The sequence below is a fragment of the Paenibacillus sp. FSL F4-0125 genome (assembly GCF_038008565.1).
Taxonomy (GTDB): domain Bacteria; phylum Bacillota; class Bacilli; order Paenibacillales; family Paenibacillaceae; genus Paenibacillus_AQ.
The window spans coordinates 57,672-288,357 of sequence record NZ_JBBOZJ010000001.1; the positions used below are offsets into that span (position 1 = coordinate 57,672).

The 230,686-nt window shown below is 44.3% G+C and carries 199 protein-coding genes, 13 tRNA genes, 6 rRNA genes, 2 other RNA genes, 1 pseudogene and 2 riboswitches (2 of these 223 only partly in view); of the genes and pseudogenes, 170 read left to right on the plus strand and 51 right to left on the minus strand.

Translation table 11 applies throughout. The annotated features are described in order from the left end of the window. The 55 genes from mfd to NST74_RS00530 form a co-directional block, all read left to right on the plus strand. Window positions 1–54 carry the end of a transcription-repair coupling factor gene (mfd, locus tag NST74_RS00260; RefSeq protein WP_339288717.1) on the plus strand. It extends 3,471 nt beyond the left edge of the window, so 54 of the gene's 3,525 nt are visible here — the last part of the coding sequence; its start codon lies beyond the left edge, outside the window; its stop codon occupies window positions 52–54. Then, on the plus strand, window positions 41–1,069 hold the full coding sequence (locus tag NST74_RS00265; protein ID WP_341109956.1) for a peptidylprolyl isomerase: 1,029 nt from the start codon (window positions 41–43) through the stop codon (window positions 1,067–1,069). The genes mfd and NST74_RS00265 overlap by 14 nt, the downstream gene beginning before the upstream one ends. 255 nt (window positions 1,070–1,324) lie before the next feature. After that, complete coding sequence (gene spoVT, locus NST74_RS00270) at window positions 1,325–1,867, plus strand: stage V sporulation protein T (protein WP_042123132.1); 543 nt, start codon at window positions 1,325–1,327, stop codon at window positions 1,865–1,867. A 148-nt stretch (window positions 1,868–2,015) separates the two neighbouring features. Further along, window positions 2,016–3,698: a putative polysaccharide biosynthesis protein gene (locus NST74_RS00275; protein ID WP_341109957.1), complete on the plus strand. Its 1,683-nt coding sequence runs from the start codon at window positions 2,016–2,018 to the stop codon at window positions 3,696–3,698. Window positions 3,699–3,764: 66 nt separating this feature from the next. Further along, window positions 3,765–5,264, plus strand: coding sequence for a nucleoside triphosphate pyrophosphohydrolase (mazG, locus tag NST74_RS00280; protein WP_341109958.1), 1,500 nt, complete (start codon window positions 3,765–3,767; stop codon window positions 5,262–5,264). A gap of 287 nt (window positions 5,265–5,551) precedes the next feature. Next, a complete protein-coding gene (locus NST74_RS00285; RefSeq protein ID WP_036678778.1) occupies window positions 5,552–5,824 on the plus strand; it encodes an HU family DNA-binding protein in 273 nt (90 codons plus the stop codon). After that, window positions 5,824–6,102 (plus strand): RNA-binding S4 domain-containing protein, encoded by a 279-nt coding sequence (locus NST74_RS00290; protein WP_042183857.1) that lies wholly within the window; start codon window positions 5,824–5,826, stop codon window positions 6,100–6,102. The genes NST74_RS00285 and NST74_RS00290 overlap by 1 nt, the downstream gene beginning before the upstream one ends. A gap of 155 nt (window positions 6,103–6,257) precedes the next feature. Beyond that, window positions 6,258–6,542: a sporulation protein YabP gene (gene yabP / locus NST74_RS00295; RefSeq protein ID WP_042123140.1), complete on the plus strand. Its 285-nt coding sequence runs from the start codon at window positions 6,258–6,260 to the stop codon at window positions 6,540–6,542. Further along, the gene (yabQ, locus tag NST74_RS00300) at window positions 6,539–7,102 is read left to right on the plus strand and encodes a spore cortex biosynthesis protein YabQ (protein WP_341109959.1); all 564 of its coding nucleotides are present in this window, start codon (window positions 6,539–6,541) and stop codon (window positions 7,100–7,102) included. Before yabP ends, yabQ begins: the two co-directional genes overlap by 4 nt. Window positions 7,103–7,125: 23 nt before the next feature. Next, complete coding sequence (locus NST74_RS00305) at window positions 7,126–7,461, plus strand: FtsB family cell division protein (RefSeq protein ID WP_042123145.1); 336 nt, start codon at window positions 7,126–7,128, stop codon at window positions 7,459–7,461. Between the two features lie 124 nt (window positions 7,462–7,585). Beyond that, window positions 7,586–8,086, plus strand: coding sequence for a S1 domain-containing RNA-binding protein (locus NST74_RS00310; RefSeq protein ID WP_036678766.1), 501 nt, complete (start codon window positions 7,586–7,588; stop codon window positions 8,084–8,086). A 344-nt stretch (window positions 8,087–8,430) separates the two neighbouring features. After that, window positions 8,431–10,938 (plus strand): stage II sporulation protein E, encoded by a 2,508-nt coding sequence (gene spoIIE / locus NST74_RS00315; RefSeq protein ID WP_341109962.1) that lies wholly within the window; start codon window positions 8,431–8,433, stop codon window positions 10,936–10,938. A 433-nt stretch (window positions 10,939–11,371) separates the two neighbouring features. Next, window positions 11,372–12,115 (plus strand): vWA domain-containing protein, encoded by a 744-nt coding sequence (locus NST74_RS00320; RefSeq protein WP_341109963.1) that lies wholly within the window; start codon window positions 11,372–11,374, stop codon window positions 12,113–12,115. After that, on the plus strand, window positions 12,105–13,043 hold the full coding sequence (locus NST74_RS00325) for a serine/threonine protein kinase (protein ID WP_042131739.1): 939 nt from the start codon (window positions 12,105–12,107) through the stop codon (window positions 13,041–13,043). Before NST74_RS00320 ends, NST74_RS00325 begins: the two co-directional genes overlap by 11 nt. A 35-nt stretch (window positions 13,044–13,078) precedes the next feature. Beyond that, window positions 13,079–14,521 carry a tRNA lysidine(34) synthetase TilS gene (tilS, locus tag NST74_RS00330; protein ID WP_341109964.1) on the plus strand — a complete coding sequence of 481 codons (1,443 nt, stop codon included), beginning with the start codon at window positions 13,079–13,081 and terminating at the stop codon, window positions 14,519–14,521. Between the two features lie 46 nt (window positions 14,522–14,567). Then, the gene (gene hpt, locus NST74_RS00335) at window positions 14,568–15,107 is read left to right on the plus strand and encodes a hypoxanthine phosphoribosyltransferase (RefSeq protein WP_042123153.1); all 540 of its coding nucleotides are present in this window, start codon (window positions 14,568–14,570) and stop codon (window positions 15,105–15,107) included. A 109-nt stretch (window positions 15,108–15,216) separates the two neighbouring features. After that, complete coding sequence (gene ftsH, locus NST74_RS00340) at window positions 15,217–17,271, plus strand: ATP-dependent zinc metalloprotease FtsH (RefSeq protein ID WP_042123154.1); 2,055 nt, start codon at window positions 15,217–15,219, stop codon at window positions 17,269–17,271. Between the two features lie 258 nt (window positions 17,272–17,529). Beyond that, window positions 17,530–18,468, plus strand: a complete 939-nt coding sequence (gene nadA / locus NST74_RS00345; RefSeq protein WP_042123156.1) for a quinolinate synthase NadA — start codon at window positions 17,530–17,532, stop codon at window positions 18,466–18,468. Between the two features lie 39 nt (window positions 18,469–18,507). Continuing rightward, window positions 18,508–20,124 carry an L-aspartate oxidase gene (gene nadB, locus NST74_RS00350; protein WP_042123158.1) on the plus strand — a complete coding sequence of 539 codons (1,617 nt, stop codon included), beginning with the start codon at window positions 18,508–18,510 and terminating at the stop codon, window positions 20,122–20,124. Next, complete coding sequence (nadC, locus tag NST74_RS00355) at window positions 20,114–20,989, plus strand: carboxylating nicotinate-nucleotide diphosphorylase (protein WP_341109965.1); 876 nt, start codon at window positions 20,114–20,116, stop codon at window positions 20,987–20,989. Before nadB ends, nadC begins: the two co-directional genes overlap by 11 nt. Beyond that, a complete protein-coding gene (locus NST74_RS00360) occupies window positions 20,986–21,753 on the plus strand; it encodes a type III pantothenate kinase (RefSeq protein WP_042123162.1) in 768 nt (255 codons plus the stop codon). Before nadC ends, NST74_RS00360 begins: the two co-directional genes overlap by 4 nt. Before the next feature lie 47 nt (window positions 21,754–21,800). Then, window positions 21,801–22,685, plus strand: a complete 885-nt coding sequence (hslO, locus tag NST74_RS00365) for an Hsp33 family molecular chaperone HslO (protein WP_341109966.1) — start codon at window positions 21,801–21,803, stop codon at window positions 22,683–22,685. 8 nt (window positions 22,686–22,693) lie between these two features. Further along, window positions 22,694–23,638 carry a peptidylprolyl isomerase gene (locus NST74_RS00370; RefSeq protein ID WP_081390043.1) on the plus strand — a complete coding sequence of 315 codons (945 nt, stop codon included), beginning with the start codon at window positions 22,694–22,696 and terminating at the stop codon, window positions 23,636–23,638. A 174-nt stretch (window positions 23,639–23,812) separates the two neighbouring features. Then, a complete protein-coding gene (gene cysK, locus NST74_RS00375) occupies window positions 23,813–24,751 on the plus strand; it encodes a cysteine synthase A (protein WP_042123166.1) in 939 nt (312 codons plus the stop codon). A 418-nt stretch (window positions 24,752–25,169) separates the two neighbouring features. After that, window positions 25,170–26,714, plus strand: coding sequence for an anthranilate synthase component I family protein (locus NST74_RS00380; protein ID WP_445668165.1), 1,545 nt, complete (start codon window positions 25,170–25,172; stop codon window positions 26,712–26,714). Beyond that, a complete protein-coding gene (pabA, locus tag NST74_RS00385) occupies window positions 26,711–27,292 on the plus strand; it encodes an aminodeoxychorismate/anthranilate synthase component II (RefSeq protein ID WP_042123170.1) in 582 nt (193 codons plus the stop codon). Before NST74_RS00380 ends, pabA begins: the two co-directional genes overlap by 4 nt. Then, window positions 27,289–28,170, plus strand: a complete 882-nt coding sequence (locus NST74_RS00390; RefSeq protein ID WP_341109968.1) for an aminotransferase class IV — start codon at window positions 27,289–27,291, stop codon at window positions 28,168–28,170. The genes pabA and NST74_RS00390 overlap by 4 nt, the downstream gene beginning before the upstream one ends. Next, window positions 28,167–29,024, plus strand: a complete 858-nt coding sequence (gene folP / locus NST74_RS00395; RefSeq protein ID WP_076121181.1) for a dihydropteroate synthase — start codon at window positions 28,167–28,169, stop codon at window positions 29,022–29,024. The genes NST74_RS00390 and folP overlap by 4 nt, the downstream gene beginning before the upstream one ends. A 30-nt stretch (window positions 29,025–29,054) precedes the next feature. Then, window positions 29,055–29,417 (plus strand): dihydroneopterin aldolase, encoded by a 363-nt coding sequence (folB, locus tag NST74_RS00400; RefSeq protein ID WP_042183904.1) that lies wholly within the window; start codon window positions 29,055–29,057, stop codon window positions 29,415–29,417. Between the two features lie 11 nt (window positions 29,418–29,428). Next, window positions 29,429–29,980, plus strand: coding sequence for a 2-amino-4-hydroxy-6-hydroxymethyldihydropteridine diphosphokinase (folK, locus tag NST74_RS00405; RefSeq protein ID WP_341109969.1), 552 nt, complete (start codon window positions 29,429–29,431; stop codon window positions 29,978–29,980). Then, window positions 29,947–30,141: a helix-turn-helix domain-containing protein gene (locus NST74_RS00410; RefSeq protein WP_375104443.1), complete on the plus strand. Its 195-nt coding sequence runs from the start codon at window positions 29,947–29,949 to the stop codon at window positions 30,139–30,141. The genes folK and NST74_RS00410 overlap by 34 nt, the downstream gene beginning before the upstream one ends. 39 nt (window positions 30,142–30,180) lie before the next feature. Then, entirely contained in the window at window positions 30,181–31,197 is a 1,017-nt protein-coding gene (gene dusB, locus NST74_RS00415; RefSeq protein WP_042123180.1) for a tRNA dihydrouridine synthase DusB, read from the plus strand. A gap of 201 nt (window positions 31,198–31,398) precedes the next feature. Then, on the plus strand, window positions 31,399–31,878 hold the full coding sequence (gene greA, locus NST74_RS00420) for a transcription elongation factor GreA (RefSeq protein ID WP_042123182.1): 480 nt from the start codon (window positions 31,399–31,401) through the stop codon (window positions 31,876–31,878). Window positions 31,879–32,034: 156 nt separating this feature from the next. Next, complete coding sequence (gene lysS, locus NST74_RS00425; protein ID WP_341109972.1) at window positions 32,035–33,555, plus strand: lysine--tRNA ligase; 1,521 nt, start codon at window positions 32,035–32,037, stop codon at window positions 33,553–33,555. A 406-nt stretch (window positions 33,556–33,961) separates the two neighbouring features. Then, window positions 33,962–35,519 (plus strand): 16S ribosomal RNA (locus NST74_RS00430). A 232-nt stretch (window positions 35,520–35,751) separates the two neighbouring features. Further along, window positions 35,752–38,680, plus strand: a 23S ribosomal RNA gene (locus tag NST74_RS00435). 129 nt (window positions 38,681–38,809) lie between these two features. Further along, window positions 38,810–38,926, plus strand: a 5S ribosomal RNA gene (gene rrf, locus NST74_RS00440). The 16S, 23S and 5S rRNA genes sit together here, the layout of an rRNA operon. Window positions 38,927–39,356: 430 nt before the next feature. Next, window positions 39,357–40,814: an IMP dehydrogenase gene (gene guaB / locus NST74_RS00445; protein WP_042123184.1), complete on the plus strand. Its 1,458-nt coding sequence runs from the start codon at window positions 39,357–39,359 to the stop codon at window positions 40,812–40,814. A gap of 161 nt (window positions 40,815–40,975) precedes the next feature. Continuing rightward, window positions 40,976–42,322, plus strand: a complete 1,347-nt coding sequence (locus NST74_RS00450) for a D-alanyl-D-alanine carboxypeptidase family protein (RefSeq protein ID WP_042131743.1) — start codon at window positions 40,976–40,978, stop codon at window positions 42,320–42,322. 111 nt (window positions 42,323–42,433) lie between these two features. After that, window positions 42,434–43,315 carry a pyridoxal 5'-phosphate synthase lyase subunit PdxS gene (gene pdxS / locus NST74_RS00455; protein WP_042123186.1) on the plus strand — a complete coding sequence of 294 codons (882 nt, stop codon included), beginning with the start codon at window positions 42,434–42,436 and terminating at the stop codon, window positions 43,313–43,315. Between the two features lie 19 nt (window positions 43,316–43,334). Continuing rightward, window positions 43,335–43,931 carry a pyridoxal 5'-phosphate synthase glutaminase subunit PdxT gene (gene pdxT, locus NST74_RS00460; protein ID WP_341109973.1) on the plus strand — a complete coding sequence of 199 codons (597 nt, stop codon included), beginning with the start codon at window positions 43,335–43,337 and terminating at the stop codon, window positions 43,929–43,931. 73 nt (window positions 43,932–44,004) lie between these two features. Further along, on the plus strand, window positions 44,005–45,291 hold the full coding sequence (gene serS, locus NST74_RS00465) for a serine--tRNA ligase (RefSeq protein ID WP_076121361.1): 1,287 nt from the start codon (window positions 44,005–44,007) through the stop codon (window positions 45,289–45,291). Between the two features lie 68 nt (window positions 45,292–45,359). After that, window positions 45,360–45,448 (plus strand) — tRNA-Ser (locus NST74_RS00470). 133 nt (window positions 45,449–45,581) lie between these two features. Then, a complete protein-coding gene (locus NST74_RS00475; protein WP_341109974.1) occupies window positions 45,582–46,634 on the plus strand; it encodes a tyrosine-type recombinase/integrase in 1,053 nt (350 codons plus the stop codon). 229 nt (window positions 46,635–46,863) lie between these two features. Then, entirely contained in the window at window positions 46,864–47,004 is a 141-nt protein-coding gene (locus NST74_RS00480; protein ID WP_341109975.1) for a hypothetical protein, read from the plus strand. Window positions 47,005–47,022: 18 nt separating this feature from the next. After that, window positions 47,023–47,166: a hypothetical protein gene (locus NST74_RS00485; RefSeq protein ID WP_340948473.1), complete on the plus strand. Its 144-nt coding sequence runs from the start codon at window positions 47,023–47,025 to the stop codon at window positions 47,164–47,166. 46 nt (window positions 47,167–47,212) lie between these two features. After that, complete coding sequence (locus tag NST74_RS00490) at window positions 47,213–47,476, plus strand: hypothetical protein (RefSeq protein ID WP_341109976.1); 264 nt, start codon at window positions 47,213–47,215, stop codon at window positions 47,474–47,476. Window positions 47,477–47,798: 322 nt separating this feature from the next. Then, complete coding sequence (locus NST74_RS00495; RefSeq protein ID WP_341109977.1) at window positions 47,799–47,990, plus strand: helix-turn-helix transcriptional regulator; 192 nt, start codon at window positions 47,799–47,801, stop codon at window positions 47,988–47,990. Further along, entirely contained in the window at window positions 47,987–48,874 is an 888-nt protein-coding gene (locus NST74_RS00500) for a hypothetical protein (RefSeq protein ID WP_341109979.1), read from the plus strand. Before NST74_RS00495 ends, NST74_RS00500 begins: the two co-directional genes overlap by 4 nt. Window positions 48,875–49,988: 1,114 nt before the next feature. Next, window positions 49,989–50,291: a hypothetical protein gene (locus NST74_RS00505; RefSeq protein ID WP_341109980.1), complete on the plus strand. Its 303-nt coding sequence runs from the start codon at window positions 49,989–49,991 to the stop codon at window positions 50,289–50,291. A 772-nt stretch (window positions 50,292–51,063) separates the two neighbouring features. Beyond that, window positions 51,064–52,266: a hypothetical protein gene (locus NST74_RS00510; RefSeq protein ID WP_341109981.1), complete on the plus strand. Its 1,203-nt coding sequence runs from the start codon at window positions 51,064–51,066 to the stop codon at window positions 52,264–52,266. Next, window positions 52,259–54,019, plus strand: coding sequence for an ATP-binding protein (locus NST74_RS00515; protein ID WP_341109982.1), 1,761 nt, complete (start codon window positions 52,259–52,261; stop codon window positions 54,017–54,019). Before NST74_RS00510 ends, NST74_RS00515 begins: the two co-directional genes overlap by 8 nt. Window positions 54,020–54,453: 434 nt before the next feature. After that, on the plus strand, window positions 54,454–54,795 hold the full coding sequence (locus tag NST74_RS00520; protein ID WP_341109983.1) for a hypothetical protein: 342 nt from the start codon (window positions 54,454–54,456) through the stop codon (window positions 54,793–54,795). 12 nt (window positions 54,796–54,807) lie between these two features. Beyond that, window positions 54,808–54,960 (plus strand): small acid-soluble spore protein P, encoded by a 153-nt coding sequence (locus tag NST74_RS00525; protein WP_042123194.1) that lies wholly within the window; start codon window positions 54,808–54,810, stop codon window positions 54,958–54,960. Between the two features lie 103 nt (window positions 54,961–55,063). Then, window positions 55,064–56,155, plus strand: coding sequence for a hypothetical protein (locus tag NST74_RS00530; protein WP_341109984.1), 1,092 nt, complete (start codon window positions 55,064–55,066; stop codon window positions 56,153–56,155). 94 nt (window positions 56,156–56,249) lie between these two features. Here NST74_RS00530 and NST74_RS00535 read toward each other — a convergent pair whose 3' ends face one another. Beyond that, window positions 56,250–56,819 (minus strand): GNAT family N-acetyltransferase, encoded by a 570-nt coding sequence (locus NST74_RS00535; RefSeq protein ID WP_339288729.1) that lies wholly within the window; start codon window positions 56,817–56,819, stop codon window positions 56,250–56,252. A gap of 42 nt (window positions 56,820–56,861) precedes the next feature. Then, on the minus strand, window positions 56,862–57,374 hold the full coding sequence (tadA, locus tag NST74_RS00540) for a tRNA adenosine(34) deaminase TadA (protein WP_076121353.1): 513 nt from the start codon (window positions 57,372–57,374) through the stop codon (window positions 56,862–56,864). Window positions 57,375–57,776: 402 nt separating this feature from the next. On the opposite strand from tadA, the gene NST74_RS00545 reads away from it, so the two are divergent. Continuing rightward, complete coding sequence (locus tag NST74_RS00545) at window positions 57,777–60,104, plus strand: ATP-binding protein (RefSeq protein ID WP_341109985.1); 2,328 nt, start codon at window positions 57,777–57,779, stop codon at window positions 60,102–60,104. Then, window positions 60,094–60,795, plus strand: a complete 702-nt coding sequence (gene rluF / locus NST74_RS00550) for a 23S rRNA pseudouridine(2604) synthase RluF (RefSeq protein WP_076121365.1) — start codon at window positions 60,094–60,096, stop codon at window positions 60,793–60,795. Before NST74_RS00545 ends, rluF begins: the two co-directional genes overlap by 11 nt. Window positions 60,796–60,903: 108 nt before the next feature. Here the strand turns inward: rluF and motB are convergent, their stop codons facing one another. Together motB and motA are read right to left on the minus strand one after the other, a co-directional pair. Then, window positions 60,904–61,719 carry a flagellar motor protein MotB gene (gene motB / locus NST74_RS00555; protein ID WP_341109986.1) on the minus strand — a complete coding sequence of 272 codons (816 nt, stop codon included), beginning with the start codon at window positions 61,717–61,719 and terminating at the stop codon, window positions 60,904–60,906. Then, a complete protein-coding gene (gene motA / locus NST74_RS00560) occupies window positions 61,703–62,506 on the minus strand; it encodes a flagellar motor stator protein MotA (RefSeq protein ID WP_076286892.1) in 804 nt (267 codons plus the stop codon). Before motA ends, motB begins: the two co-directional genes overlap by 17 nt. 206 nt (window positions 62,507–62,712) lie before the next feature. Here motA and NST74_RS00565 point away from each other — a divergent pair, with 206 nt between their 5' ends. Together NST74_RS00565 and NST74_RS00570 are read left to right on the plus strand one after the other, a co-directional pair. Continuing rightward, complete coding sequence (locus NST74_RS00565; protein WP_042131745.1) at window positions 62,713–63,006, plus strand: hypothetical protein; 294 nt, start codon at window positions 62,713–62,715, stop codon at window positions 63,004–63,006. 228 nt (window positions 63,007–63,234) lie between these two features. Continuing rightward, a complete protein-coding gene (locus tag NST74_RS00570) occupies window positions 63,235–63,522 on the plus strand; it encodes a 4a-hydroxytetrahydrobiopterin dehydratase (protein ID WP_042123209.1) in 288 nt (95 codons plus the stop codon). An 82-nt stretch (window positions 63,523–63,604) separates the two neighbouring features. Here NST74_RS00570 and NST74_RS00575 read toward each other — a convergent pair whose 3' ends face one another. The 6 genes from NST74_RS00575 to NST74_RS00600 form a co-directional block, all read right to left on the minus strand. Continuing rightward, on the minus strand, window positions 63,605–63,961 hold the full coding sequence (locus tag NST74_RS00575) for a c-type cytochrome (protein ID WP_042123211.1): 357 nt from the start codon (window positions 63,959–63,961) through the stop codon (window positions 63,605–63,607). A gap of 127 nt (window positions 63,962–64,088) precedes the next feature. After that, window positions 64,089–64,574, minus strand: a complete 486-nt coding sequence (locus NST74_RS00580) for a GNAT family N-acetyltransferase (protein ID WP_341109987.1) — start codon at window positions 64,572–64,574, stop codon at window positions 64,089–64,091. A gap of 229 nt (window positions 64,575–64,803) precedes the next feature. After that, on the minus strand, window positions 64,804–65,295 hold the full coding sequence (locus NST74_RS00585) for a C40 family peptidase (protein ID WP_042123215.1): 492 nt from the start codon (window positions 65,293–65,295) through the stop codon (window positions 64,804–64,806). A 5-nt stretch (window positions 65,296–65,300) separates the two neighbouring features. After that, window positions 65,301–65,442, minus strand: a riboswitch (cyclic di-AMP (ydaO/yuaA leader). Between the two features lie 360 nt (window positions 65,443–65,802). After that, window positions 65,803–66,231, minus strand: a complete 429-nt coding sequence (locus NST74_RS00590; RefSeq protein ID WP_042131746.1) for a C40 family peptidase — start codon at window positions 66,229–66,231, stop codon at window positions 65,803–65,805. 53 nt (window positions 66,232–66,284) lie between these two features. Next, window positions 66,285–66,423, minus strand: a riboswitch (cyclic di-AMP (ydaO/yuaA leader). Window positions 66,424–66,637: 214 nt separating this feature from the next. Further along, a complete protein-coding gene (locus NST74_RS00595) occupies window positions 66,638–67,468 on the minus strand; it encodes a hypothetical protein (RefSeq protein WP_341109988.1) in 831 nt (276 codons plus the stop codon). 11 nt (window positions 67,469–67,479) lie between these two features. Then, the gene (locus NST74_RS00600; RefSeq protein WP_341109989.1) at window positions 67,480–69,486 is read right to left on the minus strand and encodes a M1 family metallopeptidase; all 2,007 of its coding nucleotides are present in this window, start codon (window positions 69,484–69,486) and stop codon (window positions 67,480–67,482) included. 103 nt (window positions 69,487–69,589) lie between these two features. Here NST74_RS00600 and NST74_RS00605 point away from each other — a divergent pair, with 103 nt between their 5' ends. After that, entirely contained in the window at window positions 69,590–70,096 is a 507-nt protein-coding gene (locus tag NST74_RS00605) for a YwhD family protein (RefSeq protein WP_042123218.1), read from the plus strand. A gap of 97 nt (window positions 70,097–70,193) precedes the next feature. Here the strand turns inward: NST74_RS00605 and NST74_RS00610 are convergent, their stop codons facing one another. Then, the gene (locus NST74_RS00610; RefSeq protein WP_042123219.1) at window positions 70,194–70,667 is read right to left on the minus strand and encodes an AbrB/MazE/SpoVT family DNA-binding domain-containing protein; all 474 of its coding nucleotides are present in this window, start codon (window positions 70,665–70,667) and stop codon (window positions 70,194–70,196) included. A 203-nt stretch (window positions 70,668–70,870) separates the two neighbouring features. Beyond that, entirely contained in the window at window positions 70,871–72,931 is a 2,061-nt protein-coding gene (locus tag NST74_RS00615) for a transglycosylase domain-containing protein (protein ID WP_341109990.1), read from the minus strand. Window positions 72,932–73,155: 224 nt separating this feature from the next. Here NST74_RS00615 and NST74_RS00620 point away from each other — a divergent pair, with 224 nt between their 5' ends. From NST74_RS00620 to argS, 3 genes are all read left to right on the plus strand, one after another. Then, entirely contained in the window at window positions 73,156–74,340 is a 1,185-nt protein-coding gene (locus tag NST74_RS00620; RefSeq protein ID WP_341109991.1) for a hypothetical protein, read from the plus strand. Between the two features lie 334 nt (window positions 74,341–74,674). Continuing rightward, complete coding sequence (locus tag NST74_RS00625; protein ID WP_341109992.1) at window positions 74,675–75,118, plus strand: DUF1934 domain-containing protein; 444 nt, start codon at window positions 74,675–74,677, stop codon at window positions 75,116–75,118. Then, complete coding sequence (argS, locus tag NST74_RS00630; protein ID WP_042123222.1) at window positions 75,115–76,800, plus strand: arginine--tRNA ligase; 1,686 nt, start codon at window positions 75,115–75,117, stop codon at window positions 76,798–76,800. The genes NST74_RS00625 and argS overlap by 4 nt, the downstream gene beginning before the upstream one ends. A gap of 126 nt (window positions 76,801–76,926) precedes the next feature. Here the strand turns inward: argS and NST74_RS00635 are convergent, their stop codons facing one another. Beyond that, window positions 76,927–78,096, minus strand: a complete 1,170-nt coding sequence (locus NST74_RS00635) for a S8 family peptidase (RefSeq protein WP_341109993.1) — start codon at window positions 78,094–78,096, stop codon at window positions 76,927–76,929. A 459-nt stretch (window positions 78,097–78,555) separates the two neighbouring features. Here NST74_RS00635 and rpoE point away from each other — a divergent pair, with 459 nt between their 5' ends. The 35 genes from rpoE (at window position 78,556) to NST74_RS00810 (ending at window position 106,219) form a co-directional block, all read left to right on the plus strand. Further along, window positions 78,556–79,104 carry a DNA-directed RNA polymerase subunit delta gene (gene rpoE, locus NST74_RS00640; protein WP_042123225.1) on the plus strand — a complete coding sequence of 183 codons (549 nt, stop codon included), beginning with the start codon at window positions 78,556–78,558 and terminating at the stop codon, window positions 79,102–79,104. Between the two features lie 325 nt (window positions 79,105–79,429). Then, window positions 79,430–81,037: a CTP synthase gene (locus NST74_RS00645; protein ID WP_042123227.1), complete on the plus strand. Its 1,608-nt coding sequence runs from the start codon at window positions 79,430–79,432 to the stop codon at window positions 81,035–81,037. Between the two features lie 371 nt (window positions 81,038–81,408). Next, entirely contained in the window at window positions 81,409–81,795 is a 387-nt protein-coding gene (locus NST74_RS00650; RefSeq protein WP_042123230.1) for a response regulator, read from the plus strand. 208 nt (window positions 81,796–82,003) lie between these two features. After that, a complete protein-coding gene (gene fba / locus NST74_RS00655; RefSeq protein WP_036679934.1) occupies window positions 82,004–82,858 on the plus strand; it encodes a class II fructose-1,6-bisphosphate aldolase in 855 nt (284 codons plus the stop codon). A gap of 187 nt (window positions 82,859–83,045) precedes the next feature. Then, window positions 83,046–84,299 carry a UDP-N-acetylglucosamine 1-carboxyvinyltransferase gene (locus tag NST74_RS00660; RefSeq protein ID WP_042123233.1) on the plus strand — a complete coding sequence of 418 codons (1,254 nt, stop codon included), beginning with the start codon at window positions 83,046–83,048 and terminating at the stop codon, window positions 84,297–84,299. Window positions 84,300–84,462: 163 nt separating this feature from the next. Beyond that, window positions 84,463–85,815: a transcription termination factor Rho gene (gene rho / locus NST74_RS00665; protein ID WP_042123234.1), complete on the plus strand. Its 1,353-nt coding sequence runs from the start codon at window positions 84,463–84,465 to the stop codon at window positions 85,813–85,815. Between the two features lie 25 nt (window positions 85,816–85,840). Further along, complete coding sequence (locus tag NST74_RS00670; protein WP_341109994.1) at window positions 85,841–87,118, plus strand: radical SAM protein; 1,278 nt, start codon at window positions 85,841–85,843, stop codon at window positions 87,116–87,118. Between the two features lie 131 nt (window positions 87,119–87,249). Then, window positions 87,250–87,447 carry a 50S ribosomal protein L31 gene (gene rpmE / locus NST74_RS00675; protein ID WP_042123239.1) on the plus strand — a complete coding sequence of 66 codons (198 nt, stop codon included), beginning with the start codon at window positions 87,250–87,252 and terminating at the stop codon, window positions 87,445–87,447. Window positions 87,448–87,564: 117 nt separating this feature from the next. Next, an RNA gene (ffs, locus tag NST74_RS00680) (signal recognition particle sRNA large type) lies at window positions 87,565–87,833 on the plus strand. Window positions 87,834–87,970: 137 nt separating this feature from the next. After that, window positions 87,971–89,746, plus strand: coding sequence for a DNA polymerase III subunit gamma/tau (gene dnaX / locus NST74_RS00685; protein ID WP_341109995.1), 1,776 nt, complete (start codon window positions 87,971–87,973; stop codon window positions 89,744–89,746). A 47-nt stretch (window positions 89,747–89,793) separates the two neighbouring features. Continuing rightward, entirely contained in the window at window positions 89,794–90,105 is a 312-nt protein-coding gene (locus NST74_RS00690; protein WP_036679924.1) for a YbaB/EbfC family nucleoid-associated protein, read from the plus strand. A 38-nt stretch (window positions 90,106–90,143) separates the two neighbouring features. Then, window positions 90,144–90,743, plus strand: a complete 600-nt coding sequence (gene recR, locus NST74_RS00695) for a recombination mediator RecR (protein WP_042123249.1) — start codon at window positions 90,144–90,146, stop codon at window positions 90,741–90,743. Window positions 90,744–90,881: 138 nt separating this feature from the next. Continuing rightward, a complete protein-coding gene (locus NST74_RS00700) occupies window positions 90,882–91,133 on the plus strand; it encodes a DUF2508 family protein (RefSeq protein WP_042123251.1) in 252 nt (83 codons plus the stop codon). A 41-nt stretch (window positions 91,134–91,174) separates the two neighbouring features. After that, window positions 91,175–91,432, plus strand: coding sequence for a pro-sigmaK processing inhibitor BofA family protein (locus NST74_RS00705; RefSeq protein WP_375105323.1), 258 nt, complete (start codon window positions 91,175–91,177; stop codon window positions 91,430–91,432). A 301-nt stretch (window positions 91,433–91,733) separates the two neighbouring features. Further along, a 16S ribosomal RNA gene (locus NST74_RS00710) occupies window positions 91,734–93,291 on the plus strand. 124 nt (window positions 93,292–93,415) lie between these two features. Further along, window positions 93,416–93,532: ribosomal RNA gene (rrf, locus tag NST74_RS00715) — 5S ribosomal RNA — on the plus strand. Window positions 93,533–93,573: 41 nt separating this feature from the next. Further along, window positions 93,574–93,650: transfer RNA gene (locus NST74_RS00720), tRNA-Ile, on the plus strand. 20 nt (window positions 93,651–93,670) lie between these two features. Then, window positions 93,671–93,746 (plus strand) — tRNA-Ala (locus tag NST74_RS00725). 140 nt (window positions 93,747–93,886) lie between these two features. Beyond that, window positions 93,887–96,815: ribosomal RNA gene (locus NST74_RS00730) — 23S ribosomal RNA — on the plus strand. An 82-nt stretch (window positions 96,816–96,897) separates the two neighbouring features. Then, window positions 96,898–96,989, plus strand: a tRNA-Ser gene (locus NST74_RS00735). 30 nt (window positions 96,990–97,019) lie between these two features. Continuing rightward, a tRNA-Met gene (locus NST74_RS00740) sits at window positions 97,020–97,096 on the plus strand. A gap of 8 nt (window positions 97,097–97,104) precedes the next feature. After that, window positions 97,105–97,180, plus strand: a tRNA-Val gene (locus NST74_RS00745). A 33-nt stretch (window positions 97,181–97,213) separates the two neighbouring features. After that, window positions 97,214–97,289 (plus strand) — tRNA-Thr (locus NST74_RS00750). Between the two features lie 13 nt (window positions 97,290–97,302). Beyond that, window positions 97,303–97,380 (plus strand) — tRNA-Asp (locus NST74_RS00755). Window positions 97,381–97,445: 65 nt separating this feature from the next. Next, window positions 97,446–97,518, plus strand: a tRNA-Phe gene (locus NST74_RS00760). A 9-nt stretch (window positions 97,519–97,527) separates the two neighbouring features. Then, window positions 97,528–97,613: transfer RNA gene (locus NST74_RS00765), tRNA-Tyr, on the plus strand. Between the two features lie 5 nt (window positions 97,614–97,618). Further along, a tRNA-Lys gene (locus NST74_RS00770) sits at window positions 97,619–97,691 on the plus strand. Window positions 97,692–97,831: 140 nt separating this feature from the next. After that, window positions 97,832–98,935 (plus strand): PucR family transcriptional regulator, encoded by a 1,104-nt coding sequence (locus NST74_RS00775; RefSeq protein ID WP_341109999.1) that lies wholly within the window; start codon window positions 97,832–97,834, stop codon window positions 98,933–98,935. Between the two features lie 114 nt (window positions 98,936–99,049). After that, window positions 99,050–100,171, plus strand: a complete 1,122-nt coding sequence (locus tag NST74_RS00780; protein WP_042123255.1) for an ABC transporter ATP-binding protein — start codon at window positions 99,050–99,052, stop codon at window positions 100,169–100,171. A gap of 210 nt (window positions 100,172–100,381) precedes the next feature. Continuing rightward, on the plus strand, window positions 100,382–101,320 hold the full coding sequence (gene hprK, locus NST74_RS00785; RefSeq protein ID WP_042123257.1) for an HPr(Ser) kinase/phosphatase: 939 nt from the start codon (window positions 100,382–100,384) through the stop codon (window positions 101,318–101,320). A 12-nt stretch (window positions 101,321–101,332) separates the two neighbouring features. After that, on the plus strand, window positions 101,333–102,364 hold the full coding sequence (lgt, locus tag NST74_RS00790) for a prolipoprotein diacylglyceryl transferase (protein WP_042123260.1): 1,032 nt from the start codon (window positions 101,333–101,335) through the stop codon (window positions 102,362–102,364). Window positions 102,365–102,369: 5 nt separating this feature from the next. Then, complete coding sequence (ppaX, locus tag NST74_RS00795) at window positions 102,370–103,026, plus strand: pyrophosphatase PpaX (RefSeq protein WP_341110001.1); 657 nt, start codon at window positions 102,370–102,372, stop codon at window positions 103,024–103,026. Next, entirely contained in the window at window positions 103,023–103,532 is a 510-nt protein-coding gene (locus NST74_RS00800; protein WP_341110002.1) for an acyltransferase, read from the plus strand. Before ppaX ends, NST74_RS00800 begins: the two co-directional genes overlap by 4 nt. 292 nt (window positions 103,533–103,824) lie before the next feature. After that, the gene (locus NST74_RS00805) at window positions 103,825–105,021 is read left to right on the plus strand and encodes an acyltransferase (RefSeq protein WP_341110003.1); all 1,197 of its coding nucleotides are present in this window, start codon (window positions 103,825–103,827) and stop codon (window positions 105,019–105,021) included. A gap of 43 nt (window positions 105,022–105,064) precedes the next feature. Continuing rightward, complete coding sequence (locus tag NST74_RS00810) at window positions 105,065–106,219, plus strand: acyltransferase (RefSeq protein WP_341110004.1); 1,155 nt, start codon at window positions 105,065–105,067, stop codon at window positions 106,217–106,219. A gap of 78 nt (window positions 106,220–106,297) precedes the next feature. Here NST74_RS00810 and gntK read toward each other — a convergent pair whose 3' ends face one another. Then, window positions 106,298–107,818, minus strand: a complete 1,521-nt coding sequence (gntK, locus tag NST74_RS00815) for a gluconokinase (RefSeq protein WP_341115794.1) — start codon at window positions 107,816–107,818, stop codon at window positions 106,298–106,300. Window positions 107,819–108,166: 348 nt separating this feature from the next. Here gntK and NST74_RS00820 point away from each other — a divergent pair, with 348 nt between their 5' ends. The 26 genes from NST74_RS00820 (at window position 108,167) to NST74_RS00945 (ending at window position 135,566) form a co-directional block, all read left to right on the plus strand. Continuing rightward, entirely contained in the window at window positions 108,167–109,384 is a 1,218-nt protein-coding gene (locus NST74_RS00820; RefSeq protein ID WP_042131750.1) for an ATP phosphoribosyltransferase regulatory subunit, read from the plus strand. Between the two features lie 69 nt (window positions 109,385–109,453). After that, window positions 109,454–110,092, plus strand: a complete 639-nt coding sequence (hisG, locus tag NST74_RS00825; RefSeq protein ID WP_042123270.1) for an ATP phosphoribosyltransferase — start codon at window positions 109,454–109,456, stop codon at window positions 110,090–110,092. Window positions 110,093–110,131: 39 nt separating this feature from the next. Further along, the gene (hisD, locus tag NST74_RS00830; protein ID WP_341110005.1) at window positions 110,132–111,442 is read left to right on the plus strand and encodes a histidinol dehydrogenase; all 1,311 of its coding nucleotides are present in this window, start codon (window positions 110,132–110,134) and stop codon (window positions 111,440–111,442) included. Then, a complete protein-coding gene (gene hisB / locus NST74_RS00835) occupies window positions 111,429–112,037 on the plus strand; it encodes an imidazoleglycerol-phosphate dehydratase HisB (RefSeq protein WP_042123275.1) in 609 nt (202 codons plus the stop codon). The genes hisD and hisB overlap by 14 nt, the downstream gene beginning before the upstream one ends. A 1-nt stretch (window position 112,038) precedes the next feature. Beyond that, complete coding sequence (hisH, locus tag NST74_RS00840; RefSeq protein WP_341110006.1) at window positions 112,039–112,662, plus strand: imidazole glycerol phosphate synthase subunit HisH; 624 nt, start codon at window positions 112,039–112,041, stop codon at window positions 112,660–112,662. Between the two features lie 42 nt (window positions 112,663–112,704). Continuing rightward, window positions 112,705–113,442 (plus strand): 1-(5-phosphoribosyl)-5-[(5-phosphoribosylamino)methylideneamino]imidazole-4-carboxamide isomerase, encoded by a 738-nt coding sequence (gene hisA / locus NST74_RS00845; protein WP_339288765.1) that lies wholly within the window; start codon window positions 112,705–112,707, stop codon window positions 113,440–113,442. Between the two features lie 616 nt (window positions 113,443–114,058). Beyond that, window positions 114,059–114,817, plus strand: a complete 759-nt coding sequence (gene hisF / locus NST74_RS00850; protein ID WP_341110008.1) for an imidazole glycerol phosphate synthase subunit HisF — start codon at window positions 114,059–114,061, stop codon at window positions 114,815–114,817. Further along, complete coding sequence (gene hisIE, locus NST74_RS00855) at window positions 114,814–115,524, plus strand: bifunctional phosphoribosyl-AMP cyclohydrolase/phosphoribosyl-ATP diphosphatase HisIE (protein WP_341110009.1); 711 nt, start codon at window positions 114,814–114,816, stop codon at window positions 115,522–115,524. The genes hisF and hisIE overlap by 4 nt, the downstream gene beginning before the upstream one ends. Window positions 115,525–115,539: 15 nt before the next feature. After that, on the plus strand, window positions 115,540–116,367 hold the full coding sequence (gene hisJ / locus NST74_RS00860) for a histidinol-phosphatase HisJ (RefSeq protein ID WP_341110010.1): 828 nt from the start codon (window positions 115,540–115,542) through the stop codon (window positions 116,365–116,367). A 23-nt stretch (window positions 116,368–116,390) separates the two neighbouring features. Further along, window positions 116,391–117,341, plus strand: coding sequence for a ribose-phosphate diphosphokinase (locus tag NST74_RS00865; protein ID WP_042123288.1), 951 nt, complete (start codon window positions 116,391–116,393; stop codon window positions 117,339–117,341). Window positions 117,342–117,574: 233 nt separating this feature from the next. Continuing rightward, window positions 117,575–119,314: a tetratricopeptide repeat protein gene (locus NST74_RS00870; protein WP_341110011.1), complete on the plus strand. Its 1,740-nt coding sequence runs from the start codon at window positions 117,575–117,577 to the stop codon at window positions 119,312–119,314. A 194-nt stretch (window positions 119,315–119,508) separates the two neighbouring features. Further along, a complete protein-coding gene (trxB, locus tag NST74_RS00875; protein WP_341110012.1) occupies window positions 119,509–120,462 on the plus strand; it encodes a thioredoxin-disulfide reductase in 954 nt (317 codons plus the stop codon). Window positions 120,463–120,759: 297 nt separating this feature from the next. After that, window positions 120,760–122,187 carry a glucuronate isomerase gene (gene uxaC, locus NST74_RS00880; RefSeq protein WP_042123295.1) on the plus strand — a complete coding sequence of 476 codons (1,428 nt, stop codon included), beginning with the start codon at window positions 120,760–120,762 and terminating at the stop codon, window positions 122,185–122,187. Window positions 122,188–122,244: 57 nt separating this feature from the next. Beyond that, window positions 122,245–123,249 (plus strand): LacI family DNA-binding transcriptional regulator, encoded by a 1,005-nt coding sequence (locus NST74_RS00885; RefSeq protein WP_042123297.1) that lies wholly within the window; start codon window positions 122,245–122,247, stop codon window positions 123,247–123,249. A 160-nt stretch (window positions 123,250–123,409) separates the two neighbouring features. After that, window positions 123,410–124,879, plus strand: a complete 1,470-nt coding sequence (locus tag NST74_RS00890) for a tagaturonate reductase (RefSeq protein WP_341110013.1) — start codon at window positions 123,410–123,412, stop codon at window positions 124,877–124,879. A 34-nt stretch (window positions 124,880–124,913) separates the two neighbouring features. Beyond that, window positions 124,914–126,404, plus strand: a complete 1,491-nt coding sequence (locus NST74_RS00895; RefSeq protein WP_341115795.1) for a UxaA family hydrolase — start codon at window positions 124,914–124,916, stop codon at window positions 126,402–126,404. Between the two features lie 205 nt (window positions 126,405–126,609). Beyond that, window positions 126,610–126,837, plus strand: coding sequence for a DUF1858 domain-containing protein (locus NST74_RS00900; RefSeq protein ID WP_341110014.1), 228 nt, complete (start codon window positions 126,610–126,612; stop codon window positions 126,835–126,837). Between the two features lie 40 nt (window positions 126,838–126,877). Continuing rightward, complete coding sequence (locus NST74_RS00905; RefSeq protein ID WP_341110015.1) at window positions 126,878–128,137, plus strand: DUF438 domain-containing protein; 1,260 nt, start codon at window positions 126,878–126,880, stop codon at window positions 128,135–128,137. Between the two features lie 208 nt (window positions 128,138–128,345). Beyond that, window positions 128,346–129,296, plus strand: a complete 951-nt coding sequence (locus tag NST74_RS00910) for an ROK family glucokinase (protein ID WP_042123305.1) — start codon at window positions 128,346–128,348, stop codon at window positions 129,294–129,296. A 45-nt stretch (window positions 129,297–129,341) separates the two neighbouring features. Beyond that, complete coding sequence (rapZ, locus tag NST74_RS00915) at window positions 129,342–130,241, plus strand: RNase adapter RapZ (RefSeq protein WP_042123306.1); 900 nt, start codon at window positions 129,342–129,344, stop codon at window positions 130,239–130,241. A gap of 57 nt (window positions 130,242–130,298) precedes the next feature. Then, the gene (locus NST74_RS00920; protein ID WP_170880206.1) at window positions 130,299–131,246 is read left to right on the plus strand and encodes a gluconeogenesis factor YvcK family protein; all 948 of its coding nucleotides are present in this window, start codon (window positions 130,299–130,301) and stop codon (window positions 131,244–131,246) included. Window positions 131,247–131,390: 144 nt separating this feature from the next. After that, window positions 131,391–132,320: a DNA-binding protein WhiA gene (gene whiA / locus NST74_RS00925; protein WP_042123310.1), complete on the plus strand. Its 930-nt coding sequence runs from the start codon at window positions 131,391–131,393 to the stop codon at window positions 132,318–132,320. 97 nt (window positions 132,321–132,417) lie between these two features. Further along, window positions 132,418–132,687, plus strand: coding sequence for an HPr family phosphocarrier protein (locus NST74_RS00930; RefSeq protein WP_036687106.1), 270 nt, complete (start codon window positions 132,418–132,420; stop codon window positions 132,685–132,687). 149 nt (window positions 132,688–132,836) lie between these two features. Next, window positions 132,837–133,592: an SIMPL domain-containing protein gene (locus NST74_RS00935; protein ID WP_341110016.1), complete on the plus strand. Its 756-nt coding sequence runs from the start codon at window positions 132,837–132,839 to the stop codon at window positions 133,590–133,592. A gap of 122 nt (window positions 133,593–133,714) precedes the next feature. Beyond that, window positions 133,715–134,818: a PdaC/SigV domain-containing protein gene (locus tag NST74_RS00940; protein ID WP_341110017.1), complete on the plus strand. Its 1,104-nt coding sequence runs from the start codon at window positions 133,715–133,717 to the stop codon at window positions 134,816–134,818. Between the two features lie 109 nt (window positions 134,819–134,927). Next, window positions 134,928–135,566, plus strand: a complete 639-nt coding sequence (locus NST74_RS00945; protein ID WP_341110018.1) for a GDSL-type esterase/lipase family protein — start codon at window positions 134,928–134,930, stop codon at window positions 135,564–135,566. Between the two features lie 95 nt (window positions 135,567–135,661). On the opposite strand, the gene clpP is transcribed toward NST74_RS00945, so the two are convergent. Together clpP and NST74_RS00955 are read right to left on the minus strand one after the other, a co-directional pair. After that, entirely contained in the window at window positions 135,662–136,258 is a 597-nt protein-coding gene (clpP, locus tag NST74_RS00950; protein ID WP_042184034.1) for an ATP-dependent Clp endopeptidase proteolytic subunit ClpP, read from the minus strand. Window positions 136,259–136,451: 193 nt separating this feature from the next. Beyond that, window positions 136,452–136,526 (minus strand) — tRNA-Arg (locus NST74_RS00955). Between the two features lie 334 nt (window positions 136,527–136,860). Here NST74_RS00955 and NST74_RS00960 point away from each other — a divergent pair. The 10 genes from NST74_RS00960 (at window position 136,861) to ssrA (ending at window position 149,430) form a co-directional block, all read left to right on the plus strand. Then, window positions 136,861–137,913, plus strand: coding sequence for a sugar-binding transcriptional regulator (locus NST74_RS00960; protein WP_076116268.1), 1,053 nt, complete (start codon window positions 136,861–136,863; stop codon window positions 137,911–137,913). Between the two features lie 102 nt (window positions 137,914–138,015). Then, the gene (gap, locus tag NST74_RS00965) at window positions 138,016–139,026 is read left to right on the plus strand and encodes a type I glyceraldehyde-3-phosphate dehydrogenase (protein ID WP_036687120.1); all 1,011 of its coding nucleotides are present in this window, start codon (window positions 138,016–138,018) and stop codon (window positions 139,024–139,026) included. 116 nt (window positions 139,027–139,142) lie between these two features. Then, window positions 139,143–140,324, plus strand: coding sequence for a phosphoglycerate kinase (locus NST74_RS00970; protein ID WP_042123322.1), 1,182 nt, complete (start codon window positions 139,143–139,145; stop codon window positions 140,322–140,324). Window positions 140,325–140,351: 27 nt separating this feature from the next. Further along, a complete protein-coding gene (gene tpiA, locus NST74_RS00975; protein WP_042123325.1) occupies window positions 140,352–141,104 on the plus strand; it encodes a triose-phosphate isomerase in 753 nt (250 codons plus the stop codon). Window position 141,105: 1 nt separating this feature from the next. Then, entirely contained in the window at window positions 141,106–142,650 is a 1,545-nt protein-coding gene (gene gpmI / locus NST74_RS00980) for a 2,3-bisphosphoglycerate-independent phosphoglycerate mutase (protein WP_042123328.1), read from the plus strand. Window positions 142,651–142,718: 68 nt separating this feature from the next. After that, on the plus strand, window positions 142,719–144,005 hold the full coding sequence (gene eno / locus NST74_RS00985) for a phosphopyruvate hydratase (protein WP_042123330.1): 1,287 nt from the start codon (window positions 142,719–142,721) through the stop codon (window positions 144,003–144,005). Window positions 144,006–144,233: 228 nt separating this feature from the next. Next, window positions 144,234–144,467 carry a preprotein translocase subunit SecG gene (gene secG, locus NST74_RS00990; RefSeq protein ID WP_042123332.1) on the plus strand — a complete coding sequence of 78 codons (234 nt, stop codon included), beginning with the start codon at window positions 144,234–144,236 and terminating at the stop codon, window positions 144,465–144,467. A gap of 344 nt (window positions 144,468–144,811) precedes the next feature. Beyond that, window positions 144,812–147,694 (plus strand): ribonuclease R, encoded by a 2,883-nt coding sequence (rnr, locus tag NST74_RS00995; protein WP_341115796.1) that lies wholly within the window; start codon window positions 144,812–144,814, stop codon window positions 147,692–147,694. Window positions 147,695–148,387: 693 nt separating this feature from the next. Then, a complete protein-coding gene (gene smpB / locus NST74_RS01000; RefSeq protein WP_042123338.1) occupies window positions 148,388–148,867 on the plus strand; it encodes an SsrA-binding protein SmpB in 480 nt (159 codons plus the stop codon). A 198-nt stretch (window positions 148,868–149,065) separates the two neighbouring features. Continuing rightward, window positions 149,066–149,430: a transfer-messenger RNA gene (ssrA, locus tag NST74_RS01005) on the plus strand. A gap of 53 nt (window positions 149,431–149,483) precedes the next feature. Here the strand turns inward: ssrA and NST74_RS01010 are convergent. From NST74_RS01010 to NST74_RS01020, 3 genes are all read right to left on the minus strand, one after another. After that, window positions 149,484–151,328, minus strand: coding sequence for an alpha/beta fold hydrolase (locus tag NST74_RS01010; RefSeq protein ID WP_341115797.1), 1,845 nt, complete (start codon window positions 151,326–151,328; stop codon window positions 149,484–149,486). Between the two features lie 60 nt (window positions 151,329–151,388). Beyond that, on the minus strand, window positions 151,389–151,955 hold the full coding sequence (locus NST74_RS01015; RefSeq protein ID WP_341110019.1) for a TetR/AcrR family transcriptional regulator: 567 nt from the start codon (window positions 151,953–151,955) through the stop codon (window positions 151,389–151,391). Between the two features lie 302 nt (window positions 151,956–152,257). Then, window positions 152,258–152,473 carry a hypothetical protein gene (locus tag NST74_RS01020; RefSeq protein ID WP_341110020.1) on the minus strand — a complete coding sequence of 72 codons (216 nt, stop codon included), beginning with the start codon at window positions 152,471–152,473 and terminating at the stop codon, window positions 152,258–152,260. Window positions 152,474–153,190: 717 nt separating this feature from the next. On the opposite strand from NST74_RS01020, the gene NST74_RS01025 reads away from it, so the two are divergent. The 7 genes from NST74_RS01025 to NST74_RS01055 all read left to right on the plus strand — a co-directional run bounded on the left by NST74_RS01025 (window position 153,191) and on the right by NST74_RS01055 (window position 164,446). Beyond that, the gene (locus NST74_RS01025) at window positions 153,191–153,976 is read left to right on the plus strand and encodes a nucleotidyltransferase domain-containing protein (RefSeq protein ID WP_341110021.1); all 786 of its coding nucleotides are present in this window, start codon (window positions 153,191–153,193) and stop codon (window positions 153,974–153,976) included. A gap of 427 nt (window positions 153,977–154,403) precedes the next feature. Further along, complete coding sequence (locus tag NST74_RS01030) at window positions 154,404–154,769, plus strand: hypothetical protein (RefSeq protein ID WP_341110022.1); 366 nt, start codon at window positions 154,404–154,406, stop codon at window positions 154,767–154,769. Between the two features lie 481 nt (window positions 154,770–155,250). Beyond that, the gene (locus NST74_RS01035; RefSeq protein ID WP_341110023.1) at window positions 155,251–156,558 is read left to right on the plus strand and encodes an aminoacetone oxidase family FAD-binding enzyme; all 1,308 of its coding nucleotides are present in this window, start codon (window positions 155,251–155,253) and stop codon (window positions 156,556–156,558) included. Between the two features lie 31 nt (window positions 156,559–156,589). Continuing rightward, on the plus strand, window positions 156,590–157,906 hold the full coding sequence (locus NST74_RS01040; protein ID WP_341110024.1) for a BaiN/RdsA family NAD(P)/FAD-dependent oxidoreductase: 1,317 nt from the start codon (window positions 156,590–156,592) through the stop codon (window positions 157,904–157,906). Window positions 157,907–158,270: 364 nt separating this feature from the next. Beyond that, entirely contained in the window at window positions 158,271–160,403 is a 2,133-nt protein-coding gene (locus NST74_RS01045) for a pectate lyase family protein (RefSeq protein WP_341110025.1), read from the plus strand. Between the two features lie 339 nt (window positions 160,404–160,742). Continuing rightward, on the plus strand, window positions 160,743–161,996 hold the full coding sequence (locus tag NST74_RS01050) for a mechanosensitive ion channel family protein (protein WP_042123344.1): 1,254 nt from the start codon (window positions 160,743–160,745) through the stop codon (window positions 161,994–161,996). 215 nt (window positions 161,997–162,211) lie between these two features. Then, window positions 162,212–164,446 carry a carbohydrate-binding domain-containing protein gene (locus NST74_RS01055; protein ID WP_341110026.1) on the plus strand — a complete coding sequence of 745 codons (2,235 nt, stop codon included), beginning with the start codon at window positions 162,212–162,214 and terminating at the stop codon, window positions 164,444–164,446. Between the two features lie 77 nt (window positions 164,447–164,523). Here the strand turns inward: NST74_RS01055 and NST74_RS01060 are convergent, their stop codons facing one another. After that, window positions 164,524–164,700, minus strand: a complete 177-nt coding sequence (locus tag NST74_RS01060; RefSeq protein WP_283909785.1) for a hypothetical protein — start codon at window positions 164,698–164,700, stop codon at window positions 164,524–164,526. Window positions 164,701–164,812: 112 nt separating this feature from the next. Then, window positions 164,813–165,232 carry a jacalin-like lectin gene (locus tag NST74_RS01065; protein ID WP_341110027.1) on the minus strand — a complete coding sequence of 140 codons (420 nt, stop codon included), beginning with the start codon at window positions 165,230–165,232 and terminating at the stop codon, window positions 164,813–164,815. Between the two features lie 120 nt (window positions 165,233–165,352). On the opposite strand from NST74_RS01065, the gene NST74_RS01070 reads away from it, so the two are divergent. The 5 genes and pseudogenes from NST74_RS01070 (at window position 165,353) to NST74_RS01090 (ending at window position 169,712) form a co-directional block, all read left to right on the plus strand. Further along, window positions 165,353–165,721: an S-layer homology domain-containing protein gene (locus NST74_RS01070; protein WP_341115798.1), complete on the plus strand. Its 369-nt coding sequence runs from the start codon at window positions 165,353–165,355 to the stop codon at window positions 165,719–165,721. Next, window positions 165,712–166,221: pseudogene (locus NST74_RS01075) on the plus strand (alpha/beta hydrolase); the annotation flags it as partial. The gene NST74_RS01070 and the pseudogene NST74_RS01075, both read left to right, overlap by 10 nt. Before the next feature lie 233 nt (window positions 166,222–166,454). Beyond that, a complete protein-coding gene (locus tag NST74_RS01080) occupies window positions 166,455–167,138 on the plus strand; it encodes a Crp/Fnr family transcriptional regulator (RefSeq protein WP_042123352.1) in 684 nt (227 codons plus the stop codon). A 114-nt stretch (window positions 167,139–167,252) separates the two neighbouring features. Next, window positions 167,253–167,879, plus strand: coding sequence for a hypothetical protein (locus tag NST74_RS01085; RefSeq protein ID WP_341110028.1), 627 nt, complete (start codon window positions 167,253–167,255; stop codon window positions 167,877–167,879). A 12-nt stretch (window positions 167,880–167,891) separates the two neighbouring features. Continuing rightward, on the plus strand, window positions 167,892–169,712 hold the full coding sequence (locus NST74_RS01090; RefSeq protein ID WP_341110029.1) for a PrsW family glutamic-type intramembrane protease: 1,821 nt from the start codon (window positions 167,892–167,894) through the stop codon (window positions 169,710–169,712). Window positions 169,713–169,778: 66 nt separating this feature from the next. Here NST74_RS01090 and NST74_RS01095 read toward each other — a convergent pair whose 3' ends face one another. Further along, window positions 169,779–170,117, minus strand: coding sequence for a hypothetical protein (locus NST74_RS01095; RefSeq protein WP_042123357.1), 339 nt, complete (start codon window positions 170,115–170,117; stop codon window positions 169,779–169,781). A gap of 366 nt (window positions 170,118–170,483) precedes the next feature. Between NST74_RS01095 and NST74_RS01100 the strand changes: the two genes are divergently transcribed. The 4 genes from NST74_RS01100 (at window position 170,484) to NST74_RS01115 (ending at window position 174,185) form a co-directional block, all read left to right on the plus strand. Next, window positions 170,484–171,371, plus strand: a complete 888-nt coding sequence (locus NST74_RS01100) for a DMT family transporter (protein ID WP_341110030.1) — start codon at window positions 170,484–170,486, stop codon at window positions 171,369–171,371. A 253-nt stretch (window positions 171,372–171,624) separates the two neighbouring features. After that, on the plus strand, window positions 171,625–171,825 hold the full coding sequence (locus NST74_RS01105) for a cold-shock protein (RefSeq protein ID WP_042123360.1): 201 nt from the start codon (window positions 171,625–171,627) through the stop codon (window positions 171,823–171,825). A gap of 174 nt (window positions 171,826–171,999) precedes the next feature. Beyond that, a complete protein-coding gene (locus tag NST74_RS01110) occupies window positions 172,000–172,647 on the plus strand; it encodes a 2OG-Fe(II) oxygenase (RefSeq protein ID WP_042123362.1) in 648 nt (215 codons plus the stop codon). Between the two features lie 221 nt (window positions 172,648–172,868). Then, entirely contained in the window at window positions 172,869–174,185 is a 1,317-nt protein-coding gene (locus NST74_RS01115) for a BaiN/RdsA family NAD(P)/FAD-dependent oxidoreductase (protein ID WP_341110032.1), read from the plus strand. 52 nt (window positions 174,186–174,237) lie between these two features. Here the strand turns inward: NST74_RS01115 and NST74_RS01120 are convergent, their stop codons facing one another. The 4 genes from NST74_RS01120 to guaD all read right to left on the minus strand — a co-directional run bounded on the left by NST74_RS01120 (window position 174,238) and on the right by guaD (window position 178,269). Further along, a complete protein-coding gene (locus NST74_RS01120; RefSeq protein ID WP_042123366.1) occupies window positions 174,238–174,846 on the minus strand; it encodes a zf-HC2 domain-containing protein in 609 nt (202 codons plus the stop codon). Further along, complete coding sequence (locus NST74_RS01125) at window positions 174,843–175,325, minus strand: RNA polymerase sigma factor (protein WP_341110034.1); 483 nt, start codon at window positions 175,323–175,325, stop codon at window positions 174,843–174,845. Before NST74_RS01125 ends, NST74_RS01120 begins: the two co-directional genes overlap by 4 nt. Window positions 175,326–175,513: 188 nt before the next feature. Then, on the minus strand, window positions 175,514–176,866 hold the full coding sequence (locus tag NST74_RS01130) for a uracil-xanthine permease family protein (RefSeq protein ID WP_042123370.1): 1,353 nt from the start codon (window positions 176,864–176,866) through the stop codon (window positions 175,514–175,516). A 38-nt stretch (window positions 176,867–176,904) separates the two neighbouring features. Further along, the gene (guaD, locus tag NST74_RS01135) at window positions 176,905–178,269 is read right to left on the minus strand and encodes a guanine deaminase (RefSeq protein ID WP_341110036.1); all 1,365 of its coding nucleotides are present in this window, start codon (window positions 178,267–178,269) and stop codon (window positions 176,905–176,907) included. Window positions 178,270–178,515: 246 nt separating this feature from the next. Between guaD and NST74_RS01140 the strand changes: the two genes are divergently transcribed. From NST74_RS01140 to NST74_RS01170, 7 genes are all read left to right on the plus strand, one after another. Continuing rightward, a complete protein-coding gene (locus NST74_RS01140) occupies window positions 178,516–178,704 on the plus strand; it encodes a hypothetical protein (protein ID WP_042123373.1) in 189 nt (62 codons plus the stop codon). A 130-nt stretch (window positions 178,705–178,834) separates the two neighbouring features. Further along, complete coding sequence (locus NST74_RS01145) at window positions 178,835–179,557, plus strand: GntR family transcriptional regulator (protein WP_042123374.1); 723 nt, start codon at window positions 178,835–178,837, stop codon at window positions 179,555–179,557. 292 nt (window positions 179,558–179,849) lie between these two features. Beyond that, window positions 179,850–182,231 carry a phosphoketolase family protein gene (locus NST74_RS01150; RefSeq protein ID WP_341110037.1) on the plus strand — a complete coding sequence of 794 codons (2,382 nt, stop codon included), beginning with the start codon at window positions 179,850–179,852 and terminating at the stop codon, window positions 182,229–182,231. A 160-nt stretch (window positions 182,232–182,391) separates the two neighbouring features. Then, the gene (locus NST74_RS01155; RefSeq protein ID WP_341110038.1) at window positions 182,392–184,587 is read left to right on the plus strand and encodes an ABC transporter ATP-binding protein; all 2,196 of its coding nucleotides are present in this window, start codon (window positions 182,392–182,394) and stop codon (window positions 184,585–184,587) included. Continuing rightward, entirely contained in the window at window positions 184,580–185,119 is a 540-nt protein-coding gene (locus tag NST74_RS01160; protein ID WP_341110040.1) for a DUF1854 domain-containing protein, read from the plus strand. The genes NST74_RS01155 and NST74_RS01160 overlap by 8 nt, the downstream gene beginning before the upstream one ends. 184 nt (window positions 185,120–185,303) lie before the next feature. Further along, on the plus strand, window positions 185,304–186,626 hold the full coding sequence (locus tag NST74_RS01165; RefSeq protein ID WP_341110041.1) for an MFS transporter: 1,323 nt from the start codon (window positions 185,304–185,306) through the stop codon (window positions 186,624–186,626). Beyond that, complete coding sequence (locus tag NST74_RS01170) at window positions 186,598–187,512, plus strand: polysaccharide deacetylase family protein (protein WP_341110042.1); 915 nt, start codon at window positions 186,598–186,600, stop codon at window positions 187,510–187,512. The genes NST74_RS01165 and NST74_RS01170 overlap by 29 nt, the downstream gene beginning before the upstream one ends. Window positions 187,513–187,549: 37 nt before the next feature. Here NST74_RS01170 and NST74_RS01175 read toward each other — a convergent pair whose 3' ends face one another. Beyond that, entirely contained in the window at window positions 187,550–187,972 is a 423-nt protein-coding gene (locus NST74_RS01175) for a hypothetical protein (protein ID WP_341110044.1), read from the minus strand. A 285-nt stretch (window positions 187,973–188,257) separates the two neighbouring features. Between NST74_RS01175 and NST74_RS01180 the strand changes: the two genes are divergently transcribed. From NST74_RS01180 to NST74_RS01195, 4 genes are all read left to right on the plus strand, one after another. Further along, complete coding sequence (locus tag NST74_RS01180) at window positions 188,258–188,635, plus strand: hypothetical protein (RefSeq protein ID WP_341110045.1); 378 nt, start codon at window positions 188,258–188,260, stop codon at window positions 188,633–188,635. 262 nt (window positions 188,636–188,897) lie between these two features. Further along, complete coding sequence (locus NST74_RS01185; RefSeq protein ID WP_341110046.1) at window positions 188,898–193,199, plus strand: bifunctional 2',3'-cyclic-nucleotide 2'-phosphodiesterase/3'-nucleotidase; 4,302 nt, start codon at window positions 188,898–188,900, stop codon at window positions 193,197–193,199. 140 nt (window positions 193,200–193,339) lie between these two features. Next, window positions 193,340–193,423, plus strand: a tRNA-Leu gene (locus NST74_RS01190). Window positions 193,424–193,543: 120 nt separating this feature from the next. Next, window positions 193,544–194,938, plus strand: a complete 1,395-nt coding sequence (locus tag NST74_RS01195; RefSeq protein ID WP_341110047.1) for an MATE family efflux transporter — start codon at window positions 193,544–193,546, stop codon at window positions 194,936–194,938. 57 nt (window positions 194,939–194,995) lie between these two features. On the opposite strand, the gene NST74_RS01200 is transcribed toward NST74_RS01195, so the two are convergent. From NST74_RS01200 to NST74_RS01215, 4 genes are all read right to left on the minus strand, one after another. Further along, window positions 194,996–196,336: an FAD-dependent oxidoreductase gene (locus NST74_RS01200; protein WP_339288805.1), complete on the minus strand. Its 1,341-nt coding sequence runs from the start codon at window positions 196,334–196,336 to the stop codon at window positions 194,996–194,998. 175 nt (window positions 196,337–196,511) lie between these two features. Continuing rightward, entirely contained in the window at window positions 196,512–196,727 is a 216-nt protein-coding gene (locus NST74_RS01205; RefSeq protein WP_445668117.1) for an SDR family oxidoreductase, read from the minus strand. Window positions 196,728–196,772: 45 nt separating this feature from the next. Further along, complete coding sequence (locus NST74_RS01210) at window positions 196,773–198,140, minus strand: sensor histidine kinase (RefSeq protein ID WP_341110048.1); 1,368 nt, start codon at window positions 198,138–198,140, stop codon at window positions 196,773–196,775. Beyond that, entirely contained in the window at window positions 198,118–198,858 is a 741-nt protein-coding gene (locus NST74_RS01215) for a response regulator transcription factor (protein WP_341110050.1), read from the minus strand. Before NST74_RS01215 ends, NST74_RS01210 begins: the two co-directional genes overlap by 23 nt. A 159-nt stretch (window positions 198,859–199,017) precedes the next feature. Here NST74_RS01215 and NST74_RS01220 point away from each other — a divergent pair, with 159 nt between their 5' ends. Continuing rightward, window positions 199,018–199,677: a hypothetical protein gene (locus tag NST74_RS01220; protein ID WP_341110051.1), complete on the plus strand. Its 660-nt coding sequence runs from the start codon at window positions 199,018–199,020 to the stop codon at window positions 199,675–199,677. Window positions 199,678–199,802: 125 nt separating this feature from the next. Here the strand turns inward: NST74_RS01220 and NST74_RS01225 are convergent, their stop codons facing one another. Continuing rightward, window positions 199,803–200,741, minus strand: a complete 939-nt coding sequence (locus NST74_RS01225) for a DMT family transporter (RefSeq protein WP_042123399.1) — start codon at window positions 200,739–200,741, stop codon at window positions 199,803–199,805. Between the two features lie 138 nt (window positions 200,742–200,879). Here NST74_RS01225 and NST74_RS01230 point away from each other — a divergent pair, with 138 nt between their 5' ends. Beyond that, window positions 200,880–202,223 (plus strand): aminotransferase-like domain-containing protein, encoded by a 1,344-nt coding sequence (locus NST74_RS01230; protein ID WP_341115799.1) that lies wholly within the window; start codon window positions 200,880–200,882, stop codon window positions 202,221–202,223. Between the two features lie 123 nt (window positions 202,224–202,346). Here NST74_RS01230 and NST74_RS01235 read toward each other — a convergent pair whose 3' ends face one another. The 7 genes from NST74_RS01235 to NST74_RS01265 all read right to left on the minus strand — a co-directional run bounded on the left by NST74_RS01235 (window position 202,347) and on the right by NST74_RS01265 (window position 210,134). After that, window positions 202,347–203,444: a polysaccharide deacetylase family protein gene (locus NST74_RS01235; protein ID WP_341110054.1), complete on the minus strand. Its 1,098-nt coding sequence runs from the start codon at window positions 203,442–203,444 to the stop codon at window positions 202,347–202,349. Window positions 203,445–203,465: 21 nt separating this feature from the next. After that, on the minus strand, window positions 203,466–204,812 hold the full coding sequence (locus NST74_RS01240; protein WP_341110055.1) for a 6-phospho-beta-glucosidase: 1,347 nt from the start codon (window positions 204,810–204,812) through the stop codon (window positions 203,466–203,468). Beyond that, a complete protein-coding gene (locus tag NST74_RS01245; RefSeq protein WP_341110056.1) occupies window positions 204,760–205,773 on the minus strand; it encodes an N-acetylglucosamine kinase in 1,014 nt (337 codons plus the stop codon). Before NST74_RS01245 ends, NST74_RS01240 begins: the two co-directional genes overlap by 53 nt. A gap of 30 nt (window positions 205,774–205,803) precedes the next feature. Then, window positions 205,804–206,793, minus strand: a complete 990-nt coding sequence (locus tag NST74_RS01250) for a LacI family DNA-binding transcriptional regulator (RefSeq protein ID WP_341110057.1) — start codon at window positions 206,791–206,793, stop codon at window positions 205,804–205,806. 133 nt (window positions 206,794–206,926) lie between these two features. After that, window positions 206,927–208,312 (minus strand): ABC transporter substrate-binding protein, encoded by a 1,386-nt coding sequence (locus NST74_RS01255; RefSeq protein WP_341110058.1) that lies wholly within the window; start codon window positions 208,310–208,312, stop codon window positions 206,927–206,929. Between the two features lie 53 nt (window positions 208,313–208,365). Next, window positions 208,366–209,244 (minus strand): carbohydrate ABC transporter permease, encoded by an 879-nt coding sequence (locus NST74_RS01260; RefSeq protein ID WP_042184115.1) that lies wholly within the window; start codon window positions 209,242–209,244, stop codon window positions 208,366–208,368. Further along, the gene (locus NST74_RS01265) at window positions 209,241–210,134 is read right to left on the minus strand and encodes a carbohydrate ABC transporter permease (protein WP_341110059.1); all 894 of its coding nucleotides are present in this window, start codon (window positions 210,132–210,134) and stop codon (window positions 209,241–209,243) included. Before NST74_RS01265 ends, NST74_RS01260 begins: the two co-directional genes overlap by 4 nt. A gap of 399 nt (window positions 210,135–210,533) precedes the next feature. On the opposite strand from NST74_RS01265, the gene NST74_RS01270 reads away from it, so the two are divergent. After that, on the plus strand, window positions 210,534–211,292 hold the full coding sequence (locus NST74_RS01270; protein ID WP_341110060.1) for an ATP-grasp domain-containing protein: 759 nt from the start codon (window positions 210,534–210,536) through the stop codon (window positions 211,290–211,292). On the opposite strand, the gene NST74_RS01275 is transcribed toward NST74_RS01270, so the two are convergent. The 3 genes from NST74_RS01275 to NST74_RS01285 all read right to left on the minus strand — a co-directional run bounded on the left by NST74_RS01275 (window position 211,287) and on the right by NST74_RS01285 (window position 214,241). Next, window positions 211,287–212,636, minus strand: coding sequence for a bifunctional folylpolyglutamate synthase/dihydrofolate synthase (locus NST74_RS01275; RefSeq protein WP_341110062.1), 1,350 nt, complete (start codon window positions 212,634–212,636; stop codon window positions 211,287–211,289). The two genes, NST74_RS01270 and NST74_RS01275, sit on opposite strands and share 6 nt — an antisense overlap. Window positions 212,637–212,650: 14 nt before the next feature. After that, window positions 212,651–213,697, minus strand: a complete 1,047-nt coding sequence (locus NST74_RS01280; RefSeq protein WP_341110063.1) for a hypothetical protein — start codon at window positions 213,695–213,697, stop codon at window positions 212,651–212,653. Window positions 213,698–213,764: 67 nt separating this feature from the next. Continuing rightward, window positions 213,765–214,241, minus strand: coding sequence for a hypothetical protein (locus NST74_RS01285; protein WP_341110064.1), 477 nt, complete (start codon window positions 214,239–214,241; stop codon window positions 213,765–213,767). A 429-nt stretch (window positions 214,242–214,670) separates the two neighbouring features. Between NST74_RS01285 and NST74_RS01290 the strand changes: the two genes are divergently transcribed. From NST74_RS01290 to NST74_RS29905, 5 genes are all read left to right on the plus strand, one after another. Beyond that, complete coding sequence (locus NST74_RS01290; RefSeq protein WP_341110065.1) at window positions 214,671–216,053, plus strand: ABC transporter substrate-binding protein; 1,383 nt, start codon at window positions 214,671–214,673, stop codon at window positions 216,051–216,053. 161 nt (window positions 216,054–216,214) lie between these two features. Continuing rightward, a complete protein-coding gene (locus NST74_RS01295) occupies window positions 216,215–217,057 on the plus strand; it encodes a carbohydrate ABC transporter permease (RefSeq protein ID WP_042123416.1) in 843 nt (280 codons plus the stop codon). Further along, window positions 217,057–217,890, plus strand: a complete 834-nt coding sequence (locus tag NST74_RS01300; RefSeq protein ID WP_042123418.1) for a carbohydrate ABC transporter permease — start codon at window positions 217,057–217,059, stop codon at window positions 217,888–217,890. Before NST74_RS01295 ends, NST74_RS01300 begins: the two co-directional genes overlap by 1 nt. A gap of 100 nt (window positions 217,891–217,990) precedes the next feature. Continuing rightward, on the plus strand, window positions 217,991–219,022 hold the full coding sequence (locus NST74_RS01305; RefSeq protein WP_341110067.1) for a LacI family DNA-binding transcriptional regulator: 1,032 nt from the start codon (window positions 217,991–217,993) through the stop codon (window positions 219,020–219,022). An 87-nt stretch (window positions 219,023–219,109) separates the two neighbouring features. Continuing rightward, window positions 219,110–219,385, plus strand: coding sequence for an ArsR/SmtB family transcription factor (locus tag NST74_RS29905; RefSeq protein ID WP_445668166.1), 276 nt, complete (start codon window positions 219,110–219,112; stop codon window positions 219,383–219,385). Between the two features lie 29 nt (window positions 219,386–219,414). On the opposite strand, the gene NST74_RS01310 is transcribed toward NST74_RS29905, so the two are convergent. The 7 genes from NST74_RS01310 to udk form a co-directional block, all read right to left on the minus strand. Continuing rightward, window positions 219,415–220,527 carry a GerAB/ArcD/ProY family transporter gene (locus tag NST74_RS01310; RefSeq protein ID WP_341110069.1) on the minus strand — a complete coding sequence of 371 codons (1,113 nt, stop codon included), beginning with the start codon at window positions 220,525–220,527 and terminating at the stop codon, window positions 219,415–219,417. A 21-nt stretch (window positions 220,528–220,548) separates the two neighbouring features. Continuing rightward, on the minus strand, window positions 220,549–221,748 hold the full coding sequence (locus tag NST74_RS01315) for a Ger(x)C family spore germination protein (RefSeq protein WP_341110072.1): 1,200 nt from the start codon (window positions 221,746–221,748) through the stop codon (window positions 220,549–220,551). Between the two features lie 45 nt (window positions 221,749–221,793). Further along, window positions 221,794–222,024 carry a hypothetical protein gene (locus tag NST74_RS01320; protein ID WP_341110073.1) on the minus strand — a complete coding sequence of 77 codons (231 nt, stop codon included), beginning with the start codon at window positions 222,022–222,024 and terminating at the stop codon, window positions 221,794–221,796. Between the two features lie 24 nt (window positions 222,025–222,048). Further along, entirely contained in the window at window positions 222,049–223,161 is a 1,113-nt protein-coding gene (locus NST74_RS01325; RefSeq protein WP_341110074.1) for a GerAB/ArcD/ProY family transporter, read from the minus strand. Between the two features lie 14 nt (window positions 223,162–223,175). After that, window positions 223,176–224,384, minus strand: a complete 1,209-nt coding sequence (locus NST74_RS01330) for a Ger(x)C family spore germination protein (protein WP_341110075.1) — start codon at window positions 224,382–224,384, stop codon at window positions 223,176–223,178. Between the two features lie 3 nt (window positions 224,385–224,387). Then, window positions 224,388–225,980, minus strand: coding sequence for a spore germination protein (locus NST74_RS01335; RefSeq protein ID WP_341110076.1), 1,593 nt, complete (start codon window positions 225,978–225,980; stop codon window positions 224,388–224,390). 150 nt (window positions 225,981–226,130) lie between these two features. Continuing rightward, window positions 226,131–226,766: a uridine kinase gene (gene udk, locus NST74_RS01340; RefSeq protein ID WP_076116417.1), complete on the minus strand. Its 636-nt coding sequence runs from the start codon at window positions 226,764–226,766 to the stop codon at window positions 226,131–226,133. A 157-nt stretch (window positions 226,767–226,923) separates the two neighbouring features. On the opposite strand from udk, the gene NST74_RS01345 reads away from it, so the two are divergent. After that, the gene (locus NST74_RS01345) at window positions 226,924–228,048 is read left to right on the plus strand and encodes a threonine aldolase family protein (protein ID WP_341110077.1); all 1,125 of its coding nucleotides are present in this window, start codon (window positions 226,924–226,926) and stop codon (window positions 228,046–228,048) included. On the opposite strand, the gene NST74_RS01350 is transcribed toward NST74_RS01345, so the two are convergent. Together NST74_RS01350 and NST74_RS01355 are read right to left on the minus strand one after the other, a co-directional pair. Then, window positions 228,010–229,326 (minus strand): glycosyltransferase family 2 protein, encoded by a 1,317-nt coding sequence (locus NST74_RS01350; protein WP_341110079.1) that lies wholly within the window; start codon window positions 229,324–229,326, stop codon window positions 228,010–228,012. The two genes, NST74_RS01345 and NST74_RS01350, sit on opposite strands and share 39 nt — an antisense overlap. 19 nt (window positions 229,327–229,345) lie before the next feature. Next, window positions 229,346–230,686, minus strand: the 3' portion of a protein-coding gene (locus tag NST74_RS01355) for a lipopolysaccharide biosynthesis protein (RefSeq protein ID WP_341110080.1). The gene runs 207 nt beyond the window's last position; the window shows 1,341 of its 1,548 coding nt (coding positions 208–1,548); its start codon lies beyond the right edge, outside the window — the gene reads right to left on this strand; its stop codon occupies window positions 229,346–229,348.

The window sequence follows — 230,686 nt, forward strand, 5'->3', positions numbered from 1 at the left end:
GAAGCTAAACAGTCTTTTAAATCGAAGGGAGAACTACACAATGTCGTTAAATAAAAAAAAATCATGGAAAGTGCTGCTCGTTTCATTGGTAGCAGCGGTTTCCTTTTCTATGCTCGCAGCATGCGGTAGTAGTGCTGATGATAGCAAGGCAGTAGCGACTTATAAAGGTGGAACGATTACAGAGAAGGAATTTGCGATGGATCAAAAAATCATGAAATTCCTCTCCCCACAGCAAGCGCAATATTTAGAGATTGATGCTTTTAAGGAGTCTATTTTGAAACAGGAAGTGGGCTTCGAATACTTGGCTTCCCAAGCAACGGATGAAGCGAAGAAGCAGGCGAAGAAAGAGGCAGATAGCCAAATCGCAGATTTGAAGAAAGCTCTGGGCGACAATTATAAGAAAACGCTAAAAGACGCAGACGTTACTGAGGGCGACATCCATAGTTATATGGAGCGTGTGCTGACAGTTTATCAGGATATGCTGCTTAAAGTGACCGACGATCAGGTTGTTAAAGAATTTGAAGCTACAAAAGGTGACTTTACGGTAGCGACTTTGCGTCATGTGCTGATCGGTCTGACCGATGCTGACAACAAAGAGCGCACCAGCGAAGAAGCTCTGAAAATCGCGAAGGAAGTTAAGGCAAAGCTGGACGGCGGTGCTGATTTTGCAGCAATCGCTAAGGAATACTCTGACGATACAACCTCTAAGGAAACGGGCGGAGAATACAAAGATAAAGCTGTAGGCACCTATGTAGATGAATTTAAGAAGGCTGCCCAAACGTTGCCTTTGAATACCATTAGTGATCCTGTAGAGACTTCTTACGGTTACCACATTATTAAGGTGGAGTCCCGCACAGACAAAACCTTTGACCAGTTAACGGATGAACAAAAAGAAGGCATTAAGAGCTCCATTGTGTCCAAGAACCTAGAAGCGTTCATGGAGAAAGATTTGGAAGGCATTATTGAGAGCATCAATCTGCCGAAGAGCTCTGCTGCCGCAGATGAATCCGGAACAGAAGCCACTACAGCACCAAGCGCATCCCCAAGCGCTACAAAAGCTGCTGAATAAACATCGGTAAAAATGGACAAGCTTACCTTAGAAAAAGCCATCCTCACTTAATGTGAAGATGGCTTTTTATTTCGAAGAAACATCTGTAGAACGGCTTTATCTTGATACAGATATTAATACATGTCAGCTTATGTATAAGGATCTGGGAAGAGATGAATACTATGGTCAGATATTACGATAAATCACTGGGATTATCCTTTCCCATAATGGACAGTAGTAAGACCATACTTCTTAAGAAAGCGGGGCACATGTGAAATGAAAGCTACTGGAATTGTTCGGCGTATTGATGATCTCGGACGAGTGGTTATTCCCAAAGAAATTAGACGTACTCTACGGATTAGAGAAGGCGACCCATTGGAAATTTTCGTCGATCGGGACGGTGAAGTCATACTCAAGAAATATTCCCCGATTGGTGAGTTGGGTGACTTTGCAAAAGAGTACGCGGAGTCGTTATTCGAAGGTACTGGTCATATTACGATGATTGCTGATCGTGATACCTTTATTGCACTAGCTGGAGGCTCCAAGAAAGACTATTTGGAGAAACAAGTAGGAATCCTCTTGGAGAAGGTCATGGATAGTCGTAAGACGGTGCTGGAAACCAACGAAGGCAGTTATGAAATCGCTAAAGATCATCCGGATTTGGTGTCCTCATATGTAGCCTCACCGATCATTTCCGGTGGAGATCCTATTGGTTGTGTAGTGATGGTAAGCAAGGATGATTCGGCAAAAATGTCGTCAATGGAAGTGAAAATGGCCGAAACCGCCGCTGCATTCCTCGGCAAACAAATGGAGCAGTAATCGTAATATAGACCCCGCTTTCCTTTTGGTAAGATATACAAAGGGTAAACGGGGTTTTGTCGTTCATACAAAACCGTTTCTACTTGTGGGCATACATACGTTATAATATAGAAATTCATCCCATCAAAGTCGTAGAAGCAGGTATTTTATGAAATCTAACACACAAACATCACGATTGCTCCAAGGGGCATTTATTTTAAGTGCCGCCGCGGTTATTTCAAAGCTTATAGGTACACTCCAAAAGATCCCGCTGCAAAATCTTGGCGGAGATGCGGTATTTGGTATATACAACACAGTTTATCCCTTGTACACGATGTTGTTAACGGTAGCGATGCTGGGTCTGCCAGCAGCCATATCCAAATTTGTCGCTGAGGCTTCTGCCGGAAGGCGGGATGACGAGGGTCGGCGGATTTTGCTGTTATCTGCCGTAATAACGGGTCTTAGCGGATTGGTTATCGGAGCAATAACCTACGCAGGTGCGCCGATTATAGCTGAGTGGGTCGGCAACTCGCATGTGATGCCCGCTTTACGAACAAGTGCTTGGGGACTGGCAGTTGTACCAATCATGTCAGCATTGCGCGGTTACTTTCAGGGACTTCATAATATGGTTCCAACGGCTGTGTCACAAATTGTAGAGCAGTCCGTACGTGTTACAGTGATGATTGTACTGCTGTTATATCTGACCTCACAGGGGGCAGGCGCTGAGAGCATCGCTGCTGGCGCATTGCTTGGCTCCGCTGGGGGAGGGGTAGCAGGGCTTGTGATTATGCTGTTGTTTTTGCGACGTCATCGGCAGCGGTTAAGACAGGGCGCCTCTTTAGATGCTGCGGTCTCAGTCGAGAGTCAGGATTTAAAGCTGCCCAATATGGAAAGTAAAGGGCGTTCCAATCAACGGATGAAGGGCGTTAAAGCAAGTACATTGCTGGCTTATGGAATTCCTGTGATGCTTGGCGCACTGGCAATGCCTCTTATCGGCCTTGTAGATGTATTCACTGTACCTCGCTTGCTATCCTCTGTAGGGAGCGAAGTGGAGGCGATGACACAATTTGGTGTGTACAATCGCGGGTTGCCGTTAGTGCAGATTGTAACGATGATCGCCACTTCTTTGTCCGTTGTGTTCATTCCAGCCTTGGCAGAGGCGAAGTACAAAGGGGATACGAAGCTGATCGAGAGCCGTTGCAGCTTATCGCTGCGTTGGTTCTGGCTGTTAGGTCTAGCGGCCTCAGCAGGCCTAGCAGTGCTTGCTGAGCCGATTAATATGGCTCTTTACGGCGATACCGCCGGTAGCAGCACTATGACTTGGCTGGCCTTAACCGCTGTTGGCGGTACGGTCAGCATCATCTCGGCTGCGCTCCTGCAGGGCCTCGGCTACGTGCGCGCCCCGGCCCTGCACCTTTTGGCCGCCGCGCTGCTCAAGGCGGCCCTGAACCTGCTGCTGGTCCCGCAGCAGGGCATTACCGGCGCGGCCATCGCTGGCGTGGCCGCGCATTCGTTCGCAGCAGCGCTCAACGTGCTGCTGCTCTACCGCCAGGGCCATCTGCGGCTTCGCCTAGCAGATGCCCTGGCACGGCCCGCGCTGCTCACAGCGGGCCTGGCTCTTGCCGCCGCAGCCGCCAGCTGGGGCGTGGGCGCCGCGGCTACGGCCGCTGGCATTGGTGGCGGACGCACCGCCAGCTTGGCGCAGAGCCTGCTCGGAGTGCTCGCAGGCTGCGTTGTCTTTGCCGTAGGGGCAATAGCCCTGCGGCTCCTTAGCGAGAGCGAGCTGCGCCAGCTTCCGGGCTTCGGCCCGTCCCTGGCGGACAAGCTGAAGAAGCTGCGCTTATTCCCTTAATCAACGTTTACATCACAATATAAAAATGCGGTCTGCTGAGACAGCCGCTGATGAGGAGGAACAGATATGAGTGCAACATTAACGGTCGTTGGTCTTGGTTCAGGTAACCCTGATCGACTGACGTTAGGGATTATAAAGAAATTGAAGGCAGCATCTGTTGTTTACGTGCGGACAAAAGAGCATCCAGTCATGGCTGCACTCTCCGAGCTTGAAATTGCTTCACAGTCTTTCGATGGATTGTATGAATCCTTATCTTCGTTTCCTGAGGTTTATGCAGCGATTACTTCAAAGCTGATTGAAGAGGCTCGGTCCGCACCTGAGGGTACAGATATTGTCTATGCGGTTCCGGGTCATCCTATGGTGGCGGAATCAGCGGTTTCACAGCTGCGTGAGCGGTGTCCTGAGGAAGGCATTGAACTGCAAATATTAGGCGGAGAGAGCTTCCTCGACGAGGCGTTTGTTCGACTGGGGTTTGATCCCATCGAAGGATTTCAACTATTAGATGCTTCTGGTATTCGCAGCGCTCAGCTTCAGCCTGAACTGCATACCCTGATTGGCCAGGTATACGATAGCTTTACAGCCTCGGAGACAAAATTATGTCTGATGGAGCTGTATCCGCCTGAATATGAAGTGGTTGTGGGTCATGCACTCGGTGTGGAGAACGAAGAAAGTATTGTAAGAGTGCCTCTATACGAGCTGGATCGTCTTAACGGTTATGGAAATTTGTCGTTGGTCTATGTACCTGCGAATCGTGACGAGAATCTAAGAAATCGTACCTTTGCCCGTTTGCATGAGATTGTCGATATTCTTCGAAGCCCGGAGGGTTGTCCATGGGATCGGGAGCAGACACATGAATCCCTGCGCAAAAATTTAATCGAAGAAACCTATGAAGTCCTTGAAACGATTGATGAGGATGACCCCGATCATATGAAAGAGGAGCTGGGCGACCTTTTGCTGCAAATTATGCTTCACTCTCAAATGGAGGAGGAGCTGGGCACGTTTAACGTGTATGACGTCATTGAAGGGCTGAATGATAAGCTTATCTTCCGTCACCCTCACGTCTTTGGAGATACCAATGCGAATGATGCCGAAGAAGCGTTGAAGAACTGGGAGGGCATGAAGGCAGAAGAAAAGCGGCGTAAAGGTGTGAAGCCAGAGGAATTATCCGTTCTTAGTGGTGTTCCGCGTGATCTGCCTGCCCTTATGAAGGCATACAAGCTTCAGAAAAAAGCATCCAAGGTGGGCTTTGACTGGGACAATGCTACGGATTGCATAGCCAAAATTCGTGAGGAGATCGATGAGCTGCAGGAGGCGATTGACACAGATGCGGCGACAGATGATCAAACTCTGGAACTTGGGGATTTGTTGTTTGCAGTTACGAATGTCGCTCGTTTTATCGGTGCAGATCCGGAAGAGGCATTAACCCGAACTAACCGCAAATTTGTGCGCCGGTTCCAATATATTGAGCAAAGCTTGCAGCGCAAGGGAAAGAGTGTAAAGAATAGTAGTTTGGAAGAGATGGAAGAATTGTGGCAAGAAGCTAAGGCGGAGGAGCGAAAAGTCTAGCCCTTCACAGCCTCCTTACGGTATATGGACTCTAAAATGGGGCAATGCTGTGGATGTAGCTTTTATTTTCTGATTTAGAATGTGGCCAGTAGTTTAATAGTGCTATAGAATAGATTCTGCGACGATTTGTGAGAAATAACTGCTTCTTTTTTAAAAAAACGACGAATCGTGGCAGGATTTTAAGGTGACATCAAGAATAACATAAAGACGAAATGCGATTCGCCCCATCCTATGGTGGTGATTCTCGTTTCATTTATTTTTTCGTATCCTAGGAGGAACTTTAAATTATGAACAAGACAGATTTGGTAAACAACATTTCCGAGAAAAACGGATTGGCAAAAAAAGATGTAGAAGCAGTATTGAACGGGTTCTTGGGTGAGATTACAGAAGCTTTGGCAAAAGGTGATAAAGTCCAACTGATCGGTTTCGGAACTTTTGAAACTCGCAAACGTGCAGGACGCACTGGTCGCAACCCGCAAACGGGCACAACGATTGAAATTCCAGAATCGACTGTACCGGCTTTCAAAGCTGGTAACAAGCTTAAAGAAGCCGTTAACTAATGCGTCTTGACAAATTCCTGAAAGTGTCCCGTTTAATTAAGCGCCGTACAGTGGCCAAGGATGTGTCCGAACAAGGCCGGGTACTGATTAACGGGCGGGAATCTAAACCTAGTAGTGCAGTTAAGATCGGTGACGAGATTACTGTACAATTTGGGCAAAAGCTTGTAACGGTCAAAGTAGAAAAGCTGGTCGAAACGACTCGCAAGGACGAGGCCGCTGGGATGTATACTCTAGTTCGGGAAGAGCCTGTTGCCAAGAGCAGCGGACTGGACTGGTAAGAGTAATAGTAAATAAAGAAGAAGGCATAACTTTACATTCTGTAGAGTTGTGGCTTCTTTTTTTCTTTTTGTTTCTCTTATTTTTTAGAGGGACGGGATGTTCTATAACTTCTACTTCTGCCATAGATTAGAGGTAAGAAGGAGGGGTACATGCTATGATCGAGCCAGGAAAGGTAAACAAACAGCATGATCTGCACATGCGCAGTCGTAAGCAGTTAGAGTTGACGGGCGTGCAAAATGTGGAGAGCTTCGACAGTGAGGAATTTTTGCTTCGTACAGAACTCGGCCATCTCACCATTCGCGGGAATCATTTACATATTAAAAATTTAAGTCTGGAGAACGGAATGTTGTCATTAGAGGGCAATGTACATTCCCTGATTTATCTCGATCCCGGATCGCAGGGCAAAAACAAAGGTCTACTCGGTAAGCTATTTAAATGAATCCTGCAGTTCAGTGGGTGACGCTGTTCTACATGATCATGGCTGGGTTGGCAATGGGACTGGCCTATGACAGCTACCGGGTGCTGTCGCTGAAGTTCAATTTTCCCAAATGGCTGAATGCTATGCTAGATCTACTATATTGGCTATGGGCCGCTTTGCTAGTATTTCGTATGCTATATGCCGGAAATCAAGGCCAACTGCGATTTTATGTCTTTTTAGGTTTGTTTCTAGGAGTATGGATCTATTTTTTAATCTTCAGTGTTACGGTACGGCGTTTTGTGTTAATGTTAATTCAATCGGTTCAGTATATGTTCAGGTTGCTATGGAGACTTGTGGAGATCCTGATAGGTACACCTCTTCGCTGGCTTTGGCGTTTTATTTTAGGACTGCTAAAGCTAATAGGTCGTATTCTATGGTTTATTCTTAAGCTTCTGCTGCGTCTGACCAAACCAATTTGGGTATTACCTGTAAGGTGGATCTCTCCACGGTTATCGCGGCTGGCACATAGCGCCTGGATTGTGAAGATCACTGGATGGATTACCAAATGGCGGAAACGCTGACCTTGAATTAGGGGGTACGTTGCATGAACAGATTTACTGCGGAAGAGAAAAGTAATCATAGTAAAAATTCGGCCGCAGGCGCGAAGAGAAGAAGATTTATGTGGATTGTCTTTGTGGCACTATTTTTTGGCTGGGCGGGTTATACTTACTTCGATCAGAGTGCAGTCATTGCGGACAAGGGCAAGGAACTTGCGAAGAAACAGGAGACTAGTAAGGATGTCATGGCATCTTTAACTCAATTAAAATATGAATTATCCAGACTTAATGATGACGAGTATATTGGCCAATTAGCACGTAAATGGTACAATATCTATCCTCAAGGGGAAACTCCTATTCGAACAGAGCAATCAGAGCAATAATAGAGGTTAAAAGAGGCTTTTACTCTGTTGCCTTGATTTGCTCTTTACTGTATAATCAAATCACCGCAGACAGGATGATCTTAATATTCGTCTGTATATTTTTAAGGGAGGATCATTTTATTCTATGGCAATTGAAGTGGGCACCAAGTTAGAAGGCAAAGTGACAGGCATCACGCATTTCGGAGCATTTGTGGATCTGTCAGGAGGTGTCACAGGTCTCGTTCACATCTCGGAAATCGCCGATAATTATGTCAAGGATGTTAACGATCATCTGAAGATTAGTGATGTAGTAACAGTCAAGGTGATCAACGTCGATAAGGACGGCAAGATCGGACTTTCCATTAAGCAGGCTGTTGACAAGCCGGCATCGGAAGTACGTCCGCCTAGAGCTCCAAGACCAGAACGTCCTAGCGGCGGAGACCGTTTCGGCGGTGGAGGCGGCAGTGGTGGAGGCGGCGGTGGATTCAATCGTGAACGGGGTGGGCGTCCATTTAAGCCTGCAGCCGGTAAACCTTCATTCGAGGATAAAATGTCGCGATTCCTGAAAGACAGCGAAGAACGTATATCTTCGATCAAGAAGAACACAGAAGGAAAGCGCGGAGGCCGTGGAGCCAAACGCGTATAATCCAATAACCTGTACATCATAAATAACCGCAGGGGCATTTCGCCCTTGCGGTTTTTTTGTCATGTCATATAAAATTGCCGACAGCATCCATGCCATTCTCACATAACTCTAGGGCAATCGCTGACGAATGACCGCCGCGTCAGCGCGTGAAACTGCGTTGGAAATAATCTTGAAACTAATCAACCTACCGCCCCGCATGGGATAGAACAGCTTTTTTAAAGATCGCGGTCGAAGGCTTTTTTGTCGGAAATTTCTTGTGTGTGTCCCTCCATTTCTGACAAACTTTCTCAAATCCCCGGCTATATAATGAGTACCATAAATTCTTAAACGGGTGGTGTAGGGGAATGAGTAAAAGCAACGTGGTAAATTTGCCAGAGTGGACAAGAGTGGGAAGTGAAGATAAGAAGCAAAGACAAGCCTTACGCACGCGTATTGCAGCTTGGGGTCAGAAGCAGCGGTACATTCAGCTTATTGCAGCGAAGAAATGGATGCTTTTGCTTAGTTTCATGGGATTTCTGCTGGGTAGAGCCATGATTTTGGACGAACTATCTCCTTTTGCCGCCGCATACTTTGCCGTCATTGTGTTTATGCGTCGCGACTCTATTCTACCTGTAGCTGCAGCCATAATAGCTGGAAGTCTCTTTACTCCATTCCCTGGAGCTTTGATTATTACGGCTGAACTGATTATTTTCTTTCTCGTTTATAAAGGGCTGGAAAGTTATGAGCGAATAGACTTGTCCTATGCACCACTGATGGTGTTCGTGTCTTCGTTTATGGTTGGCTTGTTCCAGATCGTTATTGGCCCTTCTCTTTCTTGGTATCCGCTTATGATGACAACACTAGATGCTCTACTAGGCTTTGTGCTTACATTGGTGTTCATTCAAGCGCTGCCTCTACTAACCTATAAGCAAAAGAGTAGAGCGCTCAGGAATGAGGAGATTCTATGCCTTATTATTTTGCTCGCCTCAGTAATGACAGGCCTAGTGGGTTGGACCCTTAACGGTTTGTCTTTGGAGCATATATTGTCACGTTATTTAATTCTTCTCTTCGCCATGGCAGGAGGGGCTCCTCTTGGTGCTGCTGTCGGGGTGGTGACCGGGTTGATTCTCAGTCTGGCGGATATCAGTGCAATCTATCAGATGAGCCTGCTTGCTTTTTCCGGAATGCTGGCGGGAATGATGCAGGGCGGCCGAAAAGGTGCAGTATCTATCGGGATGTTGCTAGGATCCACGATCCTTTCCGTCTATTTTACGGGTCCGGGTGATATGATGGCCTCAACATGGGAGACCTGCGTAGCGGTGGTGCTATTTCTTATAACGCCTAAGGCGATGATATCTGCTATTGCTAAATATGTTCCGGGCACATCAGATCATAGCCGATCTCAACATGAGTATGCACGAAGGGTAAGGGATCTAACGGCAGAACGGGTGACGCAATTCTCACAGGTATTCCAGCAGCTGTCGAGCAGCTTTGGGCAGATTCCACGCGCAGGAGAAGTAGGGAAATCAGACCGTGAGATGGAGGATTTCATGAATACGGTAACAGAGGGGGCCTGTGCAGGATGCATTCGGCGTTCCCACTGCTGGGATGCGAAATTCTATCAGACATATAGATACATGACAGATATGATGACCACTGTCGAGGAATGCCCTGATATTACGGCAGCTCAGTTACCGCCGGAATGGAGCCGGATTTGCGGTAAAACTGGCGAAGTGCTTGAAGTCATGAAAGGGCAATATGATCTTTACCAACATGATATGCGATGGAAAAGACAAATATACGATAGTCGTCAATTTGTTGCCGAGCAGTTATCCGGCGTGTCGCAGGTTATGGAGGACTTAGCGCGAGAGATTAAACGTGAAGGACAGGCCATGTATCGCCAGGAAGCTCAAATCCGTGAGACCTTGGAGAAATTGGGCTTGTCTATCCATGGCATTGAGATCTTAAGTCTGGACCCTGGGCGTGTAGAAATTGAGGTGGTTCATGCCTATACTCGTGGATTTGATGAATGCCGTAAAATGATCGCCCCGCTCTTATCTGACATTCTGGATGAGAATATTGCTGTCATGAGTGAGACGGCAGTCCATCCTAGGGAAGGCTTGTCGATGGTTACCTTCGGTTCAGCTAAAGCTTTTGAGGTAAACACAGGGGTGGCTGTCGTTTCTAAAAGTGGAGATATGCTGTCGGGTGACAGCTTCAGCACCGTAGAGCTTGGAAATGGTACCTTTGCGGTATCCATTAGCGATGGGATGGGAAATGGTGAGCGGGCGAGAATGGAGAGCAGTGCTGCACTTAGCATGTTAGAAAAGCTACTGCAATCGGGTATGGATGAGAAGCTGGCTGTAAAGTCGGTAAACTCTATTCTCTTATTACGTTCTCCCGACGAGTTCTATGCTACCGTCGATATGGCTTTAATCGATCAGTACTCTGCACAGACCACCTTTATGAAGATTGCTTCCGCACCGAGCTTTATCCGGAGGGGCAGTGAGGTCATTCCAATAACCTCTAGTAATCTGCCTATAGGAATCATTAAAGATATCGACGTGGATTTGATCAGCATGCAGCTTCGGGCGGGTGATATTTTGATTATGATGACGGATGGTATTTATGATGCGCCTGGATATGCCGTTAATAAGGAGATATGGATGAAACGGTTGATCCAAGAGCTTGAGGGGGATGATCCTCAAGATTTGGCGGATAGCCTGTTAGATAAGGTGATTCGTTATCAGGGCAATGAGATCCATGATGATATGACGATTGTCGTCAGTCGTGTTGATCATTTTCATCCGGAATGGTCCAGCCTGCATATGCCTGGTGTCGGCCGAATGGAGCGTCCGCGTACGGTGAGTTAGGAATTTTCTCGGTTTAGGCTTAGGTTTCATGTTTGGTACGCGCAAAGCGCCGTGCATGCTTGGAAGTCGGTGCGAGTCTGTGATGTGTAACGCGCCGGCTTCTACTATTTACGTTTCAAAGGTTCGCTGACTTTGGAGTGTAATTTTTTAGATCTAAACTGTTTACTAGTGAAGGTACGGAACGGAGAGAAAGTTTGGAGCTGTAGAAGCGGAGCGTTCGCCTTTATGATTTGATTTCAACCGCAGAGGGCGGTTTTAATAGAGAAATCAAATCATAACAGCGATCGAAAGCCCAAACATTTCTCACAGTTTCCCTTATTCACTATCCCCGCAGTTCAGATCACAAAATCCCCCCACAAAAGCGACCGTTTGAAATCTCTCATTTCTGGATATGCTAGAAACAGAGGTTTCAAACAAGGGGGAGTGGAGAGTTATGAAGCAGATTTTGCTCATTACTGACGGTTGTTCAAACGTAGGAGAAAGTCCGGTGATGGCAGCGGCGCATGCCTTGCAGGAGGGAATCAACGTAAATGTGGTCGGTGTAGTTGATTATGGTACGATCGGCGAAATCGGAAGCCGGGAAATAGCCGATATTGCCAAGGCCGGGGGAGGCCTTAGCCGAATAGTCGGAACACCACAACTGGCGCAGACGATTCAGATGATGACACGGAAGACTGTGGTTCAGACAATCCAGCAGGCGGTTAATAAAGAAGTAAAAAAGATACTAGGTGAAGGGTCGCTGGAGCAGCTACCGCCTGTTCAACGCTCGCAGGTTGTTACCGTTGTAGATGAACTAACAGAAACATCGCCACTGCGCATTGCTCTCCTTATCGATGCCAGTGCCAGTATGAAGCCTAAACTGGGTGCTGTGGAAGATGCGATTCGGGATTTGGCGCTCAGTCTGGAAGCTAGAGAAGGAAAGAGTGAGATCGCTGTGTTTCATTTTCCTGGAAATAACAGCAGCGAGGATGCCAGACTCGATTTAGATTGGACCAAGGATATGTCAGGTATTCGTACGCTATTCTCCAAATTACACATGAGAGGCGCAACACCGACGGGTCCAGCTATTTTCAAGGTGCTTGAACATTATCGTTATGATACACTGGATGAACATCGTGGACGGCGAATGGATGACCACGACGAAAGAGAAGGGATGATTGGTGGGTATGTCGTCTAATCCGTCCTATCCTACTGGCACCTTAATTACCGGCAAATGGCGGGGAAACCGTTATGTCGTGGAACGGATGCTGGGAAGGGGCGCGAACGGAACCGTATATCTTGTGCAAAGAGAAGGCAGACGGGAATGGTACGCGCTAAAAATCGGATACGATACACTTGAGCTGCAATCGGAGATCAATGTACTGACGTCGCTGCAATCGCGTCGAAAGCGCAATGAACACCGTGCTCGCCGTGAATCTCCATTATCTTCTTATTTCTTGGAATCGGATGATTTTGCGAATGGAAACAATGTACCTTTTTATGTCATGCGGTATGTTGAAGGCAAGCCTTTGCATCATTTTTTATCGAAGAATGGACCGGAATGGTTAGGTTTGGTAGGGCTTGGGTTGCTCGATAAGCTGCGCACATTACATGAATGCGGTTTTGTGTTTGGAGATTTAAAGCCGGAGAATGTAATGGTGTCCAATTACGGTGAAGTGGAGCTGATCGATTTTGGAGGCGCAAGCCCTAAAGGTCGTAGTGTGAAGCAATTTACGGAGTGGCATGACCGTGGCTTTTGGAATGCAGGTAGCCGCACGAGTGATGAGGGGTATGATTTATTTGCTTTCGCTGTGCTGTGCCTCCGTCTTTTAAATGAAGAGGGGCTCAAGAAAGCCGCGCTACAGTTGCCGCAGACAAGAAGTGTAGATGAACTGTTTAAGTTGGCCAGAAATCTACCCGACAAGAAACTATCCTCTTGGATTTGTTTGGCGTTAAAAGGAGGTTTCTCCGGTTCTGCAGATGCTACAGAGGTCTGGCGCAACCATATTTACAATTCGCGTAGAAAGCGACCTGATAGTATGGACACACCTCGCTGGCTCAAAAATGCTTTTGCATTATCCTTGTTCGTGCTTGCCTTTACGATTTATTGGGTATTTCGGTTTTGAACTTATACATATAGTTGAGAAAAGGGGGGCCGCATATGGAGCAAATGAATGGACTGATGGAGTCAGTATTGGAGTCAGCAGCCGAGCATGAGCTGTGGGCACCCCATGACACCATTGTAGTCGCAGTTTCCGGCGGCCCGGATTCTGTGGCTCTTTTGCATGTTTTGCATGAAATATCTTTAAACGTTATGCCGCTTACCTTAATATGTGCTCATGTGAATCACGGATTTAGACTAGAGTCGAAGGAAGAGGCAGAGCTCGTACGTGGTATGGCTGAAGAACTGGGATTGCCCTTTGAGTTTGCGGAATTCGATATTCCCTCCTTGGCTAAAGAGAGTGGACTTGGTCCTGAGGGAACTGCACGTGAGAAGCGGTACGAATTTCTGATTGATACGGCACACCGATATGGGGCGCGTTCTGTTGCTCTGGCTCATCATGCGGATGATCAGGCAGAAACTGTCATTATGCGTTTATTACGCGGAAGTGGCTTATCTGGACTGTCGGGTATCAAGTGGAAAAGAACAGAAAAAAAGGTGGAACTCATTCGCCCATTCCTACGTATTAACAAAACAGCACTTTTAGGGTTATGCCAAAATGAAGGTTTCACTTATGCTGAAGATGCCACCAATCTGCTAACGAAATACAAGCGGAACGCCATTCGTTTGGAAGTTCTTCCTTTTCTGGAAAAGTATAATGGAAGAGTGCGGCAGTCCCTCGTACAGCTTGCGGAAATTGCAGGGGCTGAGGATGAATATATGGAGGCATCAGCGGTAAAATGCTTTGAGGAGCTGGTTTCGGAAGGCGAAGGGAAATATACCTTTAACAGAGCTTCATTTGCGGCCATACCCTCCGCTTTACAACGGCGTTTGATTAAACTAATATTAAATTATCTGTCGGCGGATCTATCTGCCCTTGATTTCTCCAAGATTGAATCTGTACGTCGGGGAACGCTGCAGAGCTATCCCACCACCTGGAGTTTAGATTTAGGTGGAGGCCTGACTTGTGTGCGGCAATATGATATCATCTTGTTCTCGTCCAAGCCCGCGCAGCAACAGGCAAGCTATACATATCGTCTGTTTTTACCGGACTCCGAGCTTAAACTGGAGGAAATAGGTAAGGTGATGTCAATGGCGGTGCTGGAGAGAGAAAACTTTTTTGTACAGGGGGAGGATTATGGGAAGATGTCGGCTTGGTTTGACCGTGATGAACTGGTCTTTCCACTAACGATACGTTCCCGATTGCCTGGAGATACCATAAGAGTCATGGGATTAAACGGAAGCAAAAAGGTAAAAGATATTTATATTGATGATAAAATACCTGCTGCTAAACGTTCTATGATCCCCCTCGTTTGTGATGGTTTGGGCAATATCGTCTGGATTCCGGGCGTAAGACGCTCGATGCATGCCGCAGTAGGGCGGCACACGACCTCGGTACTTCTGTTGTCTCTAGTAGAGCTGGATGACCCTGAAGAAACGTAATGGTCGAAGTAATTCTTTCATAGTATAACTTAGGAGGTTTCGCAAGTTGCAAAATGATATTCAAGAAGTCTTGATCACCGAAGAGGAACTTCAGCAGAAAATTAAGGAGCTCGGTCGAACACTGAGCGAAGAATACGCAGGCCGTACCCCTTTAGTCATTTGTGTACTAAAAGGCGCGTTTATATTTATGGCAGATTTGGTTAAAGCCATTACAGTACCTGTTGAGATGGATTTCATGGCAGTGTCTAGCTATGGAGCATCCACCAAGTCCTCTGGTGTTGTCAAAATTATTAAGGATTTGGATGTATCGGTAGAAGGCCGCGATATCTTGATCGTTGAAGATATTATTGACAGTGGCCTTACGCTCAGTTATTTGATTGAGCTGCTCCGCAACCGCAATGCTGCTTCTATCTCGGTGGTTACCTTATTTGATAAGCCATCAGGTCGTACGGTTAATCTTGAAGCCAGCTATACAGGCTTCGTGTTGCCAGACGAATTTGTAGTAGGCTACGGATTGGATTATGCCGAGCGGTATCGGAACCTCCCATATGTTGGAGTACTGAAGCCTGAGATTTATTCCAATTAAACTATTGATTGCCTTGATCATACGGATCGGGCACCCTTGGCTTCCTATATTTGAGGTGTCCCAAGAGGCTATGGTACAATAACTTGAGTGTTGCGAGAGGAGGTAGGGGATGAATCGGTTCATCCGGAATTCTGGTTTTTATTTGATTTTATTTTTAGTCGTGGTGGGTATTGTCCAGTTTGTGAGCAATGGAAATGAAGCCGCCGATTTCCCTAGATACGACGAGTTACGGCAGGAGATCAAGAACAACAATGTGAAGGATTTGACGGTTCAGTTTGAGGGTAATGCCTTTTTAGTTACAGGCGAATATAGAGAGCTGCCTGCCGATACTAAATCGAAAAGCTTCTCCACATATATTCCTCCAACAGATGCTGCTATTAATGAACTGATTCAGGCCAGTGATGTAAATGGCATTGAATTAACTCAGAAGAAAATGGAAGGTACCAGCATTTGGCTGACATTCCTTTCTTCCATTATCCCGCTGGTCATTATGTTCATCTTGTTCTTCTTCCTGTTTAACCAGGCGCAAGGTGGCGGCGGTAAAGTCATGAATTTCGGCAAGAGCAAGGCTCGGTTATATAATGAAGAGAAGAAGAAAATCAGCTTTGAGGATGTTGCAGGGGCTGACGAAGAGAAGCAAGAGCTTGTTGAAGTTGTTGAGTTCTTGAAAGATCCGCGTAAATTTGCAGCTGTCGGTGCACGTATCCCTAAAGGCGTACTGCTTGTAGGTCCTCCGGGAACAGGTAAAACATTGCTTGCACGTGCAGTAGCAGGTGAAGCCGGCGTTCCTTTCTTCAGTATCTCCGGTTCTGATTTTGTGGAAATGTTCGTGGGTGTCGGTGCTTCTCGGGTACGTGATTTGTTCGAGAACGCCAAGAAAAACGCACCATGTATTATCTTCATTGATGAAATTGATGCTGTGGGTCGTCAACGTGGCGCCGGACTCGGCGGCGGACATGACGAACGCGAACAGACACTTAACCAATTGCTGGTTGAGATGGATGGATTCGGTGGTAACGAAGGCATTATTATTGTTGCGGCAACTAACCGCGCTGATATACTTGATCCTGCATTACTTCGTCCAGGACGTTTTGACCGTCAAATTACGGTTGACCGCCCTGACGTAAAAGGTCGTGAAGCTGTACTTAAGGTTCACGCTCGTAACAAGCCGCTTACGAAAGATGTAAGACTGGATGTTGTCGCTAAACGTACAACTGGTTTCACGGGTGCTGATCTAGAGAATCTGCTAAATGAGGCAGCGCTGCTAGCTGCACGTCGTAACCGCAAGGATATCTCCATGATTGAAGTGGATGAAGCTATTGACCGTGTTATCGTAGGTACTGAGAAACGTAGTCGTGTTATCAGCGACCGTGAGAAACGCATTGTAGCTTACCATGAAGCAGGCCATACTATCGCTGGTTATTTCCTTGAGCATGCTGATATGGTGCATAAAGTTACAATTATCCCACGCGGACGTGCAGGCGGATATGTGATTATGCTTCCGAAGGAAGATCGGATGATCGTTACCAAGCAGGAGCTTTTGGATAAGGTTACTGGATTACTTGGTGGACGTGTTGCCGAAGAGTTGTTTATTGGTGAGATCGGTACGGGCGCATACAGTGACTTCCAACAGGCTACGCGTATCGTGCGTGCCATGATCATGGAATACGGTATGAGCGATAAGCTTGGACCTATGCAGTTCGGCTCTTCTCAAGGCCAAGTATTCTTAGGTCGTGATATTGGGCATGAACAGAATTATAGTGATTCCATTGCTTATGAGATTGATCAAGAAATGCAGAACTTTATTACTTCGAGCTACGAACGTTGTAAAGAGCTGTTGCTCAAGCACTCTAAAGAAATGCATCTGATTGCCAACACGTTACTTGAGAAGGAAACACTTGAGCTTGATCAGATTAAAGAGCTGATTGAACAAGGATTCCTTTCTGAAGATGGTAAGGCTGAAGGTGGCGAAGGCGTTGCACTTGAAGTTGGTGAACCAGTCATTGATAATATCGGTGATGTGCGTGTTCGCATTCAAGGCAAGTCTGAAGATACGGAGTCCACGCCTCCGAACCTATCTAAGGAAATCCCGAACAAACCTGAGTCTGAGGGAAATGACGGATCTGATGATGACAATAAAGGCGGCGGAACTAGCCTTACCTAAGCAGGCTTACTATTCATAAGATGTAAAATTATCCGGAGAGCGTAATTGTTCTCCGGATTTTTTATTTTAATTTTTAGGTAATTTCATGCTTGGAAGCCTGTCTAGTCACATTGACAGGGGCTGGAACGTTGTGTACATTAGTGATTAATATTACTTACTATTATCATCAGCTTATTCATTTTTTCAGATGATGGCTCATGCCATTTGATAACATCGCGCCGGCGTAAAGCCGCGAAGATTTAAGGGGGAGAACAATCGGTGGAAGCTCTGGCACTTGAGCGCAAGCAGGAACAGAATCGTGAACTTCGTATACGTCTTGAACAGCTTAAGAAGGAAAGAAACGCAATCATTTTAGCCCATTATTATCAACGTGATGAAATTCAGGAAGTTGCCGATTTCCGGGGTGACTCTTTTTTACTCGCTCAGAAGGCTGCGGAGACAGATGCAGAGGTTATCGTATTCTGCGGTGTCCATTTCATGGGGGAAAGCGCTAAAATATTAGCACCAAACAAAACCGTCCTTATTCCTGATGAACGTGCAGGCTGCCCAATGGCTGATATGGTTAATGTAGATGGTTTGCGTAAGCTTAAAGCGCAACATCCAAATGCTAAAGTGGTGACTTATATCAACTCGTCTGCAGAGATTAAAGCGGAAACTGATATCTGTTGTACCTCTGCCAATGCCGTGAAAGTAATCGAATCCCTCGATGCTGAAGAAATTATCTGGGTACCCGATAAGAATCTTGGTCAATACGTACAAGATCAGACCGGCAAAAAACTGATTATATGGGAAGGCTATTGCAACACTCACGATATGTTGACTGTTAAAGATGTAGTAGAAATGAGAGCGAAATACCCAGAAGCAGAATTTGTAGTTCATCCAGAATGTCGTCCGGAAGTAGTGGCTATGGGTGATTATGTAGGTAGTACTACATCCATTCTCGAGTATTGCCGGAAATCCGACCGTAAGCAATTTATCGTTGGAACTGAGGATGGTACAGGATATCAGCTTCGTAAAGATAGTCCGGATAAAGAATTCTATTTTGCTACGAAATTTCTTGTTTGTCCTAATATGAAAGTAAACAATCTAAAAAAACTGGTGAAATGCCTGGAGACAATGAAGCCACAAATCTATGTACCGCCTGCTGTCGCCGACAAAGCCAGAACTTCCCTAGAGCGCATGCTACAAGTCCGGTAGTATGCGCTACTCTTTCGTTGAAACAGGTGAAACGCGGTCATGATTCCACAATATTTGGTTGATTTTGATCTTCGGGATATTCCTAAAGTAAAGACAGATTGTATTGTTATCGGTTCAGGGATTGCCGGATTGTTCACGGCTATTAAAGCCAGTGAAGATCGGCGTGTCATTATGATCACAAAGAAATCAGTAATGGAGAGTAATACTCGCTATGCACAGGGGGGGATCGCAGCTGTAATAGCTGAGGACGATTCTCCTGCTTACCACCGGCAGGATACCTTAATGGCTGGAGCAGGTCTTTGCTCATCCACAGCTGTCGATGCACTTGTTAATGAAGGACCAGATCGAGTTCATGAGCTAATTCGTTTAGGCACTCTTTTTGATAAGGAAGATGGGGTACTGGCTTTGACGCAGGAAGGAGCGCATAGCCACCGTCGTATTTTGCATGCTAATGGAGATGCTACAGGTTATGAGATTGTTCGTGCTTTGGCTGAACAGGTAGCAGAACATAAGAATATTGAGGTGTGGGATGATCATTACGTCATTGATCTCATCACTGAAGGCGGAGAATGTGTAGGCGCATTGTTGCAGCGTCCCGGGGGCGGACGGTTATTCCTGCAAGGGGATGCGACTATTTTGTGCTCTGGTGGAGCAGGACAATTATTTAGATACACTACCAACCCTGAAGTAGCTACAGGCGATGGGGTAGCCATTGCTTATCGAGCCGGCGCTCATATAAGAGATATGGAATTTATTCAATTTCATCCTACAGCATTGAGTTATCCTGGAGCTCCTAGATTCCTAATCTCCGAAGCAGTTCGTGGCGAAGGCGCAGTATTGCGCAATATTAATGGAGAGCGGTTCATGGAGCGTTATCATGAGTTGCTTGAGCTAGCCCCACGAGATATTGTAGCTCGGGCAATTGTAAGTGAAATGGAGCTTACAAAGTCAACGTTTGTCTATTTGGATATTACGCATGAATCTCCAGAAATGGTGAAGCATCGGTTCCCTACAATACATGAGACATGTATGGGTTATGGATTGGATATTACAAGTGATTGGATTCCAGTGGCTCCAGCTGCGCATTATATGATGGGGGGCATTAAGACCGATCTGAATGGGGAGAGTACGATTCCCCGCTTGTTTGCTTGCGGAGAGGTTTCTTCCACAGGCGTACATGGGGCTAATCGATTAGCAAGCAATTCATTATCAGAAGCAGTTGTTTTTGGGCATCGTATTATTGAGCGGATTCGCAAATTATCCCCGCTTGGACGTGATGTTGTATCAGTTAGCAGCAACGATGGGCGTGTTGATTCGCCAACTCAAGCTATTGTGGAACGCCGTTTGAAGCTGCAAAAGGTAATGGTTCGATATGCTGGATTACGACGTAATGAAGAGACCTTGTCTAAGGGAATAGAAGAATTGAAACGGCAGCTACCTATCTTTGGATCCGTATTGACTAAACGCGAGGAATACGAGTTCGCTAATATGCTGACCTGCTGTTTGCTCGTGACAGAGTCTGCTCTTGCGCGGGAAGAGAGTCGCGGGGCACATTACCGTGAGGATTATCCGCAGCGAAGTGATGTTCAGTGGCGCAAGCACCTGCTTCAAATTCGCGATCTGGGAATAGTGGAGGAATTAAGCGATGATGTTTAATGGTTACAATGAAGAACTAGTACAATCCATCAAGGCTTGGCTGCGGGAAGATGTTGGTTCCGGGGATGTAACAACACAGATGACGATACCTGTTGGCCATCAATCTAAAGGGATTATTCATGCTAAAGAAAATGGCGTAATTTGTGGTATCCCGATTGCAGAGTTGGTTTTTGAAATTGTTGATCCTACGCTTAGCTTTACAGCCCTTGTAGAAGAAGGTCAAGCAGTGACCAAAGGGACTGTAATTATTGAGGTGGAAGGCAGCACACACGCAATTCTTACAGGTGAACGGCTTGCGCTCAATTTGATGCAGCGTCTTTCGGGTGTTGCCTCACGTACGGCATCTTTCGTACAGGTGCTTGATGGATTATCCACTCGTCTAGTAGATACACGTAAGACTACACCTGGCCATCGTATGCTGGAGAAATATGCAGTTCGTGTTGGTGGAGGCTTTAATCATCGCTTTGGCTTATATGATGCGGTTATGATCAAGGACAATCATATCAAAGGTGCGGGTGGTATTCGGCAGGCTGTAGGTCGTGCTCGAAAGAACATCCCGCATACGATGAGCATTGAAGTAGAGACTGAGAACTTAGAGCAAGTCGAAGAGGCGCTGGCAGCAGGTGCTGATATTATTATGCTGGATAATATGTCTAACGAGATGATGAAGCAAGCGGTGGCTAGGATTAAAGCTAAAGCGCCACATGTCAAGACAGAGGCCTCCGGCAATGTATCGTTAGAAACGGTTCGTGGGATTGCAGAAACAGGCGTGGATGTGATCTCTGTAGGGCGCCTTACGTACTCCTTCTCCAGTCTGGATATTAGTCTAGACCTTAATGCCAAGAAGGAAGGGCCTTCATCATGATGCTTGCTGTTGATATCGGTAATACCAATATTGTTCTCGGCGTATACAGAAAGCGTGAATTGTTGCATCATTTCCGTCTAAGTACTGCGCGCCAATCGACCGTGGATGAATATGGAGTGCTGATACACAATCTTTTTCAGATGTCAGGAATTTCTGTCAAAGAGGTGGAAGGTGTAATTATATCCTCGGTAGTTCCACCCCTGGTTAAGACTATCGTGGATATGTGTATAAAGTATATAGGCAAAGATCCGTTACTCGTGGGACCAGGGATAAAAACGGGGCTTAATCTTCGCTATGAGAATCCACGTGAGATTGGCGCAGACCGGATTGTTAATGCTGTGGCTGCGATTGAACAATATAAATGTCCGCTTGTTGTTGTTGATTTTGGTACGGCTACGACCTTTGATTGTATCGATGCGGGAGCTAATTATCTCGGAGGAGCGATTGTTCCGGGGCTTGGCATTTCTACAGAGGCCTTATATCAGCGAGCATCCAAACTGCCACGAATTGAGTTAGAGAAGCCTAAGAAGGTTATCGGACGTAATACAGTGCATGCTATGCAGGCTGGTATTATTTTTGGGTACGCGGGTCAGGTTGAGGGAATCGTTAAGCGTATCAAAATCGAGATGAATGCTCCGGGGCTAAAGGTTATTTCTACCGGAGGTCTCGCTTCGCTAATTGCAGGTGAGACGGATTGTATCGACGAAGTAAACCCTATGTTAACACTAGAAGGATTACGAATTATTTATGATCGTAACCAATAAAGATAAAGAAGCCTAAAGGGCGAAGAGATAGGAGGGCTAAGCACCCAATGGAAAAAAAGAAGGATCGACTTATCCGTGGAACGGCTATGAATGGTAAAGTGAGAGCGTTTGCTGTCCGCACAACAGAATTGGTCGAGGAATTGCGGCGTAGACATGATACGTATTCGACGGCTACAGCCGCGTTAGGACGTACGGTTACCGCTGCAGCCATGATGGGCGCTATGCTCAAAGGTAGAGAGAAGCTATGCATCATGGTCAAAGGGGATGGACCGATTGGACAAATTGTTGCGGAGTCCAATGCGTTGGGAGAAGTGTGCGGATATGTACACCATCCTCACGTTCACTTACCTAGCAATAGCATGGGCAAATTAGATGTAGCTGGAGCTGTAGGGACGGAAGGGTTCATTGATATTATTAAGGATTTGGGTTTAAAGGAACCTTATCGAGGTAGTATTCCGATCATCTCTGGAGAGCTTGCAGAAGATTTCACTTATTATTTCGCTGTATCTGAGCAAACCCCAGCTGCTGTTGGCTTGGGTGTACTAGTGGATACTGATGAGTCAGTAATTGTAGCCGGAGGATTTATCGTGCAGCTTCTTCCAGGACTGACGGATGCGGAGATTACGGAGATCGAAAAAGCTCTAGGGGCTATGCCTTCCGTGACAACACTCCTTGATCAGGGCTTAGAGCCAGAAGAAATGCTGCGTTTTCTTTTGCCGGATGCCGTGGTTATGGATGAACTGGATATTAACTTTGCTTGTCAATGTTCGCGTGAGCGGGTAGAGCAGACATTGATTAGCCTTGGGCAAGCTGAACTGGAGAGAATAATTGCAGAAGATGAACAGGCTGAAGTTGTATGTCATTTTTGCAACGAGGCTTATGTTTTTAATAAGGACGAATTACAGGTCATTTTAGAACAAGCGAACTCGTAGGTCATGGGATGATGACGAGACAGGAACGCGCACTTCGCAATACGGTTGTTATTCTAGCTGTTGCATCTTTAATGCTCGGGGGTCTGTTATTCTGGAGTTTACGCGCCATGGCCCTTCTAAAAGGAGATACAACAGAGAGTGAAACATCGGAGATAGCGACTGCAGGCGGGCAATCGATAACAGATAAGCAGTGGATGGATGAGCTGAAAAAAAAGCATGGTTACGAAGTGCTAGTTGGAATAATTAATCATATTGTTGTGGAGATGGAAGCAAAGGCTCTGGGGATTACTGTGACGGACGATGAGGTTGAGCAGGAGCTTGCACGAACTATGGTTGGATACGGTTCCGAAGAACAGTATTATGCGCAAATGCAGTCTCAGCTGGGGTTATCCCGCCAGGAAGTGTTCGCAGAGACAGCTTATCGTCTAACCTTACAAGCGATAGCCACCGTGGGTATTACGATTAATGAAGCGGATATCGATACTTATTTAGATCAAAATGCTGAGCGGTTCACTCCGAAAAGAGAACTAGAGCTCTCCATGATCAAGGTTTCATCTTATGAAGAAGGCGAGCAGGTAATGGATCGCTTGGAGCAGGGTGAGAACTTTGCTGATTTGGCTAGGGAAGTGTCCATTGATGAAGCGAGTCGGCAGCAAGGAGGCAGCTTGGGGAAGGTGGAGGAAGACGATCCTTTTTGGCCTGAAGGACTGCTTAAGACTGCGGCTAGTTTGGATGCGGGTGATATAGCGGGACCGATTCAGGCGGAGGACGACTTCGCTATCATTCGACTAGAGAGTATTCACTCTCCAGCAGTTCCGGACCAGAAGGAGATACGGGCGCTGATACGTCAAGAACTGGCTTTGGAGCAAGCACCTCCTCTACAACAAGTAGAGAGTGATTTGCGTACAAAATATGATGTGGCAATAAATATTGACAACAGCCTGCAAGATTGATAATATGATATTAACGTAAAACCTACCGTTTTAGTCGGAAATAACTAACGGTGGTCAAATATCTACACCTCTTTATAGCAGTTATTACTGCGTAAAAGGCACCCACATACAGAAGAGTAAAGTCATAATTTACGTTCTTATATTGCACTTATCATTCTAAGGAGGTTTTTGCTCATGGCTAAAGTCGTTAACAACGTAACAGAATTGATCGGCGGTACTCCGCTCGTTCGTTTGAATCGTCTGGCACAGGAAGGCTCCGCAGATATTTATTTGAAATTGGAATATCAGAACCCGGGATCAAGCGTAAAAGACCGTATCGCAATCAGCATCGTGGAAGAAGCTGAGCGCGAAGGTCTACTGAAGCCAGGAGGTACAATTGTAGAAGCAACTAGTGGTAACACTGGTATCGGCTTGGCACTTGTAGCTGCGGCTAAAGGTTATAAGGCAGTTATCGTAATGCCTGAAACCATGAGCTTGGAGCGTCGCAATCTACTTCGTGCATACGGAGCAGAATTGGTACTAACTCCAGGATCGGAAGGCATGAATGGTGCGGTTAAGAAAGCGGAAGAAATTCTGAAAGAGAACCCAAGCTATTTCCCATCCGAGCAATTCAAGAATAAAGCGAACGTGAAGATCCACCGTGAGACCACTGGACCTGAAATCGTTGAAGCGATTGAGTCCATCGGTGGCCCACTGGATGCTTTTATTGCAGGTATCGGAACAGGTGGAACGATCACGGGTGCAGGTGAAGTGCTGAAGAGCAAATATCCTGACGTGAAGATCTATGCTGTGGAACCTGCTGCTTCTCCAATCTTGGCAGGAGGCAAACCAGGCCCTCACAAAATCCAGGGTATCGGAGCTAACTTCATTCCTGAGATTCTGAACCAGGATATTTATGATGAGATTATCCATGTAGAGAACGATGAAGCATTCGAAACTGCACGCCGTGTAGCTAAAGAAGAAGGCGTTCTGTCCGGTATTTCTTCAGGTGCTGCTGTGTTTGCGGCGCTTAAGGTAGCTAAAGACTTGGGTCCTGGCAAAAAGGTAGTTGTCATTATTCCAAGTAACGGTGAACGTTACCTGAGCACACCACTTTACAATTTCGAAGCGTAATTGCTTGCAATAACGTAAATCTATAAGAGTCTTCATACCACCCTTTTGGTGGTGATGGAGACTCTTTTCGTTGATTAATAAGGCAAAAGGTTCTGTACATATACGGCAGGCTTGACGCGGTAACATCATTATTGTTGAAAAACACTTTGCTTTTTACTGAAAACGCAAAAACCATATTAATTTCCTATCGCTGGGGGCTTTTCAATAATGCCTTAAGTACAGTATACTGACAGGCAACATACTACTGACGATTTAAAATAGGTGAAGGCTGGACAAAACTAATGGAATGCTTACGAAGCGAGTTTTGTCCCGAAGATTAAATTGTAGGATTATGCTAGACAAAACTTTTAGGAGGATGGCTTTGGAAATCATAACGGCATGGCATGAGTGGGAACAATGGGCAGCTGAGGACTGGAGCATGTTCCCTTTAATAATAAAATCCCCCCGGTGCACAAACGAGTTGCCTGCATCGTGGGAGAAGGCCTGGGAATTAGCTTCCCAGTATTCTGTAGTCTTAGAAAGTGGCAAGGGCGGGCGCTTTACGTACTTAGGCTTAAATCCTGTCTCCATATTGAAGGGCAAAGAGGACAAGGCCGAAGTATTTAACTTATCTACTGAATCTCTGGAATCAGCGGACGATGAGGAAATACATGAGGTAACAACGTTGCAAGGACAGCCGCTGGAACTGCTACAGCAATGGATGTCTGGCTTCACCTCGCCAAGTCTAAATGTTCAGGGCATTCCTCCATTTACAGGTGGATGCATTGGATTTCTAGGGTACGATGTGGTCCGCTCATTGGAGCGTTTGCCGTCTCTTGCACAAGATGATCCTGGTTTTCCTGATTATCTTTTTATGAGGATGGATGAGGTATGGATTTATGATCATGAAGAGCATGTGCTTTATTGTGCAGTTCACGTCCCGGTTCCAGCAGAATGCGGGATGGAGGAATTGCAGAACCTTTACCTCGGGGGGATAGAGCAGGCCGGGCGAATGGTTGAGCAATGGCAGTTGATTTCTTCAACCTCGGGCTTGAACAAAGAAACCGTAGATAGCATTGAATCCATTACGGCTTCATCAGGAGAGTGGCCGGGCATGACCTCGGCCTTTTCACCAGAGAAGTTCCAGCAGGCTGTGCTGGACGTTCAGGAATACATCCGCCAAGGCGATGTATTCCAAGTGAACCTCTCGCTGCGCCAGGAGGCGCAGCTGAAGTCCTCGCCGGAGGATGTTTACGAGTGGCTGCGGGGGCTCAATCCGTCCCCGTACATGGGGCTCTTGCGGTCGCCCGGCTTCGCGCTGTCCAGCGCTTCACCGGAGCTGCTCGTCAAGCTGCACGGGGACAAAGTGAGCGCACGGCCAATCGCCGGCACCCGGCGCCGAGGCCTGACTCCCGCGGAGGATGCCGCCATGGAGGCGGAGCTTCGCGGGAGCGAAAAAGAGATCGCCGAGCATATCATGCTTGTCGATCTAGAGCGCAACGACATTGGACGTGTCGCTGCATACGGGTCCGTCAGCGTACCTGAGCTGATGACGGTGGAGCGCTACTCTCATGTGATGCATCTCGTTTCGCAGGTTGAGGGCCAGGTCGCGCCTGATAAGGACGCTTACGCTGTTATCGCAGCTTTGTTCCCGGGGGGAACGATTACAGGTGCGCCTAAAGTAAGAACAATGGAAATCATTGAAGAACTGGAGCCGGTTCGGCGCGGACCGTATACAGGATCCATGGGCTTTATTGACTATAACGGAAATATGGAATTAAATATTATTATTAGAACACTGGCTGTAAAGGATGGAGTCGGATATATTCAGACAGGTGCAGGCATCGTGATCGACTCTGATCCATATCGTGAATACCGTGAATGCCATAATAAAGCCAAAGCGGTAGTGAAGGCAGTCCTCTGTAGTGAATTGCAGCAGGAATCCCAAACTACCGGCGGCGCCGAAGGGGGAGAAACACTGTGATCTTGGTCATCGATAATTATGATTCCTTTACGTATAACCTCGTGCAGTATTTGGGGGAACTAGGGGAAGAGGTTAAAGTACACCGCAACGATGAAATTACCATTGAAGAGATTGAAAAAATGGCTCCCGATCATATTCTAATTTCTCCAGGACCATGTACACCTAATGAAGCGGGGATCAGTTTGGAATTATTGCATCATTTCAAAGGTATTATTCCGATCTTCGGCGTATGCCTTGGACATCAGGCGATTGGCCAAGCATTTGGTGGCAATGTTATTCGTGCAGAGCGTTTGATGCATGGAAAGACATCTCCGATTCATCATAAAGGCACGTCGGTTTTTGAAGGTCTGGAGTCTCCTTTTACAGCAACTAGATATCATTCTTTGATTGTTGAACGTGAGAGTCTGCCGGATTGTCTGGAGATTACAGCGGAGACTGAAGAAGGGGAGATTATGGCACTGCGCCATAAAGAATACCCTATCGAAGGTGTGCAGTTCCACCCGGAATCTATTATTACGGATCATGGTCATACGATGCTGCGTAATTTCTTGAAACGGAGAGCCGGAGAAACGGCATGAAATATATAGGATTTAACAATGATGTCATAGATGCACGACAAGCCGTGGTTTCCGCACTGGATCACGGCTTTTTATACGGCATAGGGTTATTCGAGACTTTTCGGACGTATGGTGGACTGCCTTTTTTGCTGAAGCGTCATTTGAAGCGTATGGCGGAGGGGTGTAAGGAGCTTGGTATTCCCTTTGAGCAGGATGCTGAACATCTGCAGGAGTGGATTCAACGTGTTATGGACAAAAATGAATTAAAGGAAGCTTATATACGCTATACCGTGACCGCTGGCGAGGATATTCTCGGATTACCGGCGGACGATTACCGTGAGCCTAATCATTTGCTGTACATCAAAGCGCTCCCGAAAGCTCCTGATAAACTATATACCGAAGGCAAAGAGCTGCAACTGTTGTCCTTACGACGTAACACTCCTGAGGGAGCAGTGCGGTTCAAGTCGCTGCATTATATGAATAATATTTTGGCCAAGCGTGAGCTTAGGGGGTATGCCTCTGCTTCGAATGGTGCTGAAGGATTGATGTTGACCGCACAAGAGATCATAGCAGAGGGCATTGTCAGCAACATCTTTTTTATAAAAAACAATATTCTCCATACGCCGGATATCTCAACTGGGATTCTGCCGGGAATTACCCGGGAAATGGTAATGGAGCTGGCTCGTAGTGCTGGAATTAGGGTAGAAGAGGGCGCATATCACTGGGAGCAGTTGAAAATAGCCGACGAAGTATTTCTTACTAATTCCGTGCAAGAAATTGTTCCTGTCACAACGCTTTGGGAAAAAGATAAAAGATTTACCGTAGGCGATGGCCTTTGCGGCAAGATTACTTCGGTAATGATTTCAGCCTATAGAGAAAGGACGGGAGTATCGAATTGAGACCAGTCATATTTAAGCGGACGTACCGCTGTGGAAGTACAGATTTACAATTGGGAGATCGAACGCTGATTATGGGCATCCTGAATGTAACCCCGGATTCTTTTTCAGATGGAGGACTTTGGGATCATCCGGACAAAGCAGTAGAACATGCGCTGCGCATGGCTGCCGACGGTGCTGACATCATAGATATTGGTGGGGAGTCTACCCGTCCAGGTCATAAACCGGTGGGGCTTGAAGAGGAACTAGCGCGTGTATTGCCCGTCATCGAGAGTATTCATCGAGCGGCACCGCATATTCCATTATCTATTGATACCTACAAAGCTGAAGTGGCACGCCAAGCTATTGCCGCTGGTGCTCATATCATTAATGACATATGGGGCTGTAAGGCAGATCCGGAAATGGCGGCAGTGGCAGCGGCAGCGGACTGTCCTATTATTTTGATGCATAACCGTCAGGATCGTGAGTATACAAATCTAAGTGCAGATATGTCGGCAGACCTTAAGGAAAGTATTGACCTTGCTTTAGCCGCAGGCGTGAAGCCGGCCAATATTATCTTGGATCCAGGGATCGGCTTTGCTAAGGATTTTAATGAAAATTTGCAGGCAATGATGCTTTTGGACGGATTAACTGAGCTTGGCTATCCACTGTTACTTGCGACTTCACGCAAAAAATTCATCCGGACGGTACTTGATTTACCCTCTGACGATGTTGTCGAAGGTACCGCAGCTACTGTAGCTTTCGGTATTGCTCAGGGCTGCCAGATCGTACGTGTGCATGATGTATCCCTGATTAAAAGAACGGTCAAGATGTGTGATGCGATGTTGTATGCTGCACCTCCAGTGGTGCGTGAATAAAGATATTTTAGAAAAAGGGCGGGTTTAAAGATGGATAAAATGACGCTGCATCGAATGGAATACTACGGATATCATGGTGTATTTGAAGAGGAGCGTAAGCTGGGTCAACGTTTTTACATTGATTTGGAGCTGGAGCTTGATCTGCAGGGAGCGGGTCAGAATGATGATTTGAACCAGACGGTGAACTATGCTGAAGTGCATGAGCTGGTCAAAAATATTGTCGAAATAAAGTCCTTTAAGTTGATTGAAGCTTTGGCAGAATACATTGCATCCTCCGTACTGGACACTTATACTGTTATCAATGCAGTAACGGTAAAAGTAACTAAACCGCATCCGCCATTCGACATTCATTTTCAGGGAGTGACTGTAGAGCTGCGCAGAACTAGAAAGTGAGAACAATGTCCATGAATATACATTCCACCTCTGAAGAATCAGAGGCTTATATTGCTTTAGGGGCTAATTTGGGTGACCGTGAGGGTACGCTGTCAGAGGCTTTGAACAGACTGAATAATCATGATGAAATAACGGTGGTTCGCTGCTCCAAAGTTTACGAGACAGAGCCTGTAGGTTATTTAGATCAGCCACAGTTTCTCAATATGGCAGCAGCTTTGCGCACGACGCTTGCGCCAGAGACCTTGCTGGAAGTAATGCTGGGGATTGAGACGCAGCTGGGTCGTATCCGGGATATCCGGTATGGGCCGAGAACGGTAGATCTAGATCTATTGTGGGTAGAGGGGCAGACACTGGATACCCCGCATTTAACGTTACCGCATCCGCGTATGTTTGAGCGTGCATTTGTAATGCTTCCGCTCAGTGATATCGTTCCACAGGACGAACAGTCTTCCGGACTCCGCAAGTTGATTACAGCAGCGCTTCAAGACATAGACGGGAAGGAAGGAATTCGGTTGTGGACAACAAGCGTATGGGACGGAGGATCAGGGCATTCCGCAAGCTAAAAGGCTACACTCAACAGGAGCTTGCGGATCTCGCTGGGATTTCATTGGCTGTGCTTGGCGCAGTCGAGAGAGGCAACAGACATTTGGAAGATCAAATTTTAGATAAAATTGCGAATGTCCTAGGGGTTACAACCGAAGAATTGGCAAATCCTAACTCATAATTTTTAAGGAATACAAATAGGAATAAGGAAGTGATACGAATGCTGAAGATTGGCGACATTGAGATGAAGAATCAAGTTGTTCTGGCACCTATGGCTGGCGTTTGCAATCCAGCTTTTCGTCTAATCGCTAAAGAGTTTGGTACAGGTTTAGTCTGTGCAGAAATGGTGAGCGACAAGGCTATTATTCACGGAAATACGCGTACTCGCGAAATGTTGTTCGTGGATGAACGTGAGAAACCGCTTAGTTTGCAGATTTTTGGTGGAGACAGAGAGTCACTGGTACAAGCGGCAAAAGTAGTTGATAAAGAGACCAATGCTGATATTATCGATATCAATATGGGATGCCCGGTGCCTAAAGTAACAAAATGTGATGCGGGAGCCCGTTGGCTTCTGAATCCCGACAAAATCTATGAAATGGTATCCGCGGTTGTCGATGTTGTCGATAAACCTGTAACTGTGAAGATGCGGATTGGCTGGGATAGTGAGCATATTTTTGTCGAAGATAATGCGCGTGCAGTAGAACGTGCGGGTGGCAAGGCTGTCAGTGTACACGGACGAACACGGGAGCAACTCTACACGGGTCGTGCGGATTGGAATTATATCAAGATGGCAAAAGAAGCGGTCTCCATTCCGGTTATCGGCAATGGGGATGTCAATACACCTGAAGATGCTCGGGCTATGCTTGATCAGACGGGTTGTGATGGTGTGATGATCGGGCGTGGTGCGCTAGGTAACCCATGGATGCTGTATCGTACGATTCAGTATTTAAGCACCGGGGAACTGATGCCTGAGCCGGGGTTAGATGAGAAAATTAAGGTTGCCATTCTTCATATGGATCGACTGGTTGCTCTTAAGGGAGAAGCCATTGCTGTTCGTGATATGCGTAAGCATATGGCTTGGTATTTAAAAGGCCTAAAGTCTGCTGCACGTGTGAAGGATGTACTCATGTTAGAGACCAAACGTGATGGAATGGTGAAGATTTTGAATGATTTTGTCGTTCAACTTCAGCATGAAGAAGCGAATAAGGGGAATGAAATGTCTTCATCCGCAGTATAAACGTTATTTTCCTAACGCTTTTTGAACACATCCCACTTTATATGTGGTGTCATTGACATTTTGTAGCGGTTCCAATATAATTTCACAGTATAAAATCGCCGTTACAGTAAGAGCAATGCAGCAGGGAGTGTTCTTATCCTCCTAGATTAGCATATAGTATGGTGTTTTCAATAATTGTATACGACAGGAGAATCGGTTGAGATGAGCGATAAAGAAGTCATCCTTACGCCGGACGGGCTAAAGCGTCTGGAAGATGAGCTGGAGACCCTCAAATCTGTGAAACGCCGTGAGGTTGCTGAACGGATTAAGGTAGCGATTGGCTACGGAGATATCAGTGAGAACTCGGAGTATGAAGACGCGAAGAATGAGCAGGCTTTTATCGAAGGACGCGTTATCACCTTGGAGAAGATGCTTCGCAACGCGCGCATCATTAATAGCGACGAGATCGTTACTGATGTGGTAAGTATCGGTGTTACTGTAAGTGTAGAAGATTTGGAATATGGTGACACTATGGAATACACGATCGTAGGTACAGCGGAGTCCGATCCACTGAATAATAAGATCTCCAATGAAAGTCCAGTAGGCAAAGCCATCATCGGCAAGAAAATAGGCACGATTGTTGACGTTAATACACCTGCAGGCGTTATTCAATATAAAATTCTCGATATCAGAATGAAGTAGTGTACAGATCTTATAGTCTGTAAATAGATGTGCTGCCGAATGTATAAGTAGTTTTGTTGTATGCAGGCAGATAAGGGAACATTGTTTGGGAAAGCTTCCTTAGGGAAGCTTTTTTTCAAAATATAAGGGATTTATATCTGCAAGGGGATGAATAGCATGACCGAGGAAATCAATAATGTGGAAAATGCAGAGAACGAACTTAGTGAGCTTTTGCAAATCCGCCGTGCCAAATTGGACGAGCTAAGAGGACTTGGTATCGATCCTTTCGGCAAAAAGTATGAGCGTACAGCTAACGCTGGCGACTTAGTATCGAAGTATGATGGACTTTCTAAAGAAGAATTGGACGAGCTATCCGTTGAAGTCAGCATAGCAGGCCGTATTATGGCAAAACGTGTGATGGGTAAAGCTAGTTTTGCGCATATCCAAGACCTCAGTGGAAGAATCCAACTTTATGTTCGTCAAGACAGCATTCCTGAAACGCAATACGCAGCGTTCAATGTTCTCGATCTAGGAGATATCATCGGCGTTCGCGGAACAGTATTCAAAACTAAAACAGGCGAGACCTCCATCAAAGTGCATAATCTCGAAGTCTTGTCCAAGTCCTTGTTACCACTTCCTGAGAAATATCATGGCCTTAAAGATGTAGAGCTGCGTTACCGTCAGCGTTATGTTGATTTGATTATTAATCCAGAAGTTCAACAGACATTTATTGCTCGTTCAAGAATCATTCAATCGATGCGTCGTTATTTGGATTCACTTGGTTATCTTGAAGTCGAAACACCAACACTTCATGCGATTGCCGGTGGAGCTGCTGCGCGTCCGTTTATCACTTACCACAATACGCTTGAAATGCAGCTGTATATGCGGATTGCGATTGAGCTTCATTTGAAACGTCTTATTGTTGGTGGATTGGAAAAAGTATACGAAATCGGTCGTGTCTACCGTAATGAAGGGATCTCGACTCGTCATAATCCTGAGTTTACTATGATTGAGCTGTATGAAGCTTATGCTGATTACAAGGACATCATGAACCTTACGGAGAATATGATCGCTCATATTGCCCAAGAGGTATTAGGAACTCAACAGGTGGACTATCAAGGTAAAGCGGTTGATCTATCCCCAGGATGGCGCCGTGTAACTATGGTTGATGCCGTTAAAGAAGTAACCGGTGTTGATTTCAGTGTTCATATGACAGATGAGGAAGCACAGGCTTTGGCAAAAGAGCACCGTGTACCTGTAGAGAAGCACATGTCTTTCGGTCATATCCTTAATGCTTTCTTCGAGCAATTTGTAGAGGAAACTCTGATTCAGCCTACCTTTGTAATGGGACATCCGGTTGAAATCTCACCACTTGCTAAGAAAAACGATGAGGATCCACGCTTCACCGATCGTTTTGAATTGTTTATTGTGGGTCGTGAGCATGCAAATGCATTTAGTGAATTGAATGATCCGATCGACCAACGTCAACGCTTTGAAGCGCAAATCCAGGAGAAAGAGCAAGGAAATGACGAAGCTCATGAGATGGACGATGACTTCATCCGTGCTTTGGAATATGGTATGCCTCCTACTGGTGGACTAGGAATCGGTGTTGACCGTTTGATTATGTTGCTTACGAATTCTGCATCTATTCGTGATGTACTGCTGTTCCCGCATATGCGTAACCGTACAAACGAATAGTATTTATACAACAATGAGCACGGGGGAGCTGTCTAATGGCGGTTCTCCTTGGCTACTGTTGATCAGAAGGTAAGGGTTGCAGTATTGTTTTGAGGATATATAGCTTAATGCTAATTTGTTTGAAAAAAGTGTTGCATTCAATCTCCATACATGATATATTCTAAATCCGGCCAAGAAGTACACATGCCGAGCTCGAAAAAGAAGTTAAAAAAAGAGCTTGACATTAAATAGCCGAACATGATATAGTATAAGAGTTGCTGCTGAGACATTAAACGGCGCCAACGAGAACTTGATCTTTGAAAACTGAACAACGAGTGAGTAGGAAATCACGAAAGTGAAATCCAAAATTAGAGAATTAATTTTCTCGTCAGATGTTTCAAAATGAGCATATCGCTCTTTTCAATACTAATTGGAGAGTTTGATCCTGGCTCAGGACGAACGCTGGCGGCGTGCCTAATACATGCAAGTCGAGCGGAGTCATTTTGAAAGCTTGCTTTCAAAATGACTTAGCGGCGGACGGGTGAGTAACACGTAGGCAACCTGCCCCTTAGACTGGGATAACTACCGGAAACGGTAGCTAATACCGGATAATTTCTTTTTTCTCCTGAAGGAAGAATGAAAGACGGAGCAATCTGTCACTGAGGGATGGGCCTGCGGCGCATTAGCTAGTTGGTGGGGTAACGGCCCACCAAGGCGACGATGCGTAGCCGACCTGAGAGGGTGAACGGCCACACTGGGACTGAGACACGGCCCAGACTCCTACGGGAGGCAGCAGTAGGGAATCTTCCGCAATGGACGAAAGTCTGACGGAGCAACGCCGCGTGAGTGATGAAGGTTTTCGGATCGTAAAGCTCTGTTGCCAGGGAAGAACGTCCGGTAGAGTAACTGCTACCGGAGTGACGGTACCTGAGAAGAAAGCCCCGGCTAACTACGTGCCAGCAGCCGCGGTAATACGTAGGGGGCAAGCGTTGTCCGGAATTATTGGGCGTAAAGCGCGCGCAGGCGGTCATTTAAGTCTGGTGTTTAAACCTTGGGCTCAACCTAAGGTCGCACTGGAAACTGGGTGACTTGAGTACAGAAGAGGAAAGTGGAATTCCACGTGTAGCGGTGAAATGCGTAGATATGTGGAGGAACACCAGTGGCGAAGGCGACTTTCTGGGCTGTAACTGACGCTGAGGCGCGAAAGCGTGGGGAGCAAACAGGATTAGATACCCTGGTAGTCCACGCCGTAAACGATGAGTGCTAGGTGTTAGGGGTTTCGATACCCTTGGTGCCGAAGTTAACACAGTAAGCACTCCGCCTGGGGAGTACGGTCGCAAGACTGAAACTCAAAGGAATTGACGGGGACCCGCACAAGCAGTGGAGTATGTGGTTTAATTCGAAGCAACGCGAAGAACCTTACCAGGTCTTGACATCCCTCTGAATCTGCTAGAGATAGCAGCGGCCTTCGGGACAGAGGAGACAGGTGGTGCATGGTTGTCGTCAGCTCGTGTCGTGAGATGTTGGGTTAAGTCCCGCAACGAGCGCAACCCTTAACTTTAGTTGCCAGCAAGTAATGTTGGGCACTCTAGAGTGACTGCCGGTGACAAACCGGAGGAAGGTGGGGATGACGTCAAATCATCATGCCCCTTATGACCTGGGCTACACACGTACTACAATGGCCGGTACAACGGGAAGCGAAGCCGCGAGGTGGAGCCAATCCCATCAAAGCCGGTCTCAGTTCGGATTGCAGGCTGCAACTCGCCTGCATGAAGTCGGAATTGCTAGTAATCGCGGATCAGCATGCCGCGGTGAATACGTTCCCGGGTCTTGTACACACCGCCCGTCACACCACGAGAGTTTACAACACCCGAAGTCGGTGGGGTAACCCGCAAGGGAGCCAGCCGCCGAAGGTGGGGTAGATGATTGGGGTGAAGTCGTAACAAGGTAGCCGTATCGGAAGGTGCGGCTGGATCACCTCCTTTCTATGGAGAATCGTCTTCGGAAGTGGAGACATTCAAATCGGAAGTTAAACTTCCAAATCTCAGGTTTAGGCCTGTTACTCACTCGTTGCTCAGTTTTGAGAGTTTAAGCTCTCAAGTAAGACTTGATCCTTGAAAACTGGATACCGAAACGAATTTGCGTTTTAGAACATCTTTTAGCAACTTGTGCAAACAAGTAAATGTTATTAGTGAGATTTTTCGAAAGAAAAATCAAGGTTAAGCTAATAAGAGCACACGGAGGATGCCTAGGCGCCAGGAGCCGACGAAGGACGTGGCGAACAACGAAACTGCCTCGGGGAGCTGTAAGCAAGCTTTGATCCGGGGGTGTCCGAATGGGGAAACCCAGCTGTGGTAATTCGCAGTTACTCATACCTGAATACATAGGGTATGTAGAGGCAGACCAGGGGAACTGAAACATCTAAGTACCCTGAGGAAGAGAAAACAATAGTGATTCCGTCAGTAGCGGCGAGCGAACGCGGAACAGCCTAAACCTAAGAGCTTGCTCTTAGGGGTTGTGGGACGTCTCACATGGAGTTACAAAGGAATATGGTAGGTGAAGAGGTCTGGAAAGGCCCGCGATAGAGGTAAAAGCCCTGTAACCTAAACTGTGTTCTCTCCGAGACGGATCCCGAGTAGTGCGGGGCACGTGAAACCCCGTATGAATCCAGCAGGACCATCTGCTAAGGCTAAATACTACCTGGCGACCGATAGTGAAACAGTACCGTGAGGGAAAGGTGAAAAGCACCCCGGAAGGGGAGTGAAATAGAACCTGAAACCGTGTGCTTACAAAAAGTCAGAGCCCTATCTATGGGTGATGGCGTGCCTTTTGTAGAATGAACCGGCGAGTTACGTTTAACATGCAAGGTTAAGTCGAGAAGACGGAGCCGCAGCGAAAGCGAGTCTGAATAGGGCGAATGAGTATGTGGACGTAGACCCGAAACCGTGTGATCTACCCCTGTCCAGGGTGAAGGTGCGGTAACACGCACTGGAGGCCCGAACCCACGCACGTTGAAAAGTGCGGGGATGAGGTGGGGGTAGCGGAGAAATTCCAATCGAACTCGGAGATAGCTGGTTCTCCCCGAAATAGCTTTAGGGCTAGCCTCGGTATAAGAGTAGTGGAGGTAGAGCACTGATTGGGTGCGGGGTCCGCAAGGATTACCAAGCTCAGTCAAACTCCGAATGCCATATACTTATTGCCGGGAGTCAGACAGTGAGTGCTAAGATCCATTGTCAAAAGGGAAACAGCCCAGACCATCAGCTAAGGTCCCCAAGTGTGTGTTAAGTGGGAAAGGATGTGGAGTTGCACAGACAACCAGGATGTTGGCTTAGAAGCAGCCACCATTGAAAGAGTGCGTAATAGCTCACTGGTCGAGTGACTCTGCGCCGAAAATGTAACGGGGCTAAACACACCACCGAAGCTATGGCTAGATACGTATGTATCTGGGGTAGGGGAGCGTTGTATGTGGGTTGAAGGTGTACCGTAAGGAGCGCTGGACAGCATACAAGTGAGAATGCCGGTATGAGTAACGAAAAGATCAGTGAGAATCTGATCCGCCGAAAGCCCAAGGTTTCCTGAGGAAGGCTCGTCCGCTCAGGGTAAGTCGGGACCTAAGGCGAGGCCGAAAGGCGTAGTCGAAGGACAACAGTTTGAAATTACTGTACCACCGTAATCCGCTATGAGCGATGGGGTGACGCAGGAGGGTAGTGACTCGGACTGATGGATATGTCCGTCTAAGCAGTGAGGCTGATGTGTAGGCAAATCCGCACATCGTTAAGGCTGGGCTGTGATGGGGAGCGAAAATTATAGTAGCGAAGGTCATGATCTCACACTGCCAAGAAAAGCCTCTAGCCAGGAGAAGGTGCCCGTACCGCAAACCGACACAGGTAGGCGAGAAGAGAATTCTAAGGCGCGCGGAAGAACTCTCGTTAAGGAACTCGGCAAAATGACCCCGTAACTTCGGGAGAAGGGGTGCCCCGGTAGTGTGAATAGCACGAGGGGGCCGCAGTGAAAAGGCCCAAGCGACTGTTTAGCAAAAACACAGGTCTGTGCGAAGCCGCAAGGCGAAGTATACGGGCTGACGCCTGCCCGGTGCTGGAAGGTTAAGGGGAGTGGTTAGGGGTAACCCGAAGCTATGAACCGAAGCCCCAGTAAACGGCGGCCGTAACTATAACGGTCCTAAGGTAGCGAAATTCCTTGTCAGGTAAATTCTGACCCGCACGAATGGCGTAACGACTTGGGCGCTGTCTCAACGAGAGATCCGGTGAAATTTTAATACCTGTGAAGATGCAGGTTACCCGCGACAAGACGGAAAGACCCCATGGAGCTTTACTGCAGCTTGATATTGAATTTGGGTACGATCTGTACAGGATAGGTGGGAGCCGTAGAAATCGGAGCGCAAGCTTCGGTGGAGGCGCCGTTGGGATACCACCCTGATCGTATCTAGGTTCTAACCTAGTGCCCTAATCGGGTACGGGGACCGTGTCAGGCGGGCAGTTTGACTGGGGCGGTCGCCTCCTAAAGAGTAACGGAGGCGTTCCAAGGTTCCCTCAGAATGGTTGGAAATCATTCGAAGAGTGCAAAGGCATAAGGGAGCTTGACTGCGAGACCTACAAGTCGAGCAGGGACGAAAGTCGGACTTAGTGATCCGGTGGTACCGCATGGAAGGGCCATCGCTCAACGGATAAAAGCTACCCTGGGGATAACAGGCTTATCTCCCCCAAGAGTCCACATCGACGGGGAGGTTTGGCACCTCGATGTCGGCTCATCGCATCCTGGGGCTGAAGTAGGTCCCAAGGGTTGGGCTGTTCGCCCATTAAAGCGGTACGCGAGCTGGGTTCAGAACGTCGTGAGACAGTTCGGTCCCTATCTGTCGTGGGCGCAGGAAATTTGAGAGGAGCTGTCCTTAGTACGAGAGGACCGGGATGGACGTACCGCTGGTGCACCAGTTGTTTCGCCAGAAGCATGGCTGGGTAGCTACGTACGGACGGGATAAGCGCTGAAAGCATCTAAGCGTGAAGCCCCCCTCAAGATGAGATTTCCCAATTAGTAAGACCCCTTGAAGACGACGAGGTAGATAGGTTGGAGGTGGAAGTGCAGTAATGCATGGAGCTGACCAATACTAATCGGTCGAGGGCTTATCCTATACTTAGAACGCAAATTCAATTCGGATTCAGTTTTCAGGCGATTAAGCCTGTAATACGCTTAGAAATTAATTCTCACTTCTGGTGATGAACTAAATTTCACGCGGCAGCGTCTGTTTCACAGACGCATGTTTGGTGGCGATAGCGGAGGGGTTCCACGCGTACCCATCCCGAACACGACCGTTAAGCCCTCCAGCGCCGATGGTACTTGGACCGAAGGGTCCTGGGAGAGTAGGACGTTGCCAAGCACGCAAGACCACTGTTGAGTCATCGACAGTGGTCTTTTTGTTGTATTATTGAAGAATTCATTAGGGTTTAATTTGAGATACTACAGTATAGATAGGCGTAAGGATTGGTGGTGGCTGTGGTGAATTTTATAATTCCACAACAAAATGTCCACTGTGCGTGGACAATAGTCCAATAATTCGCTTACTCGAGAGTCGTTTTTTGAATACCTACTCTGATGATGTAATGTTCTTGACAGTCCAAATGCCCTTTGCTAAGATGGCAATAATATATTTTTGGATGAGCATCACAAACCTAAATTGAAGATATGAACTTGTTCTACTTCCAGATGTACAGAGTTGTCTGTCGTGAATGGACTTAAAGGCGAAGGTTCTTCTTTATAAAGTTTGTAGGCGGGTATAATTTAAAAACAACCGAGGAGGAATGACCCAGGTGTGGAAAGATAAGTTTGGTAAAGAAGGTCTAACTTTTGATGATGTGCTGCTGGTTCCGCGTAAATCTGAGGTACTGCCGAAGGAAGTAGATTTGACTACAGTTCTAAGTAAGAATGTGAAGTTGAACATCCCGCTTATGAGTGCAGGTATGGACACAGTCACAGAAGCGGCTATGGCCATTGCTATTGCTCGTGAGGGTGGTATCGGCATTATTCACAAGAATATGCCTGTAGAGCAGCAAGCGGAAGAAGTGGATCGTGTGAAGCGTTCCGAGAGCGGAGTTATTACTAACCCTTTCTCACTTTCAGCAGAACATCTAGTTTCTGATGCTGAGCTATTGATGGGTAAATATCGCATTTCAGGAGTACCGATTGTAGACAGTGACAACAAACTGGTCGGTATTCTAACTAATAGAGATTTACGCTTTATTCATGACTATAGTATTCCGATTAAAGAAGTTATGACGCATGAGAATCTCGTAACTGCTGCTGTAGGTACGACACTTCAAGAAGCAGAAGGCATCTTACAACGTCATAAAATTGAGAAATTGCCGCTGGTGGACGAGAATAACGTTCTTAAGGGCTTGATCACGATTAAAGATATCGAGAAAGCCATTCAGTTCCCTAACGGAGCGAAAGATGCACACGGTCGCTTGCTAGTTGGAGCAGCTGTCGGTATCTCTAAAGATACATTCGAACGTACTGCAGCGTTAGTTAAATCAGGTGTAGATCTGATTGTCGTTGATTCTGCACATGGTCATCATATTAATATTATTGAAGCTGTTCGCCAAATTCGTGAGTTGTATCCTGATCTTACGATTGTTGCTGGTAACGTGGCTACAGGTGAAGCAACCCGTGAACTTATTGAAGCTGGAGCTTCTGTAGTTAAAGTAGGTATTGGACCTGGATCTATCTGTACAACACGCGTTATCGCTGGTATCGGTGTTCCGCAGGTTACAGCCATTTATGATTGTGCAACGGTTGCTCGTGAGTACGGAGTTCCTATCATCGCTGACGGTGGAATCAAGTACTCCGGTGAAATCACTAAGGCTATTGCCGCTGGTGCTCATGCAGTAATGATGGGAAGTATGTTTGCGGGTACAGAAGAAAGCCCAGGAGAATCGGAGCTTTATCAAGGCCGTAAATTTAAAGTATATCGTGGTATGGGCAGTATGAGTGCCATGAAACAAGGTAGTAAGGATCGTTATTTCCAGGATGACGATAAGAAGCTTGTTCCTGAAGGAATTGAAGGCCGTATCGCTTTTAAAGGACCTCTTTCGGATACCGTTCATCAATTGATTGGCGGGCTGCGTTCGGGTATGGGCTACTGCGGTACCAAGTCGCTCGAAGAGCTCCGGAATGACACTTCGTTCATTCGTATCACAAGTGCTGGACTTCGCGAAAGCCATCCACATGATGTGCAAATCACGAAAGAAGCGCCAAACTATTCCGTGTAATGGACTAGAAAGACTATTTTTTGGACAGACAGGACTATTTCGTCCTGTCTGTCTTTTTTTGCGTGTACCCCTGTGTTAGAATAGAACAAGCTATTGATATGAGGTTTAAAGGAGAGTAGTAATCATTGAAGCACAAGCAGAAGTTTAACGGTAAGCAATTTATGATTAAGACAGTCACAGTAGGTCTACTTTTAAATATGTTAGTTTCCACTCCACTTCCGGCATTCGCTGAGGAAGGTACGACTACGACAATACAAGCTGGTACTGCAGCTCAGACCACTCAGAAAGCGGTAAAGATCCCTTCTGTGGAATCACTGGGTCTAAATTTGAAATCAGCGGTTCTAATAGAACCAACAACAGGTGAAGTTCTTCTATCAATGAATGCAGATGAGGCTTTGCCTCCAGCTAGTATGACTAAGATGATGACAGAGTATCTTGTAGCAGAAGCGGTGAAGACAGGACAGCTTTCCTGGGATCAAAAAGTCATAGTAGGTGAAAATGCGTCTAAACAAGTCGGATCACGGATTTTTCTAGCGGAAAATGACGAGCATACGGTTGAAGAGCTGTACATAGCAATGGCTGTCGGATCTGCAAATGATGCTACAGTAGCTTTGGCAGAACTAGTTTCTGGATCAGAATTGGAATTCGTAGAGCTAATGAATCAGACTGCCCAGAAGATGGGGATGAAAACTGCTTATTTTGTTAATTCTACTGGATTAGACAAAGCTGACATGCCTAAGAAGTACCGCTCAACTGATAAGAAAGAAAACGTAATGTCAGCGATGGATGCTGCTATCCTTGCCAAACATATCGTTACGGATCATCCTGATTTTAATAGATTTACTACGGTTCAGTCTTATAAGTTCCGTGAACGCGATACCGCGCCAATGATTAACTTTAACTGGATGTTGGAAGCTAATAAGAATATCCAGAATTTTAAGGCTTATGCTTATGAGGGATTGGATGGCTTGAAGACAGGCCATACTGCTAGAGCTAAATATTGTTTTGCAGGTACAGCTGTACGTGATGGCATGCGTCTGATAAGTGTAGTAATGGGGGCTGATACAGAGCCACACCGTTTTACAGAGACGAAAAAAGTACTTGATTTCGGATTTAATAATTTTGAAATCAAACAAGTTGTAGCGCCTAAAGCAGTGATAGCCGGGAATGAAACCGTGCCAGTTCTTAAAGGGAAAAGTAAAGAGGTGTCTGTAGTTACGGATGAAGCTGTTTCATTTATCGTCCCTAAGGGAACAACCTCCCCTGAAATTAAAACAACCGTTGAAATAAATGATCCGGCAACCTTAGTTGCTCCTATAGAACAATCTGCTAAAGTGGGTAAGGTCACTTATTCCTACCAAGTTGAAGGCATGTCGGATGTTCAGCAGAAGACAGTTAATCTGATTACTGCTGAAGAAGCGGAGAAAGCCGGTTGGTTCAGTTTATTCCTTAGAGCCATTGGAGATTTCTTCGGCGATTTATTTACAGGGATCAAGAACTTGTTCTAATGAATTTAGCGTCGAAAATTGTATTAATTCCGAGTAAGTGGATTGTATATTTTCCTTCATTGGGGTAAAATTACAAGTTAGATTACGATAGATCATTCGGGGGGCTAGGACATGGAAACTGGAACATCGCGAGTTAAAAGAGGCATGGCAGAAATGCAAAAAGGCGGCGTCATTATGGACGTCATGAATGCAGAACAAGCAAAAATTGCTGAGGCTGCGGGTGCAGTAGCAGTTATGGCTTTGGAACGCGTACCTTCTGACATTCGCGCAGCTGGCGGTGTAGCACGAATGGCCGATCCTACAATTGTAGAAGAGGTTATTAAAGTGGTAAGTATTCCTGTTATGGCTAAGGCTCGTATTGGCCATTACGTAGAAGCAAAGGTCCTGGAATCCTTGGGTGTTGACTATTTGGATGAGAGTGAAGTTCTTACTCCTGCTGATGAAGTGTTCCATATTAATAAACGTGAGTTCACTGTTCCATTCGTATGTGGAGCTAAGGATCTTGGAGAAGCCCTGAGACGTATTAATGAAGGTGCATCCATGATTCGTACGAAAGGTGAACCAGGAACAGGCAACATTGTTGAAGCAGTGCGTCATATGCGCTTTATCAACAGCCAAATCCGCAAAGTAACCAATTTGTCCAAGGATGAGCTATATAATGAAGCTAAGAACCTGGGAGTGCCTTATGAGTTGCTGCTTGAAGTACATGAGCTTGGCAAGTTGCCGGTTGTTAACTTTGCGGCTGGCGGTGTAGCAACTCCTGCCGATGCTGCCCTGATGATGCATCTAGGTGCGGATGGTGTGTTCGTAGGCTCGGGTATTTTTAAATCGGACAACCCTGAGAAATTTGCACGCGCGATTGTTGAAGCTACTACACACTATACTGATTACAAACTGATTGCAGAAGTATCCAAGAACCTTGGTGCACCAATGAAGGGGATTGATATTGCAACTCTAACCCCGGCTGAACGTATGTCAGAGCGTGGCCGTTAATAGAGAGAAGGTTGCCCGGATGAAAATAGGAGTGCTGGCGCTTCAAGGCGCTGTTACGGAGCATATTGTTAGTATAGAGAAGACCGGTGCAGAGGGCGTACCTATCAAGCGGGTAGAGCAGCTTGATGAGGTTGATGGCCTAATTATTCCTGGTGGTGAAAGTACAACAATCGGTAAGCTGATGCGGAAATACGGCTTCATCGAAGCCATACGTGATTTCTCCAATCAGGGGAAGCCGATCTTTGGAACTTGTGCGGGAATGATTGTTCTGGCCAAAAGGATTGCCGGCGGCGAACCAAGGCATTTGGAGCTAATGGATATAACGGTAGCCCGGAATGCATTTGGTCGTCAACGGGAAAGCTTTGAATGTGATCTGGAGGTTAAAGGCATCGATGAGCCGGTCCGTGCTGTGTTTATACGTGCACCGCTTATCAACGAGGTAGGTCCGGGAGTCGATGTGCTTACAGTCTATAATGATGAGATTGTAACTGCACGGGAGGGTAACCTGCTGGTGTCTTCTTTTCATCCAGAACTGACCGATGATTTTAGACTGCATCAATATTTTGCCGATATGGTAGAGACTACTAGGCAAGTGCAACAACAGAATCGCATATAAGAACATTCTGACTCTTTCAAAGCTGTAAGCAGCAATTTGAAAGAGTTTAGGCTGTTTTCAGGAGGGAAACTTTGTGTTAGACGTAAAAGTATTGCGCAGTGATTACGCTCGAGTTGAACAAGCCTTAGAGAAACGGGGTAAATCACTGGATTTGATTGCTGATTTTCCACAACTTGATCTACGCAGACGTGAATTACTGCAAGAAACAGAAGGTCTTAAGAACCGTCGTAATACGGTATCGGGTGACGTAGCGAAGAAGAAAAAAAATGGTGAGCCAGCAGATGACTTAATCGCAGAAATGCGTACGGTATCTGATCGAATTAAAGAGCTCGATGACGAAGTACGTGAATTGGAAGCTCAGATTGCTGATCTTACTATGAGCATTCCGAATATTCCTCATGATTCAGTTCCAGTAGGGAAGTCCGAGGACGATAACGTTGAATTGCGTCGCTGGTCAGAGCCCAAAGAGTTCGGATTTACTCCAAAATCACACTGGGAGCTTGCACAGCAGCTCGATATTATTGATTTTGAAGCTGCAGCTAAGGTTACGGGATCCCGGTTTGTTTTCTATAAAGGATTGGGAGCACGTTTAGAGCGGGCGCTAATTAACTTTATGATGGATCTTCACAGTGGTGAGCATAATTATGAAGAAATGCTGCCACCTTACATTGTAAATAAAGACAGCTTATACGGAACAGGACAACTTCCTAAGTTTGAGGAAGATCTGTTTAAGCTACGTGACACTGAATACTATTTGATTCCTACAGCGGAAGTACCTGTAACGAACTACTATCGCGAAGAGATTTTGACAGCAGCAGACCTGCCTAAGTACCATGTAGCATACAGCTCTTGTTTCCGTTCTGAGGCGGGTTCAGCGGGCCGTGATACTCGTGGTTTAATTCGTCAGCATCAGTTCAACAAAGTAGAGCTGGTGAAGCTAACTACACCTGAATCCTCTTATGAGGAGTTAGAAAAAATGACAGCAGATGCTGAACGTGTGCTGCAGCTTCTGGGACTGCCTTATCGCGTACTTGGGCTATGTACAGCTGATATGGGCTTTACTTCGGCTAAGACGTACGATTTGGAAGTATGGCTGCCTGAGAGTGGAATGTACCGTGAAATCTCTTCCTGCTCGAATACGGAGGACTTCCAAGCGCGTCGGGCAAATATTCGTTTCCGTAAAGATCCAAAGTCCAAGCCCGAATTTGTTCATACACTGAATGGATCTGCTTTGGCTGTTGGACGTACTGTTGCAGCAATCCTTGAGAATTATCAGCAAGAAGATGGAAGTGTGCTGATTCCGGAATGTCTACAACCGTATATGCGCAATGTGAAATCGATCCAACCTAAATCTATTTAATAAAAGGGTTGCTTTTTCTCTACACCATATGGTACAATTACTAATGCATGTGAAATTTATATGCATTTGGAGAGGTACCGAAGCGGTCATAACGGGGCGGTCTTGAAAACCGTTAGGGTGCAAGCCCACATGGGTTCGAATCCCATCCTCTCCGCCATTCCTTTAAATAACACGCCGTATAAGGATTTGCGGTGATTACGATTGAAACGCACTAGACTGTTGAACAGCGGTCTGGTGCGTTTTTTTGTGTTCGTGACCGTTAGAGATAAATCTAACGGGAGGTATTCAATATGAGTTCAAACAATGGAAAAACACCGCATAAGCGCGGGCAAAGGAAGAATAATTTAGACATTCCTCAGCGGTTATTAGACCGCCTTACTCCAGCGGTCTTGGAAACACCCCGCTCTACGCTTCAGGAAGCCGAGAAACCTCGCCCTGAGACGTTGACACTGGACAAGCTATTTAACCGCTACTACGCCGCACGACAAGCGGCAGGGGCGGCAGAACGCACCTTAGAAGACTATAGAAAGCATATGAGCTGGTTTCGGCGATTCTTAGCAATGGAGTACAGCGGTCTTGATAACTTTTTACCTAACCGTGATGTCATTCGTGTATGGATTTCTTCTATGTTGACGGTACAGAAGTTGAAGCCCTCAACAATAAATATCAGATTACGTACAGTTAAGGCAATGTTCAATTGGGCTATAAGTGAAGGAATTATTAGAGAATCCCCTTTTGAGAATGTAGAATTATTGAAAGTGCCTGAGGAAGACTTTCAAGTGATTTCAAAAGCACAAGAACGGAAGCTTTTCAATTGTTGTGAATTGACCACCTTTTTGGGATTGCGTGATGCATTATTGATGTCGTTTCTGCTTGATACAGGGGTACGTATAGGCGAGTGTATGAGAATATTTGTAGAGGAAGTTGATTTACAGAATCGCTCTGCTTCCGTACGTGCAGAATCAGCTAAAACTAGAAAAGCACGAACAGTTTACTTTGGAATAAGAACCCAAGAGCTATTGGTTATCTACCTCGCTTGGCATGAGATGAACGGACAAGCTCCAAATTTATTTCTAAACGAATATGGTCAGGCATTAGATAAGAATTGGGCAACCAGATGTATTAGCTACATCGGGAAGAAGGCAAAGATTACGGGGGTTCGTATAAGCCCTCACACATTCCGCCATACTTTTGCTACTCGTTATATAAAGGCAACAGGTGACCCATTTTCATTACGACGATTGCTCGGACATTCATCAATGGAAATGGTCAACCGTTATGTTAATCAGGATGTTGCTGATGTTCGTGAGCAATATGAGAAGTTTATGAACAGAGGAGACTGAGCGGTGCTTACGGACTAAGGTATGGCTGGGAAGATGGTGTAACTGTCACTTGAACTTCTGGGCATTTGCAGAAAGCATGTAAGCGTTGCTGTAGATAAGATGATGAGCACTATATAGGCTAACATTAGCGTTATTTTTTATGATATAATATGGGAGGAAATACCACTTATATACTACTTATAATATAACTTCACTACCCCCTTACTAAAAAATAAGGGGGTGTTCTGCTATGTTTTCAACCAGTATTATTAACCATTTTGATACTAATCTAGGGAATGGAATTAAAGAATTTCTAAAAACTTATTGGTTTGTAATTGGAATGCTATTTGGTGCCATCCTGTATCTGATTGAGCAAAAGTTTAAGAAGTAACTTTAAGGAGGGGCACGATTGAAGCAAGGGAGCAAAATCATTGGAATTGAGGAATACAGAAGGATGAAATCTTTAAGAAATAATCCTAAACCAAAACCTATTAAAAAACTTACGAAAGAACAAATGAAGTCCTCAAATGAGAAGAAACGACGAGAAGATTGAAAAGTTGGTGGAACAACGAATATAGGAATAATTAGGAGTGATATTTATGAGTTCAAGAAAGCCGTTAGAGCAAATTATAGAAGATGAAACAGCTTTGCTGTTCTTGGAGATGGCTGGTGAGTTTAATCAATATACTGAAAATACTCGCACAAAATTAAATCATTTGTTAGAAATGGTTTTTGGGCAATATAGATTTGGGGGAGACGCTAACTACGAGTTAGTTCGTAGATTAGATAGGGTCATTCAAGGATGGGAGACAACGGAAGAGTTCATTGAATTTATTAAAAATTGTCAGGATAAGCAGGACTAATATTTATCTTTCCCGCCGCAAATTCCTCGGATTTCAGTAGGAAAGAGAAGACTGTACTTCTCCTTAAAATCTAATATTTGATTGTATTGGCGACTTTCTAAACGGAGGTCGTCTTTTTTTGTATTCGCGATTTTGGCAGTATCAGCACTCTACATGTTTGGTTCCAGCTTCCCTCTCCAATAACCATTATGAGTTTAAATTTCATTTGACTGTATGGGGATTTTTAAAGCGGTCCACTTAAATATATAGATGTGTCCGAATAAGGCATATTAGGACTGAATCAAGGCCCTATTATGGAAGATTAATCAAAGGAGAATTGTTAATGGAAAGTTTAGTGAGTTCAAATGTAGTTTGTGACAGGTACGACATTTCTAAGCGTACGCTATGCAGATGGAAACTTGAGGGATTACCTTCAGTCAAATTATCATACAACATAGTCAGGTATCAGCTTGCTGAAGTGGCTAAATGGATTGAATCTAACAAAGTTATGGCGGCAGGAGCAGGAAAAGAATGAGTATAGCGCGTGAGCTATTTGAAGAAGCAGACAAAAGATTAAAGAGAAGTAGAGTTAATAGAGTAATAGATGGTAATGGGGAAGAACGAACCGATTGCATAGTAATAACCCCTGAAATGCGGGAAGCGGCTAGAAGGAGGGGGAAGCTGGAGACTTACAGGAACAGGACGGAAAATCCATTTACAATGGTGAATATGGAAGGAGCAAAACAATTAGCGACAATGGAGAGGTTGAGTACAAAGGAGTTGGGGTATTTCTTGGTGCTTCAATCATATATAGGTTATGGTAACATGCTTAAAATGTCTTTAGATGCAAGAGTACCTATGACTGAGAAGGGACTAGCGGAAGTACTAAGGATAAGAGATAAAAGAACATATTCCAACTTGCTCAGAAAGTTCATGGAACTAGGCTTAATACAAAGCCAAAGGGTTTCTTTATTTAAGAAAGAATATGAAGCGCTTTACATCAGTAAAGCCTATTGCCTAAGGGGAACAAGCAAAGAGAACAAGCTAGTCAAGGTTTTCATCGAAGCTATGCATGAACTGTACAGTCAGCAGGATATAAAGCCCGCTGATATTGGTTTCTTATATCGCATACTCCCATATATGCACTTTGATAGTAATCACCTTGTAAGGCATCCTTACGAAAGGGGTTTTTACAGTGCAGAAGCACTATCTCTAAGAGATGTAGTTGAAATCACTGGTATGGACGAAAAGAATGTCAAGGAACATCTTAGAATTAAACTATCTGGCGTGCATGTGTTCGGTTCGTTTAAGGCTGGCAAGAACAGTGTTTACAAAGTCAATCCATCATTATTCTATAGAGGTGTTGCACCAGAACTAGTGAAATCAGACTTTACTTTGACGGAACAGAGCCGAAATTAATGCGCTGTTCCTGTACCATGTAGCGGAAAGTGATAAACACAAATTTTATAGAAGGTTAATGCAATCTCAATCAAGGGGTATTTTTGCAGGAACATTGAACAATCGAGGGGTATTTTTGCAAACTATAAAGTGGTCTCAGGCCTAGAGCCATAAGGGTTTCAGTGATTTCTCAAAAGTAGTATCTCTCTTATCTTAGAATATATATATAATTATTAAAGTTATAACCTTAGGCAAAGGTGTTAGGTTGTTTGTTACCCAAAACAATCCTTTTACCGCGAAGCGAAGCAAGCAATCGTCAATCTTATTCAACATGTCCCTGTTGACGATTCAAATTATAGGCATTAGCAAAGAATATATAGCTGAGATAATGATATAACATATATATGATTGAAGTACCCAGCCATCTTAGTTAAATGGTTAGGGTACTTGCCGCCTGAACTGGAATGAATTATATGCCGCATGTGTAAAATCATATTTACATTGGCAAAGGAATAGACAATATAACGTATTAATATCAAAACTATACTCTACTTGCCAATGGATAAGATATATCTTATGCAAGTGGTCGTCTAAATCTAAGCGCTAACGTAATCACTCCTATTGGTGGCGGCGCTAAGTTTCAGGTAAAAGATGTTATAAGCTTGTCAAAATATTGCCAACCAGAATACTGCCAACCAGAATACTGCCAACCAGAATTTTGCCAACCAGAATGTTGCTTAGCAGAATTTTGCCACTGGAACCGATGATACATAGTCATAGGCAGTTCTTTATCATCCAGCTATGCGACCTTGAAGAAGGAGGAATTATAATCATCTAGCTATGCCTATGCCCATGCTAAGACACTAAGCTAGGATGATTAAATCACTAAGCTGTATAGCTTGTGATTTATAGAAGCACTATTTAATATAAACAGATTTGCACATAAACAGCATAAATCGGGTGCGGGTAGGAAGTTATGACTACGTATCCCAATTCATTTACTTCATATATAGAGAGGAGTATCTCCTCTCCGTACGTTTTTATTAAATAGAAGGAGAAGATTCATATTATAGAGCTGAAACTAATTAAAGAAGAAATACTAGACGGTATTAGAGTACTGACCGTTAAGAATCCTATGGTATTGAACCATCACAGAGTTAACTATGTAGATTTAGAAAGTATATCTAGGGTGACGGGGCTATCAGTAGCAGACATCATAAAAGTCGCTGATAATGATATGGGAGTAAGAAACTCTATTGACTATATAAGGTCTGCTGATAGGGGAAGGGAAAAGATAGTGAGAATGAGATGTTTGCCAATGCTACTCCAGTTGCTCAGTATTAGCAGGATGGGAGAACAAATGGCTGAAGCTAAGAGGGCTGTTTTGAAGGTATTGGAGGGGGCGGAACCAGAGATTGGCGGTGATTATGTTGGATAGTATCAAGCGGGTTACATTTAGCATAACAGCTACTCAAGACAAATTTATCGAATTGTATGCTTTAGCTACAGGGTTAGGTAAGTCAGAGGTTATAAGGGATTTGCTTGATGATGCAGTTTGTAAAAATAGAGATTTCATTAATAAGCACCTCTTGTGAGAAATGAATAACATTAAGGTAAAGTAGGTCAATCACTTATAGCAGAGTGAAGCCCTGCTTTTTTCTTTATGTCATATCGGCTCGACCAGAAGCATGTGGAATTATATTGTGTTCATTCTTATAGAAACTCCCAAGATTTTTTTGGTGCCGCCAATTAAGTCAAATATTTTAGAAGTTATTTCTATGTTTAGACCCCCACCCTACCATCAGGATAGGGGAGATGCATTAACCAATGTTTAGAGCCGTTTTTAGTGTGTGCCCCTGCGTAGCCCAGACTTTCTCGTTCTGATGTCGTTCAGGCGAATATCCCCCTCCCCCTAACTTCCTATAAGGTATATTATCAGAAGACTAGGATTCAGAAGTGATAGTGTTAAAGGCATTTGTACTTCCATTAGGATAATAGTTTTGCTTATAGTGCAAATCATTGTGATATTATATTCGTTCAGACAATTGTAAGCGCCATATATTAGATTGTATGTTGTAAGTTACTTAAACTATGTGTACCAACCATGACTGTGTACTAAGATACTAACTGGTACAAGAAGGAAATTGACGGAAAGGGTCGAATAATAGGGAGTGAGGAATTATCTTTAAAATATGGAATTAGGTGAGTAAATGGATAGACAAGCTGACCACTCTATCAAAGGTTTTTTGTATCAGTTTCTATTAACCATCAAGTTTATACTTGATGCTCCACTTGATACGGAGATTACATGTGAAGGTATCGAGGACATTGATATTAGTGATGATAATACTATTGAAGTTATACAATGCAAATACCATGAGGCAGTTGAAAACTTCACATTAAGTAGTATATATAAACCAGTATTGTTAATGATGAAGCATTTTGTTCAGTACCCAGAATTAACGACCCTTAATTATCGATTGTATGCTTTTTTTCCAAACGAACCATTGGGTATGAAGGCATTAGTCAAAGCACAATGTGAGGAGATATTGGGTAGTAAAGACAAACGCTATCGTACATACATACAGCAAGTCCAGGGTGTTGATTTAGAAGCCTTTCTCGCAAAATTCCAGTTTCAAATCGGTCATAGATATGAGGAATTAGTCGAGCTAATTAATACAGCACTGATTAATGAGGGATTTAAACAAGAAGAAATTGATAACATCATTCTTCCAAATCTCATTCATTATATTAGTGAACTAAGTATAAAGAGCAATGTAGAGGAGAGGAAAATAACTAAGCGTTATATCTTGCAGAAGCTGATGCAACAAAGAAAGTTACTTGTTAGTAAGTGGGTTAAAGAGTACGCTAGCTTTAATACGCTATTAAAGACAAAGAAAGAGTTATTACATGGACCATTAAATAGTCGTATAAGAAGACGAGTTTTCATATTTAATAGATTTTTATCAGAAAAAACTGAACATATAGTCACATTCATTAAGGAAATATTACAGAAGTATTATTCATCGGATTTAGCTAGATACGAACCTATTGTTTGTCTTAATCTCAGCGATGCTGATTTCAATGAAGTACGTAGATTATTGTATCACCAAGGTATAATATCATGGGATGGGTATGTAGCTGACCAATTTATACCAGCAAGATTTATAAATTCACCTCCAGTGATTACAATAGGGAAAAAAACAATTAAGCCTGAACACCATTTGAAAATCATTAATCGAAATAATATAAATGTACTACGTACTTTTAATAACATTGATGATTATTATGTGCTGGATAATGATGTAACTGAAATTGTAATTCCTGAAGCGCAAAAAGAGGTTTTGAATTTTACGTCTTTTAATTATCTTAATTATATCTTCCAACTTCGAAGGGGCTATGAACATGAGTGAGAAAGTCGGCAAAGTTATTTATAGTTCTCCACAATCGGTATGGGTTGAAATTAATGAGGCGTCTGTATTTGAGAAAAACAAAAAGAATCTACAAGTAGGGAAATTTTTGAGTATTGATGATGGTAACCTAAATAAGGTTATATGTTCAATTCAAAATATTAAAGCAAAAGAAGTGAATAGTACAGAAGGATATACAGGTGATTATGGGAAATTCATCGTAGAAACTCAGCCAATAGGAACGATACAAGGGGATGTGTTTAAGAGAGGAAGTAATTCCTTGCCGATACCTTTGGAGGATGTACATGTACTTGACGATGACATAATTAGCACGATTTTCTCACGAAGTGATGATTTCAATTTTGAGTTTGGTACACTTCTTCAAAACGATTCAGTACCGTTATTTATTGACGGTGATAAATTTTTCGGAAAACATATTGCAGTAGTAGGTTCTACTGGTTCAGGAAAGTCGTGTACTGTAGCGAGAATTTTACAAAATGCTGTGGGCATCAATGAGAACGCGAACAAACACAAAGAAGTTCAAAAGAACTCTCATATAATTATATTTGATATGCATTCCGAGTATAAAAAAGCGTTTGATTTAGCTGAACATGAAGGGTTTTCTCTTAACTATTTGGATGTATCTACTCTAAAGTTACCATATTGGCTTATGAACTCTGAGGAATTAGAGAATTTATTTATTGAAAGTAATGAGGGTAATTCTCATAATCAAATCTCTATACTTAGGAAAGCGATTATTCTAAACAAAGAAAAGTATAATCGTGATATATCGAAGGTTGATTATGATACTCCTGTATACTTTAGTATAAAGGAAGTTTACAACTATATTTATAATAGTAATGTAGCTACTAAAGATGCAAACACTGGGGAATTGCAATTTGTAAATCCAGTTCAGGGGTTAGATAGCGAAGAATATCAACTTTTTGAGAATATTCAATTTAGACCTAAAGATAGAGGGAAGATAAACGATGGACCTTTTGCAACAGAATTTGACAGGTTCGTAATCAGGTTAAATACTACACTGAATGACAAGAGAATTAAGTTTATTACTGAGCCTTTGAAAGAAGACGGCACTGAATTTAAGACAGAGGATTTCACAGAAATCTTAAAGCAATTTATAGGGTATATTAACAAATCAAACGTGTCTATAATCGATTTAAGTGGTGTTCCCTTTGAAGTACTCAGTATTACCGTCAGTCTAATTTCACGTATAATTTTTGATTTCTCCTTCCACTACTCTAAAATTAAGAACGAAGCAAATGCATTAAACGATAACCCAATATTGATTGTATTTGAAGAAGCTCATAACTATATTCCTAGAAGTACAGAATCTTCATATAAATCTGTAAAAAGGTCTGTTGAAAGAATAGCTAAGGAAGGTAGGAAATATGGGCTTGGTTCTATGATTGTTAGTCAAAGACCTTCTGAAATATCGGAAACTATTCTTGCTCAATGTAATAACTTTGTAGCTTTAAGACTTACTAATCCTAATGACCAGAACTTTGTAAAAAGACTTTTGCCAGACAGTATCGCTTCGATAAGTGATGTTCTACCTTCGCTTGGAAAGGGACAGTGCCTTTTAGTCGGAGACAGTGTTCCTATACCAGCCCTAGTTCAACTAAATATGCCTAATCCTGCCCCTTCTTCAGATGATATTCCATTTGTTAAGGAGTGGGATACATCGTGGAAGGATATCACCTTTGAAGATGTGATTAGACGGTGGAAAAAGGAATAGGGAGTTTATTGCTTTTCGACTGATAAAGAATATTGTTTTCTTTCTAAAGGTTGACCCATCTATACAAAGAGTATTAAGATGAAGTTATCTAACGGTCACGTAATATAATGAAGTTTTTAACTCAGACCGCTGTAGCGGTTCAACAATAAAGTGCCATGAAGTCAATCAGTATAAGGGATTGCGGGTTTTTACAGCGAGGGGCGGTCTTGAAAACCGTTAGGGTGCAAGCCCACATGGGTTCGAATCCCATCCTCTCCGCCATTCCTTTAAGAACTTTAAGAAATAAGTAGATAGAAACCGTCTCCTCTGGGGGCGGTTTTTTTGTTGTGCTTGAACTAGTACAATTTTAGTTATTGTTTAATGTGCCTAAGTTCATTGAGAATAAAAAGATTGATTTCTCCGCAATGTATTAGAGAAGGAGGATGATTATAATTATGGACAGACAATTGGATGTAGATCAGCATAATCTTGTCTCGGCCTGGCAAGAACGCCTGCCTGCGTTAATGGAGGATGGGGACAGTTTTAATGTACTGGCAGATGAAGGTGACCCGAATAGTCTGCTGATTCATTTTAATGCAGCGGGACGTCAAGGTTACTCCCTTGATTTCCGCTGTAAGTATGTAGATAGCAGGGAGGTTGCTGTTGATCTGCTTGATGTGGAGCAGAGTGGAATTCATATTGATGAGCATAGCGATGCAGTGCAGCTATTAGCACAGCAGTATACACGGCAAATACACGAATGTGCTCAGGCTCTTCAGAACATGACTAATCCTTAGGAGGAATGAACAATGTCAAAGCCAAAGAGTATTCCAGTTCCCGGGGCACAGCCCACCGATGGTCAACCTAGAAAGGAGCATCATTCTTCAGCACCAAAGCCACTTTCCGGATCTAAAAAGGTGAAACAGGCTAATCATGTAGACCATCATAATCCGCAGGGATAACAAATAAAAACAATAAGAATTATAAAGAAGTGTTTCTTGATTTTTACAAATAGTTTATCATTAGAGGGGGGAGATTTTTTTTACATGGGAGAGGAGAAAAATAATGAACAAAAAATGGGGTTTATCGGCCGCGGCGCTGTTGCTAACAGCAGCAGTAATTCTGCCGGGATGTGGAAGTAAACAGGAGGCGCCAAAAGAGGCCTTAAAATCAGCCGCTACAAAAGCGACCACGATGTCTTCATATGAGATGAAGAGTAAGTTCTCGATCAATGATCTAACCATCGAGACCGCTGATGCTGAATCTGCTGCAATGACAACACAGGTACTCAGCATGCTTAAGAACGCTGATATAACCATTGATGGGGTTTATCAGGCTGATCCAATGCAGACAGAGCTAACTATGGTTCTGAATCTCAAGGGCGATATGAGCATGAGCTTCAATGTCCCTATGGTGATGACCACTGAGAAGCTGTATGTTAAGATTCCATCGATTCCGTTCTTCCCGATTCCGGAGACAATCGTTAACAAGTTTGTAGAGGTGGATCTCAAGGCGTTGGCTGAGCAAGAGGGTGCTGAATTTAATCCAAACTCTCTGGATACGCAGAAAATGCAAAAGTTCTCTAATGAAGTCATGGACACTGTATTGGCCGAATATGATGAAGGAAAATATTTCAATGAGCTTAGTCCAAAGGAAGCAAATTTGCCAGAGGGTGTTGAAGCTAAGCAAGTCGTTCAGTTCCAAGTGACGAACGATAATGTTAAAGAAGCAATCACCATCTTTGTGAATAATGCCCTGCCTAAAATTATTGATATTGTGAGCAAGGAAGAATACAAGGATATGCTGCAAATTAATGATGCGGATCTGGCTAAGGCTAAAGAAGAGATCACATCAAGTGAAACTAGAACTGAATTCGATAAGAGCTTGGCAGATCTTGATAAGTATCTTACGATTAATCAGTTCCACTACAATACAGCGATCAATAAAGACGGATTCCCTGTGTACCAAGATTTATTGATGGACATTAAAGTTAATGATCCAGAAGATGGTACGAACGTTGCCTTCTCTGTAAACGGAACAGGTCAATATGACAAGATCAATGAGAAGCCAGAGTTCAAGATTGGAATTCCTCAGGGCGATGATGTAATTACAATGGATCAACTAGAGGAGCAATTCGGTAGCTTGGGGACTTATTAATAAGAAGTTATGAGCGAAAGACCCGCATGTCGCGTATGATATACGCCCATGCGGGTCTTTTTAATAGAAGAATCCTGAGCGAGTCAGTAAAAAGTTATTTAGGTTCAACCAGTAGCACATCTTCGGCCAATATTGCGTAGGTTTGGTGATCCTGCCACTGGCCGTTTATTTTGAGAAACTGGCGGGCGATGCCTTCAGGTTTAAATCCGCTCTTCTCCAGCACCTTCCGGGAAGCCTCATTATGCAATAAGATGGCTGCCTGAACCCTATGAAGACCTAAGGCTCGAAAAGCGTAGCCTAGAATCAATCCGACCGCAGCAGTCATATAGCCTTGTCCTTGCATCCTATGGTCCATCAAATAACCTAAATCCGCATACTGAGCTACACCTCTTGAGACATTAGATAGCGTGATTTGACCTATTAGTTGTCCATCAAGCAGATAGACACCGAACATATAGGCTCTGTCCTCCAGCGCATCCTCCAGACGCTGATTAATGATCCTTTGTTGACTCTCCAGCGTGTAGAATTGCTCATCGCGTTTAGGTTCAAATGGTTCGTGTGTCAACCGATTATTCAAGCGCAGTTCCAGTAACTTCTCTGCATCCTTTAGCTCTAGTGGAGAAATATAGATGTTTTGTGAGGTATGATATAAAGTAAGGGTCATTTCAGGGTTCTCCTTTTTTTAAAATATGGACGCCGATGGTGTTTATGCTTGTTTCGGTGGTTTTTGACGTAAACGGCGAAAGAATGAGGTCAGTAGCTCTGCACATTCCTCTTGTAAAACCCCTTGAATGACTTCGGTACGATGATTAAACCGCGGCTCTTCAAGTAAATTCATGAGGGTTCCAGCACACCCGGCCTTAGGATCGGGAGTGCCATATACAGTGAGGGGTACCCTTGATTGCACAATCGCCCCAGCACACATCGGACAAGGCTCTAAAGTAACATAAAGCTGGCAATCCAGCAGTCGCCACGAATTCATGAATTTGCTGGCCTCACGAATGGCTACCATTTCTGCATGAGCTGTAGAATCCATTGTTGTTTCTCTTAAATTGTATCCGCGTCCGATAATTTCACCATGCCGTACGACGATTGCCCCTATAGGAACTTCTCCTAATGCTTCAGCTTTATGGGCTTCTGCTATCGCCTGCCTCATCCAATGTTCATGAACCGCCTCCATATCATCTAGCGATTCACCCGCTCTAATATTCAAGATCATCTTCCCTTTCTTTATATCCATTGTACAACGAACAAATATTCGTTCTTAACAAAATGTGCATAACTCTGTGGATAACCGCCTACTTATGCACATTTTTGTGCACATCGTTCTATAATAAAATGTTTATATGTGCATAAGATGTGGATGGTTTCTTAAAATATAAGAAATTATATATTTCTCGCTATCCTTTAATCTTATATTTCTTGCTAAAACGCTTACCGTCCTTATAAGGGCACCGAAGGCGTTTATACTTGTATATTGTAGATAAAGACCCATTGAATTTCAATATTCCTTGAATTGAATGCTTCATTGAAATGTCTTTTCAAATGTGAGGGCAAAAGGTATGATGTTTATTGTAGGCCCCGCAAGGATTTACCAGTGGATAAGAGGTGAACAAACAGTTTGTCCATAAAGACAAAACTATCTGCTATTATTTTTGGGGCGGTGTTGCTAATTTTAGCACTGAACCTGACATTTAACCTTTATGCCGCCCAAAATAATCTACGGAATGAAAGCATTAATAATATGCAACTAACTGCTATGCAAATGGCCGTTTCTGTAGAACAAAGTAACTATAGCTCTAACTATGTAGAATATCAAATTGCGCATAATTTAAGAATGGCGGCTATCTTTGCCTCCGAGGAATTGGACCCAGACTATAAGAACGTGACGAATGAAGAACTTAAAGCCCTAACTTCCAAGGTGGGCGTGTCTAATATTTCAATTCTGGTAAAGACTGATAACGATGTCGTAGTAGCAAGGTCTTCGGTACCTGGTGATATTGGGATGTCCACAAAAGATTGGGGGTACTGGTATCTGGCCTTTTTGGAATTGTTCGATAATCAGGAGGTATCCGTGGGTCAGGGTCAGGCCCTGGACCATTTTTGGTCAGGCCCATTTGAATATTCAACCTACAATCCCGATTTCATTGAGAAGTGGGGTTATTATCGTGATGAAGAGAGCAACTACATCATCAATCCCGTTATTCTCAATACGGAGGCCAGCGATTACGTCAAAATCACTAATCCCGACCAAATTGCATCGAGAACTAAAGAAGCTAATCCAGGGATTTTAGAATTGACAGGATTTAACCCGGCAACCTTTGCTTCTGCAAGTATGAAGGCGGACGGAAGCGACACGCTGAATAGGAAGCTGGGGAACCGCCCCATTAAGTACGGCACCTATACTTATGGTAATGTGGAGCGGGATAGAGAGGCAATTCTGTTAGCTCAAGGGAAGCAGAAGCCGGTTACGCTCGAAATGAAAGTACATGGAAAAAGAGTGCTCAAAAGCTACATTCCTATCCAATCACCTGGACTGAAAGCTTATGTGATAGGAGTAGTTTTGGATTACTCCGTGATTTCATCTGTGGTTCATGATCAATTAATTAGTAGTCTGACAACGTCACTGTTATTGCTTACATTATTCTTGTTATGTAGTTACATACTGTCTGGATTTGTTACTCGTCCGATTCAGGCGATACTTGCCAAAGTGAACGATGTAGCTAAAGGAAAATTTGAGCCTCCTCTAAAGGTAACAAGCCGGGACGAGCTAGGACAGTTGGCTCTGCGAATCAATGCTATGACGGCTCACCTCATGCAGCGCACCAATCGACTCAAACAGACACTGGAAGAGAACCGAGCGGTTAAGGAGCATTTGGAGTCCGTCATTAACGGAACTTCTGATGCGATTCATACGATCGATATGGATGGCCGAATTACTAGTACGAACAGAGCCTTCGAAGAACTATATGGATGGAGTGCCAAAGAGGTATTGGGAAATATGCCATACCTTGTACCTGCGACAGCGCTTAAGCAGGAGGAAGAGCGGCTTAATGCGTTAAAGAATGGTGCTGTTCTACCACCCATTGAAACCGTAAGACTTAAACGTGATGGAACAATAGTTGAAGTTAGTGTTAGTACCTCGGTAATTCGTGACGAAGACGGATATCCGCATTCCTTTATTCACGTTTCACGTGATATGACGGAACGTAACCGAATGGAGGAACTGCTTAGACGCTCTGAGAAGCTGACTACAGTAGGCCAATTAGCTGCTGGTGTAGCCCATGAGATTCGTAATCCGCTTACAACGCTAAAAGGATTTTTACAGCTTCAACAAGAGAAGCGGATTCTGGTTCCACTCCATATTGAACTGATGTTATCCGAGCTGGAGCGGATTAATTTGATCGTAAGTGAATTTTTGATTTTGGCCAAGCCTCAAGCTGTTCATTTCCAGGAAAAAGATGTGCGGGACATCCTTGGTGATGTAGTTTCTCTATTAGACAGTCAGGCTCATTTGTTTGGGATTCAGTTTAGTGCCATATTCTCTGAACATCCATCTACCGTACATTGTGAAGTGAACCAGCTAAAGCAGGTGTTTATAAACATCGTCAAAAATGCAATTGAAGCTATGCCAGATGGTGGTGTGATTTCAATGGAGCTAAGAAACACCTTGGACTCTGTCTTCATTCTTATTTCAGATCAAGGTGAAGGAATTCCTAAGGATATGTTGCCTAAGCTGGGTGAACCCTTCTTTACTAATAAAGAGTCGGGAACAGGCCTTGGGCTAATGATTAGCCAACGTATTATTCAGGCTCATAAGGGTCATTTGGATATACAAAGTGAAGTAGGTCAAGGGACAACTGTTATGATCAAGCTGCCTGCAGCTGGTACGGATACCCCTTGGCTTAATATTAAGGATGAACGGAGTGAAGGACAACGTGAGAATTAATAAATTCATCAGTGAGACAGGGTACTGTTCACGCCGTGAAGCAGACAAGCTGGTAGAAGGCGGTAGAGTTACGATCAACGGAGAACCTGCTGTGCTTGGCAGTCAGGCCGTTCCGGGTGATGATGTGCGAATAGATGGTGTTGCGCTTGAAACATCAAGCCAGACGGTTTACATTGCGTTAAACAAGCCAGTGGGTATCACCTCAACTACAGAGCAGCATATTAAGGGGAATATTGTTGATTTTGTAGGTCATCATGAGCGAATATTCCCGATTGGGCGACTCGATAAGGATTCAGAAGGATTGATTCTGCTTACTAACGATGGGGACATTGTTAACAAGATTTTACGGGCTGAAGGTCGGCATGAAAAAGAGTATGTGGTTACTGTAGACAGACCGATTACGCCATCATTTATTACAGGCATGTCCAGCGGCGTAAAGATATTAGGTGAGAAGACGCTACCTTGTGAGGTCACTCGTATTACAGAGCGTGTATTCCGTATTATTTTGACGGAGGGTAAGAATCGTCAAATCCGCCGTATGTGCAGCGCTTTTGGCTACGAGGTTAGAAAGCTGCAACGCATTCGGATTATGAATATTCGTCTAGGGGCATTACAAACTGGAGAATGGCGTGAGTTGTCTGCTGAAGAAAAACAAGAACTTGGAGCTACACTGAACTACAAACTTCTATAGTCTAGAAGTAATAGTGACCTAAGTGCGAATACAATTTATCAAAAAAAGAGCTGTTCCATCGGTCTAAGACCTTGGGACAGCTCTTTATGCTTTGTATTAGGACAAACATTATTCATCGGAAGGAGCGATACCTGAGAACTCTTTGGTTTCTTGATATTTACGAATAATGGACACTTCAACCCGGCGGTTCTTACTTCGTCCAACAGCTGTAGTATTTTCAGAAATAGGGTGGTACTCCCCGTATCCAATCGCACTAAACTTGCGTGGATTCAGGTTCGTATTCGTTAGCAAGATCTTCATGAACTGAAGAGCACGATCCGCGCTCAGGTCCCAGTTGGAAGAATAGTCGCTATTAGAGATAGGGATATTATCGGTGTGTCCTTGCACAACTACATCATAATCCGGGAATTGCTGCAGCATGGTTGAGATGGACTTTGCTAATTGCCGAGAATCATCCTTAACTACAGCCTGTCCGGAAGCGAACAACGCGTTATCACTTATCGTAATCATAAGCTGAGACTGATTGAGCTTAGTACTCAGCAGGTCGGTAAGACCGTTTTTGTTGATGTATTGATCAAACTGCTTCTTAAGCTTCTCTAAATCCTCTTGTTCCTTTTGCCGGAGCTTAGCTATCTCTGTTTGTTCGTTTTTCTTGGTTACTGACTTATCCATTTGATCATTTTTCCCTAGATCCTCTTGGCTCTTAGAAGGCATTGCCGCCCGTTCCTCAAGAACACCCGTACCACCATTAAGAGCAGAACTAAAGGCTTGACTCATTTCTTCAAACTTTTTGGCATCTGTTGCACTCATAGAATACATTACGATGAACAATGCTACCAGAAGGGTCATAAGATCAGAATAAGGCAGTAGCCACGATTCGTCGGCGTGTTCTTCATGCTCTTCGTGTCTAGTCTTTTTGCTCACCCGATCCACTCTCCTTCTCATCATTTAACTTAGCTCGTTCCGAAGGTGTTAGGAAGACAGCAAGCTTCTGATTGATGGCAATAGTGGATACACCAGATTGTATAGACAATAGACCTTCGACCATCATCATTCGAACTTCAATTTCTCGTTTGGAAAGTCGTTTTAGCTTATTGGCAATAGGATGCCATAATACGTAACCTGTAAAGATACCGAGCAGTGTTGCGATGAAGGCTGCCCCGATTGCTGCCGCCAATTTGTTCATATCACTCATATCAGCCAGAGCGGCGATAAGACCGATAACGGCCCCGAGTACGCCGAGTGTAGGAGCATACATACCTGCTTGTGAGAAAATGAGTGCGCCTGCTTTATGTCTATCCTCTGTGGCGTGGATGTCCTCCATGAGAACATCGCGGACAAAGTCCTGATCATTTCCGTCAATAATCATCCGCATGCCATTTCTGAGGAAGTTATCTTCTATTTCATCGACTTTAGACTCAAGAGCCAGCAGACCTTCACGCCGTGTAATAGAAGCCCATTCCATGAACATTGTAATTAATTCGGATTTACTGATTAATTTCTTTTTGACAAAAATCATTTTAAACAGACTTGGAATCTTCTTGACCTCCGAGAACGGAAAGGCCATAAAGATGGAGGCTGCCGTACCTACTAAGATAATAACGTAAGCAGCGGGTGTGGCTAAAGCGTGAAGAGGAGCGTGCTTGAGGATCATACCCCAAATTACTGCAACTAGACCAAAAATTAAACCGAGTATTGTTGAAATTTCCATTATGCACCTCGTCCATGAGATTATAAGATGTGTTCCGACAAAGCCGCGTATATCATCCTTGAAATAGCGGCAAGGCACTCTGTGCGAAACCGAATAACGTATATTCTTATTTATCGACATCATTCCGTTTTTTGTGAAGTCATTTTTTCGGCTATAATGGATAAGGTAAGTAATTATTCATCTGTGGAGAAAACGGAGTGATACATGTGGGTGTAAAGCATGGTAGAGATTACGGTGAAATCCTAACAGATTTGACCGAGGCTGTCGGAAGAATTTCCGATGGGTACTTATTTTTTGAAATGGATCCGGAAGAGTGGCAGGAATTGCCCCAGGAATCCAAGATGGAGGTATGGGAGGCACTGGCTGAGGATCTTTTCTTCGCGCTGGGTAATGAACCTATGATTGAGGTGGGGAGCGGCGTTATCATCTACGATAAGGACACGCACCGCATTAATATTTTAGTCGGAGAAGAGGATTTAGCCTCTGTTGTTTTGATTTAAGAAGAGGGGGCGGCGGGGTGTAATTTGCCCGTAGTTAGTAGCCCGTGTTAAAATTGGTGTAGCCGAGTTATAATCGCTGGGATTCTTGAATACATTTAATCGAAAATATTGCCTTTATCCTGGCACATCCCTTGGACCTCAGAAGCTAAGGGATGTTTTGTTTAACGAATAAGACGAGTAAAGGGACCTGCGGATTTTACTGCAATTTTTAGTAAGGGAGGAAACGAATTGTTATTTACCGAAGAAGAACTGCGTGAGCAGATCAGCAAGCTGGAAGGCTGGAAGCTGGAAGAGAATACCATGGTGCGAAAATATATGTTCAGCCAATATATGAAGGGTATTGCTTTCGTTGATGAAGTAGCCACCATTTCAGAAGCCTTTGATCACCATCCACATATTACGATTGATTATAAGACAGTGACTTTACGACTGAAATCAAATGAGGAAGACGGTATTACAGCTCTAGATATTCGAGAGGCACATGAATTTAATGAAGCCTTTGAGAAAAATCGTTAGGATCACCCAAACTCATAAATAAACGCCCGTGCGCAGATAGTGAACTATCTTCTGGCACGGGCGTTTTTAGTTGCTTAAGTAGTTACTTTTTCTCTGAAAGCCAGAGGGCGACGTTTGCGATCTCCTCAGGGGCTAGCTTTTCTTTAAAGGAAGGCATTTGACCGCGTCCCTTAGTGACGATGCTGTAGATTTCTTCAGCATCGTGCTGACCACCTTCATTTTGAAGACTAGGGCCAACTCCACCTTGAAGCTGATCGCCGTGACAGGTAATACAGCTGGCTTTCACGGTTGCTTCTGCCTTTGCCGCATCCAATTGAACTACCGGCATTGTGGGCTTATTCTGTTCAGCTACCTCTTCTTTACCTGGAAGTGTAAACATAAGTACTACCGCAAAGGCACAGGCGGCAAAAAACAAACCGCTCATGATCCATTTCTGCATCCCAGTTCGTCCCTTCTATGTAAGCTGCTCCCTACATTATAGCTCAAGGTGAAGCGTTATCATAGGGTTTGTGACAAAAAAATGAACGATAATACCATCAATTGATTGAAAAATATGGATTTTAATATCATTTCTCATAGACCATGCAATAAAAAGGTTTGTTTCCTGATGGGGTTAGGCGCTCATACGTATCTGTAATCGTAAATCCACACTTTTGGTAAGTTCGGATCGCCCGCTGGTTCCAGGTCAATACCTCTAGATCAATCTCACGCTCAGGATAACGAAGCAAGGCTTCTTGCACGATTGCATCCATGAATAATTTGCCTAGCCCTTTACCGCATAGATCAGGTTGCATGCCAATCCCCAAACGTACAACACCTTCCATCGGGAACAACTGCGCGAATCCACACAAAGCTTCTTGCCCATTTAATATGGAGACATATTGCTCATTCCGTAGCTGAGGATCACCGAACTCGATGCCTAGAGCCTGCATTTGTTCCCACGGCATCCAGCCGTAAATATTATAAGGGGGGGTGTAATTCCAATTGCATATCTCTTCCGCGTGACTAGTCTCCATAGGAGTTACATGAAAAGTAACCGAGGGATTTATCATAAGGTCAAAGACCTCCTTTCACGAGGGTTATAACGCTTGCCGTCATTACGAGTGCCGAAGGCGTTTATACTTGTAACTAATTATATACAAAAAGAGGGGGCATCGACTCAGAAAATTTATAAGGAATATTGTTTTACAAATTTTGAGAGGGGTAAATATTAAATAAGACAAAAAAACAAGCTCTTCCCCAAGAATTGACCTCTTGGAAAAGAGCCTATGTACGTTCTACTTATTGAACATCATCATTATCTTCTGTCTCAGAAGCAACAGAATGATAAGCATCAGTGCTCATAATCCGTTTAGCACCGATATAGCGTTTTACGTAGTAGCTATCACTCAGGGAGCTAATCGTTACACCGCGTGAGGAAGATGCGTGTGCAAACTTGCCTTCACCGACATAAATGCCGACGTGGGAAACACCCTTACCACTTGTATTGAAGAATACAAGATCTCCTGATCTTAAATCATCTCGGGAGATAGCAGTACCCATTTGATACTGGGAACCTGATTGGTGTGGTAGGTTGATACCGATTTTATCAAAAACATACATTGTAAATCCGGAGCAATCAAATCCATTTGTGGAGATCCCGCCGGATACGTATTTAGTTCCGATGGTCTTGTCGATCACTTTATCCATTTTGGAATCCGCGAAAGCGCTTCCTGCTCCGATGGTGAAGATAATGGAAAAGCTGAGTACAGCTGCTGCTAACTTCTTCTTCAAAAGTTTATACCCCTTCCAGATGCCTACGAGGTTAGCTTAAGGGTTCGGTTGAAGGTCCCCTATGACCCCTCTAAAAATGGAGGTCAATTCACCCAAAGTTGGTTCCCCCGTTTCCCTAATAGTTAGGAAACTCGGCTCAGACTGTTGATTAGGAATAGCTTGTAATCAATACATGACAAAACCTTTGTAAATAACAACTTAATGATTACAAAAATGTTACTAAAATCTTACTGCAGTTATTGTAACAAACAGAGTGCCGCTTGGCAATCGTTTTTAACCTAATCATGCAGAAAAATTCATATATTTAAAGACAAAATGCATATGTAAGCGATAATATTAAACTTATTTTTATATTTATTGAAATTTTTATCAAATAAAAGTGTTTAAAGTCTATTCTAGAGGTGTAAAGATTATAATAAGGCAAAAGAAAACCTGGATTCGATTAAGGTAATAATCAAATCCAGGTCTATATAGTTGTAAATGTGAGGTTATAGTTGTGGGGAAGTATTAATCGTAGGCTACAGCTTGATATGAGGAAGTACTCATTACTCTTTTAGCGCCAACGTAGCGGTTGGCCCAGTAGGACTGGCTAAGTGAAGTGATGGTCACGCCATATGAAGATGATGATTGTGCGAATTTTCCGTTTCCAACATAAATGCCGACATGGGATACGCCGTTGCCCAATGTGTTAAAGAAAACTAGGTCACCTGAACGCAATTTGCTTTTGGCTACAGGAGTTCCAACATTATATTGAGCTTTTGAAGTGCGGGGCAAAGAAAGACCCACCTTCTTGAATACATACGTAGTAAATCCAGAACAGTCAAACCCGGCAGTGCTAGTGCCTCCGGTTTTATAGGCAACTCCAATTGTCTTTGAAATAACACTGTCCATCTTAGAATCTGCAAAGGCACTTCCTCCACCAATAGAGAACGCCATCACAAGTCCCAGCGCCGCAGCGACGCATGCTTTTCTTAAATTCTTCAAAAAAATTGTACCCCTTCCAATGCCTGTGAGGTTAGCTTAAGGATTCGGTAGAAGGTTCCCCTATGATCACTGCAAAGCGAGATCAATTCACCCAAAATATGGTTCCCCCACTTCCCGGTGCAAGGAATTCGGCGTTTTATGCACCAGATAGTGACTTATCGACAAGACTACGATGAATACATGAAGTTATGTAGAAATCGTTTCAAATGATTACAAACTTGTTACTAATGGAACAGGACTTATTGTAACAAAGTCTTTACGATTTTGCAAATCGTCATAATTTGTCTGTAACGCGAAAGAGTCCCGGCTCCTGATTCAGGAACCGGGACTCTTATATTATGTGTTGTAATGCCATAAATTATTGTGGAAATGCTTTACTGCGCCATAGATGATATTGAGCGGAGATTCCCCACATTTTGAAAAGTGTCGAGGGCAGTGATGAGAGTTGACGAATAAGAAGTGCCGGCAGGCCAGGACAGAAGATACCGGATAGTCCGCACGCCAGCAAAAGGATAAGGCCCGCTGCACCAAGTATGATTGAAATGCCTATTGCTGGAATCAGTGACTTTATACAGATGAATAGGGAGGAGAACATCCCCGTACCGCTGGTATAACCAAACTGCATATATAGAAGGAACAGGCGAACCATAAAGATGTATATAAGCCATGCCAATACGTATGGAACTAGATGAAGTAACAAAGAGGAGTTCAGAAAGGAAGATAAGAACAGCCCGTACATTTTTGGAGCGAGCCAGTATAACGGCAATAAAGCCAGCACCCATTCGATTAAACTAAAAATAAACACTGGAAATCCATAAACCTTCATGCCGGGAAAAAAGAACAGGCCCCGCTCTCCTTTTCTCTCCTGATGGAGTTCATGTAGTAATCCTGCTCTTATGAATGGGGAGAGCAGCAGTCGTAAGAGAACAAGCCCTAGGAACATCCATAACCAATTACGTATCTCAGGATCTGTGTTCAAGCTGAACTGCCCTTCGACATAATAGAGTAGTCTACCCATTCCACTGCCTCCAGCGTCTTTATCTGGGTAGCGCAGTAGAATTGGAACGATAGCAGACCGGATGAAGCCGTACATAAAGTAGCCCCAGAGCAGTCGATAGATGAAGAGCAGAATCAGAATATAAAATTGCTCCTTCATGCTTTGCCAGCCGCGGGTTATCGATGTTCTCACAATCATTCACCTCACCAGACAAGAGTTCCGAGCACGGTTTCAACTAATTTAGTTACACTTAACGTCCAGCGGGAGAGTGTTTTGGGCTCTATTTCCGCCAGTCTGAAGTTATTAAGATGTTTGTTTTCTAAAAGAACGGTATGCTCTGGATCAATCTCAGCAGAGAGGAGAAGTTTATCGCTTAACAGCTGAAACGTAGTCTCTGCTCCTTCACCGTTCCAGACCCGCTCTGCCGCAGAACCGTCAGCGAATGTAAATTTAATGGGAACGTCAACGTAATGACTCCCTTTGTTTGTAATTTTCACTATGGATTCGTAGCTCTGAGCCTCGCTGCTGCCATTCTTTTTAATCGTAATCGTATCTACTGAGAAATCAGGAGCACCGCCACCATAAACATAATCCTCGAAATAAGGCTGCCACGATTTTTTGGTTACCTTCTCAACGACTTTTTGAAAATCAGATGTAGTGGGATGCTGGAAACGGAATTTACGTGCGTAAGTAGACATGATACTGTTCATTGCTTTAGCGCCTACTTGGCGTTCAATATCCTTAAGTACTAGCTTTCCGCGAATATATACATTTCGGCTATACGATTCTGCCCCGTCATATTTCCATGTCTCTAAGTTCAGCGGCTCTGATTTGGTCACCAGGCTAGATTGCAGAGGGAGATTAGCTTTGACACCATATTCCTGCTCCATGAGTTTGTCTTCAGCGTAAGAAGTAAAGCTTTCGTCTAACCAAGCCTCTTCGAATTCATTGCTGGCGACCATACCGTAGAAGTATTGATGGCCAATTTCATGAACGACGGTTCTCTCAAGTGAAGTATCAGGTGAAGAGTCCGTGGCTCCAAAGGCTGTAATGAGCGTAGGATACTCCATTCCTCCTGCACCATTGCCCTCCTTAGGTGGAACGATAATAGACAGAGTGGAGTAGGGATAAGGACCATACCATTTACTGAAGTAGGTCAGGGCAGCCTTAGCGGCCTGAAGGTATCGTTCCTTTAAGTCTTTGTGCAATGGATCGAGATAGACCTTGATCCGTACACCAGGTACTTCTGGTGTAGAGAAGGCTTCTTCAGCTACTGTGAAATCAGGGGAAGCCGCCCAAGCGAAGTCATGGACATCATCAGCGTAGAACTGATATATTTTTTGATCTTGTTTCAGTTTGGCATTCTTTACAGGAAATCCGGTCGCAGCTACCGTATAGTTAGAAGGAACTGCAATCGTTACATTAAAGATGCCAAAATCGCTGTAAAATTCAGAGGTGCCGTGATATTGATGTAAATCCCAGCCTTCTTCCTTAACCCCGCGTGTGCCCATAGGCTCGTATACACTAAGCTTTGGGAACCATTGCCCAGCCATCACGAAATTCCCTGATGTACCCATACGGGCAAATATTTTGGGAAGCTGGACCTCGTACTTTAGTTTAAGCGTGACACTTTCTCCTCCATTAACCGGTTGTGGGAGATGCACCTTTAGGAGTGTCTTATCGTTGACGTTACCATCGTCAGGTTGTACAAATTGTACTCGTTGCATTAGCGATGTTCCTTCTGTCGTGCGCAGATCGGTTAGAGTCATACTTCCGAAGCCGTTCTCTGGCATGGTGTCACCTCTGAGCGTTCCTCCGGATTCCTTCATAAAGGTAGTATCTGGTGAGGCAAAAGCATTTGGGTACATATGAAAATATAGATCACTTACAGGTTTTACACCGGGGTGTGTCCAGGTTACCGTCTCAGAAGCGATTAAGGTTTCTGTATCTGGAACAAGCTGAACATCGATGTGGTACTCGACAACCCGATGACTTAATGCTTCCTCTGCCGGAACGGGGGCGCTATCAGGAAGATTTTGCTGTGGTGCAGCAGCAGGAGCTGTGCCACTGGAGGACTTGGCCTCTTTTAAAACAAAGCTAGTAACAGAAGTTGTGGAGTTATCCCCCGAATAGACCCATATTCCTCCTAGTAGCACGAGGGCGGCCAGGGTCGCAAAGATGATAATGTACCTTAATGACAGTGACTTCATACTGTGATTCCTCCCGTGACAAGCATCTACGGGATGTATATGTTTGCAATCGCCGCATTATTAGCTAAAATTAAATTATTCGTAAGAGGAAGGGTGTGCACTCGTGGACAACATACAACCGGAGGGCAAGAAACAGATTGCCTTAAATATTGTGAATGCCAAAAGTAAACATAAAGGCTTTGGAGCAGGCTCTATTGAGCTCAATAACGTATCGCCTGTCATTATTGATGGCGGTGAAGCAGTCATTGATATCGGTGCCATGCATGCCAAGAGTAAGGTTGAAAAGGGTATTAAATTCTCCATGAACCGTGAAGATGTACCTAATGGAAGACAGGTTTGGGTGGTATGGGTAGCAGTGGACCGTACCCAGGATAGTCAATTCTACGGTGGAATTACAGCTTGTGAAATGTGGATTGATACGGAAGCGCGTCGTGGCTGGAAAATCCTCGCCGAGCATGTCAATAAGCTGGATGGGGCTCTAAAACGCAAAATCGATGTGGGAGGGCTTGGCGCAGTTGAAAAGGCTGCGCTAAAATCCCTCTTGATCTCTCATAATGAGGCATGGTGGACCGCATCCTCCGATGAACTCAAGGCTGCTCTGACCGAGTAGGAACAATCACCCGGTCAAAATTAAAGGATACAGTAAAAAGGCTTCGACACCCTGAAATAGGAGAGTCGAAGCCTTTTTTGCTATACATTAATTTAGTTTACGATTTGCTTCCCGTACTAAGTTTGCGTTTGAGTTGACTTACTCTGGCTTGACTGATCCCCAGGATTTCAGCAAGCTCTTTCTGATTGGCATAAGGATGATCATCTATGGCCCGCTCCAAGCGTTGGCACATATCCTCTGTTTTCGTCTTCCGGATCGTGCTGCTGTGCTCTGACACTTCGCTAGCAAAATCTTGGCGCGTCTCCGGCGCTTGAGACATGCGTTCAGGATCGGCAATTTCTTTTAGACAGCTACTGCAAATAAATTGCTCTTTATAGTAGGTGACATGGTCGTGGCTTCTGCAAAACGTACATTCTGTCGAGGTGTACTTCCTGAGTATGATGGTGTTATCGTTTAATATAAAAAATTCGATAGGATCACCAATGTCGATATTACGAGTCATACGGATTTCTGCGGGAACCACAATTCTCCCAAGACTGTCTAAACTCCGGATCATGCCTGTATCCTTCATCCCATGTCCCTCATTTACATCTTTATATTTTGGTTGCTACTAACTATTATAGCAGTAATTGTGAGTTAAGAGAATGGGGTGATTACATAAAATGAAGCGGTTACATCCTTTGCGGGAGAAGTGAAAACTTAATTTGCCCATCCTATCAATTCTGTAATAAATAAGTTATAAAAAAGAAAAACCTCTTCAATAAATGAAGAGGGCTAATTCAACCACCAGCGCTTAATATTGTTCCACAGGGAACGATTTTCTTCAGCAGGATCTACTTTGCTTTGTGCATCATCGACAGCGGGACCTTTGCCGTGCTGATCACAGTATTCGGTGGGCTCAGTTCCACTAATGAAAGTCTCTAGTTCTTTTTCGGGACAGGCTGCTGTCGCTAGCTTGCCGGACTGCGGATTGATGTATACACTAACCACGCCATCTGGAATGGGGAAAATCTTAGGCGGGATATTTTCCAGAGCTTTTTCAGTGAACTCCGCGAAAATTGGAGCTGCCCGTCGACCGTCGGTAGTTGTAATGTCGCGCCCCTTGTCATATCCAACCCAAACAGCAGTGGATAGCTCGGGGGTGAAGCCTACCATCCAGCCATCTGTATCCGTAGTTCCAGTCTTGCCGGCTACCGGACGTTTGATTATAGAAGCTACACGGTTCCCAGTTCCTCCAGTCTCAAATACTCCTTCCATTAAACGGGTTAACACATAGGCGGCAGAAGGTTCTACAACGGCTTCACCCTTTGGCTGTGGAGCTTCATACAGGACCACACCCTTTGAATCCGTTATTTTTAGAATGGCAGTGGTGGGCATTTTCTGACCACTGTTTCCTATAACAGCAAAAGCTGCAGCCATTTCTAGCGGACTGATTGGTGAGGTGCCGAGTGCCAGTGAAGGAACACTTTGAAGCGGGCTGTCAATGCCCATCTTGGCTGCCATCTCGCTCACTTTATCCGCACCGATCTTCATGATTGTATTCACAGCATAAATATTGTCGGATGCTGCAATAGCTTGTCGCATGTTGATTTCCCCCAGATACTTATCCCCGAAGTTCCGAGGCTGGTAGGTTTTGCGATTGTTATCATAATGGAACATCGTTGGCTGGCTTTTGAAAACGGAAAGACCCGTCATCTCTTTGGAAGAAAGTGCGGCTAAATACATGATTGGCTTAAAGGATGAGCCAGGCTGACGTGTAGTGGCTAGAGCATGATTGTATTGGTTGGTACGATAATTCTTTCCGCCGACCATTGCTTTAATGTAGCCAGTTCGAGGATCAATGGAAACAAGAGCCGTCTCCAGATCACTCTTTTGATCCATCTCTTTGTCGACGGCTTGTTCTGCGGCATGCTGCATGTCAGGGTCAAGGGTAGTGTAAACATTTAGTCCCCCTTGTTCCAGCTCATCACTGCTGATGTGAAGAGATTCTATGGCGAGATTGCGGATATAATCTTTGAAATAAGGTGCAGCCACAGTGGTATCCTTCTGGCCTTGTGGTTTTAGGTTCAAGTCTTCCTGCACAGCCTGCCCCGCTTCTTCTTGCGTAATTTCTCCTAAATTAGTCATGACGGTCAAAATAATTTTTTGGCGTTTTTTAGCGTTGTCTAAATGATTGTATGGCGAATAGTAGGTCGGTCCTTTTGGAATCCCAGCTAGCATGGTACTCTCTGCTAAGTCTAAATCTGCTGCAGATTTGCCAAAATACATCTGAGAGGCTGCTTCAATGCCATAGGCACCATGACCATAGTAGATGTTATTTAAATACATGTTCAAGATTTCATCTTTGCTGTATTTCATCTCAAGCTGCATCGTATACAAGGCTTCTTTGGCCTTGCGCGTCCATGTCTTTTCGTGGGATAGATAGAGATTTCTCGCGAGCTGTTGAGTTAGCGTACTAGCCCCTTGTGTTCGATTTCCCTCTTCAAGATTGACGAGTACGGCCCGCGCCATCCCCTTCATATCGAATCCGGAATGCTCGTAAAACTTACGGTCCTCGACGGCTAGTGTGGCTTCAATAAGCAGGGGAGAAATTTGACTTAATTTGACCGGTTCACGGCTACGCCCGTCTGAGGTAAAGGTGGCAAGAATATTGCCTCTGGAGTCGAGTAGCTTGGAGCGCACATCGTCGCCAATGGGAGGAAGATCCTTTTGATATAGGTAACCGAGCAGAGCTCCCGTGGTCAGTAGAAACAATATAATCATGGCTAGCAGCAGCCGGAATAAACGGCGGAAGCGGCTTTTTCGTTTAGGTGGATTTGTTGATTCACGTGTCATGGCACCAGACTCCCTTCTCCTTGTATTATGGGATAGGAACTGGAAGGATATTCATTGTATAACTAGGCGATCTGTGAAAGGGACTATTGCCGGAGGCGATTTAAATAGGAGATGACAAACTGTTTCCATTTTGTGACTATTCAATGGTGGATCATGCGTGCTTCAGGAGGTATAAAAGAGTAGAGATTGAAAGCGAGGGTATATATACAATAGGAGGTGTCACTATGAACTGGACGAAAAAGATTCACAGAACGACAATAACCGCCCTTTCGGCGACGTTAATAATGGTTTCAGGCTGGGGTGCATCAGCTTCTTCTGTACATGCTGCGGCATCAGCCACGCCTGCGGCTTGCGGCACTGGAGACCATGGGCTACTACAGTCTCTGCAAAATAAGCATTCAGGAGACGTATCCACACCGCTTACCTTTTCTGATGTTCAGTTTTTGAATGGAGATATCGGACGGGCAGCAGGTAATGGATTTATGATTGGCACTTCTGATGGAGGCTGCAATTTTCAAGCGATTTATGAAGGCCAATGGAGCTTTAAACAGATTGATTTTCCCGATAACGTGCATGGTTTTGCCCTTGCTTCTGTAGAAGATGGTCAAGCTCGATATTTAATCAGTACCTCTACTGGCGGCTCAGAATGGAAAAGACTTTCGAATAAAGCGGTTAGCTTTGAAAGCATCGATTTTATCGACAGTAAGATTGGTTTTGGGTATAACAGGGCATCAACGTATTACACCAAGGACGGGGGACTTAGCTGGAGTAAGATTTCAACCCCATCCAATACACGCGGTGCTTATTTCAGTGATCGTAATACCGGCTGGGCCGTTGTAACTGTGCCTGGAACCGGCTACCGGGTAATGAAGACTACAGATGGTGGCAAAACTTGGAGTTTATCGTTAAAGGTAGCCTTTACCGATCCAGAGTATGGGCAAATCACTTCAAAGGGAGATCAAGTTGATGTGGTTCTCTTTGGCGGCTCAGGGATGAGTCAAACCTCATACTCCCTATATACAAGTACGAGTAAGGGTAAAAGCTGGAATAGAGTGATCGCTCAGGAAACAGCTGGGGGTGGGCCTGCTCCGGGTAGTGGAAGAGCTGTAGTAAATAAAGGGCCTGCGTCTGGCAGACCGGGAAATTTGGAGCTGATAGGGAATAATACGACCTTCTTGGTGGGTTATTCCGACGCAGCAGAAAAAGTAGCGGTAGGACGCACGTATAACGGTGGCAAGCAGTGGACCAATCTTCCGGCGATTGCTGGGTATGATGGGGTAATCTCTTTCACTAGTAATAAAGAAGGCTGGCTGGCCGTTCGCGAGCGCGATTATGCATTGTTATATGTAACGAAAGATGGTGGCGCTTCTTGGCAGCTTAGGTTTTCGTTAAAAATTCTGTCCTTGTAATCGGTGATTTGTAAAGGTAGTAAGCGAGTTAACAGAGCGTTATAGTTAACTAGACGGTTCCTGAGGGGACCGTTTTTTTGTGATTATGAAGCCAGGTACACTCATGTGCAGTTTTACTACATGTTCCAAGTGTGCTTTTATCCATCAATATGGTAAAATTTTATGAGCTAAGCTAGATCTATTGGATTCAAAGATTGAAATGCTTCTTTGAACTGGATATAGTGTACAATGGGAAAGCGAATAGGCCTTTGATAAAATATAAAAATGTTTAAGTTTCACGATAGACGTTTTTCTTATGCAGAATGCAGAGGCTTGCAGAATGGAGGAACGTGTGATGCCCGAATTACAGTCTGACAAATATGACGTCTCTATTACGCTCGTAAGCCTTCAAGAGGGTCAGCGGAATGTTATGAAAGCGAATGGAGAGGTAGTATCCAAAGGACCGCATCTATATATTCAATATGAAGAGTTAGAGCAGGGCCCTCGAGGAGAGGAAGTTTCTGTTCGTACAACAATAAAGATTGCAGGCAATCAGCTAAAGCTAATCCGCCACGGTGGGATACAGTCGGAACAGAGCTTTCAATCTGGACGACGTCTACCGGGATTTTATCGTTCGCCATATACACAGTTTAATCTTTCTACAGAAACGAACAAGCTGGACGTGATTCGCGAAGGGCGTTCCTTAACGGTCGAATGGGAATATGATTTGTACGTTTACGATGAATTGTCAGGAAAGTTTGCTATTAGTTTGCATATACAGGAGGAACCGAAATTATGACACAGAGAAAGAATCCGTTGGAGCTTGTAAATGAACGGGTAAAAGAAGCCATTGCCGATGCAATTGTGAATGCAGGAATTGTTGCACCGGAAGAGGTTCCGGATATCGTACTGGAAGTACCAAGAGATAAGGCACATGGTGATTTGGCTACGAACGCTGCTATGCAGTTGACCAAAATCGCAAAACGTAACCCGCGCCAGATTGCTGAGGCAATTATAGAACATTTGGATACAAGCAGCGCTTCTATTGAAAAAGCTGAGATTGCCGGACCAGGCTTTATTAACTTTACGTTGTCCAAGAATTATTTGTACCCAATTATCAGCCTTGTTGCTGAGCAGGGTGATGATTATGGCCGTATTAACATCGGTCAAGGTCAGAAGGTTGAAATGGAATTCGTCAGTGCCAATCCAACGGGTAGCCTTCATTTAGGACATGCTCGTGGTGCTGCTGTCGGCGATGCGCTTTGCAACGTACTCGATTATGCAGGCTATCAGGTGACACGGGAATATTATATTAATGATGCCGGTAACCAAGTAGTCAACTTGTGCAAATCCATTGAAACTCGTTATCTGCAGGAGTTGGGCCAAGAAGCAGAAATGCCTGAAGACGGTTACCATGGCGAGGACATTAAGGGATTTGCTAAAGAGCTTGTGGCTGAAAAGGGTGATACACTGCTCGAAATGAGCCCAAGTGACCGCGCAGCCTTTTTCCGGACCTATGGACTTAATAAAGAGCTCGATAAAATCAAACGCGATCTGGGACTATTCCGTGTAAACTTCGATATCTGGTTCAGTGAGACTTCACTGTACGAGAACGGAGAAGTGTTACGCTCGCTAGACGAGCTTCGTGATCGTGGAGAAGTTTATGAGCAGGACGGGGCAACCTGGCTGCAAACGACTAAGTATGGCGATGATAAAGACCGCGTTCTGATTAAGAACGATGGCACATATACCTACCTTACACCGGACATTGCTTATCACAGCGATAAGTATGGCCGCGGTTACGATAAAATGATTAACATTTGGGGTGCGGATCATCATGGCTATATTCCGCGGATGAAAGCGGCGATGGCAGCACTTGGAAATGATCCTGAGAAGCTAGTGGTTCTGATTGCTCAGATGGTCAGTCTGTTCCAGAATGGTGAAAAGGTTAAAATGTCGAAGCGTACCGGCAAAGCGGTTACGATGGAAGATTTGATGGAGGAAGTAGGAATCGACGCGATTCGATATTTCTTCACCATGCGTAGCATGGATTCTCATCTCGATTTCGATATGGATTTGGCGATCTCTACTTCTAATGAGAACCCTGTATTCTACGTTCAATATGCGCATGCGCGTATTTGCAGTATCTTCCGTCAGGCAGAGGAGCAAGGGATCTCCATTCCTGATTACGCTGAGATTGACTTCTCCAAGCTGACAGCAGTGCATGAATATGACTTGCTGCGCAAAATTGGTGAGCTCCCAGCAGAAATCGCTGTTGCGGCTGAAGGTTATGCTCCACATCGTCTCATCCGTTATGTATATGAGCTGGCTGCGATGTTCCACAGTTATTATAAAGCCGAACGTGTAATTACAGAGGATGCCGCTCAAACAGTAGCGCGTCTTGCTTTGCTTGGTGCTGCTCGCACTACCATTGCTAATGTCCTGCGTCTTGTCGGTGTTTCTGCACCGGATCGCATGTAATTCAACATCAAACGACAAAAATCCGCCTTCCGGTTCCCCCGGAGGCGGATTTTATTATGTGCCGTTCTTCGCATCGGCACAAGCTGCGCTCACGTCAGAGTGACCCACCCGGTGCCCGGGTAGGGTCTATACGTTCGCGGAGACCGCCCGCTTGGCCCTAACTCCTGCTTTCAGCAGGCGTAGGGCATCGGCAGCGCCGCCGCCGAGGGATGCGCGTCGCTGCCCCTTGCGCAGCCGCACCGGGGATGCGGTGCGCCGCAATAGCAGCTTTAGCTCCCTTGGCGAGAGCCCCGGTCGCACCGCGAGCAGCAGTGCAGCGGCTCCCGTAACATGCGAGGTCGCCATGGAGGTGCCGCTCATCTCTTTGTAGCCCTCCTTCAACCAACAGGAGGGCACGCCTTCGCCGGGGCCGTATACATCGATGTAAGAACCGCGGTTGCTGAAGCCGGCAACACGATGTCTTTTATCGATGGCACCCACGGCAATCGTCTCAGGATAACGTGCGGGGTAGTCTCCGCCACGCTTGCCATCATTCCCGGAGGAGGCAATGATAGCGATTCCGGCTCGGTACGCTTTTATAACCACATTATGAAGTGCTTTGCTTCTAGTTTTCATTCCGAAGCTCATATTGATGATATCGATTCTGTTCTGCACGCACCAATCAATGCCCAGTACTATGTCCGACACATAGGCGGAGCCGCTATGATCAAAGGCCTTGACTGGATATAGCAACGCTCGTGGAGCTACGCCCATCATCCCGCGTGTTCCGCCTGCCGCAGCAAGCGTACCGGCGATATGAGTCCCGTGTCCATTATCGTCTAGCGGCAACATCCCGCGGTGTAGTAAGTTGACCCCAGAGGCTAATGAATGCTTCAGATCGGGATGGCGGTAATCAGCGCCTGTGTCAATTACGCCGATTTTAACGTGAACTCCAGTTGATTTAGACCATGCCTGAGGGGCATGAATGGCTTTCACTCCCCATGGGAGTGTGGCGGTTCCGCTCTTTTCGTTAACTATAGAATGGATTTGTATTTGTAGATCCTCTTCAACATTTAGAAGGTCTGCAAATCGGCTCATTAGTTTTCCAGCTCCGGCAGCAGGCACAAAGAAGGCCCGGATCAGCGGAGATACCTGTACTTGCCGCAGCTCGGGCTGCTTCGCTTTCAGAGCCTTCCATTGTGTAAATGCTCCGGCATACTGGCGGGGATCATTGAAGGTAAGAATACGCCGCTCACCATTGTTGGGGGCAACCGATATTTCTTCAAGAAGCATATGCCAAAATTTGTGATAGTCCATAGGATTTGCTGTCCCCTCCTCGGTGCCCTGCTGCCATATTGTATGAGTGGAAGAGGGGGTCCGAATGGGAACTTGCCCTTTTTTAACGAAATGGGCTGCCCATCGTGTCAAAAGACGGCGCTTTACATAAAATAGACAGAAGAGATTAACACTCTCTTTGTAACATCACGTAAGGAGCCGATCCTTGGCGTGGATACAGTCATGCGCGGAGGGTTTCCTCCGCCTTTTTTAATAATAAAAGGGAGTGAAAGTCTCACCCAGGTACATATGTTTTAGATTTATTCTTCTTCAAGATAGAGACAGGTTCCTGCTACGGATAAGTGCTGGAGGACTCTTTCTGTTAGCTGATACCGCTTTTGACTTGCAATTTGTTGTCAAATAGGTTTTACTTAGTTTTGTTAATGGATATTATTGAAATAAACCGTAATGTGAACAATGCGTGAGAGGAAGTGTCCTTTAGTGAGTACGCCACTCAATTTAAAGCTAGACCCTGAGAAAGTTAAAGAAATGCCGATGGTGGATTTGGCTTTTCTAGTCCTTAAGGCAGCCAATACACCCTATTATTACCGTGATCTGATGGTCGAGGTAGCCAAGCTGCGCGGCATGACCGATCAACAAAGCCAAGATACTATTGCCCAGTTATATACCGAGATTAACATTGATGGGCGTTTTGCCTGTGTTGGAACCAACCTTTGGGGATTGAAACGCTGGTATCCTCTAGAGCGTTCTGATGATCCGGTTGGTAACACCAAACGCGTACGTATCATCAACGATGAAGACGACGATTTGGAAGACGACGACTTTGCTGAAGAAGAAGAAAACTACGCTGCTGAAGAAGAGGATTTTGACGCTATCGACGAAGATCGCGACGACCTCTATTCCGACGACGACAGCGAAGAAGAAGTCGACGAAGATGTCGTGATCGATGAAGATGACATAGACGAAGATGACACAGATGAAGACGATGCAGAAGATGACTCAGATGAGGATGCCGAAGCTGACGAGTAAGATAAATAATTTCAAAGAGTCTCGCTGAAGGTATAATTCCTCCCTTGACAGTGGGGGATCGTCAGAGTAAACTATTGCATGGGCTTATCATGTAAGTTAATAAACGCGTTTTTTAAAATAAAAAGTGCCCCGGTTCTACGGGTGTCACTTTTTTGTTTTTTTAGATGCAAAGTAGCTGTAGTTTTATGTAATTCGCGGGACGACGCTTATGTTTTCCCCGGTGTATTAAACTTTTGATTTCCCCTGTTTTGATGATAGTAAAACGGGTTACGATAAACACCATGCGCCGCTTTTATGTCTGGACTTTATTTAGGAGGGTTTTACAGTGACAAAGTATATTTTTGTAACGGGTGGCGTTGTGTCTTCCCTGGGCAAGGGCATTACAGCCGCTTCGCTGGGCAGGTTGCTCAAAAACAGAGGTCTAAAGGTAACGATTCAGAAATTTGATCCGTATCTTAACGTAGACCCTGGAACAATGAGTCCTTATCAGCACGGTGAAGTATTCGTAACAGATGACGGTGCGGAGACTGACCTTGACCTTGGACACTATGAACGGTTTATTGATATTAATCTGTCAAAGAACAGCAATGTAACGACAGGCAAGATCTATTCATCCGTAATCAGCAAGGAACGTCGTGGAGAGTATTTGGGCGGAACTGTACAAGTTATCCCACACATTACGAATGAGATCAAAGAACGCGTGTTCCGCGCAGGCCGCGAGACCAACTCTGATGTTGTAATCACAGAGATTGGTGGAACCGTAGGTGATATTGAAAGTCTTCCGTTCCTAGAAGCCATTCGTCAAATCAAGAGTGATATCGGACGGGAAAATGTGATGTATATCCACGTAACCTTGATCCCTTATATCAAGGCTGCTGGAGAAGTGAAAACAAAACCGACACAACACAGTGTTAAAGAGCTGCGCAGTATCGGTATTCAACCGAATGTCATCGTGTGCCGTACGGAATATGAACTTTCCGCAGATATGAAAGCGAAGATCGCACTCTTTTGCGATATTGATGCTAATGCTGTCGTGGAATGCCGCGATGCTTCAACATTGTATGAAGTTCCACTGAATCTTCGTGATGAAGGATTGGACGAGATTGTTGTTAACCATCTGAAGCTTACAACACCTGCGCCAGATATGCGTGAATGGGAAAGTATGCTTGAGCGGATTCAGAAGCTAGAGAAAACAGTGGAAATTGCGATTGTTGGTAAGTATGTAGCTTTGCATGACGCTTATTTGAGTGTTGTTGAGTCACTTTCACACGCAGGTTTTGCTTCCAATGCAGAAGTTAAACTTCGCTGGGTCAATGCAGAAGAAATCACGGATGAGAACGTGGACGAAATGCTGCGCGGTGTTGGCGGTATTCTAGTTCCTGGTGGTTTCGGTGATCGGGGAATTGAAGGCAAAATCTCCGCGATTCGTTATGCCCGTGAGAAATTGATACCTTTCTTCGGAATTTGCCTAGGTATGCAAGTTTCCGTAATCGAATATGGCCGTTCTGTTCTAGGTCTAAAAGGTGCGAATAGCTCCGAAATCGATCCGAACACACCATATCCACTGATCGATTTGCTTCCTGAGCAGAAGGATATTGAAGATATGGGCGGTACTATGCGTCTTGGTTTGTATCCTTGTAAGATTGCTGAGGGTTCCCTGGCAATGTCTTGCTACGATGATGAACTGGTATACGAGCGTCACCGTCACCGGTATGAGTTCAATAACACGTACCGTGATGAGATTGAAAAAGCAGGTCTGGTTATTTCCGGAACCTCACCAGATGGTCGTTTGGTCGAAATTGTAGAACTTCCTGGACATCCATGGTTCTTGTCGGTTCAATTCCATCCGGAATTCACTTCACGTCCGAACCGTCCACAACCTTTGTTCCGTGAATTTGTCAAAGCTTCTTTAACTCATTCCGAACAGCAATAGGTTGTAAACATAATCGTAGCTTACGTGCGAGTTCTTAATTAATCTGAAGAGCCTCCTATTGGAGGCTCTTTTTTTAATTATTAGAATGTATAAGTTGTTCACCGATTCTTTATGTCCAATATTTCTCGCTTAAACGCTTACTGTCCTTTTAAGGACGCCGAAGGCATTTATGCTTGTTTACCCGTTTTGGAGAGTTCCGAAAATGACATCATTGCAATTCAGGCTCTTTATTTACCCATTTTATCCAATTAGAAGGATTTGGGCATTGAAGCACGAATAATAGGTTTCGTATGGAGTTAATTTCTGAAGGGGCCGTTAGCTGTGGAGAGCGCGGTATAGTCAATCTGGCTTAATCTCTGGGAGGGTGTTATATGGAAAAAAAGAAAGTGTTAATTGTCGATGATCAGAATGGGATTCGGATTCTTCTTATGGAAGTATTTAATAGCGAAGGATATACGACATTTCAAGCAGCTAACGGAAAACTGGCCTTAGACATTGTTCGCAGCGAGTCTCCTGACTTGGTTCTGCTCGATATGAAAATACCGGGAATGGATGGACTCGAGATTTTGAAGCATCTGAAAGAGCTGAATCCGTCCATTAAGGTCATTATGATGACGGCTTACGGAGAACTGGATATGATTAAGGAGGCTACCAAGCTAGGCGCATTGATGCATTTTACAAAGCCATTTGACATAGATGAAATGCGGGTAGCGGTCAATATGCATCTTCATAATAAGTCAGTAGATCAATGCAGTTAAAGTGACATTTTCTGTATTGATCCTATTTGGTTATGGTGATTATAAACAGGTTGAGTCTAATTGCTATACGGGTTGGATAAAAATCGTCCCACCGGGACATTTTTTTGTTTATCCTATTTAGTATTTGACTCAGGATGTGTTATAATAAGCCTGTATGTGATGTCGGTTTAAAAACATAGCCAACCAACATTCTTAGGAGGATGAAACCATGCCATTAGTATCTATGACAGACATGTTGAACAAAGCACTTGAAGGAAAATACGCAGTAGGTCAGTACAACATTAACAACTTGGAGTGGACTCAAGCTATTCTTGGTGCCGCTGAACAAGAAAAATCACCAGTAATCCTTGGTGTATCCGAAGGCGCAGCACGTCACATGGGCGGCTTCACTACTGTTGTTAAGATGGTAGAAGGTCTAATTATCGATATGAATATCACAGTTCCTGTAGCTATCCACCTTGACCATGGATCAAGCTTTGATAAATGTAAGGCAGCAATTGATGCTGGATTTACATCCGTAATGATCGACGGTTCCCACCACCCAATCGATGAGAATATTGATATGACTAAAAAAGTTGTTGAATATGCTCATGCTAAAGGTGTTTCCGTAGAAGCAGAAGTAGGTACTGTTGGTGGACAAGAAGACGACGTTATCGGCGGCATCATGTATGCTAAGCTGGATGAGTGCGTTCGTATTGTTAAAGAAACAGGTATCGACACTTTGGCTCCTGCTCTAGGTTCTGTTCATGGTCCTTACCATGGTGAGCCTAACCTCGGATTCAAAGAAATGGAAGAAATCCGTGACGCTACTAACATCCCAATGGTTCTTCATGGTGGTACAGGTATTCCTGAACATGACATCAAGAAAGCTATCTCCCTGGGTACTTCCAAAATTAACGTAAACACTGAGAACCAAATCGTGTTTGCAAAAGTTGTTCGCGAAGTTCTAGCTGCTAAACCGGATGCTTATGATCCACGTACATTCATCGCACCAGGTCGCGACGCAATCAAAGAAACCGTTATCGGTAAAATCCGCGAATTTGGATCCAACAACAAAGCCTAATCATTGTTAGCTTCCGCCATAGGTGGACAAGCAATTTGTAAAGGGCAGGGTGTAGCTCTGCCCAGTTGAATAGTTTGATGAGGAAAGCACACCGCTTAGCCGGTGTCTTTCCATTTTCATCACTAAAAGTCCACAGCACGTATTGCCCGCACAGCTGCAATACACGTAGGGGGAAATTGATAAATCTATGGAAAAATTAATGATTGGCGGTGGACGTCCGCTAGAGGGCGTTGTAACCATCAGTGGAGCAAAGAATAGTGCTATTGCACTTATTCCTGCGGCGATTTTGGCCGAATCTGAAGTTGTTCTTGATAATTTACCGTCCCTTAGTGATGTAGCCGTTTACTCTGAAATCTTGCAAGAGCTTGGCGCAAGTGTATCTTGGTCAGGCAACCAGATGAAAATTGATCCTTCGCGTATTGTATCTATACCTATGCCTAATGGTCCGGTTAAGAAACTTCGAGCCTCATATTATATGATGGGAGCTCTGCTTGGAAGATTCAAAGAAGCGACAATAGGTCTTCCTGGTGGTTGTAATTTCGAACCTCGTCCAATCGATCAGCATATCAAGGGATTCGAGGCGCTGGGAGCAACAGTTACAAACGAACATGGTTCTATCCACTTATATGCTAAAGAGCTACGCGGCGCGAAGATTTATTTAGACGTATCAAGCGTAGGTGCCACTATTAACATCATGCTGGCGGCTTCACGTGCCAAAGGCTCCACAATTATTGAAAATGCGGCTAAAGAGCCTGAGATTATAGATGTAGCAACCCTATTGAACTCTATGGGCGCTGTTATTAAAGGCGCTGGTACAGAAACCATCCGAATCGAAGGGGTCTCGGAAATGCACGGCTGCCGTCACTCCATTATTCCCGATCGGATACAAGCAGGAACTTATATGATTGCCGCTGCGGCTACGCGTGGTAATGTATTGATAGATAACGTTATTCCTAAGCACTTGGAAGCATTAACGGCCAAGCTTTTAGAGATGGGCGTTGATATTGAAGAGCTTGATGAAAGTATTCGTGTTATAGGTAGAGCTAAATATGAACATGCAGATGTCAAAGCGCTGACCTATCCTGGCTTTCCTACAGATTTACAATCTCCTATGACAAGTATGTTGACGCAGGCAGAAGGTGTTAGTGTTCTTAGTGATTTCGTCTACAGCAACCGTTTTAAGCATGTACCAGAATTGGTACGAATGGGCGCAAAGATTCGCGTTGAAGGCCGTTCTGCTATTATTGAGGGTGGTAAGCTTAATGCTGCAAAAGTGAAAGCGACCGATCTACGGGCAGGTGCTGCTCTTGTTATTGCTGGGTTGACGGTAGAGGATGGAATCACCGAGGTGACCGGCGTAGAATATATTGACCGTGGTTATGATAATTTAGTGAGTAACCTTCGACAACTAGGTGCTCATGTTTGGCGTGAGAACGAATAAAATTAGGATATCCCGTTTGGAGGGAGGTTTATTTGCTGATTTACCGCATATATCCTTCCAAATTGGGTATTAATATCCTAACGGGCATTTTAATAGACTCATCATTTTGCCTAGTAGATAGACTAGGGCGAACTCATTTAAAAATTGAATAGGTGGTTATTACATGGATCTTCAAATTTCCGATTTGGAAGAAATGAAGCTGACCGAGTTGTATAAGCTGGCCAAGAAATACCAGATTCCTTATTACGGACAGCTGAAGAAACGGGAACTGATCTTTGCGATCCTTCGGGCACAGGCAGAGCAAAGCGGTCTTATGTTTATGGAAGGCGTACTGGAAATTCTACCCGAGGGCTATGGATTTCTAAGGCCGATTAACTATTTGCCCAGCGCTGAAGATATTTATATCTCAGCCTCACAAATTCGGAAGTTTGATCTCAGAAGCGGAGATCTTGTATCTGGGAAATGCCGGACGCCGAAAGAGAATGAACGATATTTTGGCCTGCTTCAAGTCAATGCCGTTAATGGTGAGAACCCTGCTAGCGCAGCGGAGCGACTTCATTTTCCAGCATTAACACCACTTTATCCGCAAGACAAGCTACCGCTTGAAACATCCCCTACTCATTTGTCTACCCGAATAATGGATTTGCTCGCTCCTGTAGGTTTGGGGCAGCGGGGTTTGATTGTAGCACCTCCTAAAGCAGGAAAAACGCTCCTCTTGAAAGAAATTGCCAATAGTATTTCCACTAATAATCCTGAGATTGAGCTCTTTGTATTGCTAATAGATGAACGTCCTGAAGAAGTAACCGATATGCAACGTTCTGTAAAAGGCGAAGTGGTTGCATCGACGTTTGATGAGCTTCCAGAGAATCATATTAAAGTGGCCGAGCTTGTGTTGCAAAGGGCTCTTCGTTTAGTTGAGCACAAGAAGGACGTAGTTATTCTTTTAGATAGCATTACCCGTCTGGCGCGTGCGTATAATCTTGTGGTTCCGCCATCTGGACGCACACTTAGCGGAGGGATTGACCCAGCAGCGTTTCATCGACCGAAGCGGTTTTTTGGCTCTGCACGGAATGTGGAAGAGGGCGGTTCACTGACTATTTTAGCAACGGCCTTAATTGATACCGGGTCACGTATGGATGACATTATTTATGAAGAGTTTAAGGGTACCGGTAACATGGAGCTTCATTTGGACCGCAAATTGGCAGAACGCCGTATTTTCCCTGCTATTGATATTCGCCGTTCAGGTACACGCCGGGAAGAAGTACTCCTGAGCAAAGAAGAGCTTGATACAATCTGGGCGATTCGCAAAAACATGAATGAATCCTACGATTTTGTGGAGGGATTCATCAAAAAGCTGCGTGATACAAAGACTAATGCTGAATTCTTAGCCTCCTTTGACGTTGCGGGAGCTAAACAATCACCAAATGGAACTGCAAGCAGCGGAGGAACTTCCAACAGTGGTACAGCTGCTCGTCGCACAACACGGGCGAAGACTTCTTCAGTACCTACAACTTGAGAATTGATAATAAGAGGAGACTAACATGTATTTGGTATATGCCGACGGGCAAGGAAACGTATATGATCATCCTGAACTGTACGGGCTAGCCCGTAGTGGGGATATGATCGTTGAAATACTGGAGGAAGAGTTGATTCCGCTGCCTGAAGGCGCTACTCTTGTGGGCTTGCCTAGTACACGGGCGGTGGGTATGGATCCTGAAACCGGTGAAATGATGTCGCTGCCAGAAGGTTCGCAGGCTGTAGGGGCTTTGTTACCTCAAGGCTATACTCGCTTGTGTCTTCCTGGCTATGTGAAAACAGACAAGTCTTACAAGCTTCCTCTGTTTGGGTATTCGGCTGTAGTGTGGAAGGATGGCGGGTTCTATGTTGCGGCGGACCCAACTGATAATCCGGAAAAGTGGAATCCACTGAACTGTGATAAACAGGACCTTGAGGTAAGTGTTGGTGAATTAACTGCCAAATATCCTGATAACCGTCTCTATGAGCATCTTTCTAACTGTGCGCTTGGTTATGAATGCCTCACTTCCTCCAATACCTTTTTAGGGCGTTGGGAGGGCGGTGTGCCTGTCTCTTATTCATGTAATGCTGGATGTTTTGGCTGTATTTCTGAGCAACCTGATGATAGTGGTTTTGTATCTCCGCAGACTCGGATGAATTTCCGACCAACCGTCAATGAAATTTCACAAGTTATGCTGGAGCATTTGACGACGCCTGAATCGATAATCAGTTTTGGACAAGGCTGTGAAGGAGAACCTTCTACGCAGGCAAAACTTATTATAGAAGCAATTCGTGAAGTGCGCTCGATTACTGACATGGGCTACATCAATATCAATACCAATGCTGGCTTAAACGATCATATTCGTGGAATCGTCGATGCTGGGCTGGATTTGATGCGTGTCAGCACGATCAGTGCCCTAGATGATCATTACAATGCTTATTACAAACCGCGTGGCTACACATTGGCTAATGTAGAGAAGTCTTTAAAATATGCTGCCTCGCAAGGTGTATACACATCGATCAACTATCTCATATTCCCTGGAGTGACTGATCGCGAGGAAGAGATTGAAGCGATGGTAGAGTTTGTAAGACGAACGGATCTGAAGCTTATTCAAATGCGTAATCTGAATATTGATCCTGAGAGTTATTTGGAGTTAATCCCCCCTGCTAAGGGTGAAATTCTTGGCATGAAGACGATGCTGGAAATTTTCCGGGATGAATTGCCGGATGTTGTTATTGGTTCCTACACGCATGTACCACCGGCAAATATGGCTCGAGTAAAGCAACGGCAACTCAACATCTAATAGAGTGAATGTACCAATGAATTACCAATGAAACATATTGATCAATTGAATTTTTCGTGCTAAAATACCACAGTGTAATCATATAACTCTGGGTCCGCATGAGGCTTAGGGCATGAGAGGTGAAATTCAAAATGCAAGCAGCAATTCAACCAAAGTATAACTTAACTAAGGTAACCTGCGCATGTGGCAACTCTTTCGAAGCTGGCTCTGTTAAACAAGAGCTTCGTGTTGAAATTTGCTCCAGCTGCCATCCTTTCTTCACTGGCAAGCAGAAGTTCCTGGATGCCGGCGGTCGCGTTGATAAATTCAAGAAGAAATACGGTATCTAATTGGAATAGCCGCTTAGCGGCTTAATGGTTAGATCGAGCCCCCAGCTTTCTCGCTGAGGGGCTCATTTTATGTCTTGGAGTTGATTTTTGTCTGATCGTGAGCTATACTTATCTTCGCCGTGCTAGACGGGGAGGTAGCGGTGCCCTGTAACTCGCAATCCGCTGTAGCGAGGTTGAATTCCTGTTAGAGGTGCTATCGATGTGAGGCCTTGGTTCCTACGGGCTGTGTTGACGGTTGGGTCCTCCGCAATGAGTGCTTATGAACCTGGTCAGGTCCGGAAGGAAGCAGCCATAAGTAAGTTTACTCTTGTGCCGGAGGGTGGCCTAGCCCGAGCAGTCATGTAGGGTTGCCGCTTGGATCGTAGTCATCAATAACAGGTGCACGGTTTATATTTCTGTTTATAACAGCATCTTTGCCACAAGCAAAGATGCTTTTTGTTTTTGGTCAATAGCCGATGAATATAGTATAATAAATTTGCGACAAATGCCGGGAAAGAGGCAGCCTAAGAGAGGGTAATGCATAGTGGAACATATCGCGCTGTACCGTGCTTGGCGGCCGCAGTCGTTTCAAGACATGGTTGGACAACAGCACATTATCCAAACGCTGCAGAACGCAATTCGTGAACAGCGGGTTTCGCATGCCTATCTGTTCAGTGGTCCGCGCGGAACGGGTAAGACAAGTGCTGCTAAAGTCTTAGCGAAAGCGGTCAATTGTGAACGAGGGCCAGGTCCGGAGCCTTGCAACGAGTGTCCTTCCTGCTTGCGAATCACTGCGGGCAATGTGATGGATGTGCAGGAAATAGATGCGGCATCGAACCGGGGTGTAGAAGAAATTCGTGATCTCCGGGATAAGGTGAAATATGCACCTACCGAGGTGCGCCGTAAAGTGTATATTATTGATGAAGTGCATATGCTGACAACAGAAGCATTTAATGCGCTATTAAAGACATTGGAGGAACCGCCGTCACATGCAATGTTTATCCTTGCGACTACGGAACCTCATAAATTACCAGCGACGATCATCTCTCGTTGTCAGCGCTTTGATTTCCGTAGAGTAGCTTTGGAAGAACAGACAGCTCATCTAAGCGCTATCTGTGAGAAGGAAGGGATTACAGCCGATGTTAACGCATTGCAGTATATTGCCCGTCTTTCTGATGGAGGTATGCGTGATGCAGTGAGTTTGCTGGATCAGATTTCATCTTTTACAGATGGCAAAGTTACGTACGAACAAGTGCTTGGGATGACCGGAGGGATACCCTCTGAGCAATTTGCACGTCTTGCAACTGCTATCCTGGAAGGTGATATGGGTCTTCTTCTGGAGCTTGTTGAACAGCTTATGCATGAAGGTAAGAGTGCTGATAAATGTCTAGAGAATCTTATGTATTATTTCCGTGATTTATTGATGATTAAGATGGTACCCGGGGCCGACCAACTGACTGAGCGAGTGCTTAATCCCGCTGAATTTAAAGATATGGCCACCGCATTTTCTCGGGATCGTCTGTTTCAGATCGTTGATACACTTAATAAGTACCTAGGTGAAATGAAGTATGCTACACATCCGCAGACGTTGTTTGAAGTTGCGTTGATGAAGCTTTGTAGCTTGCAGCAAGATGAAGGTGAGACCGTAACAGCTGCTCCGTTAGGTGCATTGCAGCCTGGATCAGGGGCAAATGCTCCTGCGGTTCACTCTGGCGAATTGGATCTGCTCAAGAAACAGATTGCTGCGCTGGAGAAAAAGCTGGAACAGGCGTTGCAGTCCGGCGGCGTTTCTGGTGGTGGGCGAGATGGTGCCTCTTCTGCGAAATCGCATCCGGCTCCAAGTTCTGCGCCGAGAATATCTGCAAGCTCCAAAATGCCTCCAAATGTAGATAAGTTCATTGCTGGTAAGGATAGTCCTGATTTTGCAGCTATCTACAAACAGTGGAGTCTTGTCTTGCAAGGGGTAAAAGAGGAGAAAGTAACGGTTCATGCGTGGTTTGTAGACGGTGAGCCTGTATCAGTAATGGACGATGCAGTGCTTGTTGCATTCAAGAACACGATTCATCGCGATACAACGGAGAAGCCGGCCAACAGACAGGTCATTGAGAATGTGTTTGCAGCACGTCTTGGTAAACCTTATAAACTGGTAACTATTATGCAACGCGACTGGAACGAAGCAGCTCAGAAGTCAGTGGGACAGCCTGGCAAAGAAGAGTTACGGCTAGAACATGAACATGACACTACAGAAGCGAAATCTGAACCTTGGATTGATGAGGCTATCCAGCTTTTTGGAGAAGACCTTGTTGTCATAAAAGAGTAATGTAAGCATACTAGCGCAGATAGCGCATCCCAAAGGAGAGATGATGTATGAATAATATGAACCAAATGATGAAGCAAGTTAAGAAAATGCAGGAGCAAATGCTTAAAGCTCAAGAAGAGCTAGGTGGCAAAGTAATTGAGGGCTCATCTGGTGGCGGTGTAGTTACAGTTCAAGTGAATGGTCACAAAAAATTGCTTTCTATTCAAATTAAGCCGGAAGCTGTTGATCCGGAAGATGTTGAAATGCTGCAAGATTTAGTAATTACTGCGGTTAATGATGCTTTGACTCAAGCTGAAGAGCTTGCAAACAATGATATGGGTAAATTTACTGGTGGAATGAAGATCCCAGGTTTGTTCTAATCACTCACTCCACTTTCGTTTAAAGGAGAATAATAAATTTGTATTATCCCGAACCGCTAGCCAAGCTGATCGATGCTTTCACGCGCTTGCCCGGGATTGGGCCTAAGACAGCCGCCCGGTTAGCCTTTCATGTGCTTAACATGAAAGAGGATGACGTCATTGATTTTGCTAAAGCGCTAGTAAGCGTCAAACGTAATCTTCATTATTGCTCTGTCTGCTGTAATATTACGGATACTGACCCGTGTAAGATATGTCAGGACAAAACCAGAGATCCTTCAGTAATCTGTGTGATTCAAGACTCCAAGGATTTGGTGGCAATAGAACGAACCAAAGAGTTTAATGGGTATTATCACGTTCTTCAGGGTGCGATTTCACCTATGGAAGGTATAGGTCCTGATGATATTCGTTTGAAGGAATTATTGACTCGTTTGAGTGATGAAAGAGTAAGTGAGCTTATCATGGCGACCAACCCCAACATTGAGGGTGAGGCAACGGCGATGTATATTTCTCGTCTAGTTCGGCCGTTTGAGATTAAAATCACCAGAATAGCCCATGGCTTGCCTGTTGGTGGCGATCTTGAATACGCCGACGAGGTTACCTTGTCCAAGGCGTTAGAAGGCCGTCGTGAGCTATTCTAGTAGCTCTAAAGTTATGTTTTTCAAAAGGAGGCCCCTTGGGCTTCCTTTTTTTTTGTTCTAAGTTTGTCCCTATCCCGATATGAATGAGAATAACGAGATGTAATTTTGCATCGAAATTATTCTGAGGAGGAATTGGTAATGGGATGGTGGAGCGTGTTGTGGCGGGGCGTAGATAAAGAACAGGGAAGAAGAGAGTCTGAGGGTTGGGAAACGTTATTGGAGGTTCGCAAGGCGCATTCAGAGTGGGAGAGAGCGTACCTAATGTTTGATGAAGCGTTGGGTCAAGATCAAATTGATTACGCTATTTATATCCTGGAGGCGGCAGAGCGTAAATATCAGATACATCTCAAGCATGCAAAAAGCATGGGGTTAAATAGCAGTCAGATGTAGGCACTAGTCAAAAAAATATAAGGAGGATTATTATGCTAAAGATGTTAGCTATAGGAGTACTGGTCTTATCGGTTGTGTTGTTGAGTGTAATTGTGTTCCGAAAAAAACTTGGATTTGGATGGCTTAGTTTATTCGGCGCTCATTTGGTGCTAGCTGCACTAGCGATATATGTAGTGAATTTCTCGGGGTTGATCACACAGGTTCATATTCCACTAAACCCCGCAACCATAGGCGCAGTAACGATTCTTGGCCTTCCAGGAGTAGTAATGTTAATGGGATTAAGAATAATTTTGTTTTAAAGCTTGACGTGGGTTTGAAAAATATGATACATTAAGTCTCGCCCCTTTGGACAAGATGTTGATTAACAACTTGCTGAAACGGTAAGCGAAAAAAGAAATTAAAAAAACGCTTGACGAAAACAAAGGTGCTGTGATATATTATAAAGGTCGCTGCTGACAAGCGACGACAACGAAAGATGAGACATTGATCTTTGAAAACTGAACAACGAGTGAGTGGGAAATCACGAAAGTGAAATCCAAAATTAGAGAATTAATTTTCTCGTCAGATGTTTCAAAATGAGCATATCGCTCTTTTCAATACTAATTGGAGAGTTTGATCCTGGCTCAGGACGAACGCTGGCGGCGTGCCTAATACATGCAAGTCGAGCGGAGTTATTTTGAAAGCTTGCTTTCAAAATAACTTAGCGGCGGACGGGTGAGTAACACGTAGGCAACCTGCCCCTTAGGCTGGGATAACTACCGGAAACGGTAGCTAATACCGGATAATTTCTTTTTTCTCCTGAAGAAAGAATGAAAGACGGAGCAATCTGTCACTGAGGGATGGGCCTGCGGCGCATTAGCTAGTTGGTGGGGTAACGGCCCACCAAGGCGACGATGCGTAGCCGACCTGAGAGGGTGAACGGCCACACTGGGACTGAGACACGGCCCAGACTCCTACGGGAGGCAGCAGTAGGGAATCTTCCGCAATGGACGAAAGTCTGACGGAGCAACGCCGCGTGAGTGATGAAGGTTTTCGGATCGTAAAGCTCTGTTGCCAGGGAAGAACGTCCGGTAGAGTAACTGCTACCGGAGTGACGGTACCTGAGAAGAAAGCCCCGGCTAACTACGTGCCAGCAGCCGCGGTAATACGTAGGGGGCAAGCGTTGTCCGGAATTATTGGGCGTAAAGCGCGCGCAGGCGGTCATTTAAGTCTGGTGTTTAAACCTTGGGCTCAACCTAAGGTCGCACTGGAAACTGGGTGACTTGAGTACAGAAGAGGAAAGTGGAATTCCACGTGTAGCGGTGAAATGCGTAGATATGTGGAGGAACACCAGTGGCGAAGGCGACTTTCTGGGCTGTAACTGACGCTGAGGCGCGAAAGCGTGGGGAGCAAACAGGATTAGATACCCTGGTAGTCCACGCCGTAAACGATGAGTGCTAGGTGTTAGGGGTTTCGATACCCTTGGTGCCGAAGTTAACACAGTAAGCACTCCGCCTGGGGAGTACGGTCGCAAGACTGAAACTCAAAGGAATTGACGGGGACCCGCACAAGCAGTGGAGTATGTGGTTTAATTCGAAGCAACGCGAAGAACCTTACCAGGTCTTGACATCCCTCTGAATCTGCTAGAGATAGCAGCGGCCTTCGGGACAGAGGAGACAGGTGGTGCATGGTTGTCGTCAGCTCGTGTCGTGAGATGTTGGGTTAAGTCCCGCAACGAGCGCAACCCTTAACTTTAGTTGCCAGCAAGTAATGTTGGGCACTCTAGAGTGACTGCCGGTGACAAACCGGAGGAAGGTGGGGATGACGTCAAATCATCATGCCCCTTATGACCTGGGCTACACACGTACTACAATGGCCGGTACAACGGGAAGCGAAGCCGCGAGGTGGAGCCAATCCCATCAAAGCCGGTCTCAGTTCGGATTGCAGGCTGCAACTCGCCTGCATGAAGTCGGAATTGCTAGTAATCGCGGATCAGCATGCCGCGGTGAATACGTTCCCGGGTCTTGTACACACCGCCCGTCACACCACGAGAGTTTACAACACCCGAAGTCGGTGGGGTAACCCGCAAGGGAGCCAGCCGCCGAAGGTGGGGTAGATGATTGGGGTGAAGTCGTAACAAGGTAGCCGTATCGGAAGGTGCGGCTGGATCACCTCCTTTCTATGGAGAATCGTCTTCGGAAGTGGAGACATTCAAATCGGAAGTTTAACTTCCACAATAGAACCTTCGGGTTCAAACACTCACTCGTGTTCAGTTTTGAAAGAGCAAGTCTCTTTCATATGCGTTTGGTGGCGATAGCGGAGGGGTTCCACACGTACCCATCCCGAACACGACCGTTAAGCCCTCCAGCGCCGATGGTACTTGGACCGAAGGGTCCTGGGAGAGTAGGACGCCGCCAAGCGAACAACCACTTTGGTTGATTCACAATATTATATGTTATATGGGCTTTTAGCTCAGTTGGTTAGAGCGCACCTCTGATAAGGGTGAGGTCGGTGGTTCGAGTCCACCAAGGCCCACCATATAACTTATATCCCTTTATGGGGCCATAGCTCAGCTGGGAGAGCGCCTGCCTTGCAAGCAGGAGGTCAGCGGTTCGATCCCGCTTGGCTCCACCATAATTTTTAAATTCAATACTTTCTTTAACTTTGATCCTTGAAAACTGGATACCGAAACGAATTTGCGTTTTAGAACATCTTTTAGCAACTTGTGCAAACAAGTAAATGTTATTAGTGAGATTTTTCGAAAGAAAAATCAAGGTTAAGCTAATAAGAGCACACGGAGGATGCCTAGGCGCCAGGAGCCGACGAAGGACGTGGCGAACAACGAAACTGCCTCGGGGAGCTGTAAGCAAGCTTTGATCCGGGGGTGTCCGAATGGGGAAACCCAGCTGTGGTAATTCGCAGTTACTCATACCTGAATACATAGGGTATGTAGAGGCAGACCAGGGGAACTGAAACATCTAAGTACCCTGAGGAAGAGAAAACAATAGTGATTCCGTCAGTAGCGGCGAGCGAACGCGGAACAGCCTAAACCTAAGAGCTTGCTCTTAGGGGTTGTGGGACGTCTCACATGGAGTTACAAAGGAATATGGTAGGCGAAGAGGTCTGGAAAGGCCCGCGATAGAGGTAAAAGCCCTGTAGCCTAAACTGTGTTCTCTCCGAGACGGATCCCGAGTAGTGCGGGGCACGTGAAACCCCGTATGAATCCAGCAGGACCATCTGCTAAGGCTAAATACTACCTGGCGACCGATAGTGAAACAGTACCGTGAGGGAAAGGTGAAAAGCACCCCGGAAGGGGAGTGAAATAGAACCTGAAACCGTGTGCTTACAAAAAGTCAGAGCCCTATTTATGGGTGATGGCGTGCCTTTTGTAGAATGAACCGGCGAGTTACGTTTAACATGCAAGGTTAAGTCGAGAAGACGGAGCCGCAGCGAAAGCGAGTCTGAATAGGGCGAATGAGTATGTGGACGTAGACCCGAAACCGTGTGATCTACCCCTGTCCAGGGTGAAGGTGCGGTAACACGCACTGGAGGCCCGAACCCACGCACGTTGAAAAGTGCGGGGATGAGGTGGGGGTAGCGGAGAAATTCCAATCGAACTCGGAGATAGCTGGTTCTCCCCGAAATAGCTTTAGGGCTAGCCTCGGTATAAGAGTAGTGGAGGTAGAGCACTGATTGGGTGCGGGGTCCGCAAGGATTACCAAGCTCAGTCAAACTCCGAATGCCATATACTTATTGCCGGGAGTCAGACAGTGAGTGCTAAGATCCATTGTCAAAAGGGAAACAGCCCAGACCATCAGCTAAGGTCCCCAAGTGTGTGTTAAGTGGGAAAGGATGTGGAGTTGCACAGACAACCAGGATGTTGGCTTAGAAGCAGCCACCATTGAAAGAGTGCGTAATAGCTCACTGGTCGAGTGACTCTGCGCCGAAAATGTAACGGGGCTAAACACACCACCGAAGCTATGGCTAGATACGTATGTATCTGGGGTAGGGGAGCGTTGTATGTGGGTTGAAGGTGTACCGTAAGGAGCGCTGGACAGCATACAAGTGAGAATGCCGGTATGAGTAACGAAAAGATCAGTGAGAATCTGATCCGCCGAAAGCCCAAGGTTTCCTGAGGAAGGCTCGTCCGCTCAGGGTAAGTCGGGACCTAAGGCGAGGCCGAAAGGCGTAGTCGAAGGACAACAGTTTGAAATTACTGTACCACCGTAATCCGCTATGAGCGATGGGGTGACGCAGGAGGGTAGTGACTCGGACTGATGGATATGTCCGTCTAAGCAGTGAGGCTGATGTGTAGGCAAATCCGCACATCGTTAAGGCTGGGCTGTGATGGGGAGCGAAAATTGTAGTAGCGAAGGTCATGATCTCACACTGCCAAGAAAAGCCTCTAGCCAGGAGAAGGTGCCCGTACCGCAAACCGACACAGGTAGGCGAGAAGAGAATTCTAAGGCGCGCGGAAGAACTCTCGTTAAGGAACTCGGCAAAATGACCCCGTAACTTCGGGAGAAGGGGTGCCCCGGTAGTGTGAATAGCACGAGGGGGCCGCAGTGAAAAGGCCCAAGCGACTGTTTAGCAAAAACACAGGTCTGTGCGAAGCCGCAAGGCGAAGTATACGGGCTGACGCCTGCCCGGTGCTGGAAGGTTAAGGGGAGTGGTTAGGGGTAACCCGAAGCTATGAACCGAAGCCCCAGTAAACGGCGGCCGTAACTATAACGGTCCTAAGGTAGCGAAATTCCTTGTCAGGTAAATTCTGACCCGCACGAATGGCGTAACGACTTGGGCGCTGTCTCAACGAGAGATCCGGTGAAATTTTAATACCTGTGAAGATGCAGGTTACCCGCGACAAGACGGAAAGACCCCATGGAGCTTTACTGCAGCTTGATATTGAATTTGGGTACGATCTGTACAGGATAGGTGGGAGCCGTAGAAATCGGAGCGCAAGCTTCGGTGGAGGCGCCGTTGGGATACCACCCTGATCGTATCTAGGTTCTAACCTAGTGCCCTAATCGGGTACGGGGACCGTGTCAGGCGGGCAGTTTGACTGGGGCGGTCGCCTCCTAAAGAGTAACGGAGGCGTTCCAAGGTTCCCTCAGAATGGTTGGAAATCATTCGAAGAGTGCAAAGGCATAAGGGAGCTTGACTGCGAGACCTACAAGTCGAGCAGGGACGAAAGTCGGACTTAGTGATCCGGTGGTACCGCATGGAAGGGCCATCGCTCAACGGATAAAAGCTACCCTGGGGATAACAGGCTTATCTCCCCCAAGAGTCCACATCGACGGGGAGGTTTGGCACCTCGATGTCGGCTCATCGCATCCTGGGGCTGAAGTAGGTCCCAAGGGTTGGGCTGTTCGCCCATTAAAGCGGTACGCGAGCTGGGTTCAGAACGTCGTGAGACAGTTCGGTCCCTATCTGTCGTGGGCGCAGGAAATTTGAGAGGAGCTGTCCTTAGTACGAGAGGACCGGGATGGACGTACCGCTGGTGCACCAGTTGTTTCGCCAGAAGCATGGCTGGGTAGCTACGTACGGACGGGATAAGCGCTGAAAGCATCTAAGCGTGAAGCCCCCCTCAAGATGAGATTTCCCAATTAGTAAGACCCCTTGAAGACGACGAGGTAGATAGGTTGGAGGTGGAAGTGCAGTAATGCATGGAGCTGACCAATACTAATCGGTCGAGGGCTTATCCTATACTTAAAACGCAAATTCAATTCGGATTCAGTTTTCAGGGAGTCAAATTCCTGTTTGGATTGCTGTGGTACTGATATCGTTTGGAGAGATACCCAAGTGGCTATAAGGGGACCCTCTGCTAAGGGGTTAGACTGCGTAAGCGGTGCGTGGGTTCGAATCCCACTCTCTCCGCCATTTTCAATCCATAGCATTTCTAATTATTGTGGCGGTGTAGCTCAGCTGGCTAGAGCGTACGGTTCATACCCGTGAGGTCGGGGGTTCGATCCCCTTCGCCGCTACCATAATACCTGGAGGCTTAGCTCAGCTGGGAGAGCATCTGCCTTACAAGCAGAGGGTCGGGGGTTCGATCCCCTCAGCCTCCACCATTATTACTTTTTTAGGAATACTTTTTACACCGTGCCGGTGTAGCTCAACTGGTAGAGCAACTGACTTGTAATCAGTAGGTTGGGGGTTCAAGTCCTCTCGCCGGCACCATTATTACTAATGCGGAACCGTGGTGTAGTTGGCCTAACATGCCTGCCTGTCACGCAGGAGATCGCGAGTTCGAATCTCGTCGGTTCCGCCATTTTTTCCACAAGATTAGGGTGGGAAGTTTAATACTACCACTTTATTTTTATGTCAATTTAATATGGCTCGATAGCTCAGTCGGTAGAGCAGAGGACTGAAAATCCTCGTGTCGGCGGTTCGAATCCGTCTCGAGCCACTTTTCCCTGGGGGATTAGCGAAGTGGCCAAACGCATCAGACTGTAAATCTGCTCACGTACGTGTTCGGTGGTTCGAATCCATCATCCCCCACCATTTATGAGCCATTAGCTCAGTTGGTAGAGCACCTGACTTTTAATCAGGGTGTCGAAGGTTCGAGTCCTTCATGGCTCATCCCAAACAGAAAGTCATCACCATAAGGTGATGGCTTTTTTTGTGTTTTAAAGTTGTATTATAGTGGCGCGCTAATGTAGCGATTAACATAATATAAGAGAATATGCTAAAATAGGCGAAAAGAGCAAAAGTGGTGGAGCATGGTGACTATGGATAGTGAGACATTGCGGAAAAAATTAGAGCAGCTCACCGGAAAGAGAACCGGAATCAAGCAGTTAGGGAGGCAGCATTCAGCTTCTCTTTTTAGCATGGGATTAGAAGCGCAGGATCAGCTGGTAATCCATGAGGGCCATCTCTGGGCACCTTTGTATGAGAGTGACGGACGTATAACCGCTGTTTGGGTAGAAATGGAAGGGCTCAGCTCTCTGGAAGTACAATTGGTCAATTATGCAGTTCGGAATTTTGCTATTGCACTTAAAGCTACAGGGCTTAGAGAAGAAGGCGAAGTGGAGGCACGGCAGCTTGGCGCCTGGTTAAACACAGAGCTAGAGCAAGAGAAGAATGACACTGAGATTCCGGATGAGATGACCTTAAAGGGGCGTCTGTTCGGTGACATGATTCCATTCCTCCTTAGTAGTGAGATTGCACACAGCCCACAGATAACTTATCGTTCACTGATGAAATTGCTGCGCAGCTATTTTGAGAATGAAATCATGCTAATTCCTCTTCAAGAAAAGGAATGGTTAATTTTAGCCCGTAAAGAATTGCTTATGGGCGGGGATGATAAGGATGATGAAGAAGAGAGTGTAGATGATCTTCTAGCACAGACTAGTATGGGTTTACATGAGCTGATAGCAAGTGAATGGGTAGGTGTATTCCATTTGGCGGTGGCTCCGGCTATTGTCCCTGTTAAGGGATTAACAGGATCTGTGGCTTTGCTCAGGGAGACGATTGTTCTTGGTCGTATTTTTCAAGTAGGAGAGTATATTCATTTACCTTGGGAGCTGCATTTGGAACGTTTGGTTAACAGCATACCTGACGTACGCCGTAAACAGCTGCTTGGACAAATTGGTGATTATTCCTCTGTACTATCAGATAAAGAAATGCTGCTGACCTTAGAGACTTTCTTCGAGATGGACTGTAATGTAAGTGAAACCGCCAAGAAGCTATATATCCATCGTAATACGCTCCTATACCGTCTGGATAAGATAAAACAAGAGACTGGGGCAGATGTAAGAAGCTTTGGGGACGCTGCTATTGTGAAGCTTACTATGCTTTTGTATAAAGTGACGAAAAGGAAATAGGTTTTTTGTGAACCTTACAAATAGCCATCGTGTCCCGACTGGGGTAATATAAATGTACAAGGAAACAGAATTTTTATTTTAACTAATTAATAATTAACTCGAGGGGGAAATACAATGGCAGGCGTACGTTTAGAGCATATTTTCAAAAAATACCCGGGTTCAGATAAAGCGACAGTAATCGATATCAATCTTGATATTAAAGATAAGGAATTTCTAGTATTGGTTGGACCTTCCGGTTGCGGTAAATCCACAACTTTGCGTATGATCGCTGGTTTGGAAGAAATCTCTGAAGGTAAAATGTACATTGGCGATCGTGTAGTTAACGACGTTGCACCTAAAGACCGCGATATCGCGATGGTATTCCAATCCTACGCCCTGTATCCGCATATGAGCGTATACCAAAACATGGCTTTCGGTTTGAAACTTCGTAAAGTGAAGAAGGATGAAATCGACAAGAAAGTTCGCGAAGCTGCTAAAATTCTCGATATCGAGCATTTGCTAGATCGTAAACCAAAAGCGCTTTCCGGTGGTCAACGCCAACGTGTCGCTTTGGGACGCGCTATCGTACGTGATCCACAAGTCTTCTTGATGGATGAGCCTCTTTCCAACTTGGATGCTAAACTTCGTGGTCAAATGCGTGCTGAAATCACTAAACTGGTTAAACGCCTTGAAACCACTTGTATCTACGTAACGCATGACCAAACAGAAGCTATGACAATGGGTGATCGCATCGTAGTTATGTATGATGGTATCATTCAACAAGCAGCTTCCCCTGAAGAGTTGTACAATGAACCTACAAACTTGTTCGTAGCTGGATTTATCGGATCCCCTACAATGAACTTTATCAATGGTACTTTGTCTGAAGTAAGCGGTTCTATCCGTTTCCGTGCTGAGAACCTTGATGTTGAAGTACCAGGCGGAAAAGCACAAATCATCCGCAACAAAGGTTACATCGGTAAAGAAGTAATCATGGGCGTTCGTCCAGAAGATATCCATGAAGAGCCAGTATTCTTGGAAGCTTCCCCGAACACAATCTTTACTTCATTGGTTGATGTTACTGAAAACCTTGGTCATGAAATGCTCCTTTACTTGAGCGGCCTTGGTAAATCTACTGTAATCGCTCGTGTAGATGGACGTTCCACTACTCGCGAAGGCAGCAAGCCAAAATTGGCTATCGACATGAACAAAATTCACTTCTTTGATAAAGAATCCGAAGCTAACATTTTGTTGGGATAAGATTGTAAAGATCTTTTCTCTCTTGATAAAGCCACCCGAAAGGGTGGCTTTATTGTTTAGATGGACCCTGTTTGGTTAGGCGCTAAGATTGCATTCATAGGCGTTATCAATTAAGATAGCAGGAGAATTACCTCCGGAATGTAATGAGATCGCTGCCAACCGGACGCAGTAAGCGGACAAATACCGCAGGTGACGAAAGGACGAACTTACATGGCTAAGAAAGTAAAAGTATCTGAATTGGTACAGCATTTTCAATTAGAGGTTATTTCCGGCCAGGAAGGTCTAAAGAGACCCATTACGGTCGATGACCTGAATCGCCCTGGACTAGAGATTGCTGGTTATTTTGAATATTATCCAGAAGAACGTGTTCAATTGCTAGGCAAAACAGAACTCGCTTTTTTCTCCATGCTGCCTGAAGCTGAGCGGAAAAGTCGACTTCGTGGAATTTGTAATGACAACACACCTTGTATTGTAATTACACGTGGTTTGGATGTGCCTCAGGAGTTAATTGACATAAGTAATGAAAAGGCACTTCCTGTGCTTCGGAGCTCCATGGCTACGACTATTTTCTCTAGCCGGTTGACGAGCTTCTTAGAAGGAAAATTAGCCCCTACAGCAACGATACATGGCGTACTTTGTGATGTATATGGTGTAGGTATGCTAATCACCGGTAGTAGTGGGATTGGTAAAAGTGAAACAGCCCTTGAACTTGTAAAACGCGGACATCGCTTGATTGCTGATGATGCCGTAGAAATCCGTCAGACTTCAGATAACCAGCTGCATGGTACAGCACCTGAGTTAATCCGTCATTTACTGGAGATCCGTGGAGTAGGTATCATTAATGTAATGACACTGTTTGGTGCGGGTGCCATTCGTAATCATAAACGGATTACACTTGTTGTTAGATTGGAAGCTTGGCAGCAAGACAAGCAATATGACCGGCTTGGACTCGACGAGGAAACGACACGGATTATCGACACCGATGTTCCACTTGTAACGATTCCTGTACGCCCAGGACGTAACCTTGCTGTTATTATTGAGGTTGCAGCGATGAACTATCGCCTGAAACAAATGGGCTTTAATGCAGCCCTGCAGTTTACGAATAAGTTAACTGCAACCATATCTGAAGATATGGATGATCTCGATTAGGAGTGTGAGAGAATGTTCCCATTAGCACTAAATCCTATTGTCTTCTCAATTGGATCACTGCAAGTACACTGGTATGGATTAATACTAGGTTTCGGTGCACTCGCGGGGTTATATCTTGCGATCCGCGAGGGCAAACGGTTTGGTATCCCACAAGAATTCTTTATGGATATGCTGCTGCTAGGTGTGCCCTCAGCCATTATCGGGGCACGGATTTATTTTGTAGCATTTAAATGGGAGGATTATAAGGATAATTTAATAGATGTCTTTAAGATCTGGAACGGTGGCATTGCCATTTACGGTGCATTAATTGGAGCCATTATTTGTGGAATTATATATTTCCGCTATAAAGGCTACCCCTTCTGGCGTATCGTTGACATTTGTGCACCCGGACTACTTGCGGGTCAAATGATTGGACGCTGGGGGAACTTTGTCAACCAAGAGGCATACGGCAGCGTGGTTGAAGAGTCTTTTTTACGGGATAAACTGCATTTACCTGACTTCATTGTGAACCAAATGTACATAGGGGATGCTTTTCATCATCCAACCTTCCTATATGAATCTCTTTGGAGCTTACTGGGCATCGCACTTCTCATGGTCCTCCGTCGTCAGAAATTTGTGCGTGCCGGTGAGATCTTCATGTCTTACTTTATATGGTATTCCATCGGTCGTTTCTTCATCGAAGCCATACGTACGGACAGCTTGGCGTTTAATGGAAGCGCAGGTTTGGCATCCTTTATGAACGGATTGTGGAAACCGATGGAGTGGCTAGGTTTTGAACAAGGATACTTGGACCCAAGCTATGGAAATATCCGTATTTCCCAGCTACTTGCTCTACTGATCATCGTTGCAGCTGTACTGCTTATCATTATTCGTAGGGTCACCGGAGAGCCTAAAGCACATTATTCTGATCCTATCGTATGTACTAAACCGATCAAAGCAGATACCGTAGTGCCAGAAAGTGCAGTAAATACACCGCAGAAAGCTCGTCATGGGGCACAACCTGAACAAGGACAGCCTGCGGATGGAGATAAGAAGGAGCAGTAAAGCTTATGATAGAATGCGTTCTTTTTGATCTGGATGGAACGATTGTCGATACGAATGAGCTAATTATTAGTTCGTTTATGTACGCGCTGAAGGACAATGGTCTGGCTCCACTCACCAGGGAAGAGATTATTCCGCATATGGGCACAACCCTTCAGCAACAGATGAGAGTCTTCTCTGGACTTGAGGATGTAAGTGGTGCGCTAGAAAGATCCTACCGTTCTTATAATTATGAACATCACGATGAGTTAGTACGTCCCTTTCCTCATGTGAATGAGACGATGGAGGAGCTCAAACGTCGTGGGATTAAAATGGGGATTGTAACCACAAAAATTCGTCCAACAACGATTAAATCGCTTGAGATGTTTGATTTGCTAAAGTACATGGATACGATTGTGACGGTGAACGATGTTACTGAACCAAAGCCACATCCAGAGCCTGTTCTGACGGCAGTCAATAACCTTGGCGTTGATCCTCGTAAAACGCTTATGGTGGGTGACAGTACGGTTGATATTCAGTCAGCAAAAGCTGCTTGTGTATATGCGGCTGGCGTATCGTGGTCATTAAAAGGCGAAGAGACTCTCCGCAAGTATGATCCCGACTATATCATCCATAACATGAAGGATATTATAGAAATTGTGGAACGAGGAACGAGTGAATCGTGAGAAACGTAACCCGATATCCTGTAGAAGGTCATAACTCACTTTGGTACATTTACCGTACGGTCAGCCCATGGAAGGGTGTCCGCAACTTTATTTTTATTCAAATCGCACGTTATTGCCCGATTCTACCGTTAAAGAATTGGATCTATCGTCGGATTCTCGGTATGAAGGTTGGGAAGCATACCTCCTTCGGTCTGATGGCGATGGTGGATGTGTTTTTTCCGGAAAAAATAAGGGTGGGTGAGAACTCTATTATCGGTTATAACACGACGATTCTGGCGCATGAGTATCTAATCAAGGAATATCGGCTAGGCGAAGTAGTGATTGGTGAAAATGTATTGATCGGTGCGAATACAACGATTCTTCCCGGTGTGACCATCGGTGATTGGGCAGTTATTGCCGCAGGATCAGTAGTACACAAGGATGTGGCAGCCGGCTCTTTTGTCGGAGGCAATCCGCTGCGAGAGCTGCGCCCATCTTCATCGGAAGATTCCTCGGAACAAGTGTAAAAGATGCTTCGTAAACCCTGCAGTTTCATATTGCGTTTTTTTAGCGCAGGATCTGCAGGGTTTCTTGCGTCTTGGAGAAGCTTATTAAGGAAACTTTAAGATCTTCTTAAGTTTTTCAAACAGATGCATTCGATATAATAATCGTTAGTGATAAGGCGAATCCCACGCTAGGCATTCAGCTTCTAATATCAGAATGTAAAATCAGCAGGTGCAGGCTTCCTGATATTTCAGTTTCAACATTCCGCTTAGCGTCTCTATGAACAACCATCATAGTAGAGAAGAGGAATAGAACATGAACACTGCGAGACAGGAAAGACTGCCCCAACTGGATATTTTCAGAGCATTAGCTATATTAGGTGTATTGCATGTGCATTCCTCATCATTTGCTGCTGGAGAGCAGGCACTGCATTCTCCTTATTATTACTGGCTGAACTGGATGAACATTTTCTTTAAATTCGGCACGCCTTCATTTATTTTCCTTAGCAGCTTCGTATTGTTTTATAATTATTATGGTCGTCCTGTGACACGCAGCTTGATCATTAATTTCTATCGTCGTCGATTAAAGTATATTTTACTGCCCTATTTTCTAGCTTCTGTAGGGTACTATGCACTAACCTTATATGTGAACGGACGATTGACGCAGAACCTCGGAGACAACTTGTTAAGCTTTTCTAGAGCGTTATTCTCGGGTTCAGCCTATGCTCATCTGTATTTTGTGTTTATTAGTATTCAGTTTTATGTACTTTTTCCAGTGCTGCTTAAGCTGTTGCAGAGCTCCCGATTCTTAGTACGATGGGCGGTTCCGCTCGGGTTGGCTCTTCAGTGGGGGTTTATTTTCTGGAATAAGTACGAACTGCACATTGTTGAAAAAGGGAGCTTGGCGATCTCCTATTTAGCTTATTATATGATGGGTGCTTATATTGCCATTCACTTTGAGAAGGTGAAGCAATGGCTGATAAAGCCATGGACAGAGCTGCCTGCCAAGCAAAAGGGATGGACTGCCCTATTAATGAGCTTGTGGTTAATTGCAGCCTTTATCCATGTGCAGCTATGGTATGTGGCCCGCCATTTTGGGGTGTGGACGGATTCGCTGTGGTACGAGCTGTTATGGAATGTCCATACGATATTGTCAGCGTTGGTGCTGCTGTATGCTGCATTTTTGATCCACCGTAGGGCTCCACGCAGGATTGTCGCTTTTTTGACTCGTCTGGGTGAGCTGTCATTTGCGATTTATTTGATTCATCCGCTATTGCTGGCGATATATCGCAGGTTCCGATATCATATTCCCCTAGAGTCGCTAACTTATGTTTTCTTTATCTATGGAGGACTTGCGTTTGCGCTGGGAGGAAGCTGGTTCATGGTGCAATTTGCTTTTCGCCGAATTCCTAAGTCATGGATCTTCTTAGGGAGTGTTCCTCGGTCTTTAGAGTCTAGTTCCAAGGTAAAGTCAGGACATGCCTCTGATGAGATGAGTAAGGTTAATACTTGATTAAGGCATCAATTGGATGCGGAGCTTAACAGGAGGAAAGATCATGAAACAAAAAGAAAGAATTCCGCAGCTGGATATTTTCCGCGCGATTGCTATTTTTGCAGTGCTAGCTATTCATGCGACTTCGCGAACGTTGGCGGAGACATTAGGTACAAACATGTTTCATCCGTTCTTATTTATTAATAAATTCAGCCAGTTCGCCGTACCTTCATTCATATTTTTAAGTGGGTTCGTGCTGTTCTATAACTATATTGATCGTCCACTGGGCGGAAAGACGCTGGGGAAGTTCTACAGTAGAAGGCTGCTTTATATTATTGTGCCCTATGTGCTATTCTCGTTGCTATATTTCGCTTTAAAAATGACGGCCGGTCATACATGGAGCTTACCTCCAGGGGAGATGGCTTCTAAGCTTTGGAAGTATTTATGGACAGGAACGGCATATACGCATTTGTATTACATTATTATCATTATTCAGTTCTACGTGTTATTTCCGCTTATTCTGTGGTGTCTGCAAAAGGTTCGCCGTCTGGCGGCTTGGGCGCCGCTAATCGGATTAATTCTACAATGGGGTTTCGTACTACTGAATAAATACATGACTAATAACGGGTATTGGCAGTTGTCCAAAGGCAGTCTGGCAATCACTTATTTCTCGTATTTCTTGCTGGGTGCTGGGATTGCAGTATATTATTCTTCTTTGAAAAAATGGCTGGTACCTTCACGTGAAGGCTGGCGCACTGGTAAAGGTCCGGTATGGATTACATTGTGGTTGTTATGGATCGTAGCAGGGATTGTTCATGTTGAGCTATGGTTTAACAACTATACGAAGAAAACAGTCATTAATAGTTTATGGTATGAGGGATTCTCTAACCTGCATGCGCTGCTCTCTTGTTTGGTGCTGCTGCAAGTATCCTTCTTACTGTACGGAGCGGGCCGAAGTTTGCTTACAAGATTGTTGTTATCTGCCGGAGCCTGCTCTTTCGGAATTTATCTGCTTCACCCTTTACTGCTATTTTTCTATAGAAAAATACCGTTTCACGGGGGTTCTCTTGCCTATACCGCAGCAATTGCTGGGGGTTGGCTCTTTGCATTGTTAGGTTCATGGCTGGTAGTGGCTGTAGCCTTCCGATATCTTAAATCAGCTTGGATCATTTTCGGATCGGGTCCACAAAAAGCGAAAACGAATTCCAAAGGTGCGTAACTAAGTTATGCGTTAATGGCAATAAAGAAAGCGTCGGTATTCCACCATTGGGTGGATTGACCGGCGCTTTTTAATTTATTATATTTGCCGCTGAAATTCTGCAATGGCTTGATACTGGCTTTCAAGGCTACGGTAAACAGAAATATAAATCGGTAGCAGCTGTTTGTATATTTTGGTATGTTCATCTATTGGATCATGCTTATAGGTTGAACCGATCATGTCAAACACCACATCAAAAGAATCGACTCGACCTGTTGCATAAAGGCCAAGTACAACCGCTCCGAGGCAGGAGCTCTCGATACTCTCTGGAATGACAACCTCCTGATCAAAGATATCAGCCATCATCTGCCGCCACACCGAGGAGCGGGCGAAGCCGCCTGTGGCTAGGATTCTGCTTGGGCGTCCGATTTGCTCTTCCATAGCAAGAAGTACCATATACATATTGAAGATTACGCCCTCAAGTACTGACCGAATCATATGTTCTTTATGGTGATTCATAGATAGGCCAAAGAAGGAGCCGCGGGCATCCGGATTCCACAGTGGTGCCCGTTCACCAGTTAAGTAGGGATGGAACAGAAGCCCACCGCTGCCTGGTGGAACCTGCTCCGCGATGCGGGTCAGCACCTCATAAGGGTCAATGCCAAGACGTTTGGCGGTTTCGACTTCGGATGCGGCGAACTCATCCCGTACCCAGCGGAACAGCATACCGCCATTATTAACCGGTCCTCCGACCACCCAATGATTTGGAGTAAGGTTATAACAGAAGGTCCGTCCTTTGGGATCGGTGAGCGGGTGATCCACTACGGTACGTATTGCTCCGCTGGTTCCAATCGTAGCGGCCACTACACCGGGTTCAATGGCACCTACCCCGAGGTTGGATAAGACGCCGTCACTGGCTCCAACAACAAATGGGGTTGTAGGGAGAAGTAAGAGCTGCTCTGCCAGACCGGGAAGCAGTCCATGCATAATCTGCGTGGTGGGAACAAGCCGCGAGAGCTGATCCGCTGTGATATGGGAAATCTCTAAAGCTTCTTTATCCCATTCTAGATTCTCCAGATTGAGCATACCTGTGCAAGAGGCAATGGAATGATCAATGATGTATTCGCCAAACAGTCTTGCGAATATGTATTCTTTTATGGAAATAAATTTATAGGTTTGGTGGAATACGTCCGGCTGCTCTTCGCGAAGCCACATTAGCTTGGTGATCGGAGACATGGGGTGTATAGGTGTTCCTGTACGCAGATACAATTCATGGCCGTTTAGCTCCTCCTTTAAACGAAGTGCGCATCCGGCGCTGCGATTATCGGCCCATGTGATGCAGGCAGTTAGGGCTTTACCCAGTTTATCAACTGCAATGACACTGTGCATGGCTGAGCTGAAGGAGACGAATAGGATTGCATCCGCAGAGACACCGCTTTGCCGCATGACAGCAGAGATAGTATGGAAGACTGCATTCAGGATTTGCTCTGGGTCTTGCTCCGCTATTGAGGGTAAGGACTGATGTAAAGGATATCCTACATTAGCTTGTGCAACTATGGCTCCTTTTTCCTCGAAGAGAACTGCCTTGGTACTCGTAGTTCCGATATCAACGCCAATCATATAGGATTTAGTCACGCATTAGCCCTTCTTTCTAGTTGTGGGTAGATTTTTAGAACACAAATTACAGAATTATGAAGTACAATCATATTAGCTCATTATAGTATTGGATAAACGTGGAGGCAAAATAAAGGGATTCCCAAGTTTTGGTTCGAAGTACATAAGTGTTTAATTCAGACAAGCTTAAGCATACAAGCATTTGAAATGAAGTTATAGGCTTTACCCCGTTTGATTGACGAAAAAGCAGTGAACATGATACGATATTGAAAATACTTTAATTTGCTACCACTTTACCATGGTAAAGTAAACATAAACAGTATCTAATGATAACTGACGAGGTGAACAATGAAGATGTCCAAACCAAAGGGATTTGAGAAGCCGTCTGGCGTTCGGGACTATCTGCCCCGCGCCGTAACAAAATTACGCAAAATTGAGAATGATGTCCTGCATTGTATGAGTCGCTGGGGTTATCAGCAAATGATGACTCCGACGCTAGAATATTACGATACGGTTGGCGTGGCTAGTTCAACGTCCGACCAAAAGCTTTATAAATTGCTCAACAATCGTGGTCAGGCGCTAGTGCTTCGTTCTGAAATGACTGCTCCGGTTGCCCGTGTTGTCGCATCTTTATTGAAGGATGAGCCATTACCATTGCGGTTATCCTATCACGCTAATGTCTTCCGTGCCATAGAGGAAGAAGCAGGGCGGGAAGCGGAGTTCTTCCAGACAGGGGTCGAGCTGGTAGGTGATGACTCACCTGAGGCCGATGCTGAAGTAGTAGCGCTCGCGATTTCATCGTTGCAGGCTGCGGGTGTGAAGTCTTTTAAAATTGCTATGGGGCATGTCGGTTTTCTGAATGGTTTATTTCAAGAGGCACTTCCAGAATTACCGGAGGTTCAAGAGGAGCTGAAGAGTCATTTGCTGGGCCGTGACTATGTCTCTTTCCGTGAGACCTTACGGAGACTGGATCTGACGGAAGCTCAGAAGAATGAACTGGATGGACTGCTGCGTTTACGTGGGGGTAAGGAGATTTGTGGACAGGCACTAGAGCTTAGCAGTCATCCGCTTGCCCGTCATTCGATAGACCATTTGTGTAAGGTGTGGGAGGTACTAGTCTCTTACGGGGTATCACAGCATGTACTGATTGATCTGACGATGATCGGGGACTTTTCCTATTATACAGGTATGACATTTGAAGGGTATGCAGCAGAATTAGGATTTCCGGTATGCAGTGGAGGTAGATATGACAATCTGCTGCAGCAGTTTGGTCGTCCGATCCCATCCACGGGGTTTTCTTTAAAAACAAATCGTATTCTCGATGGTGTGACCGGCTCAAACGAAGAGGAAGAGCTACCCATCTTGATCCAATATGATGCTACTCGAAGAAAAGAAGGTCTGGAAGAGGCAACACGCTTGCGGTCGGAAGGTCACGCAGTAGTGACTAGATTGGCAGCAGGACCAGAAGAGCTTGAAACGGTGAAGCGTTTGGATACGGACACAGTCGAAGCAGAGGGTGTGAGGTATGGAGAAATTTATACCTTTGTGTCTTTTATAAGTGAGCATGGCTGAGATATCGCTAGTAAGAATGAGCGGTTAAGATAAATTTTGCATGGAGATGGAAAAGGAGGCAACTTAACGATGGCACAGATTTTGAAGGTCGCTATGCCTAAAGGTCGGATTTATGAAAAGGCTGCTGAGCTGTTCCGCCAGGCAGGTCTCCCGATTCCACCAGATGGTGAGGCATCCCGCAAGCTTGTTATTCCACTGCCTGAGGCAGGGATGGAGTTTATATTAGCGAAACCAGTAGATGTACCTACATATGTAGAATATGGTGTGGCGGATATTGGAATTGTGGGCAAGGACGTTTTGCTGGAGGAAGATCGTGATGTATATGAGCTGCTTGATCTTGGCATTGCTCGATGCCGTATGTCGATCATTGGATTGCCGAACTGGCAGCCGGGAATTCAGCAGCGTGTGGCGACGAAATATCCGAATGTAGCATCAAAGTATTTCCGGGAGCAGGGACAACAGGTCGAGGTTGTGAAACTAAATGGTTCGATTGAGCTTGCACCGCTGATTGGTCTCGCCGATCGTATCGTGGATATGGTAGAAACCGGGCAAACGCTGCGGGATAATGGGTTAATTGAAATGAAGAGTATTTTCGAAATTACGAGCCGCCTTGTGGCGAATCGTGTGAGCTATCGGATGAAAAATGAAGAGATACAGCAGCTGTGTGACCGACTGCAGGCGGTTATAGGGGAACCTAATTTGCGGTAGGTGGCAAGAGACGTTAAGGGGTAAAGGGAGGAACCAGCGATGAAGGTTGTATCGAGCAAGGATTTTAAGCTAGAGCGAGAAGTGGAGTATGGAACACCGGAGCAAAATAAGGCGGTAAAGGAAATTGTGGCCGCTATTAAAAAAGAAGGAGACACGGCGCTTCTTCGCTACACAGAGCAATTTGACGGTGTTGCGCTTACGCCTAATCAGCTACGGGTAACCCCGGAAGAGCTTCAGGCGGCATATGGTCGAGTAGAAGAATCTTTCGTATCCGCTATTCAAGCGGCCGCAGCAAATATCCGGGCTTTTCATGCTAGACAGAAACGGAATTCGTGGATGGATCTTCAGCCCGATGGCACGATTCTGGGACAGATTATTCGTCCGCTGAAGCGGGTAGGGGTATATGTTCCTGGCGGTAAGGCAGCTTATCCTTCCTCGGTGCTGATGAACGTGATCCCTGCACAGATCGCAGGCGTGCCGGAGATCGTTATGGTAACCCCGCCATCCACCGGCGGCAAAGAAGGAATTGATCCTTACATCCTGGTAGCTGCCGCAGAAGCAGGTGTGAATGAAATCTACCGTGTGGGCGGAGCGCAGGCGGTAGCTGCTTTGGCTTTTGGGACGGAGAGCATAGCACCGGTAGATAAGATATGTGGACCCGGCAATATATACGTTGCGCTGGCGAAACGCGAGGTATATGGCGCCGTGGACATCGACAGTATCGCGGGACCAAGCGAGATTGTCGTGCTCGCAGATGAGACCGCTGAGCCGGCTTATGTCGCAGCGGATCTGCTCTCGCAGGCCGAGCATGACGAGATGGCCTCAGCGATTCTAGTCACGCCATCGCAGAGCTTGGCGGATAGCGTGGCTGCCGAAGTGGAGCGTCAGCTACAGGAGCTGCCGCGACAGGCGATCGCCCGTTCATCCGTAGAAAATTACGGGGCGATCATTGTTGTGGAATCTATGGAGGAAGGAATCTCCGTAGTGAATCGGTTGGCACCAGAGCATCTAGAGATTGTTGTCGAGGATCCGATGGGTCTTGTGGGCAGCATCGAGAATGCTGGAGCGATCTTCCTAGGATCATACAGCTCCGAGCCCGTGGGCGATTATTTTGCCGGACCAAATCATATTATTCCGACCAATGGTACAGCACGGTTCTCGTCACCAGTGGACGTGGATGATTTTATAAAGAAATCAAGTCTGATCTATTACAGTAAGGAAGCCCTCCTTCGAGATGGGAAGACCATTATAGAGCTGGCACGTCGCGAAGGCTTAGAAGGTCACGCACGAGCTATTGAGATTCGATTAGAGAATGAAGGAAAAGGTGGAGACGGATATGGAGAACAATAATGAACAGGCCTTGCGCCAGTCGGGGCTAAGCCGTAAAACAAACGAGACGGATATCAAGCTGTCTCTTAACGTAGATGGAAGTGGAGTTTCCGAGCTGGAGACGGATGTTCCTTTTTTGAATCATATGCTGGATTTGTTTACGAAGCACGGTCAGTTTGATCTATCTGTACAGGCCCGTGGAGATATCGAAATTGATGATCACCACACGGTTGAAGACATTGGGATCTGCCTAGGTCAAGCATTGTACGAAGCACTAGGTGATAAAAAAGGAATCAAACGTTATGCGAGTGTTTTTGTACCGATGGATGAGGCGTTGGCACAGGTTGTAATCGATATTAGCAATCGGCCGCACTTTGAATATCGCGCAACGTATCCTTCACAGCAGGTGGGCAGCTTTTCGACGGAGCTTGTTCAGGAGTTCTTATGGAAGTTCGCACTGGAAGCTCGGATTACGCTGCATGTGATCGTACACTACGGTTCTAACACACATCACATGATTGAGGCTGTATTCAAGGCTCTCGGACGTGCGCTCGATGAAGCGACACTGATTGACCCGCGTGTGAAGGGTGTGCCTTCTACGAAGGGAGTGCTGTAGCATGACTGTTGCAATCGTCGATTATGGCATGGGCAACCTGCACAGTGTGAGCAAGGCGGTAGAACGTCTCGGTTATGAGTGTGTTGTGACAGGGGATGCCGAGCAAATTCTCGCTGCTGATAGTGTCATTCTGCCAGGTGTCGGTGCATTTGGCGATGCGATGGAGCAGCTGCGGGAAAGCGGTTTGGATCTAGTGGTCAAACAGGTAGCAGCCGGAACCCAGCCGCTGCTTGGCATTTGTCTTGGCATGCAGCTGCTATTTAGCAGCGGTGAAGAGCATGGCAGCCATGAGGGACTTGATATTCTCTCAGGTTCGGTGGTGAGGTTCGCTCCTAGAGATGGCTATAAAGTACCGCATATGGGATGGAACAAGCTGAGTTTTACACAACCTCAAAGCCAGTTGTTTGATGGTCTTGATGAGGGGCATGTGTATTTCGTTCACTCTTATCACGCGATTGTAGCGAAAGAGAGCGATTTGCTGGCTGTCACCGATTATGGTTACCCAGTCACAGCTATTGTGGGGCAAGATAATGTGTTCGGTATGCAGTTCCATCCGGAGAAAAGCGGGGAGCTGGGCATCAAGCTGCTGGGGAATTTTTTGAAATTAAAGGGAGAGCGGGCGTAAGCCGCGCTATAAATATAATGTAACGAAAGTGGGGAGCGCCAAATGTCTTCTTTTATTGTATATCCGGCGATTGATATCCGGGATGGAAAATGTGTCAGGCTGCAACAAGGGGATTACAGTCAGGAAACGATATACAATGATAGTCCACTGGAGGTGGCAAAATCATGGGAAGAGCAAGGCGGAAAGTTCATTCATTTGGTGGACTTGGACGGTGCGAAAGCAGGTCATCCTGTGAATGATGCGATTATCGGCGCTATTGCTGCTAATGCTAATGTGCCTGTTCAAGTGGGCGGTGGCCTTCGTAATCTTGCGGACGTGGAAAAATTGCTCGGACTTGGCGTTAGCCGCGTTATTATCGGCACTGCTGCAATTAATGACCATGCTTTTACCGAAGCGGTATTGGCTAAATACGGTGATAAAGTAGCTATCGGCATTGATGCGCGCAACGGGTTTGTTGCGACACACGGCTGGTTGAACACCTCTGAAGTACGGGCCGAGGATCTTGCTAAGGAACTGGCTGCAAAAGGAGCGGAAACGTTCATTTACACCGATATCTCCCGCGATGGGATGATGCAGGGTCCAAACGTGGAGGGCATTGTGTCCATGGCGAAGGTCAGCGGCAAAACGGTGATCGCTTCCGGCGGAGTCACCAGTCTTGATGATCTGTTACGTCTAAACGTGCATAGCGGTAGCGGTGTGGGTGGAGCTATTGTTGGCAAGGCGTTGTACACGGGCAATATCGATCTTTCCAAAGCTTTGCAGGCACTCGGGCAGAAGTAGTGCTGATTATGTGCGTTAGTTGACGAACCTGACTAATTAACTCGTTCTTACTCTGTGAAAAGTCTCATTTAGGGGTGCTGGTTGCATTTTGTGCAATAGAACGCTGAAATAGGCTTATAAGCCACCAGCTGCCGAGCGACTAAGTTGGTAGAACGGGACATTACTCCTCAGATGGATGATATAAGTGTACTTCATACAACTATTATTCCAGTTAGGAGCGTGTTTGCTAATTTAATTGTATTTCGTGCAGCTATAAATGAGAGTTGAGCTTATATCTAAGCTCATTCCCAGATTTAATTGTACGAAATGCAGTTAAACGCCTGGTTTGCTTTACCGACGATGAAATAACTGTACGTTGTGCAACTAAATGAGTCGATTATTTCATGAGCGCGAGCCCACAGGCCGCCTATATGAATGTGGTCTTGCAGGTGTCGCGAGTCCGTCGTCCTGCTAGGAGCAAGAGTCGTGGAAACATAGTGATTATAGAGTGAGTATTGAAGTTGGTCTCGCTTATGCCAACAATCCGGATGTCCAGAGGGCCGTAGCCCTTGGTGCCCCCCTTGGCTAAGGGGGATCGAAATGTTTTAGGGAAACACATGGAAAGGAGGAACATCTAATGTTAGCAAAACGTATCATCCCCTGTCTTGACGTTAAGGATGGACGGGTAGTCAAAGGCGTTAACTTTGTGAATTTGCGTGATGCCGGAGATCCGGTAGAATTGGCGGCGCTGTATGACCGTGAGGGCGCGGATGAACTGGTGTTTCTCGACATTTCTGCTTCTGTAGAAGGTCGAGCGACTATGATTGAAGTAGTGCGGCAGACCGCAGGTGAAATCGCCATTCCTTTCACAGTGGGTGGAGGGATCTCTACACCTGATGATATGAAGCGGATCCTACGTGCAGGCGCAGACAAAATCGGTATTAATACGGCAGCAATTACTAATCCACAGTTAATTCTAGAAGGTGCACGCCGTTTTGGCTCTCAATGTATTGTGGTAGCAATAGATGCTAAATATAACGAGGCCTTTGGTGAATGGGAAGTGTACACGCATGGTGGTCGCAAGCCCACTGGTATCCGTGCTTTGACCTGGGCCAAGGAAGCTGAAAAGCTGGGTGCAGGTGAGATTCTACTCACTAGTATGGATGCAGATGGTACAAAAGATGGCTTCGATTTGAAGCTGACCTCAGCAGTAAGCGATTTGCTCAGCATTCCTGTGATTGCTTCCGGCGGCGCTGGGAAGAAGGAGCATTTTTACGATGTATTTACGGAAGGGAAAGCCGATGCGGGACTGGCGGCGACCATTTTTCACTATAAAGAGATTGCTATTGATGACTTAAAGGCAGACTTGAAGCAAAAAGGGGTAGAGATCCGATGAGCGAAACAGAAAAGAATACATCCAGCCAAAAAGAAGCGCTGTCCGGCATTCGTTGGAATGAAGCAGGGTTGGTGCCTACCGTTGTGCAGGATGCTAACACACTAGAAGTTTTGATGGTTGCTTATATGAATTCGGAATCATTACAGCTCTCGCTGGAAAGTGGTCAGACATGGTTCTGGAGCCGCTCACGCAGTGAGCTTTGGCATAAAGGTGGAACCTCAGGCAACACACAAGCGATCACATCCATATCTTATGATTGTGACAGCGATACATTGCTCGTGAAGGTTGTTCCTGAAGGACCGGCTTGCCATACTGGAGCTACGTCGTGTTTTTTCCGTGAGATTCCTTTGAATAACCAAACCAAGGAAGCTCAAAAATCGTCTCCTGGTAATACAGATGGCGAGCGTTTTGCTGTTCTTGGTGAGCTGGAGCGCGTGATTGCTGAGCGGGAAGTAGAGCGTCCGGAAGGTGCGTATACCACTTATTTGTTTGATAAAGGCGTGGATAAAATCCTCAAAAAGGTAGGCGAGGAAGCCTCCGAGACCATTATTGCCGCCAAAAATAAAGATAACGCCGAGCTGCGTCTTGAAGTTAGTGATCTGATCTACCACTTACTAGTACTGCTGCAGGAGCGCAAGCTTCCGCTGGATGAGATCATGGAAGAATTGAGTACCCGCCACGAGCGCCCACGCCGGGACCAGTACTAGGGAGGGAACTGACGGATGCATATCGATTACCACACGCATCATGAGCGCTGCGGTCATGCCGTGGGCAAGCTTGAGGAATATGTGCAGCGTGGGATAGCGCTTGGACTGCAGCAGTTAGGGTTGTCGGACCACTTGCCGCTCATCCATGTCGATCCCGCTAGCTATTACCCTGAAATGGCTATGCCAATGGCTGAACTGCCTCGTTATGTGGAGGAATGCCTGACGCTGAAGGAACGCTACCGAGGAGTCATAGATCTGCGGGTGGGGCTGGAAGCGGATTATATTGAAGGCTACGAAGATCAAATTCGTGAGATTTTATCTCCTTACCCATGGGATTATCTGATAGGTTCCGTGCATTTTCTTGGGGAATGGGATATCACAGACCATCGACAGGTTCATGGCTGGGAAGGCAAGGATGAACTAGAGGTATATCGTCTTTATTATGATGCTGTAAAGAAGTCGGCGTTATCAGGATTATATGATATTATAGGACATATGGATGTTATTAAACGGTTCGGTTATGGTCCACAGACACCAGAAGGAAAAGCAGAGGTGAAAGCGCTGGAGCTGGATACCTTAAAGGTTATAGCGGATAGCGGCATCGCCATGGAGCTGAATGCTTCAGGACTTTCCAAACCATGTGCTGAGATGTTCCCGGCGGAACACCTGCTACAGGAGGCTTTTAAGCTCGGTATACCGCTTACGCTCGGCTCGGATGCACATGACCCTGCCAAGCTTGGTGACGGCTTGCAAGAGGCACGCAGCATGCTGTGGCACACAGGTTTCCGTGAACTGGCTGTATTTGAGGGACGCCGCCGTATCGCTGTTCCGTTCAAACTATAATTTATAATCCGCAGGAGGGTATTATGCATCATCAACAATTACGTATTTTTTCCGGTTCGTCGAATCCAAAGCTGGCAGCAGATATTGCAGAGCGACTTGGTGTTGAATTGGGGCAGATTAAGCTGACCCGTTTCATGAGCGGCGAGATTTACGTGCATTACGAAGAGAGCATCCGGAACTGCGACGTATTTTTGGTGCAATCCCTATCCCATCCCATTAATGAGATGTTCGTGGAACTGCTCGTGATGATAGATGCCGCCAAACGGGCATCGGCGCGTACAGTTAACATTATTGTACCGTATTATGGATACGCTCGGCAGGAACGTAAGTCTGCACCTCGTGAACCGATCTCGGCTAAGATGGTAGCGGATGTACTTACGACCGCGGGCGCAACCCGTGTGATCACTATTGATTTGCATGCAGCGGCAATTCAGGGCTTTTTCAACATTCCGGTCGATCATCTGACTGCACTTGATTTGATCAGCAGCCATTTGAAAGCCAAGGCTATGTCTGATTTGGTCATTGTCTCCCCGGATGCCGGACGTGCATCTATGGCTGAGAAGCTGGCGAATAAGCTGGATTCCCCTTTTGCCATTATGATTAAGAAGCGTCCTGCCCATAATGAATCGGTAATCACTCATGTCATTGGCGATGTCGAGGGACGTACACCGATCATTATCGAAGACCTGATTGATACAGGAACTACCATTGTGAATGTCGTAGAGGGTTTGAAAGAGAGAGGTGCGAAGGACAGTATCGTCTGTGCGACGCATGGATTGTTCTCAGGACCTGCGTTGCAGCGGCTTGACCATCCTTCTGTTCAGGAAGTGGTCATTACCGATTCTATCGCGCTGCCAGATGATCATTCAAGTCGGTTTACGGTCTTATCGGTTGCACCGATGCTTGCGCAAGCAACACGTATTATTCTTGAGGGCGGTTCGATCGACAAGCTTTTCAGAGACGCGGGAATTTAATTCCCCGTCTTTTTTATTTTTTACTTGAAAAAGTTGCTGTTAATGGAGTGGTAGAGTCTTTCTCAACTTGAGAATCTCGCGGTCACATGTGGTATACTGTGTGAAGATAGCCGCACCCATAAAGGGAACGGAATAGCGATTAAGTTTGGAGCTCCGGTATACCCTATTGGGCGCCGTTCTCCTATTTTTTCGTTAGTATAAGGAAGCTTCTTATAAGGGGGTGCCTTGCTTCCATGATGGAGAGAACTTCAGAGTATGATGCGGAGAATGGTAATGTTATTCCTGTCACTCTGAATGCCAATTTTTTCTTTGAAAGAGCCGTTCGGTCCTTGGATCGCTTTCAATATGATAAGGCATTAAAGAATTTTCGCAAAGCTGTAGAGTACGAACCGGAGAACCCGGTAAATCATTGCAACGTAGCAGGCGTATTATCAGAGATGGGTAATTATGAGGCGTCTAATGACATTTTGACCCATGTCTTAGAGAATATTGATCCTGGAATGACGGAATGTTATTTCTATATGGCTAACAACTTCGCCAATATGGAAAGCTATGAGGAGGCCGAACGTTCACTCGTTACTTATCTCGAAGAAGATGTGAACGGTGAATTTCTGGCCGAATCAGAAGAATTGATGGAACTTCTGCAATATGAGCTGGATCGTCCTGCACCGCTTATCCGGATTAGAAGCCGGGAAGGGGTAATAGAGCATGAGCGGGCCCGAGCGCTGTTGGAAGAAGGCAAGTTTACACAAGCCGTAACTTTGCTTGAAGAGATTGTGAGCAATACGCCAGACTTCTTGGCGGCGCATAACAACCTAGCCCTTGCGTATTTCTATATGGGGCGTTTCACCAAAGCCAAAGAATGCATCATGCGGGTGCTTGAACAGGACTCAGGGAATTTACATGCACTCTGTAACTTGGCGATCTTTCTGCAGTATGAAGGTGACCGCGGGCAGCTAGCTGGATTGTTACGTCTGTTAGAGACAACTATTCCTTTTCACCAGGAGCATTTGTTCAAAATGGCCACTACCATGGGGATTCTGGGACGGCATAGAACCGCCTACGGTCATTTTCGACGCCTGCTGAAGGATGAAGAAGTCGGCGGTGACGCCAGCTTGTACCATTATTGTGCAGCGGCAGCTAGCAATAGTGGTCTGTACACAGAAGCTCAGCGTTGCTGGCAAAAAGCTGCTAAGCTGGATCCGGAATCGGCTGTGCCGAGGTTTTTTCTGGCTCAGCTGCAGCAAGCGCAGGGAGAAGGTAAAGTGCTCTCTCCTATTAGCTACAACTATCAGCTCCCATTCCAAGAGCAGCTGAAGCTGTGGAAAGACAATAAGGGCAGCTTTGCTGAAGAGGTGCGGAACAATCCACTGCTTCGATCTTCTTTCTTCTGGGCGCTTCGCTACGGCGATGCCAATACGAAGCTTCAGGTTACGGAAGCTCTGCGCTGGATCGAAGATGAAGAAATGTCCGAGATTCTGCAAGGACTTTTGAAGCAACAGCCTTTACAGGAAGAAAAGCTTCAAGAAGCCGCACTTCTCAGTCTGCAACGGCTGATTGGTAGTGTTCCGGAGGAAAAGGTACTTCAGGAAGCCAAAGAAACGCCTACTGCACGTCTGAAGGGATTGCCGGAATGGAGAGAAGATTGGCAAAAAGTCATTGATCAGACAGTAAGTATAATGGACCGGAGATTCGATGCCGTCCAGAAAAAGGATGCTGAATTACTCTGGAAGCAATTCGTGAGCAGCATATATCCGGATGTTCCTTTTATCCGACAAACGGAAGGCTGGTGTGCGGCCTTAGAGTATCTGATCGCAAAAATGCATAACCTTCCAGTCACCTACCGTGAGGTAGCTCAGCGTTACAACGTTTCTGTATCGATGGTCAGTCGCTATGCCCGGCGTATCGATGATGAATGTAGCTTTCAGGGAAGTGTGAGCGACAGTCTTCCCCCATTTACTGAGAATATCTAAATTATTAATGCAGTATTTCGTAGAGACGGAGCCTTCTTTCTAATGAGGGCCCGTTTTCTTCAAAATATAAGGAGGTACAAGTTCTACACCTTTACTTTATGTCTTATATTTCTCACTTAAACGCTTATCGTTCTTATAAGGACACCGAAGGCGTTTAGGCTTGAAATAAATCCTATTGTGAGGAGGCCACTGTTATGTACAAAACGATTGTAATCGGAACAGGCCCGGCCGGGCTTACTGCTGCTATTTATTTGGCACGTGCCAACCTTAACCCACTTGTAATTGAAGGTATGCAGCCTGGTGGACAACTGACAACGACAACGGAAGTGGAGAACTTTCCAGGTTTTCCAGAGGGGATTCTCGGCCCGGATTTAATGGACAACATGCGGAAGCAGGCTGAACGTTTTGGTGCTGAATTCAAGAATGGTTGGGTGGACTCCGTGGATTTTTCACAGCGTCCATTTAAAGTTACAGTAGATGGATTGGGTGTATTAGAGGCAGAGTCGGTGATTATCTCTACCGGTGCTTCTGCCAGATATTTAGGAATACCAGGGGAGCAGGAGAATGTAGGCCGTGGGGTCAGCACTTGTGCTACTTGTGACGGTTTCTTCTTCCGTAATAAGAAGATCATCGTGATCGGTGGTGGAGACTCCGCGATGGAGGAAGCCAGCTTCCTAACAAGATTTGCTTCCAGTGTAACCGTGGTTCATCGTCGTGATGAGCTTAGGGCTTCGAAGATTATGCAGGATCGCGCACGTGACAACAGTAAGGTTGCGTGGGCGCTTAATCGCACACCGCTTGAGGTTACAACGGATGAGTCCGGTGTTAAAGGGCTAAAGGTTAGGAACAATGAGACAGGTCTTGAGGAACTCATCGAAGCAGACGGAGTATTTGTCGCGATTGGACATACGCCGAATACGGGTTTCTTGGGTGGTCAGATTACCACGGATACTAACGGTTATATCGTGGTGAATCCAGGTACTACTGAAACGAACATTCCAGGCGTATTTGCTTGTGGAGACGTACAGGATACCCGTTATCGCCAAGCGATTTCTGCAGCAGGCACTGGCTGTATGGCAGCAATGGACGCTGAGAAATATCTTGAAGGCACAATGGTGCATGACTGGAGCGAAAACCTGGGTAGTTAATAGCTAAGTTTAATCGGAATGATTTCAAGCAGGTGATCCTTATCTTAAAGGGCCGCCTGCTTTTTTGTGATGGTTAAAATAACTGTAACAATATCCTTCAAAAAATGACTTGCGCATTTTTAAAATAGGTTTACAATAAGATTGTAATGTTAACGTGAACATTATATTAAAAAGTAATTATCTTTAGAATTAATTATAGTTTATTTTGTTATTGATAAGAAATTATAAAACCAATAAATGTTCACGTTAAACTAAATGCAACTCCCATTATGATTATAAAGGAGAGCAGCAAATCTCATGAGCAGAAAATTCATGGATGAGAACTTCTTATTGTCCAGTGAGACAGCAATTCAGCTGTTTCATACCTATGCGAAAGACATGCCGATTATCGACTATCATTGCCACCTCAGTCCACAAGAGATTTATGAGAACAAGACGTTTAATAATATTACCGAAGCGTGGCTGTATGGTGACCATTACAAATGGAGAGTGATGCGGGCAAATGGTGTAGAAGAGAAATACATTACCGGTGACGCCAGTGACTATGATAAATTTCTAGCCTGGTCCAGAACCGTTCCTAAGATTATCGGGAACCCGCTTTATCATTGGACACATTTAGAGCTGCAACGTTTCTTTGGTGTATATGATCTGCTAAATGAGGCTAATGCGCCGAAGATTTGGGATGAAGTGAATAATCAGCTGCAAGGGGAAGGGTATGGAGCAAGAGATCTAATTGTTAGATCGAAAGTCACTGTTGTATGCACCACAGATGACCCTGTAGATACTCTGGAATATCATGAAAAAATCAGTCACTTGAGCGGATTCAATGTCAGCATAGTTCCGGGGTTCCGTCCAGATAAAGCCCTTGAAATCAATCGTCCTACCTTCAAGCCTTGGGTAGCTCAGCTAAGCGAAGTCTCAGGAATGGATGTTGAAAATTATGGTCAGTTTCTAGAAGCATTGGAGAGTAGAGTGAGATTCTTTCATGCCAGAGCGGGCCGTGTATCCGACCATGCTTTGGATGCAGTAATGTTTGAGCCAGCTACCTTGGAGGAAGCTGCGGCAATATTTGCTAAGGCGCTTCGTGAAGGCACTGTAAGCGAGAGTGAAGAAAAGAAATATAAAGGGTTCACACTTGTGTTCCTAGGTAAATTATATAGCGAGCTGGATTGGGCAATGCAATTCCATATTCATGCGCTGCGCAATAATAACAGCGTAATGTTCGGACGTCTCGGTCCTGACACGGGTTATGATTCCATCAATGATGGTGTGATTGCTAAGCCGCTGGCAGGTCTACTGGATGCGCTGGATCGTGAGAACGCGCTGCCTAAAACAATTTTGTACTCACTGAATCCAAATGATAATCATGTCATTGCCGGGTTAATGGGCTGCTTTCAAGGAGGCGGAATTCCAGGAAAGATTCAATTCGGAACGGCATGGTGGTTCAATGACAATAAGGATGGCATGCTGGAACAAATGAAGACGCTCGCCAACCTTGGTGTACTTAGCCAATTTGTCGGGATGCTAACAGACTCCAGAAGCTTTTTATCGTATACCAGACATGAGTACTTTAGAAGGATTCTATGTGATCTTATAGGCTCCTGGGTAGAGACTGGAGAAGCCCCAGATGATATGGAACTGCTGGGCGGTATGGTTGAGAACATCTGTTACAATAACGCTGATCATTATTTTAATTTCTCGAAACAGGCATTGGTGACTAGGTAATCGTTATGATATCCTTACATGGAATAGCCAAACCCGTTTGATAAGGAAGGTTGACCCATGGCACCTACAATCAAGGATATCGCCAAACTGGCGAATGTTTCACATACAACTGTATCAAGAGCACTTAACAACAGTCCCCTAATTAAAGAAGTTACACGTAAAAAAATCGCCGAGATCGCTGCGCAAGTGGGTTATGTCCCCAATTACAATGCTAAAAGCCTTGTGATGCAGCGATCATACACCATTGGCTTGTTCTTCACGAGTATCGCCAACGGCACAACGTCTGGTTTCTTCTCTGACACGATTCGTGGTGTAAATAGTGTCATAGATGTAGAGTATAATCTGTTCATCCGTGGGATCGATGATTATGCGGAATATTCCTCTATTCATCGCAAACGCTTTGATGGAATTATTCTAATGAGCCAGAGTGAAGCAGATAATAAATTCATTTACCATGTGGTCCAGCAAGGCATTCCAATCGTTGTGCTGAATCGGCAGATAGATGACCGTTCCATTATTAACATCATCTCGAATGACCGGGAAGGTGCTTATCATGCAGGAAAACATCTAATTGAAGCCGGGCATCAAGACATTGCGATTATTGAAGGCGTAGAGGGTTTTAAATCCACGCAGGAACGCAGAGACGGTTTTATAAAAGCATTGATTGACCATAATATCCCTGTGCGTAACGACTATATGAAAAGTGGTAATTACGATATGCAAAGCGGATATGAGGCGATGGGCAAGCTGCTGGATTTAGAAAAACCACCAACGGCAGTATTTTGTTCCAATGACGATATGGCAATCGGAGCTATGAAATCTGTGTTCGAGCGAGGGCTGCAGGTGCCGAAGGATGTCTCTATTGTTGGTTTTGATGATATTGGTTTTTCGCTTTTTGCGAATCCATCGCTTACCACGGTAAAACGTCCGATTGAGAAGATCAGTGAGCAAGGTGCACGCCAGTTGTTAAGCTTAATCAAGGAACCTACAGAACAAGATGGACGAATCTCGATCGAGACAGAGCTGATTGAGAGAGAATCGGTTAGGAAGCTGTCAAAATAGTAGGTGGACGCATATGGCCCCCAATCCTTTACAATGGTAAAGGGTTTTAGATAAAATTTTCACGTGTGCATAAATCCATAAAAATAACAATATAAATAATACATTATATAGTTTGTTTAATTAGTTTATCGTGTGCATTAATAAATGGGAGGCGTTTACATTGAAAAAATTGAATAGCGATAGTTGGAAAGCCTACAAGCAATACCCCGAAAAGGTCCTGCAATTTGGTGAAGGCAATTTCATGCGCGCTTTTGTAGATTGGCAGATTCATACGATGAATCAAAAAACGGATTTTAATGGTGGAGTGGTGGTTGTACAACCGCTGGGCAACGGACTTGCAGAAATGCTAAATGCCCAGGACGGTCTATATACGCTTTATCTCCAAGGAATCAAAGACGGAGTAGCGGTAAAAGAACATGAGGTCATCAACTGTATTACGAGAACGCTTAATCCTTTTGCCCAGCATGAGGAGTATATGAAGCTTGCCGAGAATCCAGAGCTGCGCTTTATCGTATCCAACACCACTGAGGCGGGAATTGCTTTTGAAGCAGGCGACAAGTTAACCGATGCTCCGCAGAGCAGTTTCCCGGGCAAGCTGACAGCCTTATTATATAAACGTTTTGAATTTTTTAATGGGGATGCTTCTAAAGGTTTTATCATCATTCCATGCGAACTGATTGACCGAAATGGTGATGAGCTTAAGAAGGTTATTTTAAAATATGCGGACCTTTGGAATCTTGGAGAGGGCTTTGTAGACTGGTTGAACGAAGCCAACACCTTCTGCTGCAGTCTGGTGGATCGCATTGTTCCCGGATATCCAAGAGACACTATCGCCGAGATAACAGAAGAACTCGGTTATGAGGATAAGCTGGTCGTTGTCGGCGAGCAATTCCATCTTTGGGTGATTGAAGGGCCACAGTGGATTAAAGAGGAGTTCCCTGCTGAATTAGCAGGTCTTAATGTACTGGTAGTCGATGATATGGCGCCTTACCGGACTCGTAAAGTTAGAATTTTAAATGGAGCACACACAGCTATGACACCAGTAGCCTATTTGTACGGCATTGATACGGTTGCCGAGGCAATTGAGCACGAAGAGGTTGGGGCCTACGTGAAGTCCTTAATCTATGATGAGATCATTCCGACACTGGATCTGCCAGCAGAGGAATTGAATTCTTTTGCAGACGCGGTATTGGAACGGTTCTTGAATCCTTATGTGCAGCATTACTTGATGAGCATCTCCCTTAACGCTATCTCGAAATTTAAGACAAGAGACCTGCCTTCTTTATTGCAATATGTAGAGTCCAAGGGACAATTGCCTGAGAAGCTTGTTTTCTCATTGAGCGCACTGATTGCCTTCTATAAAGGACGTAGAGGGGATGAAGAAATTAAGCTTGCGGATGATGCGGATATTTTGGAATGGTTCGCTTCCTTGTGGGGAGGATGGGATGGCACAGACTCTGGGTTACGCGCACTAACTGCTCAGGTACTGGCGGCAACGAATCGCTGGGGTTGTGATTTAAATGAAGTTGCGGGGCTGACTGACAAGACAGCAGAAGGGCTAATTGCAATTGAGCGAGTAGGAATGAAGCAAGCGCTGCAAACGTTCGTGAAGAGACCTGCGCACAATTAATACACAGGAGGTGGATAACGATATGATCAAGACCATGAAAGAGGTACTACAAATCAATGATGCTGATAACGTAGCGGTTGCATTGAAGGACTATAAGGCAGGCGACACTATCGTAATTGGTTCAAAAGAGATCAAGATTACAGAAGATATCGCCAGAGGTCATAAAATTGCATTAACCCGCATTAGCGAAGGCGAGAATGTGTTGAAATATGGTTATCCGATCGGTCATGCCAACGCGCCTATTGCGCCTGGTGAATGGGTGCATACCCATAATACGAAGACCAACCTAACAGGGGTAGAGGAATATACGTTTGAGCAGAAGCTGATACCGAATCCTTTTGCCGCTGAGAATTTGACCTTTAAGGGGTATCGTCGCTTTGATGGAACTGTAGGTATTCGCAATGAGCTGTGGATCGTGCCTACAGTTGGTTGTGTGAATGGAGTGGCGGAACAGATCATCAATATTTTTAAGGCAGAGGTTGGCGATATCGCTCCGTTCGATAACGTGCTGGTACTGAAGCATAACTATGGTTGCTCTCAGCTGGGTGATGACCATGATAATACTCGTACGATTTTGGCTAATGCGGTTAAGCATCCAAATGCGGGCGCCGTACTTGTGCTCGGACTAGGTTGTGAGAACAACAATCTGCATATTTTTAAAGACATGCTGGGTAGTTACGATGAGGATCGTGTGCGTTTTCTTGTCTCGCAAGAGGTTGGCAATGAGATTGAAGAAGGCGTAAAGCTGCTGAAGGAACTCTACAATAACGTACAAGGTGATCATCGGGAAGAAGTCTCGCTCTCTGAGCTGAAAATCGGTCTGAAATGTGGAGGCTCCGACGGTTTGTCCGGTATTACTGCGAATCCTCTGCTAGGACGTTTGTCTGATTATATGGCTGCTCAAGGCGGTACAACTGTACTGACTGAAGTGCCCGAAATGTTTGGCGCCGAAAAGATTCTGATGGAGCGTGCGGCAGACGAAGCTATTTTTCACAAAATTGTCGATCTTATCAACGACTTTAAGCAGTATTTCATGGACTATAAACAACCGGTATATGAAAATCCTTCCCCAGGCAATAAAGCAGGGGGTATTACTACGCTTGAGGATAAATCTCTGGGCTGCACTCAAAAATCCGGTAATTCTACGGTAATGGATGTACTCAAGTACGGAGAGCTTATCACTAACAAAGGACTAAATCTTCTTAACGCACCGGGTAATGACCTAGTGGCTTCGTCGGCTCTGGCTGCTGCTGGCTGCCAATTGGTGATCTTTACGACTGGTCGGGGGACACCATTTGGTACATTTGTGCCAACGATGAAGGTATCGACGAATACACCTTTGTATGAAGGCAAACGTCACTGGATTGATTTTAATGCAGGTGTGTTGGTCGAAGACGGTTCTCCAGATGAGGTCCTGCGTGACTTTATTAACTACATTATCAGCGTGGCTAGTGGGGAATGGGTAAACAATGAGAAGAATAACTTTCGTGAGATTTCCATATTTAAAACAGGAGTAACGCTATAATAAATCAATATTTACGAATCAAACTGTCCCTTATGCTTTTTAAGCGTAGGGGGCAGTTTTTTTTAGTTTCGGACTATACATAATCCTTCTTTAAAAAGAACGATAATTGCATTCTTCTAATTTAGTGACTGCAATCACAATCGCCCCATACGGCCTGTGCTAATCTGTTGTTGAGAATAGTTCTCACACAAAGGAGAATAGTCCAATGGAAAAAGTGCTGCGAATGGATGAGTCCATCTTCGAGATGGTATCAAGGCATCCGGAGGTCGTTGAGATTATGGTAGAGCTGGGCTTTAAGGATATTGCTAAGCCAGGTATGCTGCAGACCGCTGGCCGTTTCATGACCTTATCCAAAGGAATCAAATTGAAGAAAATGGATCTAGACACCGTGAAGTTAGCATTTGAACGACATGGCTTCGAGATTATGAAATAAAGACATCTATCATCAAAATATCATTAAGGAGAGATCAATAATGAGTGAACTGATAAACAACCGCGAGGTTGATGTACCGGAGCAAACTCGTCGCCAAGCCATGCTCAAGGAGATTATTAAAGAACTGCATGCAGGCAAAAGCGTTGAAGAGGTTAAGGCACGCTTCGAGGAAGCTGTAGGCGATGTTACCGTAGCGGAAATCTCAGCTTTGGAGCATTCATTAATGACCGAAGAGGGGATTCCGGTATCCGAGGTACAGCGGCTTTGTTCGGTCCATACAGCGATTTTTAAAGGCTCTATTGAGCAAATTCACCGTTCATCTAAGCCTGAGGAGCAGCCAGGGCATCCAGTACACACCTTCAAGCTGGAAAACCGCGAGATAGAAAGACTTGTGAACTTCCGTTTAGATTTACACGCAACCAAATTTCAGAAGAACGACAGTGAAGAGCTTATCTTCAAGTTATTGGAAGATTTAAGCTTATTGCTAGATCTTGATAAACACTACAGCCGTAAAGAGAATCTGCTATTTCCTTACCTTGAAAAGTATGGGATTTATGGACCGACCAAGGTCATGTGGGGAGTCGATGATAATATCCGCCGTATGATAAAAGAGGCCAAAGCAGCACTTAGCGCGTATAACGGAAACGCTGCAGAAATTGGGGCTCAAGTTACGGAGATTATCCAGGAAGTGAATGAAATGATCTTTAAAGAAGAGAATATTCTACTACCTATGGCGCTGGACAAACTGACTGAAGACGAATGGGTCAAAATCGCTCGGGAGAGCGATGAGATTGGTTTCTGTCTAACCGCACCGGAGCAGGAATGGGTCCCAGAGCGCGCCGCAGAGCCGGAAGGTGCAGTGCTGGGAGAAGCAGAGGGAGTAACTCCGCAAGAAGGGTTCATACGCTTTGAGACAGGGCTGTTGTCACTGCATCAGCTGGAGACCGTACTCAATCATCTGCCGGTAGATCTGACATTCATTGATGAAAATGATGTTGTGCGATATTTTTCACACGGCAAGGAACGTATCTTTGCCCGAACTAAGGCAGTTATCGGCCGTACGGTACAGAACTGTCATCCGCCTCAAAGTGTTCATGTGGTGGAGAAGCTTCTGGAAGATTTTAAGGCAGGACATAAGGACGCTGAGGACTTCTGGATCAACATCAAGGATAAATTTATTTATATCCGTTATTTCGCTGTCCGCGACGAGACAGGCCGGTATATGGGAACGCTAGAGTTTACACAGAATATCGCACCCATCCGTGCACTGGAGGGGCAGAAGCGTATTCTATCAGAATAATGGGTGCTAATGGAAAATTTCCAGATAATAATATGGAAAGAAGACTCTCTTGCTTTGGCGCAAGAGGGTCTTTTTAGAATATAATAGAGTATACTATTGAAATAAGGAATTCCCGGGTGTGTTGTCTTTCCTTGACCACAGAGGGGGCTTCTATTATAGTTGGTACTTAGGATTAACTATTTTAGTATAAAAAAAGGTGGCTTGTTACATGTCTGAGAATATCTACGTTGGCGTGGATTTGGGTGGAACTGCAATTAAGGTTGGAATCTGCAATGCTGAGGGAACTCTACTACATACTTATGAGGGACCAACAGGAACTGCAGAAGGTGTCGATACTGTTATCGATAATATCGAGAAGTATGTACGCCAAATTGTGGAGGATTCCCCGTACTCTTGGGATCAGCTTGCAGGTGTAGGCGCGGGCGTAGCAGGGTTCACAAATATTCGTGAAGGAATCATCATTCTTGCGCCCAACATAGGATTTAAAGATGTGCCGATTCGCTCCATTTTGGAAGATCGCTGGAACAAGCCTGTCAAAATAGACAATGATGCGAACGTGGCTGCGCTGGGTGAAGCTTGGAGTGGTGCAGGTCGCGGGATTGAGAACTGTGTTTGCTATACCCTTGGAACAGGTGTGGGTGGCGGAATCATTATTAATGGAAAAATTTATCAAGGTTTCGCGGGTCTAGCGGGCGAGCTTGGCCATATCACTGTAGTGCCGGATCTGGAAGCTATTCAATGTGGTTGTGGCAATATGGGATGTCTGGAAACCGTTTCCTCTGCTACAGGTATTATTCGTATGGCTAATGATGCAGTCGCTCGTGGTGATCGTACTTCCCTTTCTCAGGTAGAGAAGATTGCAGCGAAGGAAGTATTTGATGCGGCTAAAGCTGGTGATGAGGTAGCGATTCGTATAGTAAACCGTGCAGCTTACTATCTGGGTAAATCTATGGCTTCTGTTGCGGCCGTGCTTAACCCTGAGGTCTTTATCATTGGTGGTGGTGTGTCTAAAGCTGGAGATATTCTATTTGATGAAGTTCGTCGCGTGTTCGCTAAGCTCGCACCAGCTCCGCTTCAGACGGGTGTTTCGATTATCCCTGCGGAGCTTGGCAATGATGCAGGTATTGTTGGTGCTGCAGGCCTTCTGCTTCGTTCTTAAAAGATAGGGAGTATTCATATACTAATTTAGGGAGGGGACGCTTTAATGACCGAATTGGACAATACTCCAACGGCTGGAGCCACCCTGATCATTATTACCGGAATGTCAGGTGCGGGTAAGACAATTGCTGTGCAGAGTCTGGAAGACCTAGGGTTCTTCTGTGTCGATAATTTACCGCCGGTGCTGATCCCTAAGTTTGCAGAACTGATTGAGCAGTCGAAGGGTAAGATCGCCAAGGTAGCACTTGTGATTGACCTGCGCGGCCGGGAATTCTTCACTGCTTTGTCCGAGTCTCTAGCCTATATCAAAGATGAGTCAACCATTGGCTGTGAAATCTTGTTCTTGGATGCTACGGATTCGGTACTTGTGCAGCGTTACAAGGAAAGCCGGCGTCATCATCCTCTAGCACCCAAGGGACTTCCGCTTGACGGTATCAAGCTGGAACGTAAAATGCTTGAGGAATTAAAGAATTCAGCCACATTATGTCTGGATACTAGCAGTATGAAACCAGTGCAGCTTAAAGAGAAGATTGTATCTCGGTTCTCGCATTTAGGAAAAAGCACACTTTCCGTCAATATTACATCGTTCGGATTTAAGTATGGTATTCCTATTGATGCAGACCTCGTCTTCGATGTTCGCTTTTTGCCTAACCCACATTATGTGGATCACCTGCGGCCAAAAACAGGGCAGGACAGCGATGTCTATGACTATGTAATGAAGTGGCCTGAAACACAGGTGTTCCTGACCAAACTGCTCGATATGCTTCATTTCTTAATTCCGCAATATCGTAGAGAAGGTAAATCCCAGATTATTATCGGCATTGGCTGTACAGGCGGAAAACACCGTTCAGTAGCCATTTCGGAATATTTGGGTAAAATGCTGGGCGTCAGCGAAACGGAATCCGTAGCGGTTAGTCATCGCGATTCCGAGCGTGATCGGCACTAATGAGAGAAGGGGTCCATAGTGGCTGAAGAACAAAGACAGCGTCCACGTATCGTCGTTATGGGCGGTGGTACGGGGTTATCTGTCATGCTTCGCGGCTTAAAAGAAAAGCCGCTAGATATTACAGCTATAGTTACGGTAGCGGATGATGGAGGAAGCTCGGGCATTTTGCGCAGTGAACTGCAAATGCCACCTCCTGGGGACATCCGTAACGTATTAACAGCTATGGCTGATGTGGAACCGCTCATGGCGGATATTATGAGATATCGTTTCAACACGGGTGAAGGCTTGGCGGGTCATAGTCTTGGTAATCTAATCCTTGCTGCGCTTACAGATATATCTGGCGATTTTGTCACAGCTGTTCGCGAGCTTAGCCGATTATTTGCTGTTCGTGGACGGGTATTGCCCGCTGCGGGAGATGCCGTTGTGTTACGTGCAGAAATGTCGGACGGTACGATTATCACAGGTGAGTCTAAGATACCGGAAGCCGGCGGGATCATCAAACGGGTATCTTTGGAGCCTGCTGATGTGGAACCGTTGCCTGAAGCACTTGAAGCGATTCGAAACGCTGATGCGATTCTTTTGGGACCGGGGAGTCTCTATACGAGCATTCTTCCGAACCTACTTGTTCCAAAGCTAGCAGAAGCTGTTGTATCTTCGGATGCAATCAAAATCTTTGTCTGCAATGTAATGACTCAGCCTGGCGAAACGGATAATTATACCGTAAATGATCATCTACAAGCCGTTTATGATCATATTGGAATTCATTTATTCGATTATGTTATTGTCAATGACGGTGAAATTCCAGAGCAGGTTCAGACGAAGTACGCAGAGAAGGGTGCACGTCCGGTACAACTCGACAAGGATGTACTAGATGGCAGTGGGTATAAAGTCATCGCGGATAAGCTAGTGTTATTCCGAACTTACTTAAGGCATGATACCGATAAACTTAGTCATCATATCTACCAGCTTGTGCAAGACTGGATAAACAGGAACCCTAGAGTATAACTTAAAAATATAAGAAAATATAAGTTTTAAACCTATACTTTCTTATATTTCTCGCATAAACGCTTACCGTCTTTAAAAGGACGCCGAAGGCGTTTATGCTTGTATATATGAATGACGTACTTATTTCAGAAAGAGGTGAGACCCTTGTCTTTTGCGGCCCTTACCAAAAAAGAGCTGACGATGGTGGAGAGTGAGCCCTGTTGTGAGAAGGCGGAAATGTCAGCACTTATCCGTATGAATGGATCTGTGCAGCTTTCAAGCAAAAAGGTTATTCTCGACATTTCGACGGAGAACGCCGCGATTGCAAGGCGGGTATATTCTTTGCTTAAGAAATATTACCAGGTCCATATTGAGCTACTCGTGCGTAAAAAAATGCGTTTGAAGAAAAATAACGTTTATATCGTTAGAATTCCTAGTCGCGTACAGGAGATCCTAAATGACCTCAGAATTGTGTCCGAAGGATTTATTTTTACCGACGGTATTGATAAAGAGATTGTTGGGAATAACTGCTGTAAGCGTGCTTATTTACGCGGTGCCTTTTTGGCGGGCGGATCGGTTAATAATCCGGAGGGTTCCTCTTACCATTTGGAGATTTCCTCGATGTATGAGGAGCATTGTAAGGCGCTTGTCGATCTAGCTGGTGAATTTCACCTAAACGCACGCTGCATTGAACGTAAAAAAGGGTTCATTCTATACATTAAAGAAGGCGAGAAGATTATCGAATTCTTAAGTTTGATCGGGGCGCATCAAGCGTTGTTCAAATTTGAGGATGTAAGAATTATGCGGGATATGCGTAATTCCGTGAATCGGATCGTGAACTGCGAGACCGCGAATCTCAATAAAACGATAAGTGCCGCGGTGCGGCAGATTGAAAATATCAAACTGCTGCAGCGAGAAGTAGGACTGGAGAGCTTGCCGGATAAATTGCGAGAAGTTGCGGAAATTCGAATGGCACATCCAGATATCAACCTTAAAGAGGTTGGTGAAATGCTGAAAGGTACAGTTAGTAAGTCCGGAGTAAATCATCGGCTTCGTAAGATTGATGAACTGGCGGACAAGGTTCGCGGCGGCTAGTCACTTTTTTTCTAGTGTGCTTTACGTTATAATGATATAATAATATAAAATTAATGTGAAATTTTTGGGGAGAACTCAATTAGGGGGTAAGCGTTTCATGACAAAGCACCCGGTAGTTGTTCGGTTGAAGACAGGGCTACACGCTCGACCGGCAGCATTGTTTGTGCAAGAAGCTAACAAGTTTTCGTCGGAGATTTTCGTGGAAAAAGACGATAAAAAAGTAAACGCCAAAAGTATTATGGGTATTATGAGCCTAGCGATCAGTTCCGGCACGGAGATCTATATCAGCGCGGATGGTGCAGACGCGGATCAAGCTGTAAACGCTTTGACGAGTCTCGTCAGCAAAGAAGAGCTTGAGAACCAATAATCTTTTGAAATGACTTTTTATCGCATGACTAAAAAGCCCCTAGGGGCTTTTTTTAATACCAAAAAATAGATTTACGTGTGCAACATTTACCAAAAAGACTCGTCTAGAGGATAATAACAAATCACAAAAGGTGAAAGGGGCTGGCAAATATGAAAGGTTTGGTTAAAAAGATTGGTTCAGTGTTGATCGTAGGGAGTTTGTTAATTGGAGGGATTAGCATGAGTGGTGCCTTCCAAGGCCCTGCAAAGGCTTACGCAGATGAAGTGCAGAAAAATGTCGTTAGTGTAGTAGGTAAAGGCGAATTGTCCATCAAGCCGGATATTGTATACTTGTCCATCGGTGTAGATACTACGGCTGCAACTGCACAAGAAGCGCAAAAAACAAATGCTGCTAAAATCCAAAAGATCACTACACTACTGAAAGGGACTTGGAAAATCGCAGACAAGGATATTCAAAGTACCCAATTTTATGTGCAACCCAACTATAGTTATAGCGAAAAAGAAGGACAGCAAGTGAAGGGATACAACGCGAACCATACGCTGTTAGTGTCTTATAGAGATCTGACCAAGGTTGGTGAATTGCTGGATGCTGCATCTGCGGCAGGGGCAAATAATATCGGAAATGCACGTTTTTCAGTGGAAGATACTTCTGCCTTTGAAGCTCAGGTGATTGAAAAGGCGATGGCGAACGCAGATGTTAAAGCAGGAGCTATTGCTAAGGCAGCTAGACGTAGCTTGGGTCAAGTAATCACGGTCAGCCAAAATGATGGTAATGTTACTCCGGTTTATTTTGAACAGAATCTAAAAATGGAAATGGCTGCAGCAGATGCTGGTGCAAGCACATCCGTTCAACCAGGAGTAGTTAAAGTTACAACACAGCTGAGCGTAATGTATGAATTGAAATAGTAGCAGAACAAGATGGGTGTAGAGAGGAGAGGTGCTCTTCCGCTAGTAATAGTGGGGGGGCCTCTTTTTTTGTGTAAAATCTCTAAGATTATGTTTAATAAACTGGAAAGGGGAGGAAAAATATGATGATGAATATCTCAAAAGAAATAGTACGCAAATGGGGCATAGGCTTGATGTCGGCGGGGTTATTGCTTGGTGGAGGATTACTGCCCGTTGAGACTGGTTATGCAGCATCGGGTCAGACAAAGAGTGTGGCTATTGCTTCAAGTATAGTTTTGAAGGCAAACGGGATGATTTCTCAGCAGACAGGTATTTTGCAGGAAGGCAAGGCATGGGTGCCGATCACCTTTATGCGTGATGTGCTGCGATTACCACTTACTTATGATAAAAAAGAAAATGTATATACGATTGGAAAGGGAACGATAAAAACTAAGTTCATGTTATCTAGCTATGGAAATTCTATTTGGGTGAACAATTATTACATTCGAGAATATGAAGGAAAGCTAATTAACAATCGGCTTTATGTTCCATCAGGCCTGTTGAATGATTATTTGGGTTATAAAGTGGATTGGAGTCGGGACTCTGGTAGGCTGAACGTGGTGAACAGACCACTGAACGTGCTGACAGTAACCACTGAAACCTATGCTAAGGATCGGCAAGAGGCTTTTATCCAGCTTGATTATCCGAAGATCAGTGGATTAAGTAATTTCAATGCGCAGCAGGCAATTAATAATACCTTGAAGGAAAGTGTTATGAAATTTGCGGCTGGTGCAGAACAGGATATCTCCGATCGGACCGGGTCAGAGCCTAAGTATACCTATGATATAGATTATGTGGTGACCTACAATCAGAATGGTGTGATCAGTTTAGTGATGTCGCAGTATAGCGATACGGGCGGCGCTCATGGCATGACAAATCGTGAGGCATTTACTTTCTCACTTAAGGATGGCAAACGTCTATTGCTGGGTGATTTGTTTGGCGCTAACCCCAACTACAAACAACAGTTAAATGCCAAGCTGAACAAGCTGGTAAAAGCAGAGGGAAGTTACTTGGGAGGGTTCAACGGATTGAATACCGAGAAGTATTTTTATCTGAAGGATGATAAGGTTGTTCTATTCTTTCAATTGTACGAATACACAGCTTACGCTGCAGGGTTCCCGGAATATACCTTTACATTCAAAGAACTGTTGCCCGAAGGCGATAGCCCATTTGCTGCTATAAAGTAATAAGAGGAGTCTTGACCGCTGCTGCCAGCACTGGACATCTCCCCCTTACCAGAATCATCGCTAATTCATATGCTAAAGGGAGTAACTAGTTTATGAACGGGGGAGAGCTATGAGCTATCAATATACTGCAATTGGCGATTCCTTGACGACTGGATTTGGCGCTCTGCCAGGTAACGGTTTTGTACCGGTATACCGTAGAATGGCAGAAGGGAGACTGCGTTCTAATGTAGTCTCTACGAATTTAGGCGTGAATGGATTGACTACTTCTGAACTGGAACAGCGGTTACGTGGGAGTTCTATGACTCGCGAGGCTATACGAGCAGCAGACATCATCACTTTATCCATCGGTGGCAATGATTTAATCCATGCTGCGAAGGCTGCAGCTAGACAACCTGAAAATTTATCAAAAGAGCTACGAAGATCACTACAGGAATGCAAACAAAATTTTGCTGCAATTATGAGTATTCTCTTTCAATTGAAGGCGGGAACACGTAGACCTTTTATCATTCGAATTGTGGGATTGTATAATCCCTATCCTCAGGTAGTAGGCGCTACAGAGTGGGTGCGGCAGTTTAACGGTTATGCCTCGCAGTACAGTAGCCGAGTATGTGGATTTGCTTCTATTTATAGTCAATTTGCCGGAAATGAAAGAGGGCTATTATCGATTGACCACTTACATCCCAATGGCCGAGGCTACCGTGTGATTGCTGACAAACTCGATTCACTTGGTTATGGCGGTTTGATTTAATTGAGGTTCAAGTGTAGTTGTGGTCTAAAAAGTAAAGAGGCTGTGCGCTAACCATCAAGTGGATAGAGCACAGCCTCTTTGTGTTGTTGTATAGCTTACACACCGCTAGGCAGTGTTTTCTCGATGACTTTATCAACGATACCATAAGCTGCCGCGTCTGCAGCAGTCATGAAGTAATCACGGTCTGTATCCTTCTCAATACGCTCCAGGGGTTGACCCGTACGTTCTGCAAGAATACGATTCAACTTATCGCGCAACTTGAGGATACGGCGCGCACGGATTTCGATATCCGTTGCTTGACCTTGAGCACCACCCAGAGGTTGGTGAATCATGATCTCACTGTTTGGCAGTGCAAAACGTTTGCCTTTAGCGCCAGCGTTAAGTAGGAAAGCTCCCATGGAAGCTGCCATACCCACGCAGATGGTGGAAACGTCCGGTTTAATGTACTGCATTGTATCAAAAATAGCCATACCTGCAGTAATGGAACCGCCGGGGCTATTCACATAAAGGTGAATGTCCTTCTCCGGATCTTCGGCAGCCAAGAACAGCATTTGTGCGATGATAGAATTGGCTACCACGTCATTAACCTCCGTTCCAAGGAAAATGATGCGGTCCTTCAGCAGGCGGGAATAGATGTCATAAGCGCGCTCACCGCGGTTGCTCTGTTCTACTACCATAGGAATATAACTCACGTGGAAAACCTCCTTGATATTGGTTCTTCAAATGTATTCATTTTTACTCTTGCCGTATTACCCACATGATAAACAAATTCAAACAAAAAGTCAAAGAAAGTCAAACTTATATTCAAAAAAAAGAGCCGACATGCGGCTCTTTGGTTAAGTAGTAGTATAGGCACCACTAAATTATGTACAAAAGTGAAATTAATGGCGCGCCCGCCAAGAATCGAACTTGGATCTCAGGCTTCGGAGGCCTACGTCATATCCATTGGACCACGGGCGCAACAAAAATGATTATAATACAATTTCTGTGCAATTGCAATGAATTAATAATGCTGTGCACGGGCTCTACCCCTTGTCTTCAAGATGGACAAGCGTATATTGTCTTTCACTCAGCGATAGAATCTGGATTGTTAATGACAGGTTTTAGGAGCCGTACCTCTTTCCCGATCTTATAAATGTATAAGAAGACAAGCGCTTGAGAATTCTACTCTCGGAAGACTTGCACTTCGAGCAATATTTGGTTAGAATATGAGTGGGACTTAAAAAGTTTACCCGGGACATTTTGAGACCATGAACAAGGGAATAGAGGAAGACGAAGTTGCAGGAGTGAAAGTATGCGTAATTTATTAGATATCCAAAAGCAGCTTCTGCCTGATCTCATGGAAACCCTTAAGAGACGGTACACGATTCTTCATCAGATCATGCTGTCCGATATCATAGGGCGCAGAACGCTTGCCGCTTCGCTTGATATGACTGAGCGGGTACTGCGTGCCGAGACGGATCTTCTGAAATCGCAAGGGCTCATTGAGATCGAGAGCGTTGGTATGCGCATTAGCGCTGCTGGGCGTAGGCTGCTTGATTTGCTAGAGCCGGTCGTTAAGAGCCTGTTTGGTCTGGATGAGCTGGAAGAGAAAATTCGGGCAACGTATGGTCTGGATAAAGTTATTGTGGTGCCGGGTGATTGTGAGTCATCGCCATTCACCAAACGTGAACTCGGCCGAGCAGGTGCAAAAGCGCTGCTCAGTGTACTTCGTACAGATGATATAGTTGCTGTCACTGGTGGATCAACGCTTGCCGATATGGCTGATCAACTGACACCGCCGTTATCCCTTTCCTATAAGAACGCTTGGTTTGTTCCGGCGCGTGGTGGATTAGGAGAGAGTATGGAGATTCAAGCCAACACAATTGCCTCAACAATGGCAAAACGGGTTGGAGCGAATTACCGGTTGCTGCATGTACCTGATTTACTTAGTGGGGATGCCTACCAGTCACTAGCACTTGACTCTAATATTGGAGAGATTGTACAAATCATCCGCAGTTCGCGTATTATTGTACATGGGATTGGGGATGCCATTGAAATGACTCGCCGCCGCAAGCTGGATGAGGCTACGGTCTCAGAGATCCAGGGTGAGGGAGCAGTGGCTGAATCCTTTGGGTATTACTTTAACGAAGATGGTAAGGTTGTCCATACTATGCTTACGATGGGGCTACGTCTTGAAGATATTGTTCGGACGGAGACAGTCATCGGTATTGCTGGAGGCAAACCTAAGGCCAAAGCTATTCATGCCATGCTACGTTTCGGGCAGGAGAATATTCTCGTCACGGACGAGGCTGCTGCTGTAGAAATCGGCAAGGAAATCGACAATCAGTTGCAGATATCCTCGTAACACACTAGCACATATACCTTGCATTATACTTAACATTGTTGTCATGACAGGCTTCACGGTCTGTTTTGAATAAATAAAACGAATTCTAGGAGGAACTATTCAATGAGTGTAAAAGTTGGAATTAACGGATTTGGACGTATTGGACGCCTTGCTTTCCGCCGTATTCAAAATGTAGAAGGTATCGAAGTGGTAGCAATCAATGACTTGACTGACGCTAAGATGCTTGCTCATTTGCTTAAATATGATACAACTCAAGGTAAATTTCAAGGTGATGTTGAAGTGCATGATGGCTTCTTCAAAGTCAATGGCAAAGAAGTTAAGGTTCTTGCTAACCGCAACCCTGAAGAATTGCCATGGGGCGACCTAGGTGTTGATATCGTACTTGAGTGCACAGGTTTCTTCACAACTAAAGAAGCAGCTGAAAAACACTTGAAAGGTGGAGCTAAGAAAGTAGTTATTTCCGCTCCAGCTACTGGCGACATGAAAACTGTCGTTTACAACGTTAACGATGACATTCTTGATGGTACTGAGACTGTTATTTCCGGCGCATCTTGCACAACGAACTGCCTAGCTCCAATGGCAAAAGTATTGAACGACAAGTTCGGTATCGTTGAAGGCTTGATGACTACAATTCACGCTTACACTGGCGACCAAAACACTTTGGATGCTCCACATGCTAAAGGTGACTTCAGACGTGCTCGTGCAGCAGCTGAGAACATCATCCCTAACACTACTGGTGCTGCTAAAGCAATCGGTCTTGTTATTCCAGAACTTAAAGGTAAATTGGATGGTGCTGCTCAACGTGTTCCAGTTGCAACTGGTTCCCTGACTGAGCTTGTAACTGTTCTTGATAAGAGCGTTACTGTTGAAGAAATCAACGCAGCAATGAAAGCAGCTTCCGATCCAGACACTTATGGTTACACTGAAGATGAAATCGTATCTTCCGACATCAAAGGTATGACTTTCGGATCCCTGTTCGATGCTACACAAACTAAAGTATTGACTGTTGGCGACAAACAACTGGTTAAGACTGTTGCTTGGTATGACAATGAAATGTCCTACACTGCACAATTGGTTCGTACTTTGGAGAAATTCGCTAAAATCGCTAAGTAATTGACTTGATATAAGCAACATCTATAGAGCGGAAACAGAAGTTCCTTGTTTCCGCTCTTTCTAAATGTATTTCTTGTTTCCTGCTAGAAACAATTTTGGGTGTGGAGGAATTAATCATGAACAAAAAGAGCGTCCGTGATGTAGAAGTAAAGGGTAAACGCGTGTTTGTACGCGTGGATTTCAACGTACCTGTAGAAGACGGTAAAATTACTGATGATACTCGTATTCGCGAAACACTTCCAACCATTAAATATTTGATCGAGAACGGTGCAAAGATTATTCTCGCAAGTCACATGGGCCGTCCTAAAGGCCAATTCGTAGATTCCATGCGTTTGACTACTGCTGCTGAACGTCTGTCCGAGCTTCTCGGCAAACCAGTAGCTAAAGCTGATGAAGCTGTTGGCGATGCTGTAAAAGCAAAAATCGCTGAGCTAGGCGAAGGCGACGTACTTGTACTTGAGAACGTTCGTTTCTACCCGGGCGAAGAAAAGAACGATCCTGAATTGGCTAAACAATTCGCTGAATTGGCTGATTTGTTCGTCAATGATGCGTTTGGTGCGGCTCACCGTGCACATGCATCGACAGAAGGTATCGCTCATTTCCTACCAGCTGTATCCGGTCTTTTGATGGAGAAAGAATTGACCGTTCTTGGTAAAGCTCTTACTAACCCGGAACGTCCTTTCACTGCGATCATCGGTGGTTCGAAAGTTAAAGACAAGATTGATGTTATTGATAACTTGTTGTCTTTGGCTGATAACGTTCTGATCGGCGGTGGATTGTCTTATACATTCACTAAAGCTCAAGGCTTCGAAATTGGTAAATCACTCGTAGACAACGACAAACTTGACGTTGCTCTTGGATTCATCGAAAAAGCTAAAGCACTTGGCAAAAACTTCATGCTTCCTGTTGATGTTGTTGTTGCTGATAAATTCGGTGCTGATGCTAACACTAAGATCGTTAATTACAATGAAATCCCAGAAGGTTGGGAAGGACTTGATATCGGACCTAAGACTCGTGAACTTTATGCCGATATTATCAAAAACTCCAAGCTGGTTGTCTGGAATGGACCTATGGGCGTATTCGAAATCGATAAATTCGCTGAAGGTACACTTGCAGTAGCAAAAGCTTGTGCAACAACTGAAGGTTACACTGTTATTGGCGGCGGGGATTCCGCAGCAGCAGCAGAAAAATTCCACCTGGCTGACCAAATGGATCACATCTCCACTGGTGGCGGTGCATCCCTTGAGTTCATGGAAGGCAAGGCGCTTCCTGGCGTAGAAGCACTGAACGACAAGTAAGACGTATAGAAGGAGGCAATTTAATTCATGAGAACACCAATTATTGCGGGTAACTGGAAGATGTTCAAAACAGTTCCTGAAGCAGAAAGCTTTATTGCTGACATCAAAGGCAAAGCAGAAGTAGAAGGCGTTGAGACTGTAATCTGCGCTCCATTTACTAACCTGCCTGCACTTGTAGCAGCTGCAAAAGGTACAGACATCAAGATTGGCGCACAGAACCTGCACTTTGAAGATAACGGTGCTTACACAGGAGAAATCAGTGGTGTAATGCTTAGCGATCTTGGCGTAGACTATGTAATCATTGGTCACTCAGAGCGTCGTGCTTATTTTGGCGAAACAGATGAAATCGTGAATAAGAAAATGCACGCTGCATTCCGTCACGGTATCACTCCAATCGTATGTGTTGGCGAAAAGCTCGAAGAGCGTGAAGCTGATCAAACGAAAGCTGTATGTAAAGTACAAACTGAAGCTGCATTCCAAGGCCTTAGTGCTGAGCAAGCAGCAAAAGTTGTCATTGCATACGAACCTATCTGGGCTATTGGCACAGGTAAATCTTCCACTTCCCAAGATGCTAACGAAGTTATTGCGTACATCCGCAGTCTTGTAAAAGATCTGTATGATGTTGCAACAGCTGAAGCTGTTCGTATTCAATACGGCGGCAGCGTGAAGCCTGAGAATGTAACTGAGTACATGGGCCAAAGCGACATCGATGGTGCGCTTGTTGGCGGTGCCAGCTTGCAGCCTGCTTCCTTCGTTCAATTGGTTGAGGGGGCGAAGTAAGATGTCAGCTCCAAGACCTGTAGCTTTGATCATCATGGATGGTTTCGGTTTGCGTGGAACATCTGAAGGTAATGCCGTTGCTCAAGCTAACAAACCTAACTATGACCGTTACTTGAAACAATATCCTAATACTACCCTTACTGCTTGTGGTGAAGCTGTTGGTCTTCCAGAAGGCCAAATGGGCAACTCTGAAGTAGGGCACTTAAATATTGGTGCAGGACGGATTGTATACCAGGATTTGACTCGTATTGATAAATCGATCCGTGAGGGCGAATTCTTCGATAATGAAACACTGGTAGCCGCAGTTAGAAATGCTAAGAACACAGGTAAAAAGCTTCATCTTTACGCGCTTGTATCCGACGGAGGGGTACATAGCCATATTAATCACCTGTTTGCTATGCTTGACCTGGCTAAGAAAGAAGATATGCACGAAGTGTATATCCATGCTTTCATGGATGGCCGTGATGTACCTCCAGATAGTGGTAAGAAGTTTGTCCAAGATCTGGTGGCTAAGATTGAAGAAGTTGGAGTAGGTACAATTGCAACGGTATCCGGACGTTATTACGCCATGGACCGTGACAAACGTTGGGATCGTGTAGAAAAAGCCTATCGTGCTATGGTTTATGGCGAAGGCCCTAAATACACGGATGCTCTGCAAGCTATCACTGCGTCTTATTCAAATTCCGTGTTCGACGAATTCGTTGAACCTAGCGTGATTGTAGACAGTGAAGGCAAGCCGGTAACGGCAGTAGAGAGCGGCGATTCCGTCGTGTTCCTCAACTTCCGCCCTGACCGTGCTATTCAATTGTCACAAGTCTTCACGAATCAAGATTTCCGCGGTTTCGACCGGGGTCCTTTGTTCCCGCAAGACTTGCACTTCGTATGCCTGACAACTTTCAGCGAAACGGTACAAGGTTATGTAGCCTATTCACCGAAGAACCTGGATAACACATTGGGTGAAGTACTTGTGCAACACAACAAGAAGCAACTGCGCATCGCGGAAACTGAGAAGTATCCGCACGTAACGTTCTTCTTCAGTGGTGGACGTGATGAGGAACTTCCAGGAGAAACTCGTATCTTGATCAACTCTCCTAAAGTGGCAACCTATGATCTTCAACCTGAGATGAGTGCTTACGAAGTGGCTGCAGCCTGCGTAGCAGAAATCGAAGCGGAAAGACAGGATGCTATTATCCTTAACTTTGCAAACCCTGATATGGTTGGACACTCCGGTATGCTGGAGCCAACAATCAAGGCTGTAGAGGTAACGGATGAGTGTGTAGGTAAAGTAGTGGACGCAGTAGTTGCCAAGGGTGGCGTTGCGATCATTATCGCCGATCACGGTAATGCAGACATGGTATTTGATGAGAACGGTCGTCCGTTCACAGCTCATACTACTAACCCGGTTCCGTTCATCCTTACGGATGAAAATGTTGTATTGCGCGATCGCGGTATCCTTGCTGATGTAGCACCAACCATTCTGGATCTGATGGGAATTCCGCAACCTGCGGAAATGACTGGTCAATCCATGATCGCTAGTCGCAAATAAGGAAACAATACCTAAGATTAAGCTTCAACAATCAAAACCAAAACATTGTTTAAAGGAGATTAACTAAAATGACTATTATTTCTGATGTTTATGCTCGCGAAGTCCTTGACTCCCGTGGTAACCCTACTGTAGAGGTTGACGTTTATCTTGAATCCGGTGCTAAAGGCCGCGCTATCGTTCCTTCCGGCGCTTCCACTGGCGCTCATGAAGCTGTAGAGCTTCGTGATGGCGACAAATCCCGTTACATGGGTAAAGGCGTTCTGAAAGCTGTTGAGAACGTAAATGAAATCATCGCTCCAGAAGTTATTGGTATGGACGCTCTTGACCAAGTGGGCATCGACAAATTGATGATCACTTTGGACGGAACTCATAACAAAGGAAAATTGGGTGCTAACGCAATCCTAGCTGTATCCATGGCCGTAGCTCGTGCAGCTGCAGCAGCATTGGATATTCCTTTGTACGTATACCTGGGCGGATTCAACGCTAAAACTCTTCCAGTACCAATGATGAACATCATCAATGGTGGTGAGCATGCGGACAACAACATCGACGTTCAAGAGTTCATGGTTCTTCCTGTAGGAGCTCCAAGCTTCAAAGAAGCTCTTCGTACAGGTGCTGAAATCTTCCACAACTTGAAATCCGTACTTCAATCCAAAGGCCTGAACACAGCTGTTGGTGACGAAGGTGGTTTCGCACCAAACCTTGGTTCGAATGAAGAAGCAATCACTACAATCATCGAAGCTATTGAAAAAGCTGGTTACAAACCAGGTGTTGACGTATTCTTGGGTATGGACGTTGCTTCCACTGAGTTCTACAAAGACGGTAAATACACCCTTGCTGGCGAAGGTAAATCTTACACTTCCGCTGAGTACGTTGACCTTCTTGCTTCATGGGTTGAAAAATATCCTATCATCACAATCGAAGACGGTATGTCCGAAGACGACTGGGATGGTTGGAAATTGCTTACTGAAAAATTGGGAGACAAAGTTCAATTGGTTGGTGACGACTTGTTCGTTACAAACACTGAGCGTCTTGCAACAGGTATCGAAAAAGGTATCGGTAACTCCATCTTGGTTAAAGTTAACCAAATTGGTACATTGACTGAAACTTTCGATGCTATCGAAATGGCTAAACGTGCTGGTTACACAGCAGTTATCTCTCACCGTTCCGGTGAATCCGAAGATAGCACAATCGCTGACATCGCTGTTGCGACTAACGCTGGTCAAATCAAAACAGGTGCTCCTTCCCGTACAGACCGTGTTGCTAAATACAACCAATTGCTTCGCATCGAAGACGAGTTGGGTGAATTGGCTCAATACAACGGCCTGAAATCCTTCTACAACCTTAAAAGATAATCTGCTTTTATAGCAGAGTACGAAGACCCGTCATTATGGCGGGTCTTTTTTGTACTCAAAGAGACGCAGACACTATGTAATTCCTTATCTTACAAGAAAAGCTACGACTTAACAGCCTAGGCGGTTGTATTACCGACAACGCTATGATAAAATAAGAATACTGTTTATGTATCGTGATAACCTCAATTACCATAGATAGTGATGCTTAGGCGTAGGAGGTGGAAGTGAATGGATATCTTTTTGAAAGTTGTGCTCCTGATTTTTTCCGTCGGTCTTATTGCGGTCGTTCTTCTGCAAAAGGGGAAAAGCGCGGGTCTTTCCGGTGCCATCTCCGGCGGTGCTGAGCATCTCTTTGGTAAAACAAAAGCTCGTGGTATGGAACTCGTACTACAACGTGTAACTGTTGGACTTGCTGCAGGATTCTTCATTATGGCGATTCTAGCTGCTGTTTTCATTGACTAAAGTACCTACAGTAAGCCCTCGCTCTGTTCTGAATGGAATGGAGCGAAGGCTTTTTTGTTATAATTAAAAGGGGATAAGCACCTGTAGGTGCTTTTCTTTGCATTAAGGAAGAATAAGATTCGGTACGGTAGAGACCTAATAAATAGGCTATCTTCTTCGTTGTGACTGAAATTTTGTACTGCGTTTACCTTTGGATGACAGTAACAGGGATGCGAAGGATTGATTTCGTGTATACTAGGGTATGAAGTAGGTAAAGGTAAATTTTACTTGGCATTACTACAGGGCAGGACAAGACATACATATTTGCCAGCGGCTTGGAGCCGCGGAGGGCTGGGGTGACGAACATGATAACACAAGAAATATTACTCGATTTCATGCGGGAAACTGCATATAAACCAATGACTTATGAAGAGCTGGTGAGCCATTTTGCTCTAGAAGATAGCACAGGGTTTAAAAAGTTCGAGGAACTACTAATTGAATTAGAGCAGGACGGAAGAATTGTATTAACTCGTAATGCACGTTATGGCGTGCCGGAAAGAATGGATTTACTGCGCGGCCGGTTACAAGCTCACGCGAAAGGCTTCGCTTTTTTGATCCCGGATGATCGTGATCATCCTGACGTGTATATCCATGCGAATGATCTTAAGGGAGCTATGAATGGCGATATCGTCTTGATCCGTATTACCTCTAAAAGTCCGTCTGGTGGACGTATGGAAGGCGAAGTTGAACGTATTGTAAAACGTGGCGTATTGCAAACGGTCGGTGTATTTCAAAATCTAGAGACTTATGGTTTTGTGCTGCCTGATGATAAACGGATTAACCGTGATATTTTTATTCCTAAGCAATCCTTCATGGGGGCGGTAGACGGGCAAAAGGTCGTTGTGCGCATCGTGAATTATCCAGAAGGACGATCAGCAGCAGAAGGTGAAATTATTGAGATTCTCGGACATAAGGATGATCCGGGTGTCGATATTCTATCTATCATCCGTAAGCATCAGCTACCAGAGGCATTTCCGGCTGAAGTGATGTACGAAGCGGACAATGCTCCGGATTCAATCACAGAAGAGGAAATTGCTGAGCAGGGACGACGCGACTTGCGCGGACTAAACATTGTCACGATTGATGGCGAAGATGCTAAGGACTTGGATGATGCCGTTAATGTTCAGCGATTGGAGAACGGAAATTACAAGCTAGGCGTGCATATTGCGGATGTAGGCTATTACGTACGTGAGAGCTCTGAACTTGATAAAGAAGCGTACGATCGGGGCTGTAGCGTGTATTTGGTGGATCGGGTTATTCCGATGCTTCCTCACCGTTTGTCTAACGGGATTTGTAGCTTGAACCCACAGGTTGACCGCTTAACGATGTCCTGCGAGATGGAATTTAACGAACACATGAAGGTTGTGAAGCACGATGTCTTTACCAGTGTGATTCGCACCAAAGAAAGAATGACTTATTCTAATGTTCGTAAAATTTTGGAGGATGAAGATCCAGAATTGCTGGAGCGTTATAGTCCATTAATTGATGATTTCCGTCTCATGAAAGAACTGGCGATGAAGCTACGCGATGCGCGGATGCGGCGGGGCGCGGTTGATTTTGATTTCGAAGAGAGCAAAATCATTGTGGATGAGAACGGCAAGGCTGTAGATATTGTGAAGCGTGAGCGTTCAGTAGCGGAGCAGATTATCGAGGAATTTATGCTCGCAGCGAATGAAACGGTCGCTGAGCATTTCCACTGGCTGAAGGTTCCGTTCCTTTACCGGATTCACGAAGATCCAGACCCAGAGAAGCTGCAGAATTTTATGGCTTTTGCGGCTAATTTCGGATATCACGTGAAGGGACGCGGCAATTCGGTTCATCCACGTGCTTTGCAGGATCTGTTGGAGCAAATCCAAGGAACTAAAGAACAGACCGTTATTAGCACAATGATGCTGCGTTCCATGAAGCAGGCGAAATATGATGCAGAGAGCACAGGCCATTTCGGACTCGCTGCAGAATACTATTCTCACTTTACTTCTCCAATTCGCCGGTACCCCGATCTGGTTATACACCGCGTAATGCGTGAAGTGATTGAGAATGGAGGGGCGCTGAGCCAGAAACGACATGATTATTTGGCCGGCCGGATGCCTGACATTGCTCAGCAGTCCTCGGAACGTGAGCGTGTGGCGGTAGAGGCTGAACGTGATACAGAGCAGCTGAAGAAAGCGGAATACATGCAAGATAAAGTAGGCGAGGAATTCGAGGCTATGGTCAGCAGTGTGACCAGCTTCGGAATGTTCATCGAGCTGGACAACACCGTCGAAGGTCTAATTCGTCTGAGTGCAATGAGCGACGATTATTATCACTTCGACGAGGCGCATATGGCGCTCATTGGCGAGCGCACATCACGGGTGTTCCGTATTGGCGACGAGGTGAAGATTCGAGTCGCCAAGGTAAATATGGATGACCACACGATTGATTTCGAGTTGGTCGACATGAAACCGCGCGCGCCAGGCGAGCATCGCAGCGGTGGTTTTGGAGGCAGCCGCGGTGGCAAAGGCGGCCGTTCAGGTGGCGGCGGCTTCGGCAAGCCAGCCGCTGGGGGTAAAACTGGCGGTGGCAAGGGCCGCGGCGGTAAAGGCAAGCCCGGCGCTGCTGTAGGCGCGGGAAAGGGCAAGCCGGGCGCAGGTGTGCGCGCTGGCGAAGGGCCGCGCGAAGCGGCCGGTGCTGTTGCACCGGGCGGACGCGGAAAGCGGAAGCGCGGGCGTGATGCCGGCGAGGATGCGAGCCGGGGTGTTGCGGCGCCGGGCGGAAGCACCGGCGCAGAGCGCGGGGGCGAAGCCGGCGGCAACGCAGGCGCACCGCGTGAGCGCAGCGGCGGGCGAGGCCGCGGTGGGGACAACGGCGGTGCAGGTGGTGGACGCGGCATCAGCTTCGGCTTTGGCTCCGGCAAAGGCGGATACGGCGCTCCTGCGTCCGAGTCTTCTGGCGGCGAAGTTCGTGGCCTGGACGGCAGCACGAAGTTCCGCAGCCGCGAGGACCGCGGCGGTAACTTTGGCGGTGGAGGAGGTCGTAACGACGCTCCAACAGGTAAAGGTCGCCGGAAAAAGAAGAACAAAAGCGGTGTGTTCATCGGTCAGTCCGTGACACCTGGCAACGTTCAGACGTCTGAACAAGCCACTTCTAAACGTAGTGACACTACGGGCAGCGCTCCAGACGGAGCTCCTCGTAAGAGAAAGAAGAAATAAATAACGTTATGGGCTACGTTTAGTAGCTCTATGACGCAAGATTAAGCACCGTCCCTTTGCTGGGGGCGGTGCTTTTTTAATTGTTTTCTGCAGCTCGGCTCAAGTGTGAAATTTTCGTTCTGAACGAGACATTTGGTTGCCACAAGTTGTTGAGTAATAGTCAGAAGAAGCTATGTGACAGCGCCGTTTTGCAACTATGAGACTTGGATTGGAGCAAAGTAACTAGTGCTATCACAATGCTTATTTTTAATTGCATAATGTGCAGTTAAAATTCTGGCGTTTCAGTAAAGATTGAGGTTAATTGCACTTTGTACATCTAAATCGGATCAGTACCTTTAAAACGGAATGATTTCGAGTTTTGAACTGCAGAAAGTACAACTAAACCACCATCGAGCGACTAAATATATTAAATAGATGTATAAAGTGCATTTATGTAGCTTAATTAGCTTTAGCGTCCGAGGGAGAGAGAAACATAAACACCTTTTTATAAACAAATGTAATTAAAGTTAATTAATGGGTAAACTTACTGACAACTAGTTGTCAAAATGAATGGGAAAGGATTACCTGATCCTTCCTTGCGCACAATTGATTCCATTTGTTACAATATAGATCAGACGTTCGATGACTATGTCGTTTAAGATTAGAGAGACATGGTTACTTTAACTTATGAATATGATTCAAGGAGTGATTCTCATGGGTAAAAAAGCAGACGGGAAAGTACTTGCCCAGAACAAAAAAGCTTCCCATGATTATTTTATCGAGGATACTTATGAAGCTGGCTTGGTGCTGACAGGTACAGAGATCAAGTCGCTGCGTAATGGCCGCGCTAATATTGGAGATGCTTTTGCTACGATCCGTAACGGTGAGATTCACATTCACAACATGCATATCAGCCCTTTTGAACAAGGTAATCGTGCTAACCCTACTGACCCGACGCGTACTCGTAAATTGCTGATGCATAAAGAGCAAATTCATAAACTGCTGGGCTTGTCCAAGCGAGATGGATTTACGATTGTGCCACTTAAGGTTTATGTGCGAAATGGTTATGCGAAGCTGTTGATTGGTCTTGGTAAAGGTAAGAAAGAGTACGATAAACGTGACTCTGCTGCTAAGCGTGATGCTCAGCGTGATATCCAGCGTGTATTGCGTGAGAAGCAAAAGATCGCCAGATAATCTAGGAAGAATGAACGATTCAAATGAGTACCAGTTTTCACCTTCAATTCCTTTAACCCACGTGTTAAAGTATTGATAAATGTGATATACTGAGTAAGTAAGATTATTGCTTCGTTACAGACTTCTTGAAGAAGAAGCTGTGGATTGGATCTCTCTTGCTTGGAAGATCCGCTTGATCCGAAGCGCCCTTTATAATGAGGGGCCGTTCTTGGATTCGACGGGGGTAGTTCGAGCATGAGTAGCGAGTAGTGGGGACGCGTCCGCTTCATCAACGCTAAAGCCTATTAAACGGCAAACAACAAAACAACTACGCTTTCGCAGCCTAAGAAACTGCGCGCGTGCTTCTACCCTGCATCGCCCATGTGACAGGGATAGGGGCTAACAAGTAGTGGGATACGCCGTCTGGTCTCCGCCTGGGGTCAACGGAAGAAGATAATCAGGCTGACCCAACGTATAGCCGGTTACGGGGCGATACTCGGGTGACATCAAAACTGTGACTACACTCGTAGAAGCTTATGTGCCGTTATCTTCGGACAGGGGTTCGACTCCCCTCGGCTCCATATGGAGTAAAGTAGAAGACACCCCTAAAGGTGTCTTTTTCATTTCTGTGGATGTATTATGAATTTCCTAGTATATAGGAAGCCGTTTCCCTTGGATGGTTAAGTGGAAAATGATGACCATATGGAACAACATCAACCTTACCAAGATGAAATGGAGCAGAATAGCGTCTATCTTGATCTCCCCAAATAATATGAAGATTATATCTTGGTACTTTGGTGAAATCACCCTGATAGTCTTTCGATAGAAAACGGTTGAGCTGAAGAGTTGTATTTAGAATTCTAGGCGAAGTAAAGCTGCTGCGGACTTTTGCAATATAATGTTTCGGAATGCTCTCCGTATTTTCAAACAGACCATTACCGATTAAATAACGTTCTAATGAATTAGCAGTTGCTAACTTCAATGCCCATTTGTTCATAAATGGAGGAGCATTAAACGATTTAGAATTATTTTTCGCAACAGGCGGCTGAAGTAAAGTAATAGTATTCTTGGTATCTATGTACTCTCGCACTAACGCTTCCAGCAGAATAACCGCTCCGAAGGAATGGCCAATCCAATGTGCGCCATTAGTAGCTTTTCCTAATAACTCATTCACTATATTCAAATAGAGATCCAGAAGATTTTTCTCTCGCTTAAAAGGGGAGCGTCCTAAACCTGGAAGATCTGGAATCCATACGGGTTGACCCGTTTTTTCATGAAGCTCAAGTCCTAAAGGAAATAAATCGGCTCCATCACTCAACAAACCGTGGAATAAAATAAATGGCCTGCCTTCTCCTTGTATTTGATATATCACAGTATTTCCGATTAATGTTCGTTCAAATGCATGATTATGCTGGTCATTTGGGTACATCAAGCGATAATCCAAATCTGCTACTACGGCCGGGAAAAAATTCATAACACTCGTCTTATTAAACCAATCTTCGCCTATGATTTTTTTCGATAAATCATTTGAAAACGTTCTATTTGTAATAAAGTTCAGTCCATCAGATGGAATTTGTGTTATTTTACTTATCCCACTTTTCATAAGTGCCTTCATGAAGCGAATGGGCACAGAGATTGTAGGTGCTGCCATATTCATACTTTCTGACATAACACCTAATAATTCAGATATATCCGGATCAAGCTGTTTGTCTTGAACAAGTGTATAGGTTTGAATAGACGATTGCTCCAGCTTAAAAACCTGAACCATAAACTTCGCTAGCTCATCGTTTGAAATAAGCGGTAATTTATACCCCTTGCCTCCAGGAATAACGGGCATCAGCCCTCTTCGCATACTCGCCACAAGCAAGCCTAAGCCTGCTACTTGCTCCGTACTCCCTGTTTTGCTGCTGCCGACTACAGTTGGCGGATTAATTACAGAAAGCGGATAGCCTATTGCGGATGCCTGCTGGCGAATATAAAGATCTGCTAAAAATTTTGTTCTTTCATAAGGATTTTTTATTTTCAAATAGTCGTGTCCTTCTTTAAACACATCTATCGCTACCTTGCTGTTAGTATCATCAAAGGGGCTCATATATCCAACTACATGAATAAATTGCTGCAAACCCTTCGATTGATGGATACTTTTAGCGAATTCACTGATATGCTTGGCACCGTTTAAAAATACAGTCGTTGCCTCTTGCTTTGTCGCTTGAATATCCATTTGTCCACCTGCGTGAATAATAACATCCGTGTTCAGGACCCTATCCTTATCTTCATCACTTAAACCTAAATCTGGTTTCGTCAGATCACCTTCAATAAAGTGCAGGGCTGCCTCGTTTAAAATACCTTTTTCCTGAAAAACACGTGTTGCTTTACCTTTCGACCTCACTAAAAGAAAAATCATAACATCCTCTTTAAGAAGCTCCTCCACGAATTGCCTCCCAATAAAGCCTGTTCCACCCGTTAAAAATATGGTCCTCAATTCATCCACTCTCCATTTTAGTACTGATCGGTACTACTTTTGTGTAAAAAAATGCTTCTTTTATCGAAGCAAGTTGAAAAATTGGCTGGCTGTTTTCGTAATAACAGTTGCATCTTTCAATGTCTCTGAAAGAAACAGCGCTCCTTCAAGATTCGTGATAAAAAGTGCCGCTACCTCGTCAATATGAATCGTATCTCTGAACTCGCCTTTTTCTGCTCCTTGTTGTAGTAATAGAGAGATTTTCATTTGTAATCCTGTAAAAAAGAGACCTATCTTTTCTTTTATGTGCGTAGCTTGTGCAGGACTTTGAATATAAAGAGTGATAAATGGACAGCTACCCTTATACTCTCTTGACTGAACTCCCTGTGATAAATGCTTTAAAAACATCTGGACACGATCTTCAACGGATAATTGGTTCTGAGATAGAATTTCATCCATTGCACGCTCATACGTTTCTATCCAATAATCCACGACCGCTGCTAACAATTCTTCCTTATCAGAGAAGTGGTAGTACACATTAGATTTTGATACTTTGCTTACACGTACTAACTCATCCATGCTTGTATAAGCAAATCCCTTTTCTAAAAATAAGGTTGCTGCCACTTCAATCACACGTTTTTGATTCATTAATTTTACCTTTGTCATGACTAGAACTATACAGTACTAATTCGAGGGTTGCAAGTAGGAACAAACAAACTACGCCGTCTGGTCTCCGCCTGGGGGCGAGCGGAAGAAGATAATCAGGCTGACCCAACGTATAGCCGGTTACGGGGCGATACTCGGGTGACATCAAAACTGTGACTACACTCGTAGAAGCTTATGTGCCGTTATCTTCGGACAGGAGTTCGACTCCCCTCGGCTCCATATGCCAAATCCACAATTTTGTAAAAGAAGCCTTGCCTTTAATATAGGCAAGGCTTCTTTTACGTTTAGATAACATCAGTTACTACCTCGAACAGTTCCTTTTTAGCGACAGTAGCGGCAAAAGCATCAAAGTCATTGCCGTCAAGTGTAATACCGACAGCATCCAGTTTAAAGATGACTTCAACATGTTCATTATAAATAATGACTTTATCAACGTAGCTGCCAATAAATTTTTTGATTTCCGGGACATTTCTGCTAGAAATATACTCTTTGAATTCCACAAACAGTTGCCGGAGTTCCACTTCAGTAATTAATGGGTGTTCCTTGCTGAATTGTCTTTCTGCGATTTGAACCTCAGCTACCCGTTGAGCTTGAACAGTTTTCTAAGAAATGGTCTGATAAAAAACTGGATTTAGTACTGGGGATAGAGTAGTAGATTTATTATGTTCACGGTTTGGTATTCGCTATAACAAAAGTAAGATGGATATAGAATTATTAACGCATGTTACTACTATGAAGGAATGGCCAAGTGATCTAAATGAAATACTAAATGATCTTGCACAAATTTTAAAAAGAATAACTGTATGCTAATAGGCACAATGTTTTTTTGATATATATTTTTGTGGATTTGCCTAGCCCCGCCTCAGATTCCTTAATCCCTTTCCCAGCAAGGGTTTAAGCCGCTTATGGGGACAGGGGTTCAACTCGGTTGGGTCAAAAATAGTGACGGTACTGACGGCTGCGTTTTGTGACGCTCCGGTCGCTACCGTCGCTTTTTTAGGGACAATTAGGGGTTCTCGTTGTTATACTCAAAGTGGAAATGTCTCTGGAGCTTGGTTGATTTTTAGATGGAACTAAACTAACTGGTAGTTATCTATAAGACGATTGATTCATTCGGGGGATTGCGGGAATTTCAAAAGTGGAATATTATTTACTTATGATTAACGTATTGGCTTACTAATTAATGCTTATATTAATTTTATTGGAGTGGATGTATTATGTATCCCCATCATCAAGCTGCCATTGATGCCATCACCAACAAGCTTAAAGCCAGACCCGACGTACAAGGAATCATCATCGGAGGTTCCGTGGCGCATGGCTTTGCCAACGAAACCTCTGATATCGACATTATGATCGTCCTTTCTGAAGAGGATTACAAGAAAGCTTGTTCCATCCATAATCTTGGGTATTTCGAAACGGAATCCTGTTCTTATGAAGGCGGTTACGTGGACGGGAAAGTTGTATCCGCTTCCTACATCAAGCAAGTGGCCGAATCCGGCAGCGATCCTGCTAAGTTCGCATTCCAGGATGCGTTCGTCACCTATTCCAATATCGAGGGGTTGGAACAGTTGGTCCAAGACGCTCCCCGATATCCGGTGGAGAAAAAGGCAGAGAACATGCAGAAGTTCTATGCACAATTCGAAACCTGGAAATGGTATTATTACGAAGGACTGAAACGCAACAATCGTTTATTAATCGACTACTGTTTGACCCACTATGCCTTTTTCGCAGGTAGGTTGATTTTGGTACACAACGAAACGCTGTTCCCTTCTTATAAGTGGTTCTTAAAGGTTCTGGAAGGGGTTGAAAAGAAGCCGGAGAATTTGTTGGCGGACATCCATCGGGTACTGGAAGAACGAACGCCGGAAGCCGTCGAGAATCTGTACGAGAGTATTGTGGAATTTAATAACTGGTATCAGGCAGAGCATCATTGGTCGGTTCAGTTCATGATGGATAGCCAGCTGAACTGGATGGACGGACCGGTTCCGGTTCTCGATTTATAAACTGTTCCGCTAACGGGAACGATAGTTGAATAGATAGCTTCATGGCTAGCAGGATGAGGCATTGTTTCGATGAGGAAACGGCCAGGCTTGTTGAAGATCTATGCCACCTCACCAAAAATCCTGACCATCATGCCGCGGCGAATTGTGGATTTGCCAAGCTACGGTTCGGCTCCATAAGAAAAACCCGCTAAATAGCGGGTTTTTTGCTGTTTAATGGTTGAGTTCGATACTGAATGTAGACAAGGAATTATGGGGAACTAAATGTGTTCATTATTGTAGACATGCTTTTTACATCTAAAAAAAGATCATTCACTTTGAAGTTAATAATTAGTGGCACATTTTCCGAAATTACATCTATAAGAGCTCGAACTGATATAAGATTATGGTATTAAGCATCAAAAGCAAAACATTCGGAGGAATTACTATCATGAGTTTTACTATTGATTATGTTAAAAATAAAAACAGAATTATTGTAACATCGGACGGCATGGAAGTTGAGGATGCCCTTGCGTACGCGGAACAATTTCCGAGAGTACTGAAGAAAACTAAGCGAGGGTTTACAGGTATGACTGTAATTACTGGAGGTTTGGTATTTAAGCAAGAAGTGATGGCAATTCTTGCTCCAACTGGTGAAGATGCTGTGAAAGCCGGGATCTCTACAAAACACAAATGGGTGTATGTTGCGCCTACCGCGTTCTACAAAACGCAAATGCATCGTATGTTTAAAGATATTGCAAACTTGTACGAATCGATAGAAGAAGCTGAAGCGTATCTTGATTCCCCAGGGAATTAGCAACTTCTTAAAAATTAAAAACCTTTATGTAAATCTTCTGGCTGGCTAGAATGCTTCTAGGGTGACATCTAGGGTGACATCAAAACTGTGACTACACTCGTAAAAGCTTATGTGCCGTTATCTTCGGACAGGGGTTCAACTCTCTCGGCTCAATATGGAGTAAGTGAAGACACCTTAAAGGGTGTCTTTTTTTGCTAGGTCCAGTATCTTTCGTATATGGAACTAAAATTGCAGTGTAGAAGAAGTGCTTGTCCCGTAATTAAAGATGATAAGCTCTGGAATCGCTATTCATTCAGTCTTAGAATTGTGAAAGTTGTGAAGCCCAAAAAAATTCAAGGTTCTATATAGGGATAAAAAAGGCAAACATAGGATGGGATGAGTTAATAAGTAGATATAAATGAAAACCAGTACACTTATGCTATAATTTAATAAAGTGTTTCTGTGCTTTTAGAAAATCGGATAAAGGATGCAATGACCAACCATGTATGAGAATCAGACTTCTATGCACCACAAGCTGTTTATTATCGGCGCAGGTGCTGCCGGACTAATGGCCGCTGTTACTGCGTGTGATATGGGTATCGATACTGCCATTCTGGAGAGTAACGACCGGATTGGAAAGAAGATATTAATGACAGGTGATGGCCGCTGTAACATTACAAATGAATCCACTGCAACGGGTACAGATGAAGCAATCGCTTTATCGCGCAAGTATCACAGTAATCAGGCCGGATTTCCACTTGCGGTATTGCAGCAATTTGGCATCCGTCAGACCATAGATTTTTTCTCCTTTCTCGGGCTTCCGCTTACAAGATTGAAGGAGGGCTTGATGTATCCGATGTCGCTGCAGGCAGCAGCGGTGCTGGATATTTTCCAGCTTGCGCTGGAGGATCGGAATGTTCCGGTGTACCTCAATAACAAAGTGTTGGATGTTACTGTTTCGAAGAATCATCCACGCTTCAAGATAAAATGCCAAACGGAGACAGAGGAGGAGGTTGTTTATACTAGCGACTATCTACTTCTATCTGCGGGTGGCCTTGCCGGTCCAAATGCGGGAAAAGAACCTCCTGGGTATACACTTGCCGAACGTCTGGGACACACCCTGATTAAGCCTTTACCGGCCATTGTGCAATTGAAGCTGCAATATCCGAATATGAGGGCACTGTCCACTATCAAATCTCAGGGACAAGCTCATATCATTGTGAACGGTAAAGTTATCTGCAGTGAACAGGGTGAAATTGCCTTCACGGATTATGGTATTACCGGCCCGCCAATTCTTCAGCTAAGCAGGAAGGCTGCGTATCATCTTGCAAGAGGAGAACAGGTAACATTGTCGGTTGATCTGATGCCGGGCCGCACGGAGGAAGAGTTAGTTGAGTTTTTAGAAAGGCTCTGGGAGACCTTTGGACACCGGACTGTGGCGGATTGCCTTGTTGGCATCTTCAATAAGAAGCTTGTTTCTGTCCTACTAAAAGAGACGGGCTTAGATCAACAGCCAGAGCTGCTTTGCCAGGATCTATCGATGAAAACCAAGGGGAAATTTTATCGAATCTTGAAGCGTTGGGAATTTAAAGTGACGGATACCAATGGCTTTACGAATGCGCAAGTGACAGCAGGCGGCATTGATACGTCGGAACTCATCGAAGGAACGCTGGAATCCAAGCTGGTGCCTGGGCTGTATTTGGCTGGCGAAGTGATGGATGTGGACGGAGATTTCGGCGGCTATAACCTGCAATGGGCCTGGAGTTCCGGATATGTGGCCGCCATGGCGCTAGCTAAGTCAATTCAATAAATTTATTAGGAAAAGGGATGCATCAATTAACATGTATAAGGATCAGACTTCTAAGCACCACGAGCTGTTCATTATCGGTGGGGGTGCTGCAGGTCTAATGGCTGCAGTTACAGCGAGGGATCAAGGTATTGATACAGCAATTATTGAAAGCAATGACCGGCTTGGGAAGAAAATAATAACGACGGGTAACGGACGTTGCAACATTACGAACCAATCCACCGCCACCGGTACGGATGAAGCGGCCGCTTTATCACGCAAGTATCACAGTAATCAGGAAGGATTCCCAATACATGTATTGCGGCAATTCGGTGTCCGCCAAACGATCGAATTTTTCTCCTCGCTCGGGCTTCCTTTTATAAGCTTGGAGAATGGCCGGATGTATCCGATGTCGCTGCAGGCGGCTTCGGTGCCGGGTGTATTTAAGCTGGCGCTGGAGGATCGGAATGTTCCCGTATATTATAAACATAAAGTGTTGGATGTTACCGTTTCGGAGGGACATCCGCGGTTCGCGATAACCTGCCAGACGGAGACAGAGGAACAGGTTGTGTATACCAGCGACTATCTTTTTCTATGTGCAGGCGGCCTTACCGCTCCCAAAACGGGAACGGACGGCTCCGGTTATACGCTTGTCCAACGTCTGGGGCACACCCTGATCAACCCGGTGCCAGGCATTGTACAATTGAAGCTGGATTATCCGTATTTGAAGGAACTATCGGGCATCAAATTTGAGGGACAGGCCCATGTTATCGTAAACAATGAAGTCATCCGCACTGAGTCTGGTGAGATTCTTTTTACGGACTATGGTATCTCGGGCCCGCCCATACTTCAGCTCAGCAGAAAGGCTGCGTATAATCTCGGAATAGGAGAATCGGTGACATTGTCGGTTGATTTAATGCCGGAGCGCACGGAGGAAGAGTTAATTGATTTTCTGGAGATCCACTGGGGGATCTTCGGACACAGGACGGTTGCCGATTCCCTTATAGGTATCGTCAGCAAGAAACTGATTCCAGTTCTGCTGAAGGAGGCTGGAATTGATCAACAGCTGCACCTGCTTTGTCAGGATCTTTCGTGGAAAACAAAAAAAATATTTTATAAAATCTTGAAGCGTTGGGAATTTAAAGTGACGGATACCAATAGCTTTACTAATGCACAAACAACAGCCGGTGGCATCGATACGACGGAGCTAACTGAAGGAACGTTAGAATCTAAGTTAGTCCCTGGACTGTATTTGGCAGGTGAAGTGATGGATGTCGATGGAGATTGCGGCGGCTATAACCTGCAATGGGCCTGGAGCTCCGGCTATGCCGCCGCGATGGCGCTTGCTGATCGCCGTAACGGTAACATGTAAGGGGAAGATGGTTGTGACTCTTGGCACGTTGCGGTGGAATACTTGCATGCATTGAACACACGACGGCTAATTGTGGATTTGTTATGCTTCTGCTCATATGGATTAAAAGTAAAAGACACCTTAATAGGTGTCTTTTTCATTGACTGGGAAATCATACCTATTGGAAAACAGCATGTAAACTTAGAGAGATAGGAATTTGTCATCATTGTAAATAAAATATACACGAAGATATATGCAACTCTTATTAACTATATAAATTCAATTCCAATAATTACCGATAGAATAACGAGATCGAATATAAAATGAATTAATATTTTTATTAAACACTCGGTATCTAAGACAAATTAATATTTTGGAGGGAAAAATGAAGAATAAAATTGGAAAGCTTTCTAGTGTAGTTTTGTTGTTTTCACTTGTAGTGTCTTTAATTACAGGTGGATTAGGAAATACGATAGCACATGCTGCGGGTCTTTCGATTACGGGTAGTGGGGGCTGGAATGAAATTGCGTATGTGGAATGGTCACCTGTAAGTCAAGCGACGGGTTATACGGTATATGTTAAACCGGCAACTGCAGCGGATTCCCAGTATCAACAAATTAATGATGAATTAATTCGACAATACGCTTCCTATTGGAGAGCGGATGCTGTGGGACTTGCTGCTGGAGCTTATGTAATGAAAATTGAAGCTACGCTGCCAGGCGGTGGGGTGGTAAGTGAGGTTTCGAGTCCGCTATCTGTTACGTCATTTGACCGATCTGGATTTTCTTTTTCGGCCAACTCACCCTATGGAACTGGTTCGGGTGCTTATAATGAAGATGGAACGCTCAAGAATGGTGCACAAGTGCTGTACATAACCTCTCAGAATGCTAAAACCGTAACCCTTGGTGTGAAAGCCAACAGCTCAGGTGCTATACAAACAGGCGTAGGTCTTGGTGAAATATTGAAACTTAGACAAAAAGGTTATGATAAAACGCCACTAGTCATTCGAATGATTGGAAAAGTTACAGCTGCTGATCTGAGAGGACAACTTAACAGCAGTGGATATCTTGAAGTCAAAGGTAAAAATAATTATTCGGAAATGAATATTACGATTGAAGGTATCGGGAACGATGCTTATGCATACGGTTGGGGAATACTTCTTAGATATGTCGGTAATGTGGAAGTAAGAAACCTAGGGGTGATGTTATTCCCTGACGATGGCATTTCAATGGATACAGGCAATGCGAATGTGTGGGTGCACAATAATGATATTTTCTATGGATCTGCAGGAAGTGATGCGGACCAAGTTAAAGGTGATGGTTCCACGGACGTTAAAAAGGGGTCAACATATGTTACCATCTCTTACAACCACTATTGGGATTCCGGAAAAGTTGCTCTAGTGGGTCTGAGCGAGTCTACTGAATTCTTTGTTAGCTTCCACCATAACTGGTTCGATCATTCGGATTCCCGTCATCCGCGTATCAGAGTAGCCTCTGTTCATATCTATAATAACCTTTATGACGGAGTTTCCAAATATGGTGTCGGTGTTACCACAGGAGGTTCAGCTTTTGTAGAATCAAATGCTTTTAGACATGCTAAATATCCGATGATGAGTTCTTTACAGGGTACTGACGCTTTAGGAGAAGGTACATTCTCAGGTGAAAATGGAGGTATGATCAAAGCATACAACAATAGTATTGTTAATGCTGCGAGTCTTATTTATGCGAACTCTGATGCTGGAACAGCTCCGGCAAAAGCAACCTCATTTGATGCCTACTTAGCATCGTCGAGAAATGAAACCGTCCCAAGTTCATACAGAACACTAAAAGGCGGCACAACGTATAACAATTTCGATACAATCGTTGATACGGGAGCGAAGGTATCTGACATTGATGACGTGAACGCAGTTGAACAGATTGTTACGGCAGAGGCTGGACGATTGAATGGCGGAGACTTCACATGGCAGTTTAATAATTCAGTGGATGACACATCGTCTGCACTTAATACAGCTCTGATGTCCAAAATAAAAAGTTACACCACTGGGCTTGTATCTGTGGGCGGTAACTCCAACTCAACAGAGCCGACACCAACAGCGACACCGAAGCCGACGGTAACACCAACACCAACAGTAACGCCGAAGCCGACGGTAACACCTACACCGACAGCAACTCCGGTGCCTCCAACGGGAGCGTATGCCCATAACTTTACGACTGATGGAGCAATTAGCGACTTCTTCAATATTCAAGGCAATCTCTCAATTAATAAGGGGACTGTATTATATAATGGTCTAACACTCACTCAAAGTCTAAAAATTGAGAGTCCAACCAGCATTGGGTTTACGACAACTAAAGATTCAACCCTAACATTAGTGTTTAATACAGCTGACGGAACTCAAATCAAGGTCGATGGAACAAGCTACCCGATGACCAATGGTATTGTCAGCGTAGTCCTTGCACCCGGTGCCCATACCATTACCAAGGATAGTCCTACGAACCTGTATTACATGCATGTAGAATAAGATGCTTTAATTCCTTACTAATATATTTCTATATTATTCAGACGGATTCGATTTCCATCGGCTCCATATGAAGTAAAGACACCCTTAGGGGTGTCTTTTGCTTTGGTCCAAACTCTTCCAGTCTCTCTTATATACTCGGATCTCTTTTTGCCCAGCTATAGTTTTTTTCAGCCAACCCAGTTAAATGAACCGAGCCTCTGACGCATGAAAGCCTATATGAGAAAAGATAGCTCAGCCCTCTTCCCCCAAATCACCCTATTGATGGTAACTTGAATTTTGCGTAGTACTAGAATCTAATTTATAATAATAGACTGATCTAAACTGCTTTAGGAGGAAACAATGGAATTTATCAAAAATCATCTAGACGGATATGGCATAAGTGAACAAATGATTGGATATCTCTCAAATTTGATCATGGTTGTTTTTATAGCTGTGGTCTCCATAATGGTTAATTTTATAGCCAAAAAAATCGTATTAAAGACAATTATTCATATCATCAATAACAATAGTTATACGTGGGACAATGTCATTTTGGAGAAGAAAGTATTCCATAAGCTGTCGCATCTCATGCCAGCAATCATTATCTATTATTCAGCATCTATCTTCCCATCCTACCAATCTATAATTGAAAAATTTGCTTTAACGTATATGATTATCGTAACTATCATGGTGTTTGATGCATTGCTCAATGCCCTGGATGCGATATATCGATCGTTCGAGGTTTCCAAGATTAGACCCATTAAGGGATACATTCAGGTAGGAAAAATCGTTCTATTCATCATCGGTGGTATCGTGGTGATCTCGAACCTCATCGGTCAGAATCCTTTAATTATTCTCAGTGGTCTTGGTGCCTTATCGGCTGTTCTAATGCTAATTTTTAAAGATTCCATATTAGGCCTTGTTGCAGGTGTTCAATTATCATCGAATGATATGGTGCGTGTTGGTGACTGGATTGAAATGCCTAAATACAATGCGGATGGCGATGTGATCGACATTACATTAAACACAGTAAAGGTTATGAATTTCGATAAGACAATCACGATGATTCCGAGCTACGCTCTTATCTCGGACTCATTCAGGAATTGGAGAGGTATGCAAGCATCTGGTGGCAGAAGAATTAAGCGAAGCATTTATATCGATACGAGCAGCATAAGCTTTTGTTCCCAAGAGCTGATTGATGAATTTATGAAGATTCAATACCTTACCGATTATGTCACGACAAGACTGAATGAAATTAACACGTACAACCTGGAACATCAGATTAATACAGATAGTATGGTCAACGGTAGACAACTTACGAATGTGGGTGTATTCAGAGAATATATCCATCAATATTTGAGAAATCATCCGAAAATTCATAAGGATATGACACTGATCGTCAGACAGTTAGCACCGGGAGATAACGGTCTGCCATTGGAAATTTATGCTTTCAGTAATGATATTAACTGGGGAGTATATGAATCGGTTCAAGCGGATATCTTCGACCACATTTTTGCGGTTATGCCGACATTTGGACTTCGTGCTTTCCAAAATCCAACCGGCCATGATATCGTCCATCTAAAAGAGAGCGCGCAATTTTCTCGGGAATATTGAGATGGAGCGGAGATAAACTGAGTGATTGTAAGGAGAGCGAATCTCCTTGGCCTCTAACATTATGAACACCATCCTTATGAGGATGGTGTATTTTGTATTTGCTAGCAATGCAATCACTGTATTTTCAGCTAACTTTCAGTTCAATATAAGCTTTGTTTAAGAATAGAAATGTAAACTAATCGTGTATAAAATCTATCGAAAGGAAGTGATATAGTATGCTGAAGCGTACAATGTCTCTTATGCTTGTCTTAATCTTGACAATGACTAGTGTAGTGGGGGTTGCTTCTGCTAGTACAACTACGAAGGAAACGGTTATTAATCTTTCGGATTCAGCAGTAACCGTTGATGGACAGAAGGCGTCAACGAGTTCTTCGGCCGCTGTATATACGGGAGCTAGCATTGTGTATTATGAGGACGGACATGACAGTAGCTATGGAGAAGGTACAGATTCAGATACACACAGTGCGGAGGAAGCAGCTAAGCATACAGTTGTGACCATTACAAAACCGGGCGTTTATCGTGTCACAGGCAAGTTATCGAAAGGACAGCTTGCAATTGATCTTGGGGAGGATGCGGCTTCTGACCCTACAGCGGTAGTAACACTTATTCTAGATGGAGCAGATATTACGAGTACAGTGGCTCCGGCAGTTATTTTCTACAATGTATATGAGCCGTACTCTAATACAGAGGACACCAAAGGAATTGTCGATCTTAGTCATGCAGGTGCACAGGTTATTTTAGCAGATGGTTCTGTAAACACTGTAAACGGCTCTTATGTCGCACGAATTTATAAAGAGGGCACAACGAAAAAACTGCATAAGTATGATGGAGCCTTCTATTCTAAAATGTCCATGAACATTTCTGGAGAAGCTAAAGGAACAGGAGAGCTACATATTACTGCTGCTAACGAAGGGCTCGATTCTGAGCTGCATTTGGCTCTCAATGGTGGAAAGGTTTATATTCAATCCCAGGATGATGGAATCAATACGAATGAGGATGGAATATCGGTTACAAGTATCAATGGTGGATATCTTTATGTGAATGCAGGTCTAGGAGCAGAAGGTGATGGGATTGACTCCAATGGCTACTTAACGATTAACGGAGGAACTATTGTTACTATGGCTAACGATCGTAGTCCTGACGGCGGTATCGATGCAGATAAGGATATTACCATTAATGGTGGTACGGTGCTTGCACTAGGAACGCGTAATGATGCTACCTCTTCTACATCCAAGCAACCGTTTATGGAGTTTTCTTTTGCTACGACACAAGCGAAGGGAAGTATAATTTCATTAAAAGATTCGGCAGGAAATGAATTACTAAGTCATACTGCGGAAAAGAACTTTCAAAGCGTAACCTTCTCATCGGCTGACCTTAAGCTCAATACTGAATATCATCTGTACATTAATGGAGTACAGCAACAATATACAGGAAATTCATTTGGTATGATGGGTGGCGGAGGCTTTGGTGGTAATCGTCCTAGCGGTGACAACGGCCAAGCTGCTCCTCCAACAGGAGAGCGTCCTACTACCGGAGAAAAACCAGAAGGTACACCTCCAGCAATTCCTGATGGGAAGCAGGGAAAACCAGAAGGTGGCTTTAATCCAGACGGACAAAACACAACAGTAAGCGGTGAAGGTTCTACAGCATTTAAAATAACGGACTCTATTCATAGCTTTTCAGGTATTTCCGAGGCAACTGATAATAGCGGTAAAACAAAAGTTACCTTTACCGTCAATGACGGAGCCGGCATTCAAAGTGTAGCTTCTGGTAAAAGTGTTGTATTGAAGGGAGTTACAGCAAGTGCAAATGTTCCTGAAAGTGATATTCAGCTAACAGTAACGGACGTACCTTCTGAGAACTATTCTGAAACGTATCTTCTTTCTGAGTTAAAGGATGATTACTCTAAGATTATGCCTAAGGAGGATGGACAATACCGTCTTACCATTGCGGTTGTGTCTACTAACGAAACATACACAGGGGTATCACAATGGCAATTTTCAATCGGTATGCTACCCTTCACGGATGTGAAGTCAGACGATGCGTCTTATAATGCCATTAAGACTTTGTATGAAAAAGGAATTATGATTGGAACGAGCTCTACTCAATTTTCACCAAATTCACCAGTAACACGTGCAACTGCGATTACAACTCTTGGTAGGCTTCTTAATATAGAGCAGACTGAATCCAACGCCTTCAATGATATTGTGAAAAATAGCTGGTATAGTGGGTATGTTGGTTGGGCAGTTGAAAATGGACTTGTTATTGGCGATGGAAAAGGAAATTTCATGCCCAATGCTAACCTGACTGCTGAGCAGATGAAAGCTGTTATATCGAGATATGTGGAACTGAATGGATTAAATATTGCGGTAGACGAGCTTTTTCCAAATACTCTTACGGGTACAATGACTCGCGCAGATCTTGCGTCTATATTAAGCAAGCTGCTATAGATATGGAGTAATAAAAAAGACACCCTTTCAGGTGTCTTTTTTATTTTCATCTTGAAAAGAGAATATTACTGACGACTCTAATGAAAGTTCCCGGTTTCATTTTCCGTGAATTTTCCATCGCTGTCATGCTGAGCTTGTTTGCGGCGATCATTACGGGCTTGTTGCTGCTGTTGGGCTTCCAGGCTGTTTACGGGAGTGGCTTCCAATTCTTTTACGGTGTTGATCAGATTCTTGTCTGGTTGATTTGCACTCAATTGAAAATTCCTCCTTGATTACCTAATGGTTGTGAATTTTATTATGTGCTGGCTACTGTGTGGCTATTCGTAATGTATTTTTATTCTATATGCCATTATTTTGGATGTTATTTTACTGTAATATCTTGAAAATCAAGCCCAGCTTGTCTAAGTTGTTTCCACCGCGACCTAAGAAACCTGCGACATAGCTACCTGAAGGAGCAGACAAAGTGTAAGAGGTTCCGCTTTTTGTCCCTGCGGCTACTTTGCGGTTTTGATTAGTTGTCAATTCAAGATAGAATATCCGATCGCTGCCTTTATAGCTGTTTTTGTACACCACAGCGCTTGTGATGAACTCCCCGCTGTTAAGTGTGAGCGTTGCTGCTGTACCGCCTGTGCCGCCATTCACCAGCGTGCTTCCATCGGCGTATTGCATAGCTATGGAATCTATACGGCTTGCTCCTTTTAAGGTTACGGAGGTTGGACTGCTTGTGGATACGGCTGTACTTCTTAGAAGTTGAAGGCTGATCCTCCAGACCACCAATGAGATCACTGTAGAATAAGCTGCTGCTTTTTGTGAAGGAGAAATTTGAGCTGATGGCGTAGTGGTCTGAAAGCTGGTTACCTTTAGCGTCGGTAAAATAGGTATGGAGCAGTGCCTGCCAATTCGGCCATGCCTCTACCGGTGAACTTCAGCGATGTGCAGGACCACTGGGCGCAAGACGCAATCCGTCAGGCGGCTGCGCTAGGAATTGCGCGCGGCTTCGAGGACGGCAGCTTCCGGCCAGATGGCATTGTAACAGGTGTGAATATAACGAAAGAAGTTATTTCAGGCTATAAAGACGGAAGCGTTGAGCTGACGGTAATTGAACCTGATGGTATTCCAAAGAATACTCCTTGCCTTATTTACATCCATGGAGGAGCATTTGTCCTAAAAGCAGCACCTGCCCATATCCATTGGGTCTGTGATACGCTTTTCCATTTGGTGTCGAGGATTGTTATGCAGCATTCGAGTGGGTCTGCAATCATGCGGACGCCTTAGGGATTGATAAGAGTAGAATAGCAATTGGGGGAGATAGCGCGGGTGGCGCACTTGCTGCTGCAGTGACTTTAATGGCACGCGATAGGCAAGCTCCTCCTATTTGTTATCAAATGCTACTTTATCCAGTAACAGATGCAAGACAGACTACGGAATCCATTAAAGAGTTTACAGACACACCACTGTGGAACACCAAACTTAATAAGAAAATGTGGGAATTGTATATCAAGAATGGAGTAGCCGCTAGCAAGAGAGAATATGCATCTCCTATGGAAGCAACATCATTAACAGGCTTACCTGACTCCTATGTTGAAATTACGGAGTTTGATTGTTTGCGGGACGAAGGAATTCATTACGCAGAGGCTTTACAAAAAAGTGGGGTTCAGGTTGAATTGTATCACACCAAGGGAACCGTTCATGGGTATGATATAGCTGAAAAAAGTGAAATTGTGCAGCAGAGTGTAACACGAAGAATTGAGGCTTTACGAGGAGCTTTCAAGTAGAAAAAATGAATCAAGCCGGGGCATCTTTTCGATGATCCACGCGTTTGATTCTTTTTTATTTTATCATCCATAAAATGTAAAAATGTCATAATAATTTGATGACTGCTGTCACTATTTATCTTAATTTAAAAGCATTACAATAAAGGATGGTCCTAAAGCTTAGCTATTGCTAGAGTTGAGGCTTACTCAATCTTAAAAGAATTAACTATTTACACTGGAGGCAGCTCTTGAAGATGAACCCACAACTGTTACGAGATTTCCCGTTCTTCGAACATCTTGATGATGAATATTTAGCTGAAATTGCCAAGCTATGTAGTGAGCGTACTTATATAAAAGGAGAGTCCATCTTTTTTGAAGGTGAAGAGGGAGAGGAACTCTATCTGGTAATCTCAGGAGTTGTTCAAATCTATCAAGATAACCACTCTAGGGATGTGATCCTTTCTATTTTTAGAGAAGGTGACTTCTTTGGAGAGATGGCTTTGCTGCAAAATGAAAGAACACGCTCTGCTTCTGCAAGGACCATTGAGAAGTCCACCTTATGTATTCTGAAAAAACGCGATTTCATTCCCCTATTAAAAAGTAACCCAGAAATACTAATCGGCATTTTGGAAACAGCCTTAGATCGTCTACGTGATGCCAATAAATTAATAACAGATTTGACCGTTATTGACGTGCGTACGCGCATTGCTCGCGTGTTGTTGCGTCTAACAGAACAGCATGGCGTGCCCAGTGATGAAGGTGTTCTAATCGATTTGAAGCTAACACATCAACACTTGGCAGATATGACAGGAACGGCGCGTGAGACTGTGACAAAATCATTGCTAGGATTACAGGATGAGCAGTTGATACGTATTGACCAGAGAAAGATACTCGTGTGTAACATAGATAGACTCAGAAATATACTTGACGTAATTTAAATTTGGATATTTGAAAATTGTAATTGGGGTTACAGAACATTAATCAACCTAAATGATATAACAGTATTAACAAAGAACACGAACGACTATTAATAAATGAAAAGAGGAACTGGAATGAGTGTTAAAAAATTAGTTTTATCTATGTCAGGTACTTTTGTACTGGGGATCATTGTAGGCGGGGCCTTGTTATATAACAATTCGGTTTATAACTCCGTTAAGGATGCCCTGAATGGAAATGCCACGCAAAATTCGGTAGGCAGCGTTAATGGAGTGGGTGGTGTGACACAGGTTAACATTCAGGGTATGGATCTTGAAACAGCATTGATGGCTGTACAGTCTAGTCGTGCAAGTATGTTAGAAGATCAGTTGAAAGATCAAATCGAATCCGTACAAGCCAAGAATGAAACAATCTCAAAACTGAATCAATTGTTGGGAATTATCAATGAAGAGCTAGGGAAGCTTCCTTCAGGTACTGAGGCTAACGCTGCTGTGAAGCTGGCAGATGACAAGGGTGCCATGTTTACTGCCATGAGTATGGCTATACCGCAAACAAAAGGCGAGCTTGAGAGTCTGTTGGGACAAATCAAGTCACAGATTGATAGTGCAAGTAATAGTCAGCAAATGGACATGCTGCGCCTGCAAAGTTTATCCAATAAGCGGAACGAAGCTTTCGATGTAATGACGAATTTTGTTAAAAAAATGGAAGATTCCAGAAATAGTATTATAGGAAATATGCGGTGATGAATTAAAACTATGATACCAAGTGCTGCAGTCGATTTTCTACGTGATCATCCGTTATTACGAGGTATTCCTGATAATGAGCTACGAAATGTAATTAACGCTATAAAACTTATGTCTTTAGAGGATGGACAACGACTTCTTATGGAAGAGTCCACCTCTAAGGACTGTTTCATTATATGGCAAGGGAAAGTGCAAGTCACCTCGGTGAACTTAGTTGGAAAGGCGCTGCTCTTAGCTGAACTTGGACCGGGAGAGTTAGTGGGAGAGATCGGTCTTATTCGGAACGTACAAAGATCAGCTAGTGTTACGGCAATCGGACCAGTAAAGGCGTTGCGTCTGGACCGTTCCTCGTTCGAATATTTGGCGAGCCTGAGTCCGCTATTTTATGAGAGTGTGCTCGTGAACATACGGATTCGAATGATCCATAGTATGCTTCGCAAAGCGACAATCTGGTCGGTCATACCTGATGCTGAACTTCGGGGTCTTGCAGAGATTACAACGATTAAGAAAGTAACGAAGGGCGAAGAGATTATCGCGGAAGGTACGGATGTTGATCAATTTCTCATGATTAGCAGCGGAAGCATCGAGCTTTGCAGCCGAAAGCGGCGTAAGACTATTCTTCGAGAAGGGGATTTTTATGGAGAGACAGAGTTACTAACGGACACGGTTTCCTCGCACACGTTGATCGCGGTAGAAGATAGTGAATTACTGATCATGGGTAAGTTAGAATTCTTAACTATACTTGACTATTATGCTCCGGTTCGTCAACAACTCATAGAGGTTCTAAATATACGAACACCCCATATGTTGGAGAAAGTCACCATCGCCATCGGTGGGGAGTCTATTGTAGAGGATAATAAATCGCTACCTAAGGCCAAGGACAAGTGGATGGAGCAATTACTCTGGCTGGTAGGTGGATTCCTTGTCTTATCCTTCTTGGCACTATTCCTTCATAGCCAATGGTGGAAGATCGCCGCTTTAATTGTTGGAGGTGTTGTGGGTCCTGTAGCATTCGTAGCTTTTATGAGAAGTCAGCAGTTAGTAGGCTTTCGCCAGAGGAGGCTTGGTTTAGTTTTTGTGTCCACGGCGATTGTTGCTATCCCTCTGGCTTGGTATTTAGAGCGGATTTGGCTTTTTGAAGTAAAAGCAAATTCCTCCGACTTTTCGCAGCTTTACGTACCGTTGTCTGTAGCTCTAATTGAAGAAACTGCAAAATTATTAGTCTGTGTGATGCTCGTTCGGACGCGAAAAATTCATTTTCTGATGGATGCAGTGGTGTTTGGTGCCGCAGCAGGAATGGGATTTGCTGCAGTGGAAAGTATTATTTATGGATGGGTACATATTGACGATGCCTCTTCACTTGGAATGCTCGCCGTCCTATGGATGAGAGCATTATTATCTCCCTTCGGTCATGGAACATGGACTGCTATCGCAACTGTGGGTATCTGGTATGCAAGCAGTGTGCATAAGAACTCGAGCTTGGGTGACAGTAAGCCGTGGACGAAAGGGCGACGTGCAATGGAGATGTTTTTGGCAGCAGTCGTGATGCATGCATTATGGAATTATCACTTTGAATCGGGTCTGATGAAGGCGGGTGCTATGGCCGTAGTCGGGTTTGTGGGTCTCTATATATTGTTCTCACTCATTCGCAGGGGAAGAAAAGAGGAGTTCCATGCATTGAACATGTTAAATCCAACCACGCATGAGGCGATAAGGCATGACGATCAAGTGAAGCTTAAGACGCAGGAGCTTTTTTGTGAAGGCTGCGGGTCTATGTCTCCTCAAGGTACTCGCTACTGTGCACGCTGTGGCCAGGCATTAAGGGTGAAATGATAATTAACTTTGACGTAGAGCCAAAAGCTCCGTTCCTAGTGGAACGGAGCTTGTTTGCGTGCTCATTTAGAAACATGTAAAGGATTGGATGGACTCCAAGCTCAATCCTGTATACACCCAGAACCTTCCGTTCCACTGAAATCCAGCAACCGAGGTGCGTCCTACGAAAACCGGGTAAAACCAGAATTGATTTCTATTGACAAGCCAAATGTACGTATTCCGAAACAAACAGCCAGCAATTGCTCCCGGGTCGACAGCAAGGGGCGAAACCGCAGATTGCTGAGGGATGAATTCTGGGGGAGGTGAGCTGGGTGCTGTGAGTCCTGGTTGCCCGGGACCTGGCTGTCCCGCCTGTCCCGGCTGCCCTGGGAATCCTGGGAAACTTGGAGGTGGTAAAAATGACATAATCTTGTCACTCCTTAATGGATGGGCTAAAACATTGTATGTAGAAGCGGAGAAAAGTGAATGGGCGTTTCGAAGATTCTTTACTATGTTTCGCGGGGGATGAAATGTTTTCTGGATTATGTGTTAAACGAGAGGACAGCTCATTGCAAGAATGAACAGTGGCTCACAATGTCATGTGGATATTATTCCCTTTATAAATTAAGCGCATGAATAACCCATGGAGGTTATAATAGACACAAAGAAGAACCGATGCTTACTAACCAACAGTACAATAGACCCCGTATCTTACGATGGGTGGGGTCTATTTTTTTTGGCGTAAGGCTGTTATGAAAGCTGTGTAGTCGGTAGTATTGAAAGGTGATTTAAATGCTGAAAGCTTATGGTTGGCTCACTTTTTGTGTAGTCGTATGGGGTAGCAACTTTGTGTTTGGAAAGATCTTAGTTCAGGACTTCTCCCCTGGTCTGTTAACATCACTGAGACTTTTATTTATAGTGTTATGTCTAGTTGGAATAACGGCTTACAAAAAGAATTTTAAGCTGGTAGGTAAATCGGATGTCCTACTAATTTTATCTTTAGGTGTTATTGGTGTGTTTATTAATCAATGGTCCTTTTTTAAAGGGCTGCAAACGGCTGATCCAACGACATCTGCAATTATTTTAGCTATGACTCCTATTTTAACGGGCATGTTAGCCGCTGTTTTTTTAAAAGAAAAATTAACGATTCGTATGGTCATGGGGTCCATTCTAGCGATCATAGGCATTTATTTTGTCGTTGTAAAAGGTGGATCATCCTCGTTACATTTTGACAAAGGACTACTGTGGATTGTTGTGACGATGATAACATTCGCAATTATGATTATTATGACTAGGGTACTCTCGCAAAGAATAGATCCACTCACGATTACTTTATATTCAAATCTGGTGGGTTTTATAGTATCGATCCCTTTTGCCTTCTCGCTAGATACACCTATACGAATGAGCTCGAATATTACGGATTGGGCTCTGCTGATTGGAACCGCCGTTGTTGTACATGGCATAGCCACTCTGATTTGGAATAACAATATTCGACATGTTAATGCTTCAAAAGCGTCTGTATTATCTAATTTAGAGCCTTTTGTAGCCATGATTATGGGATTAATATTACTGTACAAACCCATCACAGGTGTGGAAGTGTTAGGGTCATTGTTCATTCTGACAGGAGTTATGTTATCTACGTATCAACGAAAAAGTGCGATATTAAACCCGGTGGAATAGCCGGAGGGGGAGAGACTCGGAGACTCATTAATTCTCCGGGTTACAGCCCTTATTTTTACCAATTTATTCATATACTTGTGAATTAGTATCTTAATAGACTTAGATATGTTATAATAAATTTATTGAAGTAGCGTCCTAATAAATACACATAGTGTAGAGGGTTGTTCTTGAATTAATAACCTTGTACCATATGTGTATTTTTTATTTTTAGAGATAAGAATGTCATGTAAATTAAAATTAGGTGGTAATTAGTATGGAAACAGGCACAGTTAAATGGTTTAACGCAGAAAAAGGATTTGGATTTATCGAAGTTGAGGGCGGTAGTGATGTATTCGTACATTTCAGCGCAATCACTGGAGACGGTTTTAAATCTTTGGACGAAGGTCAACGTGTTGAATTTAATATCGTACAAGGCAATCGCGGAGCACAAGCTGAGAATGTCGTAAAACTCTAATATAGAGCTCGAAGCCCCAAACAATATGTTTGGGGCTTTTTTATTTTTTTTCAGGGGATAAAGAACGGGCTGATATCCTGAATCTTTTGATGTTCTGAAGTTAATCAAGCAAATAAAACCATTTTATGGTATGTTTTTTGGTGATTGATGTTATAACTTGGGAGCTGTATAAGGATGATAGGGAATACGACAGACAAAGAACGGACGATATTCGATCATGCTGGAAATACGATCAAGACAGAAGACAGAGAAATTCGAATTCTTGCCAAGTATGAAGAGCCGCTGGTTGTCCTGTTAGGAAACGTGCTTAGCGATGAGGAATGTAATGAGTTAATTGAGTATTCTAGAGAACGATTGCAACGTTCGAAAATAGGCGAAGACCATGTGGTCAATTCAATTAGAACGAGCAGCGGTGTGTTCTGTGAGGAGAATGAGACGGTTACAAGAATCGAGAAACGATTCTCACAAATTATGAATATCCCTATCGAGCACGGTGATGGCTTGCAAGTCCTTTTGTATATCCCTGGTCAAGAGTATCTACCCCATCATGATTTCTTCGCACAAACGAGTCGAGCAAGTAGCAATAATCGAATTAGTACGCTCGTGATGTATTTGAATGATGTGGAGGAAGGTGGAGAAACAGATTTCCCTATGCTTAATTTATCTGTGAGCCCTAATAAAGGTATGGCGGTCTACTTCGAATATTTTTATGATAATCATGAATTAAACGAGTCCACCTTACATGCAGGTATGCCAGTAATCAAAGGCGAAAAGTGGGTTGCAACGATGTGGATGAGAAGACAAGTCCTTCGCTCTTCCTAGATGTAAGTTATTGTATTTTTTTAATCTCACTTACTACAGTCAATATATCTTCCAGACAAGACACCCTAAAGGGTGTCTTATTATATTAAAGTAAGTAATTTTACTGATAATTTCTATAGATTGGAGAGAGGCTAAGGGGGATCGGAGTATTGATTGGAGGATTTACTAGTCACTATGTTATAATATTTATTCACTATTTCAAATAGGGTGAATCTAACATCATGAGAGAGTTTCAAAGTAATCATCACAAGCTGTTTATTATTGGTGGGGGCGCTGCAGGGTTAATGGCTGCCATTACTGCGAGTGACTTTGGTATTGATGCAGCTATATTGGAGGGCAACGACCGGATTGGCAAAAAGATATTAACGACAGGAAACGGTCGCTGTAATATTACGAATAATTCTACAACGATGGAGCCGGAGGAGACGATTGCTTTATTATATAAGTATCACAGTACTCAGCCTGACTTTCCATTGTCTGCGCTGCAGCAATTTGGTATCCAACAAACCATCGACTTTTTTAGAATGCTCGGACTTCCGCTAACAAGCTTGGAGGATGGTCGGATGTATCCGATGTCACTGCAGGCTGGCTCTGTGTTGGATATTTTCCAGCTTGCGATGAAGGACCGGAATGTGCCTGTGTATTTTAATCATAAAGTGTTGGATGTTACTGTGTCGATAGATCATCCACGTTTTAGGATTGTTTGCCAGACAGAGTCGGAGGAGCAGGTTGTATTAACCAGTGATTATCTTTTTCTATGTACAGGCGGTCTTACCGCTCCGAAAACGGGAACGGACGGTTCCGGGTACACCCTGGCTCAACGTTTAGGGCACACGCTTATTGAGCCTTTGCCGGCCATTGTTCAATTGAAGCTGGATTATCCGCATCTAAAGGCATTGTCAGGTGTCAAATTCGAGGGAATGGCTCATATCATGGTGGACGGTCAAACGATCCGCAGCGAATATGGCGAGATTCTTTTCACCGACTATGGTATCTCCGGTCCAGCCATTCTCCAGCTTAGTCGAGTTGCTTCTTATAACTTAGCTGAAGAGAAGCCTGTGGTGATATCGGTCGAATTAATGCCGGACCGCAGTGGCGAAGAAGTAATTGATTTTCTGGAAATGCACTGGGGTACATTCGGGCACCGGACTGTTGCGGAATCCTTTATCGGCATTATCAACAAGAAGCTAATTCCTGTATTAATGAAGGAAGCAGGCATCAATCAGCAGCCTAACCTGCTTTGTCAGGATTTATCGTGGAATACGAAAAAAATAATTTATCGAATCATGAAGAATTGGGAATTCACAGTCATAGGTACCAATAACTTTACTTTCGCCCAAACTACAGCCGGAGGCATCGACACAATGGACATCAACCAAGAAACGATGGAATCCAGGCTTGTTCCCGGGCTCTATTTTGCGGGTGAGGTCATGGATGTAGATGGAGACTGTGGTGGATACAACCTGCAGTGGGCTTGGAGTTCAGGTTATGCTGCAGCAAAAGGGCTTGCTGATCATATTGCAACTAATCCTGAATGATTCGAAGAAAAAGACACCTTAAAGGGTGTCTTTTTTCGTTTAACTGCAATGTCTACTCCACCAAAACACCATTAATGAACGTCATAGTTTTATCTTTGAATTCAAGAATAAACTTGTTTGGGAAATCCAGATCGGTTTGAATCTCCGTCCCCAACATAACTTTTTTCCCTACATCATCAAAGGGATTGTGAATCAAGCCCCTAGGGGTATACCTAGTTTCGGAACCAATCACATTATTATTTTCATCGCGGATAAATTTAGTTTTTCCTGAGAACACCAAGTCTTTACCATTTTGCAAAGTTAGATGAACCTCCAGATGAGTCTTTGTCTTCTGATAATCGATGGTCACATCTTTAGAGGATACAGGGAAACCAATTACAAAAAGTCCAATAAGAGCAGCAGCCAGTAGGATTACCGTTAAAATGGAAAAGGCGAGCGTCTTTATATTTTTTGATTTGACCTTTTTAAAATAATTAAGTTTGTTAACTTCTTCTTTATCAACAATAGGCACAATTAGATCTGCTGTTGCGGTCATTTCGTTATAGGACTGAAGGCAGCTTTCACAGGTTTGCAGATGTTTTTCAATCTCTTCGTTGCTATGTACAGAGGTTAGCTTTTCAATATAGGAGGGCAATAAATCCTGAATGATCTCGCATTTCATGAAGATCTTCCTTTCATCAATTTTTGTTTTCCGCGGTAAAAGATAACTCTTGCCCAAGTCTCATCCCTTCCGAGAATTTCACCAATTTCCCGAAAGCTGAATTCTCCGGTCAAACGCAGATACAATACTTCCTTGGTATTGGGATCAAGTAAATGAAGCTGTTTAAATAACTCCATTTTATCTTGAGCTAAAATGAATTGAGTTTCTGTTGAATTTTCGTTTGAAAAAGCAGGGTCTTCTAATTCTTGAGTCTTCCTTTTGTTCTGCTTGTCCAGCTCCTGATACCACACATGCTTAGCAATCTGACAAAGCCATACGTATACTTTGCAGGTTCCATCATATTTGTGTATGGACTTTATAGCTCTATAAAAGGTTTCTTGGGTGATTTCTTCTGCCAGTAAATGATTATGACAAAAACTGAAAACGAATTTATATACTTGGGTTGAATATTCCCTGTATAATTCCCCGTTGTCCTGCATCTGTTCACCTCCTCAAGTTATATATCCGTAAAATGCTATAAACGTTACAGCCTTATATAAACTTTTGAAATTAAAATCTTTGGAAGAAACATCATCATAAAGGATTTTGCAGGCAATGTCAGGATTTAAGTTGATAAAAAACAGAAAAAACGGACATCATTGATGTCCGTTTTTTCTGTTTGTTTCTTCTATTTTCCACTTGGCAACAATTTATTCAATAAGATCGCAGCCAATGAAGCCGCTAGGATAGGTGAGCCCAGCAAATATTGCACGAATGAAGGTAAGGAATGCAAGTAATCGCTAGGAATGAGTACCAAAGCTAACGTTATAATCATCGGTATTGCGATAATGTACATTTCTTTTTCGCCAATCGTTACGTTCTTCATCACCTGCACACCGTTAATCGCGATAATCCCGCAGACGATAGCGAAGACGCCGCCGATTACAGCGGATGGAATCGAAGAGATCAGAGCAGCTAATTTACCAGAACAACCGAAGAGGACAAACCATCCTCCTACAGCAAGAAAGACCCGGCGGGAGGCAACACCCGTGATGGAGATAATGCCTGCATTGGTTGAATAGCCTGTAACAGGTGTTGATCCGAGAGCAGAAGCAATAAGACAGCCAATTCCTTCACCGATAACACCTTTGTTAATATGCTCGTCTGTTAAAGGTTTATTGATTACGTTGCTGACAGCAAACCAGGTACCAGTTGTTTCAGCAAGCAACACGAGATAAATAATGACCATGGTGATAATAGCAGAAAAGTTGAAAGAAAATCCGAAATCCACAAAAGCGATCCGCGGCATGCTAAACCAGTTCGCTTGGCTAATCGCTGAGAAGTCTAACACACCCATCATATTAGCAGCAACACATCCAACTACTAACGCCATCATGACGGAAATAATTCGGAAGATCGATCCTTTATTGCGGAACATAGAACCTAGAATTACAAATAAAAGGAGTGTACCCGCTGAAATAAGGGCTAATAATACATTCTGGTTGATGGAAGCGCCTGAGGCTCCATAGATATTGTCTCTTATAGCAACTGGTAGTAAAGAAAGACCAACTATGAATATGATCGTACCACCTACAATAGGTGGGATAAAGTTTTTAACGATTTTATTAAAGATCCCGACATAGCCCAGAATAATAACCAGGATCGCACCGATTAAACTGGCACCTAACACGGAACTCCAACCTAACTCTCCGCCGCCACTAGCTGCATAAATACTGACGATCGCACCAAGTGGAACATAAGAAGGCCCTTGAGCGATCGGAAGCTTCATACAAAAATAAGTCTGCACAATCGTTGCAAGTCCAGCAGCAATAAAGGTGGATTGAATCAACGCGCTTGACTGATTGGGTTGTAAGCCGATTAACATTGCAACTAGGAAAGGAACCACATAAACGTCCATTGCCAATACATGTTGGAAGCCTAGGATGATGGATTTACTGAATGAAACCTTTTCATCGGGTAGAACGGTTAATAGTTGTGACTTTAATGGTGCTTGATCTTGCACGTTTGCTTGTGTTTCCACTCAGATGCCCACCTTATATTTTCTAGTTTTATCGATCCTTAACGTGAATGAACCTTGTTACCCTGTACCCAGACTTCACGGATATTCTCAGGTCGAGCTAGATACATCATTTTTTGAAACACGTCGTGTAAATCTTCATTCCCATCAAAGATAGGCAATCTAGCCGATGGTATTTTCGTATCGATAATTTGAACATCCCATGTATAGCCTTCTAGTATCCGACCGATAGGTAAGCTTAAACTTTTACCACCGCCAGCGGTAGCAAGATAGAAAGATTCATCAATCTTAATCCGAGATCCTAGTAAACCACGCTCTTGTGCAGGAAGAGAAGGATTAACGCCATCCTCTAGCATTCGTGAAGACATTACAGCTTGTCTTATGTTATCGAAGAGACTAGGTGAAAAACCTCCGGAAATATCAGACCCTAAACCAATCTCCACACCCTTGGAATGAAAGTGAGCGATAGGAATGACACTATTGGCAAAATAAGCGTTTGATATTGGACAATGTGCAATAGCTGTTCCTGTCTCCGCAAATAAATCTACATCGTCTTCATCTAAAAAATTGCAATGTGCCATGACAGATTTATCACGGAGCAGACCGTAATCATGCAAGGCAAAAGCATCATTCTTCTGGAATCGTTCTTGTACATAACCGTGCGCCCAATCACTTTCACTACAATGCGATTGAATATGAGTATCGTATTTTGCGGCTAAGTCCCCTAAACCTTGCAAAGCCTCATTTGTGCAGCTTGGGATGAACCTAGGTGTCACTACTGGATAAACGCCTTGCTTAGTAGATTTGGCTAGTTCTTTTACCGCTAGAATAAATTCTTCTGTATCTTTAAGTGCGGTGTCGGTGTCAGTGTCGCGATAGTTTTCTGGATTTCCTTGAGGATCGTCCATTACCACTTTTCCAACGAGTCCCCGCTGTCCTTTATCCGCACAGATTTGGGCTAATAATAAGCTGGCTTCTTTATGCACCGTTGCAAAATAAAGGGCTGTAGTGGTACCGTTCGCGAGTAGAGTATCAACCACGTCATCGTAGATCTTTTTTGCAAAATCCAGGTCTGAAAATTTAGACTCCAATGGGAAGGTGTACGTATTTAACCAATCATAGAGTGGAATGTCTAACGCAGTACCGGATTGAGCCCACTGCGGGGCATGAACATGCAAGTCGATAAAGCCAGGTAAAAAATACTGACCTTCAGCTAATCGATGGAAGTTATCTTGATCTTGATAAGTATCTAGTAAAAGTTGATAGTCGGGTTCCTCTGGTGAAACGATCTTTTCTATCATCCCATCTGTATTAATGCAGTAGAGGTGGTCTTTTAAGATTTGAATTTCCTTCGGTGATTTGCTTGAAAATGAAGTGCCTAGGAATATTTGCATATATTCTGTCATGATTTCCGCCTTAATGTTCGTCTTTTGGTGTTCGTTTGTTATTATAATCCGTAAAAAATGATAAGTCTATACCTAAAGTCGAACAAAGACGAGCATTGAATACTGAATTATGTTCTAATTAGATCGAAACATATGAATTCACGTTATCTTTGCGTAAAATGTATGCGGTTACTTACTTATGCTATAATACTTATAGATTAATAAGGTTAAGCGCTTGAGAAAAATGGGTTAGGGAGTGTTACTGAAATGAGAAGATATAACTTTTGGCGTCCGATCATGCTAATTATTGTCGCCCTGCTTACTAGAAGCTTGGTTACTAACGTATGTATTTTGTTTGGTCTTCAGACTGATGTAGCGAGTAGTATAGGTACGCTGGGCATGGTTATCGCCGGTTTAGTGATGTATAATCGCATGAACATCCGCCGCCGAAAATAACGAACAGATGCCAACAATCCGATCCATCCGGTTGATTAATAAGTCATGAGTGCAATCGTATAAACTGCTTAGTTATTATGTTATAGTAAAGAGTGAAATAAACATGTATCAACCTTAAAAGGAGTACTTCATGACACAGTTTGTCTACAAGCAAATTATTGATGATCTAAAAATGAAAATCTTTGCTGGGCAGTTTCCTGATATGAAATTACCGGATGAACGGAGTCTCAGTGAGACTTATCAAGTGAGTCGGAGTTCCATTAAAAGTGCTCTGACTAAAATGGCGAATGCCGGCATTATTTTTAAAAAACGTGGTTCAGGAACCTTTATTAACCCGTTATACATAAAAAATGAATCTATTTTTAATTACGAAGGCTCTAATTTAGGGGTCACCGACAATTTTCATATGCATGGCAAGAAACCTAAAATCAAAGTGCTGAAATTCGAGGTCATCCCACCAACAGAAGAGTTACAGCGGGATTTGTTTTTAGGGCCTCATGACTTTGTTTACAAAATCGTTCGACTTCGTCTCTTTGAAGATGAGCCCTTTATGATTGAAACAGGATATATCCCCATAAAAATCGTACAAAATTTGAATCAGACGATTATTGAAGGATCTATTTTTAATTATTTGGAGGACTCGCGCAATTTAGCGGTTACCAAATCCTTTTTATCCATATCTGCAGAGCCGTCGGATTCCAATGATCAAGAACTGCTGAATTTAGAGAAGAATGAGCCTGTTAGCATTATGGAGGGGATTTTCTTCTTGGATAATGGCACGCCTTTTGAATTTTCGCATATGCGATTCCACTACAAATTCTTAAAATTTAATACCTTTGTATCGGTTGACTAAAAGTAAGACTGGGGAATTTTTCTCGGTCTTATTTTTTTTGTTTTGAACAAAATAGAGTTAAGTCTTTAAGCAGGAGCTCTTCGAAAACCATTCCTATATTTTTACAAATATTAAAATATACAAGCTTTTTTACAGTGAATTTACTCCGTTTTTCATACTATGTTCATATTTTCACATAATTGGACCGTATCATTTGTTTAAAAGGTTGAATTAATTTTGCGCGGCGGTATGATGTACTTGTGGAAGTAATACGGTACTGAAAAAACATAAAAAATTTTGGGGAGTGGAAGAAATGGTATTATCCATGGATGTTGATTACTCATCAAAAACTTATTTAGAAAAGCTGGATGCCTATTGGCGTGCGACGAACTACATATCCGTAGGTCAACTGTACTTAAAAGATAATCCGTTGTTAAAGGAACCGTTGAAGGATGCTGATGTAAAAATTAAGCCTATCGGACACTGGGGAACCATTCCTGGCCAAAATTTTATTTATACCCATTTGAATCGGGTCATTACTAAATATGACTTGAACATGTTCTATATTGAGGGGCCTGGTCATGGTGGTCAGGTTATGGTTTCAAATTCTTATCTGGATGGTAGTTACACGGAAATTTATCCGGAAATCACGCAAGATATTCCAGGGATGAAAAAATTGTTCAAACAATTCTCATTCCCAGGGGGCATTGCTTCTCATGCCGCCCCAGAAACACCTGGTTCTATCCATGAAGGCGGCGAGTTGGGTTATTCTCTTTCTCACGGTGTCGGTGCCATATTGGATAATCCGGATCTGATTTCGGCTGTTGTGATTGGTGATGGCGAGGCTGAAACTGGACCACTAGCTGCTTCATGGTTCTCCAACAGATTCATCAACCCGGTTACTGATGGTGCGGTTCTGCCGATCTTACACTTGAATGGTTTCAAAATCAGTAATCCAACGATCCTATCCCGTCAATCAAAAGAAGAAATTACCGCATACTTTAAAGGGATGGGCTGGGAACCGTTCTTTGTTGAAGGTGAAAATCCTGATCTTATGCATCCAGAAATGGCAAAGGTGCTGGATACTATCGTAGAAAGAATTGAAGCGATTCAAAAGAATGCACGTGAGAACAATGATCTTACTCGTCCGGTTTGGCCAATGCTGGTCTTCCGCTCTCCTAAGGGATGGACAGGTCCAAAGCAATGGGACGGTGTACCAAATGAAAATTCATTCCGCGCCCATCAGGTGCCAATTCCAGTGGACCAAAAAAATATGAAACACGCACCAGCGTTACTGGAGTGGTTAAATAGCTATAGACCGGAAGAATTATTTGACGACAATGGCCGTTTGAAAGCTGAAATTGCTGAGATTCTGCCTACAGGCGACCGACGTATGGGAATGAATCCTGTTACCAACGCCGGTAACCTCATTAAAGATTTGAAATTGCCGGATTATCGTAACTTTGCACTTGATAATGCTGTGCCAGGCCAAGTTATTGCACAGGATATGGCTGTGCTGGGTAAATACATGAAAGATGTAATCTCCCTTAATGAAGAGAACCGTAACTTTAGAATTTTCGGACCGGATGAAACGATGTCCAACCGTCTGGGACCTGTCTTTGAAGTAACTAAACGACAATGGCTGGATCAAATTAAAGAACCAAATGATGAGTTCCTCTCATCTTATGGACGTGTAATTGATTCTCAATTGTCTGAACATCAAGCAGAAGGCTTACTTGAAGGATATGTTTTGACTGGACGTCACGGTTTCTTTGCAAGTTATGAAGCTTTCTTGCGTGTGGTTGATTCTATGATTACTCAGCATTTTAAATGGCTGCGTAAAGCAACAGATCAAAGCTGGCGTGCAGATATCCCATCCTTAAATGTGGTGGCAACTTCAACTGTATTCCAACAAGACCACAATGGTTATACTCACCAAGATCCAGGTCTGTTAGGTCACTTGGCTGATAAGAAGCCTGAATTTATCCGGGAGTATTTACCTGCCGATGCGAACTCCTTGCTGGCTGTCTTTGATACCGTCTTAAATGACCGTCAAAAAATCAACCTGATCGTTTCATCCAAACATCCGCGCCCGCAATGGTTTAGTGCAGATGAAGCACAGGAGCTGGTTGAAAAAGGCTTGAAGATCATTGACTGGGCAAGCACCGATCAAGGTGGAGAGCCGGATGTTGTTATTGCTTCTGCTGGTACAGAACCAACTATTGAAAGCTTAGCGGCAATCTCCATCCTGCATGAGAAACTGCCAGCACTTAAGATTAGATATATCAATGTGGTGGACTTATTGAGACTGAGAAGTCAAAAATTAGATCCTCGTGGTTTATCTGACGAAGAGTTTGATCAATTTTTCACAAAGGACAAACCGGTTATTTTCGCCTTCCACGGGTATGAAGGTCTGATTAAAGACTTGTTCTTTGATCGTCATAACCATAATCTGCACGTACACGGGTACCGTGAGAATGGTGATATCACAACACCTTTCGATATGCGTGTCTTGAATCAAATGGACCGTTTTGATCTAGCGAAGGAAGTTGTGCTGAGCTTGCCTGATGGGGATAAGCATAAAGCCATCGCAGATGAAATGGACGCTATCGTGAAGAAACATCACCAGTTCATTCGTGAAGAAGGTATTGATCTGCCAGAAGTAGAGAACTGGGTATGGAAGCCATTGAAATAAGCATAGCCAGTACCGTAGGAAGTAATGAAAAAGACACCCTTAGGGGTGTCTTTTTTGTGTTGTCCAAGTAACTATATAAAACAATTATAGTCATTCTTTCATCTTTACCACTGTAAATATATGTGAGTAAATAGGATGGATAATGAAAGGGGAGAAATGTATGCCACATATTGATAAACTTCCCAAGTCTATAGAAATGCAGCTTACGGGACAACCGTTATTTCACTTTGTATCTGATTTAATGAAAGATGGACAATTCGGTGAGCAGTGGCTTGTATTGACTGAGAAGGAGCTTTCCGTTTGGGGGACGGATGGGAAATTGGTGTCGAAGCTTTTTGTTTCGAGCATAACCGATTCCCGAGTTGTAGGCGGGGTAGGCGGCGGTTCGTTGCTTGTCGATACTAAAGAGGGTCCAATGATTCTTATACGTTATACCGCATCACTTACTTCTATATTTGGATTTGCGTCTAAATTAATTGCTGCTGTAGCTAAAGGTGAGGAGCGGCCAACGGCTTCTGAAAAAGAATTTCCAAGACATTGTCCAAAGTGCCGCAATCCGCTTCCGGACGATTCTCAAGCTTGTCCGGTATGTAAAAGTAATGGCAAGGTTCTGTTTCGGATGCTAAGTTACGCTAAGCCGTATAAAATCCAAATGATCGCAGCAGCGATTATGTTGATTTTCACTACATTGGTAGAGCTTGTTCCACCTTTTTTGACGAAGATGATTGTTGATAACGTGTTAACAAAAAAGGACATGGGCTCAACGCTTCTATGGATAGTCATCGGGCTTGCTGCCACATCTCTGGTGGTTACGCTAATGCAGACTGTACGTGGACTTATCGGGGTATGGATTGGTTCCAAAATTATGGGTGATCTGCGTCATGATGTGTATCATTCCTTGATGAAATTGTCGTTATCTTTCTTCGATCGAAGACAGTCTTCGCAATTCATTGGACGGGTGAATAATGACTCTGAGGCGATGCGGCAATTCATGACAGATGGCGTGATATGGGTCTCTGGTGAATCCTTGAGGGTAATCGCAATCTTCGCGATTATGTTTAGTATGGATTGGAAGCTAACACTGCTAGCCATGCTGCCTATGCCGCTCATGGTCGTACTATCGACTGTATTATGGCCAATGATTGGTAGACGTTGGTATCAGCAGTGGAGATCTATTTTCAGACTAAATGCTTTGGTAGGCGATTCTTTGCAGGGCATTCGTGTAGTTAAAGCATTTGGTCAGGAAACTACAGAAATGTCACGTTATACTGTCGCTAATAAGGAATTGGTGCGGCACAACATCCGGATTGAAGGCTTGTGGCAGGGAATGTTTCCTGCCTTTGCATTAGTTGCTGGTGTAGGTACGCTGTTAATTTGGTATTATGGCGGCAGAACGGTGCTTGATGGGCAATTATCCATTGGTACACTAATCGCCTTGGTTACTTACCTGGGGATGCTTCTCGGACCTTTGCAGTGGGTAAGTCAAATGATCAATTGGGCCAGTCATGCGATTTCGGCAGCCGATCGGGTATTCGAAATTATGGATACACCATCCGATGTGCCTGATACTACGAACCCAGCGGATATTGGTCGTGTCAGTGGTGAGGTAGAGTTTAAACAGGTCACTTATGGATACGAAAAGCATCATCCTGTGCTCAAGAACGTGGATTTAAAAGTGGGTGCAGGAGAAATGATCGGTCTGGTTGGGCATTCAGGTGCTGGGAAGTCGACCTTCATCAACATGATTTGCCGATTCTATGACACAGACGAGGGGACTATCACCATCGACGGGGTGGATATCCGAAATATTAGCCAGTCGGACCTTCGGAGTCAGATCGGTGTAGTGCTGCAGGAGACATTCCTCTTCGACGGCACGATTGCTGAGAATATCGCTTATTCTAAACCGGACGCCACAGAGCTAGAAATTATGCGTGCTGCTAAAATTGCCAATGCACATGACTTCATCGTTCAGCTACCTGATGGCTATGACACAAGGGTAGGAGAACGTGGGCATAAGTTATCCGGAGGGGAGAAGCAGCGAGTGTCTATTGCCCGAGCAATAATTCACGATCCGCGGATTCTAATTCTGGACGAAGCAACGGCTTCAGTGGATACAGTGACTGAGCGGCAAATTCAAGAAGCGATTTCGCGTCTGGTCAAAGGCAGAACGACATTCGCCATTGCTCATCGCTTGTCCACTTTAAGAAATGCCAATCGGCTCGTCGTGCTGGAACGCGGCAAGATTATTGAAGTGGGTACGCATGAAGAATTGCTAGCAGTAGAAGGGGCTTACTTCAAACTGGTCGAAGCACAGAAAGAAATGTCCCAGATCAAGGGGGTAGAAGTGCATGAGTGATCCAATCAGCGTCAGTGGTCAATCGAATGCTAAAGATAAAGATCCCTATGAAATTAATATTTTCGAACCTAGTGCGATCTCCTTTAGTCGTAGTCAAGGCGGGGTATTTCAAGGCGTAGTGGAAGGTAAGGTTTATGAAGAACTAATTCTTTTTCGTATCTTTCCTTTTCAATACAACACCCAGTATATTTCTGTACGTAACTCTAAGAGTGAGGAGATCGGTGTCATTCGTGACATTGATCAGCTGGATGAGGAAAGTCGCGGGGAAGTGGACAAAGAATTACAACTGCGATACTTTTTACCGGTTGTGACCCGAATTGATTCCATCAAACAGAAGGCAGATATGTGGATTTGGGAGCTGCAGACGAATCTGGGTCAGACCCGTATCGTTATGCGTAACCTGCATGAGCATATGCAATACCCAAGCCTTCATCGAATCATTCTGACTGACGTTAACGGAAAAAGATGCGAAATTCGTGATTATTCTTCTTTGGATGCTCAGAGTCGGAATAAGCTGAAAGACGTTTTATAGTGGAAGAAGGAAAGTGCTCGGTAGTTTATACTACTGAGCACTTTTTTGATCGGTGTAAACATCCGCGGTTATCCCTCCTTTTGTGGTGAGGAAACGCATTGGATTGAAGTAAATTTGTCACTAAACTTCCAGTATATGTGGTAATATATTACAACTAGATGATTACTATATGGGAGGTATGTGAGTGAAGCATAAATGGATGAACTCGCCGTACACCTTTGCTTTAGGGATGTTTGCGATGATGGTTCCCAGTCAGGCTTTTAGTTCTTTTTACAGTTATTTTTATGTGGAGAAATTGGGCTTGGGCATTGGACTTGCTACACTGGCCAGAACAATCTTTCTGATCTGGGATGCGGTGAATAATCCGCTGTTTGGATACTGGTCAGACCGCACAAATACCCGCTATGGTCGGCGTAGACCCTGGGTGTTCGGCTCGATTCCGCTATTTATGCTGGCGTTTGTGCTGGTGTTCTCTCCACCCGGCGGATTATCCGAGAATGGACTCTTCACTTGGTTTCTAGTGACGCTTATTTTCTATGAGGCTGTCGCTACGGTCTTGTGGGTGAACTATGGCGCACTGCTTCCGGAGCTCTTCCGTGGAGATCGTATTCGGGCAAAAGCCTCAGCGATTCAGCAAGGGTATCAAGTGGTTGCTCTGTTAATCGGTACGGCTCTAACGCCAATCCTTTTTGCAGCAATTAACTTCTCTAATATGGCTATTGTGTATGCCTGTGTCTTCGGTGTGTTTATGTTCTTATGTATGATGAATGTCCAAGAGAAGAAAGAGACTACTAAGACCGAACCTTTGAAGCTCATTCCTGCTTTTCGGGAGACGATACGGAATAAGAAGTTCTGGGTGTTTAATATTTCGAACTCTTTTGCCCAAACGGTTAATGGACTTGTAAGCTCGATGATTCCCTTTTATGCAAAATATGTTCTACATATTTCAGAAGCACAGGTGTCGATTATGCTCGCGGCTGTCTTTGTTTCAGTCATTCCATTAGTGTTCGTGTGGTATTGGATTATTCGTAAGATGGATGGGGTCAAGGCATGGCGGCTATCGCTTATCCTATATGCTTTATCTGTCATTCCGCTATGGTTCGGGTATGATCTCGTGAGTGGTGTGGCCGCTGGCATTGTTGTCGGTTTCGGACTAGCAGGATTTTTAGTAACCCCGGCAATCGTAGGTGGCAAAATTATTGATGAGGATGCGGAGAAAACAGGTCTGAGAAGAGAGGGTATCTATACCGCGGTAAGTGGATTCATCACTCGCTCGAGCGGATTAATCTCGGCGTTGGCCTTTTTTATTGTAGGGATGATCTTTGGTTATAGGGGTGGCGATGATCCAGGGTCTGATCCAGAAGCAACGTTTCGGTATTTAATAAGCGTGGTGCCGTTATGTCTGCTAGCGATATCTGTTGTCATATCTTTTACAATTAAATTTACATTTACGGGGCAAATGAGAGGTGATGCTGACTATGAGCAGAAGATTAATCATCAATTGTGATGATTTTGGGCAAAGCCCTGCCATGAATCAGGCAATTATGCATCTATTAGAAGAGCAGAAGGTATCCTCAACGACGATTATGGCAGTAGCTCCTGGATTCGAGGAGGCTGCTGCATGGTGTAGCCGTAGGCAACAACAAAATGTGGGCCTTCATTTGACGTTGACTAGTGAGTTCGAGGCTTTGCGCTGGAGTAGCCTGACGGGGGATTCTTCTCTGCACGACGAGAGTGGACATCAGTATAAGACGGTAAAAGAGTTCGAGCAGGGGGCGCAGACAAAAGCTGTGCTTAAGGAGATTGTTGCGCAGTACGAGCGAGTGAAGCAAGCAGGAATAGTGATTAGTCATGTAGACAATCATATGGGTAGCTTATATGGCATGGAAACGGGACGCAGTTTGCTACCGCAGACGCTGTGGAGAATTTCGCGCTGGGGGCTGCCGTCAAGATTCTTCCGATACATCCATGCAGAAGATCCTCTTCTGGGATCGCTGAAAAATATTGAACGTCCTGTTGCACTTGGATCCGGGCTGGCCGATACACTTGGAGTCCCGATTCCTGATTACTTGTTGTCGCATCCTTTTGGTGTGGAAGAGGGTGAGACGTACGATAGCTTCAAGCAATCCATTATCGCCAAGATGTATTCGCTACCTGATGGTGTTAGTGAAACCTATATTCATCCCGGAATAGACGATCCGTGGATGCTTGCAAATATACCACATTGGGAGAAGCGAGTCTGGGAATACCATCTACCTTTTGATGATGATTTTACCTATGCGATTCGTGATGCTAATGTTGAATTGACGGACTATCGCTATGTACAGGAGCATTTAAAGCGCCCACGGGTAAGATCTGCGGGAAGGCTTTTGAAGAAACTGATAAGTTCATGAGGATAAATAAAAAGACACCTTGAGGGGTGTCTTTTGACTATCCCATTAAACCCTTTAGTCCATTCAAGAATGGGGAAATCGATTTGATCATATTGTAGCCCATTTTCACAACCGGCATTGTTCTTTGGATCATCCCTACGAAGCCCATAATTCCACCGAATCCTGAAGCGCCTGAACCTGCAGCCTCGGCAGCCCCCGCAGCTCCTCCTCCCATTCCGAACAGTGAGCCAAATAACGGCATGAGTCCAGATACATTCGCCTTCTGACGGGAGTGAGTGTGTCTTTTTGACTTTCTATTTTTACTTTTATTTTTATTTTTACGTGGTTTGGACAGGGTCAATCCATCCTTATCGAGGCCAGTTATCCATCCTACATACGTGCGTCCATCATGAAGCGTAACACACACGGGTCTACCCTTGAGCTGTTCAGCTCGCTTGCGAATCTTTGCTCTGTTTGACATACGTGGATCACCTCATTGGTCTATTTAATTCTATATTACTCAGATATTCTGGTGTTGCTTGTGCTGGTTCATCATAAATTGGAAAAGAAAGTCCAAAAAATTGATGAAGAGAGGCTATACATAAATATCCATCTCAGACTGGGACGATGCTAAGGTCAGCGATTTTTATGTGGGATCTTATATTTATGAGAATGGCTGGAAAGAGGACGATAGATACATTAAAAGGAAAAAAGGGGGTTCTTCCGCTTATAAAACCCGAATACCAATTAGCATGGGGGTGGAAGGATGCTATCGGCATGGATTGGAAGTTTTATTTTTGCGGGAGCAGCGGTTTTTTACATACTACTAACATTGGGATTACCTTATGGTGAATTTGCGATGGGAGGCAAACATAGAATCATGCCTTCACAGATGAGGGTGGCATGTGCAGTTTCAGTAGTCATACAACTGCTTGCAATCTTGTACTTGCTACAGGCAGGTCATGTGATTTCAATTGGTTTACCGTTTGATAGAGGCGTATGTTATTTTTTCGCAGTCTATTTAATTCTCAATACCGTTATGAATTTATTATCGGACAGTAAAAAAGAAAGGCTTGTGATGACACCCTTATCTTTAGTCACTGCTATTTGTTATGGGCTTACAGCTATCATGCGTGGGTCTTGAGAAAGATATCATGAGACCAGGATTCGACGCATCTAGACTTTAAAGTAGTGATTATTTTAGGACGCATCTGTATAAGATGTGTTTTTTGTATGTCTAGAGACTCTTGATCTATTAAATAACAATATGACTTAGGTCTTTCTTCACACGTTAATAAATTTAACATAGTTTTAAATTGATTTTACAATACTATGCTTTTTCGTTACATCTGTGTGATATAATATCACAGAAACTATGTAAAAATGATAGGGAGGACTTATAATTTATGGGATGGAAGACACGATGGAACAAGCCACTCGCTTCTGTACTGGCAACTGCAGTGCTTTCTTTGCAGGTGTTTGGAGGAATTGGTTTGGGTGCGACTTGGGGTACAGACAAAGCTGAAGCAGCATCCTCAGCTACAGCCAAGCTCCGGTTAATGAGTACCACAGACGTGCACACCAATGTCTACGGCTGGGACTACTTTAAGAATGCGGCCTCAACAACTGTAGGGCTCGATCGAACAGCTACGTTAGTTACTTATGCTAGAAGCGAATATCCTCTTAATAATCTTCTGCTCGATAACGGGGATCTGATTCAAGGTACACCACTGGGGACTTACATTGCAAACGAAAGTAAACTGATGGAATCAGAGACCAAGCTACACCCTATGATTGCGGCTATGAATATTATGGAATATGATGTTGCCACTTTTGGTAATCATGAATTTAACTATGGGCTGGAATTCTTAAATCGTACTATTAAAGGTTATAGTAATAATCCATTAACTGGTGCTGATTTCCCTTATGTAAATGCCAATATATATATTGATGATAAAGATGGTAATCCAGACAATGACAAAAATGCTTTCGACCCTTATGTCATTATCGACAAAACAATAATAGACAGCGATAACCAACCTCAGGTAGTTAGGGTTGGTATACTAGGCCTTGTGACCCCTCAAATTATGGAGTGGGACAAGGTTAATCTGGAAGGTCGAGTTATTACTAAGGATATTGCAGAAACTGCAGCGAAATTTATTCCTGCCATGAAGAACGAGGGAGCCGATGTTATCGTAGCAATGGCGCATACCGGCTTCGATGCAACTGCAGTTGCGGGTACTGATGCAGAAAATGCTATCAATCTGTTAAGTAAAGTTGATGGTATTGATGCGATTACCTTCTCGCACACTCACAAGGTGTTTCCGACAGGTGAGGATAAAACCCTAGACGCTTCTTTCAAAGATCCATTAACGGCATTGCCGTATAATAACGCTCAATCCGTTGTTGATAATGTTTATGGCCATATTAATGGTACTCCAGCTGTGCAAGCAGGTTATGGCGGGGGTTACTTGGGTCTGATTGATCTTAATCTGGTGCAGGAAGGCGGCAAATGGACAGTCGATAAAAAGAACTCTAAAGCTTCGACCCGCTCCATAGCCGATGCTAAACCGGATGCTGCCGTTGACGCTGCTGTGGCAGCAGATCACCAAGCTACTATTGACTATACAGGTCAAGAGCTAGGCGTTACTACTGCTTCGATGAACAGCTATTTTGCAATGGTTCAGGACGATCCTACCGTGCAAATTGTGACCAATGCCCAGAAGTGGTATGTAGAGAAGTATATTGAAAACAACCTTCCACAGTATAAAAATCTTCCGATTCTCAGTGTGGGTGCTCCTTTCAAGGCTGGACGTAACGGCCCATCGGAGTACACGAGTATTGAAAAAGGTCCGTTGACTATCCGCAGCGCAAGTGACTTGTACCTGTATGACAACACGCTAAAAGCTATTAAAGTTAAAGGCTCTGTTGTTAAGGAATGGGTTGAAATGAGTGCGGGTGCGTTTAATACCATCAAAGTGGACAGTGCAGCACCACAAAGCCTGCTTAATGACAAATTTGCTGTATATAACTTCGATGTTATTGATGGCATTAAGTACACAATTGATGTAACCAAAGCTGCAAAATACACTCCTTCTGGTGAGATTAATGATGCCTTATCGAGTCGTGTGAAGCAAATTACTTATAAAGGTAAAACTTTGGATCCGAACCAAGATTTCATTGTTGTGACTAACAACTACCGTGCAAGTGGTGGAGGAAACTTTCCGGGTGTGAAAGGTTCAGAGATTCTAGTCGATTCTCAGGATGAGAATCGTCAGATCCTTATGGACTACATCAGAGAAGTAGGTACTATTGATCCTTCTGCGGATGGTAACTGGTCATTGGCACCTATTTTAAACGATGTGAATATCACCTTTACTTCATCACCAGAAGCGGCAAAAGTTACTATGCCAGCCAACGTTGAAGACACTGGTGAAAAAGATATTAAGGGGTTTAGTATTTATAAGCTTGCTCTCCCAGCTAAGGATGTTGAAGTTCACCTACTCGGAATCAATGATTTCCACGGCCAACTGGATACAGTTTCTACAGTGAGCAATAAGAATGTGGGAACAGCCGCTATTCTTGCGACTTATCTGAAAGAAGCACAGGCTAAATATGATAACTCTCTACTCTTCCATAACGGAGACTCCGTAGGTGCATCTGCTCCAGTATCTTCACTTGAGCGCGATGAGCCAACGATTGAGTGGATGAACATGATGAGATTTGATGTGGGCTCCCTAGGAAACCATGAATTTGACCAAGGTGTCGATGCATTAATGACACAATTGAAAGGCGGTGTGGACCCTAAGAACAAGAACGTTACCCATAAGGGTACAAAATTTGATTATGTTAATGCCAATGCAGTGGATGCCAATACTGGTGATCCAATTATTAAGCCTTATGTAATCAAAGAAGTCGGTGGTGTGAAGATCGGATTTATAGGTCTTGTAACGAAATCTACGCCTAGTAAGGTTGCACCTTCTGGTACAGTAGGTGTACGTTTCCTCACCTCTGAAGAGGAAGTAGCAGCTGTTGAGAAATATGCGAAGGAGCTTCAATCTAAAGATGTTGAGACGATCATCGTGCTTGCACATGATCCGGCGACTACTAAAGATGGAGCGACTACAGGTGAAGCGGCTGATCTGGCCAAAGCGCTTCCTGCCGATTCCCCAGTTGACGTTATCGTTGCTGGTGATAACCATGCACTGGCAAATGGAACCGTAAACGGTAAGCTGATTGTACAAGCTTATTCGTACGGTACTGCATTTGAAGATATTAAGCTGATCATTGATCCTAAAACAGGTCATGTGAAGGAGAAGTCTGCTGTAGTGACCTCCACCTTCCATGACGGCGTAACACCGGATCCGGAAAGTGTGGCACTGGTTAATACTTACCTTGAGAAGCATCCTGAACTTACTCAACCAGTGGGTACAACAAACGGAACTATCACTCGTACCGATGCTTACAACAATGAGGCTGCACTTGGTAACCTGATCGCTGACGCTATGCGTACTGCTGATTTCGGCGATGGCGCTAAGGCTGCTGATTTCGCCTTTATGAATCCGGGTGGTATCCGTGCGGATCTTCCAAAAGGCCCTGTAACCTTCGGCGATCTGGCGAAAATTCAGCCATTCGGTAATACGCTTGTGAAGCTGACGCTGACTGGAGCGCAAATCAAAACGTTGCTGCAACAGCAATGGAATGTAAAAGCTGATGGAACACCCGATATCAAAACGCTGCAAATTTCTGGACTGAAATATACAGCGAATATGTATCTTCCGGTAGCAGATCGCATTGCCAATCTCACGCTAACTAATGGAACACCAATTAATCCTACACAGAAATATACGGCTGTAGTGAATAACTTTATGGCTGCGGGCGGGGATAACTACAAGGTTCTGACTCAAGCTAGTGATTCATTGGCTGGGCCTATTGATTTGGACGTATTCTACGACTATATTGTGAACACATTTGATAGAAAAGAGATTAAAGCAGCTATTGAAGGTCGGATTGTTAACAATTTGAAGGGAGTAAATCCTACGCCGACACCTAGTCCAACGGCACCAACAACAGCACCAACAACAGCACCAAAACCAACAGCAACACCAGCGCCATCAACAGCACCAACAGCAACACCAGCGCCAACTACTGCTCCAGCAGCAAGCTTCAAAGATCTGGGTAAGGTAGCTTGGGCGCAAGAAGCTATTCAAGCATTGGCTGCTAAGGGCATTATAAAAGGATTGGATGCAAATACTTTTGCGCCAACTAAAACAGTGACTAGAGCAGAGTTTATTACAATGCTGGTACGCGCACTGAATCTGACGGGTTCGGCAACAACCAGTTCATTCAGCGATGTTAAACAAGGAGTTTGGTACACGGATTCTATCGCTATTGCGGTGAAGGCCGGACTTGTACAAGGATCTGGTGATGGTAAGTTCGAACCGGGTCGTCAAGTGACCCGAGAAGAGATGGCTATTATGATTGCTAATGCATTGAAGGATAAACTACAGCCGATTGATAAGAATGCAGCGCTGGGCAAGTTTGCAGACAAGTCCAGTATTGCTCCTTACGCTCAGGACGCAATAGCACAACTGACCCAATTGGGGATCGTTAACGGTGTTGAAGGTGGCAAATTTGCACCTAAGGGCATAGCTAACCGTGCTCAAGCGGCAGTCATTATCTACCGTATGCTTGAACAAGCTTCATAATCCGATAGTTCTTCTGAAAAAGTGTATCGATGATCCCAAATAGGGACTCGGTACACTTTTTCTTTTTACATTAGGTATTGCCCTTTGTGCTAATATATGATAATTTAGTTCTGCACTGCATGTTTGTTTTTATATTTTGTGCGGTCGTGGCGGAATTGGCAGACGCGCACGGTTCAGGTCCGTGTGGGTTAATCCCCGTGGAGGTTCGAGTCCTCTCGACCGCATACCTAAGTGTATATAAACTAGCTGTACTTTTGAATTGCTCTTCAACCTGAAGAGCCTTTTTCTATTTATAAGGATATTTCAAATTTGGATAACTCTAATGTAAAAGAAGTGAAGCGAAGATGGAACCTAATGTAAATGTCAATACGAAGCGAAGTGTGCGGTTTCTTGAGAAGTATTTTTCAGGAGAATCGTTAGATTATCGCCATATGATTGCTTTATTCATTCCTATTCTGGTAGATCAGGCCTTTATAGTGGGGCTTAATCTAGTGAATACAGCCATGATCAGCTCGTCCGGTGTGGCAGCTATCAGTGCGGTGAACATGATCGATTCCCTTAATCTTTTTCTCATTAGTGTGTTTATCGCGGTATCAACAGGTGGTACGGTTGTCGTAGCGCAGTATAAAGGAAGCGGTAATAGTCTTATGGTATCAAAAGCTACCGCAGGCGCCACTTCATCGGTTTCCCTTATGGCTTTTATTATTGGTATGTTTGGTATTCTTTTTCATAATCCGTTGTTGAACTTATTATTTGGAGCAGCTTCGCCCGAGGTAATGCACAACGCCCGAATCTATTTGATTGGGAGCTGTATCTCCTATCTAGGAATAGCTGTGGTAGAGGCAGTGTGTGGTGCTCTTCGGGGAATCGGAAGAACGAGAGCCTCGCTTGCGCTATCGCTCATTATGAATTTAGTTTACGTCCTCTTGAATCTCGTATTTATTAACCTTTTGCATATGGGCGTTCTAGGAATGACCATTTCTATAAATATAGCTCGATATTTGGGCGCGATATGCGCTCTGTATTATCTGTTCCGGATGGACAATGAACTGCATATTCGAATTCGTGACTTACTGGTGGTTCAATTCTCCATGCTCAAAAAAATAATGTTCATCGGTATGCCGTTTGCGGCGGAGCAGATGTTCTTTAATGGTGGTAAGATTCTGACGCAAGTCTTTATCGTCAGTCTCGGTACTTACGCGCTTGCTACAAATGCTATCGCCTCTTCCTTTGCGGGGATTATGCAAATTCCGGGCAATGCGCTGTCTTTGACGATTATTACAGTGGTCGGACAATGTATGGGAAGCAATAATGTTAAGGATGCCCGGAAATTTATTAAATCGTTTCTCGTAGCCTCTTCCCTTTCCTTTGTGGTGATGGGATTGTTAGTTATGCCTTTCTTCCATCCGCTAGTTTCGATGTTCCATCCACCTGCGGAGATCGTGAGAGATATCTTTATAATTGTACTTATCAATACAATCGTACAAATACCGCTGTGGTCTGTTAGCTTCATAACACCATCAGCGCTTAGAGCAGCAGGAGATTCCAAGTTTACATCCATGGTGTCTATGCTGAGTATGTGGTTGTTCCGCGTAGTACTCGGGTATATCTTAGGTATTGTTCTGGATTTCGGTCTACTTGGGGTTTGGTTAGCTATGAACTGTGAGTGGGGAATTAGAGGATTCATATTTCTACGGCGCTTCATGGGTAAGAAGTGGGTTCAGCATCGTGTTATATAGAAAAAGTAAAAGACACCCCCCAAAGGGTGTCTTTTTGCTTCCCATGCATGTAGTGTTTTATTCTTTGATCTGTGAGAACAAATCATTCAAAGCTTCGCTCATTGTAGGGTGAGTAAAGATATGATCTCTCAAAAAGGTGAAATCTTGCCCGGTTTGTATAGCCATACTCACGATATTAATCACTTCACTGGATTCCGCACAGAACAATGTAGCTCCGAGAATTTTATTGGTTTTTGCATCCACAATAGCTTTTAGGAAGCCTTCAGTTTCGTTAATTAAGCGGGCACGTGGAATAGCTGCCGAAGGCAACTTCGCGACTTTAATTTCAAGTCCTTGTTCGGTAGCTGCTTCTTCACTAATTCCTACTCTGGATAGTGGAGGATCTATAAATACGCTGTATGGAACAGCGATGCGGTCATTTGTGGTATGGGAATGATCGCCGAAGAGATCATTTCGTACGATTCTATAATCGTCTAATGATATATAGGTAAACTGTAATCCGCCTTTGACATCGCCAAGAGCCCATATATGGGGAACGGTGGTTTTTAGGGAAGGGTCCACCTTAATAGCGCCCCGATCTGTAACTTCTACACCGGCTGCTTCTAGATTTAATCCCTCAATGTTTGGTTTTCTACCTGTCGCAACCAGTACAGCATCGACTTTCAATTCTTGAATAGCGCCATCTATCGAAAAGGAGATAACTGTTCCATCTTTAACATCCTTCAGTCCTATAACCTTTGCCTTCAGTTTGACCTCAATGTTCTTCTTGGTAAAGGTTTGGAGGACGGCGTCCGCGACATCGCGGTCTTCTTTAGGAATGAATTTCGAGGAACCCTCCAGCACCGTAACCTGTGAGCCGAATTGACTGTAGATCGAAGCGAATTCCAAACCAATATAACCACCACCAATGATGGCTAGTTTCGTTGGGAGCTCCTTAAGATCCATAATGGACGTGCTGGTATAAACGAACTTACTATCTTGTATCCCGTCAATCGTTGGAATGATGGTCTCAGCACCCGTATTAATGAAGATTTTGTCGGCGGTTAAGATTTTCGTCTCACCGGCTTCCTTCACTTGAACTTCGTGATCTGATAAGAAGGAAGCTTCTCCATTAATAACTTCTATATTCTCGTTCTGATTTAGATTATCGTAATTTTTCTGGCGTAGAAATGAAATCAGTTGATCCTTGTTATGGATTGCTTCTTCATAAACTTTGCCTTGATGTGCTTGGTAAGCTAAGGATTTGGTAGGGATGCAGGCGATGTTAATGCAGGTTCCACCGTACATTTCCTTAGATCGTTCAATAACGGCTACTTTCCATTTTCGATTAGCTAGTTCTGTGGCAAGGGTCTTTCCGCCTTTACCGAAACCAATAATAATAGCGTCGAACTTGTTCATTTGAATACCTCCGGGTTACACAGGGTGTTATAAATTATGCGGTAAATAGCATGTTATCTTTATTATTACCCTTAATTCAAAGGCTATTAAACGAATAATAAGGAGATTTAAAGACAAAAAAAGATCTCCTCTAAAGGAAATCTCTTAATGATCAATAGGCTGGCTGGCGTATAAATTAGCGTAATTTAATCGATCCGCCATCGGCCATGATTGTTTGACCCGTAATATAGTCGGAGTCTTCGCTCGTTAGGAGAACAGCAACACGGCCGATATCACTTACCAGCTCACCCAGTCTTCTTAAAGGGATCTTGGAAATCATGCTTTGGTAGTACTCTGGGTTTGCTTCTGCCCATCGAATCATACCGCGAATGGTTCTTTCAAATAAGGTCATGCGGCTTGTATGAAATAGAAGGTAGGATAGAATCCGGTTAGCTGTCTAGGTAGGTGAGAGTACAGGGAATCCCATGGTGATCACTGCACCGCCATCCTTACGGTTCCCCGCTGTAATCAGACCTCCGGAGCGCTCTACGATCGCACGGGAGATGGCAAGTCCTAGTCCGGATTCGCCATCTTTCCCTTTAACAAATCGGTGGAACAGGTATGGAAGCAGGTCTTCTGAAATGCCAGGGCCATCATCGCTAACGGAGAGTAGAACCTGGTCATCCTTAACCGAAGCATGAATGTAGATATGCTGATTAGCATAACGAGTTGCATTGGAAACCACATTAAGCAGTGCCTGCAATAGCTTATCTCTATCGGCACGGACCGTAAGCGGCTCGCAATCATCGTAGGATACATGCAGGGTCAGCCCTTTTTTCATCAAAAGAGGGTTCATGCGTTCAATGGTTTCTACGACTATATCGTCCAGTGAGAGCTCGCTAGTTCTAAATATATTCTCCTCACTATCCAGCTTCGCAAGCAGGGTCATTTCCGTAACGAGTTTCTTCAGACGACTACTCTCGCTCATAATGATATCCAGACCCTTATCGATCGCTTCCCCCTCGAAGATACCATCCTTAATGCCTTCAGCATAACCAGAGATAGACATCAGTGGGGTCTTTAATTCGTGAGAGGCATTCTGAAAAAATTGCTTCTGTACGTGGTTAAATCGATTCAATTCACCAGCCATGTCATATACCGACTTAGCAACAGCGCCAATCTCTCCACCAGCCTTGATCAGCTTAACCTCTGAGAAGTGGCGCTCTTTTACTTTTTTCAGTTCTTGCTGCAGCTTCATTAGAGGCTGGATTAGCTTTTTCGTGATAAACAGGCCAAATAGGAGCATAAATGCCCCTGCAGCACCGAAAACGATTAGCAGTCTTTTGAACAGAGCTTGTTCAATGCTTGTTACTGCGCTCATAGGTGTAAGCAGAGTTAGCGTGCCTATTGGCGTAGCCTTCACTTCTGTTATATATCTTGCATCTGTTCCATTCCAAATATTCTGAAGGTCAGAGGCTTGACCAGCGACAAACTGCGCATTGGATTTTACCGCGACGGAACTCATACTCGATGAGGTGGACAATACTTTTCCTGTCTCATCACTAAGGATAGCCTCGACGCTTGCAGTACCTACAGAAGAAGGCATGATCACGGGCAGCGCACGGAGTTCAGTCTCAATGTCGCCACTGTATGTGCTCCCCTCAACTATAGTCGCTGACATGGCAGAGCTAATGGTTCGCAGTTCCGCCTTTTGTGTTCCGACAAAATGATTAAGCAGCACAAAATGGATCACGACAGCGGTAATAGACAGGAGCAGTACCAATACAACGCTAAAGGCTAAATTAATCTGATGTGCTAGCTTCATCGATCTCCACTCCCTCCTCAATACGCATACGATAGCCATGTCCCCATACGGCTTCAATCGGCAGCAGATCTAGCTTTTTTCGCATCCGTTTAATTAAATGGTCTACGGCACGGTCGCTTCCGAAATAGTCATCTCCCCACACATGGGTTAGCAGCTCATCTCTTGTAAATGCGCGGTTGGGAGAGGTTGCAAATACTTTTAGGAGGGTGAATTCTTTACTGGTGAGCTCAATCTCTTTCCCATGCCAGAACACACGTCTTTCATCCAATAATAGCTGTAGATGAGTAACCTCAATATGCGTAGGTGTGAGGGGGTTACTACTTGCAGGTTCTATTTGAGTACTCATTTTATACCACCGTTGTAGCTGGCGTTTAATGCGAGCAACTAGCTCCCGAGGGCTAAATGGCTTGACTAGATAATCATCACTGCCTAGCTCTAAACCTAAAATTTTATCCACTTCATTATCCCTTGCGGAGATCATAATAATCGGCACTTCGGCTTCATTGCGAATCCGCCGACAAAATTCGTACCCGTCCATGCCGGGCAGCATAACGTCGAGTACCCACATATCCGGTGGGCTTGTCTGCCATAAGGTCCATGCTTCTTCAGCGCTGCCAAGACCAATCGTGTGGTAATTTTCTTTTTGTAAATAAGCTTCTACAAGATTACGTATATGTTGATCATCATCTACTACGGCAATGAGATAGTTGGTATTCATTTAGTTAACCTCCAGATTATTCTTCTGCAATTATATCAATCCAGAGGGGAGTAGAGGGGGCTGCCATCGTTTTTCCACAAATTAACCAATGTTATGCCACACCGATTTTGTAAGCTTGGACTTGTAAGATCATTCGAATCGATGAGGAGTGTTGTATTTATGAATCAACAGATGATATTTAAAAAGTTAGCGTTATCCGCCCTACTGGTATCCGCAGTTGCTGCACCGACTGCAGCGAACGCAGCTAGCGGAGCTCAGGATCAAAGTGGAAAAACAACGGCTGCAGCGGTGGTTACTCCAGCAACTAAGGGAACAATTGCTACTCAAGTAACAATCTTTGATTGGGTAGATCCCCTTGAACTGGCTAAAACATATGCACCTAGTACTCTAGAAGACTGGAAGAAGACCTTGGATCAATATTACAAGGCTGCTGGATTTAGTGTAACCGCGGTTTCCGAGCTAGTACCTTCTGAGCAGGCAGAAGGGGTTGTGTTCTCGAAAAATATTGCATCAGCCGAAGCGCTGCCCGTGAGTTATATTGAAGCTGGTCGCAATGTTGAGGTATTGCCTAATGATGAGAAGATGGGGAGTGTCTTCTCTACTTCTATTAAAGGTGTAGCTGCAATTGCAGCAGTAGAAGTGAGTGAAGCTACAATTTCAATTCAAGAGTTTAGCGAGGCTGATAAAGCCTTTTTCAAAGCCCAAGAGGATCTGAATAGTGCTGCTAAAACCAAAGATGCCACTGTGATTAAGGAAGCTTTAGCTAAGCTGCTGGATCAATATAAAGAGAAAATCGAAGCATTTGAAACAGCTAAGTAACAGCGATTAACGCGGCTGGATACAGAGCAGAGAGAGTGAAAAGGGAAGAACAAAAGACACCTCGAGGGGTGTCTTTTTTACGTAAATGTAAGGTTCGATCGAAGGTGTGCTTTAGCAGGCTTTCTCTAGTCCAGCCCAATCTCACCCTTTACTTGAAGCTTTGCCTTCTTGCGCCAGTTGACTCCGATCACCCCGGCGATGATCATCACCGTGCCGGTCCAATGATACCATTCCAGCTGTTCATTCAGCAGAAGCACGCCGCCAAGAATAGAGACAACCGTCGAAAGACTGCCGAAGATGCTCACGCGTGAAGCCTCCATTCGGGATAAAGCGTAGTTGGAGAGGAAGGAGGTCACGAGGGATGAGAGTACGCCGAGATAGATCATGGAGAATATGAACTTAGGCTCCTGAAAAGGTGTGAAATATTGATTCAAGGTTCCTGCTGAACCATGCTTAATGATTGATAGACCATTAAAAAATATAAATCCGAATAAAGTAATCATATAAGTGAGCTCTTTAGGACTCCAAGTTCGTGTCAGCTTTCGGGCCGCAACATTATAGCCGGCAAGGGATAGCGCTGAGATTAGGATGAGTAAGACGCCCCAGAGACTAGAGGAAGAAATACTCACACCCGGTATGGCAAAGATAAGAATGATACCTGCAACCGAGATTAAGGTGGAGATCTTTTGGAAGCCGCTTGTAGTTTCCTTTAAGAACATCGCCGCCAAAATAATGGTGAAGATGGGCATGGTCGCCTGAATAATACCCGCTACAGCTGATGTTGTATGCAGAAGTCCAAAGGCTTGGAGCGTAAAGTACAACGCTGGGTATAGTAGAGCAAGTGGGATGACCACTGCTGCCTTGGATATTCCAAACTTCACCCGCCCCCACCCTGGAAAAGTAAATAACGAAGCGGCGAGAAAAGATAACGTGAAACGATGAGCCAATGTATCGAATGGGTCCGAGACGGTTAGTGCCATTTTTACAAATATAAAAGAAAACCCGACAATAACAGCATTCAAGACAGCAGCTACTATCGCTTTTTGAGTAGAAGATATATTCATCAGTAAGACCTCCAAAGTGTTGCGCGCATTTAGGACCGGTCCTGTTATGTTCTTTATTCTAAGGCTAGAATAGCTGTGCTACAATGAAATTATTGTTCATCTGTACCGGTACAAAAAACTCGGAGGAGGGTGAAGGAGATATATAAGTATTCGGAATTAATTAACGATCTAGAATTACAAATCGCAGAAGACACATACCGTGAGGGTGACAAGCTGCCCTCTATTCGGGAGCTGGCACTACGTTATGATTGCAATAAGAGCACAGTTATTCGTGCACTCCAAGACCTTCAAGATAAACATCTAATCTACGCTGCTTCAAAGAGCGGATATTATGTTATGAAACGAAGTGGGGAGCGGAAAGAAGAAGGTGCCTACTTGATTGATTTTGCGGCATCTGCACCGGACCCGGATATTTTCCCGTATCTGGATTTTCAACATTGTATTAATAAAGCGATTGATATGTACCGTAAGGATTTGTTTATCTATGGAACGCCGCAGGGGCTGCCGTCTCTTATCCGTGAAATGCAGCGACAACTGGCCTCTTACCAGGTATTTGCTGATCCGAAGCAGATTTTCATCACCTCTGGCGTGCAGCAAGCGCTTGGGCTCTTGACCCGGATTCCTTTTCCGAATGGCAGGGAGCGTGTGCTGATTGAACAGCCGAGTTACCCGTTATTTATGGAGTATTTGAAGACGTACGGCATCGAGACCGAGGGAATACAGCGTTCGGATGACGGGGTGGATTTGAATGAATTAGAGCGTTTATTTAAAACAGGCGAGTTCAAGTTCTTCTATACCGTTCCGCGGTTTCATAACCCGCTCGGTGTTTCCTATACCCGTAATCAGAAGAAGGCGATTGCGCAGCTTGCAGCTACATACGATGTGTATATCGTAGAGGATGACTACATGGCAGATTTAGAGCAGGATGCGAAGCAAGATCCGATCTATGCCTATGACAATACTTCACGTGTTATCTATTTAAAAAGCTTCTCCAAGATCATATTCCCAGGTCTGCGTGTTGGTGTGGCCGTACTTCCCGAGGTGCTCTGTGAGTCCTTTAACCGATTCAAAAGACTGATGGATATAGATAGCTCTATGCTGTCCCAAGCTGCTCTGGAGCTGTATTTAAAAAGCGGGATGTTTGAGCGCCATCGTAAAAAGATGCGTTCCTGCTACGGAAAAAGGTCCATGCTCCTCTATGATTCGATCGAGAGGGAGGTAAATGCAGCTTCTGAACAGTATTATTCCTATCGTCCTGCCAGTCAGTTAGGTGTGCATACATATCTGAAATTGGCGGATAACCTTAGAGCAGAGCAAATAATCAAACGGCTGCAAAAAAAGTCTATTCGAGTGGAGATGGCGGATAGCGGTTACCTGCCCTATTTTGCTAAAAAAGAGAGAATCCTAAAGCTCAACGTATCTAGTGTAAAAGAGCCTGACATTCCCTCTGGCATTGAACAGGTCATTCGAGAAATAAGATGAAGTAGCGGTAATAGAGGCTATGACTACCTTTGAAGGAGAAATAAAAAAGCCTGCTAATGTAGCAGACTTAAGGGAATGCGTTATATGAAATCCTAATCTTTCTCTGGCAATAGATGATACCTCTTATTGATCTTCTACGATCTCTGACTGCCAGCCTAACTGTCTGCACATCTCGCTCATTTTGCGGATATTGAGTCTGGCTTCAATCTTGGTTAAGCCCAGTCTCATCGAAGTATCCGCAGCCCAGCGAAGTAGGTACACCAAGGTGTCAGCCTGCGCTTCTTTAGCTGCATAATCTAATAGTACAAGGGTATTGTCCACAACACCTGCGCGTACATATCCCCAGTAGCTGCCATCAAATTGCTGTATAGTAAACAACTCGCGATCCTCTATAACTCCAACCTCTTCTAGCGGACTTTCCAGATGCTCCAGCCACTCTTTTTCAGAAGTGAAATGCAGTGTGTATTGCGGAATATTCCACTCGGTAGTCTGGGTCGCGAGGTCGGTAAGCTGTTTGTTATTTTCTAAAGGAATCCATTTTTCCACGGGATGATCTAACGCTGCCGGAACGTCTACAACGATTTTCCAAGGTCTGTAGTTTACTTCTACGCCAATGGACCCTAGGATCTCAGGTACGCCGACACTTTCCAAGCCTCTTTGCTTGGCGATCCGAATAAGTGCTCTCAAGGCATCCGGTGACCCCTTTGCAACATCATTACTATGCATGACTACAATGGTTCCATTTTCAAGTGTAGGTTCAACTCTGGCAATGATCTCGTCTGCAGAAATACCTGACCAATCTCCGCAATCAACGCCTTCAATATCCAGATAACCGCCCCATTCTGTCAGCCAATCCAGATTCTCTTCCCGGAATGAGCAGTATGGAAAACGCATGAAATTTGGAGACGGAAGACCTGTTGCGTCCTGATATGCCAGCTCGGTCAGCTTCAACTGCTCTAAGAATACGGCCTTTGGCACTTGGGCCATTCGCCGATGATGATACGTATGCGGAGCAAGTACATGACCACGGGAGAGGATTAGTCTCGCCTTATCAGGGTGCTGATCCATCCATTCCCCAGTGAAGAAAAAGGTGCCTACCGCCCCTTCCTCCTCCAAAACATCAAGCCACAATTCAACGGGAAGTTGGGAAGGTCCATCATCAAATGTAAATGCGCATAGTGCTTGGTTGATATCGCCTTTCCAAACCGCTTTAGCTGACATATTGACGCCTCTTTTCTATGGTTATTTGGTAAAGAAGTTCGGCAAGAACTCTTTATTGGCCTCCAGCATTTCATCCAGCATACGTACCGCTACATCTACAGATGGAACGAGTGGATGATGTACCATGGCCTGAAGAGCAAGTGCACGGTCACCGGTTACAGCGGCATCAATAGCTAGTTGCTCATAAGTTTTGACCGCATGAATGAGTCCCTTAGCCATCGGTGGAATCTTGGTCAGTGGTAGAGGCAGTGGACCGTTCTTGGTGACAACACAGTTGACTTCGATACTTGCATCTTCTGGAAGGAAGTCCAGTATGCCACGGTTAGCAACATTCAGGGTCTGGATGTCGTTTGATCCGTTATGGAGCGATCTCATGAGATTAACGGCCGCCTCTGAGTAGAAAGCACCGCCGCGTTGCTCCAGCTGTTTTGGCTTCTCGCTTAACTCCAGATTGGCGTATAGCTCAAATAGCTCTTCTTCTACGCGCTTCACGACTTCAGCACGATTGATGCCTTGCTTAAATGATTCCATTTGCTCTTCGAGCATGGCATCTGTCATATAGAAATATTTCAAATAGTAGGAAGGGACGGCACGAAGCGATTGTAAGAACTCAGGATTCCACTCTCGGGCAGGTACGTTCTTAGCACTGTAACCTTCTGTGAGCATGTCATCCAGCTTATCTTCACCTTCAACATCGATCCGAGTAATCCAGTGCAAGTGATTCAGACCCACAAATTCGGCATAAACACGGTCCGCAGCTACGTTATATTTGGCGGATACTTGCTTGATCAGACCGATAGGTGCGTTACAGAGACCGATACTCTTGACTTTGGAGTATTTCAGAACAGCCTCAGTGACCATTCCTGCAGGGTTGGTGAAATTGAGCAGCCAGGCGTTAGGAGCCAGCTCTTCGATGTCATGGCATACATCCAGAATGACAGGGATCGTACGCAGTGCTTTCATCATTCCGCCAGGACCTGTCGTTTCTTGACCAATGACACCATATTTAAGAGGAATCGATTCATCACGTGCGCGGGCATCAAGCATACCGACACGCATCTGAGTGCTGACGAAGTCTGCACCTTCGATAGCCTTCCGGCGGTCTGTTGTAAGATGAACTTCAATCGGAAGCCCGGATTTCTCAACCATGCGTTTAGCGAGATTTCCAACGATATTCAGCTTGCGAAGTCCAGGTTCGATGTCAACGAGCCATAGTTCACGAACAGGAAGCTCCTTGTAATGAAGAATAAATCCCTCTACCAATTCGGGTGTATACGAAGAACCCCCACCGATAACTGCGATCTTTAATCCTTGATTAGTTGCCAAGATCAACCACTCCTGTCTTTTTTGTTTGTTGGATCGATTCATAATCTTGATATTGCCGCATGGTCTCATACGCTTCATTACTAAGGGTCAAACCATCTTGATCCATTGCGGACCATACGGCACCTACTACAGGCTCCGTGGCAAGAGTCACCACAGTTGCATGTGGAGCTGCGGCTTGTACAGCTTTCTCAATAGGTCCGCGAATCCAGCCGCGATCCCCACGGGTTAGCAGACTTCCCGCCAGAACCACATCGAAGGTGTCCTGCTCCATCCCAAGCTTGTGGATGACTGCAGCAGCGGACTTCCCTAACTCAACGCCTTGCCGATTTAGAATCTCTAAGGCTACAGCATCTCCTTCAGCTGCTGCTTCGAAGAGCAAGCGAGCAGCATGAACAGGAACCCTTTTCCAATGATTGAGGAAATCATTAAACATATCTGCAACTTCCTCATAACCTAGCAAGTTGAGTAGAAGTCCGGTCAAGAGGGTAGGTTGCTCCCGTCCATCCCATGCTCTTATGACAGAACGAAAGACTTCAATGTTGAGAGCACCGCCACCGCCGAAGTCACCGTACATGTAGTCAAAGCCACCACACTGATAGTGCTCTCCTTGCGTGTTTCTGCCTGCCGAATTGGTGCCTGTGCCGCAGATTAGTGCAACTCCATAAGGGCGAGTCGTCCCTGCACGTAATCCGATCATGGTGTCACAGTTAATGGTGTAATTGATAAATCCGATCTCGCGAATCATTGGATGGAGAATGAGATAATCGGCCTCTCGGTCAGCACCGGCAAGCCCAAGATAGGTATGTTGGATGTCCTCCAATCGGAGTCCAGCCTCATCTAGTGCCCCGAATGTGGCCTCTCGAATGCTGTTGGCTGCCTCAAGTGCGCCTGTCTGGTGGTTGCCGTTACCGCTCCTGCCCTTACCGAGAACATTGCCATGTTCATCGCATAGCAGAGCATAGGTTTTGGTGCCTCCACCATCGATCCCCAAGTAGTAAGTCAATGGTTGTCACTCCTTGTTTATATGATTTAATTAATTGGAAGTAGTAGATTCCCGTACAATTAACTCTGGGTCAATCTTTACGCCAGCTCCGCGCTTCATCTTTCCAGTGATACGTTTTAAGAGCATTTCGGCAGCAGCTAATCCAATTTTGTCAGAAGGCTGACGGATCGTTGTTAAATATGGATGAAGCTGTGAAGCAATATAATGATCATCATAACCAATTACAGCTACTTGTTCGGGTACCCGAATGCCAGCTTCCATTAATGCGTTGATGACGCCAAGGGCGATATTGTCATCGCCAGCGAATACCGCAGTAGGTAATTGTCCTTCGTTCAGCCAACGCTTGCAGGTTTCGTATCCCATTCCAATTTCGAAATCACCATGTACAATCTCAAATGGAGTAAGACCTTTTTCCTCAAGCGCTTGTAGGAATCCGGCACGCCGCTCCCGCGTACTACGGAACATCTCCTGTCCACATAGATGAGCAATAGACGTATGACCGAGCGCTAACAGATGACTGGTAGCCATGTAGCCACCTTTGAAGTTGTCAATCGTGATAGAGTAGGTGTCATTCTCGGGCTTTTGGTTATCAATCAGCACATAGGGGATGCCGCGCCGTTTTAATTCCACAATATAATTATCCTCTTCCATCGGAGAGAGCAGAAACAAGCCGTCTACACGATCCTCCTGGATTAAATAATGGCTATCATCCGATTCGATGCCTGCTGAGATGGAGATGGCCAAAAAATAACCATGCATCGCTAAGACTTCATTCAGCTCTTTGACCACTGCGTCAAAAAAAGAATCCTGCAGGGTCGTGACAATAATCCCGATAATTCCCGTCTTACCGCTCGCCAGACTGCGTGCCGCTGCATTAGGGCGATAATCCAGCTCTTTAATGGCCTCCAGCACCTTCTGGCGATTATTCTCGCGTACCGATTCGGCCCCATTTAAGACCCGGGATACGGTTACAACCGATAATCCTGATTTTTTGGCTACATCAAAAATACTCACTTTCATCTCTAGTTCTCCTCGCGGCAGATTTTCCGATCCTGTTTTCTACCTTTAGTATACAGGGTTGGCAGACTGTCCGCTAAACGTATGATTTCAAACAGGTATACCGTCCCTAAAGGGACGGCATATCAGCCAAATATTAACGATGAATGATCTCCGTAACTTTTTTCTGAATCGTCGTCATCACCTCTTCCACCGTCTTATGTCCAGTTTCTACTGGCTGCAATTCATTAATGAACATGTCATTAATTTGCGAGTAGTTGGTGATCAAATGGTTGTAGGATTCGAAGCCATAGTTCACAGCACCCTCGTAGACATTTTTGATATCTTGTGGATCGATGCCGTCAAAATGTTTATAGTAGGCTTCAGCAGCTTCGGTGTTGACTGGCGGGTTACCGCCACTAAGCTCAATGGATTTCTCCTGCACTTCGGTAGTGATCAAATATTTGATCCATTCCAAAGCTTCCTTCGGATGTTTGGAGTCCTTCAAGATCAGCAGCGGATCGACGTAAAGTGTGCTGCGGACCTTATCGTTGCCTCCCCATGGTACAGCGGCTACGCCGATTTTAAAGGGAAAGTCATTCGCACCTGCAAGGTTCCACGAGCCACCGATAGACATCCCGATTTTACCTGCAACAAAGGGATCACCGTTCTGTCCGGCTACGCTTTTGCTCCACTCGGAGGAAGGAGAGACTTTATCTTTGAAGATCAGATCAAAGAGTTTGTTGTAGGCAGCAATCACTTCAGGGGAATCAAAATAAGTCTCGGAAGGCACGCCGCCATTCGCCCATGTATCCTCTGAATAAGGCTGCGCTCCAAAATACAATGGCCGCATATCGCGTTCAGACCAGGTGAAGTCTACGCCATATTGTGTTTTGGCAATATCATCGGAGACGAGAGTCATTTGTTTAGCCTGGTCGACCATCTTTTCAAACGTCCAGCTCTTATCTTCATAATCGCTTGTTGGGTAAGTCAGTTTGGCAGCATCAAACATGTCTTTGTTATAGAGCATCAAGGTGACATACATATTAACTGGGATACCATATGTGTGATCTTTAACCTTATAAATGTTCATCAGGTTCTCTGGGATGTTGTAATCGGCTGCCTTGAAACCATCCTCTTTTATTAGGTCGGTTAAATCGAGCAGCATATCTTTGTTGTAGTATTCTGCGAAACCTCCATAACCCCAGTGACTTGTCACATCGGGTGATTTGCCACCGGCAATTAGCGTTTGCAGCTTGCTGTCGAACTGCTCATAAGGTGCTTTTTCCACTTTTACTTTAATGTTCGGGTGCTGCTTTTCGAAATCAGGAATTAATTTCTCAACAAAAGTCCGGTCTTCTGAATCTATTGTGTAATGGGTGATGGTTACCGTTTCTGCTTTGCCTCCTGAATTAGCCGAGCCACTATTTCCTTCAGATAGAGTGTTACCCGCCGATTTGCCACCGCTACAGCCTGACAATGCCAGAACAACAAGCATGGTTGTTGCAAGTAAAAGCGCACTACTTTTCCTGTTCTTGTTCATTAGCTAAACCCTCCATGATTTCAAGTATATTTGGCCGCCCGGGTGGCGGATTATTACTTAATCCCTGTAAGTACAATCCCTTCGACGAACTGTTTCTGTGCTACAGCAAACAGCGTAACGATAGGAACCATAGCTAGAACCGAGGCGACCATCAGCAAATGCCAAGGTGGAATGCGGAATCTGGATGAGGTGAGAGAAGCCATCCCGACGGGTAGCGTGAACTTCTCTGACGAGCTTAGGTAAAGCACCGGTGTAAGCAGATCGTTCCAGTTGTAGATAAAAGCAAAGATAGCTACAGTTGCAAGGGCAGGTTTGGAGAGTGGGAGTGCTATAGTAGCCCACATCCGTATTTCGCCGCATCCATCAATGCGTCCGGCATCAAACAGCTCTTCAGGCAACGTGGAGAAGAATTGGCGCAGCAGGAAAATGTTATAAGCTGAGCCGAAAAAAGCAGGCACAATCAAGGGCAGGAAGGTGTCGATCCAGTTCATTTGCGAAAAGAGTACGAATTGCGGAATCATAATTGCTGGATAAGGCAACATCATTGTGCTCAACAATAGGATGAACCATATCTGATTCCCTCTACCTCTGAATCTGGCGAATCCATAGGCGACCAGCGCTGAAGAAATCAAGGTGCCTACAACGCTGAGACCGGCGATAATTAAACTATTTTTGTAAAGCGTACCGAACTGCAGGGTATCAAATATTTCTGTGTAATTGCTCCACTGCCAGCTCTCTGGAAGAAAGGTGGGTGGAAACTTCAGCATCTCACGTTTGGACTTAAGTGAAGTGGAGACCATGAAGAACAAAGGAAGCAGCATCAGAAATGTTGTAACTACTAAAGTAATAAAGCTAAAAATCTTAACAGGCTCCACTTTCCGGCGGCGTTTGGTTCCTTTAGTCTGGGGGCTTAGCGCTCTGACTGTACTCATTTGCGTCCGCCTCCTTCGTAGTGAACATAACGGTTAGACAATTTCATAATTAGTGCGGTGCACAGCATAACTACGATGAGGAGCACCCATGCCAAGGCTGAGGAATAACCGGCACGATATTCTTTGAAAGCACTGGTGTAGAGATTATAGACATAGAACCAGGTAGAGTAATTCGGACCTCCTTGAGTCATGACAAAAGCTTGGGTAAAGACTTGGAAGGAATCGATCAGTCCCATAATTAGTTGAAAAAGCAGCACGGGAGAGATCATCGGTAAGGTAATGTTCAAGAAAATTCTGAAGCGTCCGGCACCGTCAAGGTTAGCGGCTTCGATCAAGCTAGCCGGTACGCCTTGCAGACCTGCGAGGAATAAAATCATTCCTGAGCCTGCTGTCCAGAAGGTCATAATGATCAAGGCATATAGTGCAGTGTCCGGGTTCATCAGCCAAGCCGGTCCATGAATACCGAACCAGGAAAGGATGTAATTGAAGAGCCCGATCTGCGGGTTGAAGATCCAGTACCATAAGAGGGACATGGCCACGCCGGATACCATGCTTGGAAAATACATGGCCGTTCGGAATAAGCCGCGCAGGGGAATGGTCTGGTGAAGCAATAGCGCAAATCCAAGACCGAGAACAAGCTGGATAGGTACACCGATGAAGGTATATCTCAGTGTGACAACCACCGATTTCCAGAATAGGTCATTGTGAAACATCTCTGTGTAGTTAGCGAGCCCGATAAACTTAGGCGGGTGTATGATGTCATAATCAGTAAAGCTGAAGTAAAGCGATGATAAGATAGGATAAAGGGCGAATACTAGGAAGCCGATAATCCAAGGAGAAATGAACAGATACATGTAGAAGGTCTGCCGCCTGTTCTCGCGATTGATCATGACACACCAACCTCTCATTTTAAAGTATAAGCGCTTTAACTTTTGGTCGTGCTAATACTATTAAGTAGCAATAATAATAGATACCTTTGTATTAAAGTTTAACCGCTTTAACTTTTTGGTTCGCTTGATAAGTTTATCATAGAGGATGATCACTAAATAATCAATACTTATTTTTAACTATAAAAGCGCTATCAGTCATTAAACATAACATTAATCCTGTTATTTTTTTGAGAAAGTCCCTCGAACAAGATTTATAAGGTTTTTATGATAGTAATTATAACATATGAATGTTATTTTCGATTGATATTTCTCGTGCTATGATTAGGCTTGATTATATTTTTTTAGAATCGAGGAAACTGAGTGACGACTAGACCCTACCTAAAAATGATCCAGCATTCCGTGAAATCCAGAGGTATCAGCTTTGAGGAAATCACACCGAATTTCGTATATAGAGCGACGGATGGAGTTCATTCGTTTGTAATGGTAGACGCGGAGATTGGTCTAAACAGCAGCGCTTCTACGATTATTGCCATGAGTAAATCTCTAACTTATGATGTCTTACGCAAAGCGAATATTCCGGCTGTAGAGCATGTCTATTTAGCACATCCGGACTCCAAATTTAGCAATTTAGACCCTTATCCAATAGCTAAGGATTATTTCCATAAGTGCAATGGAGAGGCTGTTGTGAAGCAAGACAACGGGGCGCAGGGCAATCATGTGTACAGGGTCAATGAGATAGGAGATCTGCAAGAGAAGCTGGATTTATTATTTTCCTTGCAGCTTAATGGGGCGATAGGCCCTTATTATGAAGCAGAGATTGAGTATAGAATCGTAACTTTTAATCATCTGGCGCGTGTATTCCTTGGGAAAAAAAGAGTCCATTCCTGGAAGCACAATTTGATTAATGGAGCTGTTACGATTGAGGTAAGTGATCAGGCCAAACGAGAGGCGCTGGCAGAGCTTGCATCCCAGACCTCTAAAGCGATGGGCCTTGATTTCTGTTCCATAGATATCTTAGAGACAAATCAAGGCCTCAAGGTCATCGAAGTTAATCATAAGGTTATGTTAGATGAGTATTGTAAGCAGAACCCGAGCGAAGTGTCAGCTCTATCTGATCTTTATAGGGAAGTCATTCTCCAGCGTTTTGAGAAGCTATAAGCCGATATCGAGCAGCGATTGCCCGAATAATCGTTTGGCATTTCCGATGAAGGTTTGTGTGCCGACAATTACAATAATCTCGGAGGACGATCGAGCTTTTATGTGCGTAAGAGCATCCTCCAAATAGGGAAACTCGGAGCTTTTTTCGATAAAACGCTTGGCAACACGGAGTGCATCTGTAGGAAAAGAAAGATGACTGATGTCAGGCTTTGTGACGATCAATTGCTCCGAGACCGTACTCATCACTTCGATAACCCCTAGATAATCTTTATCTTCGGGAACACCGATGATTGAAGTTACATCTCGACTGCGGTCGGGATTGACTAGTTGAATAAGCTCAGCCAAATAGGTTGCCGATTCCTTATGAATCGCTCCGTCAATAATTGTTAACGGATCATGGCAGATCACCTCACAACGACCCGGCCATTGCAGTTTTGCAAAACAATTGATTACGAGCTCCCTATCCAGAGGACCGCCTGTAATATCCTCACATAGTGCGACTGCAGTGGCGGCATTTAGAGCTTGAAATTGTCCCAATAACGGGATCGTTAAGGACGGGTAAATCGCTTGATTTGTCCGAACATCAAAAGTAGTTCCAATGGGCGTTATTGTAATAGAGTCAGCCCAGAACTGCTCCTCATAGTACTGTACAGAATTGGAGGTAAGATTCTCCTTTATAGTCGCTAGTACGCTCGACTTCTGCCTGCTGATATAGGTTTTTGTAGCCTTGTTTTTGACGATTCCCAGCTTATGTAGCGTTATGCTATTCAGGTCAGGACCCAAATTAGCTACATGTTCTTCCATAATCGGAGTAATGACCGCCCAATCATTCTTCAGGACATTCGTGTCATCAAACCTTCCGCCTCTTCCGCATTCAATTACATTGAAATCGGTATGATTCTCCTTGAAGTACAACGCCGCAATAGCTAGACCTATCCCAACAGGACCTTGATATTCATCTGCACCAAGCTGATCTTCAATCGTTTGGAATCCCTGGCGAACCACATTTCCTAATCGTACAAAATCCTCTGTAGATATGGCCCGCCCGTTAATCCGAATTCTCTCGTTGAAATCGACCAGATGAGGGGAGGTGAACAAGCCTACTTTATAGCCTAGGTGACTTAACAAAGAAGAGATGAATCTAGAGGTGGAGCCTTTACCTTTACTGCCTGTGACTAGTATGTAATGTTGATCTCGATCCGGACTTCCGACTAGATCCAGCAAAGCTCTGGTTAATTCCGGTCTTCGAACTTGTTCATCCAAAGTTTCTGTGATGTTGTTAATGGCTCTTAAATAAGAGCTATAGATCATATCTTCTACCTGAGATTGTGAAGTGAATTTCACGATTATCGCTCCATTTAGTTAATTTTTGCCCGTTCTTCAGATAGCGTCGTGTAGATGATTATCGGAAGCAGTATCAGAGAAATAGCAACGGTCAGAGCGATGCTCCAGTTCAAATCCTTATACAGCTGAACTACTGTAAACAATAAAGCGATTACGGGCAAGACCAACTTGTTTAAGTGTTTTAAGAATAGGGAGTTCATGCTTCTCTTTACGGTAACCGATGTGCCGATACTGGGGATTTCCAGTTCATTCCGTGACAAAGCGGTGATTCCGATAAATAAGTGGCTGTCGATAAATTTAAGCTGCTCATTCTCCTCATTTAGCTTGATCAGTTGGGCTATATGCTCAGTGTCTATATCTAAGATAGGGACGGTGATTGTTTTGTTGTTATAGGTGACGACGATTTTGTCGGTCTCTTCCATACCCAGCAGCTTTCTAACATTGGGATGAATTCGGCATAGATTTTGGTGTTCATCAAAAGGGTAGGGGTGGCCTACTCTTAGCGTAAGCTCTCTTTTGCCAATAAAAAGATTTCCTAATGCGGTTAAAGGCCGTTTGATTCCCAGATGTATAAGTTTATGTATGCCTGGCTTGGACTGAGGACTTGTTCTTGCACGGGTAATAATTAGTTGATCATCCTCAGTGGCATGAGTCTCAAGCAGCAACATGATATATCTGTTGAAATACAGGGCATTCGGCTTGGCTGTGTCATCTTCTTTTAAAGTTAAGTTTACCCGAAAGCCATTTTTAGGATTAATAAGCTCGACATGGTTCGAATATTTACGGACAAGCGTTGGACAGGCTTTGACATAAGGCTTGGCAATCTCGTCCACTTTAGGAATTCCCCGAAGGATCGTGCTGTACTCAGGTTTAGTAATGGTTAATCCTGTTAGAGGGCAGTTTCCTAGCTTGTCCTTTGCTCTTTTCGACAATTGAATACTGCCTCTTGGGATATCACTTTTAGATAAAAGCAAACAGCTAACCTGAGCGCCATTCTCTGCCTTAAGCTCGACAAAGATATGGTGGACTAAGCCTAATTCGACTAACTCATCGGGGTTCATTGTGATTTCTTCCCGAGCGGTATAGCTCTGTTTTTCCAGTATAGTGAAGGTCTGCTCGATATTTATGTTAGGCGCCTCCCAATCGATTGATGATTTGTTCGAGGGAATGAATGGTTTTTTGGAATAAATCAAATGAATTCGGGTTACGATAATTTCGATTAATTTCAATCTGAATACCTTGAACTAACAATTCTTTAGCCGAATACGAAGTGATCGTTCCGGGATGAGATGCAGAAAAGGTATGGTTTTGATGAACATTGGTAATACCATTATTGAAAAAAATACGTACGACTTCATTTATATTATTTTCCTGTATGGATGTTCCGTGTAATGTGCCTAAATCAATATCGAATTCTCTGTCCTTAGAAGCACCATGTAAGTCTATAACAAAGTTAATTTGATGCTCTTTGACAATTGTTCCAAGCGCAGCTTTATATTCTCCCCCAAGGATGTAATTTGGGTCTTCTTTGGAGAAGCTATTGGAATAAATACAGTGGCAATCTGTAAGCTTGTGTAACAGCAGCGCTAGCGAACCTGTATACATGTCTGCAGGCTTTACAGCATGTTCTCTATAGTGGTTAATGGCATGCGGAGCAGATACAAGTACGGGAAGGGTGCCAACTTCTATGGAGTAAGAGGGCTCTACCCCGATATCGCCAAAATAATTATTATTAGAGAATTGTAACTCATACTTTTCGATCAGAGATAAGATATGATATCACCTATTCCTTTTTATTTTGAATCTATTATAACGTCTGAGGATTTGTGATGGCGATTTTTTCTAATAAAGTGGCTATTGAAATGTTGGAAACGGTGTGCTAATATTTCAATTGAAAACGTTACCGATAAGGATACCGGAAAATAAGCGATCGTTACTTAAGTGAAATGAAAACGCTGACAACATTCTAGGTGGGTAATTTCGGAGACGTCTTTAAGCGAGGTAATTTAATAACAAGTACGAGGGGGAAGAAAAATGAAGAACATTAAAAAATATCTAGGGCTCATGTTGGTTATGTCTATGGTAGTAGTCTTGGCAGCAGGGTGCGGGAATAAAGAAAACAATGCTGCATCTAATGATGGAAACGCTTCATCTGGTAAAAAAGGATCGGTTTACTTCTTAAACTTCAAGCCTGAAATTGCAGAAATATATGAAAAAATCGCTAAGGATTACGAAGCAGAGACAGGCGTTAAAGTGAAAGTCGTAACGGCTGCTGCAGGTACTTATGAAACCAAATTGAAATCTGAGATTTCTAAGTCAGATGCACCTACAATCTTCCAAATCAACGGACCTGTTGGTTATCAATCTTGGAAAGATTATACCTTGGATTTGAAGGATACTAAGCTGTACAGCTATCTGTCCGATAAAAGCTTGGCTGTAACAGAAGGTGAAGGCGTATATGGTATCCCTTACGTAGTTGAAGGCTACGGTATCATCTACAACGATGCAATTATGAAGAAATACTTTGCCTTGGCTGATAAAGCTGTGTCCATTTCTTCCACGACTGAAATCAATAACTTCGAGACCTTGAAAGCAGTAGTAGAAGATATGACTGCTAAAAAAGATCAACTGGGTATTAAGGGTGTATTTGCTTCCACTTCCCTCGCTGCTGGTGAGCAATGGAGATGGCAGACTCACTTGGCTAACTTGCCGCTGTACTATGAATTCAAAGACAACACTGAGTTTGATAACACCGTACTTGCGGGTTTAGCTTCTAAAGAAGTTGAATTCAAATATAACGATAAATTCAAAAACATTTTCGATCTTTACATCAAAAACTCTGTGACTAAAGAAGCGCTTCTAGGTAGTAAATCTGTAGCTGATTCCATGGCTGAGTTCGCACTGGGTAATGCAGCTATGGTTCAAAACGGTAACTGGGCTTGGTCACAAATCAATGATGTAGACGGTAACGTAGTTAAAGCTGAAGAGATTAAATTCTTGCCTATCTACACAGGTATGGAAGGCGAGGAAAAACAAGGTCTGGCTGTAGGTACAGAAAACTATTTGGCAATCAACAGCAAAGCATCTGCTGAGAATCAACAAGCTTCCATCGCATTCTTGGAATGGTTGTTCTCCAGTGAAAAAGGTAAAGCTTATGTAACGAATGACTTAGGTTTCATCGCTCCATTCAACACTTTCGAAGATAGCGAAAAACCAGCAGACCCACTGGCTAAAGAAGTGTCCGCTTGGATGGAAAAAGATCTGACTTCTGTAGCTTGGACATTTGCAGCATTCCCAAGTGAAGAGTTCAAAAATGTCTTTGGTGATGCGCTCTTGCAGTACGCTCAAGGTAACAAAACTTGGGATGAAGTTGTAACGATCTTCAAGGACACTTGGAAGGCTGAAAAAGCAAAATAATAAAGGCATGGAAAGATGATTGAATATCCCTCAGTTGTTATATAGATACAAGCTTAGTGCCACTAGGTTCCTTAGGGACTTCAGTGGCACTAAGCAACAATTCGAGTGAATTTGATTACATCTGTTTAATCATTTTCCATTCTGAGATAGGAGAAGACTCCATGGAAAAATCGATAAAAAAATATTTTGCTCTTTTTGCATTACCGACCATAATAGCCTTTGGAATCGCTTTTGTTGTACCATTTCTGCTAGGTATATATTTATCCTTTACAGAGTTTACTACAGTCAATGATGCTAAATGGATAGGGTTTGGCAATTACGTTAAGGCATTCTCAAATCAAGAATTCCTAAATGCGCTGGGCTTTACGGTTAAGTTTACAGTTCTATCGGTTCTTACGATTAATGTGTTCGCCTTCATTCTGGCGATGTTGTTAACTAGAAAACTAAAAGGCACTAACGTATTTAGAACTATCTTTTTCATGCCTAACTTGATAGGCGGTATCGTATTAGGATACATCTGGCAGTTGATCTTTAATGGAATCCTGTATAAATTTGGTGTTACTTTGACCTCAGATGCTACTTATGGATTTTGGGGATTAATCATCCTTATGAATTGGCAATTGATAGGGTACATGATGATTATCTATGTTGCAGGTATTCAAAATGTGCCTAAGGATATAGTAGAAGCCGCAAGAATTGATGGAGCTTCACGTTCTAAGATATTACGTAATGTGACCATCCCGCTCGTAATGCCGTCTATCACCATTTGTTTGTTCTTAACCTTATCGAATTCATTCAAATTGTTTGACCAAAACTTAGCATTGACCGCTGGTGCTCCGTCTAAGCAGACATCCATGTTGGCACTGGACATCTACAATACATTCTACGCAAAAACAGGGTGGGAAGGTGTGGGTCAAGCGAAGGCCGTCGTATTCTTTGCTTTAGTAGCCTTAATCGCCTTAGTACAGCTTGTCATTACTAGAAGAAAGGAGGTTGAGAACTAATGCAACAGACTAGAGCAAAAGACTACTCCATTTTCACTATTTTGTTGGTCTTGGCCATTGCGTTCTTATCTCCGATCTTTATTGTTCTAATGAACTCCTTCAAAGGTAAGTTCTACATTAGTGATACGCCTTTCTTATTCCCTAATGAAACTACATTTGTTGGTTTAAAGAACTATACTAGCGGTGTAGCGAAGATCGATTTCTTTAGTGCTTTCGGAATGTCCTTGTTTATCACCGTGTGTTCGGTTGCTGTAATCGTGTTATTCACTTCCATGACCGCATGGTATATTACTCGGGTCAAATCAAAATTCACGAACTTAATGTACTACGCATTTGTGTTCTCGATGATCGTACCTTTCCAAATGGTTATGTTCACAATGACTAAGACGGCCAATGTGCTGCATCTCGATAATCCGATTGGAATTATCTTGATCTATTTAGGATTTGGCTCAGGGCTATCCGTCTTTATGTTTAGTGGATTTGTGAAGTCCATACCGCTTGAAGTTGAAGAAGCAGTTATGATTGATGGATGTAATCCACCGCAAGCCTTCTTTAGAGTGGTATTGCCCATCCTTAAGCCAATAGCTGTAACCGTAGCGATCCTAAATGTAATGTGGGTATGGAATGACTTCCTGTTGCCGGATCTGCTGATCGGTACTGAATACAAAACCATTCCTATTGCGATACAGTACCTAAAAGGCGGTTACGGATCGATTGATATGGGAGCTATGATGGCGATGCTTGTATTAGCTATTGTACCGATTATCATTTTCTACCTCACCTGCCAAAAATACATTATTGAGGGTGTTGTTGCAGGAGCTGTGAAGGGTTAAATAGAATATGTCTGTAGAAGCAAGTAGGGTGCTTTTCTTGTTGAGTCTTCTCTTCAAGAATCCCCTGCTTTCTTATTTAACGTGCAAAGGAAAGGTAGAAATGGAGAGATTGACTATAATAGATATCGCCAAATTATGTGGGGTTGGCGTGACTACAGTATCCAGAGCGATAAATAATCATCCAGACATTAATGAAGAAACAAAAGCGATGGTTATGAGAGTCATCAAAGAGAACCATTATGTACCGAATAACAGTGCAAGAAATTTAAAACGTTCAGATTCGAAAACGATTGCAGTATTGATTAAAGGGATTTCTAACCCCTTTTTTAGTCCGATGATCAAAGTATTTGAAAAAGAGATTCAGCGAAAAAGATATTCCTTCATTTTGCAACGAGTTGATGAGAATCAAGATGAGATCGAAGTAGCGATCGAGCTGGAGAAAGAAAAACGTTTGAAGGGAATTGTGTTCCTGGGGGGATTATTCTCACACTCTCAAGAAAAATTACAACAATTAACGGTTCCATTTGTTCTTAGTACGATCGGAATGACGGAAGAGTTTGATCTAAGTGATTATTCTTCTGTATCTGTAGATGACTTTAATGAAAGCCTTAAGATCGTCGATTATTTATGTAACTTGGGACATCAGAAAATAGCAGTCATTACTGCGCCTGAAGATGATGTGAGTATCGGTAAACTGAGATATGAAGGCTATAAAAAGGCACTTTCAGATCATGGAATAGCTCATAATGAACGGCTAGTACGGCAGATGAAAGAAGATATTGATAGCTACAGTATGGAAAACGGGTATGTGGTTACAAAAGAACTACTGGAGTCAGGAGAAGAGTTTACTGCTATTTTCACCTTATCAGATAGTATGGCCATTGGCGCTTGTAAAGCAATATTTGAAGCGGGTAAGCGAGTACCGGAAGACTACTCTGTAGCTGGTTATGACGGACTGGATATTTCCTTCTATTATAATCCTTCCATTACTACCATCAAGCAGCCGGTAGTTGAAATCGCGGAAGCGACAATTAAGATACTTTTTGATCTCATTAATAAGAAGGTGAATCACGCGCATCAGATTTTCCCTGCAGAATTAATGGTTAGAGAATCTACGAGGTCTATATTGTAGTGTCAAAAGTTTTTATGTTTAAGTTTATTTACGAATCGGGGTGGGGAGATAGAACCGCAAGAGATTAAACTTAATGATATCAGCAGCATCACTCGGTTTCTCACCGCATTCGGTGACCCTACTCGGATTCGGATTGTTACGTTATTAGGTAATAAAGGTCGCCTGAACGTTGGGGAAATTGCAGGAGAATTCGAAATAAGCAGGCCAGCGGTCTCGCACCACCTCAAAATCTTACGGGATGCTCGCATTGTTGACTTTAAGAAAAGGGGGCAGGAGGTGTATTACTGGTTGGCTCGTGAGAGGGTTACAACGAATTTTAGGACGCTTGCCGATTTGGCGTCGTCGTTTCATTATGGGGACTAAGCCAGCTTAAGAAATCGGCTTAGTCCTATTTAGTTTCGAGATTTAAGGTCCTTGTTGAGTACACTTCGAAACATCCCCACACCTAACAATACCAAGGGTAGAAATACACCAAAGGTTATAATATAGTACACCCAGTAATTATCAAATAATGTGTTGTAATAAGTGTAATTTGGAGCAATAAGCGGTGCTAGTGCAACAAGGATCATTCCTGTAGGTAGAGTTAGCACTCGAAACTCTTTTAGGTTTAATAATTGAGACATTCCTAGAACAAAAGCGTAGAAGTACAAGGTTACTTCTATAAATAAGGTTAACATCCACAATAGAGCTATCAAGGCTTCAACCCGCTCGAAGAACCCGCCAACGGATATTCGCCTTGCGATGTTATAGCTGGGATATATATCTCTGGTCGTCAGATCCGGTCCTAGCACTAAAATGGAAACAAGGATGGTCAGGAAAATGATAATCCCGCCTAGGAGACAGCCCTGTAGTAAGGCTTTTGTTATTTTTTGTTGTTGATTTACATAAGGAAGGAACATTAGAAAGACAACGGGCTCTAAGAAGGTATAAGACGAAATGGAGATGGACCCTCTTAGCACTGGCTTTATTCCGTCCTCTAATATGGGCAGCATTCTGACGATTTCCATTTGAGGTATAATGGCGACCGTCAAGACCAGAAATAGGACTATAACCATGGGAGTAAAGATCTCACCCGTTCGTCCGATGACCTCAATACCGAGTCGTGTTGCCATAATGACGATCAGTATAAATAAGATTAGAATAGCCGGAATAGGAGTTCCAGGTAACATTTCCGAGGTCACGAAATCAGCCACTTCCCGCATACTTCCTACGGCAACGATGAGAAAATACATTAAGGTCAAAAGGGATAGAATAGTCCCAACCCATTTTCCAAAAACTTTTTGAATAAGTTGGATAAGCGTTAGTTTGGGGTATAACTTTGCAACTCTGCTATACATATAGATGGCTAATAAACCTACGACCATTCCAATTAAGGAAGAAATCCAGGCATTTTGTTTGGCGTAGTGTGTAGTGGAAGGAGGGATTACTAGAATGGAATCCCCAATGGTAAGGAGCATAACAAGAATAGTTAGCTGACGAGTACTTATTTTTCCTTTTTCGAGCATGGCTTCATTCACTCCAATGTATTACTTCATCTTTTCTAAGAAAGAGTTAGTCACTTTTCCTAACTGACGAATCTCCATGTTCACCTTTACATTTACTGGCAAGTTAACAAAGGTTTGATCCCAATTATCACTCAGTTTCTTCCATTCTTGCGGGTTTGAGCGATGGATGGCTTCGCCAAATCCAAAAATATCACTTTTATATACTTGTTGTACCTTCTTAATTGTAGTTTCGAATAATTTTATCACTTTCTGGTTGGCAATTTGATTTAATTCTGTGATGGTTTTTGGGTTCGTCAGTTCTAGATTGCTGCATTGTACCTCGCCTAAATCTGCTTCCAAATATTGCTGAATACTGATAGCAGGTTTGCCATCCTGCATGCTGCCTTTAACTTTGGAGTGAGCTTCAAATACCTTAAGAGATATCCTTTTCCCTTCAGGACAGTTGATGTAGAACACCGTGCTATTCACTTTGTTCGTTAAATAGTTATACACCTTTGATTCCTCTTGATTTAGCCAACCGATTAATTTGTCATCTTTGAATACGGCTAACCCTGAGTATTTCAATTCTGTTGGTGAATCTACCGTTTCAACATTCTTTGGGGTCTCCCCCACATCTATATTCCCTTGGATAACAACCCCTGTTAGAACTGGATTTTTACCCTTCGCTACGAGATCTGTAATCAGATCTCCTAGTGTTACAGTAGATGTAGGCGCCCATTGCTTCTCCGATGTTTCCAAACTGGAGAACAAGCGTACAGCGGGAATCTTTTCGAGGCTAGTTAATATTTTCAGAGCATCTTCTGCCTTGGCGTCCTTTGACACCACTATAAAATAATCATTTCGAGTTGCGGTATCCCTTGACATGAAGTCAAGAACATCACTAATTCCCCCCCTAGCCAGATCCTCGCTGAGGACTAAGATCCGCAGATGAGAGATATAGATTTTACGTGGACTTACGGTTGTGATTTTCCTAAGGGCTTCATATACGGTTTTTCCGGTCGTTTTATAAAGGTTAACGGGTGATTGAGGGCTCCCGCCTTTTGATCCAGCGATCTGGCTGGGTAAAACCACTTGTGCAGAAACTTGAAACTCATCTCCGACCTTATCTATACCGATACCGACGGCAATTGCGAGATCATTCATTTCCTCTCGACTCCAGCAACCCGTTAAGCCTATTTGCATGAGCACAAGAAGGCAAAGCAAAAGTGATCTTCGTTTCATGGTGTATTCCTCCATTGGATCTCTCGGGGTTAGTCCGACTAATTGTTAAGATAACCAGGCATTTACCATGTCGGCTACAGGCTTGTAGATGAACACCATCCAACCCAACGGATCGGAGATCGAGATATTCATTACGTAAATAAGACTAAAGCAAGTTCCCAGTAATAGAAGAAATGAAAATACCCACAGCTCCCGGATTAACTTTTTCCTCCACATAAGGGGTACTTCGATAGCAATAATAACGGCTACAATGATGAGAATCCCTACTATACCCAATATTAACAACCTCCCAACCAATCTTTAGTTCCGAGATGCCAAGTCTTTGCTAAGTGCTTTTTGAAACATGCCCACACTTAATAACACCAAGGGTAGAAATATCCCGAAGGTAATGACATAGTACACCCAATAATTATCAAAAATTGCGTTGTAATAAGTGAAGTTCGGGGCAATGATGGGAGCAAGTGCAACTAAGATCATCCCTGTGGGTAAGGATAATACCCGATAATCTTTTAATTTCAATAATTGGGACAACCCCAGAACGAAAGCATATAAGTACAAGGTTACTTTTATGAACAAAGTTAACATCCACTCTAAAGCGATCATGGCTTCAACCCGTTCGAAGAATCCGCCAACAGATATGCGCCTTGCGATGTTATAACTGGGATATATATCTCTGTTTGTCAGATCCGGTCCTAATACCAGTATAGAAACGAGAAGCGTAATGAAAATTACAATACCGCCTAGAATCGAACCCTTTAAGAAGCTCTTTGTTATTTTTTCTTGTTGATTTACATAAGGAAGGATCATCAGAAAGACAACTGTTTCTAAAATGGTGTAAGTAGTGATGGAGATAGCCCCTCTTAGAACAGGCTTTATCCCGTCCTCCAAGATCGGTAGCATTCTGACTATTTCCATCTGAGGAATAATAGCAAAGGTCTGAATTAGAAATAAAAAAATGAACATGGGAATGAAGATCTCGCTGGCTCTTCCAATGACCTCGATACCCAGACGGGATGCCATAATTGCGATCAGTATAAATAACATTAAAATGGCTGGAATAGGAGTTCCAGGTAACATTTCTGAGGTCACAAAATCAGCGATTTCTCGCATGCTTCCAACGGAAACCATAAGAAAAAACATGATAGCCAGAAGCGATACAATCGTTCCTATCCATTTTCCAAAAGTCTTTTGAATGGCCTCTATAAGCGTTAAATTGGGATAGGCCTTTGCGAACTTGCTGTACGTATAGACGGCTAATAGACCTGCGATCATCCCGACTAAAGTGGAAATCCAGGCGTTTTGTCTGGCGTAGTGAGTAGCGGAAGAGGGGATTATAAGAATAGAATCCCCAATAGTAAGGAGCATAACCAATATGGTTAGCTGACGGGCACTTATTTTTCCCTTTTCTAACATGGCTTCGTTCACTCCTATTTATTTGTTTTCATCTCTTGCAAGAAAGAATTAGTTACTTTTCCTAACAGACGAATCTTACAATCCATCTCGATGTTTACCGGCATATCAACAAAGGTTTGATCCCAATTATTCCTCAGCTTCTTCCAATCCTGCGGGTTAGAGCGATGGATGGCTTCACCAAATCCAAAAATATCGCTTTTGTATTCTTTTTGGACTTTCTTAATCGTATTTTTGAATAGCTCTGACACTTCCTTGTTGATGCTTTGTTCTAATTCGGTAATGGTCTTTGGGTTTGTAAGGTCTAAATCTTTACATTGTACCTCTGTTAAATCTGCTTCCATATGTTGCTGGATACTGATTTCTGGCTTGCCATTCCGCATGCCGCCCTTTACCTTGGCGTGGGCATCAAATACCTTATAAGACGCCATTTTTCCATTGGGACATTTTCTGACGGCGAGCGATTCCTTCACCTGATTTGTTAAGTAGTTATACACCTTTGATTCCTCTTGGTTTAGCCAACCAATCAATTTGTCATCCTTGAATACCGCTAGCCCTGAGTAATTTAATTGTGTTGGAGAATCTATGGATTCTACATTTTTTAGAGATTCTCCTACGGCTACACTTCCTTCGATGACAAGGCCCGTTAATACAGGATTCTTCCCCCTAGTTACCAGTTCCGTAATGAGCGTTCCTAAGGTCACCGTTGATGTAGGTGCCCAAGTTTTCTTCGAGGTCTCTAGGCTGGAAAACAAGCGTACAGCGGGAATCTTTTCGAGATTGGTTAACACTTTCAGAGCATCCTCTGCCTTGGCATTCTTTGCTACCACAATAAAGTAATCATTTCGAGTTTCAGTATCTCTTGACAGGGAATCTAGGACATCACTGATTCCCTCTTTAGCTAAATCTTCGCCAAGGACTAATATTCGAAGATGAGAGATATATATTTGACGTGGGCTTTTCGTTGTGATTTTCCTAAGTGCTTCAGTTATAGTTCTGCCGGTTGCTTTATAAAGGTTAACGGGTGCTTGGGCAATGCCTCCTTTTGAACCGGCGATTTGACTGGGTAACACAACTTGTGCAGAAACTTGATATTGATCTCCTTGTTTATCGAAACCAAGGCCTACAGCAATTGCAATTTTGTTTAACTCCTGTCTGCTCCAGCAACTTGTTAGGAATATTTGCATGAGAATAAGAACGCAAATCATAAGCGATTTTCGTTTCATGATTTATTCCTCCGTCAAATCTCCCGGTTTTTGCGGGGGTGTACTTTTTTCCCGAACGATATTTTTTTGATTGATTAGCCTAGGGCGGTTAAACATAGCCCACAAGGGCATTCGGAAGAAGACATCCTTTTGATCGGAAAGATTATAGGGTGCTAACGGGCTCATGTAGGGAATTCCAAAGGAGCGTAAGCTGCACATATGCAGAACTATCGCAATAACCCCGATAATGATCCCGAACAATCCAAAGGATGCAGCAAGGAACATCATCGGAAAACGAAGCATTCTAATCGTCAAAGAAAGATCAAAGGATGGCAGCACAAAGCTAGAGATCGCCGTTATAGCGACGACAATAAGCATCGCAGCTGAAACAATACCGGCATCCACCGCTGCCGTCCCAATCACCAAAGTACCTACAATGGATACAGATTGGGCTATAGTTTGGGGCATTCGTACACTCGCTTCCCTTATAATCTCAAAGGCAAGTTCCATCAACAGTGCTTCAATGAATGCGGGAAGTGGCACGCCTTCCCGTTGTGCAGCCAAACTGATCAGCAGGGTTGTGGGTAGCATTTCCTGATGGAAGGTAGTAATAGCTACATACAAAGATGGGGCTAGTAGTGAAACAAATATACTGAAATAGCGAAGCAGCCGAACTAGGGTGCTTACATCGGCGCGTTGATAATAATCCTCCGCCGTCTGCATGAAGGATACGAATAAGGTAGGAACCGTCATTACTATAGGCGTTCCATCTACTAATATGGCTACTTTGCCCTCCATAAGCGCAGCTGCAATAACATCAGGACGTTCTGTATGATGGATCGTTGGAAACGGAGAGTAGGTTTCATCCTCGATTAATTCTTCGATATAACCACTTTCCAGAATGGCATCCACATCGATTCGATCTAAACGTGAATGTACTTCTTTCACAATACCTTCACTAACAATGCCATTGATATACATAATAGCTACATCAGTTTGGGTTATACGTCCAATTTGCTGTGTTTCTAACCAGAGATTGGGGTCCTTTATTTTTCGCCGAATTAATGCAGTATTCGTTCGCAAGCTTTCTGTGAAGGCTTCTTTAGGTCCGCGAATCACCGTTTCAGTGGCGCTTTCCGTTACACCGCGGTCTTTCCAGCCTCGCATTCCAATCGTGAATCCTTTGGTGTCTCCATCGATTAAAAGAATCACATCTCCGGATAGTAGAGAGGTAAATAAAGAAGTGAATTCGGTCACATCCTTGATATCACCTACAGTGAGCATGTGTTTTTTAAAAAAGGAATAGTTTGCACCGTCAGCATCCAAGGTTAAATCAGGAATTTCTAAGATAAGAGACTCTAGAATGAAGTCTTGAATAGCTTTACTGTCTGCCAGTCCATCTGTATAGAAAATAGCGGCTTTGATCTGATGTTCTAAACCAATAACGAAATCTCTGATCACAAGGTCAGTGCTATGGCCAAGGGTTGTTTTTATATATTGAATATTATCTTGTAGACTTTTCTTGATAGGTTCCTTAGGTAAATCTTTAATGGGGTCGGGGTGCCCTAATGAAGGCTTTTTAAAAGCTTTTGTTATCGTTCTGTTCAGAAATCCCATAGTTGTTATCCCTCTTCCGCAAGCTGCTGTAATATAGCTATTACCATAATGCGGTGGGATTATTCTTTGAATAATCTACTGCGGCTTGGGGGATGAACACACAAAAAAAGCCGCCGAGATTCTCTCGACAGCTAGGGCAGAACTTGATATTTAAGAACTAGAGGATGTCCAATCATTCGTCAGGTGTTTCTCAGTTAGTATGGAGAGCAACTGGATACCGACTTCATTATGGCCGCCTTCTGGGATGATCAAATCGGCGTATTTTTTGGATGGCTCAATAAAAGCTTCATGCATCGGCTTAACCGTGCTTAAATATTGGTGATGGATCGACTGGATGCTTCGACCGCGTTCCTCGATATCACGGAGTACCCGGCGGAGGATGCGTACATCAGGGTCAGCATCAACAAACACTTTGATATCAAGCATATCGCGGAGATTCTCGTCGGACAGAACATGGAGTCCTTCGATGATTACAATATTGTTTGGTTTCAGTTCTACGGTCTCCGTAGTGGAGCGAGCATGAACTGTGAAGTCATACACTGGTGCATATGCGGTTTGATCTTCTCGCAGACATTTAAGATGCTCGATAAGCAGCTCGTTGTCGAAAGCGAAAGGATGATCATAGTTAATGGATTCACGTTCAGCAAAGCTGAGGTGTGAATGATCCTTATAGTAGTTATCTTGAGATATGAAAGTTACCTTTCCCGTTCCAAGACGGTCAATGACGGAGCGGGCTACGGTTGTCTTTCCCGAGCCGGTGCCGCCGGCGATACCAATGATGAGCATGTGATTCAATAACCCTCCCTAAGATTGCCGTTGCAATTCCAATATTGTAGCACAGCGCTCATGTTTTTTCACCTTAGATCGGGTAAAATTAAGATGGGATTTTTTGAAATTCGTCTATATTAGGGACAAGGTAAATACGGAAGGGGTAATTCTACCAATGAACGGAAAAAAATCAGTGCAAGAAGCCTTTAATGAAACGACTTATCGAATCGTGGGACATGGGAATAGAGATGTTCAAGTCTTGAAGGAAGCCTTTGAAGCTGTAGAGAACAGTACAGCATCTGATATTTACGGATCGGGGAAGGTTATTGAGGAATTCCAGGCGGAGATGGCGGAGCTTTTGGGAAAAGAAACCGCAGTCTTCTTTCCGAGTGGAACGATGGCACAGCAAATCGCCTTAAGAATATGGTGTGATGAACAAGGCCTCAAGAGAGTTGCTTATCATCCTTTATGTCATTTGGAGATCCATGAGCAGGATGGGTTGAAGGAATTGCATCATATCGAGCCAGTCCTACTGGCAGACAAGGAGCGATTAATCACCTTAGATGATGTAATACATATGAAGGAAGATATCGCTTGTCTGCTGCTTGAATTGCCGCAGCGCGAGATTGGTGGACAGTTACCGGAGTATAAGGAGCTTGAAGCGATTTCTGCACATTGTCGTGCTCGCGGAATTAAGCTGCATTTGGATGGCGCAAGATTGCTTGAGACGCTCCCCTATTACGGTAAGACAGCTGCTGAGATCTGCGCCCTCTTTGATAGTGTCTATATCTCACTATATAAAGGAATCGGGGGAATTGCAGGTGCGATTCTTGCAGGCGACGAGGACTTTACGAAGCAATCGAAGATATGGAAACGGCGGCATGGTGGCGACCTAATCAGTCTGTATCCGTACATCATCTCCTCTGATTACTATTACCGGCAAAGAGTAGATAAGATGCAGAAGTATTATGATGGGGCCAAGGAGCTTGCTGCCTTAGTTAATCAATGCCGCGCTGTGACGACATTACCTGCTGAACCGGTCTCCAACATGTTTCATATGCATTTTCAAATGTCTCGGGAGAACATCGAACCGATTCTGTCTTCTGTATATGAGGCAACAGGAATCGGTTTAAGCGCAGCGATAAGACCAACGGGAGAACATACTTCTTATTGTGAGATCAGTATTGGAGACAAGTACGCCGACATCCCTAAAGAAGAGCTTAAAGAATTTTTTCTGCTCCTCGATAAGCTAATGCATGAATTATCTTCTGAGCAGCGATCGCAGTATCGAAATCCGTAATAATTGTTTTTTAATAAGCTTTGTACGGAAATCACTCCTTAATTGATTGTAGATCGGTGGGCAATGGGTGAGCGCCCAATGATACATGAATTTAAAGTCTGTAGCGTCTTTCGCAGAATTTAATAAATAGTATGAGATCGTATCATAGGCATTATGGCTAAACCATTCTGTCATTTCCTGCTCGCTATAGCCATATGTCTGAACGGCCATATTCTTAATCAAGAGTTTCTCCTCCAGATTCTCAATTAAGAATCCCTGACTCAGATGAAAGGTAATGTTGTCGCCATGTAATCTATACACGCCGGCAAGGGTATCTATGAAGCCAGCATCACCGACCAACAGGGAGCGCAGATAAATAGAAGCATCGTTGACCATATTCATACTCAGGATATCCATAGCCATTAAGGCCTCGCGCTTAAAGACAGTTGTTAGTGTGGAGGAGGGCTTCGGATATCCTTTTTTCTCGAAATTCATAAAATAATCTTGCTTCTTAATAATTTTATTTAGCTGTAGGCTACTGATCTTCAGTTGCTTGGCCTTTGAATATTCAAGAAACACATTAGCAGCCACAAATGAGATTTCGGGATGAAGATTGTGAAAGTCCACAGCCTTACTTAAATAGTTCATGTCAATCAGATAGTCGTCATCATCGAGGAAAAGAACATACTCGCCATCACCATGAGCGGCAAAGGCTTTACGGCGATTATTACCAGGGCCGCTATTCTTTTCGTTTCGCATGTAGATTACCTGTGGCTCGTCTCCGAAGCTTTGCTGCATTAACTCTTCCGTCCCATCTGTAGAACAATCGTCGATCACTGTGATCTCTTTATGAGGATAGTCTTGCTTTAAGATGCTTTGGATCGCTTGATATAGAAATGCCTTTCTATTGTAAGTAGTGATAATGACACTGACCTTGGGATAATCGGCAAAGGAAACGAGTGCTGGATCTGAACTAGCCATATCTGAGAACTGATATTTGAATGCAACTAACCCATGGATTAATCCGTCAATCTCTTCGTGCACGATACTAAATTGCTCTGCTAAATAGAACCTTAATGCATCCTCCGAGGCTCTCCCTGTGAGATAAGCCCGGATCACCTCAGATAAAGTTTCTAAAAAGGCTTTGATTTGGGGATTTTGTTCTTTATCTATGATCAGATGACATCTTTGGAAGATTTCTTTATCATCCATATGAAGGGAGAATGAGTGGTTGATTTCATCATTTAGGTCATTCAGAAAGACGTAACCGGCTTGCTGCAAAACCTCGCTATGATCCATTTCGAGTCCTCCTGTTGTGTTATTTGGATAAACCACTTACCTCAGGCTGAGTATTAATTTTATTTTTGAGTTTATATCGATACTTTTTGAGATGTTCCCATGTATAGAGAAATACTTCCCGTTCCATTAAAGAGCCGATTACGAAATATACAGGCAAAATCACAAGTCCTAGCAGAACACACCACAACATAAGTCCCGCATAGGAATGGATGGGGATATTGATAGCACGAGAGATCAGAATAATGCCCACAAAAACCACTGTATTCGTTAGCCATCTTTTAAAGGTAACCCAAGGACTCCGGTTCAACAGATGTCTGCTAGCGTAGATCACGATATCTATGGAGCGGTATAAGAGGGCGGCTATAGTTCCCATCAGTACACCGTAAATTCCCATGAAGATTACAAATACAATGGAAGCTACCAGATTTATAGCTGATTCCAGAATGGAACGGTTCTGTGTGTTCTTGAAATGCCCGGCGATGGTAATTACATTATTGGAAGAAGCTCTGGCATTGGTTAATATTTTGATGACTACGAACAGGATCGGCAGCCACATATCGATGTAATTCACGTCATTTACACCAGCGGTATACAACTTCATGAAAGGAAGAATTAGAATGTAAGCCACAGTCAGAATTGAGAAGATGAGCCCCATAAAGTAGACTTCGTAAGCATCATAAAATTTAATAAAGGCTTCTTTACTCTCATGAAAGCTCTGACCAAGAGCTGCCTTTACACTTCCGTTTATAGTTTGAACAATGTTATCTACAATCGTAAAAATCATATTGTACATGACATAGATGCTAACGATCTTTAAGTTCGTAAATATAGTCAGGATCAGCACGTCGGTATTTCTAAACACCAAGTAGGAGATCTCATGAACTAACACGGAGTTTTTTTGACCAATGGCTGCATAGTCTGGTTTAAGATTTAGGTCGATCCATTTGTAATGCTTATTGATATAGATATAGAAGACAACGATTTGAAGTATGGTCAATATGAAATAGGATGCTTGCACTGCGATGATGTTAACACCTTGAAGTAATAATAGAATCCGAATTACATTGTTCAGAATATTAGCCATAGTGACAATAGAAGTTTCTACATAGCTTTTTCCCTCTGCAGCGAGTAGAACTTTGAATTTTCCTTGAAAATAATAATTAATCGCTCCGCCCATCCCTGTGAGCAAAATAATGAGCAAAATCGATAATTTATCGATGTCAGAGGTGATCACTAATGGATATACAACGGCGATTAGGAGGACGGCGAAGAAATAATAAATCCCTGTTTTTTTATAATAGCTGGAGGTAGCGGCCAGAATAGAGTTGATATGGGTCTTATCATCCGAAGCTACCGGCTT

Excerpts from the sequence above, each read along its gene's own strand:
- NST74_RS00265 (WP_341109956.1), top strand. The coding sequence starts at position 41 with ATGTCGTTAAATAAAAAAAAATCATGGAAAGTGCTGCTCGTTTCATTG.
- spoVT (WP_042123132.1), top strand. The coding sequence starts at position 1,325 with ATGAAAGCTACTGGAATTGTTCGGCGTATTGATGATCTCGGACGAGTG.
- NST74_RS00275 (WP_341109957.1), top strand. The coding sequence starts at position 2,016 with ATGAAATCTAACACACAAACATCACGATTGCTCCAAGGGGCATTTATT.
- mazG (WP_341109958.1), top strand. The coding sequence starts at position 3,765 with ATGAGTGCAACATTAACGGTCGTTGGTCTTGGTTCAGGTAACCCTGAT.
- NST74_RS00285 (WP_036678778.1), top strand. The coding sequence starts at position 5,552 with ATGAACAAGACAGATTTGGTAAACAACATTTCCGAGAAAAACGGATTG.
- NST74_RS00290 (WP_042183857.1), top strand. The coding sequence starts at position 5,824 with ATGCGTCTTGACAAATTCCTGAAAGTGTCCCGTTTAATTAAGCGCCGT.
- yabP (WP_042123140.1), top strand. The coding sequence starts at position 6,258 with ATGATCGAGCCAGGAAAGGTAAACAAACAGCATGATCTGCACATGCGC.
- yabQ (WP_341109959.1), top strand. The coding sequence starts at position 6,539 with ATGAATCCTGCAGTTCAGTGGGTGACGCTGTTCTACATGATCATGGCT.
- NST74_RS00305 (WP_042123145.1), top strand. The coding sequence starts at position 7,126 with ATGAACAGATTTACTGCGGAAGAGAAAAGTAATCATAGTAAAAATTCG.
- NST74_RS00310 (WP_036678766.1), top strand. The coding sequence starts at position 7,586 with ATGGCAATTGAAGTGGGCACCAAGTTAGAAGGCAAAGTGACAGGCATC.
- spoIIE (WP_341109962.1), top strand. The coding sequence starts at position 8,431 with ATGAGTAAAAGCAACGTGGTAAATTTGCCAGAGTGGACAAGAGTGGGA.
- NST74_RS00320 (WP_341109963.1), top strand. The coding sequence starts at position 11,372 with ATGAAGCAGATTTTGCTCATTACTGACGGTTGTTCAAACGTAGGAGAA.
- NST74_RS00325 (WP_042131739.1), top strand. The coding sequence starts at position 12,105 with ATGTCGTCTAATCCGTCCTATCCTACTGGCACCTTAATTACCGGCAAA.
- tilS (WP_341109964.1), top strand. The coding sequence starts at position 13,079 with ATGGAGCAAATGAATGGACTGATGGAGTCAGTATTGGAGTCAGCAGCC.
- ftsH (WP_042123154.1), top strand. The coding sequence starts at position 15,217 with ATGAATCGGTTCATCCGGAATTCTGGTTTTTATTTGATTTTATTTTTA.
- nadB (WP_042123158.1), top strand. The coding sequence starts at position 18,508 with ATGATTCCACAATATTTGGTTGATTTTGATCTTCGGGATATTCCTAAA.
- nadC (WP_341109965.1), top strand. The coding sequence starts at position 20,114 with ATGATGTTTAATGGTTACAATGAAGAACTAGTACAATCCATCAAGGCT.
- NST74_RS00360 (WP_042123162.1), top strand. The coding sequence starts at position 20,986 with ATGATGCTTGCTGTTGATATCGGTAATACCAATATTGTTCTCGGCGTA.
- hslO (WP_341109966.1), top strand. The coding sequence starts at position 21,801 with ATGGAAAAAAAGAAGGATCGACTTATCCGTGGAACGGCTATGAATGGT.
- NST74_RS00370 (WP_081390043.1), top strand. The coding sequence starts at position 22,694 with ATGATGACGAGACAGGAACGCGCACTTCGCAATACGGTTGTTATTCTA.
- cysK (WP_042123166.1), top strand. The coding sequence starts at position 23,813 with ATGGCTAAAGTCGTTAACAACGTAACAGAATTGATCGGCGGTACTCCG.
- NST74_RS00380 (WP_445668165.1), top strand. The coding sequence starts at position 25,170 with ATGTTCCCTTTAATAATAAAATCCCCCCGGTGCACAAACGAGTTGCCT.
- NST74_RS00390 (WP_341109968.1), top strand. The coding sequence starts at position 27,289 with ATGAAATATATAGGATTTAACAATGATGTCATAGATGCACGACAAGCC.
- folB (WP_042183904.1), top strand. The coding sequence starts at position 29,055 with ATGGATAAAATGACGCTGCATCGAATGGAATACTACGGATATCATGGT.
- folK (WP_341109969.1), top strand. The coding sequence starts at position 29,429 with ATGAATATACATTCCACCTCTGAAGAATCAGAGGCTTATATTGCTTTA.
- NST74_RS00410 (WP_375104443.1), top strand. The coding sequence starts at position 29,947 with ATGGGACGGAGGATCAGGGCATTCCGCAAGCTAAAAGGCTACACTCAA.
- dusB (WP_042123180.1), top strand. The coding sequence starts at position 30,181 with ATGCTGAAGATTGGCGACATTGAGATGAAGAATCAAGTTGTTCTGGCA.
- greA (WP_042123182.1), top strand. The coding sequence starts at position 31,399 with ATGAGCGATAAAGAAGTCATCCTTACGCCGGACGGGCTAAAGCGTCTG.
- lysS (WP_341109972.1), top strand. The coding sequence starts at position 32,035 with ATGACCGAGGAAATCAATAATGTGGAAAATGCAGAGAACGAACTTAGT.
- NST74_RS00450 (WP_042131743.1), top strand. The coding sequence starts at position 40,976 with ATGATTAAGACAGTCACAGTAGGTCTACTTTTAAATATGTTAGTTTCC.
- pdxS (WP_042123186.1), top strand. The coding sequence starts at position 42,434 with ATGGAAACTGGAACATCGCGAGTTAAAAGAGGCATGGCAGAAATGCAA.
- pdxT (WP_341109973.1), top strand. The coding sequence starts at position 43,335 with ATGAAAATAGGAGTGCTGGCGCTTCAAGGCGCTGTTACGGAGCATATT.
- NST74_RS00475 (WP_341109974.1), top strand. The coding sequence starts at position 45,582 with ATGAGTTCAAACAATGGAAAAACACCGCATAAGCGCGGGCAAAGGAAG.
- NST74_RS00480 (WP_341109975.1), top strand. The coding sequence starts at position 46,864 with ATGTTTTCAACCAGTATTATTAACCATTTTGATACTAATCTAGGGAAT.
- NST74_RS00490 (WP_341109976.1), top strand. The coding sequence starts at position 47,213 with ATGAGTTCAAGAAAGCCGTTAGAGCAAATTATAGAAGATGAAACAGCT.
- NST74_RS00495 (WP_341109977.1), top strand. The coding sequence starts at position 47,799 with ATGGAAAGTTTAGTGAGTTCAAATGTAGTTTGTGACAGGTACGACATT.
- NST74_RS00500 (WP_341109979.1), top strand. The coding sequence starts at position 47,987 with ATGAGTATAGCGCGTGAGCTATTTGAAGAAGCAGACAAAAGATTAAAG.
- NST74_RS00505 (WP_341109980.1), top strand. The coding sequence starts at position 49,989 with ATGGTATTGAACCATCACAGAGTTAACTATGTAGATTTAGAAAGTATA.
- NST74_RS00510 (WP_341109981.1), top strand. The coding sequence starts at position 51,064 with ATGGATAGACAAGCTGACCACTCTATCAAAGGTTTTTTGTATCAGTTT.
- NST74_RS00515 (WP_341109982.1), top strand. The coding sequence starts at position 52,259 with ATGAGTGAGAAAGTCGGCAAAGTTATTTATAGTTCTCCACAATCGGTA.
- NST74_RS00520 (WP_341109983.1), top strand. The coding sequence starts at position 54,454 with ATGGACAGACAATTGGATGTAGATCAGCATAATCTTGTCTCGGCCTGG.
- NST74_RS00525 (WP_042123194.1), top strand. The coding sequence starts at position 54,808 with ATGTCAAAGCCAAAGAGTATTCCAGTTCCCGGGGCACAGCCCACCGAT.
- NST74_RS00530 (WP_341109984.1), top strand. The coding sequence starts at position 55,064 with ATGAACAAAAAATGGGGTTTATCGGCCGCGGCGCTGTTGCTAACAGCA.
- NST74_RS00535 (WP_339288729.1), bottom strand. The coding sequence starts at position 56,819 with ATGACCCTTACTTTATATCATACCTCACAAAACATCTATATTTCTCCA.
- tadA (WP_076121353.1), bottom strand. The coding sequence starts at position 57,374 with ATGATCTTGAATATTAGAGCGGGTGAATCGCTAGATGATATGGAGGCG.
- motA (WP_076286892.1), bottom strand. The coding sequence starts at position 62,506 with ATGGAAATTTCAACAATACTCGGTTTAATTTTTGGTCTAGTTGCAGTA.
- NST74_RS00575 (WP_042123211.1), bottom strand. The coding sequence starts at position 63,961 with ATGCAGAAATGGATCATGAGCGGTTTGTTTTTTGCCGCCTGTGCCTTT.
- NST74_RS00580 (WP_341109987.1), bottom strand. The coding sequence starts at position 64,574 with ATGATAAATCCCTCGGTTACTTTTCATGTAACTCCTATGGAGACTAGT.
- NST74_RS00590 (WP_042131746.1), bottom strand. The coding sequence starts at position 66,231 with ATGGCGTTCTCTATTGGTGGAGGAAGTGCCTTTGCAGATTCTAAGATG.
- NST74_RS00600 (WP_341109989.1), bottom strand. The coding sequence starts at position 69,486 with ATGAAGTCACTGTCATTAAGGTACATTATCATCTTTGCGACCCTGGCC.
- NST74_RS00610 (WP_042123219.1), bottom strand. The coding sequence starts at position 70,667 with ATGAAGGATACAGGCATGATCCGGAGTTTAGACAGTCTTGGGAGAATT.
- NST74_RS00615 (WP_341109990.1), bottom strand. The coding sequence starts at position 72,931 with ATGACACGTGAATCAACAAATCCACCTAAACGAAAAAGCCGCTTCCGC.
- NST74_RS00620 (WP_341109991.1), top strand. The coding sequence starts at position 73,156 with ATGAACTGGACGAAAAAGATTCACAGAACGACAATAACCGCCCTTTCG.
- NST74_RS00625 (WP_341109992.1), top strand. The coding sequence starts at position 74,675 with ATGCCCGAATTACAGTCTGACAAATATGACGTCTCTATTACGCTCGTA.
- argS (WP_042123222.1), top strand. The coding sequence starts at position 75,115 with ATGACACAGAGAAAGAATCCGTTGGAGCTTGTAAATGAACGGGTAAAA.
- NST74_RS00635 (WP_341109993.1), bottom strand. The coding sequence starts at position 78,096 with ATGGACTATCACAAATTTTGGCATATGCTTCTTGAAGAAATATCGGTT.
- NST74_RS00650 (WP_042123230.1), top strand. The coding sequence starts at position 81,409 with ATGGAAAAAAAGAAAGTGTTAATTGTCGATGATCAGAATGGGATTCGG.
- fba (WP_036679934.1), top strand. The coding sequence starts at position 82,004 with ATGCCATTAGTATCTATGACAGACATGTTGAACAAAGCACTTGAAGGA.
- NST74_RS00660 (WP_042123233.1), top strand. The coding sequence starts at position 83,046 with ATGGAAAAATTAATGATTGGCGGTGGACGTCCGCTAGAGGGCGTTGTA.
- rho (WP_042123234.1), top strand. The coding sequence starts at position 84,463 with ATGGATCTTCAAATTTCCGATTTGGAAGAAATGAAGCTGACCGAGTTG.
- NST74_RS00670 (WP_341109994.1), top strand. The coding sequence starts at position 85,841 with ATGTATTTGGTATATGCCGACGGGCAAGGAAACGTATATGATCATCCT.
- rpmE (WP_042123239.1), top strand. The coding sequence starts at position 87,250 with ATGCAAGCAGCAATTCAACCAAAGTATAACTTAACTAAGGTAACCTGC.
- NST74_RS00690 (WP_036679924.1), top strand. The coding sequence starts at position 89,794 with ATGAATAATATGAACCAAATGATGAAGCAAGTTAAGAAAATGCAGGAG.
- NST74_RS00700 (WP_042123251.1), top strand. The coding sequence starts at position 90,882 with ATGGGATGGTGGAGCGTGTTGTGGCGGGGCGTAGATAAAGAACAGGGA.
- NST74_RS00705 (WP_375105323.1), top strand. The coding sequence starts at position 91,175 with ATGTTAGCTATAGGAGTACTGGTCTTATCGGTTGTGTTGTTGAGTGTA.
- NST74_RS00775 (WP_341109999.1), top strand. The coding sequence starts at position 97,832 with ATGGTGACTATGGATAGTGAGACATTGCGGAAAAAATTAGAGCAGCTC.
- NST74_RS00780 (WP_042123255.1), top strand. The coding sequence starts at position 99,050 with ATGGCAGGCGTACGTTTAGAGCATATTTTCAAAAAATACCCGGGTTCA.
- hprK (WP_042123257.1), top strand. The coding sequence starts at position 100,382 with ATGGCTAAGAAAGTAAAAGTATCTGAATTGGTACAGCATTTTCAATTA.
- lgt (WP_042123260.1), top strand. The coding sequence starts at position 101,333 with ATGTTCCCATTAGCACTAAATCCTATTGTCTTCTCAATTGGATCACTG.
- ppaX (WP_341110001.1), top strand. The coding sequence starts at position 102,370 with ATGATAGAATGCGTTCTTTTTGATCTGGATGGAACGATTGTCGATACG.
- NST74_RS00805 (WP_341110003.1), top strand. The coding sequence starts at position 103,825 with ATGAACACTGCGAGACAGGAAAGACTGCCCCAACTGGATATTTTCAGA.
- NST74_RS00810 (WP_341110004.1), top strand. The coding sequence starts at position 105,065 with ATGAAACAAAAAGAAAGAATTCCGCAGCTGGATATTTTCCGCGCGATT.
- gntK (WP_341115794.1), bottom strand. The coding sequence starts at position 107,818 with ATGATTGGCGTTGATATCGGAACTACGAGTACCAAGGCAGTTCTCTTC.
- NST74_RS00820 (WP_042131750.1), top strand. The coding sequence starts at position 108,167 with ATGTCCAAACCAAAGGGATTTGAGAAGCCGTCTGGCGTTCGGGACTAT.
- hisG (WP_042123270.1), top strand. The coding sequence starts at position 109,454 with ATGGCACAGATTTTGAAGGTCGCTATGCCTAAAGGTCGGATTTATGAA.
- hisD (WP_341110005.1), top strand. The coding sequence starts at position 110,132 with ATGAAGGTTGTATCGAGCAAGGATTTTAAGCTAGAGCGAGAAGTGGAG.
- hisB (WP_042123275.1), top strand. The coding sequence starts at position 111,429 with ATGGAGAACAATAATGAACAGGCCTTGCGCCAGTCGGGGCTAAGCCGT.
- hisH (WP_341110006.1), top strand. The coding sequence starts at position 112,039 with ATGACTGTTGCAATCGTCGATTATGGCATGGGCAACCTGCACAGTGTG.
- hisA (WP_339288765.1), top strand. The coding sequence starts at position 112,705 with ATGTCTTCTTTTATTGTATATCCGGCGATTGATATCCGGGATGGAAAA.
- hisF (WP_341110008.1), top strand. The coding sequence starts at position 114,059 with ATGTTAGCAAAACGTATCATCCCCTGTCTTGACGTTAAGGATGGACGG.
- hisIE (WP_341110009.1), top strand. The coding sequence starts at position 114,814 with ATGAGCGAAACAGAAAAGAATACATCCAGCCAAAAAGAAGCGCTGTCC.
- hisJ (WP_341110010.1), top strand. The coding sequence starts at position 115,540 with ATGCATATCGATTACCACACGCATCATGAGCGCTGCGGTCATGCCGTG.
- NST74_RS00865 (WP_042123288.1), top strand. The coding sequence starts at position 116,391 with ATGCATCATCAACAATTACGTATTTTTTCCGGTTCGTCGAATCCAAAG.
- NST74_RS00870 (WP_341110011.1), top strand. The coding sequence starts at position 117,575 with ATGATGGAGAGAACTTCAGAGTATGATGCGGAGAATGGTAATGTTATT.
- trxB (WP_341110012.1), top strand. The coding sequence starts at position 119,509 with ATGTACAAAACGATTGTAATCGGAACAGGCCCGGCCGGGCTTACTGCT.
- uxaC (WP_042123295.1), top strand. The coding sequence starts at position 120,760 with ATGAGCAGAAAATTCATGGATGAGAACTTCTTATTGTCCAGTGAGACA.
- NST74_RS00885 (WP_042123297.1), top strand. The coding sequence starts at position 122,245 with ATGGCACCTACAATCAAGGATATCGCCAAACTGGCGAATGTTTCACAT.
- NST74_RS00895 (WP_341115795.1), top strand. The coding sequence starts at position 124,914 with ATGAAAGAGGTACTACAAATCAATGATGCTGATAACGTAGCGGTTGCA.
- NST74_RS00900 (WP_341110014.1), top strand. The coding sequence starts at position 126,610 with ATGGAAAAAGTGCTGCGAATGGATGAGTCCATCTTCGAGATGGTATCA.
- NST74_RS00905 (WP_341110015.1), top strand. The coding sequence starts at position 126,878 with ATGAGTGAACTGATAAACAACCGCGAGGTTGATGTACCGGAGCAAACT.
- NST74_RS00910 (WP_042123305.1), top strand. The coding sequence starts at position 128,346 with ATGTCTGAGAATATCTACGTTGGCGTGGATTTGGGTGGAACTGCAATT.
- rapZ (WP_042123306.1), top strand. The coding sequence starts at position 129,342 with ATGACCGAATTGGACAATACTCCAACGGCTGGAGCCACCCTGATCATT.
- NST74_RS00920 (WP_170880206.1), top strand. The coding sequence starts at position 130,299 with ATGGGCGGTGGTACGGGGTTATCTGTCATGCTTCGCGGCTTAAAAGAA.
- NST74_RS00930 (WP_036687106.1), top strand. The coding sequence starts at position 132,418 with ATGACAAAGCACCCGGTAGTTGTTCGGTTGAAGACAGGGCTACACGCT.
- NST74_RS00935 (WP_341110016.1), top strand. The coding sequence starts at position 132,837 with ATGAAAGGTTTGGTTAAAAAGATTGGTTCAGTGTTGATCGTAGGGAGT.
- NST74_RS00940 (WP_341110017.1), top strand. The coding sequence starts at position 133,715 with ATGATGATGAATATCTCAAAAGAAATAGTACGCAAATGGGGCATAGGC.
- NST74_RS00945 (WP_341110018.1), top strand. The coding sequence starts at position 134,928 with ATGAGCTATCAATATACTGCAATTGGCGATTCCTTGACGACTGGATTT.
- NST74_RS00960 (WP_076116268.1), top strand. The coding sequence starts at position 136,861 with ATGCGTAATTTATTAGATATCCAAAAGCAGCTTCTGCCTGATCTCATG.
- gap (WP_036687120.1), top strand. The coding sequence starts at position 138,016 with ATGAGTGTAAAAGTTGGAATTAACGGATTTGGACGTATTGGACGCCTT.
- NST74_RS00970 (WP_042123322.1), top strand. The coding sequence starts at position 139,143 with ATGAACAAAAAGAGCGTCCGTGATGTAGAAGTAAAGGGTAAACGCGTG.
- tpiA (WP_042123325.1), top strand. The coding sequence starts at position 140,352 with ATGAGAACACCAATTATTGCGGGTAACTGGAAGATGTTCAAAACAGTT.
- gpmI (WP_042123328.1), top strand. The coding sequence starts at position 141,106 with ATGTCAGCTCCAAGACCTGTAGCTTTGATCATCATGGATGGTTTCGGT.
- eno (WP_042123330.1), top strand. The coding sequence starts at position 142,719 with ATGACTATTATTTCTGATGTTTATGCTCGCGAAGTCCTTGACTCCCGT.
- secG (WP_042123332.1), top strand. The coding sequence starts at position 144,234 with ATGGATATCTTTTTGAAAGTTGTGCTCCTGATTTTTTCCGTCGGTCTT.
- rnr (WP_341115796.1), top strand. The coding sequence starts at position 144,812 with ATGATAACACAAGAAATATTACTCGATTTCATGCGGGAAACTGCATAT.
- smpB (WP_042123338.1), top strand. The coding sequence starts at position 148,388 with ATGGGTAAAAAAGCAGACGGGAAAGTACTTGCCCAGAACAAAAAAGCT.
- NST74_RS01015 (WP_341110019.1), bottom strand. The coding sequence starts at position 151,955 with ATGAATCAAAAACGTGTGATTGAAGTGGCAGCAACCTTATTTTTAGAA.
- NST74_RS01025 (WP_341110021.1), top strand. The coding sequence starts at position 153,191 with ATGTATCCCCATCATCAAGCTGCCATTGATGCCATCACCAACAAGCTT.
- NST74_RS01030 (WP_341110022.1), top strand. The coding sequence starts at position 154,404 with ATGAGTTTTACTATTGATTATGTTAAAAATAAAAACAGAATTATTGTA.
- NST74_RS01035 (WP_341110023.1), top strand. The coding sequence starts at position 155,251 with ATGTATGAGAATCAGACTTCTATGCACCACAAGCTGTTTATTATCGGC.
- NST74_RS01040 (WP_341110024.1), top strand. The coding sequence starts at position 156,590 with ATGTATAAGGATCAGACTTCTAAGCACCACGAGCTGTTCATTATCGGT.
- NST74_RS01045 (WP_341110025.1), top strand. The coding sequence starts at position 158,271 with ATGAAGAATAAAATTGGAAAGCTTTCTAGTGTAGTTTTGTTGTTTTCA.
- NST74_RS01050 (WP_042123344.1), top strand. The coding sequence starts at position 160,743 with ATGGAATTTATCAAAAATCATCTAGACGGATATGGCATAAGTGAACAA.
- NST74_RS01055 (WP_341110026.1), top strand. The coding sequence starts at position 162,212 with ATGCTGAAGCGTACAATGTCTCTTATGCTTGTCTTAATCTTGACAATG.
- NST74_RS01070 (WP_341115798.1), top strand. The coding sequence starts at position 165,353 with ATGCCTCTACCGGTGAACTTCAGCGATGTGCAGGACCACTGGGCGCAA.
- NST74_RS01080 (WP_042123352.1), top strand. The coding sequence starts at position 166,455 with ATGAACCCACAACTGTTACGAGATTTCCCGTTCTTCGAACATCTTGAT.
- NST74_RS01085 (WP_341110028.1), top strand. The coding sequence starts at position 167,253 with ATGAGTGTTAAAAAATTAGTTTTATCTATGTCAGGTACTTTTGTACTG.
- NST74_RS01090 (WP_341110029.1), top strand. The coding sequence starts at position 167,892 with ATGATACCAAGTGCTGCAGTCGATTTTCTACGTGATCATCCGTTATTA.
- NST74_RS01095 (WP_042123357.1), bottom strand. The coding sequence starts at position 170,117 with ATGTCATTTTTACCACCTCCAAGTTTCCCAGGATTCCCAGGGCAGCCG.
- NST74_RS01100 (WP_341110030.1), top strand. The coding sequence starts at position 170,484 with ATGCTGAAAGCTTATGGTTGGCTCACTTTTTGTGTAGTCGTATGGGGT.
- NST74_RS01105 (WP_042123360.1), top strand. The coding sequence starts at position 171,625 with ATGGAAACAGGCACAGTTAAATGGTTTAACGCAGAAAAAGGATTTGGA.
- NST74_RS01110 (WP_042123362.1), top strand. The coding sequence starts at position 172,000 with ATGATAGGGAATACGACAGACAAAGAACGGACGATATTCGATCATGCT.
- NST74_RS01115 (WP_341110032.1), top strand. The coding sequence starts at position 172,869 with ATGAGAGAGTTTCAAAGTAATCATCACAAGCTGTTTATTATTGGTGGG.
- NST74_RS01120 (WP_042123366.1), bottom strand. The coding sequence starts at position 174,846 with ATGAAATGCGAGATCATTCAGGATTTATTGCCCTCCTATATTGAAAAG.
- NST74_RS01125 (WP_341110034.1), bottom strand. The coding sequence starts at position 175,325 with ATGCAGGACAACGGGGAATTATACAGGGAATATTCAACCCAAGTATAT.
- guaD (WP_341110036.1), bottom strand. The coding sequence starts at position 178,269 with ATGACAGAATATATGCAAATATTCCTAGGCACTTCATTTTCAAGCAAA.
- NST74_RS01140 (WP_042123373.1), top strand. The coding sequence starts at position 178,516 with ATGAGAAGATATAACTTTTGGCGTCCGATCATGCTAATTATTGTCGCC.
- NST74_RS01145 (WP_042123374.1), top strand. The coding sequence starts at position 178,835 with ATGACACAGTTTGTCTACAAGCAAATTATTGATGATCTAAAAATGAAA.
- NST74_RS01150 (WP_341110037.1), top strand. The coding sequence starts at position 179,850 with ATGGTATTATCCATGGATGTTGATTACTCATCAAAAACTTATTTAGAA.
- NST74_RS01155 (WP_341110038.1), top strand. The coding sequence starts at position 182,392 with ATGCCACATATTGATAAACTTCCCAAGTCTATAGAAATGCAGCTTACG.
- NST74_RS01160 (WP_341110040.1), top strand. The coding sequence starts at position 184,580 with ATGAGTGATCCAATCAGCGTCAGTGGTCAATCGAATGCTAAAGATAAA.
- NST74_RS01170 (WP_341110042.1), top strand. The coding sequence starts at position 186,598 with ATGAGCAGAAGATTAATCATCAATTGTGATGATTTTGGGCAAAGCCCT.
- NST74_RS01175 (WP_341110044.1), bottom strand. The coding sequence starts at position 187,972 with ATGTCAAACAGAGCAAAGATTCGCAAGCGAGCTGAACAGCTCAAGGGT.
- NST74_RS01180 (WP_341110045.1), top strand. The coding sequence starts at position 188,258 with ATGCTATCGGCATGGATTGGAAGTTTTATTTTTGCGGGAGCAGCGGTT.
- NST74_RS01185 (WP_341110046.1), top strand. The coding sequence starts at position 188,898 with ATGGGATGGAAGACACGATGGAACAAGCCACTCGCTTCTGTACTGGCA.
- NST74_RS01195 (WP_341110047.1), top strand. The coding sequence starts at position 193,544 with ATGGAACCTAATGTAAATGTCAATACGAAGCGAAGTGTGCGGTTTCTT.
- NST74_RS01200 (WP_339288805.1), bottom strand. The coding sequence starts at position 196,336 with ATGAACAAGTTCGACGCTATTATTATTGGTTTCGGTAAAGGCGGAAAG.
- NST74_RS01205 (WP_445668117.1), bottom strand. The coding sequence starts at position 196,727 with ATGACCTTATTTGAAAGAACCATTCGCGGTATGATTCGATGGGCAGAA.
- NST74_RS01210 (WP_341110048.1), bottom strand. The coding sequence starts at position 198,140 with ATGAAGCTAGCACATCAGATTAATTTAGCCTTTAGCGTTGTATTGGTA.
- NST74_RS01215 (WP_341110050.1), bottom strand. The coding sequence starts at position 198,858 with ATGAATACCAACTATCTCATTGCCGTAGTAGATGATGATCAACATATA.
- NST74_RS01220 (WP_341110051.1), top strand. The coding sequence starts at position 199,018 with ATGAATCAACAGATGATATTTAAAAAGTTAGCGTTATCCGCCCTACTG.
- NST74_RS01225 (WP_042123399.1), bottom strand. The coding sequence starts at position 200,741 with ATGAATATATCTTCTACTCAAAAAGCGATAGTAGCTGCTGTCTTGAAT.
- NST74_RS01235 (WP_341110054.1), bottom strand. The coding sequence starts at position 203,444 with ATGTCAGCTAAAGCGGTTTGGAAAGGCGATATCAACCAAGCACTATGC.
- NST74_RS01240 (WP_341110055.1), bottom strand. The coding sequence starts at position 204,812 with ATGAATCGATCCAACAAACAAAAAAGACAGGAGTGGTTGATCTTGGCA.
- NST74_RS01250 (WP_341110057.1), bottom strand. The coding sequence starts at position 206,793 with ATGAAAGTGAGTATTTTTGATGTAGCCAAAAAATCAGGATTATCGGTT.
- NST74_RS01255 (WP_341110058.1), bottom strand. The coding sequence starts at position 208,312 with ATGAACAAGAACAGGAAAAGTAGTGCGCTTTTACTTGCAACAACCATG.
- NST74_RS01260 (WP_042184115.1), bottom strand. The coding sequence starts at position 209,244 with ATGAGTACAGTCAGAGCGCTAAGCCCCCAGACTAAAGGAACCAAACGC.
- NST74_RS01265 (WP_341110059.1), bottom strand. The coding sequence starts at position 210,134 with ATGATCAATCGCGAGAACAGGCGGCAGACCTTCTACATGTATCTGTTC.
- NST74_RS01280 (WP_341110063.1), bottom strand. The coding sequence starts at position 213,697 with ATGAACCCCGATGAGTTAGTCGAATTAGGCTTAGTCCACCATATCTTT.
- NST74_RS01285 (WP_341110064.1), bottom strand. The coding sequence starts at position 214,241 with ATGTATACAGGTTCGCTAGCGCTGCTGTTACACAAGCTTACAGATTGC.
- NST74_RS01290 (WP_341110065.1), top strand. The coding sequence starts at position 214,671 with ATGAAGAACATTAAAAAATATCTAGGGCTCATGTTGGTTATGTCTATG.
- NST74_RS01295 (WP_042123416.1), top strand. The coding sequence starts at position 216,215 with ATGGAAAAATCGATAAAAAAATATTTTGCTCTTTTTGCATTACCGACC.
- NST74_RS01300 (WP_042123418.1), top strand. The coding sequence starts at position 217,057 with ATGCAACAGACTAGAGCAAAAGACTACTCCATTTTCACTATTTTGTTG.
- NST74_RS01305 (WP_341110067.1), top strand. The coding sequence starts at position 217,991 with ATGGAGAGATTGACTATAATAGATATCGCCAAATTATGTGGGGTTGGC.
- NST74_RS01310 (WP_341110069.1), bottom strand. The coding sequence starts at position 220,527 with ATGCTCGAAAAAGGAAAAATAAGTACTCGTCAGCTAACTATTCTTGTT.
- NST74_RS01315 (WP_341110072.1), bottom strand. The coding sequence starts at position 221,748 with ATGAAACGAAGATCACTTTTGCTTTGCCTTCTTGTGCTCATGCAAATA.
- NST74_RS01325 (WP_341110074.1), bottom strand. The coding sequence starts at position 223,161 with ATGTTAGAAAAGGGAAAAATAAGTGCCCGTCAGCTAACCATATTGGTT.
- NST74_RS01330 (WP_341110075.1), bottom strand. The coding sequence starts at position 224,384 with ATGAAACGAAAATCGCTTATGATTTGCGTTCTTATTCTCATGCAAATA.
- NST74_RS01335 (WP_341110076.1), bottom strand. The coding sequence starts at position 225,980 with ATGGGATTTCTGAACAGAACGATAACAAAAGCTTTTAAAAAGCCTTCA.
- udk (WP_076116417.1), bottom strand. The coding sequence starts at position 226,766 with ATGCTCATCATTGGTATCGCCGGCGGCACCGGCTCGGGAAAGACAACC.
- NST74_RS01345 (WP_341110077.1), top strand. The coding sequence starts at position 226,924 with ATGAACGGAAAAAAATCAGTGCAAGAAGCCTTTAATGAAACGACTTAT.
- NST74_RS01350 (WP_341110079.1), bottom strand. The coding sequence starts at position 229,326 with ATGGATCATAGCGAGGTTTTGCAGCAAGCCGGTTACGTCTTTCTGAAT.